Below are 230686 nucleotides of genomic sequence, written 5' to 3' on the forward strand. Positions count from 1 at the left end.
ACATGACCAGCTGCACGCCGGCCATGTCCACCCTTTTTGACCAAGCCCGGCGCCTTGCCACACAGCAGGCCGCCGTATTGATTCAGGGCGAAAGCGGTACCGGTAAGGAGCTGATGGCCCGGGCCCTGCATCGGGAAAGCGCTCGCAGGGCAGGCCCGTTTGTGGCCGTCAATTGCGCCAGCATTGCGCCGGATGTCATGGAAAGCGAATGCTTCGGTCATGTCAGAGGGGCCTTTACAGGTGCCGTTGCGCATCGTCGCGGCCTATTCCAGCAGGCCCATGGCGGCACGCTCTTTCTCGACGAGATCGGTGACATGCCGCTCGCCCTGCAGGCCAAACTGCTGCGCGTACTGCAAACACACTGCGTCCGGCCTGTGGGCAGTGAAGAGGAACAACAGGTCGATATTCGTATCGTGGCGGCGACCAACCGCCCCCTTTTGGAACTCATCGAGGCGGGGCTTTTCCGCGAAGACCTGTTCTACCGGCTTGAAACCTTCAGCCTGACGTTGCCACCACTACGGGAGCGCCCCGACGACATCGCCCTGCTGGCCGAGCACTTTATCGAGCGCTACCGCCGAGAGCAAAGACGAGACATCATGATCCTGTCGCCGTCAGCGCTATCGCTGCTATGGGCCTATCCCTTCCCCGGCAATGTGCGGGAACTGGACAATGCCATTTTGCGCGCCGTTACCCTGGCGCGAACGGACGCTCTCGAACCCGACGATTTTCCCGAACGCTTTCGACAGACCGTGACTGCCAGAGAGAGCCATGACACCCAGGCGCAGGCGTGGCTCAGCCTCGAGCAGATGGAGCAGCGCTATATCCGGCGTGTGCTTGACGCCGTCGACGGCAACAAGCGACGTGCCGCCGAGATACTGGGGATCGGCCGCAAGACGCTTTATCGTCGTCTGGAAGAGCGCGAGTCGCCCTGACGCATCACCGTGATTACAGGACACGTCATCAGGACCAGCTGGAGGCCAGCGCAGGATCCTTTTGGCGTTTCTCGCAGCGTCTGGCACGCCGCTCGGAAAGCACGGCGGGGTCTCCCAGACACAGGAGCCTTGTCCAGCCGTTGTGACGCACCAGCAGATAAAACAGAACCGGCAGCGCCGTCATCAAAAGCCAGCGTGGCGCCAGCGCCTCCAGCAGCCCATGATGGTCAAGCGTGACCTGAATGCTCAGATGCAAAAACATGATCACCATTGACGCCTCTCCCACCAGCCCCACGACTCTGGCCACTATCGGCATACGCGCCAGCTGATGCGATAGCGCCATAAGTACCAGTGTGACGGCAAACGCTGCCAGCAGACTCAATACCGGCATTCCGTAATCGGCATACTTCATGTCCATGGTGAAATGTGGATAGCCGTGTACACACCACATCGCCAGCACGCTGGCCCCGGCACTCAGCAGCAGCACACGCGGTCTTTCCACATCGATCCGATAATGAGCGACCAGATACCCCAGATAGAAACAGGGCGCGGCCATGAGCACCACGTTGAGGTTACCGATCAGCCAGAGCTCACTGAAAAGGGACTGATTCACTGCCGCAAGCCCCAGCATGCTCAGCATGATAGTGCTTGTGGTTCGCAACGACAGTCGCGTCAGCAGCACATTGACCAGCTGCTGTGTAGCCCAGAAGCAGGTCACGAACCAGAACGGTGACAGGTTTGAAATCAGATCGCGCCCGCCTAGCACCATGGCCATTAACGCACTGGAAAGCGATGTTTCATTGCCCAGCGCCTGATAGAGGGTTGGCGCGTACAAAAGCGCCATGAAAAAACCATAGGGCACCAGCAGGTGAAGGCTCTTGCGGCGAAGGTAGGCCCCGAGATCGACGTTGGGCCTGAAAAGATAGCCGGCAATGATAAAAAAAAGTGGCATGTGAAAAAGAAAGAAAAAATCCCGAACGAATCCGGACGTCATGTGGGCGTACACCACCATCATGATGCCGAGTCCTTTCAGAATGTTGATCCATTCAAGCTTTTTAACCATGGGCAGTCGCTGTCCGTTGTCGTCCTTTTACAGACAGGAGCAACTAACATGCCAACACGAACCACCGCGACAAAAAAATTCAAGCTTTTGTTTTTTAAAAGCTTTTCCAAAACAGCCATCGCACTGATAGAACTGTCAGCAGGCAGGAAGATGTGTCATGGAGACACATGGGTCACCATGACACACGAGTGGCAGGGGTCAAAACGACACACGTGAGTGCCCGCCATCAGTCCCTGGGCGGCAATAGATGAGCCAGTTCCCACTCTTTCATGCGCTGATACACGAGCTCACGCGTTTCGGTCAGCGAATGCAGCGCCAGCACATCACTGACCAGATTCTGTGCACCTTCCATCGATACGCGGCGGATGGCGGCGCGTACACGCGACAGATTGGGGGCATTCATCGACAGCACTCGATAGCCCATGCCCATCAATAAAAGCGCACCAATCGGGTCGCCCGCCAGCTCGCCACAGACCGAGGCGGACACGTTCAGACGCCGGCTTTCCCGTGCAATATGATCCAGCGCCCTGAGCACTGCCGGCTGACAGGCATCATAAAGGCCGGAAACACGCGCGTTGTTGCGATCCACCGCCAGCAGATACTGGATCAGATCATTGCTGCCGACCGAGAAGAAATCCACGCGTGAGGCGAGCGCCTCAAGCTGATAGATCACGGCCGGCACTTCCAGCATCACGCCCAAAAGCGGACGCTCGACCTGAATGCCATCATCACGCAGCTCCTGGATAGCGCGATCCAGAAGACGGCAGACCGTATCGACCTCTTCAACACTGGTGACCATCGGCAGCAGAATCCGAAGATTATCCAGCCCCTCGGCTGCCCTGAGCATGGCCCGCAGCTGTACCATCAGCACTTCGGGATGATCCAGCGTCACCCGAATGCCACGCCAGCCCAGAAACGGGTTTTCTTCCTCGATGGGGAAATAGGGCAAGGATTTATCACCACCGATATCCAGCGTACGCATGACCACCGGCAGCGGCGCGAACCCCTGAAGCTGCTCGCGATAGATGCGCGTCTGTTCCTTCTCGCTGGGAAAACGCTGATGCATCATGAAGGGCACTTCGGTGCGATAGAGCCCTACACCGTCAATGCGCGCGGCAGGCGAGCCGCTCATTTCCACGGCAAGCCCCGTGTTGATCATCAGACGGATACGAAAGCCGTCGCTGGTTTCACTGGGCAGCGACTGCTCGCTTTCAAGCATCGAGGTAAGCGCTTCCTCCTCCTCGATCATGCTTTCGTAACGCACCAGCAGATCCGGCTGCGGGCGCAGAATCAGCCGCCCGCGATAGCCATCGACGATCATGGGGGTGCCCGCCAGCCGTGAGATGGGCAGATCATTCATGCCCATGACGGCAGGAATGCCCATCGCGCGCGCCAGAATTGCCACATGAGAGGTGCTCGAGCCACGCAGCGCTACCAGTCCCGCCAGTTTCTCGCGCGGGATTTCACCCAGCTGCGCGGCGCTGATCTCGTCCCCGACCAGAATGGTACGTTCGGGATAAACCGGCTTGCGAGTATCACTGTCCTTTTGCAGGTGGGCCAGCACGCGACGCCCAAGGTCGCGAATATCCGCGGCACGCTCGCGCAGGTAGTTATCATCCACGCGTTCGAGATAGTTGACGTGACGCTGCACCACCCGTGCCAGCGCATAAGGCGCCCACTGCCCTTCCCGGATTCGCTTTTCGACTTCATTGCCCAGCGCAGCATCTCCCAGCATCTGCTGGTAGACATCAAACAGCGCCTGCTCCTGCGCCGAGATACGACTGGCCAGGCGCTCTGCGGCCTGTCGAATGTCATGACGCACGCAGTCGATGGCCTCACGCAGCCGCAGAACCTCGGCCTCGATATCGTCGGGCACACGCTCGGGCACGGCCTCCAGGTTGGCCGAAGGCACCACCACAAAGGCTTCACCAATGGCCATCCCGGGCGCGGCCGCAATGCCGCTAAGCATGGCCTGGGTGCCGGGGTCGCTCAGTCGCGCCAGCGCACCGGTCGACAGGGCATGCACCAGCACACCAGCCAACTGGGCCGCCATGGTAATCAGAAAGGCTTCTTCACCTTCGCCGAACTGGCGTTTTTCACGCTGCTGTACGACCAGAACACCCAGCACGCGGCGCTGATGAATGATGGGAACGCCAAGAAAGCTTGAATAGCGCTCCTCGCCGGTCTCGGCGAAGTAGCGAAAGTGGGAATGTGACGGTGCCTCCTCGATATTAAGAGGCTCTTCGCGCTGCCCGACAAGACCCACCAGTCCTTCCCCGGGCTTCAGGGTCACCTGACCAATGGCCGAGGCATTCAGACCAATGGTATCCATCAGGATAAAGCAGTCACGCTCGTCATCGCGCAGATAGACCGAGCAAACGTCGGTCTGCATTGCCTTGCGGATGCGCCGCACAATGATTGATAGCGCCGCATCCAGACTGCGGGCGCCGTTCACCTCCTGAACGATGCGGCGAAGAATCTCGAGCATGGCGTTATATTTTCATCCCTGTATATCTGCCATGCCCGGTGGCCTGTCATGGTCAGGCCACCGGACACGTCAATGGCCGCTATTGGCCGGCCGCATCCACCGGATTCTCTCCGGGCAGACGCGGCGCCAGCTCTCGCAGGGCGCGCCGATAGACGTCACGCTTGAAAGACACTACCTGACCCAGAGGGTACCAGTAACTAACCCATCGCCAGCCGTCAAACTCCGGCTTGGGCGTGGTATCCACACAAATACTGGATTCCTGGCACCGCATACGCAACAGGAACCACTTCTGCTTCTGGCCAATACAAAGCGGGCGCGAATGGGTACGAATCAGTCCCTTTGGCAATCGGTATCTGAGCCAGCCACGCGTGCAGGCCAATATATCGACGTCATCGGGATGCAGGCCGATCTCCTCTTTCAGTTCTCGATACAAGGCGTCATGAGGTGTCTCATCTTCCTTGATACCACCCTGTGGAAATTGCCATGCATTCTGTCCTACCCGTCGTGCCCACAGTACCTGGCCACCGCAGTTGGCAATAATGATGCCAACGTTGGGCCGGAAACCGTCGGGATCGATCACGACTTGCCACCTTTTAAAAATAGATTACAGGCATTCTTCCACAAAGCGCGAAAGCGCATCAATATGCAGCGCGCAGGCAGTCGAGTTGTTGCACGCGCATATTAAAGCGTGGCCATCTTTGTAATAATGAAATTAAACAAACCGACCCTTGCCTTTGATGGGAGCCTTCCCCTTGACGCTGGCCATTTTTGATCTGGACAACACCCTGCTTGGCGGCGACAGCGATCACGCCTGGAACGATTTTCTGGTAGAACAGGGCATTGTTGATCGTGACCATTTTCGCCGTGAAAACGATCGATTCCATCGTGCCTATGATGCCGGTACGCTGGATATTCATGAATATCTCGCCTTTGCCCTTGCACCACTGACACGTCACACCAGAGAAGAACTCGACGAGCTGCATCGAAAGTTCATGGCTGAGCGCATCGAGCCCATCATCCTGTCTCAGGGCGAGGCGCTGCTGGAAAGCCATCGCGCTCGCGGTGACCGGATTCTGATCATTACGGCCACCAACCGCTTTGTGACCGGCCCCATTGCTCAGAGACTGGGCGTCGAGCACCTGATTGCCGTAGAGCCCGAAATGGAAAACGACCGCTATACCGGGCGCATCACGGGCACCCCCAGTTTTCGCGAAGGCAAGATTACCCGTCTGGAGCATTGGCTCAAGGCAAATGACGTCTCGCTTGAAGGCGCCTTTTTCTACAGCGACTCTCAAAATGACCTGCCACTGCTTGAACGGGTCGATCGTCCTGTTGCGGTCGATCCCGACCCGGTACTGGCCGACATTGCCAGGCAGCGGAACTGGCAAATCATTACCCTTCGGGATCGCGACGAACGTCTTGATTCCCTATAATCGACATATCCATCGCGGAGTGTGTCACTTTGACACCTTTGGTTGAGCCGTACGGGTATTCACAAGGCCTTCCCGATCGGAGCCTTCCCCTCGGCCAATCCATGGAAGTGCCGTATGACCCAGCGTGTCCTGTTTGTTATCTATCCATCTGCGACAATGACCCTTCGGCGTGTAAAGACCCCTAGTCATGTCAGGCTGGCAGATCAGGACGCAAATCTCGCATCAAACCGAGCGTGAGAAGCCATGGCAGCAACGACGTATGATGTCCTTATCGTGGGTGGCGGCGTATCCGGCACTGCCCTTTTGTATGAACTGGCTCGATATACCGATGTCAACGCCATCGGTCTACTCGAGAAGTATGACAAGGTTGCCATCGTCAATTCGCATGGTCGCAACAATAGCCAGACCATCCACTGCGGCGATATAGAGACCAACTACACGCTGGACAAGGCGCGCACTACCAAGCGCACCGCCGGCATGGTGATCAACTTCGGCACCAAGCTTGAGCCTGCAGAGCGCGACAACATCATCTATCGCTATCCCAAGATGGTGTTGGGTGTCGGCGACAAGCAGTGCGATTTTCTGCGCAAGCGTTTTGACACCTTCAAGGAACTCTTCCCCAGAATGCGCCTTCTGGAACGCGACGACATCGCCGCCCAGGAACCCAAGGTGGTGGAAGGTCGCGATCCTTCCGAAAAGATTCTGGCACTGGGGTCGGCGGACGAATACACGGCCGTCAACTACACCACGCTGTCTGAAGCCTTTGTGAAATATGCCGAACAGGATGCTGCAAAAAAGGGCATGACCTGTGATCTGCATCTTTCCACGCCGGTTCACAAGATCGAAAAGGAAGGGGATCTTTTCAAGATCACTACGCCCAACAAGGGCACCCTTCAGGCGCGCTATGTCGTCGTTGCCGCGGGTGGCCATTCCCTGCTGTTTGCCCACCAGATGGGTTACGGCCTGGACAAGTCCTGCCTGCCGATGGCCGGGTCGTTTTACTTCACGCCCAAAGTACTCAACGGCAAGGTCTATACCATCCAGAACGAGAACCTGCCCTTCGCTGCCGTACACGGCGATCCGGACGTACTGGTAGACGGCAAGACCCGCTTTGGCCCGACAGCCCTGATGCTGCCGCTGCTTGAGCGCTATAACAGCAAGACCTTCACGGAGTTTCTGCGCGTATTCCGCTTTGATGGCAGCGTCGCGAAGGTCTTCTGGGATCTGCTCAAGGTTCGCGACATTCGCAACTACGTGTTCAAGAACTTCATGTACGAAGTGCCGGTGCTGCGAGAAAAGCTTTTCCATCAGAGTATCAAGAGCATCGTTCCCAGCCTTCGCGCCGAGGATGTCGAGTTTGCCAAGGGGTTTGGTGGCGTTCGACCACAGCTGATCGACAAGACCGCCAAAAAGCTGGTCATGGGCGAGGCCAAGATCGATCCCGGTACCGGTATCGTATTCAACATGACGCCTTCACCCGGTGGCACCAGCTGTCTGGGTAACGCAGAAAAGGATCTATATCTGGCGCAGAAGTTCCTTGGCTTCAACATCGACAAGGAAGCTTTCGAACGTGATCTTCTGATGGGTGAAGTTGAACTTCGCGGCCTTGATGAGGCGCCCCAGATGTCGCCCGAGAAATCTTCTCACGGTGAAAATCTCGACAATGAGCGGGAGAAGGAAAAGGAAGATAAAAGCGTCGGACCGGGCGCCTGATCTTATTTAAACGTCAGGAAGTAACAAAAAAAGGCACCCCGATGGGTGCCTTTTTTGTGTTGTTTCAGTCGAGGTCTTTTTGTCAGTAAAGACCTCTTGTGAACAATATTATCGACTGTGAGCGGTCGAGCGCTGACGACTGATGGCACTGATGATCAGGCCCAGCGTCATCAGGGCAAGCACGACAAATCCGAGCAGCGTCCAGCCGGGCAGGGAGATCCCCAAAAAGCTACCCTCAATCTCGGCACACTCACCTGAAGAGCTCAGCACGGTGGCGATCACACTCTTCAGGGGCAGCACGTCCATCATGTAATCCAGCCCCGGACCACAACTGGGCACCTGATCAGCCGGAAGATGTTGCAGCCAGACATGCCGTCCTGCCAGAAAGATACCGGCACCGGCACCGATGAGCGCCAACAATCCATAAACGCTGCCGCCCCAGCCGCGCGGGTTGTGCAACGCACCAACGATCAGGGGGACCAGCGCTGCAAGCACGGCCACTCGCTGGAAAGTGCACAGCGGGCAGGGTTCAAGCCCGAAACCGTACTGGAGCACCAGCGCAAAGGCCAGCATGGCAATACAAAAGGCACTGCCCACAAGACACCATTGGCGTGCCGACCGGTTCAACAGATTCGTCATGCGTCATTCCACCGATTTACATTGTCATTTCGTTATTGAGCGCCACTATTGACCTTCAATCGACGCGCATGTTCGAAGTAACGCTGCAAAAAGGTCGAAAAGTCGATGTCATCACCCTCTTCGGTTTCACGCTGCTGCTGATGGGAAGTCTCCACCAGCTGACCAAGCAGAGTGTCACGCGCAGGGTCCATCGGCGTATCAGCAAACCACCTGGCGTGTTCACGCGCCCGTTCCAGCGACCAGGTCACAAAGTCGCTACCACTGTCGCGCATCTGCTGATGCATGCGACCGGCCGGGGTTTTCTCGGGATGATGAATCAGCTCGCGCAGACCGGCCAGCGACTTTTGATGAGCGCCATCATCATCGGCACTGTCCATCAGCTCGGCGATGGGTGCCATGGCCTCAAAAATCTCCTCCAGACACTCCGCCAGAGGACGATCCCCCTGAGCAAAGGAAAGCTTCAGTGACGCATCACGCCCGCTGCGCACCACATGCGCACGGTTGTCATCGAGGCGGTCACACTCCTTATCGCTGATCCAGGGACTGGGGGACAGAAGACACCAGACGAGGAACGTATCGATAAAGTGAATCTGCTGCTCGTCGATCCCCAACGGCGTGAACGGATTGATGTCCAGACAGCGCACCTCGATGTATTCTACACCGCGCGACTCCATGGCCTGGGTTGGCGTCTCATCGTGACGGGCCACCCGCTTGGGGCGAATGTCGCTGTAGTACTCGTTTTCGATCTGCAGCATGTTGGCATTGAGCTGCCGCCACTGTCCGTCGACCTCAACACCTTCACGCTCATAATCGGGCCATGGCGTCACAATGGCATGGCGCAGGGTACCGATATAGTTTTCAAGCGAATTGAAGCAGATGCGCAGCTGCGACTGCACCTTGTTCTGATAACCCAGATCGCTCATGCGCAGCGTGGACGCGGTATCAGACAGCAGGGTCTGCTTTCCGTGAGGCAGTAATCCGGCATCGCGTCCTTCGAGGAAACTGCGATCCACGGCAGGAGATGCGCCAAACAGATACATCAGCACCCAGCTGTTACGGCGGAAATTACGGATCAGGTCAAAATAGGCCCGCGATCGAAATGCCTGCGGCGAGACGTCCTGCTGACCGTCAATCTCCTGAAGATGCGTCCAGAGCTCGTCGGGCAGCGAAAAATTGTAATGGATACCGGCAATGGACTGCATGATGCGCCCATAGCGCATGTCCAGACCATTACGGTAAACCCGCTTCATGGTGCCCACGTTGGAGTTGCCATAATCGGCAATCGGGACGCTATCGTTGCCATCGAGTTCAGCGGGCATGCTCGAGGGCCAGATCAGTTCCTGCCCCAGGTAGCGATAGCTGTAACGATGAAGGTCGCCCAGAAAGGCGAGCGCATCCGAGGGTCGCGAGAACACCGGCGTGATGTACTCCAGCAGCGACTCGGAATAATCGGTCGTGATATAGGGATGGGTCAGCTTCGAGCCCAGAGCATGTGGATGAGGCGTGGCCACAATGCGCCCCTGAGAATCCACGCGCAGCCCTTCCTTTTCAATGCCACGGCGAATGCGGCCAAAAAGGCCCTGCTGCGCCGGTGCGCTCAATCCATCGATGCGGCGAGTGAATTGCTCGGACAAGGTTGAACACCTTCTCTTGCGGGAGCCCGCGCGCCGTCATTCGGACACGCATGCCGGCAGATTGCCTGGGCAGGACTCCGGAACTGTTTTCATCGACCGGCACCTGCTGACCCTGCGTCAGCCAGGCACCAAATCTGCCAATTATGCGCTCATTATGGAGCGCCACCTGACCCTTTCAAGCGCCAAAGTGTGCATGCTAACGAATTTATCACATTAGCGCTTGCGTGGTTTGCCGGCGCCTGCCTTGAGCAGCGCCGCCCCCAACGCACCGACCGGCTCCTGTGAAGCAGCAGCCTCACTGCTGCGCTTTCGGGGCTTGCCACGGTCACGATTGACGGCACCTTCGGGCCGACTGCTGCCCTGCTCGGCTTCCGGGGTATCATCAAGGCGCATGGACAGCGCAATGCGCTGGCGCGGTTGGTCCACGCTCATGACCTTGACCTTCACCACGTCACCGGCCTTGACCACCGATCGCGGATCCTGCACGAACTGATGCGACAGCGCCGAGATGTGCACCAGCCCATCCTGATGAACCCCAACATCCACAAACGCGCCAAAGTGCGTGACGTTGGTGATCACGCCTTCAAGAATCATGCCAGCCACCAGATCGCTGACCTTCTCGATACCTTCCTGAAACTGCGCCGCGCGAAATTCTGGCCGCGGATCACGCCCTGGTTTTTGCAGCTCCTTTAATAGATCGCTGACCGTTGGCAGCCCAAAACGCTCATCAACGTAATCCACTGCACGCACGCTGCGCAGAAAATCGCTGTCGCCAACTAACGCCTGCAGATTGCGGCGACTGGCCTGGGCGATACGCTCGGCCAGTGGATAGGCCTCAGGGTGCACTGCCGAGGCATCCAGCGGATTGCTGCCACCGTTGATGCGCAAAAAGCCCGCACACTGCTCAAAGGTCTTCGGCCCCAGACGAGCGACCTCAAGGATCTGGCGACGGTTGTCAAAGGCGCCATGACGATCACGCCAGGCCACGATATTGTCGGCCAGAGTATTGTTAAGCCCTGATACGCGAGCCAACAGCGCCGATGAGGCAGTATTGAGATCCACCCCCACGGCGTTAACGCAATCCTCGACCACGGCATCCAGCGAGCGCGCCAGCATCAGCTGTGAAACATCATGCTGATACTGCCCTACCCCGATCGATTTCGGGTCGATCTTGACCAGCTCGGCCAGCGGGTCCTGAAGCCGTCGGGCGATCGACACGGCACCGCGGATGGTGACGTCCAGCTCCGGCAGCTCGCGCGAGGCGAACTCGGAGGCGGAATACACCGAGGCGCCGGCCTCGCTGACCATGACCCTGGCAATATCCTGACCCTTGAGTCGATCCAGCAGGTCAGCGGCCAGCCGGTCGGTTTCACGACTGGCGGTGCCGTTACCAATGGCCACCAGCCCGACATCATGTTTTTTACACAGCTCGGTCAGCGTGACCAGCGAGGCTTCCCACTGATTGCGCGGTGCGTGGGGATAAATAGCCGTGTGATCCACCACCTTGCCGGTGGCATCCACCACGGCCACCTTGACGCCGGTACGAAGCCCTGGATCAAGCCCCAGCGTGGCACGCGCACCGGCAGGCGCTGCCAGCAGCAGATCCTTCAGGTTATCGGCAAACACGCCAATGGCTGTAGCTTCTGCCTGTTCACGCAGCTGACCCAGCAGCTCGGTTTCCAGATGCGTATAGAGCTTGACCCGCCAGGTCCAGCGCACCACTTCCTTCAGCCAGCGATCGGCAGGCCGGGCATGATCACTGATGCCAAACTCGCGCGCGATCTCGACTTCACAGGGATGAACGGGGGCCTCATCTTCATCGGGCAGCTTGAGGGCCAGCCCCAGCACGCCTTCCTGACGGCCACGAAACATGGCCAGCGCCCGATGTGAGGGCGTTCTGGAGAGCTTTTCACGATGATCAAAATAGTCCGAGAATTTGGCGCCGCTGCTTTCCTGACCGGCGAGCATCGTGGACACCAGCTCGGCCTCCTGCCAGAGACGCTCACGCAGCCGACCCACCAGGGCCGGAGACTCGGCAAAACGCTCCATCAGGATCTGCCGGGCACCATCCAGTGCGGTGCGGGCATCCGTAATGCCCTGCGCCTCATCAAGATAATCGGTGGCCAGCGCCTCGGGCACCAGTGAGGGATCGTTCAACAGCGCATCGGCCAGCGGTTCGAGTCCTGCCTCTCGAGCAATCTGTGCCTTGGTGCGCCGCTTCTTGCGATAAGGCAGATAAAGGTCTTCCAGCCGCTGCTTGGTATCGGCGGCCAGAATGCTGGCCCGCAGAGCATCATCGAGCTTGCCCTGCTCCTCGATCGAAGCCAGCACCGTCGCACGGCGCTCATCGAGCTCGCGCAGGTAGCGCAGCCGGGTTTCAAGAAGGCGTAGCTGGCTATCATCAAGGCTACCGGTGGCTTCCTTGCGATAACGAGAGATGAACGGCACCGTGGCCCCTTCATCAAGCAGGGCGATGGTGGCCTCGATCTGGGCTGGACGAACAGCAGTCGCGCCGGCAGCTTCGGAAAGCTCTGCTGCCAGACGCGCTGCCATCGAAGAAATCTGTGTCATGAAAACGCATTCCCTTCCGAACAGGGCGCCAGGGTATCACAAACCATGAACCGACGGGACAACACCAAAATCGAGAAGATCCTTACAAGGACATGGCGACAGCCAGAAGGCTGTCGCGATGAGGGTCTGCCTATCAGCAGAAGGGGCAGGAGACATCGGGGCTATATTCAAGCCAGACGCGTTTTAAACCAGGCTCCCTTCAAACCAGGCTGGGCCCGGCCCGGGTAATGGCGTCATCCACGCCATTAAAACGGCTGAAATTATCGATGAACTTCTCGATCAGAAGCCGTGATTGCTCCTCGAAGGCCGCCTGATCCTGCCAGGCTTTGCGCGGATCCAACAGTGTTGCATCCACACCCTCCACGGCAACAGGCACCGACAGATTGAGCCCGGGCAGCGTGACCGTTTCAGTATCCTTGAGCGCGCCACTCTGGATGGCACTGATGATGGCGCGGGTCGTGGGAATACTGAAACGCTCTCCGCCCTGTCCGTAGGCACCGCCGGTCCAGCCCGTATTGACCAGATAAACCCGGGAGTCGAAAGCCTCGATGCGCTTGATCAAGAGCTCGGCATACTCATGGGCCGGACGGGGGAAAAACGGGGCGCCAAAGCAGGTAGAGAAGGTAGCTTCCAGAGCACTGCCGGCGCCAATCTCGGTCGACCCGACCCGCGCGGTATAGCCGGAGAGAAAATGATAGGCGGCCGCTTCGCGTGACAGGATCGAAACCGGTGGCAGTACGCCGCTCATGTCACAGGTCAAAAAGACAATGGCACTCGGTTCACCGGCCCGATTGTCCGCTGTCCGCTTGTCGACGTGCTCCAGCGGGTAGGCGGCCCGGGCATTCTGGGTCAGTGAGGCATCTTCATAAACGGGCTGTCGGGTGTCATCCAGCACGACATTTTCAAGCACGGCCGGAAAGCGAATGGCCCGATAGATGATGGGCTCGTTTTTTTCGCTCAGATCAACGGTCTTGGCATAACAGCCGCCCTCGAGATTGAAGACGGTCCCCTCACCCCAGCCATGCTCGTCATCACCGATCAGATAGCGCGACGGATCAGCAGAAAGCGTGGTCTTGCCAGTGCCGGAAAGCCCGAAAAAAAGCGTTGTCTCGCCATTGTCACCCACATTGGCGCTGCAATGCATGGGCAGCACGTCCTTTTCCGGCAGCAGAAAGTTCTGCACCGTAAACATGGCCTTTTTCATCTCTCCGGCGTAATGCATCCCGGCAATCAACACGCGGCGGCGGGCGAAATTGATGATCACCGTACCGTCGGAGTGGGTGTGATCACGCTCGGGCTGACAGACAAACTCTGGCGCACTCATGATCTGCCATTCATGCTTGTCGCGCGGATTGAAGGGCTGTGCTCGCACGAAGAGATTGCGCGCAAAAAGCGTATGCCAGGCATACTGGGCCATGACACGAATCGGCAGATAGTGTTCCGGATCGGCGCCGACGTGCAACTCGGTCTCGAACGCGCCCTTGTCGGCCAGAAATTCTTCGACACGCTCCCACAGCGCATCAAAATGCTCCCCGGCAAAGGGGCGATTCACGCTTCCCCATTCAATCTCGTGGCTGGTGGAAGGCTCATCAACAATGTAGCGATCCGCCGGTGAACGTCCGGTACGACGTCCGGTTTCTGCCACCAGTGCTCCGTTGGACGCAAGCCTTGCTTCCCCCCGGGCAATGGCATATTCAACCAGCTCGGCGGCACTTGCATTGATACGTGGGGTGCTCATCTTCGTTGTCATGTCTATCCCGGGCATAAGCCGTTCTCTCTCGTTAAGCGGATGGGCACTTGTCGTATGCCTCTCGCATTATATTTCCGCATATCTCTGACACCGCTCCGGGCGATGCCGGGTCATACGGCAAGGCATATTATGCCTAAACTACTACCAACGGAGAATGTATCACGACGGCATTACGCGCAAAGGCACAACAAATGGCCTGTCGACCCCGCCCCGGACACACATTTTCAGTGCAGTGTTGGCGAAGGCGCATCAGGTGATTCGATCAGTGCTTCGATGTCGGCAGCGCTGAACGTGTAATCCGTATTGCAGAAATGACAGTTGGTACTCAACTTGCCTTGCTCCTCAACGACCGAGCGCAACTCATCAGAGCCAAGCTGATGCAGGGCACTGGCAAAGCGCTCGCGCGAGCAGGTGCAACCAAACCCGATGGGGTCGGGATCAAAAACCCGAATCTGCTCTTCATGGAACAGGCGTACCAGCACTTCGCGAGCCGGCAGTTCCAGAAGCTCTTCGGGCTTGAGGGTGTCGGCCAGCATGTTGAGTCTTGGCCAGGCATCAATGTCCTTGAGACTTTCATCCTCGGGCAGCTTTTGAAGCATCAAACCGGCGGCCTGCTCTGTCGAAGCAGAAAGCCACAGGCGACTGGGCAGCTGCTCGGAGTGCTCAAAATAGCTTTCAAGGCATTGCGCCAGCGTCTGCGCCTCCATGGCCACGATCCCCTGATAGCGCTTTCCTTCACGAGGATCGAGCGTCATGACGATATGCCCCTCTCCCATCAATGTCTGAAGCGACGCGTCTTCTTCAGGCAGCGGCTGATTTTCGTCAAGACGAGCAATGGCCCGCAGTTGCTGCCCCCTCTCGTCATGGCCAGGGTTGGACTCTGCCATTAAAAGGCTGACCGGGCCATTACCCTTGACCTCAAGCGTCAATACACCATCGAGCTTGATGGTCGCCGTCAACAGCGCCACAGCCGCCAGCATTTCGCCAAGCTGGCGATTGACCACCTCGGGGTAGTTGTGGCGACCGGTAATGTCCTGACAGGTAGTGTCCGCCTTGACCAGCTCGCCGCGAACATTGGTATCGTCAAAGATAAATCGTTGAATATGGTCCATGAGTCATCCAGAAGGGAAAAAGGTACCCGGCGCGGCAGGCAGAAAAATGCATGAGTCGATCATTGAAGCGCCGTCAAAACGTCAGGAGTCGTCGTGCTGATGACGCTGAAAGTTCTGGATATCGCGTCGGGCCCGACGATCCGGTCGCCCCTTTGGGGGCTGCATGCTTTTATCCATGCGGCGAATCTCGGCTTCACGGGTACGACGCTCGATACTTTCAGGCGTCTCGCGGTAAAGCATCTGGGCCTCGGCAGCCCCTCGACGCTTGTCGCTGATATCGATGATTTCCACCTCGATGCGATCCCAGCCCTGAGGCAATACCAACAGCGCACCCGGCTCAACAATCTTGCTGACCTTGGTGCGCGCGCCATTGTAGTGAACCTTGCCGCCATCAATGGCCTTCTGCGCCAGCCCGCGCGTCTTGAAAAACCGAGCTGCCCAGAGCCACTTGTCGAGTCGAACCTGTTCGCTCATATCATGTCTCCACGCCGTTTCTGAATGCCAATATGGGGGCAAAAACCAGGCTCTCAAGGCTATACCATGACGACGCCGGACAGATGCTGTCCACCCTGCAATGCGATAACCTGTCCTGCCGGCATCGACGTCGTATCGCATCCGCCACTCCCGTTTTTTGAAGCCTCCGGAGGTAGAGACATGTCCCCATCAGGAAAGCCCGAAATTGGACGGCGGCGCAGTATCGCCCGGAGCCGGCTTTTTGCAGTAGAAGCGCTGGAAATCGAGTTTTCCAATGGCGAACAACGCACCTTTGAGCGTCTGACCAGCAATGGACAGGGTGCAGGTGCCGTCATGATTGTGGCCATGCCAGACCCGGATCATGTTTTACTGATTCAGGAATACGCAGCCGGTATCGAGGAGTACGCGCTTACCCTTCCAAAGGGAGTGATCGACCCTGGCGAAGATATTGTTACGGCCGCCAATCGCGAACTCCGTGAGGAATGTGGCTATGGCGCCCGTGTGATCGAGCCACTGATTGAACTGACGCTGGCGCCCAACTATATGACCCACCGTATTCACGTGGTCATGGCCACCCAGCTTTATGAAGAACGCCTGCCCGGCGATGAGCCCGAGCCCTTGACTGTCGAAAGGCATGCCATCGAAGACATCGATGCCCTGCTGTCGCGAGGTGATTTTCATGAAGGCCGTGCCATTGCTGCACTATTTATTGCCAGAGAACGACTCCGCGAGCGACAGGCCTCTCCCGACCCCATGTTCTGGTAAAAAAGCCCTATGCCATCAACCCCCTCGCCATGATCGAGCCCGCAACGTAAAAGGCCCGGCAACTCGAGTTGCCGGGCCACTGACAGTATATAAAGCTTATGCTTTGAAGATGGATCAATTACTGGACGGGCTGGCGCCGTGCTCGGTTTTATCACCATCCTGCATCGGCTCGGTAGATTCCATCTGAGCGGAGTGCCCCTGACGACCGGTCATGGTTTCATCAGCATTCTCGACACTGGTGCTGTCCATCGAGCCGTGAGTGGAATCATCCATGCCCTTCATGTCGCTCATCTGTGCCGAGCCACTTTTTGTCTGGCCGGTATGGGTTACATCGGCATTCTCGACATTGGCATTGTCCATCGAACCCTGGTTTGAGTCACTCATGCCCTGCATGTCTTCCATCTGAGCCGAGCCACTGTTTGTCTGACCGGTATGGGTCACATCAGCACTGTCATGCGTCGCTTCGGATGAGGCCATGGCGGACATGGCAGGCAAAACGAAAGCGGCGCAAAAAACAGTAGCGATCAGTTTCTTCATGGTACTTCCTCCAGGACTCTGATTTTAATGTCGGCGCGCAAGTACGTCCTGCGACCTGCAACTCCGAGTACACAGATACTTCCTGCAACAAGCATCGAGCGGTATTGCAGCCTGCCCGTTCAGATCATGTCAGGCAGTCACAGCGGCACTCTGCAGGGCACCACTGAGTAAGTAAGCGTAAAGTTAGGGCACAAAAAGTCGTCTGTCAAAGTGCTGTACAATGAAAAGTAAAGGCTGGATAAAGAAACCAGTTTACTTCGAGGATCGCTTTGTCAGCGTCAACCAAGTCGTTATGTAAAGTTTTATTTAACCGGGTCATAAAAAATTTTTTTCGAACGACGAATCCTTCGTTGATTTTTTAGAGCTTTGCCAAAGCTAGTCAGCTTTTTAAGATTTTCCTTAAATGAAACATCTTTGTAGAATGTTTGTTTAGGAAATATTGTTTCAAACAAACTTTTATAAACTTCTTTATAAGGGTGAAATACCATGTAATTCCATGGTTTGCTTTTTGCAAGAAAGTGTATAGCGCCCGGCTTCTCCAGCGCCAAAAAATAGTCTTCTTTCTTATAACCAGTAATATTCCATTTGGATTTTTCAATTTTCGACCAAAAACTTGGCTGGATATTCCATCTAAGGGGAAGACGAGACCACGAATACTTGAAGATGGTGTTCAACGCATCTTGATCAAGATAACGATATTTATCGCCAGCTTTTTTCATCACCGTAATTAGCTTGTCATCGGTCCCTTTTTCACGCCACTGGTACATGTCAATCAGCAATACTCCAGCATTAAAATATTGCTGTCTCTCAAGATTGAGAGAGGGAGAAGCAATCCCCAGATTTTCGACCGCACCTAAAACATGGCCACTCAGATCATGCTCCCAAAGACATTTCAGATCATCAGCAATTAAAAGATCACAATCAAGATAAATGACTTTACTTACATGCTGTGGCAGAAGCTGTCCAAGCAAAAGCCTATAGTAGGTAGCAATTCCATATCGTTTGATCGGAAGCCCTTGAAGACTTTCGCCACATGGAGTAATCCACTGAACGCTTGACTGGTAACTTCCAGCCATCTTTTCTATTTTATCTTTATTGTCTTTACTTATCCCGCCATCGATCACATAAAAACACATGTTTTTTTTCGAGAGATTTTTTTCAAGACAAGAAAACATCACAACCCCCATCCATAGGGCATAATTATCGTCACTTGCCAGCACTACGTTAAGTTGATCTGCTTTCATCATTAAAAGACCAAAAACCATTAAATTTTATGCAAAATATGCGATAATCTTACTATCAAAATATAAAGCTTTCACCACGAATTCTGTCATGAAACAAAGAATACTTTTAATAGTTCGCAAGCTAAACATTGGTGGCATCCAGCGTGTCACCATCAATCTTGCCAACGTGTTGCATCGCGCCGGGCATGACGTTCATGTGCTTGTTCTCAAGGGAGGCGATGAGCTTCTGCCCGATCCCGGTGTTACCCTGCATTACGAAGACTTTGACAAGGCCTTTCGTCGTACCGGTATTGGCCTTGCTTACGACCTGCTCACTCGTGGACTTCTCAAACCTGCAGTGCCCGGATCCGGCTTTCTCTGGCGAGGCTATTACGGTGGACGCTATCTCAAGCAATTTGTTGAACGGCTGGAGCGGGACTACGGCCCGGTAGATCGCATCATCGCTCGTGGTCAGGGTGCCTTCGAGACAGTCTGGTCCTGGCGGGATTCCCGTTTCTGGCAGGTCACCGTGTCATGGCCGGGCGATTATGGCAGTCGACTCAAGGGGGCTTATTTAAAGCGCCTCTATGACGGCAAGCGCGTGGTCTGCAATACGCCAAACGTACGCGAACAGCTGGAAAAACAGCTTGGTCACTACAATATTGTGCCCTCTCACTGGGCTACGGTCGGCAACCCCTGCGATATAGAAGCCATTAGAGCCATGGCTGATGAAATGCCTGATGACCTGCCTGCCAGACCCTATGTGGTTCATGTCTGCAGGCTGTCCAGAGTCAAGCGCCAAGATTTTCTGATTCGCGCTTATCTGAAGTCAGGCATTGAAGAAGATCTGGTGATTGTGGGCGATGGCCCCATGCGCGATAGTGTCGAACAGCTTGTTGATGAACTGGGAGTACGCGACCGTGTCCATGTTATCGGCAGTCGCACCAACCCCTACCCGTGGATGAAGCATGGTCGTCTTTTTGTTCTTAGCTCCATGAGCGAAGCCTTTGGCATTGTACTGGCTGAGAGCATGATCTGCGGCACCCCCTGCGTCGCCGTGGATGCGCCCGGCGGCATCCGAAATGTGCTGATCAACGATCAGCGCCGGCTCATCGTCGACAATACCATTGATGGACTGGCCGAAGGCATTCGAGAAGGACTCAGGCATCCGCCGGCCCTCGAGCAGGACCCGGAGTTGATCGAGCGCTATCGTGATACCCGCATCATGCAGCAGTTCCTCGAGCTCCCCACAACCTGAGCATCTGCCCGTCCTGTGAGCAGAGACGGGCATGGTAAACTGACCGTTTCATGTGCTCTGGCTCGGGTTACTGGTTTCCCTCATGTCTTCAAGGTCTTCACATCCCTCTACGTCTGCACAGGACAACGATGTCTTTGCAAGCCTTTATAGCGAGCGTCTTCGCTGGCCGATGCAGCGCGTTCGCCTGCAGGAATGGCTTAAATTGTCGTTTCAGCAACGGGTCGGCATTCCGTTTGAAGAGTTCTGGTTTCAGCGCTGGCTCCAGGGTCTGCCCGGCGGCACCCGGGTTGAGAAGGCAGGATTACCCCGACGCTCCATAGAGAAACGTCTTGGAGATCGGCTGATCGTTCACATGCATCCACGCGACATGATCCGTGATGTCAATTTCAAGGGCGTCGGTGGCAAACGCCCCTCCTCTTCAGCCTTTCTCTGGGACGGTGAGTGGGATGAGAGCCGCGGCGATCTTCGCCATGGCTCGCGCTATCAATTCATTGCCGACCTTGACGAACATCGTGACGACCTCACACAAACGCAGCGCTTTCAAGAACATGCCGCGCGCCTGAAGGCAGGAAAGCCCTGGGCTTCGGCGCATGAAGGCATTCTGCTCGACAGTGAAGAAAAGATTCTGGCCTACCTGCAGATCTATCTGGATTTTCTGGATGACATGGCCTGTCATGGCTTTGACACTGAACGTGGCAAGGACACCCTTGGCGTGGTGGTGACACGCGAAGGCCACCTGCTCAAGATCAACCGTGGCCTTCACCGCTTGGCCATGGCGCAGCGCCTGGGCCTTGCTTCGATACCGGTGACGGTCATGGCCGTCCATCGACAGTGGTGGGAAAAGGTGACCGCCGGAACCACCGGACAGGCCGCCCTGAACAGGCTGGCCCTTGCACTCGGGGACTGCCCCCCCGAAAAACGCCCGGGACGTCTGGACCCGGGCAAGGACCAGGGTCCGATTCAATGGCCGCCCGCCATCGACCAGAAATAGCCGCCACGGCTGTCAAAATGGCAACAGAATCTCCTGAACCCTCTACGCTGAAAGGGCCCTCTTAAAGGAGCCCTTTATGCATCATTTTTACAACGCACCGGAACATCTGGTCAGCGAACTGCTGGAAGGACTGGCCATGACAGCCAGTGTCACCCTTTCCGATCATCGAGACGCCCGCATCGTGATGCGTGCCGACTGGCAGCCCGATCGTGAGGGTCGCCAGCAGGTCGCACTGATCTCGGGTGGCGGTTCGGGGCATGAACCGGCCCATGCAGGCTTCGTGGGCCAGGGAATGCTGACTGCAGCGGTGGCCGGCGATGTTTTCGCCTCTCCGGGCGTGGAAGCCATCCTCGCCGGCATTCGTGCCTGCTGCGGCGATGCCGGCTGCCTCTTGATCATCAAGAACTATACCGGTGACCGGCTCAACTTTGGCCTGGCCGCCGAGCGCGCACGAGAAGAAGGCTATCGGGTGGAAACGGTCATCGTGGCCGATGACATGGCCCTGCCCGAGACCCCTCAGCCTCGCGGGCTGGCTGGAACGCTGCTGGTCCACAAGATGGCCGGTTACTGCGCCAACCGTGGCGATGATCTCGAAGCGGTTCACCAGGCGGCTCGACATATGATCGAACGCGTACGCTCAATGGGTATGGCGCTTTCCAGTGCCACGCTGCCCGGACAGGAAGCGTCCTCCCGCAAGACGCCAGAGCTGGGACTGGGCATCCATAACGAGCCCGGCGTCCGTCAGGTCACTCCCGAAAACGCTGATGATGCCGTATCGCAGGTGCTCGAGGCGCTGGGACGCCCCGACAGCGGGCCCTGGGTAGTGCTGCTCAACAATCTGGGCAGCTGCTCGCCGCAGGAGATGCAGGTAATCAAACGCGCCTGCCTTGATCAGCTCGGACGCGCCAACGTGGCACTACTACTGGGGCCTGCCCCGCTGATGACCTCGCTGGACATGCATGGGTTCTCCATCACGCTGGCGCCCGCAGACGACACAATACTTGAGGCGCTGAGTGCACCGGTACAGGCACCTGCCTGGCCCACGGCACAGAAAGTGCACGATATCGAGACCTTCTCGCCACGCTTCAGTCAACAGCCACCAGCGGGAGAAGGCCGCCATGATGAGGCACGAGAGCAGCTGATCGCGCGGCTGGCGACCACCCTCAAGAAAAGCGAAAAGGCGCTGGATGAGCTTGATGCCAAAGTCGGTGATGGCGATGCCGGCGCCACCTTCGCCGCGGGCGCGAATGCCGTGCTGAAGGCACTGGATGAAGGCCGGCTGTCTACCGGTGAAGACGCGCTTTTGGCCAGTGAGCTGGGGCATCTCTTTGCTACCGCCATGGGCGGGTCCAGCGGTGTCCTGCTGTCGATTTTGATGACCAGTGCCGCTCAGGAACTTGAAGAAAGCGCCGGCTGGCCCAGGGCACTGCAGGCGGGCATCGAGCGAATGCAGCACTACGGCGGCGCAGAACAGGGCGATCGCACCATGCTGGATGCCCTGATCCCGGCCATTGAAACGCTGGCCAACGGCAACTCGACTGACGCCGCGGCCCAGGCCGCCCGCGCTGGCGCTGAAGAGACCGGGCGCATGCGCAAGGCAGGCGCAGGGCGCTCTTCACTGGTGCCCGAGCAGGCGCTTGACGGCGTCATTGACCCGGGCGCCGAAGCCGTGGCTCGTCTATTTGAAACGCTGGCCGGGCGCGACGCCAAGGACTAAGCGCGCGCGCAGCACTTCAGCAAAAAAAGCCGCCCTGAATGGGCGGCTTTTTCATTTACGCCTGGGCATCGAATCAGTCAAATACCACCTTGGCCACATCCTGGTAGGTACGGGCAAAGTTCACGGTCATGCCCTCTTTCAGGAAATCCGGCAGCTCATCAAAATCACGCTGATTGGCCTGTGGGAGGATCAGCTCATAAATGGCGCTGCGTCGGGCCGCGATGACCTTTTCACGAATACCGCCGACCGGTAGCACCTGACCTGTCAGGGTGATTTCCCCCGTCATGGCCAGCGGCCGATTGATGTCCTGTCCACGGGCCAGCGACAAAAGCGCCGTGGTCATGGTGACCCCCGCTGACGGGCCATCCTTGGGCGTGGCGCCTTCCGGCACGTGCAGGTGAATAAAGGCCTGGTCAAAATAGCCGGGCTGAGCCCCGAACTCCTGCAAATGCCCCAGCACAAAGCTATAGGCGAGGTTGGCAGACTCCTGCATGACATCGCCCAGCTTGCCGGTCAGCTTGATGCCGCGCTGCAGCCCGTGAACCCGCGTGGCCTCGATGGGCAGGGTCGCTCCGCCCATGGCCGTCCAGGCAAGGCCCGTTACCACGCCCACACCCTTGAGCACCTTCTCCTTGCGGAAAATCGGTGCGCCCAGAAACTCCTCAAGGTTATTGACCGACACCTTGACCGTCTCGATATCCTCTTCCAGCAGTTTGACGGCCGCCTTGCGCACGATGCGGTGCAGCTGCTTTTCAAGCTGTCGGACACCCGATTCACGCGCGTAACCCTCAATGACGTGCTTGAGCGCAGCATCGGTAAGATTGATACGCTTTTTGGGGATGCGATCACGCTCCAGGAGCCTCGGCCAGAGGTGGTGTTTGGCAATCGCCACCTTTTCCTCGGCGATGTAGCCGGCCAGTCGAATCTGCTCCATGCGATCCAGCAGCGGCCCGGGGATCGTATCAAGCTGGTTGGCCGTGCAGACAAACAGCACCTTGGAGAGGTCCATGCGCACGTTGAGATAGTGATCCAGGAAATCGACGTTCTGCTCCGGGTCGAGCACCTCCAGCAGCGCCGAGGCCGGATCTCCCTGGAAAGACTGCCCGAGCTTGTCGATCTCATCGAGCATGATGACCGGATTTTCGACATCGACCTCCTTCATCGCCTGTACCAGCTTGCCGGGCATGGCGCCAATGTAGGTACGACGGTGTCCCTTGATCTCGGCCTCATCACGCATGCCACCGACCGAGAAGCGATAGAATTTGCGCCCCAGCGCCTCGGCGATCGATCGGCCAACGGAGGTCTTGCCCACCCCGGGCGGGCCGACCAGCAGCAGAATCGAGCCGCCGACATCACCCTTGAAGGCGCCTTCGGCAAGAAACTCGACAATGCGATTCTTGACGTCCTGCAGCCCGTCGTGGTCCCGGTCGAGCACATGACGCGCATGCGGCAGATCCAGTTGATCCTCGGAGGTGATGCCCCAGGGCAGTGCCGTCAGCCAGTCCAGATAGTTGCGCGTGGTGCCATATTCAGGCGAGCCGGTTTCCAGCACGGACAACTTGTCCAGCTCATCATCGATACGCGCCTGCACGCGCTCGGGGACGACCTTGCCCTCCAGACGCTCACGGAAGGTATCGACATCGTTTTCCCGGTCATCCTTGGAGATACCCAGCTCTTTCTGAATGACCTTGAGCTGCTCGCGCAGAAAGAATTCGCGCTGTCGCTCCTGCATCTGCGCATTGACCTGCTCGGAAATCTCGCTTTGCAGCTGGGCGACCTCGATCTCCTTGCGCAACAACGGCAGCACCACCTGCATGCGCTCCAGCACCGGCAGGGTTTCCAGCACCGACTGAAGCTCGGGACCACGTGCAGAAGTAATGGCCGCGGCAAAATCGGTCAACGGCCCGGGCTCATTGGGGCTGAAGCGATTGAGATAGTGCTTGAGCTCTTCCCCATACAGCGGGTTGATTGGCAAAAGCTCCTTGATGCCATTGATGATGGCCATCGCATAGGCCCGCGTCTCATCGCCTTCCTTGTCGACCGGCTCACGCGGATAGTGCACCTCGACAAGGTAGGGGGGCTCCTGAGACAGCCAGCGCGTGATCTTGAAGCGACGCAGCCCCTGAGCAATAAACTGCAACTGCTCCTGATTGTTTTCAGCCCGGTGAACACGCACGGCGGTGCCATACACCGGGAACTCATCCGGCGCCGGGTCAGCGCCGGTATCGCCGATGAAGGTCAGACCCACGATATGGTGCGAGGTATTACCGACCTGCTCGAGCGTGTCGCTCCAGCGATTGCGGTTGAGTACCAGCGGCTGAACCTGCGCCGGAAAAAAGGGTCGATTGTGAACCGGCAGCAGATAGAGCCTGTCGGGCAGATATTCGCTGGCCGGCACTACGGCCTGCGTCATGGCACTGTCGTTGTCATCACCGGGCTCAATGGTGTAGTCGGACTGATCTTCTTCACTCATGGGCTACCCTGCTCTCCCGTATCAAAACCGTACGCCGGCAGGCTGCTTATGGAGCAATACATGGCCGGCGCTGCCTGTTGTCTCTGGCAATGCGGGCGCCGGACATCGTTATCAAGTCCGAGTGCGCGCTAAAACCTTTAACGGTCACAAATGACAGCGGCTGCCAGAGGCAGCCGCATGGTTCATTCCCGACGAATCCTTGTTCCGATCAAAAGCCTAGTTCAATAAAAACCAGGGCTCACCATTGATCAGGAAAACGCCTTTTCGAATGGCAAGCTCCAGCGTGTCCTGATCAGGCGCCTGTCCTGCTACCAGTGCCAGCAGAGGCGGTGCATTGTGCAGCGTGAAATGACCGTCAAGACGACGCTTGAACGCCGCCCGGCCCCACGAGGTTTGCAGCTGTTCGATGCGGGTCGTTGCGATATCGGTGCCCTCCAGCGTCAGCTCACCGTTCAGATGCATCTGCTGATCCAGCATCGGACTTTCCAGCTGTAGCTGATTGACCACCAGTCGTGGCGAATTACTCAATATGGCGAAGAAATTTTCCTGCCAGGGCACCATCAGCGAGGCAATGTCGTGGACATCATCAACCTCTGTGAGGTCATCCACGAGTCGGGGGTCAGCGCCTCTTTCCTCCTGCATCCCGGCACCGGGGGCAGGCTGTCGAGCGCCCTGCCAGCGCTTTCTGATATCACGCGCCATGGTCTTCAGCAGCGCTCGCGCGGCCGGCTCGTTGATGCGACGCACGGCGGCATCCAGCGAAGCACTGCCCAGCTGCTGTTCAGAAAATGTGGCATTGCCCAGCTGCGCCCTGAGCAAATAGCTGAGTTCCTGACGGTCGTGATGGGTACTGCCTTCAAGATGCAGATTGCTCAGCGTCAGGGGAAGCCCACCCTGACGCTGCAGCCGGGCATCACTGATGTCCAGACGATCCACACGGCCGGGGCGGTCACTTGAATCATCCTCGTTTATCGACTCGGCATTCTCGCCTGGAAAGCGCACTGACCAGTGCGTCTCCCCCATATGTACCTGACGTTCGGCGCTTTCATGCGCCAGTTCGGACCAGTCGCCCTGCACTCGCAATCCCTGGTCATCATCAACCATACTGATGCGGGCGCCGGACAGATTCAGGGACATGCCGTGGCCCTGATAGTGCATCGCGTCGGGAAATCTGGCGTTCAGGACCATGTCGCGACTCAGGTGCTGAATTCGGGCCTCGACATCAAGCTCATGCCCCTCGGAGAGCTCATCGGCCAGCAGAGCCTTGCCATCACGCAGCCTGATATCGCCATGTCCCGAAAGCCGGGTACTCAGGACGCCATAAGCCACGCGCCAGTCGATCACTCCGGCAGGCGCCTCAGCGTCGGCGTCGCTGTCGGTCATGATGACCCTGAGCGATCCGCGGGAAGAGAAAAAACCGTCACTTTTGATGGTATTGATGGCGCGAATGCCCGTTAGCGCATTGATGTCAGCGACCTGCTCGGCCATGCGGGACTGAACCTCATGACGACTCCAGGCCAGCGCCCCCAGCCAGAGTCCGCCGCCCAGAACCACCAACGCCATCGATCCGGCAGCCACTTTCCTTTTCATCAACGCTCTCCCAGCAGGGCCGAAGGGTCATGATCGTATCGAAACACCCGCCACGCATGACCCTACGATAGTGAGACTCATGCCTTTCACGACATCAATGCAGCCAGAGCCACACGTGCATGACACTCCAGGCGTAAATACCGGCCAGAACGTCATCGGCCATGATGCCAAAGCCCCCGGCCACGCGCCGATCCACCGTGCGTACCGGCCAGGGCTTGATCACGTCAAAGACTCGAAAGATGACAAATCCCCACAGGGCAGACTGCCAGGAAAACGGTACCGCAGCCATGGTCAGCCAGTAGCCGACAAACTCGTCCCATACGATACCCGAGTGGTCATGGACGCCCAGATCCTTCGATGTGCGATCACACAGATAGATGCCGATGATGGTCGCCACTGCCAGAATTGCCAGATAGATACCCAGCGGCAGCGTCGACATCAGCCAGTAGAAGGGAATGGCCGCAAGGGTTCCGAAGGTTCCTGGAGCGAAGGGCGCAGCGCCACTGCCCAGCCCGAAGGCCAAAAAGTGTACGGGGCGACGCCAGATGCTGGCAGGTGCGCGGTTCATGGTGCGGCTCCCGCGCCGTGATCGTCGGGACACTGATCCTGCGCATGGAAATGCTGCCAGCCACGTCCCGTGGACGTAATGCCGGTAATGCCGGGTTCGGCGGTTACCAGACCGATGACATGCAGCGCGCCGCCCAGATCTTCGAGTACCTGACGAACCGCTGCTTCCTGATCGGGCGCCAGCGACAGCAAAAGCTCGTAGTCATCGCCCCCGTTCAGGGCGGCCTCAAGCGCCTCATCTGCGCCCAGAGATGCCACCAGTGCCTGATCCAGCGGGATAGCGCCTGCCTTAAGGCAGGCCCCGACGGCCGAGCGCGCACAAAGATGCCCCAGATCGGCCAGCAGACCATCAGAGATATCAAGACCGCCCGAGACCATGTGGCAAATGCTCATGCCTTCATTCACGCGCGGCGCAGGCCGCAGATAGGCCCTCACCAGCGGATGCTGCTCATCACGCTGGCCAGCAAACCAGGCTCTCAGCCCCCCATGGGCACTGCCGAGGGCCCCGGTGACCGCCAGCAGATCGCCGGGGCGCGCACCATGACGGGTAATGGCCCCGTCCTGCGCCACATCGCCATGCACGGTAATGGTGATGGAGAGTTCGCGACCGCGAGTGATATCCCCCCCGACCAGAGCGATATTATGCTCGCGTGCCAGCCCATAGAGGCCTTGCGCAAAACCGTCCAGCCAATGTTCATCCACCTCGGGCAGTGTCAACGCCAGCACGAACCAGCGCGGCCTGGCGCCCATGGCCGCCAGATCGCTTAAATTGACGGCCAGCGCCCGATGACCGATCGCCTCTGCCGAGGCATCACGGGGAAAGTGGACGTCGGCCAGCGATGTATCCACGCTGACCGCCAGCCGGCGCCCTGGAGAGGGTGCCAGCAGCGCACAGTCATCCCCCTGCCCTAGCACGACGCCGGCACGGGCCTGTTGCGGCGACACCTGATCCGAGCGGCAGGCGGGTTCAACGTCCTGCATGAAATAACGCCTGATGAGTTCAAACTCGCCAGGAGTGGCTGCATCGCTCATCGCCCGGACATCTCCCTGACAGGTGAAGGAAAGCGCTGATCAGTATCGATCAACAGGCATGGACCATGCTCCGGATGGATCATGCTCAGTCACGGCGCCTGCGCGCCTGAACCTCGGCTTCACGCAGTTTCCTGGCCAGTCGATCAAGAATGGAGTTGATATATTTATGCCCTTCGGTGGCACCAAACGAGCGTGCCAGCTCAATGCCTTCATTGATCACCGAGATATAGGGCACCTCCGGACGATGCGCCAGCTCATAGGCGCCAAGACGCAAAATGGACAGCTCGATGCGGTCAAGCTCCTCCAGCTTGCGATCCAGCGACGGCGCGATCAGGTTATCCATCTCGCCACAGTGTCTGGCCACGCCATGAAGCAGCTGGTGAAAAAGGCCCAGATCAGCAATCTTCATGACCTGCACCCAGTTTTCGTGCGGCTCAAGGTCGTCATCAGCGGTCTGCGAGCGAAACTCGGTCTCGAGCTGGGCAATCGATGTGCCCGTCATCTCCCACTGATACAGAGCCTGTACCGTCAGCTCGCGTGCTGCCCTTCGGGCCTGCTGCTGCTTTGAAGGGGCACGTTTGGGCTGGGTCACGCCACACCTCCATGATCGGCAGCATCGTCCTCAAACCCCTCATTACCGCCAAGCTGACGCAGCAGGGAGACCATTTCCATGGCCGCCATGGCGGCTTCAAAGCCCTTGTTGCCTGCCTTGGTGCCGGCACGTTCGATGGCCTGTTCGATCGAATTGACCGTCAGCACGCCGTTGGCAATGGGCGTGTCGAAATCAAGCTGCAGGCGATTGAGCGCGGCGTTGCACTGACCGGCAACGTGTTCAAAATGTGGCGTGCCGCCACGAATGACAGCGCCCAGGGCGATGATGGCGTCGGGCTGAATACGGGTCAGCGCACGCTTGACCGCCAGCGGCAGTTCCCAGGCGCCCGGCACGTGAAGAATATCAATATTGGCATCATCGACCCCGTGACGCACCAGCGCGTCCACGGCGCCTTCGACCAGAGAGTCGACCACGTGATGGTTGAAGCGTCCAACCACGATGACATAGCGGCCATCGATCTCGTTAAAACGCCCTTCCAGTTGTGCAATCGGTTGCATGTCTTTGAATCCTGTTGTCTCTGATAAAACGCATCAGCGTGTCATATAAGCCGTGAACCCTATCGTTGTCGGGTCACAGCGAAAACCTGTTGCTACCATTGATTGCTATTGTCAGTGCCGTGGCGTTCGGCTGTCATCAACGCTGCTGACCTGTTCGATGACTTCAAGGCCAAAGCCCGCCAGCGCCGAAAAACGCCAGGGCGAGCTTAAAAGACGCATTTGACCGACCCCGAGACTGCGCAGGATCTGCGCGCCGGTGCCGATACTCAAATAGTTGCCGGCCCCATCCGTTTGCGGGTCCTGCGCCCGCGGGCGCCGTTCCAGAAAGAGATCGAGCTGATCGCGAAGGTTCGTCATGCCACGCGGGTCGGAAAGCAGCACCAGCACACCGGTCTCGCTGGCAGCAATTTCGGCCAGCGCATCACGTGATGACCAGCTCTGATGGCCACCCTCACGGCGCAGACCCAGCAGATCACGCAGGGCATCGGCCACGTGAACCCGCACGGTGGTGGGCTGATCGCTTTCAGGCGAACCCTTGACCAGGGCCAGATGATGCGAGCCCTGAATCCGATCCCTGAAGCAGTGCAACTGAAACGGACCGGCATCCGTTTCTACCGGATGCGACTCCACGTGTTCAACGGTCTGCTCATTGTGGATGCGGTAGTGAATCAGATCGGAGATGGTACCGATTTTAATGTCATGAAGCGCCGCAAAGCGTTCCAGCTCTGGGCGCCGCGCCATGGTGCCATCCTCGTTCATGATCTCGCAGATCACACCGGTCGGTTCAAAACCGGCCATCGCGGCCAGATCGCAGGCCGCTTCGGTATGACCGGCCCGACGCAGCACCCCACCCGCTTCCGCCATCAGCGGAAAGATATGGCCCGGCTGGACGACATCGCCCGGTCTGGCATCACGTGCGCTTGCAGCCTGCACCGTACGCGCCCGATCGGCAGCGGAAATGCCCGTGCTGACGCCGGTGGCCGCCTCGATGGAGACCGTAAAGCGGGTACCAAAGCCGGAACCGTTGTCATTGACCATCAGCGACAGTCCAAGCTGTTCGCAGCGCTCGCGCAGCATGGGCTGACAGATCAAACCGCAGGCGTAGCGCGCCATGAAGTTGATGTGCGAGGCCTGCACGCATTCAGCAGCCATGATCAGGTCGCCTTCGTTTTCGCGATCCTCGTCATCCATGAGGATGACCATCCTGCCCTGGCGGATATCTTCGATCAGCGCTTCCACGGAAGCGAAGTTGCCCGTTGACTGACTCATAACGCTTGCCGGCTAAGCCGCTCCTTTCGATACAGGGTCGCCGGGATGGGTACCTCCCGGGTGATCAGGCCGTCGAATCTGTCCTGATCAGGATGTTTCGTGATCGTTGACAGGGCGCGCGATAATACGCCAATCAGGGCCGAAGGCGCGAACATCGACAATGGAAAGCTGCCGACGCTGTGACAGTTTCTCAAGCCCTGGCAGGGTCAGAAGCCCGCGCGCCTCGTCGCCCATCAGTATCGGTGCCATATAAATGATCAGTTCATTGACCAGTCCCGCATCCAGCATGGCACCGCTTAAACGCGAGCCGCTTTCAAGCAGCACTTCATTACACTGTTCAACATCGGCCAGATAATGCATCAGGGCTTCCAGATCGACCTGCCCGCCCGAACTGGCAGGCAGCGTCACGACTTCCGCCCCTGCCGCCACCAGCGTTTCACGCCGACGGAAGTGATCCCGATTGTCGAGTGCCCCGGGGCCGGTCGGTGATACCGTAGCGACCAGCGTACGACCAGGCTCTGTCAGACAGCGCGACGTAGGCGGCAAAGACAGGGTCGAATCAACGACGACTCTCAGCGGCTGGCGCACGCCCCGCTCATGCGACACCTGAGCGGCGTGCGACTCTGGCCGACCGAGCTGGTCCACCCGCACGGTCAGCCGGCTGTCATCACGCATCACCGAGGCAACACCGCTCAAGATCGCGCTGGAGCGCGCACGCAGATGCTGCACATCACGTCGCGCACGCTCGCCGGTAATCCATTTGGATTCACCACTGGCCATGGCCGTTCGGCCATCCAGGCTCATCGCCATCTTGAGCCGGACGTGAGGCAGCGAGCGCTGCATGCGCGAGATAAACCCCACGTTGAGCTCACGGGCATCGGCTTCAAGCATCCCCACGCGGGTGCCGACACCGGCGGCCTCAAGCATCGCAATGCCACGACCGGAGACCTGAGGGTTGGGGTCGAGCATGGCGGCCACCACCACATCCACGCCCGCCTCGGCCAGTGCCTTGGCACAGGGGCCGGTTCGTCCGTAGTGGGAGCAGGGTTCCAGTGTGACATAGGCAGTTGTCCCGCGCGCCGCCTCACCAGCGGCCCGCAGGGCATGGATTTCAGCATGGGGCTCGCCGGTGAGCTCGTGCCAGCCTTCCCCCACAATCTGATTGCCGCGCACCAGTACACAGCCTACCCGTGGGTTGGGATCTGTCGTATAGAGACCGCGACGCGCCAGGTGCAACGCGCGAGCCATGTAATCCTCGGGTTGCCGTGTCACGCTTGAGCTTCCCTCCATGCGGCAGGAAAGGACTGCCGCTTCTTGTGCAGCCCCTTCAATGCTCATGAGACTCCTGATCCCTGCCAGTGATGCCCGTACCTGATGGCGACATGGAGTCACTGGAAAGGCGCTCGATTTCGGCGCGGAACTCATCGATGTCCTGAAAGCGCCGATACACCGAAGCAAAGCGGATATAGGCAATCTGGTCCAGAGCTCGAAGCTGACCCATGACCTCCTCTCCGATCGCCAGCGCATTGATTTCACGCTCACCGCGTGCTCGAAGGCGCTGCCGGATACGCTCGATGGCCGCTTCGATATGCTCGCTGGACACCGGACGCTTTTCGAGTGCCCGAAGCATGCCTGCACGCAGCTTGGCAGGATCAAAGCTTTCTCGCGAACCATCGGCCTTGACCACACGTGGCATGACCAGCTCAGCGGCCTCATGCGTGGTGAAACGCTCGCCACAGGCAAGACACTGGCGACGACGACGCACCTGATCGCCATCGGCTACCAGCCGGGAGTCAGTGACCCGCGTATCCTGCGCACCGCAAAAGGGGCAATGCATGAGTGTTCTCTGTTTCGTCGATGAAAGACCCGATAAACGATGCCCGAACCTTCGGCCGCAAATCGCAGGGGCATTACCCGCAGAATCCCATTCGTGGCCGGAAAGAGGCTGGACACGACCGGCACCACGGGCAGACGTTGCGACATGTCGACGCATGCTCGGGCCTCATATTGTAACGTTTTACCCTGTGTTCGGAAACGCATCCCCATGCTCAGGGCGCAAACGTGCACGGTTTGAGGCGGAAATGAAGCCGAAACCCTTCATGTCATTATGTCTTTTATCGAGCATGGCGGAGGTAACGCGCAGTTGAGCGCCATCGTTCATGGCGCTATTTTGAAACCGACAATGTCGATCGGTAGACAAAACACATGAACATTATCTCCTGGATTTTCGCAAGCATTGCCGTGGGCATGCTGGTCAACCTGATCATTCCGCGTCATTTGAGTGTCGGTTTTCTTGGCACGGCAGGCATGGCAGTACTGGGTGGCGTAGTACTGGCCTTTCTCGTCACCGTGTTTGGTTTTGCCGCCGAACTCTCCTTCGATGTTCGAAGTCTTGCCGCGGCGGTCGCGGGCGCGCTGGGGGCAATCGCGGTCATGACGCTCTGGATGGCGCGCTATCAAAAAAGATAGGCCGCACCGGAACAGTTCCGATTATTACTTTTCAATCAGTGACATACTGCAATACACCCAGCTTGCCAGTTCCCCCGGGTCGATCTAGTCTTGAGTTCAGTCAGGCAGGAAGAATCAAGGAATGGTTTTTCTGCCGGCCCTTTCACACTGGACACTGCCGGATACGGCAACAGCACGGAGCAGCTGACTATGGGTATTATCGCGTGGATCATTTTTGGTCTGATTGCAGGTGCCATCGCAAAATTCCTGATGCCCGGCAAGGATCCCGGCGGATTCATCGTCACCATTATCATCGGTATTCTGGGCGCGGTGGTCGGCGGCTGGATCGGTACGGCACTGGGCTTTGGCAGTGTCAGTGGCTTCAACATCGGCAGCTTTGTCATCGCCATTATTGGCGCACTGGTCCTGCTGTTTCTTTATCGAGTGGTCAAAAAATAGCCACGTGATGAAACAATAGAGACTGCCAGTAGCGGCTGCCCACAGGGCAGCCGCTTGGAGCTCTTCAAAATGTCCTCGTCTGACTCGACACGCCCCTTCCTTTCCCAAGCGACATCAATACGACACATCGCCTTTCTGCTTCTTGAGCGCTTTTCGATGATGGCGTTTTTCTCAGCCATCGAACCGCTTCGTATCGCCAACCGCATCGCCGAACGCACGCTTTATCGCTGGAGCATCCTCAGCATGGATGGGCACCCCGTCAGCGCCTCCAACGATATGCGCCTGATGGCAGACACCACGCTTGAGCATGTCGACCGACCCGATGCACTGGCGGTCTGTGCCGGATTTGCGCCGTTGAGTCTGCCAACGCGCACCCTGCATCGAAAACTGCATCAGCTCGATCAACAGGGATGCTGTCTGGGCGGCATCGACACGGGCGCCTTTGTACTCGCCATGGCCGGCCTGCTCGAACCCCGTGACCGCATCACCCTGCATTGGGAGAGTCTGCCGGACTTCAGGGAACGCTGGCCTCACCTGCAGGTCAACGAGTCGCTTTTTGAGCTGGGCCAGAGACGCTTTTTTTGCGCCGGTGGTGCTGCCGCCATGGACATGAGTCTGGCCGCGATTGCCCGACATCACGATCAGACGCTGGCCAACGCCGTGGCCGAGCAATTGATTCATGACCGTGTTCGCAGTCATGAAGACCACCAGCGCCAGTCCATCGCAAGACGCTTGAAACTCCATCATCGTCCCCTGATCGAGGCACTGCATCTGATGGAGCTACATATCGAACAGCCACTCTCGATCGATACGCTGGCAAAAAAGGCCAGCGTGTCACGTCGGCAACTGCAGCGCTTGTTTGTTGATCAACTCGACACTACGCCCGCCGCCTGGTATCTGTCCCTGCGCATGCAACGGGCGCGTACACTGCTGGAGGAGAGTGAAATGAGCATCACGGCCATTGCCCTTGCCTGCGGGTTCACCTCGGCCTCGGGGCTAAGCCACGCCTTTCAGCGCCATTACGGCCACACGCCCGGGTATTATCGCCAAACCAGCGGGTTTACAGGGAAGTCATAGATCACTTTCGATGGCGAAACCCGATACGTCTTCCGGCCTGCTCGGGCCAGTTGCCGTGTGCCGCTTTCGGCAATCGTTCGATCCGGGCCATGATCTCCTGTGCAAAGGCCGCTGGTCGATCCGTTCGGGTATCGATACCCATCAGCATCTGTTCGCTGGTGGCCAGTACCGTTTCCTCGCGATCATCGATCAGGTTAAAAAAGACGTGCAGCCGTTTGGCGTCCGCCTCAAGCAACACGACCTCACAGCGCACCTGCGCGCCTTCTAGTACCTGCTGCAGGTAGCACAGATGGGTTTCAAGGGTATATATCGTGCAGCCATGGGCATGGCGACCATGGTCATCCAGGCCGATATGCACCATCAGCGCCTCGACACCATGTGAAAAGAGCAGCGCGTAGGCGGCATCGTTCATGTGGCCATTATAATCCACCCATGTCGGCAGCACGGATTGCGTCAGCAGAGGAAGTGCCATCAGATCCGCCCTCCCAGCCCTTCCTGCTCGGGCCAGTAGCGCTCTACTACCTCAAGCAATTCGCCAAGAAAACGATCCCGTCGCGCTTCAAGCGCTGCAACCGAACGCCCCCCGGCCTGAAACTCGCTTCCCGAGGCCACCCGCTCGATCAGCTCAGGCGTCAGTTCCGGGGCTTCCAGCCGCGTCCAGGGCTGTTTCAGGGCCGGACCGAACTGCTCCAGCATGTGACGCATGCCGCCTTCACCCCCGGCCAGGTGAAAGGTCAGGAAGGTGCCCATCAGCGACCAGCGCAGGCCGGCACCATAGACAATCGCCGCGTCGACCTCCTCGGTGGTGGCGACCCCGTCATTGACCAGATGCAGGGCCTCGCGCCATAGCGCCTCCATGAGACGGTCGGCAATGTGGCCCTCGATTTCGCGCCGAACGATCAATGGCCGCATGCCCAGTCGCTCATACTGTGCCCTGGCGGATTCCATCTGGTCCCGGTGGGTGTGCTGACCTCCGACCAGTTCGACCAATGGCAGCAGATAGACCGGATTGAAAGGGTGAGCCACGATGACCCGCCCCGGCGCCCTGTGACATTGCGCCTGAAGTTCGCTGGCCGTGATGCCGGAGGTCGACGACCCGATCAATACCTGCTCCGGCACACGTGCATCAATATCTGCCAGCAGCGTCTGTTTGATGACCAGCCGCTCGGGCGCGTTTTCCTGCACCAGATCAGCGCCCTGAAGGGCCCTGTCAAGATCGGTGAAAAAATGAAGGGCTTCGCGCGAGGCACCGCCCGCCAGCCCACGGCGCACCAGAGCAGGCCAGGCCGTATCGATATTTTTTTGAAAGCGCCTGACGGCGTCGGGGTCCGGATCCCATGCCTGCACCCGCATCCCGGCGGCCAGTGCCCGTGCCGCCCAGCCGCTGCCGATCACACCACACCCAATGACAGCCAGGGTGTTTTCTGAAGCGTCTGCCCTCATGCCGCACCTCCCGGCGTACGCAGTCCCAGATGCTGACGCGTCTCGTCCGGTCGCATGACCCGCGCTCCGAGTGACTCGACAATGCCAACGGCCTTCTCGACCAGTGCGGCATTGTCCGCCCCGATGCCTTTGGAGAGATAAAGGTTATCTTCCAGGCCGACGCGAACATGTCCCCCCAGCAATACAGACTGCGCCACCATCGGCATCTGCATCCGACCGATGCCAAAGGCGGCCCAGTGCGCATTATTCGGCAGCAGATCTCGCATGGTCAGCATGGTCTGAGTTTCTGCCTCGGCCCCCCAGGGAATGCCCAGGCAAAGCTGAAACAGGGGGTCGCCATCGATCAAACCTTCATCGATGAGCTGTCGTGCAAAGCGGATGTGTCCGGTATCAAAGCACTCAAGCTCGGGTTTGACGCCCGCCGCCTTGACCAGGGCCGCATGCTCGCGCAGCCAGTCGGCACTGTTGAGATAAACCATGTTGCCAAAATTGAGGCTGCCACAGTCCAGCGTGCAGATTTCAGGCAACAGCTCAGCCACCGGCGCATGCCGCTCTGCCGGCGTTTGTAGATCGCTGCCGGCACCGGCACGCAGATCACCGTGTTCAAGTTCGGGGAATAGATCGCCACCGCCACCGGCCGTGAGATTGAGCACGATATCAACGTCGGCTTCGCGCACCCGCGCCACTACTTCGCGGAAATGATTGATGTCATGGCTGACACCACCGGTGGCAGGGTCGCGCACGTGGATATGGGCAATACTGGCCCCGGCCCTGGCAGCCTCGAGAGCGGATTCGGCAATCTCCTTCGGCGTGACGGGCACCGCGGGATTGCGTGAGGGGGTATCCCCTGCGCCGGTCACGGCGCAGGTCAAAATGACATTGTGGTTCATGACATCTCCTTCGGCGGATGGGAATCAACCCAGTATCCGGGCTCCGAGAAAAGAGAATTTGACGCCAGGTGACCTTCTGATGACGCAGTGCGACATCAGAAGGCCCGATCAATCAGGTCATGACATTAATGGGAAGAATCGGACGAGACCTTGCCTGCGGCACGGCTCTTCAACAGGCTGGCCACTGTGGTGATCAAAAGGATGCCGATAATGACGGACAGTGACAGCACGGTCGAAATGTGAGGCACCCATTCAAGCGGCTGGCCGTTATTGATAAAGGGCAGCGTGTTTTCGACCATGGCATGCATGACGAGCTTCACACCGATAAAGCCCAGAATCAGCGACAACCCGAAGCCCAGATACACCAGTCGGTCCAGCAGCCCCCCCAGCAGGAAGTAGAGCTGCAAAAGCCCCAGCAGCGCAAAGGCGTTGGCCGTAAAGACAATGTAGGGCTCCTGGGTCAGACCATAAATGGCCGGAATCGAGTCCAGCGCAAACAGCACATCGGTTACCCCAAGCGTCAGGACGACCAGAAAAAGCGGTGTCAGTACCCGCTTGCCGTTTTCACGGGCCATCAGCTTTTGTTCGTGAAACTGATCCGTCACCGGTAGATGACGCTGCGCAAACTTTACCAGTGGGTTGGGCTCAAAATCGTCGGCGCCCTGCTGTTTGTGCTGGGCACTTTCGACCGCCAGCTTGAAGGCGGTATAAAGCAGAAACAGCCCGAAGATATAGAAAACCCAGCTGAACTGGTTAATGGCAGCCGCGCCCACGGCGATGAAAATGCCCCGCATGATCAGCGCCATGATGATGCCGATCAACAGCGCCTTTTGCTGATAGATTCGTGGGACGGCAAACTTGGCCATGATGATGGCAAAGACGAAAAGGTTATCCACCGACAGGCTCTTTTCGGTAATAAAGCCAGCGAAATATTCCACGCCATGGTCGTGCCCCCAGACCATCCAGAGACCCGCCCCGAAAATCATGGCCAGGGTAATATAAAATACGGACCACAGCGCAGATTCACGCAGCGTAGGCGCATGAGGCTTTCGCACATGCGAAAAGAAATCAAAGATAAAGATGGCTGCGAAGCCCGCAATGGTGACTTCCCAGATCCAGGCAGGAACGTTCATGCACGATTCTCCGGCAAAGAAGATTTACCGGAGGTCTCTTCCGCCAGGCGCGCACCACACATGGTTGTGGCACTCTCCTGACCAGCGGCACCGGGCAACCATCTCAAGGGACGATCCCTCAAAGACAATCTACCGTGATGACGACACCGCTGTAGAAAAAACGCAGCCTCAATGACAGACACCGCGCCCTGCAGGGAATACTCCCCTCCTTCAACAGCGGCCAGTGTCAATCAGCATTGAAACAGGCGCAAGCTAATAATTAAGCCTTAATATTTTTTCAGACCGGATACAGTTTGAATTCCTGACCATCCGGGTCTTTGCTTACAAGACCTACAATAATAGATACCACAATAATAGATACCGGAGCTCTGCCATGTCCGCCGCCCCCCTGACTGTCGCCCTTTCCCGCGATGACTTTCATGCCCGCGCCAGCGCCGAGCTGACACAGGTTTATGGTGACAGGGCATCCGATATCCTGGCGCATCTGGAACAGCTGATCGCCCAGCATCGAAAGGAGATCGTTCACGAGCCGCGACCGCTCTGGAACGAGCGCACCCAGATGATGATCACCTACGGCGACAGCATCATCGAGGGCGAAGACAGTGTCCCACTGGAGGTGCTGGAGCGCTTCATGCGCGAGCATCTTGAAGACACCTTCAGCGCCGTCCATATCCTGCCCTTTTTCACCTGGAGCAGCGACGATGGCTTTTCGGTCATCCACTATCGAAAGGTCAGCCCCGCAGTAGGTGACTGGCCTCAGGTACGCCATCTCGCCGGGCGCTTCAACCTGATGTTTGACCTGGTCATCAATCACGTCTCGCGGGAATCCCTGTGGTTTATCGACTACCTCTCCGGCACGAAACCCGGCTGTGACTATTTCATTGAGCTGCCAGAGCATACCGACGTCAGATCCGTCACTCGACCGCGCAACACGCCGCTGCTGGCACCGGTATCGACGCGTCGCGGCATGCGCCACGTCTGGGCAACCTTCTCCGAGGACCAGATCGATCTCAACTTCGCCAATCCCGATGTGCTCATCGAGATGGTGGGCGTTTTGCTGTATTACCTCAGCCAGGGCGCGCGTCTGATTCGACTCGATGCCATCGCCTATCTCTGGAAAGAGCTGGGCACACGCTGCATTCACCTGCCTCAGACGCACGCCATCGTACGGCTGTTGCGCGCCATCATGGAACATGTTGCCCCCGGCGCGCTGCTGCTGACCGAAACCAACGTGCCGCATCATGAAAACCTGAGTTATTTTGGCAAGGGTGATGAAGCACACATCATCTATCAGTTCACCCTGCCACCGCTGTTGCTGCACACCCTCACGACCGGAGATGCCACGGCGCTGACCGAGTGGGCCGCCACCCTGCCCCCACTGCCTGCCGGCTGCACCTATCTCAACTTTACCGCCAGTCACGACGGGGTCGGTGTTCGGGCGCTTGAAGGCCTGCTGCCGCGCCATGACATTGAGGCCCTGCTGGAACTGATGCAGCGCTTTGGCGGCTTTATCAGCATGAAAACCGACCCGGACGGTCAGGACTCACCCTACGAAATCAATATCACCTACTTCGATGCCCTCAAGGGCACGCGCCGCGGCGCCGACCCGTGGCAGATCGCCCGCTTTATCTGCTCCCAGACCATCATGCTGGGCCTGCAGGGTATCCCGGCCGTCTATTTCCACAGTCTTCTGGCCACGCTCAATGACCATGAAGGCGTGACCCGCACCGGTCGACTGCGCGCCATCAACCGCAAGCGCTGGCAGCGCGAGGCACTGGAGCCGCTGCTGGAAGCCTACAGCACGCCCACCCACATCGTGTTCGAAGCGCTGACCTCACGATTGAAGACCCGCCGTCAGGAAGCCTGCTTTCACCCCGACGCAGCGCAGAAAATCGTCGATCTGGGGCCGCGCTTTTTTGCCTTCATGCGGGGCCCGCTGCCCGATGGCCGACGACTGCTGGCCATCCACAACGTGACCGATCAGTCCCATCCGCTGAATCTGCCCGAAGCCTATGCCAATCACCGATGGCGCGATCTGCTCGGGCGTATCGACCCCGATGACGAGACGCCCGTACTCAAGCCCTATCGCAGCTGCTGGCTGGTCCACCAGGATTGATTCAAGCGCTGCAACGCCGGCTTCAATGACCTGCAACAACCCGCGCTCACAATGGAAAATGCCCGGTACTGTCGGTGACCGTGTCGGGCCATGATCATTGATAACTTCCTGCAAGGATGCCCGCATGTCACTGTTTTCCCGGATCACCGCCCCCTGGAGCCTTCATGGCGCATCAAACGACGATCACGGCGTCACCGCTGACTGGTTTGAGCCATGGCGCATGCCCCTGGCGTCACTGCGTGAGCGATTTGAGAATCTTCGCGAGCGACTCCATGACAGACTGTTTCCCGATGCCCCCGATCAGCCGGCGCCCCCGCCGGACGACCCGACAACGCCGGGATCATTGCTGATCACCGAATACGTCGAAGGCAGCGGCTATAACAAGGCCATCGAGCTGACCAACCGTGGCGGCAGCGACCTGTCGCTGGAAGGCTTTACGCTGTCACTCCATGCCAACGGCAGCACCGATGCCAATGCAACGCTGGAGCTGGGTCAGTACGGCGTGCTCGCCGCCGACCAGACACTGGTACTGGCCAGCCCACAGGCCGACCAGACCCTGCTGGATCGAAGCAGCGCCACCAGCAGCGTTATCAATCACAACGGTAACGACGCCCTCGTATTGACCAACGCCGAGGGCGACACGCAGGACATTGTCGGCACCCTTGGCGATGAGGCGTATTTTGCCCGCGATGTCACCCTGCGCCGGGACGACGTCGTCACTGCAGGAAGCGACCGTTTCGACGCCGACCAGTGGCAGGCGTATCCGCAGGACACCTTCGACGGGCTGGGCAGTGACGGTGCCGGCAGCGGCGATGCTCCCGATAACGAGGCGCCGGGCGATGACCTGCCCAACGACGGCACGCCGGACAACGGTATTCCTGACAACCACGGAGACAATATGGATCTACCGCCCGTAGAGCTGATTTCCACCCTCCAGGGCAGCACCATGAGCAGCGAGCGCGTTGGCGATGAGGTCAGCGTCGAGGCGATCGTGACGCTGGATGCCCGCAATGGCCTGGAGGGGTTTTTCCTGCAGGAAGAGGATGCCGACCAGGATGGCGATGACGCCACTTCCGAGGGCATCTTTGTCTACCTGCCTGATGACAGCAACGTCGCTGACTTCACCGCAGGAGATCGGGTGCGCCTGACCGGTACGGTTGAGGAATACCAGGGCAAGACCGAGCTGACCGACATCAGCGCCCTGAAAGTGACCGCTCGGGATCAGCCGCTGCCCTCCCTCACCGAACTGGACCTGCCCATCGCGGACAAGTCATCACTGGCGGCGTTTGAAAGCATGCGGGTCAGCTTTCAGGGCGAGGATGGCGCGCCGTTGACCGTGACCGACACTTATGAGCTGGGACGCTATGGCACGGTCACGCTCTCAAGTGGTGGGCGGCTTTCACAATACACCGAAATCAATGCTCCGGACCAGGCCGGTTACCAGCAGTGGCTGGATCAGATCGAAAGCCGCTCGATCCTGCTGGATGACGCCAGCAACGCCCAGAATCCGGAAGAGATCCTGTTTGGTCGCGGCGGCGAGCCGCTCTCGGCCGACAACACCCTGCGCGGCGGCGACACGCTGGAAAACGCCAGCGGCGTGCTTGATTTTGCCCACCAGCAGTGGCGCCTTCAAAGCGATCAGGGGCTCGATTTCCAGCCGGCCAACCCACGCCCTGGCCAGCCCGATGCCCAGGCGTTGGGAGACGCACCGCTCAAGGTAGCCTCCTTCAACGTGTTGAATTACTTCGAAACGCTGGATCAATCCGGCAATCAGATCACCACCCCTGAAGGCACCGAGCATGGACCGCGGGGCGCCAATAGTGAACAGGAGCTGATCCGCCAGCAGGACAAGCTGGTCAGCGCCATCATTGACAGCGATGCCGATATCGCCGGCCTCATGGAAGTGGCCAACGATGGCTATGGCGCAGAAAGCTCGATTGCCGGACTGGTCGAGGCACTCAACGCCCGAGACGAGTCACAGTGGAACTACATTACACCCCGCGATGATAGCGGCAGTGTGATTTCCCCCGGCAGCGATGCCATCGCCGTTGGCCTGATCTACAAAAGCGAGAGCGTGACTCCGGCAGGAGAAGCCGCCATCAACACCAGCGGCGCCTTTGCCACCGGCAATCGCGCGCCCATGCTGCAAGCCTTTCAGGACAAGGCCAGCGGCGAGACCTTCTCGGTCGCCGTCAACCATTTCAAGTCCAAGGGCAGTGTCATCAACGGTGAGGAGGCGATCGGCGATGGTCAGGGCAATAACAACCCGACCCGGGTCGAGGCCGCCGAGCAACTGGCCGCCTGGCTGGGCACCGACCCGACCGACAGCGGCGACAGCGATGTTCTGATCATCGGCGATCTCAACAGTTACGCCATGGAAGACCCCATCACCACCCTGCAAAACGAAGGCTATACGCTTCTGGATGATGACTATTCCTACAGTTATGACGGCCAGTGGGGGTCGCTGGATCACGCCTTGGCCAGCGCGTCGATGAATGAACAGATTACCGGCACCACCACCTGGCATATCAACGCCGATGAGCCAACGGTGCTGGACTACAATACCGAATATAAAGGTCCCGAGCAGATTGAAGCGCTCTATAACGATGCCCCCTTCCGCGCCTCGGATCATGACCTGATCATCATCGGCATTGATCCGGGCAATGCGTCACAGACCACTGCCGGCTTCTAGGCTCCCCATCAGCATGACGTTATCCAAAGGGCGCCTTCGTGGCGCCCTTGTAATGTCAAAACCTGTCATGACAGGGCTTGCCAGACGAAACGGTACAAAAAAAGGGGCGCCATGATGGCGCCCCTCGTGTCGTCAGGCATTGTTATTGTGATCTGCCTTGATCGTGACAGTGAATTGTTCCGGCATTGACCGTTTTAACTCACGACCGACGACGTGATGATGTCAGGGCCCTCAGGCCACGGCCATTTCGTTGCCCTGCATGAGGGTATCAATACCCATGACCTCGGCACCGGGCAGGTCAGAGAACTCAAGCCCCATGGCAGCGGCCAGCCCCTGACCGACCTCGGTATTGTCCAGCAGCCCTTCAAAAATATCCGAGCCCGGGCCAGAGGCGTAGAGCGGTACGTTTTCGGCCGTGTGACCACCGGAGCTGAAGCTGATGCCGCCATACTCATTGAGTGTCTGCGTCAGGGCTTCAAGACCTGCGTCAGCATCTTCTGCCGTGAGGACCGTGTTCAGCTCATCCCTTGAGAGGAACACCTCACCGCCGGTCATCTCCGCGACCGTGTCCTGCATGATCCAGGCGGCGCCATCATCACCCGGCTTCAGGTCGGCCGCTTCGATGCGATCGCCGGCCTCGTCATACATCTGCTCGTAGGTGGCCGTGAAGTTCTGATAAATCGAGGCATTATTGTCCAGGGTGGACTGCGCCGACATGCCCCCGGTTTCATGATCGGGCGCGATCACCAGCAGCGTGTCCGGATTGTCCTCGGAGAACTGCTGTGCAATTTTTACCGCGTCTTCAAAGGCCAGCGCATCGTTCATGGCCCAGCCGGCGTCGTTGGCATGGCCGGCCCAGTCGATCTGGCTGCCCTCGACCATCATGAAAAAGCCGTTATCGTTTTGGGACAGCGTGTCCAGGGCGGTCTGGGTCATCTGAGCCAGTGACGGCTGATCCTCACCGCTCTCGCCATAGCTGGTGTCCATGGCGTCATCGGCAAACAGCCCCAGCAGACGATCGCCCTGAGCCCCTGCCAGATCAGTGGCATTATCCACGACGGTATATCCCTGGGATTCGGCCTGCGCCAGCAGATCACTGGCGGCCATACCGCCCTGCTTTTCCTCGGTGAAATACTGAAGGCCGCCGCCAAGCATCACATCAAGCTGGTCGTTGTCGATGAACTGCTGCGCGATGGTGGTGGCGTCGTTGCGATCTTCCACGTTGGCACCAAAGACTGCGGGCGTGGCGTGGGTCACCGACGAGGTCGAGACCACACCGGTCGACTTGCCGGCCGCCTCGGCCAGATCCACGAGCGACTCAAGATCCTGGCCGTCCGGCGACTGGGAGATCATGCCGTTATCGGTTTTCTGACCGGTGGCGAAGGCCGTTCCCGCCGCCGCGGAGTCGGTGATCAGTGAGTTCGCCGAATGGGTCTTGATCGCACCGGTCAGCATCTCCTCGGCTTCCCAGGCCGGTAGCTCCTCGCCGCCCTTGAAGGTGCGAAAGGCCGTGGAGTAGTCGGTACCAAATCCGTCCGGCACCATGAGAATCACATTCTGCGCCAGACCATCATTGGCGGGCATTTCAGGCTCGGGCATGTCGGGCGATTGACCGGGCCGATCATTCATCACGTCGCGAAAGGCGCTGCCAAGCTGATTCAGCGCCTTGCCATAGCCTTCCAGAATGGAGGCGGTCGCCTCCAGAAACGCCGGCACCAGCGCCGGTTCGGCCCCCAGGGCATATCATTGCCGGACCAAAGATCCGAAATCGGAGAGAGAGACTGAAAGGGAGAGAACATGGCGGATGACGCACCGTTCATGGTCATCGCACTGCTGCCATACAGGGAACCGGTGCTGCCAAACATGGCGTTGCTGTAGCCGAACATCGTCAATCTCCTGAGTCGTTATGGACCCGTTATCGGGCCATGCGCGCTGTGATGAGAGTGACCTTCTTTCTTCGCAGGTATCTACGAAATTCAAGGCCCGGGCGCTGAGTCACCCGCCCGGGTATGCTCGCCTGCAACTCATGACGATTTGCCTGCATCGACATGACGACAGCGTTTTAAAATGAATCTTTTGGCAACGAAAAGTAACCTTGGATTTCACCCTTTCAGCTCAAGCCAGCCATGACTCCAGAGCCTGAAAGATTAGCCCCATTGCTACACCTCGCCTCGGTTGTCGGCTTCCACCGCCTCATACATGCGCTCGAGCATATCAGGGAAGGCCGACTGCACGCGGCTCCAGCTGGGAATGAAGGGCTTGTCGCGGGGACTTTCAAGAAAGGCCACCCCGGCTTCCATGATGCTCTGGGCGAAAAGCTCCACGGCCTGCTCCTCGCTGTGACGATCGACCTTGAGACCGTTCATCATCGCATCGTGGTAGTAGTTTTCGATGATATCGAGCGCGGTACGGTAGTAGGTGGCCTTGAGCGTTCGAAAATGGGCCTCGTTCATGGTCACGCCAAGCGTTGCCAGCTTGCGATAGAGCGCCTTGGCGATATCGGTGCTCATGCGATAGAGCCCGGTCGAGGCGTCTTCCGGTGACAGCGGCTGATGCTTGTGATCGTAATTGTCGGCAATATCGACCTGACACAGCCGCTTGGTCGAATAGTTGCGATGCACCTCGGAGAGCACGCCGATCTCGAGCCCCCAGTCGCTGGGAATGCGGATGTCGTTCAACACATCGGCGCGCATGGCAAATTCACCCGACAGTGGATAGCGATAGCTGTCGAGATAGTTCAGGTAATCCAGCGGCCCGTGAATGCGCTTTAACGCCCTCAACAGCGGCGTCACCATCAGTCGCCCAACGCGGCCATTGAGCTTGCCATCCGCGATGCGGGCGTAATAGCCCTTGCAGAACTCGTAGTTGAAATGGGGATTGGCCACCGGATAGAGCAGACGCGCCAGCATCGAGCGATCGTAGGTGGTGATATCACAGTCATGTAGTGCAATCGCTTCGGTACGGCTGGAGGCAATGGCGTACCCCGAGCAGAACCAGACGTTGCGCCCCTTGCCCGGCGCCTGCGGCGAAAGCGCCTCGACCGCCAGTTCGTCATCCAGTGCCCTCAGACGCGGGCCATCGTTCCATAGAATACGATGACGCTGAGGCAGGCGGGAAAAGAACTCGCGGGCATGAAGAAACTGATCCCGATCGGCGCGATCCAGCCCGATGATGATTTCGCTCAGGTATTCGACCTTTGAGAGATGATCAATGATGCGCGTGAGTGCCGGACCTTCAAGTTCTGAATAAAGCGACGGCAGAATCAGCCCCATCGGACGGCGTTTTGAAAATCCCAACAAATCACTTTCCAGGGCCTCCAATGGGCGCCGCGTGAGGTTGTGAAAGTTGGTAATGATGCCGTTTTGATAAAAATCGCTCATGGCGTCTTTCCCCTGTCGCTGTCAGCCCAGCCAGTGATCAAGACCTTCCGACCATCCTTTTGGGCCCTTTTGAGTTGTTGTATAGAGTTGGACAGTCTCGGCGATACGAATCGGGGTGTCATGCTCACCGCGAATCAGCACCGCCTGATCGACGCTTTCAAGCATCGGTACATCGTTGGGGCCATCTCCCAGCCCCACGGTCAGGGGACGCTGCCCCTTGAGAAGATGATAGCGGTCCACCAGCCATGCAATGGCACGCCCCTTGCCGCTGTTATCCCCAGAACATGATAAAAGCGGCCTCCCCGGGTCAGGCTCAGACCGGCACCAATCAGCATCAGCCGAAAGCGCTCGAGCGCTTCTATCGTGTCTTCCCAGACCAGAGGTTCCGAGGCTTCTCGCAGATGGGCAAGCTCGGCATCGTGAGTATCAAGCCCGGTATGCTCGGCCACTTCCTCGATGCTGAAGTCACCAAAGCCTCTGAAACGGAAGCCTTCGGTGGCCCTGATGGCCTCAAGGACTTCACGAATCCGGCGGTAGGACTCGCCCAGTACGACATCGGCCCAGCCTCGTTCATCGGGCGTTTCATCCAGACACCAGGAAACCGGCAGATGAATCGAGGCACCATTTTCGGTAATAAAGGGCGCATCAAGCTCAAGGCGCTGATGCAGCACCATGACTTCTGCCGCCGTCTTGCTGGTATTGATGATCAGCGGTACCGACCTTTTCCTGAGACGCTCAAGCCAGGGCCTGGCCGGCGCGTAATCATAGGTGGCATGATCCAGCAAGGAACCATCCAGATCCGTAAACACCAGCAGCGGTTGTTGTGTTGATGTCATGGCGTCCGCTCTATAAGAAAAGGCCGTTATTGGCAAAGAGCATCAGAATAGCCTCTTTATACCCGGACACACCATATCGTGCGCTGACACCTATCGATACGTTAACGGCCATGGAAAAGTACTGCCAGAACCAGATGTCGGCCTGCCCCATGCACATAACGCAAAGGGCCCACCGCAGTGCGGTGGGCCCTTTGCAGCCACTGATGTCATGACAGTGGTAATGCCATCAGTGCCTTTTGAATGCTTTTCAAGCGCTATCTATCAGGAGCACTGCTGCGGGTCAGGATTGAAGATGCTGCCACCGTTGCCGTTGCCGCCACCGTTACCGCCGTCGTTGCCGCCACCCATGTGATAGCCGGCGTCACCACCGCCATGGCTGCCGCCGTGGCTGCTGCCATCCTGATGATAGCCCGCGTGACCGCCGTGGCTGCCACCGTCGTGACGGTTGCCATTCCACCAGGCAACGGAACCGCCAAGAAACAAAATAATAAGAAGTGCAATGGTTGCCTGACTCATTTCCTTTCTCCACCGTCTGATGCGGTAAATGTGAACGAGGAGAAATATGGCGAAACAAGAGGTAACAATATGTGCAGATTTGCGGCCTAATCGTCAAAATAAGCCAGCAGTATCAAGGGACTTATCAGATTACTTAACCAGTCTGTGCTCAAAAAAAATCGAATATTTCATACCTTACGCGACACCAGAGCATTAGGTTTATGCTGGCAATCCAATACCAACGAATGGCTTTTCCTCAAAAGGAATGAGAACAAAAAAGGAAACAGAATTAACCATTCTGGCAAGCGACTGATAAAAATAAGGTTTTAAAAAGACCAGTTCGACACGCCATCACATCCATCGAGGCGTGGTACCTCATTTTTCGATCTGCACCTCGCACCATTGCGCGCAGTGTCAAAAAAAACCGTCATGCACTTTTCGGCATCGTGATTTTTCACCAAACCGTCATCCTCTTGACGCCCTGACGTCATGATTGACGGTCACCATCACTGCCAACCCTTTATGCAGGAGAATGCTCATGGCTTCCTTGTTGATGGCAGTGGCGGTAATCGCGTGGTGTGGTATCAGCCTGTGGCTTGCAAGCCGTTTTGGTCGTGCCGCTCAAGCAAAAACAGGCCCGGCAGGCGATGAGCATGCCCTGATCGTCATCGGTGCGGCCTGCCCCCGTACCAGAGATGACAGTGCCAATGACGATGACTACGACGCCAGCACGCTTCGAGGTGTCAAGCAAAAGTGGAGCGCTACCTGAAAGCTGAACCGCTCCTTGCCTTCGGGCCTGAACACTATCAACCTTTATAAAAAGGGCATCCAACGCTCTATCCTCCAGTCCTCCTTTCAATCCGCCCGGTGCGGATTTTTTCTGTTTGAATCGTCGTTTCTATCCTGCCTCCGCTCGGGTTTTGACGGCTGACCATCTCTTTATTTTTTGAATTAAATAAAATTGGCCCGCATTTTTTATAACTTCATAAACGCCTTTATAAGAACGACTGCGTTAAAGTGCCGCACTTATTCTTTAACGTTTCTTAATTCTTGCCTGTTCTTTTGTGACAGGCTGCCTCAATCCAGCCTTGAACAGAGGCCTGGATGGGCAAGTCGAGACATTTCCAATCATGAAAAAACATTTAACAGCGGCGCTGTGCATGAACCTGTGCATGGCCTCAGGCTACGCGCTGGCTTCCGAGAAGAGTGCCTCGACCGGTAATGACGACACCGTGGATGTGGTCATGGTCGGTGGTGGCATCATGAGCGCCGTGCTGGGAACCTATCTGGAAGAGCTCCAGCCCGATTGGACGGTCAATCTGTATGAGCGCCAGGACAATGTGGCCGAAGAAAGCTCCAATGGCTGGAACAATGCCGGCACCGGGCACTCTGCCTTTTGCGAGATGAATTACACCCCGCAGCTTGAAGATGGCAGCGTGGACGTTTCGCGGCCGCCCAAAATTACCGAAGCCTTTGAGATTACTCGTCAGTTTCTGTCCTATCAGATTCTCAATGGCGTCATGCATGACCCCTCCTCCTTTATCAATAACACCCCTCATGTCAGCTTTGTATGGGGTGACGACAACGTTGACTTCCTGCGCAAGCGCTATGAAGGCATGAAGCAGAACGCCTTCTATGATGCCATGGAATACACCGAAGACCCGGACACCCTGCGCCAGTGGGTACCGGCCATGATGGCCGGACGCGACAGCGCCCAGCACGTCGCCGCCACCTACATGAATGCCGGTACGGATGCCAACTGGGGCGAGGTAACGCGTCAGCTGATCGACTCACTGGATCAGCATCATGAGAACTTCCACCTGTCGCTTGAAAGCGAAGTTCGCGGTCTGGATCGCAACGATGACGGCACCTGGAAGGTCACCATCGCCGATCTCGCCAACGGCGGTCGTGAACATAGCGTCAATGCGCGCCGCGTCTTCATTGGTGCAGGTGGTGCAGCCCTGCCGCTGCTGCAGGAATCAGGCATTCCTGAAGCCGAGCAGTACGCCGGCTTCCCGGTAGGCGGCCAGTTTCTGGTAACCAGCAACCCCGAAGTGGTCGCACGCCATGACGTCAAGGCCTATGGACTGGCGGCAGAAGGCTCCCCCCCGATGTCGGTACCGCACCTGGACCGTCGTATGCTGGATGGCCAGCCGCGTCTGCTGTTCGGCCCCTTTGCCACGTTCTCGACCAAATTCCTGAAGGAAGGCTCGTGGACGGACCTGTTTGGCTCACTGACGATGCACAACACCCTGCCCATGATGCAGGTCGGAATGGATAACTTTAATCTGGTGCAGTATCTGGTCGGCCAGGTCATTCAATCCGAAGATGATCGTTTTGAAGCCCTCAAGGCCTACTTCCCCGAAGCCAAGCGCGATGACTGGGAACTGATCACCGCCGGCCAGCGCGTTCAGATCATCAAGGACAAGGACGACCAGGGCGGCGTACTGCAGTTTGGTACCGAAGTCGTGGCCTCAGAAGACGGCACCATGTCGGCACTGCTGGGCGCATCTCCGGGAGCTTCCACATCGCCGACCATCATGCTGGGCCTGATGGAGAAGATCTTCCCGCAGGAGCTGGCCTCCGAGGCATGGAAAGCGAAGCTCAATCGCATCATTCCGTCCTACGGACAGTCGCTCAACGGCAATCCCGAGATGATCAATGCCGTGCGCGCCTACACCAGTAGCGTTCTCGAGCTTGAGGATACCCAGCCCAGAGGCGACAACGCCCAGCGCGTTGAAACGTTCCGTCAGCGGGCGCTGAGTCAGGAAGCCGGGCAGGCGCAGGATCATTCGGAAGAGAGCGATTCGACAGACCACGTCTGATCGCTTTAGAGCCCACAAAAACGGCACCCCATGGGGTGCCGTTTTTCGTTTGAATCCAGCAGGTTTACGCAAACCCGGGCCATACCGGCTACTCAACGCGATTATAGACATCTTCAAAGCGCACGATGTCGTCTTCATCGAGATAGCGACCGGTCTGCACCTCGATCAGCTTGAGAGGCACCTTGCCGGGATTTTCGAGACGATGCACCGTCCCCAGCGGCAGATAGATGGACTCATCTTCAATCACCAGCATCGAGCGCAATGAGGCCATGTCCGGATCATCACGATCGGCCCGGGTCACTTTTGCAGTGCCCTGCACCACGACCCAGTGTTCGGCACGGTGATGATGCATCTGAAGCGACAGGGCCGCCCCCGGCGTCACCATGATCTCCTTGACCTGAAAGCCGGGCTCTCGAACCATGGTGCGATACCAGCCCCAGGGCCGGTGAACCCGACAGTGTGCCCGGCTTTCCGTACGTCCTTCATTCTCAAGCCGGGCCACCACGTGCTTGAGATCCTGCATGCGACTGCGATCGGCCAGCAGGATGGCGTCCTCGGTTTCGATGGCCACGATGTTGGCAAGCCCCAGGGTGGCTACCAGCCGCGAATGACTCATGACCAGGCTGTCTGTGGTGTTGTGCAGCAGCACATCGCCGGTTGAAACATTGCCCTGGGCGTCACGTTCCTCGGCACGTGCCTCAAAGACCGCATCCCAGGCGCCGATATCGCTCCAGGGGCTCGCCAGCGGCAATACCACCGCCTGATCGGTGTGCTCCATCACGGCGTAGTCGATTGAAATATCCGGACTTTGCTCGAAGGCCGAATGATCGACCCGGGTAAAGTCCAGATCGCGGGTACACCCTTGCCAGGCGCGTGTTACGGCGTCCAGGACCTCCGGTGCGTATTGCTCAAGCGCTGAAAGATACGTTTGTGCGCGGAACATGAACATGCCGCTGTTCCAGTAATATCCCCCTGTCGAGAGATAGTCCTGCGCCGTGTGGCTGTCCGGCTTTTCAATAAAGGCATCGACGGCAAAGCCCTCATCCACCGGCGTCCCGGCCCGAATATAGCCGTAGCCGGTATGAGGCGAGGTCGGCGTAATGCCAAAGGTCACCAGCCGCCCCTGTGCCGCCATGATGCGCCCTTGCTCAAGTGCCTGATGAAAGGTTTGAACCTCCCCGATGACATGATCGGCCGGCATCACCAGAAGCAGCGCATCCTCATGAGCGTTCAATGCCTGAAACGCCGCCAGTGCGATGGCTGGCGCCGTATTGCGGCCCAGGGGCTCAAGCAAGATACCGCCATGACTCATATCGAGCTGTCGCAACTGCTCGGCCACCAGAAAGCGATGTACTTCGTTGCAGACCACAATGGGCGCACTGACTTCCGCCATCCCTTCAAGACGCTGGAGGGTCTGCTGCAGGAGAGAGTGCTCGGCATCCATCAGGGGCAGAAACTGCTTGGGATAATCGCGACGGGAAACCGGCCAGAGCCGGGTGCCCGACCCACCGGAGAGTACGACAGGAATCAGTGGATAAGTGGCATTGGAAGAAGTAGTTGTCATGAAGAACCCGACTTGAGAGAGCCTGATAACAGCATAGATGACAACAGGCTCTCTCACGCCACATGGTTACTGCTGAATGTATTTTCGGGCAAAGGGGTTACTGATCAGGCATAACAATATGGATTGGGGCCGCTAAAAAACGAGCAGCTGTGAAATCGATTCAACCCGCGTTGCGATTAATGAAACCGTGCAAAACGGTAAGATAAAAGATCTTCATATCCAGCCAGAAAGACCAGTTTTCGATATACCACAGATCCATCTCGATGCGCTTTTCAAGCGAAGTATCTCCGCGCCAGCCATGTACCTGAGCCCAGCCGGTCATGCCGGCCTTGACCATATGCTTTTGCATGTAGCCCGGTATTTCATGCTTGAATCTTTCGACAAACTGAACACGTTCCGGTCGCGGGCCGACCAGCGACATATCACCCTTGAGCACATTAAAAATTTGCGGAAATTCATCAATGCTGGTTTTTCTCAAAAACCTGCCGATGGGTGTTGTCCTTTTTTGATTCGCATTGCCCCAGATAACCCCGCCCTTTTCACTATCTACGGGCATGGTCCGAAACTTAAGCATATTAAAGGACCTGCCATTCCAGCCCATTCTTTTTTGTTTGTAAAAGACAGGTCCGTTTGAGGTCAACTTTATCAAAATGGGCACTATCAACATGACAGGCAAGGTGAGCATAAGAATGAAAAGACCAAGCAGTTTGTCTTCAATTTCCTTTACGACTCTCGCATTACCATTCATGGGACTACAGGACATATCGAGCAGGTACATGCCTGCCACGGTCGATACGTCATGGTTGATTAACAGGAACTCGCGCATATCCGGCATGTAACGCACGTTGGCAAATGTTGATTTGAACACATTCAAGACATTTTCAACCTGCTGACCATGGCTGAGCGGCAAGCATACCCATATTTCATCCACAACCATTTTGACATCTCTTTGAGGATCAAAGGTGTCACAATCGATATCGCGAAAAGAGATGCATGGTTCAGGTGACAGGGTTCTGACTGCCACTACATCGAAACCTGCCGATGGCAATCTTTTTAGCCGAGCGACAGCGGGCATGCATGATTTTTTATTACCGATCAGCATGACTTTTTTGCGATTTTTCCCCCGCTTTCTTAAACGGTTAAGTACAGGGTAAGCCACCGTACGCAACCCTACGCAGAAGCAAAAGGAAAGAATTAACCAATACCCCAGCCACAAGCGAGAAAAACGCTCACCTGTCTGGGTAAAAAACAAATAGGCAGCAATGATGGCCACCAGAATCAGAAAAGCGCGGCTGAACAGCTTGACCAGAACCACATGCACCGCCCCGCGCCATGACTTGTAGATGCCACAGGCAGAAAAAATAATACTGCCGAGCAGCGTGCCCGACAGCATCATCCATTGGTATCTCTCGATGAGCTCAGGCTCGTGACCAAACCTGAAATAATAGGCCACAAAGCCGGCAGCGATGATACAGGAAGCATCTGCCAGCCTTGCGATCAGACTCGAATAGACCGAAAACCCCGAAATGTTTTTCATATCTGGACAGGCAGCACCATCAATCTTCAAACAACAGGTGACCGTCACGCCTTGCAAGCACGCCCTTTTCCGTCATGGTATCGATGTAGCGTCTGGCCTGCTCTCGCTCGCCATTCAACAAGAATCGGTAAGTGACCTTCAAAAGGTAACTGACTGATTTAGCTGTATTGGAATAGCTGATATTAGGGGGATCAATACTGCAATCAAACTTCTTGACCGGCGTGCGCCAGTCCCCATAGTTTTCGGTCAGGTATCGATCAGGTTCATCGGGGCCTTTTACGCTCTCCTTGCCAAGAAAGTATTCGGCCACACCAAAATCTTTATTATCCCAGCGATGGATCGCGGAGCCGTGCCATAAAAGTCCGCTTTCTCGCACATGGATAAACACATCCACAATCAGCCCTGTGTGATGCTTGATCTTGACCAGAATCGGCTTTTCCATGCGGTGATAAATCACATCGTCATTGGCTTGTGGCGTGCGGTAAAGGCACTGACTGGAGGATTTGATCGACCAGCTTTCCGATTCGTTTACCGCTGCCGAAAGGGCAGCCATATCGAACTCTTCATAGAGCACGCCAATGTCGATGTCATAGTCATGGCCAAGAAAATCCTGCTCACGCACAGCTCCAAGAAAGGTACCGCTGATGACAAACCATTCCCAACCTAGAGCGGTAAACAGCGCTCTCGTGTCGCGCAGCGCAGAATAGGCCTCTTCTTTGTTGAAAGAGTCCTTTAGTTTCTTGAAATGGATGACCTTGGACGTTTCCATCTCCTTTTCAAGCAACCTATCGATATCGTGTACGGCACTGTTGATGTTGCTCTTAAAATGACGATCATACTGATACGACTCGTCATCCGGTGTGAGCCTGAACGTCAATTCATTTTCATGCTGTTTGTCGATCAGCCCACTGGCAAGGTCTGCACACCAGATGCTGCGCTCAAAGCCTAAAATGTGTTTATTGTCTTCAAGCCATTCGACCAGAGAAAGCGATGCTTTTTTGCCCAGATGCTCAGAGATATCGAAGAAATAGTCAGAACGCATATGGATTGGAACCCAGCTGGTGTGCAGGGCCCAGATAAACCGACGTACAGCAATCTTGATGCCATTGTCTTCGAATACAAGATTGAACGTGTCTTGTCGGTAGGCAGGTGGCAAGCCCAACACAAAAAGGTATAATTTTGAGAAGTAACCAAAAAGCACCTTGAACCAATGAGGCTTGGACGCATTTAGAAAGCGAAGTAACCGATATGATTTTTCAAGCTCAATATTCATTGCCGTCCTAAAAGGTAATTATTCAAGGTCCCTTCTTAGTAATTCTATCACCTCGAACGCCCTGATTAAATCTTCCTGCGGGATTGACAAAAAATTCTTAAGTGACTTCTTCAACTCTGTGGTAGAAATATCTTTAGTTCTCTCAAGATAAATAACCTCGCAAAAGGGACTTAAAAAATCAAACTTACCTCGCCAGTCCTCTCCAATAGCGAACTTATCAATGCTATATTCTTGAACATCGCTAATTTTTTGATCCCAAGAATATTCGGGAATCACTTTATCAACATACCTCACTGAAGATACGATCTCGGCACGCTGCTCATAAGGAATTAAGGTTTTCTTGCCTTTTTGATCATTGAACTCGTCAGTTGAGACAGCAACGGTAACATGACCAGCCATCTGACTGAGTTTTTTCAGCAAGTTTAAATGACCTATATGAAACATATCAAAAGTTCCATAGGTTATTATTTTGTTACTCACTAACTGTCACCTCGTTAAAAGCATCTATAATAATGGGGAGCATCGTTATGACCTCAATAACTCTATTCTTGCTAAACTTTATATCAAGATCATACAGATAAGCCGTCAACCTGATCAATTTGTAATTGAATACATCACCGCTCGTTATGCGGGTTTTCTTTAGATAGTCATCAAGAGGACAAAGATATTTATCATTTGCAGGGAAGCCAGCTCCTAACGGTTCAATAGACCATCTTGACCAATCTGACAGGACTATTTTGTCTTGATCACTTTCTGCATACCACACAGAACCTGGCCGCAAATCGTGATTAACAACAACCAAAGCCCTATTGCTCAAAAACTCTCTGACAGGGGTTAAAAGCTCTAGGAATTTTTTCACATCGTTGCAATGGCGTACATCGGCGCTGTAAGAAGCTATGACATGCATTTTTTTAAAAAAGTGTTCAGACCATTTTTCCCAAAAAAAGGATCGACTCTTTTTATAGCTTTTAATCAAATTTTTACTTGGCTGAAATCGACAAACACAAACATAAATCTTTACAAAAAAATCCGCTTCAAGCTTTTGTGAGTTGGCATTGAAAAACCCTTTAATATCAAAAACATGATAGCGCCGCCCTAGATCATCATGGTGGGCAATGAGTTTTGGTGACGGTAAATATCTTGCATTCTCATCCAGAAGTAAAGTCATCTCATGGATGGACTGTAAAGTACTTCCAGTATCAAAAATCTTGAAATGGAACCTGTTCTGGCAACTGCTGCCGTCGGATTCAACCAGATTGAACGACAGAACACCCGAAGGCTTATAATCATTCCAGAAGAAACAATAATGGATCGTTTCGCCCCTGTCATCATCCGGGATCAAGGTCAATGCTTTATGCTGCCAGCCTGCATCAATAACCTCATCCCAAATATCCGACCCATGCTTTCGCTGAGCCGGGAAATGATTTCTTTTTAAAAACAAGGCGCTTATCTTATTCTTCTGGCCATTAATTCTTTTAATTTCATTACTAACCGCAGACAATTTATTGGCCATCTGACGGCACATCAGCAACCCGATAACGATAGAAAAAAAACCTGGCGGCGAAAAATAAATATAGTCAGCTATGATAAAACCAAAAGAAAGAAGAAAGAAAACACCTGATGCGGCACCCACATTGTTTGCTATAGCTCCCGCAACACTTCTTTGAATTTTAAAAAATCTTGTCAGCGTAAAATCCAAGGCAAACAGGGATACCATCAAAAGCAATATAAAGACAGCAAGCTTTTTATAGACCAAAACCAGAAAACACAAAGCCAACGTTATAAAGAAGAGATTGGCCAAGCTTTTCACATATCGCTGGTAACTTGCCTTGGCAATGTCCTGCTGCTTTTCGAAAAGTGCAATCTTTTTATTTTTTTCTAAAACAAGATTCGATCCTAATGCCACTGTTTTTTCCGAGGCTTTTTCTAGAAGCAGATGCATAATGTAAGCACCCGCCGTCGCTAGGCTGAGCAATACAATCAACTCATTTATTTCAACACCCGACAAAAAAGCAGGAAAATATCCTGGCACATGGCCGGAACTTACTAAAATAATAATTTTCAGCGGCAAAAAATAAGAAACTATCCTTGAAACTTGCGATGCAAGAGTAACAAAAATGGCAATAGCAATGTAAATGAAAGATTTTCTAAAAAAAACCTTGCTTAATTCAAAATACCACAAGATTGTAGTTTTCAACTTTAAACCTGTATCGTACTTTCCGGTCATCCCTACCCCAGTCGAAAAAATTTCTAAAGGTAAGTAGGGATATTTAATATCAGCAGTTCTCGATCAATGACCAGGTGACAGCTGTACCCGAGGTCACATCCTTAGAAGCGGATTTGCCCAATACTTTTTCAAGGTGTTTTGGTGCAAGCCCAAATCCAGGCCTTATACTTTTAACATGATAGGACGTTATCGTTTCCCCCTTTTTAATATCGTTAACAAAGTACAACGAGCGTCGAAACTTGATGTTTCCCAACTCACTCGACTTCTGGCCATAGTCCACCTTGCCCAGAGCCGCCCAGGCGGTTTTGGTATCTCGGCAAAGGGCTGTGAGGTCCTCGGGTTCGAGCGAGAAACTGTCATCGGGTCCACCACCCTGTCTGTCCAGCGTGACGTGTTTTTCGATGATCGATGCACCGAGTGCCACGCTTGTTACAGCGGTGGTGTTGTCCAGCGTGTGATCGGAAAGGCCGGTCACGCAGCCAAATCGAGCGGCCATGTCCGGGATGGTGCGCAAATTGTAATCCTCTGCAGGGGCAGGATAGCCACTGACGCAGTGCAAAATGGCAAGTTCCCTGCAGCCGGCGCCCCGGGCCGCATCAACGGCTTCCTGGATCTCTTCATCGTTGGCCATGCCGGTGGAAATAATCATCGGCTTGCCTTTTGAGGCCACATATTCGATCAGAGGGAGGTCAATGGCTTCAAACGAGGCGATCTTGTAGGCGGGGGCCCCAAGCGCTTCCAGCAGGTCGACGGCGGTCGTGTCAAAGGGAGAACTGAACAGGGTAATACCAAGTGAACGGGCATATTCAAACAGCCTGGCATGCCACTCCCATGGCGTGTGGGCCCACTCGTACAGCTCATAAAGTGTTCGCCCCTTCCAGAGACCATCATTGATCTGAAAGTCTGGCTTATCACTTTTAAGTGTAATGGTGTCCGGGCGATAGGTTTGAATTTTAACTGCGTCAGCACCGCACTTTTTTGCGGTCTTTATAATCTCCAATGCTTTCAAAATATCACCATTGTGATTAGCCGAAAGCTCTGCAATCACATAAGGTGCATGGTTTTCACCGACATCCCTACCATCTATTCTTATATTTTGCACAAATCACTCCTTAACCAACTTTATTGAATACTTAAATCCGTTCATATAAAAGAAAGCGGGGTATCGCTTCCAATCCATCAATCTAATTTTATTAAAAGACGTTCGCAAACTATCTTCCGGATCTATTTCGCTATCGGCTGGCGTTCTTTTCCGATAGTAAGTTGCTTTTGATTCATCTTGTTTTTCAGGTGTATGTTGCGAACCAAAAAGCAACAGCGCTTCGCTCATGAGTATGAGTTCCGTCTCAAAAAGCTCAGAATTAATCTCATCGATCAACTGATGATCTTTCACTTCAAACGTCCGCTTTGCCCATATGGCACCCGTATCGACACCATCCTCTGCTTCCAAGAGACTTACAGTAATACAGTCAGCGCCCTCCAAAAGATCCCAGATATAAGGGCTCCAACCACGGCCTTTTGGAAGATCACTGGCATGGACAACCAACGTGCTTGAGTATTTAGATCTATGACTTGAGTTAACGATTTGATGGCAGGAAATCAAAAAAAGAAGGTCGCCACCCCTAAGTTCCTCGACATCTCTGACCAAATCTATCTCACATCTTCCGCGATTATCACCGATCCATCTATCAATCCAAGGATTGACAGGATGATCTTTATCAGAGCAGAGTATTGAAATTCTCATGGGCAACCATAGTTTAAAATAGTAGAACCAACTTTATCCGTGCCCAGACCATCAACTAAACGAAAACAATTTTCAGCCATATAACCAAGTTTAGTTGAGGGCATTTGGATATTGCTTATCGAATTTAAAATTTCAAATTTCAGGCCGGAGCTGTAAGCGTTTCCTGCACATATCACTGCACCATGTTCTGCAAGATACTTTGCTATCATCTTCTGATTTTCAGCAATGACAATCATGATGGCAGGAAGACCTAGAGCACAGCGCTCCCAGGAGGTACTCCCGGCAGCCCCGATGGCGAGATCGGCATTTGCCATCCGACGCGCCATATCATCGACGTTGACCACAACTTCGGTGGACCAGGGTAAGTTTGCTGCCTGCTCCCTGACAGTATCCAGCCACGGTGCTGTTGCCCCCATGACCACCGTGACATGACACGTGGCGGGAAGCTCACTTTGCTGCAGGGCATCCAGCACAATGCCGGTGACATTGTCCTTGTCGACCCCGCCAAGGCTGATCAACAGCGCCTGACATTCCCGACTGTGCTCACGGCGCTCAAGACTGTAGGGCCGCCACTGTGCGAATTCCGGCCTGAGCAGCGCGTACTCTGGCCCGATCATCAGGTGGCAGTGGCCGGGCACCAGATGTTCGTAATCCGCAGCCTGTCGCCCCAGATTCTGGTCAAGCAGGGCGTCGGCAGCATGCGGTCGGTCCGCCAGATCATCAATGACCAGAAGCCGGGTCGCGTCGGGTAGCACCGCGTTTTCCCACTGCGCATCAAGGGCGTAGTGATCGACCACCAGCCAGTCCGGGCCAATGTCCTGAATGATGGATCGAGACTGCTCGGCGTCCTGCTGCCAACCGGTGCCCAGCCAGTGGGCATGCACGGGTGCTTCAATGTCCCGGGTTACAGAATCACTCAAGCCGGCGTTTGACAGCGCGTGTGTCGAGAAACCATTTGTCTCGATCGCATTCATCAGATGCCCCGGGTGATCACGGCACAGAAAATGGCATGTCACTCCCTGCTGTGAGAGCGCGCGCGCAAGCGTCAGGCAGCGCATCACGTGCCCCGTGCCTATCTCCAGCGAGGCATCGACTCGAAAGGCGACAACACGCGGACGGTGATCACGCTGCGCGCTCATGAACTCTCTCCATGTTCGCGCTCTGCCTGCATGGCCTTGAAGAGCCATTCGGCACGCACCCAGTCGTCCGGGGTATCGATATCCTGTACCCGGTGGCGCGGAAGCCTTACCGGACAAGCGCGAGGGCTGAACAGGGGCCGCTGCTCAAGCCAGGCCTCTGCCCTGCCCCAGTAGAACTGACCGGCATCGTGCCATGCTTCTTCCAGATCCTGAGAGCGGGTCGAGAAATGCTCAGGGTTGAACATTTCGACACGGCCATTGCTGGTCATTTTCAGGGCGCGCTGGATGGGGAAGGCGTAATCGGTGACCGAGAACGCGAAATCAGCATCGTTGTTGCCTTGAAGCTGAGCCAGTCCGCGCGACAGGTACTCCGAAGAAAGAAAGGGCGCTGTTGCGTAGATACAGCAGACAAACCCGGGCAGGGTTTCATGATCCTTGAGCCACTGCGCGGCGTGAGCCACCACCGGTATCGTTCCCGTGAAGTCATCGGAAAGCGCGTCGGGCCGTATGAAAGGGGTTTCTGCCCCGTACTGGCGAGCAATATCGGCAATGTCGTGATCATCGGTCGATACCACAACACGCTCGATGCCTGGACATTTGAGCGCGGCACGGATCGAGTGCGCGATCATCGGTGCACCGCAAAAGACCTTGATGTTCTTTCGCGGAATACGTTTGCTGCCCCCGCGAGCAGGTATGATCGCGACACCTGTCATGATGAAAGTGCCTGCGTCAGAACGCGGATAACCTCATCCTGATCGCTTTCGGTAAGCCCCGGGTATAGCGGCAGGCTGATGGCCTCCCGGTAATAGGCCTCGGCTTCAGGAAAATCGCCCTGAGCAAATCCCAGGTCTTCATAGTAAGGCTGCAGATGCACCGGAATATAATGAAGATTGACCCCGATGCCCTGCTCGCGCAAATACTCGAAAACGGTTCGGTGGTCTGTGGCAATGCGTGTGAGATCCAGCCGAACGATATAGAGATGAAATGCCGAATAACCGGTGTCGGTCTGGTAAGGCGTCTTGAGCGGCAGCTCGGCCAGCCTTTCATTATATCGACGCGCCAGTGAGTGACGACGTTCGACATACTCATCCAGCCGTTCGAGCTGTGAGAGCCCCAGCGCGGCCTGCAACTCGGTCATCCGGTAGTTATACCCGAGGGCAATCTGTTCGTAGTACCAGGGCCCATGGGACGCCGAGCGCATGGAAGCGTCATCCCGCGTGATCCCATGGCTTCTCAGCAACGCCATCTTCTCGAACAGGACGCTGTCATTGGTGACCGCCATTCCCCCTTCTGCCGAGGTAATGATCTTGACCGGGTGAAAGCTGAACACCGTGATATCGCTGTAGCGGCCGTTGCCGATGTATTCTTCCAGATACTTGCCCCCTATCGCATGGGAGGCATCTTCGATGATGCGAAACCCGTAGCGCTGCCCTAGCGCATGGATGGCCTGCATGTCACAGGGCTGGCCACTCAGGTGTACCGCAACCACGACGCTGGGAAGTCGCCCCTGTTGCTCTGCCTCTATCAGCTTCTTCTCGAGCGCCTCCGGACTGATATTGTAAGTCTCGGGATCGATATCAACGAAATCGACCCGGGCGCCGCAGTAGAGGCCACAGTTGGCAGAGGCCACGAAAGTCACAGGTGAGGTCCAGAGCCAATCCCCCGCGTCAAGATCAAATGCAAGGCAGGCCAGATGAAGCGCTGAAGTGGCGCTGTTCATTGCCAGTGCATGCCTGGCACCGACCTTGTCCCCGAGCGCTTTTTCAAAAGCGGGCACCTTTGGCCCCTGAGTCAGGTAGTCTGATTTCAACACCTCAACGACCGCATCGATATCGGCGTCGGTAATGTCCTGGCGACCATATGGAATCATCAGATGCTCCCGATCTTTTCCCAGTTTTCAGCGATCCAGGCCTTGAGCGCTTCGTCGCTCATCCATTCGCTATTATTGTCGCTGGCGTAGACAAACCCTTCAGGCACCTTTTTACCGTCCTTGATACGGTTGGCATCCTTATCCCAGCTGTTAATGGCCGGAAGAATCTTGAAGTGCTCAGGATACTCATAGGTATAGTGCGCGTCTTCCAAACCAATCATCTGTTCATGCAGTTTTTCGCCCGGACGAATACCCACAACTTCCTGCTTTGCTTCAGGTGCAATTACGCGGGCAAGATCGGTCACATTCATGGAAGGAATTTTCTTGACGTAGATTTCGCCACCTTCCATATCTTCAAAGGCATGCCAGACGAGCTCCACGCCCTCTTCAAGAGAAATCATGAACCGGGTCATGCGATCATCGGTAATCGGCAGCACACCCTTGTCTCGAATCGACATGAAAAAGGGAATGACCGATCCACGTGAGCCCATGACATTGCCATAGCGCACTACTGAAAACCGGGTCTCGTGGCCACCAGCATAGGAGTTACCCGCCACAAACAACTTGTCTGAGGTCAACTTGGTGGCGCCATAAAGATTAATGGGGCTACTGGCCTTGTCGGTGGAAAGCGCTACAACCTTTTTGACACCTTTATCAATACAGGCATCGATAAGGTTCATGGCGCCGGTAACATTGGTTTTGACACATTCAAACGGATTGTATTCGGCGGTTGGCACAATTTTGGTTGCCGCCGCATGCACAACATAATCAACGCCATCCAGCGCTCGATATACACGCTCGCGATCGCGTACGTCGCCGATAAAAAAGCGCACACGGTCATCGCCTACAAATTTCTTGGCCATTTCCCACTGCTTCATCTCATCGCGGGAAAAGATAATGACCCTTTTCGGATTATATTTGGCCAACAACATTGGGATAAATGTATGGCCGAAAGACCCCGTACCGCCGGTAACAAGAACAGATGCATTATTGAACATCAAAAATTTCCTTTTTCTGCTTTCCATTCGTTTCCGAACGAATTTTGAATATAATCTTTATACTCTTCGCGAGACATCTTTAAAACATTCTCGGCTCTACTATCGCACTCAACCACTCCAGCGTTATGGAGGTTTTTTATAAACAAAAAACTTTGCAAAGGATCATGCTTTATTCCTAAAGAATTTTTGTCGGGTGAAATACCACGAGGCTTATAACTTTCATTATACAAATCACCAACATAAAAGTTCACATTGAATAGCTTTATCTTTTCAGGTGCAAACTTAAGAACATCCCATACTATTCTTTGAACAGCATGCATATTTTTAAAATTAGGCATGAAATTCCAAGGTGACCTTCTAACCCAACGTGCACCAGGCCCATCACCCATATTCAAAGCTGATGTATAATCCTGTCTGTTCCTATATACAGGAATAAAATTCTCTTTTTTCCTCAACGATAAAATTTCGTCAAATCGATGCTTGAATGTATGCTTTGTATAATATGAGATATCCAACTTCGTACCCAAGGACTTTTTCTCGTCCAGAAAGTCAGACATATTAAAAGCATTGGTTCTAATAACAGTGTCATAAGAATCAATTTCCTCATGAAGATTTTCCACAATGCCAGCAGGACCAACGATAGCGATTGTTTTGGATCTTATTTTCTTTTCAAAGCAACCTTCATGCGGCCTTTCAGGATAAAATATCTTTTTTTCGGAAAACCCTAGTCTATAAAGGTATTCTTCGACCTGTTGAAAAGGATGATTTTTTAAGCTGGAAGCGCTTTTTTGCGAGGTCAAAACATCAACATACTCTTTAGCAGATTCGAATCTTTCTGAAAACAAATATGCCATTAGAACTTGATAGCAAATATCAATATCTTTGATTTTTTCTTTTTGGCTTATCAGAACATCAGAAACCTCATCTTTAAGCCTATATGCTTCAAGCACAAACCCTTGTTTAAAAAGAGTTTCAAACAGGAATGAAAAAAAACTCATGTCTCTTCTTCTTATTTTTAGAGACAAACCATTAAAAATATCTTTCGTATATTGTTTTTTGAAAACGTTAAAAAAATAAAAAACCGCATACAATCTAGGATCTTCATAGCTCGAGGACTGAAAGTCCTTAACTAGTGCTTCAGCGTAGTCAAACTCATTTATTGAAATCAAAAGCCTAGCCAGCTTTATATATTCATCTATCGTGAAGCTTGCCGCCTTAGGAAGTGCAGCTTCTACAGCTTCCTTTACAGTAACCTTCTCTCCCATACTCTCATCAGCCAAAACTTTATTAAAGAATAAACTTTTATTATAAGGGTAGATCAACACTGAAAAATTATAAATTTTCTTCACTTTTGAAGCATCATGCTTATTAGAGTAAAACCTTAAAAGTTCAGATATCTCACGCGAATTCGCAGTGAGTCCTTTCCCAAAAAATTTTTTTGTTTTTATAAAATTTGACAAATCCATAATCGGGTACAATGAAGATGCGACAAGAAACACCACCTTCCTTATTGCGGATTTATTTTTTATAATAAATCTGATCATTTTAATCTGCGACGCCCCCGGAATCTTTTGTCAAACTGTTGGAAATCACAACTTCAAATCTTTGCAACGCACTAATATTAGTGCCGCCTAGAGAGTCTTCACACACAAGTTTTCTAACGTTAAACTTCTGATCATCCAAGTATATTGAGCTCAACAAGTTATTTACACTACTCACACCATCAAATAAATAGGCAGCTTTAACTGTGGCAAATAGGCTTTCGAACAAAGAGCTTTCCATCCCTTTAAAATTTGTCACGACAATTGGTTTTAGGGTGTAAAGATACTCATTAACTACGCTAGATATATCTGATATTAAAACATCGCTTTCGTTCATCAGCGAATACAGATCGGCATCAAATCCAGCATATTCAGCATTTTCTTTGGAAAGGCAATACGATTGCATTTCCTTTAAAAAGTGCTTATTGATATTTTTAGCGACCCCTGTATATGGATGTGGCTTAAATATAACTCTATAATCACCAGACTCAACTAAAGCCTGAAGCATCGAAAAACCAATTTCTGTAACTGATGAATAGTTGGCTTCTTCTACAAAACCTTCCCAAGTCGGCGCATAAAGAACCGTTTTTATATATTTAGCTTTTCCCTCAACCTGATTTAGCAATAACTCTGTTTGAGGCCGACCCACAAATTCAACATGGTCATCCCTTAACGGTAAATTGGCTGCTTCCAGCCTTCTTTTTGCCAAGGGCCCACCCACAAGCAATTTATCATAGGCCATCAGAAATTTGCTCTGATTGACCACCTTGTCGCTTTCCCCATGATTAATGAAGAAATGATTTAAATCGCTCAACCTTAAAAACTGAACATTTTTTTGAGTATTGGCAGGATATAACACTGTTTTAATACCGGCTGCCCTAAAGTGTTCCAGCTCTCGCATGCTTCGGGCATAGTAGACAGGTATTGAGGTTTCCCTCATGTCATAAAATGTTTTTTTCTCTCGAATAACGATAACAAACCTGAAGGGTAGCGCATGCAGCACTGGTAACCATTGATTTATCTGATATGCAACGTTTTGAAGGCCTGTGACGTAGACAGCCACCTCAGGTTTATAGTTATTTAACTTCTGAACATGGGTATCGGCCGCATTGTCCTTGCCAAGATAGACTTTATAAAGGCCGACAAGACGCGGGCCATACGCAAGCAAAATCAATGCCATATAAACCAGAGGTGCAACCCATCCCATCGAAAGCAATAGGGGAGTCAAACACAACATTTTCGCAAGGGATTTGTTATCAGGAATATTGTATGTCTTTTGCTTAAACGTAAAGCGGATGTCATTACTGAAAGCTCCCATTTCCTCCAGGGGCACCCGAATACGATACAATTTATTATGTATGGCAAGAAAGTACTGAAAAGCTATCGCCAAAAGAGTGATCAAAAACCCACCAATGGAAATGCTCATTCTGGGAAGAGAAACCACCAAAAGCCCTGCCAGCGTCAAAAGCATCAGGACTTTGTAACTTTTTAAAACTTTCCTTGAAAAATACCCAAGCTTCGTGAGCATGCTTACCGTCCAGAACATGGATTGTTTGATTTTTGGCCACCCACCCACTCATACCAAACAAGTTATGGCATCAGCTTTTCTCAATAGCATTAAATAACATATGGCTCGGCATCTTCGCCCACGTCTTTACTAATGTAAATGGATGAATATCTTTATCCTTTGTTTGATTCAGGCATTAAAAAAGCCACGCACAAGGCGTGGCTTTTTTAACAAAATTAGCGGCTCATGAATAGACAGGCAGCCTCTCACAGACCCTGGCGACCTGGTTTTTCACCGTCTCTTCTGCCTCAACGCTGTCACCCTTTTGCATGGCATCAAGGATATCGCAGATCCAGCCGGCCAGCTCGCGACATTCGTCTTCCTTGAAGCCACGTGTGGTCACGGCAGGCGTGCCGATACGCAGACCGGAGGTGACGAACGGGCTTTGCGGGTCGCCCGGGACGGCGTTCTTGTTGACCGTAATGTGGGCGCGACCCAGCGCTGCGTCCGCGTCCTTGCCGGTCAGGCCCTGCTTGACCAGCGAGAGCAGAAACAGGTGATCTTCCGTACCGCCGGAGACGACATCAAAGCCGCGTTCCATGAAAACACCGGCCATCACCTTGGCATTCTTGACGACCTGCTGCTGATAGGCCTTGAACTCGGGCTCCAGCGCTTCCTTGAAGCACACGGCCTTGGCGGCAATGGCATGCATCAGAGGGCCGCCCTGCCCGCCCGGGAACACGGCAGAGTTGAGCTTCTTGTAGAGGTCTTCATCACCGGCGGCGGAGAGGATCAGACCACTACGCGGGCCGCGCAGGGTCTTGTGCGTGGTGGTGGTTACCACGTGGGCGTGCTTGAGCGGGCTGGGGTAAACACCCGCGGCCACCAGACCGGCAATGTGGGCCATGTCGACAAAAAACCAGGCACCCACTTCATCAGCAATCTCGCGGAACCGCGCCCAGTCGATGATCTGTGAGTAGGCCGAGAAGCCGGCAATGATCATTTTTGGCTGGTGTTCACGAGCCAGACGTGCAACTTCGTCGTAATCGATCAGCCCCTGATCATTGAGCCCGTACTGCACGGCATTGTAGTGCTTGCCGGAAAAATTGGGTTTGGCACCGTGGGTCAGGTGACCACCGGCATCCAGGCTCATGCCCAGAATGGTGTCGCCCGGCTTGACCAGCGCCTGAAACACGGCACTGTTGGCCTGAGAACCGGCGTGCGGCTGCACGTTGGCGTAGTCGCAATCGAACAGCTCGCAGGCACGCGAAATGGCCAGGTCTTCAACCACGTCGACAAACTCGCAGCCACCATAATAACGCTTGCCGGGGTAGCCCTCGGCATACTTGTTGGTCAACTGCGAGCCCTGGGCGATCATGACGCGCGGGCTGGTGTAGTTTTCCGAGGCGATCAGCTCGATGTGGTCTTCCTGACGGCCGTCTTCCTGTTGCATGGCCTGCCAGAGCGCATCGTCATAGCCGGCAATGGTCATATCGCGTGTGAACATGAACTTCCTCGATACCAGAAGGATAGAAACGCACTGAACGGGCTGAACAGGTGCGTGAAGAAAAGGCGTTGATCGCCATCATACACAACGCTTTTGGGCCTTTCACTTGAAACGCGGCCCCGTCTATCCTGAGGACGACACCGGCTGTATCGAGTTTAAAGCGGTTAGTCAATTCAGGCGTTTTACCGTAGCATTCCGACAACATCGCTCATCCGTCTCTTTATGCCGAACGCCTATCCATGATTGTGTTTCCTTCTCCTGTCCCGGCATGGAATTACAATGCCACTACCCGCTGGTGCCATCGCATCGGCGTTGTCGCCCTGTTGCTTTACATGTTTACCTGGCTTGTAAGTCTGGAAGCCACTCGAGCCTTCGAATCACTTTTAGTGCCGTTGTATCTCGTGGCACTTCTATCACAGCCGGGAAGGGGTCGAGCCTTTGGTGATCCGCTCTGGATACTTTTGGCTATCTGGTTGGCGCTGCAGCTGGTAACCCTTCCCGCGGCAATTCAGATGTTTCCCGACTACGCACGTGATGAAGTTCGCTCCATGCGTCAGCTCTCCAAGGTTTTCATGATCCTGCCGATTGCCTGGTTCATGGCCGGCAACATTCGCATTGCCCTTTGGACGCTAACGGCCCTGATACTGGGCATGGTGCTCGGCGCCGTCTTCACCGGGCAGGATATGGAGACATTGGTCAGGTTTGTGCAGGAAGGCAAGCGACCGACTCTAGGCTTCAAGAACTGGCAGCATGCCGGTGTCTGCGCAGGCGGCATTCTGATTGCTCAGGCCTGCTTTGCCCGGCGCTTCCTCCAAGAAAGTGCTGACTATCAGGTGACATTGAAATGGCTGGCCAGACTGGGGTTTGTCGCGGTGGCGGGGCTTTCGCTGTTTGCCTGGGCCATCACCATGACCCGTGCCAGCTGGCTGGGTGTGATTGTCGTGGCGCTATTGGCACTTGCAGGCCTTTTGGTCATGATCATGCGTGGACACATCAAATCGCCGCGACTGCTCAAACAGATCCTGCTGTCAGGTCTCGTGTTTGCAGTCATTGCCGTGGCACTGGGCGCACTCTATGGCGATCAGATTGCGACAAGAGTGTTCAAGGAGCATGACGTCATCCTCGAAGTGCTACGGGGCGATCTACGCAACGTCCCCTTTTCGAGCATCGGCTTTCGCATTCATGCCTGGCACTATGGCCTGCAGCTGGTCGCCGAGCAGCCCTGGTTTGGATGGGGTCCCAAGAGTCACATTCCGCTTCTGCTTCAAAGCACCAACCCGGTAGGCGATACCACGCTAGGGGCGATTGCAGATACATATAACCTGCGCCATTTTCACAACAGTATGATGTCTCTTCTGATCGCCAACGGCGTGCTGGGTCTGGCCGTCTGGATCGCCCTGACCATTACAGTCGGGCTGTCGACCTGGAAAAGCTGGCGACGCGGTGATATGCCAAATGACATGGCCATCTTTGTCGCGCTGTTTTTTGTATTCTGGTTTATCGTGAACCTGTTTGAAAGCTACATGAATTATCGTACCGGGGTGTACTGGATCGGTGCTGTCGGGGGCATGGCCTATACCTTTGGCATGCGCCGACGCCTTGCTCGTTATATCCAGCCGCCGCCGGACAGGTTCTATCGTTAGTATCAACCATAAAAAACGGCAGCCTCAGGCTGCCGTTTTAAATACTCTATCGATACTTCATTTATATCGAAGCACTGCTATACCGAAGCACTGCCGGCCTCACCGGACACAGAAGACCTGACCCGATGCCTGGGCGGCTGTGTGAGATCGACATGCTCCGGAAAATCGATCTTGCGTCCCAGTTCAAAGTCGGCACTGACCGGATCAAGTACAAACTCTCCTGCCACAGGCGTAAAGGTGAGCTCTCCCACGTAACAGCGTTCACCCACTACAAAGAAATCCACACGACAGAAGCTAAAGGGTTCCGAGAGCGCCTTGGCCACCTGAATCATTTCATCAAGGCAACCTGGCGCCTTGAGATCATCCCCCTGAAGGGGTTTATAGCCACGACGGTTGAATGGCGCGATCTGCCAGTCTTCAGTGAAAAACTGGCAGCGAATATCCGTAAAACGCCCGGCAATCAGCTGAATATAGAGCTCCTGCTCATCGCCATTGTTCAGAACCAGCACCTTGTAATCCGCCGGTACTTCTCCATCGATTAACAATGCCTTTTCGATGACCAGCTGCGGCTTGATATTGCGATAATGCTTTTCACGATGCAGACCGGCATAGTCGTAGCTCAGCCATTGATTGGCTTCGCGCGCCAACTCTGCCATATCCGTTTGCTCAGGCTCCTTGATTACCTTGACCTGACCGGCGCTGTGATTAGCCTTGATGACAAACGGTTCTTTGATCTGTTTTAGCTGGCTTTGCGTAACCGTGTCGTAAACACCGATGAAGGGCACCAGATACTGCTGGCCGGCGCGTTCAATGACATAATCACGTACTGCCACCTTATCAGCCAGAACCGAGAAGGCAGGATCGGGATAGCGCATGCGATAAAATATTTTCTCGCTGACGCTTTTGGGATGTCTGAAATTGCAGAAACGCCTGTGTAGATACAGGTAAATCACATGAAAATAGATAGCGTCCGGCGCCTTCCTTAATAATTGGTAGATCAAGCTTCGCAGCTTTCTCATACGTTCATGCCCCTCGATGGTCTTAACGCTAATGACAAACCCTCCCAAAGAATAATGGTGGATCGTCACATCTATTTTACAGACTACAAGTATCTGTCGATATCCTGCGACTTGACAGATCCTCTTTATCCTGTTTCATGAAGAAAAGGTTTGGCGAGGGAAGGACGCAGAGCGGCAACAATCTACGCAGTCATTTCCATCCCTGCTATGCAGAAGCGCCTTTTTGCTATCGATAAAGGCATGCCATGTACCTGCCCCCATTGCTGATCAAATCCTGCAATTTTAGCTTCAGTACACAAAAACAAAATATCATCAATAGCTTAAGTCACTTCCAAAGCTTTACACCAGCATCAGAAACCTTAGAGAATACCACCTTGCAGACGCCTAAAGTTTGATATTTATCATCCATTATTGCCAGAAATCTTGGAAAATGAGAACTCTAAAGCCTTTTCAAGGCAATACTTTATCATTACCCCTCCCCCAATAACCGAAGACTTTCCATTGGGGCCTGGCGCCGCAGCGGCGTACTGAGCAGATATCCAATGCCACCGATCAAAAGTGCTCCGCCCAGCGGCATCAAAAGCCAAAGGCTCAGGTGCCATCGCACGTCGAGATCCAGCCAGACACCATAGAGCAGCGCACTGATGCCTTCTGCCAGCATGGCGCCAAGCAGACCACTGGCAAAGCCCAGCCAGCCAAACTCCGCCAGCTGGGTACGAACCAGTCTTTTATCCCTGGCGCCAAACACTCTGAGCAGTGCCCATTCATGCGCGCGAGCCGGCAGGGAGGCCGTTAACGCGGCATACAGCACGGCAATACCCGCCAGCAGAACAAACAGCAGCACCAGTTCCACCGCTCGAGAGACCTGACGCAGCAGATCACGCACCTGCTCGAGGATGGCATCGATATCCAGCAGGGACACCGACGGATATTGCTGTATCAACGGCCCCAGCGCCTGCTGTTCGCTGGCGGGCAGATGAAAGGCGGTGATGAAGCTGTGACTGAAGCGCTCAAGCGGTCCGGGCGGAAAAATCACGAAGAAGTTGGGCTGAAATGATTCCCAGTCTACCTGACGCAGGCTGGTAATTCGGGCCGTCACCTCACGCCCGCCGATGTCAAAGGTCAGGCGATCGCCGATGGAGAGCGAGAGATCCTTCGCCATGCTCTGTGCGACCGACACGCCGACCGGCGCCTCGCGCGTTCCCTTCTCCTGCTCGCTGTCGCCTGCAAACCAGTTGCCCTGTATCAGCGTATTGTTGCCCGGCATGGTGGCCGCCCAGGTCAGGTTGATTTCGCGGCGCAGATTGCCATCGTTGCGCGCCTCCTGGGGAACTTCATCGCGGGCAGTCACCCCGTTGATCTCGACCAGCCGACCGCGAACGATCGGATAGACCTCCGAACGACTCTCGGTAATATTGTCCAGCGCGCTGATAAAGCCCTCTTTCTGGCTGGGCTGAATGTTGATGGCAAACTGATTGGGTGCATCCGGCGGCAGTTTTGACTGCCAGTCATCGATCAGATCCGTGCGTACCAGTGCGATCAGCGCCATCAGGGCAAAGGTGACGGCAAAGGCCAGAATCTGACCGATACTGGATTGCCGCCGACGCGCCAGCTGTCGGCTCCCCATGCGCCAGTGCTGCGGCAGCAGCCCCGCACCTTTAAGCAACAGCGACAGCATCACCTGCGCCACGCCCCACAGCACGACCAGCGTGATTAGCCCGCCCACCAGCAATCCGCCTGAAAGGACCAGATCACCGCTGTAGAGCCACAAAAGCCCGCCGAACATGAGGCTGGCACAGCCAATAATGACCCAGCCTGCGGCCGGCAACGGCGCCAGTTCGCGACGCAGTACCTTGAGCGCACTGACCTGCCTGAGGCGCAAAAGCGTCGGGCCGGCAAAGCCGATCAAAATGGCCACGGCCGTCAGCATGCCCAGCAACAGCGGCAATGGGCCGGGCGGCGGCAGCTCCAGCGGTAGAAACTGCACCAGAAGCTTCAGTAATGCCCATTGGCCGATCAGCCCCAGTACCGCCCCTGCCGCTGCCGCGCTCAGGGCCAGCATCGCCAGTTGAGCGGCAAAGATTCGGGCAAGCTGTTGCTGACTGGCGCCAAAGCAGCGCATCAGGGCGGCAGTGTCCAGGTGACGCTCGACATACCGGCGTGTGGCCATGGCCACGGCGACGCCGGCCAGCAGCACGGCAGCCAGCCCCGAAAGGCTCAGATACTGTTGGGAACGCTCCAACGCTCGGCCAATGCGCGGGCTGTCCTTGCGTACATCGATGACGCGGATGCCGCGATCCTGCCAGGCCTCAAGCTGGTCATTGAGTGAACGCACCGCGTCCGGTGGCCCGGCGGCCAGCAGACGCCAGGTCAGCCGGGCCCCCGGGGCAATGAGCCCGGAACTTTCGAGATCGGCCAGATCGATCATGATCCGTGGATTGAAGCTGGCAAGGCCGACATCCTGATCCGGCTCCTCGAGGATCCAGCCGCTGACCCGAAACTGCTCGTCGCCCAGCGTGATGTCATCCCCCAGCGTCAGGCCCAGCGCCGTGCCCAGTCGCGGCTCAACCCAGACGGTATGTCGGTCTGGCAGCGTGGTGGTGGTCTCAGGGCCATCCCCAAAATCGACCTGGAAGCTGCCATACAGTGGATAGGCTGGCGCCACCCCCTTGAGGCTTGCCAGTTGAAAGCGATCACCAAACCCTGCCATCGAGACGGTATTGACCTGACGAGAGGTCGTCATCCCGGCATCTTCCAGGGTGTCGAGCACCTGTGTATCAAAGGGGTTGCCCTGCACCAGTACCAGATCGCCACCCAGCAGCTGCCCGGACTGACGCTCCAGTGCGCCACCGATACGATCCAGAAAAAAACCGATCATGGTGGTGGCGGCCACGGCCAGTACCAGCGCCAGAAAGAGCGCGCGCACGTCGGCCGCGCGCAGATCACGGCGCAAACCGGCCCAGCCCAAGCGCAGGGTGTGTCTTCCGCTACCAGAAGGGTGTCGTGCAAGGCCGCCGGCCTCAACAGTCGAGCGAGCCGTCATCAGCGATCAACTCCGTCAGATACATGACTCGGTGTTGCGGCGCTGTCGTAGGCGTGCAGCCGGCCCTCCTCCAGGGTCAGGGTACGATCACAGCGTGCCGCCAGCTGCGGGTCATGAGTGACCAGCACCAGGGTCGTGCCGGACTCGCGGTTGAGCGTGAAGAGCAGATCCGCCACCCGATCGCCCGTGGCACGATCGAGGTTGCCGGTCGGCTCGTCGGCAAACACCAGCGCCGGCTGGGTGACAAAGGCACGCGCAATCGCGACCCGCTGCTGTTCGCCGCCTGACAGCTGTTTGGGCAGATGCTGCACACGAGATTCAAGCCCCACCCGGGCCAGCCACTGCCGGGCCTGATCGGTATCGACGCGGCGCTCGCTCAGCTCCAGCGGCAGCAGGACATTTTCCTGTGCGGTGAGCGTTGGCAGCAGCTGAAAGTTTTGAAAAACGAAGCCGACCTGACCGGAGCGCAAACGCGCCCGACCATCTTCATCCAGTGCAGACAAGGACTCGCCAAACAGGGAAAGCTCGCCTTGTGTCAGCGTATCCAGACCGGCCAGCAGCGCCAGCAGGGTGGATTTCCCCGCGCCGGAGCTGCCCACGATCGCGACGCTTTCACCGGCGTGAATCTCCAGATCCAGCGCCTTGAGAATGGTGATGGCACTGGCGCCACTGCCGACGGTCTTTTCAAGCTGGCGCGCCATCAGAATCGATGTTCTATTCTGTGGGCGTGTACTTCCTGTGTGACCATCCCGGCCATGACGTGAACGGTCATCCTGACGGGAGTGCTCAACGTCCTGTTTTCTGGTTTCTGGAGTCGACATCTTGCGCTACCTGAATTGGATGAAGGTTTCACGTCGCATCGCGCCGAAAGGCCGGCGACTCTTGATGATGCTGGCAGTGATGCTGGCAGTGGCAACACAGCCGGTTCAGGCCGAAACCCTGCTGGTGATCGGCGACAGCCTCAGCGCTGCGCGCGGCATCGATCGCGATGAGGGCTGGGTCAACCTGCTGCGCCAGCGACTCGACGCCGAAGCGCCCGGCCAACACAGGGTGGTCAACGCCAGCATCAGCGGTGATACGACCGCCGCCGGTCTTGAGCGCCTGCCCGAAGCGCTTGAGACCTACCACCCCGACATCGTATTGCTGGAGCTGGGGGGCAACGATGGTCTACAGGGGCTGCCGCCACAACGCATGCAGGATAACCTGGCGCAAATGATCGATAAGAGCCAGGCCAGCGGCGCACGCGTAGCCCTGTTGGGCATTTTGATTCCGCCCAACTATGGCCAGGCCTACACAAAGGCTTTCGCCGACGTTTTTCCGACGCTGGCCAGCCGCTACGATGTGCCACTGGTGCCCTTTATCCTTGATGGTGTGGCGCTGAACGAGGATCTGATGCAAAACGACCGCATCCACCCCAATGCAAAGGGGCAGCCCATCATGCTCGACAATATCTGGCCGACCGTGGCCTCGATGCTGGAAACAGCATCGCCAGGCAATAGCGCCCATGCCAGTCACCATTAAGTACTGATTCAAGCATGGCGGTGTGACCGCCATATTCATGCCCTTTTTGACTCACGGTGGAAAATCCGACATGTCCTCTGCTTCTCCTTCCTCCTTTGTGGTGGCCTATCGTCTGGATGGCGAGGGCAGTGGTACGCCACTGGACCACGAAGAGCTTGCCCGCGTATGGCATCACGACGAGGCACAGCTCTGGATGCATCTGGACTTTACCCACAAGGATGTCGATTACTTCCTCGAGACCATTGCCGAGTTGAATGAAGACATCATCGAGGCATTGACCGAAGAAGATACCCGCCCGCGCGTGGCAGTCTTCAAGGGAGGAAGAATCACCACCCTGCGCGGCATCAACCTGAATCCGGGCGCCGACCCGGACGATCTGGTGTCATTGCGGGTCTGGCTGACCGACAACCGGCTGATCACCGTGCGACGACGACCGCTGCAGTCGATCACGCGCGTTCGCGCCTACCTTGACGCCGGTGATGGCGCCCGCAACGTCGGCGAGCTGATGGCGGGCATGGCGGACACCCTGGTCGATCGCGTCGCGGATCTGACCCACCAGCTTGATGACGCACTGGGTGAGCTCGAAGAGCGTCAGGCCGACAGGGAAGCCGATGCCATCACCAACGAGGAGCTGACCGATATTCGACAGCCCCTCATCACACTGCGTCGCTTCATGGAGCCGCAGTATCACTGTCTGGCACGCCTTGCAGAGGATGACATCTTCGATGACACCGCGAAGTTATGGCTTCGTGAAGCCGCCAACCAGCTCTTTCGCTATGTGGAGGATTTTCGCGCCATGCAGGAGCGTGCCCTGATCCTTCAGGAACAGATCTGGAACTCGCACAACGAGCGGCTCAACGAGCGCATGTATCTGCTGGCCATCATCACTGCCGTCTTCCTGCCGCTGACCTTTCTGACCGGACTGCTGGGTATCAACGTCGGCGGCATTCCCGGCGCCTCAAGCCCGGCAGGCTTCGCCGTCGTGGTGATCCTGTCGATGCTAGTCGGGGCCGGCGTCATGGCATTGTTGAAAAAGTGGCGCTGGTGGTAGTGACCAGAGAGACAGCGTCTAAAGCCCGCCGTCTCAGCGGTCGATATGCCCAAGATCACGTTCGGGGTCGAGTCGATCCCGCACGCGTCGCTTGAGTTCCTTGATGTCGGGAAAGCCACCATCACGCTTGCGCTCCCAGATTACCTCCGATGAGGCCTGATCGTCGTCAACCATCACGATTTCGAAATGGCCGCCATGGCCGGGCGCCAACGCCACCTGTTCCAGGCTCTCGCCAAACGTGGATAAAAGCTCCTGCGCGTACCATCCGGCGCGCAGCAGCCACTGACACTGAGTGCAGTAGTGGATGGTAACTTTCATCAAGGACTCCTTTTGAGAAGGTACCCGGACAGTGCAAGCTTTGCAGACCGGGCCATGGAATTACATCATGCAACAGAGAGACTTAAAAAAACCCGCCATTCATTAGGCGATTTAATGGAGTATCGCAGAGAGTAGGCTTTTGCTACTGATTATGCTGGCATCACGCATACTGGACTTCATATCATGCAAGCCTATCTTTCATGACTGAAACGCCGCTACCTGCATGACAGGGCAGCATTACACTCAAGGAAATATCGATCATGCAAACACAGCGGATGATCAGCCCCGAGCTGCTCGAACGTGTCGTTAATGCCTCGGGAGACGGCATTGTCGTGGCAGAGCAGGAAGGCAACGAAAACATCCTGATCTACGTCAACAGCGGGTTCGAGGGACTGACCGGCTACAGCGCTGATGAAATTCTTTATCGCGACTGCCGCTTTTTGCAAAACGGTGACAATCAGCAGCCCGGCCTTGACCGCATTCGAAATGCCCTCAAGGAAGGTCATGCCTGCCGTGAAGTCATCCGCAACTACAAAAAGGACGGCTCCCTGTTCTGGAATGAACTCTCGATCACCCCCGTTCATGATGATGAAGACCAGCTTCTGTACTTCATCGGTGTCCAGAAGGATGTCACCAGCCTGGTCGAAGCCCAGCAGGAACTCGAACGGCTGCGCGCGCGCGTCGAAGAAATGTCCTGAGCTTTGTGAGGGCTCACGGGAAGCGCCCGTCATGAGTGGGCTCGGCCGTATTTTTACCGAATGCTTCCCATCGTCGATCATCACTCATGCAGGGCCGCAAAAACCGCTTGCCTGAGGCCTGAAAGGGGGTTATATAGCCTTTTTTTGCAGCTGAGGGCAGCCAGCATGAGTACCGAGCTGTTTGATGAAGCACCCGATGAGCTTGATGCAGTCAATGATGATACCTGGACACCCAGTGCCCGCCCCAAAAAGGGCGAAATCTGCGCTCGCCGACGTGTCGAATCGCTTCTGGAAGAGCGTCGACTCGAGCGCGATCTGATTGACGGCTGGGATGAGTGGGACGAAGAGGAATAGTTGCCCCATTCGAGTCGGAGCATCTTCTGCAGGGCGCCCTTATGGCGCCCTGTTCGCTTTATGGGCTTTATGGATAACCCTGCCTGCCGCTTTACGCTGGCCGTGATGCCCACTGATCTCTATCATCACGGTATTGGCAGACGACTGCCTCTGATACCCTGCCTATCACCATTGACTACGAGGCTGAATCCACTCCATGGCGCAATACGTCTATACCATGAATCGGGTGGGCAAGACCGTGCCCCCCAAGCGTGACATCCTCAAGGATATCTCCCTGTCGTTTTTCCCCGGCGCCAAGATCGGCGTGCTCGGGCTTAACGGTTCGGGCAAGTCCTCTCTTCTGAGAATCATGGCGGGCGTCGATCAGGACTATCACGGCGAAGCCCGGCCCATGCCCAACCTCAATGTGGGCTATCTGCCGCAGGAACCGGAGCTCGACGACAGCAAAACGGTCCGCGAGACCGTTGAGGAAGCCCTGTCCGAAATCACCGAGGCGCAAGCGAAACTCGATGCCGTCTACGCCGCCTATGCCGAGCCGGACGCCGATTTCGATGCGCTGGCCGCCGAGCAGGCGCGCCTTGAAAACATGATCGAGGCCAGCGACGCCCACAACCTTGAACGCAAACTGGAAGTCGCTGCCGAGGCGCTGCGCCTGCCGCCCTGGGATGCCCGCGTCGAGCATCTCTCGGGCGGTGAGCGTCGTCGTGTCGCGCTGTGCCGGCTGCTGCTGTCAGGCCCCGACATGCTGCTGCTTGATGAGCCGACCAACCACCTGGACGCTGAATCCGTGGGCTGGCTCGAGCGCTTTCTGACCGAATTCAACGGCACCGTCGTGGCGGTCACCCACGACCGCTATTTCCTGGACAACGCCGCCGGCTGGATTCTCGAGCTCGACCGCGGCCGCGGCATCCCCTGGGAAGGCAACTACTCCACCTGGCTTGAGGCCAAGGAAAAGCGTCTTGAACAGGAAGCCAAGCAGGAAGCTTCCCGTCAAAAGGCGATCAAGCAGGAGCTTGAGTGGGTTCGTCAGAATCCCAAGGGTCGCCAGGCCAAGAGCAAGGCGCGCCTCAATCGCTTTGATGAACTGCAGTCCGGCGATTTCCAGAAGCGCAACGAAACCAACGAAATTTACATTCCGCCGGGACCGCGTCTGGGCGACAAGGTCATCGAACTGCACAACGTCACCAAGCGCTTTGGCGACAAGATGCTGATCGAGGATCTGACCATGTCCGTCCCGCCGGGTGCGATCGTGGGCATCGTGGGCGGCAACGGTGCCGGCAAGTCGACCCTGTTTCGCATGATCACCGGTCAGGAGCAGCCCGACAGCGGCGAAGTGGTCATCGGTGACACCGTCGACATCGCCTACGTCGAACAGCTGCGCGATGCCATGGACGATCGTCAGACCGTCTGGGAAGCCGTTTCCGGCGGCCAGGACATGCTCAGCATCAATGGCTACGAAGTTTCTTCGCGCGCTTATGTCGGTCGCTTCAACTTCAAGGGCAACGACCAGCAGAAGTATCTGAAGGATCTCTCCGGCGGGGAACGGGGTCGCCTGCAGCTGGCCCAGACGCTCAAGCAGGGCGCCAACGTGCTGCTGCTCGATGAGCCCTCCAACGACCTGGACATCGAGACCCTGCGCGCGCTGGAAGAGGCCCTGCTGGCGTTCCCGGGCTGTGCAATGGTCATCAGCCACGACCGCTGGTTTCTGGACCGTGTCGCCACGCACATCCTGGCCTACGAAGGCGACTCCCACGTCGAGTTCTTCGAAGGCAACTACACCGATTATGAAGCGGACTACCACAAGCGCGTGGGCAGCGACACGCCCAAGCGCGTGAAGTACAAGCGCATCGACGCCTGACCGGCGTCGCTTTTTGGTGTATTGAGATGACGCATCAAAAAGGGCCACCCCGACGGGGTGGCCCTTTTTTCATTTTATCGTCCTGTTCATCCCATCACTTTTTGATGACGCCTGTGAACACGCTAGTCGTAGAAGGAGGCCTCACCTTCCGGGCGGGTCTTGAAGCGACGATGCAGCCAGAGATACTGCTCGGGATGCTTGCGAATGGCCATTTCGATAAAGGCATTGACCTGGGTGGCATCGGCCACCTCATCGCCGCTGGGGAAGTTCTCCAGCGCCGGCAGATACTCAAGCGTATAGGTGCGGTTGTCCGGGTTGCGATGAAACATCAACGGCATGACCGGCGCACCGGTCATGCGCGCGATCTTGGACGTCAGTCGGATCGAGGCAGCATCGATGCCGAAAAACGGCGCAAACACACTCGCCTCACGCCCGAAATCCTGATCCGGCGAATACCAGACCGCATGACCGCCCTTGATGCGTCGAACCACCCCACGCAGATCGTGGCGATCGATCGCCGCCCCGAAGATGCCGCGCCGCGCCTTCGTCATGAAGCGCTCGAACAAGGGGTTGTTGTGCGGGCGATAGACCACGTCGGCATCAAAAAACAGCGAATGCAGCGCGCCCCCCAGATCCAGCGTCGAGAAATGGATGCCGATGATCAGCACACCCTTGCCTTTCGCCTTCGCCGCTTCCATGTGCTCGGTGCCCTTGAAGCTGACACGATGGCGCAGATGCTCCGGGTCGCGACACCAGCCGGTTGCGGTTTCCAGAATACCGATGCCGTTGGCGTGAAAGGTGCGCCTGACCAGTCTGGCGAGCTCGCGCTCGTCCAGCTCGGGAAAGCACAGGCGCAGATTGGTCTCGGTGATATGACGACGGCGCTTGACGAAGCGCCACACCAGCTCACCGATGACCTTACCGACCCACAGTTTGAGCCGCCAGGGCAGAAAGGCGCCCGCGCGCATAAGACCGATGGCACACCAGGTCGACCAGTAGCGCGGGTGCGCAAAGGATTCAGGATATTCGTGACGTTTGCGTTTACTCATCAATCAGCCTGTGTAACTTCCTGCGGACAGACGCAATGGCGCTCGGGCGCCACGCTGCAGACACTATAAGGGATCAGGGGGACAGGAAGACATCACCACCCGCTCAGGGCAGCGCTCTGGCATCCATCGACGCATTCGAGGCATCGCTTCGATGATAACAACGCGGAACGCGCGGCAATACACCGGTCAACAGCGTATAGGCGATGGTATCGCACCAGAGCGCCACCTCACTGACGCTCAGCGTGGCACCACTGACATCGCGCCCCCACAGGGTCACGCGCGAACCGATATCGGCCTCGGGCAGCTCGGTGAGGTCCACGGTAAGCATGTCCATCGATACGCGCCCGGCAATGCCAGCGCGCCGGCCATCCACCAGCACCGGGGTGCCCTCTCTGGCATGACGATCATAACCATCCCCATAGCCACAGGCCACCACGCCGACCCGCGTGGGCCGACGGGTCACATGGCGGGCACCATAGCCGATCGGCTCGCCCGCGGGGAGTTCGCGCACGGCGATAATCCGGCTTTCCAGCGTCATGACAGGCTGAAGCCTCCGATCGATATCGTCATGCAGGACATGCCCGGGCTCGAGTGGATTGACGCCATAGAGCATGACGCCGGGGCGCACCCAGTCGTGTCGGGCGTTTGGCACGCTCAGGGTAGCAGGAGAATTGGCGAAACAGCCGGGCAGATCAAGCCGGGTTCGCAGGGTGTTGATGGTGTCCAGCTGGCGGGTCAGCAGCGCATTATCTGGCGCATCGGCGGTGGCAAAGTGGGTCATCAGCAGTGTCTGCTCGATACCGGCATGCGCACGCAGCCGCTGACAGAGGTTCTGGATCTCGTCAGGCGCAAACCCCAACCGATGCATACCGCTATCGCACTTGATCAGCACGGTGACCCGATGCTGCGGCCAGTATGTCAGCCGCTCAAGCAGCGCCTCGACCTGCCAGTGCGTATGCAGCACGCTCCAGTAGCCGCCGGTGATGATCTCATCGAGCTCGCTGGACTCGAAAAAGCCTTCCAGCAGCACAATGGGGCACTCAATCCCCTCTTCACGCAGCGCCTGCCCTTCTTCCAGGCAGGCCACCGCCATGGCCGGGGCCAGATCACTCAGTGCCCGGGCACAGGCTGCAGCGCCATGGCCGTAGGCATTGGCCTTGAGTACCGCCATGGCACGCGCCTCGGGCGCGCATCGACGCGCCTGCAGATAGTTGTGACGCAGCGCATCCAGATCAATATGCGCCGTCAGCGGCCTCATGTGGTCAAATCCCGTACAGAAAAATGTTTATCAGTAGCCGATGTCACCGGGCATACCACGCCCCAGTCCATTGCGCCCCAGACCGTTGAGATCATTGTCATCCGGCAGGGCAGTACGATTGGGCGGCGGCAGCCGGCGCTGACCCTGGCTGCCTTCCAGCGGGCTGGGGCCGTTCATGCCGGGGTCGGGCTGGTCATCACCGATACCAAGACCGGTTGTGCCCTGAGATTCAAAGTTCAGCAGCACCGCCTTGTCGGAACGCAGCCAGCTGTTGAGCACCTGTAGCGTGTCGACATCCAGAATACCGGCTTCCTGACGAAGGCTCAGCAGATTGAGAACGTAATCATAACGCGCATCCGCGTAGTTGGAGATGGCGGTAAAGAGATTTTGCTGAGCCTGCAGTACATCGACGATGTTACGCGTGCCGACCTCATAGCCGTTGCGGGTGGCTTCAAGAGCGCTTCGATTGGACTCGATGGAGCGCTTTTGCGCCTGGACCATCAAAACGTTATTGAGCGTCTGGGCGTAGTAGGAGCGTACCTGCTGAACGGCCGTACGCAGCTGCGACTCCTGCTGATACTGGGTCTGCTCCAGAGAATACGTACTCTGTCGGACCTGAGCACTGGTTGAACCACCGGTATAGATGGGAATGGTGGCTTCCAGGCCGATCTGATTCTGCTCGTTGTGACCGCGCAGGGTGTCCTGGTCGCTGTCACCGTACTGGTAATTGGCAAAGGCGGACAGGGTCGGCAGATGGCCGGCACGCGAGGTATCAAGGTTGGCCCGTGCCACTTCAACGGCGGCGCGAGCGGCCAGAAGGTTCAGGTTCTGACTGGAGGCCATTTCGACCCACGCCTGCTGACTGGCCGGCGTCGGACGCTCGATGGGCATGTCATCGGCCAGGCCGTCGATGCTGGAATACTGCTTGCCGGTCAACTGTTCAAGCGCTTCGAAATTGACCTGCAAAGTGCTTTCCTGCGAGATGCGCTGCGAGCGGGTCAGATCATAGGAGGCCTGTGCCTCATACACATCGGTCGCCGCCACGATGCCGACATCAAACTGTTGACGCACCTGCTCAAGCTGGCGCGAAACAGCCTGCTCCTCGGCACGCAGGGTATCGAGCTGCTCCTTGGCGCGCAGCACGTCGAAATAGGCCTGGGCCACATTATAGAGAAGCTGCTGGCGGTCGACGCGCAGGTTCAGGGCTTCCTGGGCAGTTTGGCGCTTCGAGGCTTCCAGCTGATACCAGTTGGTGGCATCGAACAGGGCCTGAGTAGCCTGAACCTGCACCGTGGTGCCGGTATAGTGATTGTCACTGCCGCCACTGGCAATGCCACCAGCACCGCCGCCGGCCCCTGCTCCGATACCGGCAAGGTTGCTGCGCTGCGAGGAGGTAATGTTATAGCGCGTGACGCCGCCGGTAGCACTGACCTGGGGCAGCAGATCACCGCGTTCGATATCCTCACCGGCCTGTACGCTGCTATAGCCGGATCTTGAGGCAGCAAGATCGGCATTGTTGACCAGCGCATCGCGCGCGATGGATATCAGGTCGGCGGCCTGAGCCTGACCCGCGAGCGAGACGGCAAGCACCAGTGGCAGTACTCTGAACTTACGCATCAAATGATTCCCTGTCTAAAACGGTTATGGCCGTCTCTGGTCAGTACCCCATGACCGGCTGGCAACCTGTAGCATCTCGAGCGCACCCTCACGATCACGGTGCAGCTCTCATATAGGATGCGAGCTTAGCACATTGCAGGATTTTACATACATCCCTGAATGTTTAAAGGCATTCCAATGCCACTATCGCGCCTGACAGAGGCGAAAATCAAAAAAACAGCGCCATATTGGCGCCGTTTTTTGTTCGTTCTGCACGGGGCAGCTGATGGCTTGTCGGCCCCATTTCAGAGCGCAGGCAGGCTACTCGAAGATGGCATCCAGTGACAGGCCCTGCTTTTCCAGCATGCGGCGCAATTTCTTGAGCGCCTCGACCTGGATCTGGCGAACCCGTTCACGTGTCAGACCAATCTCTTCGCCGACCTCTTCAAGCGTGGCGGCTTCGTGACCGCGCAGGCCGAAGCGACGTACCACCACCTCCATCTGCTTTTCAGTCAGCTCGCCGAGCCACTCATCAACGTGCGCCTTGACGTCAAAGTCGACCAGTTCGGATTCGGGGCCGGCCTCGTTCTCATCAGCCAGCGTATCCAGTAGCGGCTTGTCGTTCTCGCTACCCACCGGATAGTCGACCGAGGAGACCCTCTCGTTGAGCCCCATCATCCGCTTGACCGACTCGACCGGCCGGTCCAGATGCGTGGCAATATCATCAGCCGTCGGCTCATGATCCAGCTTCTGGGTCAGCTCGCGCGAGGCACGCAGATAGACATTGAGTTCCTTGACCACATGGATGGGCAAACGAATGGTACGGGTCTGATTCATCAGCGCCCGTTCAATGGTCTGACGAATCCACCAAGTGGCGTAGGTCGAGAAGCGAAAGCCACGCTCGGGGTCGAATTTCTCTACCGCACGGATCAGTCCCAGGTTGCCCTCTTCGATCAGGTCAAGAAGGGTCAGACCGCGATTGAGATAGCGCCGTGCAATCTTGACGACCAGACGCAGGTTGGATTCGATCATGCGCTGACGGCCGGCAGGATCACCCTTGCGCGCCAGACGACCGTAATGGACTTCCTCTTCCGGTGTCAGAAGCGGTGAAAATCCGATTTCATTGAGATAAATCTGGGTCGCATCAAGACTTTGATGCTGTTGGCGTTCTTCCCTCTTCAAGGCTTTTTCGAACGCGTCTTCGTTGTCTACTTCCTTGTCATTATTATCATCGAGCGAGAGCTCGTTTTCGTTCTCTTCCAGTTCAACGTCGTCGTGCAATCCCTGTTCAACCACGCTCATATCGACTTCCCCTTTTCGTTTGAGGTTCCCGTGTCATCGATGGAATCGATCACCCTTCGGGTCTCATAACACCGCTCATCTCGATAGGGATGAGCGGTCTCCCTGGTGCCTCAGCGATCCGGCAGATACTGCAGCGGATCCTTCGGTTGGCCATCCTGGCGTATTTCAAAGTGCAGCTTGACGCTGTCTGCGTCGGTCGAGCCCATGGTGGCAATCGTTTCTCCCTGACGCACGACATCGTTTTCCTTGACGTTCAAGGCGTCATTATGCGCGTAGGCGCTGAGGAAGTGATCATTGTGCTTGAGGATGATGAGATTGCCATAGCCGCGAACGCCGTTACCGGCGTAGACGACAATACCGGGGCCGGCTGCCTTGACAGGTTGCCCCTTTTGACCAGCAATATCAATCCCGGCCGTGAGATTTGTCTTGTCACCGAAATCACCCACGACCTTGCCCTGTGTCGGCCACTGCCACTGGATGTTGCTCGCAGGCTTGTAAGTGCGATCAGAGCGGTCTTCGCGGGTGGTTTTACCGGCCACGGCTGCCCCGCCGGTGTCTTCCTTTCCGGCACTGCTGTCACTGGAAGACGAGCCGCCGCTGCTCTTCGAGGGCGCCGGGCTTTGAGAGCCGCTCGAGCTGTTGCCTGAGCCACCGCTGACGGCACCTCCGGCTGCAGCACCCACCCCGGCAGCCGCACCGACCGCACTCTGTGAAATCTGACTTCCCGAGTCGGCAGTGGCACCGGTGCTGCGATTGCGGTTGATGGTGTCCTCATCCGGAGACAGCCAGCTGTCATCCCCACCGCTGCTGTCACTGCCCGACGCACCGCTGAGCGCCGTGGCATGCGTGCCACTGGTGCCGCCCAGCGAGGACGAAGATGCAGACGAGACTGCCGGGGCGCTGACACTGTCATTAAGGCGCAGTGCCTGACCGGGTTCAATGCCGTAGGGCGGCTCAAGGTTGTTCAGCGATGCCAGCCGACGGAAATCGATACCGGTTTTCCATCCGATCGAATAGATCGTATCGCCACGCTGAACGTGATAGATGCCGTTGGCCATCGAGTTCTGATTGAATGAGGCCTCTTCTACTGCAGGCGCCTTGCTGACCTGAGCGCAGCCGCCCAGCACTGCCATCAGGACAACGCTGCTGCCCAGTGTGACCTGTCGCATGCGCAGATGAAATCGAACCATGTCTCTGCTCTACTCCTTTGACATTGACTGACTGTCCGTGGAGACCCGTGGCGAGTCATCACCGGAACGTTCTCCTACGGCCACCACCAAAATAAATCCGATCAGCGCCAGCGCCAGTGCGATCCACACATGTGACGGCTCACCGGTCACGGCCGTATAGGTTTCCGGTGACAGCAGCTTGTAGGTCAGTGGCACCACCTCGCCTTCCGGTGACATCGTATAACTGTCCAGCGAGCGCCAGGGCCACAGTACCGGAAGTGATCCCAGAATGAAGCCGATCAGAAGATAAAGCGTGGTGGAATAGTGGTGCCTGAAAAGCCACGACAACACGCGTGAAAAGGTAAAAAGCCCCACCAGACACCCCAGACCGAACTGGGCCATGGTGACGATATCAAACGCCTTGATGGCATCGATTACCGTATGATACATGCCCATGGTCAGCAGCAAAAAGCTGCCGGAGACACCCGGCAACAGCATTGCGCTGATGGCGATGGCGCCAGCCACCATCAGCATCAGTGCTCCGCCGCCACTGGGCAGGATGGTCGGTAGAAAATGCGCCAGCAGCGCCCCGAGCGCCAACGGCAGAAGAAACACCAGACGCCAGCGATCCAGCCGGCGCGCCACCACGATCGCCGAAGCCACTACCAGCCCGAAAAAAAAGGCGTTGAGCAGCATGGCCTGATGGTCCAGCAGATAGCTCACCAGATGCGCCAGGCTGAGCACACTGGCAGCGATCCCGGCCAGCAGCGGGATCAGAAAGCCAAGATTGAGATGCACGATCAGACCTTTCAGACCGTGTTCACGCAGGGCACCAAAGGCGCTGGGGCCAAAGCGTCGAATGGTCTCGATCAGCTCCTGATAGATGCCTGTTACAAAGGCGATGGTCCCACCGGACACACCGGGGACGGAATCCGCCGCCCCCATGCCCATGCCTTTCAGAAAAAGCGTCACATGCCTTTTCACGTGTTCTACTCCAGATCAATGCGCGGCCCATGGACCGACTCGGGATAATCGCTTGAAACGCGCACAGGCATGCACCATGGGCGCTGCCTGCCACACGACAGATCGATGCGAGGGCGCGAGTATCGCATCGCGCCCGAGGACTGTCTGCGCCAGGGTGCTCGGATATGCTTTATCCAATCGACTCTGACGAGTCAGCTCACAGTTCTCCACCCTGCTGACGCTGGCCGGTCAGTGCTTCAAGCCAGCCGCTGACATCAGCGATCGAGGCATGACGGGTCAGATCCGTCTGCAGTGGCGTAATCGACACAAAGCCCGCCTCGATGGCGGCAAAATCGGTATCTTCGCCCATATCGGCACTTTCCCCGGAGGCTGCAATCCAGTACCGGGTGCGACCGCGCGGGTCCTGCAGCCTTATGGGTTGACTGCCCTGGCCACGCTGACCCTGTCGGGTCACCCGAAAGCCCTTGAGTTCTTCCCAGGGCACATCGGGCACGTTGACGTTCAAAAGACTCCGGGGCGGCAGCGCCAGCTGCTCGACGGCGCTGACCAGAGTGGCGGCCACACGACCGGCCGTTTCAAAATGCTGATGCCCCGCCAGCGACATGGCGATTGCCGAAAGCCCCAGCGACCGCCCTTCCATGGCCGCCGCCACCGTGCCGGAATAGAGCACGTCATCGCCCAGATTGGCGCCGTGGTTGATGCCCGAAATCACCATATCCACGGTTTCGTCAAAAATATCGCTCACGCCCAGATAGACGCAGTCAGCCGGTGTGCCGTCAACGCTGTAAAACCCGCTCTCCAGCGGCGTCAACGACAATGGATAGGCCAGCGTCAGCGAATTGCTGGCACCGCTGCGGTCGCGGTCAGGGGCAATGACCCGCAGTCGAGCATGATCAATCAGCGCATCATGCAACGCCCTGAGTCCCGGTGCATGCACCCCATCATCATTGGATAAAAGCAGTCTGCGCATCGGACTTCCCTGTTCAGGTCAATTCAAGAATGGATAAGGCGGCCAGAATCTGCGATGCCCCCGGCTCGAAGGGTCACGGATCCGGACATCGAGAAATCAAAGTGCCGGGTGCTGAAAGAGCTCACGCAACACGGCTGTGGCAAACCCGCCACGCGCCAGCGAGAAATCAAGCCAGAGGCCTTCACCATCACGCTCAAGTGCCGGCGACTGAAGGCAAAGACGAAGCGGTCGACGCATGGCGGCAGCCCCCGAGTCTTCGATGCCTCTGGCGAGTACGGCGTCCTGCTCCGCCACATGGCACTCAAGTGCTAGAGCCTCACCGCTGACGCCGCCGTCGCCACGCCCCCACATTGGGCCGGTAGGATGAATGTCCAGTGAGGCCAGCCGCGTTCGCAGCTCGTCATCAAGGGCTTCACCGGCAAACTGGCTGGCACTGCCTTCAAGATTGAAAACATCACCTTCCAGCCCGCTGGCCCAGCTTTCCTGCCTGACGCGCTCGCTCAGCACCTGGTTAAACAGGAAACTACGCGCGCTGGAGAGCAGAAAACCGTCACGGTCCTGCTTTTTTTTCCAGCCGCGCGCCATCAGTGCCCGAGCGCGCACAAGGTTGCTGCCCTGATGCCCGAAGCGCTGTGGCCCGAAATAGTTCGGCACACCGTGCGCCACCAGCTCCTGCCAGCGCGCCTCGAGCGAGCCCTGGGTGACGGCCTCACCGGTCACATACAGGGCGAACCGATTGGCGCGATGCACGCCGCGACGCAGCTTGCGCGGATGGCGACCAAATGACAGCAGCCGCACCCCATCCATTTCGACCAGCTCCGGCAGGTCAACCGGCGTCGCTCGACCGGTCAGTGCCACTGACACCCACTGACGGGTCAGCGCAGTATGATCCTTGAGACCGCTGACACCGATATCACGCGGCGCTACCGCAAGCTGATGCGACAGATGACGAATCAGCTGTGCCGTGGACAGGTTACGCTTTTCGCAGTGCAGCCAGAGATGTTCGCCCTCGCCTTCGGGTGTAAAGGCCATCTGTTCTTCGACCCGAAAGGCTTCGGGAAATTCACGAAACCGCCCTGAATGCGGCGGCATGCCAAGGCTTCTGGCCCAGTCAGGCAGCGGTGATGCCTGCATATCATCGCCCGATCGGGTCATGAGGCCTCATCATGGCGCATCAAAAGCGCCACGGCTTCGACGGCAATGCCCTCGCCACGGCCGGTGAAGCCGAGCTTTTCGGTGGTGGTGGCCTTGACGTTGACGCAGGATTTTTCAAGCCCGATATCCCCGGCAATGACCTCACGCATGGCGTCAATGTGCGGCGCCATTTTTGGGGCCTGCGCCAGAATGGTGACGTCGACGTTGATCAGGCCAAAGCCCTCTGCGTTGATCAGTGAGACCACATGACGCAACAGCGCCCGACTGTCGGCGCCGCGCCACTGCTCGTCGGTATCGGGGAAATGCCGGCCGATGTCGCCCAGCGCTGCCGCCCCCAGCAGCGCATCGCTTAACGCATGAAGCACCACGTCTCCATCGGAGTGCGCCACGAAACCGTGGTCGAACGTCACCCGCACACCCCCCAGCATCAGGTGATCACCCTCGCCAAAACGATGAACGTCAAAGCCGTGACCGATACGCAGCCGGGCAAGCAGGGAGGGATCAGACAGGCTCATGGCCGGGCTCCTTGTCGGACAGGGATAAATGAACGCTGGCCCGCTGGGCAGACAGAATCTGTGCTGCCAGCGCCAGGTCTTCAGGATGGGTGATTTTCAGATTGTCGCTGCGCCCGGTGACCAGCCGGGGAAAATGACCGAGTCGCTCAACGCCCGAGGCTTCATCGGTCATCAGAAAGCTCGCCTCACGGGCAGTCCTGAAAGCCTCCTGCAATACGCCATAACGAAAGCCCTGGGGGGTCAGGGCGCGCCAGAGCCCCTGACGCGGTACGGTTTCGTCGACCCGCTGGTCAGCGTCCTGACGCTTGAGGGTATCGGTCACCGGCGCCGCCAGCAGCCCCCCCACAGAATCATGCCGGATAGTGTCCATCAGATGATGCAGATCCGCCACGGTCACACAGGGCCGCGCCACATCATGAACCAGCACCCAGTCATCAACATGGGCATGATCAGCAAGCCAGTCGATACCGGCGCGTACCGAGTCCACCCGCTCGTTGCCACCGTTGAGACGATGCCAGTGCGCAAAGGGCACCATGGACTCATGAAACCACTGGTCTTCAGGGTCCAGACACAGCAGCAGAGTGGCCTCGGGAAAGGCCTCATTCAGCCGCGCCAGCGTACAGGCAAGCACGGCAGCCTCATCAAGCAGCAGATACTGCTTGGGACAGGCCGCACGCATGCGGGTACCGCGGCCGGCCGCCGGCACGATCAGCCACTGCGGGGCGCTCATTGCTGCCTCCCGGTAAAGTCGTCACGAGCCTCGTCGGCGCTCTGGTCAGCGCCGGGCGGCGCTACCCTGGTAGGGTTGTGGCTGGCCTTCTCGCTGGGCACCCAGAAAAACTGCTCATCGTTGCGGATCATGCCCAGATCATTTCGCCCGCGCTCCTCGATCGCATCCAGGCCGTTTTTCAGATCCACCACCTCGGCGGCAAGTCGATCGTTGCGGTCAGTCAGCAACTGGTTGCTCTCCTGCAGCTCATCGGCGCGCGCCTTGACCCGGCTATGCTCCAGAAGGCCACCATCTCCCAGCCAGAGCTGATACTGCAGCGCGGCCAGTGCAACGACCAGCGCGATTGAAATCCATTTGAGCATCGTGATCTATATCATTGTCGGCCAAACCGGCCCTTTGAAAAGCCGCAATTATGCCACTATCCAACGGTGGATGGTCCAGCGGTGGATGGTCCAGCGGGCAACATGGGTTGCCGCAGAAGCGGTGCGTTGCTCCGCCGCTGGACTACCAGCGGCGAATCACATCGGCATGCAGGGGATACAGCGCCAGGTGCTGAACATCGAGTGCGTCGCGACCAAAGCGGGCTCGGTCGCGGAAATAATATTCAAGCGTTTTCGTAATGGTGGAAAAGGCCAGCTCCGACCAGGGGATGTCCTCTTCACGGAAAAGACGCACTTCGAGACTTTCAGGCCCCGCCGAGAAGGCCGGCTCAAGATCATTGCGCAGTCGCGCCAGATAGATCATGTAGACCTGATTGATGTGCGGCAGATCAACCATGGTGTAGAGACCACCCAGCTCGATCTCGGCACAGGCCTCTTCGCGGGTTTCTCGAATGGCGGCCTCGGGCGTGGTTTCGCCGTTTTCCATGAATCCGGCCGGCAGCGTCCAGTACCCTTCCCGCGGGGAAATCGCCCGCCGACACAGCAGTACCCGATCATCCACAACGGGTAGACTACCGGCCACAATCCGTGGATTCTGATAATGGATGGTGCCGCAGTTGTCACACAGATAACGCGGACGATCATCGTCCAATGGAATGGCAAAGCGCACCGGCGCGCCGCAATGACTGCAAAAATTCATGCTTTCCCCGTCGCTTACGGCGAGTGACCGAACGCTTTACACTACGTCTGATCACTTCATGTGTCGATTGGCGATTTTGTCACGGCGCCCTGATTTTTCTGGAAAGTGTCCCTTATGCTGCTAGCGGCGCAACATCGACTTCATGACTATCGCCCGGCCCGGCTGGACGGTCATCATCCACGGGCTGCCGTGTTGATGCCGATTATCAACCATGAAACGCCCACCCTGTTGCTCACGCGTCGCAACGCGCGCCTGAGCTCTCATGCCGGGCAGGTGGCCTTTCCGGGCGGCAAGCTGGACCCCGAAGACGAAAGCCTTGAGGACTGCGCCCTGCGGGAAAGTTTCGAGGAGATCGGCCTGCCGCCCGAGCGGGTGCAATTGCTGGGCCGGCTTTCCGAGCGCTTTTCTGCCAACGGCATGATCGTGACACCCTTTGTAGGGCTGATCGCGCCCGACGTGCGCTTTACACCCAATCCCGATGAAATCGACACCATCTTTGAGGTCGAGCTGGCACGCCTGATGACCGATCCGCGCCAGCATACCGATGTGATTCGCGATGACGACGCCTGCTGGTATGTGCCCAGCTACACGATTTTTGAGCACACGCTATGGGGGCTGTCAGCGATGATGGTCGTCGAACTTTTAAGCGTCGCCTTTCATGTAGATATCGGGCTGGATCGCTATCCTGAAGCCTCGCCCCTTCGCCATCTTCCTCCTCGACCATCACGCAGGCGCCCGTCATGAGTACCGTCATTGATGATTTTGACCGCGAGGTTCAAGCCCTGCTGGCGGCCTCGCCTCTGAACCCGGAGCGTATCGACGTCCTCATCGAGGACCTGATTCACCAGGGATTCAGTCATCAGCGCGACTTCTTTTCATCAGCACTGATAGACGCCCTGCTGTCTGATCTTGAGCGTCTTGAAGCGCATGACGCCCTGACAAGCGCCGGCATCGGCCGACGGCAGGAACATCAGCTGGCCTCCAGCGTTCGCGGCGACGCGATCCGCTGGCTGAACCGGGAAAGCCCGGCTCAGCAGGTCTATCTCCAGCGCCTTGATGAGCTGCGCGAGGAGATCAATCGGGCGCTGTTCATCGGTCTGTTCGAGTTCGAGGCCCATTTTGCCCGTTACCCACCGGGCGCCTTTTACAAGCGTCACGTGGACAGCTTTCAGGGGCGCGCCAATCGGGTGATATCCACGGTGACCTATCTCAACCGCGATTGGCCCATTGATGGCGGCGGCGAGATGGTGCTGTTCGAAAGCCAGCAGCAGGGGCCGGATGGTTTCGATCCACACGCCCCGATTCGCGAAATGACCCGGGTGCACCCGGAGGCCGGCACGCTGGCCTGTTTTCTGTCGGACACCGCCCCCCATGAGGTACTGCCCACCCGTCTGCCACGTGCCAGCATTGCCGGCTGGTTTCGACGCAACGCCTCGGTCAACGGCGTGGTTGACCCGGCCCGCTGAGTCCATAACGCCCTGCCCGACTTCCCCGCCAGTCACGATGCTCGGGCTCAACGCCTGGCGTCGTACGCGCACACCTGTCTGCCATGATTAAAGTCTGACGCCCTTTCAGCCGACATCATGACAGTGATCATCTCCCAAAGCCCTGCATGCCGAAGGACATCCACAAGCCTTCATCCATTGAGACCCTGATGATGAAAATCCTTTTCATTGCACTAACGACACTTCTTTTGATGGGTAGTGCCAGTGCACAGGCGCAGATTCGTCTTTTGAATGACCGGGTCACGCTCAGTGGTTTCGGCACGCTGGGGCTCATCCACAGCGATCAGGACAAGGCTGATTTTGTTCGGGATGTGGGACAGCCCAAAGGCGCCGAACAGGGCTGGAGCGCCCGCACCGACACGCGTCTGGGGCTACAGGCCAATGTGCGGCTGACCGACGAGCTGGACACCGTGGTACAGGGCATGAGCCAGTATCATAGCTCGGGGGACTTCAGCCCCGAGCTGATGCTGGCCTTTGTACGCTACGCGCCGGGCCCGAGCTTTCAATTGCGCGTGGGGCGCCTGGGCTGGGACGTCGATCTGCTCTCGGAGTCGCGCTACATCGGCTACGCCTCCCCCTGGGTTCGCCCGCCAGTAGATCATTTCGGAGTGCTGCAACTGACCTGGATCGATGGCGCCGATGCTACCTTCACCAGGGCACTTGGCGATGATCTTGTCTGGGCACGCTTTTTTGCCGGCAGCTCCGACAGCCGTTTTTTCATGACAGACTCGCTGGAGGCCGAATTTGACGCCCACCAGGTTCTGGGCGGCCATCTCAATTTTGAAACCGGCTCATGGCGCTTTCGCGCCGGCTATACCCGGGTTCGTTCAGACGTCAGCTTCAGCGGCGACGATGCGGATCTCATCGGCCAGCTCTACAGTGTTGATGCCAACCGTTATCTCAACTATCTGACCGGATTTGACGAACTGCAGATCTACTCACTTGGGGCATCCTGGAGCGCAGGCCCGCTGCAACTGCAGGCGACCTGGAATCGTGACATCCTGGCCGAAGGCGATACCTGGCTGGATACGGGGTTCGTCTCGGCGGCGTGGCGCGTGGAAAAATGGACGCCCTACGTCATGGTGTCCGGTGTAAGAACACATGACAGTCGCGAAGACCCACTCGGCTCCAATGTCAGTCAGCACACAGAGTCGCTCGGGCTTCGATATGACGTGATGACCAACGTCGCGCTCAAGGCGCAGCTGGATCATATTCACACCCGGGTTCCGGGCCTTTTATGGCGCGGCACCCAGGGTGAGTGGAAAAACGATCAATCCAATCTTGTCAGCCTCGGGCTGGATTTCATCTTTTAAGGAGACTTCCGTGCCCCGCTTCATGCCCCTGACGTGCCTTGCCACAGCTGCTGTCCTGATGATCAGCACCCCGGTCCGGGCCGACATTGCCATCGTCATCAACGAGGCAAGTCCCGTACACCAGATCAGCCATGGCGAGGCGGTCAATATTTTCATGGGCCGCTACCGGCGCCTGCCTGATAACAGCGTGGCCCTGCCGATCGATCAGGGACCGCTCAAGGCTCGTTTTTACAAGGCGCTGGTGAAAAAGGACATGGCCGAGATCAATTCCTACTGGGCAAGACTGGTCTTTTCCGGCCGCGCCTCTCCCCCGCAGCAGACCGACACGCTGAAGGATCTTGTCGACATCGTGACGCACAACAACAACGCACTCGGCTATGTGGACGTCGCCGAGATGCCATCGAACATGCGCGTTTTGTTGACGATCAGTGAATCGCCATGAGAGGGCTATTGCGACTTTTTCGCAGTCGCCTGGCTCTGCGCGCAGCGGCCAGTATCGTCGTCATCGTGGGCGTACTGGGGATCGCCTTTCTGGTCTCGGCCGTGCACCTGCGTGCTGAATCCGAAAAGAACATTCAGCGCATGCGGCTTGAAGGACTGATTGCCACGGTCGAACGCACGGCCCAGATCGCCTGTTTTCTGGACGACACACAGCTGGCCGGTGAAGTGACTCAGGGGCTTCTGAGCAATCGTATCGTGCGTGAGGCGAGACTCGTTCGCCAGGATGGCAGCGCACTGGCCGATCATGCCAATGCCAACGAGCATCAGGGAGGGGCACCGATGACCCGGACAATCCACTCCCCGTTCGACCCCGCTCAGGAGGTCTGCCGGATGACGCTGGTACCGGATCAGGACTGGATTGACAGCATGGTCAACAACGCCACACGGTTTCTGTCCGTGGCGCTTGTGTTGCAGCTTCTGGGTATTGGCTTGAGCGTGATCCTGGTGGTGTTTTATTTCGTGACCCGCCCGATCAGTGATATCTCACAAAAGCTGCATGCGCTGGAGGCGGAAACGGGGCAGAAGCTGCCGCCACCCGGTGGCCACTACAAGGATGAAATCGGCAAGCTGGTATCCAGCGTCAACACCATGATCGATCGGCTGGTCAGCAGTCTGAGCGAGGAACGCCGGCAGCGGCTGGCCCGTGAAATCGAGGAGCGGCGCTATCGCACGCTTTTTGACAACGTTGAGGCCGGCATTTTTGAACTCGACGGTCAGGGGCGGCTGTTATCAGCCAATCCGGCCTTTTGCCGGATGTTTCTGGCGGGCACGCCACTGGACACGACAGCCGCCATGATCACCTTTACCTCCCTGATCAGTGAAGGCTGCCCCACAACACAGGCGCTTGTCTCGCGCAGGGCGCGCCGGGACAGCGCACGCGAATGGGAAATGGCCGTGGGTGAAGGGGCCGGTCGACGCTGGGTCAATGTCATGGTCAGCTGTCTGGAAGAAGAGCGACTTCAGGGCGTGGCTCACGATATCACCGAACGTCGTCGCGCCACTGAAAACGCTGAAAGGCTTGCCATGACCGATCCACTGACCGGGCTTGGCAATCGGCTGGGCTTCGAACGCCGGCTGAGCGTCATCGAACGCTATCACCGCTTACACCCTGATCATCACCATGCGCTGATGCTGCTCGATTTTGATCATTTCAAACAGATCAATGATGTCTACGGCCATCATGCCGGTGATGAGGTACTCCAGCAGATTGCCGACATTCTGCGCGTCATTTCGCGCCAGCAGGACTTTTCAGCTCGCCTGGGCGGCGACGAGTTCGTGATGCTGCTCGATCATCGCACGCCTCGCGAGGATCTGGCCGTCATGGCGCAGCGTCTGATCGACAGCATCAACCAGCCGCTAACGCTGGCTGACAGTCAAAAGGTGCAGCTGGGCATCAGCATCGGCATTGCAGTACTGGGCAGCGATACCGATGATGTCAGGACACTGGTCCAGCTGGCTGATCAGGCGATGTATCGAGCCAAGCGCGAAGGCCGTAACACCTGGCGCTTTCATGATCAAAATCTCACCTTCGATATCTGATCCCTGCCCTCATTGTGAGGGAGACGCCGTTTTATCATTGGCGTGCGCAGCACTGTCATAACGCGCATTGTCCTGATGCGCCGCCTCTTCGGCCTCATCCTTTTCTGCCTGAATTTCAGCCCCGGCCACCATCTCTTCAGTCACATCAAGCTCGGCACCCACCACGGTCTGTACCGGGTGTGCGGCAAACGGTGCCACCGGCTGCGGGGCCGGACGCACACTGCGCCGCCACATGAAAAACAGCGCCATGGCCGCCGAGATCATGGCAAGGCCATAGAACAGCCCATTACCGCCCGTCTGCCCCATCACCCCTGTCAGTATGGGGGCGCTGAGCGTGCAGCCCACCGCATTGATCAGAAGCAGCCCCTGACTCATGCCAACCAGCGCCTGGGGCGGCGCTCGATCGGCGGCGTGACTCATGGCCACCGGATAGAGCGAAAACGCCATGCCTCCGAAAACGAAGAGCACAATGCCCAGCGCCAGCTCGCTCATGGCCGCCGCCAGCGGCAACGCCAGGGAGAGCGCAATCAGCGTCATGCCAAGAATGATCAGAACAATCTGGCGATCATGGCGATCCGACCAGCGCCCCATGGGATACTGCAGGGCCATACCGCCCACGATGACCACGGCCATGAACTGACCCAGCCGTTCAACCGACAGTCCCGTCTGCTGAAGATACAGGGGCAGAAGCGAATAGAGCGCCGCCACGATCAGCCCCGAGCCAAAAACGCCCATGATCCCGGTCGGCGTCACGCGAATCAGCCGCCAGGGCGGCAGCGGCACGGCATGCTCCAGCAGTGGTGACACCCGGGGAATGATGCAAAGCGGCAGTACCGAAAGCGACGCCAGCATGCCGATCACCACATAGGGCGTGGCATCGAAAGGCGCCTCGAAAAGCCCCAGCAGCAATTGCCCGAGTGCCAGCGCCGCGTAGAGCGAGATCATGTAAAAGGCCAGTATTTGGCCGCGGCGGGCCGAATCGCCGCTGGTCAAAAGCCAGCTTTCGATCACCAGATAGACCCCGACCGTGGCCCAGCCACCCACCAGACGCATGGCAAACCACCAGCCGGCATCAAGCCACAGCGCCTGAGCCAGTGCGGCGGCGGCCACCAGCGAGGCAAAGCAGACATAGGCCCGGATATGTCCGATGCGCAGCAGCAGACGATCGTTGAGTACCGCCCCCAGCGCCAGCCCCACATAGTAGGCCGAGGACACCCAGCCGATGCTCTCCACCGAGGCGCCGGCGTTATCGAGTCGTAATGTCACCAGCGTGGATAGAAACCCGTTGCCCAGGGCCAGAATGAAAAGCCCCATCAGCGGTGGCAGGATCAGGGTCAACAGTGGACGAGCCATGGCTTCCTCACAGGACGGCGAACATGGATGGGTCAGCAGCATTGACGGTCAACGCGCCTTGAAACATCAATTGCTCTGACTTCAATCGATAAGCGACAGACTTGAATCGATGGCTACAGGCTGGCCCGATTGCGAGGGATTTTCCAGCATTGACGGCACCTCCCGGGACAGGTCATCCTGGGTTATCGCACCATCCGGCCATGAAGCCGCGCAGTCAACTGGTTATACTCCCCGTCGATTTCGACACCACCAAAGCGTAGCAATGACGATGAAAGACAACTGGCAGGCGCGCCTTATCATGCGCCTCTGGCAAGTGCTCTCACAGCGCACGCCGTCCACCCTGTGGCGTCTGGCCTCACGTTTCGAACCCGTTTACAGCCTGATTGGCGTGCGCGAGCGACGCATCACGCGCATGAACCTGCGTCAGGCCTACCCCGACGTCAGTGAACAGGTTCGCCGCCAGCAGATTCATGACAGCCTGCGCCATTCGATCGCGACCATGATGGAGCTGGGGTTTGCCTGGCAGGGAGATCCCGAGGCGGTAGCGAAATCGATTGTTGAAATACACGGACGTGAACTGCTGGATGAGGCGCGCGAAGAAGGACGCGGTGTGATCGTGCTGGCGCCCCACTTTGGGAACTGGGAGATTCTCAACTTCTGGCTTTCGAGCCATTTCCCGTTCACGGCCATGTACGAACCCCCCAAGATCAGTGCGCTCGACCCCGTCATTCGACACGGACGCGAGCGTATGGGGGCCAGCCTCGTCCCCACGACCTCACGCGGGGTAGCGGCGCTTTTAAAGGCACTCAAGCGCAGCGAGGCGATCGGCATTCTGCCCGATCAGGTGCCGGATTGGGGCAGCGGCGAGTTTGCCGACTTCTTTGGCTATCCGGCCTACACCGCCACCCTGCTGCCACGGCTGGTCTCGCGCACCAACGCTCGGGTCGTGACCGGCGTAGCCAGGCGGCGCGAGGATCGGCGGGGCTTTGACATCCACTTTCTCGAGGCCGACGAGCGGGTCTATGCCCAGGAAGATGACGCCGTGTCCGCCCGTGGCGTCAACGCCAGTGTCGAAAACGCCATTGCGCTGGACCCCATGCAGTACCAATGGGAATACAAGCGCTATCGACGCACGCCCGGCCAGCGCGAAAACGCGCCCGGCTGGCGCGAACAGCGCTTTTACAAGCAGGGACGTGGCGGCCGCAAGCTCTGACGCCCGAGGCCGCGGACGGCCTCAATCGCGGAAGTTATCAAACTGCAGCGGCAGATCCGGGCCCTCTTCACTTTTCAATAGCGCAATGGCCTGCTGCAGGTCATCGCGCTTCTTGCCGGTCACGCGGACCTTGTCGCCCTGAATGGCGCTTTGCACCTTGAGCTTCGACTCCTTGAGCTGCTTGACGATCGCCTTGCAGTCAGGCTGCTCGAGGCCCTGCTTGAGCTGAACTTCCTGACGCGCCTTGACGCCGGACAGCACGGGCTCCTGCTCATCCATGCAGCGGGCATCAATGCCTCGGGCAATCAATTTGGAACGCAGGATGTCGAGCATCTGCTTGAGCTGGAAATCGGCATCGGCTTCCAGCGACACCTTCTCCCCTTCCAGAGTGAAGCTGGCATCGACCCCACGAAAGTCAAAGCGCGTTTGTACCTCGCGGTTGGCCTGATCGACAGCGTTGGTGGCTTCATGCTTGTCAAACTCGGACACGATATCGAAAGAAGGCATGGCATGGTCTCCTGAATGCGCCAAAGGGGCTGATTCTAGCCGAGTCCGCGGGCAAGGCCCATTCATCCGGCACGGCTTTCGTATTCAAAAAGCTGTGCCAGCCGTTCTGCCGCCGGGGTCAGAGGCCGTTCCTGATGGCGGACCAGATGAAAGCGCGCCGACGGCAGCGGTGTTTCAAGGCTCAGTTCGACCAGACCGGCCATGCCATGATGAGCCACCATGCCCTGAGCAAAGACCCCGATCATGTCGCTCTGGGCGATCAGGTTCAGCGAGGTCGTAAAGGAATCACACTCAAGGCGTGACTGTGCGTTGATGATGTGTTTTTCATCCAGCCAGCGATAAAGACCGGCGTAATAGCCGCTTCGCGGCGTGGGCAATACCCAGCGGGCATGACACAGCATCTCGGGGTCAGTGGCCCCGGCCAGCGGATGATCATGGCGCATGACCACCACAAAGGGCTTGTCGAACAGCGGCTGAATACGCAGATCGTGATCGATGGTGTCCGTATCCACCGTGCTGATCGTAAAATCGAGCTCTCCGGAACGCAGCCGCTCGACCAGCGTCGACAGCTGCCCCTCCTGAAGATGCATGCTCACCTGCGGATAGCCCTTCTGAAAGCGGGCCACAACCGCCGGCAGAATGGTCCGGGCGACGGTAGCCGATACCCCTATGGCCACATGACCACGACCACGACCGCTGACCTGATCCACACTGTCACGCGCCCGTCTGAGTTCACTGACGATCATCCGGGCATGACGTTCAAGCGCCCGCCCACTGTCGGTCAACGTCACACCGCTGGCCCCGCGCACCAGCAGTGCCGTATTCATGAGCTCTTCCAGCTCGCGAATGGACCGGGTCATGGCCGGTTGCGACATGCCCAGCTCACGCGCGGCCGAGCGGATGCTGCCGTGGGTGGCCACGGCCACAAAGGCCCGAATGTGATGCAGCCGCGGTTCTGCTCTACCTGAATCCATCCTCTGCTCTCTTGTCATGTATCGCCCGAGCCCCTGCATCGCGTGGTCATCTACCGTGATAACACTCGGGTATCAGGCAGAACACAGCGGTATCTGCCAAACGGCCATCGCTTTCCCATACAGTGATATGACCTGAACGTTCGATGCGGCCCATCATATCGATAAAAACCCGCCCATTGGCATCAGGTAACCGATAACAATCGCCGGGACTGCACGGCACACAATAATACGTTACTCGGAGCCCCCATCATGGTTGCCACCACGCACCAACAGGCCCATGAGCCACGCCGCTCGACGCGCTGGCTCAATACCATCGAACGCCTGGGCAATCGCTTGCCCGACCCTTTCATGCTGTTTGTCGCCCTGGCCGTGGTCGTGTTGATCGCCTCCGTGATCTTTGCCGCCGTCGACGCCAGCGTTGTCCTGCCGGCGACCGGCGAGAACCAGCCCATACGAAGCCTGATCTCCAGTGAAGGCGTACGCTTCATGCTGGGGTCGATGCTGACCAACTTCACCGGCTTTGCCCCGCTCGGGCTGGTGCTGTCGATGATGCTGGGCATCGGGCTTGCCGAAAAGATCGGCTTGCTGGATGTGTTGATTCGCCGCACGGTCATGTCGGCCCCTCGCCAGCTGGTGACCTATACGGTCGCCTTTACCGGCATCATGATGAATGTGGCCTCCGATGCGTCGCTGATTCTGCTGCCGCCGCTGGCCGCCATGGTGTATCACGGGCTGGGGCGTCATCCGGTGGCGGGACTGGCGCTCGGGTTTGCCAGCGCCGGTGCCGGTTTTACCGCCAATCTGTTGATTGTGGGTACCGACGCCCTGCTCTCCGGCATCTCTACGGAAGCTGCCCGGCTGATCGATCCCGACATGGTGGTCACCCCGGTCGACAACTGGTATTTCAACTGTCTATCGGTCGTGGTGCTGACCGTGGTCGCCGCTCAGATCAGCGAACGCATTACCGAGCCACGACTGGGCACCTATCAGGGCGAAGTTGAACGGGTCGAAAGTGACGAGCCGGCCAGTGCCGGACGAGGCCTGCGCAACGCCGGCATCGCAGCACTTCTCTATCTGGGCGGGCTGGCAACGCTGGTGCTGTGGCCGGATTCGCCGCTTAAAAACGACGACGGCGGTCTGATCCCCTCGCCCTTTTTGTCGGGCATCATCCCGATCATCCTGCTGTTTTTCATCACCGTCAGCGTGGCCTATGGCGTTACCACCGGCAAAATCAAAACCTCCCGGGATGTCTCGGAGCGCATGGCAGAGGCCATGCGGGATCTGGGCGGCTATATCGTGCTCATCTTTGCCGCTTCGCAGTTCATTGCCTGGTTTGGCTGGACGCATATCGGCAGCTGGCTGGCGGTCAACGGTGCAGAGCTTCTGACCTCGATCAACTTCACCGGTCTGCCGGTCATCATCTGCTACATCCTGTTTACCGGCTTCATGAACCTGCTGATCTTTTCGGGCTCGGCCAAGTGGGCGCTGGAAGCCCCCATCTTCGTGCCGCTGTTCATGCAGCTGGGCTATCACCCGGCCTTTATCCAGATGGCCTATCGCGTCGCGGACTCCTCGACCAACATCATCTCACCGCTCAACCCCTATATGGTGGTGGTGCTGACGTTTATCCGAAAATACGACCGAGAGGCGGGGCTGGGCACGCTGATCTCACTGATGCTGCCCTATACGCTGGCGTTTTTGAGCCTCTGGATCGTGATGCTGGTGGCCTTTTATCTGCTTGGTCTGCCCTTCGGGCCCGGCATCCATGCGCTGATGCCCTAGCGTGCCCAGAAAGACCAACACGCCTTGATATTCAAAGACAGGGGAACCCCAAATGTCTGAATCTACAATGCCACAGTTCGATACCCAGCTTGAGACACTCATCCCACAGCTCACCGCCTGGCGGCGCGATTTCCACCAGCATGCCGAGTCGGGCTGGGTCGAGTTTCGAACCGCCTCCCTGGTCGCCGAGGAGCTTGATCGTCTTGGTTACCAGGTCACGCTGGGGCGCGACGTCATCGATGACGCCTCGCGCATGGGCGTGCCCGACGCCGACACCCTGGCCCGTGAAGAGGCCCGCGCCCGCACCCAGGGCGCCATCGAGCGCTGGCTGCCGCAGCTCTCCGGTGGCTTTACCGGCGTGGTGGGGGTCCTTGATACCGGCCGTCCCGGGCCGACCCTCGGCTATCGCATCGATATGGATGCGCTGGATCTCGAGGAGTCTCTTGACGCCTCGCACCGCCCGGCCCAGCAGGGCTTTGGCTCACAAAATGCCGGCATGATGCACGCCTGCGGTCATGACGGTCATACCACCATCGGGCTGGGCCTGGCGCGGCTGTTCAAAGCGTTTGAGGCGGACCTTTCCGGGCGCATCAAGCTGATCTTTCAGCCAGCGGAAGAAGGCGTGCGCGGCGCGCGCTCAATGGTGAGCGCCGGCGTGCTTGATGACGTCGATGTCTTCATTGCCACCCACATCGGTCTGGACATTCCCTGCGGTGAAATCGTCTGCGCTCAGGATGGCTATCTGGCGACCACCAAGCTCGACGTGCGCTATACCGGCGTGCCGGCTCATGCCGGCGGCCGCCCCGAAGAGGGACGCAACGCCCTGCTGGCCGCCGCTCAGGCCGCCGTGGGGCTGCATGCCATCCCCCGCCACAGTGGCGGTGCCTCGCGCATTAATGTCGGCGTGCTCAACGCTGGCAGCGGTCGTAACGTTGTGCCTGCCACAGCGATGATGAAAATCGAGACCCGCGGTGAAAATACGGTGATCAACGAAGAAATGCGCCGCCGTGCGATCGATATCATCGAAGGTGCGGCACAAATGCACGGCGTCAGCGTCGAATACAGCCTCGCCGGGGAAGCCGATACCTGTACCTCGAGTCCGGCACTGGTCGATTACATCCAGAAGCGCATCGAGGGATTGCCGGGCGTTGAGGTGGTCACGCCACGCATCAGCGAACCCTCGGGCTCCGAGGATGCGACCTGCATGATGAAGCGAGTGCAGGAGCGCGGTGGGCTTGCCACCTACATGATCTTTGGCACCGAGCTGGCCGCCGGCCATCACCACCAGTGCTTCGATTTCAACGAAGACGTGCTGCCACTGGCCGTACGCACCCTGGCCCATCTTGCCTTCAACATGGATCCCGAGGGCATACGCCATGACCGCTGACACTTCTCTTGAACAAACCCCGGCCGCGCGTATCCGTGCGTGGGTCGAGACACGCCGCGATCAATTCATCGCGCTGGCCGATGCCATCTGGGACCATCCCGAAACCCGTTTTGAAGAGCACCTCTCAAGCGCGCTTCTGGCCGATGCGCTGGAGGCCGAGGGCTTCTACGTCGAGCGCGGCGTGGCCGGCATGGAGACAGCGTTCGTGGCCAGTATCGGCAGCGGCTCACCGGTGATTGCCCTGCTTGGCGAGTTCGATGCCCTGCCCGGGCTCAGCCAGCGCGGCGGCGCCAGTGCCTTTGAACCACTCGAACCCGGCGGCCATGGACATGGCTGCGGCCACAACCTGCTGGGCACGGCGGCACTGGCCGCCGCCGTGGCCGTGCGGGATGAGCTGCACTCGTGTGGCAGACTCGAAGGGGCCGGCACCGTGCGCTTTTACGGCTGTCCCGGCGAGGAAGGCGGCTCGGGCAAGACCTTCATGGTCCGCGAAGGACTGTTCGACGACGTCGATGTGGCGCTCACCTGGCACCCCATGACGTTTACCGGGCTTTTTTCGACGCCGACGCTTGCCAACATTCAGGCCTATTTTCGCTTTCATGGCACGGCCGCCCATGCTGCCAACTCGCCGCACCTAGGCCGCAGTGCACTGGACGCGGTCGAGCTGATGAACATCGGCGCCAACTATCTGCGCGAACACGTCCCGGAACAGGCACGTCTTCACTACGCGGTGACCGATGCCGGAGGCAATTCTCCCAACGTGGTGCAATCCAGCGCCGAGGTGCTTTATCTGGTACGCGCCCCCGACATGGCGGAAACCGAAGACATCTACGCCCGCCTGCAGGACGTGGCCCGCGGGGCAGCGCTGATGACCGGCACAAGCGTCGAGGTGACGTTTGACAAGGCCTGCTCCAGCTACCTGCCCAATCGCACTCTGGAAGCGCTGATGTTCGAGCAGATGGACATTCTCGGCGCGCCTGACTTTGACGAACAGAATCAACACTATGCCCGCGACATCGCCGATACCATCACCCCGGCGGGCAGACGGGCCGATCTCGATACCATGCGCCGGATGACCGGCCGCGACACCCAGGCCAGCATTGATGCCTTTGAAGACCAGGTGCTCGCCGATGCCGTGCTTGCCCCGGGAGACGGCCGGGAGATCATGAAAGGCTCTACCGATGTCGGCGATGTCAGCCGCGTGGTGCCCACCGCGCAGTGCTATGTCAGCTGCTTTGCCATCGGCACCGCTCTGCATACCTGGCAGGTGGTCGCCCAGGGGCGCAGTGCGCTGGGACACAAGGGCATGCTGCGAGCAGCAGACATTCTGGGCGCGACGACCCTGCGACTGCTGGAAGACCCCGAGCGGGTGAATCAGGCGCGTGATGAACTGGCACGTGTGAACGCGCGCACGCCCTACCTCTGTCCGATTCCGCAGGGCGTGACGCCCTCACCGCTGGCGTCCTGAGTCGAACCAGCGCGGACAGTCCTTTCCCTGTCGAGTTATGATGACGCCATCTCACTATCCCGAGGAGCCGTTTCGTGACCGACAGGGACCCGATACTTCATGATCAATCCGCCGCCGATGACGACCCGATGATGGTACGCATCGGCTACGCGCTCTATCTGGCCAGCATCTTCACCGGCATTACGGCGCTGGCAGGTCTTGTCATCGCCTACATCTATCGCGGCCGCTCTTCGGGATGGCTGGCCGATCATTACACCTTCCTGATCCGCACCTTCTGGATCGGGCTGTTTTATATGGCGCTGGCCACGATATTGTCGTTTCTGGGGGTCGGCGTGCTGCTGTTTCCGCTGATCACGGTGTGGATCATCGTGCGCTGCGCCCGGGGCTGGCGCGAACTCGAGCGTCGGCGTATTCCCTCGCCGCTGATGAACTGGGCCTGGTAGTCGCTCCTTCCAGACCCGGCGTCCATCATTAAAAACGCCCGCAGCGATGGCTGCGGGCGTTTTTGATTCGCTCAAAACGTATTGATTATACGGCGTTCAATCCGCCGAACCGGCCGTTGCGATAATCATCAACGGCCTGCTCGATCTCCTCGCGCGTATTCATCACGAACGGGCCATGAGAGACCATGGGCTCCTTGAGCCGCGGGGCGTGACCAAACAGCAGCGTGGCATCCCCCGAGCCGCGAATCTCGACGTAGTCCCCTTCCTGCTCGAACTCGATCAAATGGCAGGGGCGGATCGCCTGCTCGGAGATCATGATGTTGCCACGCACCACGTAGCAGAAAATTTCGTCATCCTCGGGTACCGGCAGGTGAATGAGTGAGCCTTCCCTGATGGTGATGACCGACATGAAGGTGGGCGTCAATGTTTCGATCGGGCCGCGGAAGGTACTGCCCTGCTGATCGAAATCACCGGCAATCAGCGTCATGTGCCCGCGGCCGTCATCGAGTTCGACCTGCACCAGCTCATCAGCCTGAAGCCCGGTGTAGCGCGGCTCGGTCATCTTGAGCTCGGCGGGCAGATTGAGCCAGAGCTGAAGGATCTCCATACGTCCGCCTTCACGACGAAAGGCTTCAGGGGACACTTCCGAATGCACCAGGCCGCTGCCCGCGGTCATCCACTGCACACCGCCGGCGTTGATGATGCTTTCATGGTCGCCGCTATCGGCATGCGCCAACGAGCCGTCGAGAATGAAGGTGACGGTTTCAAAGCCGCGATGCGGATGCGGGCCGAAGGGCAGGCCCTTGTTATCGCGATCATACACCTGCGGCCCGTGATGATTGAGAAACAACCAAGGATCGAGATAGTCGATCGAGGGGCCGGGCAACGGTCGATGCGTAATCAGATCGCCGATGTCATCGCGAATGGCGGTATGCAGGTGCCGTACTTTTCGAGCTGTCATCGGTGTCTTGTCCTGTATTTAAATGAAACACGGGTGATGATCAGTGTAAGACACATCCCCCGCCTGCGCCGTTAACCTGTCATGGGAATGACGTGGATTCACGATCCTTCAATGCTTAACCGGCGAAGCCGCAGCCCCACCAGCAACGCCAGCAGCAGCAGCGCAGCAATGAAGGCGGCCACGCCGTTCCAGCCGGCCATGTCCCAGAAGGTGCCGCCCAGCGTGCCGGCCAGGCTCGAACCCAGATAATAGCTGAACAGATAAAGCGAAGAGGCCTGACCGCGGGCCTGGGTGGCGCGCTGCCCGACCCAGCCGCTGGCAATCGAATGGGCAGCAAAAAAGCCGAAGGTGAAAATCAGCATGCCGACCATGATCAGCACCACGGGAGAGGCCAGCGTCAGGGCAAGCCCAGCCAGCATCACGACCACAAAGACCCAGAACACGCGCGAGCGCCCCAGCCGGTCGGCCAGCCCGCCGGCCCAGGCCGAACTATAGATGCCCGAGAGATAGACAATCGACAACAGCCCGATGACCGTCTGGCTGAAATGATACGGCGCCTCCAGCAGGCGATAGACAATGTAGTTGAACAGCGTCACGAAGCTGCCCATCAGCAGGAACGCCTCCAGAAACAGCCACGGCAGCCCGGCATCACGAAAGTGCAGCCGAAAGGCCCCTGCCAGATTGGCGATGCTCAGCTTTCTGGGTTCAAAGTGGCGTGAGGCCGGCAGCATCTTCATGAAGGCCAGCGCGCTGATGAGCGAGATGATGCCCATGGTGGCCAGCGTCACCCGCCAATTGACGAAATCCACCATGACGCCGCTGATCAACCGTCCGCTCATGCCGCCAATGGCATTACCGCCGATATAAAGCCCCATCGACACACCGACAAAGCTCGGGTGAATCTCCTCGTTGAGATAGGCCATCGCCACACCGCACAGTCCTGCCATGGCAAGCCCGGCAAGCGAGCGCATGACCAGAATGGTGCCCCAGTGCTGCATGAACGCCGCGCCGATGGTCAGCGCGGAGGCACTCAACAGCGCCAGCGACATCATCTTCTTGCGCCCGAGGGCATCGGAAAGCGGGCCCGTGATCAAAAGCCCTACCGCCAGCATGCCGGTCGAGACCGACAGCACCAGACTGGTGCTGGCCGGATCGATGCCGAAAGCCTCGGACAGGATCGGCAGCATGGGCTGTACGCAGTACAGCAGCGCAAAGGTGGAAAAGGCGCCCAGAAACAGCGCCAGCATGGTCGGTCGATAGTCAGGGCCGCCACGCTCGATGAACTCGGCACCTTGCGATGATTGCTGAAACGACACATGGGACACATCCGATGTGTCGTTGCCCTTGTCACTATTGAGGGGCATGGTCTCTCCCTGTCATCTGCCACCTGTCGGCAGTGTTGAATCCTTCATTGCCCGGTCTCTATCTGGCCCTGCGCCGTTTGCTACGTACTGTCCGCTACGAGCCAATCGATCCGTACCAGCTCGATCCGTACCATCTCGATCCGTCCTCTAAAACGCCCGAGGCATCGTCATGCTCAGGGCTGTCAGGTGCGACGCACGTTCTGCCGTCACTCACGGGTCGCGAGGAGAGGCCATCAGGCAGTCACGCAGCAGTGCCTGTGAAGAGCCCGGCACCAACGGGGCACGCGTCACCATCATCAGCTCACGCTCGATGACAGGCGACGGCAGGGCATGAATCCGAATGTCGCCATCAACGTCTCGACACCACAGCCCCGCCATGGGCACCAGGGCAACGCCCAGGCCTGCAGCCACCATGCGCACGATGGCTTCAATATCGTCGACTTCCAGCACGGTCGACGGCACAAGGCGCTGACGCGTTAAAAAACCGGCCACCTGGCGCCCGCCAAAGGAGCTGCGATCGTACTGGATAAAGGGATGCCCGGTCAGAATCTCCAGCGGATCGCCTTCGATGATTTCACGCGGCGTAATCAACACAAACGGTTCGCGATGGAACACCTCACCCTGAAGGGATGCTGGCAGCGCAAAGGGCGGGCGAATCAAAAGCGCCATATCCAGCTCGCCTCGATCCACCTGATCCAGCAGCGTCAGCGAAACACCCGGTATCAGCTGGACGTGTAGATCAGGCGCCTGCAACCGCATTTCCCGAAGCACCGGCGGCAATAGCGTGCCCTGCACGCTGGTAATCGCTCCCAGACGCAGATGCCCTCGCAGCGCGGTGCTATCAATTGCCTGCATCTCATCGGCCAGTGCCAGCATCTGCCGGGCCAGGGTGACTACCCGCTGAGCATCCGGTGCAAGGCGCAGCGCACGACCGGTACGAATGAAAAGCGTTATGCCCAGTCGGGTTTCAAGCTGGCGGATGCGCGAACTGATGGCCGATCGTGACAAGCCGATCTGTGCGCCGGCCGATTCAAACGTGCCATGTTGTACGACCGCCAGCAGCGCCTTGAGCTCCTCAAGCATCGCGAATCCTGCTTTATGGTTTTCAGACGGGCGCATTATGCGCTTTTTATCCGACTATTTCGCATTCATATTAAGGCCATTCGTACTTTTATAGATGCATATTTTTGCCCTGACAGGAGTTTTCCATGGCACTTTCCCCCTTTCACCTGGCCATCCCGGTACATGACCTGCCCGCAGCCCGGGCGTTTTACGGTGAAACCTTTGGACTGAGCGAGGGACGCTCCAGCGATCAGTGGGTCGACTTTGATTTCTATGGCCATCAGCTCGTGATTCATGAACATCCCAAAACGCCTGCTCAGGAGCATGCCTACACCAATCCGGTGGACGGACACGATGTTCCGATTCCTCACTTTGGCATTGTGCTGGGCTGGCAGGAGTGGGAGCGGCTGGCCGAGCGCCTTCGAGCAGCCGGAACGGTGTTCGTGATCGAGCCCTACGTGCGCTTCAAGGATCAGCCCGGCGAGCAGGCGACCATGTTTTTGCTCGACCCCTGCGGCAACGCTCTTGAATTCAAGGCCTTCAAGGACATGAGCCAGCTCTTCGCCAAATAGACCCGCTTTTTGCGATGGAAGACGGCCGACAGGGCTTGACCGCCCGCCGCCGAACAGCACAGAGTGACGATGCGATGGCCTGGCCATCGTCTGCTTGACGGGGTGCCGGTGAATTCCGGCTGAGATAGCGCAGGGCGTGCTCTTTTGAGCGTGCCAAGTGCTGATCCCGCTGAACCTGATCCGGCTAATGCGCTATTTGGAAAAGCGCGGGTACCGGCGTAGGGATCAAGCGATGGCGCCGGTGCAACGTCTCACTCTTCTCCGCGCCACTTTCTCGATCTTCTCGCCTGCCCTTCGGATCGCTATCACCGGAGGCTTTATGGGCTACTGCTTTACTGACCTGATCAACACTTGTCCGAACGACTGGCGCGCCTACATCGAGCACGATTTCGTGCGACAACTTGGCGCCGCCACGCTCTCCGAGGAATCCTTTCGTCACTACCTGAAGCAGGACTATCTGTTTCTGATCCACTTTGCGCGCGCCTGGGGGCTGGCGGTCTATAAAAGCCGCGACATGACGGAGCTTCGTCACTCGCTGGACAATTTAAAGACCATCGTGGACACCGAAATGGGGCTGCACGTCACCTACTGCCGGGAATGGGGCATTGATGAGAGCTTTTCAGCTTTCTCATAAAGCGAGGCTCTTCTTGAGTTCGCTTTATTTTTTCTTCTATACCAAGCAATCCCAACAAATAAAGCTCCGAAAAATGCAACAACCATCAAAGCTGAGACGCCAATTTCAAACAACAATGAAAAGCCAATTAAAATCAAGTTAAATGAAGTTGAACGGAGCAACCGCAATTCAAAATCCGACGCAACAAGTTCTTTATATGCTTCTGGATATTTAAGCCTCATAGAAGAAGAATCTTTATATCCTCTTGGTTTTTTGAGCAGTGATTTTGGGTCCTCAATGGTTGCAGTAACCCCATCGACCATTGCACCTAACGAGTAACTCCATGCCAAAGCGAACAGTACTATCACAGCGCCTGAATCTTTTATCATCAAAGCATTTGACTTATAAAAATAAATAAAATCTTCAAAGTTGGCGAAAAACAACACAAACCATATCGAGGCTTGAAAACCTACTATGAGTAATTCTATACGCAATGCAGTAGTCGACATATACAGGCTCTCCTGATTACTTTTCCAAAACGGCTAAAGCAGCTGTCCCATTAATCAATTATCTGAACAACTCTCTTCAATATTTTTACTCGGCAATCTCCACACCCAAGATTGAGCCGATGCTTATAAAATTAATACTTTTTACAGTCAATTCATAAGATACATGCCATTGATTATACATTCAGCCACATAATCTCAACGAACTTGCTGGCACGTTCATTGAGGCTATGTAATCACTTAGAACAAAATTATCCATTGATCATAAAGGCATCCAAGCAAATTTTTCATACTGGAGACCAGCAGACGCTTTGCCTAGCGGACCAAAACCTTTCATGACGCTATGCACCTTGAATTAGCCTTTTAGCAGATGGGACTTGATGCTGCAGGCTGAGGGTTTGACGAATGGGCAAATCAACTGCCTTGACGTACCACGTACGACGAGCACAGACTGGGCCCGCGATGGCCTGACCATTGCTGCTTGACGGGGTGCCGGTGGAACCGGCTGAGATCACCTTGTGTCGCCTGGCGATACCACGGTGGATCCCGATGAACCTGATCCGGCTAATACCGGCGTAGGGATCAAGCGAAGGGTCCACGCTACCATCATGGCATCTCGCAACACCTCCCCTTCTCTGCCTACGCGGTGCGCCGGCTGACTGATGTCACGCTCTGGAGCACACCATGATCGATACCACCGCCGCTCACGACGCACGTTCACCGCGCCGCGACCGGAAATCTCCGACCTTTCTGGCCGATACCGCCAAAGTGAACGGTGCCGCCATTGCCCCGCTGCCCGCCTCGCGCAAGGTCTTCATTGAAGGCTCGCGACCGGACATTCGAGTACCGATGCGCGAAATCAGCCTCTCGCCGACCACCACCCGTGATGGCATCGAAGAGAACCCGCCGCTGCTGGTCTATGACACTTCCGGCCCCTATACCGACCCGGACGCCGACATCGACATCCGTCGCGGGCTTGCAGATCTGCGCCGCACCTGGATCGATGAGCGGGGTGACACCGAGTGGCTGGATGGCCCAACCAGTGAGTATGGCCGCCGCCGCGCCGAGGACCCGCGCCTGTCGACCCTGCGCTTTGCCCTGACGCGCACGCCGCGACGCGCGAAGGCAGGTCAAAACGTGACCCAGCTGCACTACGCCCGCCGCGGCATCGTGACCCCCGAGATGGAATTTATCGCCCTGCGCGAAAATCAGCGCCGCCAGCAGATGGGTACTGCGGAGGTCGAGCGCATTTTGGGGCACCAGCACAAGGGGGAAAGCTTCGGCGCCCGCCTGCCGGAAGAGATCACGGCAGAATTCGTGCGTGAGGAAGTGGCCCGCGGGCGGGCGATCATCCCCAATAACATCAACCACCCCGAAAGCGAGCCGATGATCATCGGGCGCAATTTCCTGGTGAAGATCAACGGCAATCTGGGCAATTCGGCGGTGACTTCCTCGATCGAGGAAGAGGTCGACAAGATGACCTGGGGCATCCGCTGGGGCGCCGATACCATCATGGATCTCTCGACGGGCCAGAACATTCACGAGACCCGCGAGTGGATTATCCGCAACTCGCCGGTGCCGATCGGCACGGTGCCGCTGTATCAGGCGCTCGAGAAGGTCAATGGCGTGGCCGAAAACCTCACCTGGGAGATCTTTCGCGACACGCTGATCGAGCAGGCCGAACAGGGGGTGGATTATTTCACCATCCACGCCGGCGTCAGGCTGCACCATGTGCCGATGACCGCCGAACGCACTACTGGCATTGTCTCGCGCGGCGGCTCGATCATGGCCAAGTGGTGTCTGGCCCATCACGAGGAGAGCTTTCTCTACACGCACTTCGAGGAAATCTGCGAGATCATGAAGGCCTATGATGTCGCCTTCTCGCTGGGGGACGGCCTGCGCCCTGGCTCAATCGCCGATGCCAACGACGCTGCCCAGTTCGCCGAGCTTGAAACCCTGGGCGAGCTGACACAGATCGCCTGGCGTCACGACGTGCAGGTGATGATCGAGGGGCCGGGGCACGTGCCGATGCACCTGATCAAGGAGAACATGGACAAGCAGCTCGAATGCTGTGACGAGGCGCCCTTCTACACGCTGGGGCCGCTGACCACCGACATCGCCCCGGGCTATGACCACATCACCTCCGGCATTGGCGCGGCGATGATCGGCTGGTACGGCTGCGCCATGCTCTGCTACGTCACGCCAAAGGAGCATCTGGGCCTGCCCAACCGCGACGACGTCAAGACCGGCATCATCACCTACAAGATTGCCGCCCACGCCGCGGATCTGGCCAAGGGCCACCCGGCCTCACAGCGCCGCGACAATGCCCTTTCCAAGGCGCGCTTCGAGTTTCGCTGGGAGGATCAGTTCAATCTGGGACTCGACCCGGACACTGCGCGGGAATATCACGACGAGACCCTGCCCAAGGACTCGGCCAAGGTGGCGCACTTTTGCTCCATGTGCGGGCCGAAGTTCTGCTCGATGAAGATCAGTCAGGAGGTTCGGGACCACGCCCGGGAACGAGGCCTTATGGGCACGACCGATGAGGAAACCCTCAAGCGCGGCATGAGCGAGCAGGCAGAGCGTTTCAGGGAGGAAGGCAGCGAACTGTACAAGGAAGTTTAAACCGCCAACGACAAGAGCCCCGGCAAGCCGGGGCTTTCTTTTCTCGAGAGTCCACCACTTTTAAAACCACTTCTCGTGCTTACCGCGCCCGACCAATGTCTATAGGTCCATTGTCAGACAAGCGTTGAGGTAAATATCAGACATTATTATATTTATATCTGATATTTGGAGACGCCTGTGTCCGATAGACAATCCCTGCCTCATGCGCCCGCCAATGCCGATGCCGCGACACTGGCTGCCGCTCTGGCCCATACCATCCTGTCAGGCCGATGGGTCTGCGGTGATACCGTCCCTCGCGAGATGGATCTTTGTGCGCATTTCGGCGTCAGTCGCAATCGCATCCGCAACGCGCTGGCAACGCTAAGTGCCTGCGGTCTGATCGAGCGCACCGCTGGCCGCGGGACCGTAGTGTGCAATATTTCGGAATGGCACCTGCTGGACCCCAACATGAGCCTCTGGCTGTCCCGGCTGGAAACCCCGCATCCGCGACTGGTACATGAAGTGTTTGCCTTTCGTCTGGCGGCCGAACCCTACGTCAGCGAACTGGCTGCACGTGCAGCCACGGCGCTGGATCTGGCGCAGATTGAAAGCGCCTTCAACGGCATGTGTGATACCGCCCATGACCCGGCGCAGCGCGGCGCTCATATCGATCATGATGTGGCCTTTCATGATGCCATCTATCGCGCCAGTCACAATCTGGTCTGGCGCCAGATGGGCATTTTACTGCGTCCCTCGATTGTGGCCCTGATTCAACGCTCTCATCACCGCGTTGATCGTCTCGACGACAGCCTGGAGCGGCATCGCCGGGTGCTGGAAGCCATCCGCATGCGCCAGCCCGACGCAGCTCGTGAAGCCACTGAACATGTGCTGGCGCGTACGGCCACTGATCTCGAACTGTCAGGACGCCTCCCCGAGCTGCGCCCCGGGGTCAACGTCAGTCCCTGACGCGCACTACCTTGTGCATACGCCGCGACCTGACGCACTCAAAGCCATTTTCAGGGCTTTCACACCCATCATGTCCGGATCTGATGTGAAAGTCCCATTACCCACTCATCTTCATGGAGCCCCTCATGCAATTAGGTGTCTGCTACTACCCCGAACACTGGCCGTCACAGCGCTGGGCCGACGATGCACGCGCCATGGTCGAGGCCGGTATCAGCGTGGTACGCATCGGTGAATTTGCTTGGAGCCGACTGGAGCCACGCTCGGGCGAGCTGCAGTTTGAGTGGCTGGACAGGGCCGTGGCCACACTGGCCGAGGCGGGGCTTTCCATCGTCATGGGCACACCCACCGCGACGCCACCCAAATGGCTGGTCGATGCCCATCCGGAGATTCTCGCCGTGGACGAGCATGGCCGGCCGCGCGGCTTCGGGTCACGTCGTCACTACTGCTTCGCTTCACCGGTCTATCGCACCCAGAGCGAGCGCATTGTTCGACTGATGGCCGAGCGTTATGCGAACCATCCGGCCATCATCGCCTGGCAGGCCGACAACGAATATGGCTGTCATGACACCATCCTCAGCTACTCGCCGGCCGCGCGCGAAGGCTTCGGCCATTGGCTCGAGAAGCATTATGGCGATGTTGAGACGCTGAATCATGCCTGGGGCAGCGTGTTCTGGAGCATGGAAGTCACCGGATTTGAACAGATCGAGGCGCCGGTCGGTACCGTGACCGAACCCCACCCGGCCATCGTGCTCGATTATCGCCGCTACTGTTCGGATCTGGTGGTGACCTATAACCGGCTACAGGTCGATACCCTGCGTGGCGCCGGCGTGTCCGTGGATATTATTCATAACTTCATGGGACTTTTTACAGAGTTTGATCATTTCGACGTCGCCCGCGATCTCGACATTGCCAGCTGGGATAGCTATCCGCTGGGCTTTTTAGAGCGCGGTGCGCATGACGAGGCCACTCGAGATTACTATCGCCAGCAGGGTCATCCGGATTTCGCCGGATTTCACCATGATCTTTACCGCGCGATGTGTCAGGGGCGCTGGTGGGTCATGGAACAGCAGCCCGGGCCGGTCAACTGGGCCATCAGCAATGCCGCGCCCCTGCCCGGCATGGTCCGCCTCTGGAGCCATGAAGCCTTCGCCCACGGCGCCGAGGTGGTGTCCTATTTTCGCTGGCGTCAGGCCCCCTTCGCTCAGGAGCAGATGCACGCGGGCCTTTTGCTCCCCGACGGCAGTCAGTCCCGTGCCTGGCAGGAGCTTTTGGCCGTGCGTGACGAACTCCCCGGGCTGGCGCAGCAGGACATCACCACGACCCAGGCATCGGTGGCGTTGATGTTTGACTATAGCGCCGTCTGGGCCTGCCAGATTCAACCGCACGCCGCTGACTTTGATGCCCTTGAGCTGCATTTAAGCTGGTATAGCGCCCTGCGCCGGCTGGGTCTGGATGTCGATATTATCCCGCCGACGGCCGCGCTTGATGGCTATGCCATGGTCGTCCTGCCGTGTCAGGTCATCGCCGATGAAGCCTTGGCCCAAAGACTCGAGACTGCCCATGCCTCCGGGTCGCGGCTGATCATCGGGGCACGCTCCGGCTCGCGAACGCCTGATTTTCAGATACCAGCCAATCTGGCGCCCGGCCCGCTGGCCCCACTGACCGGGGTGACGATCGATCAGGTTGATGGCCTGCGCCCCGGCGCCCGGCCACGCCTGACTCTGCCCGGCAGTCCGCAGGGCCACGGCCTGCGCTGGCGCGAGCAGCTGGATGAGAACCGCCTGAAGGCTCGTATTGTCCATCGCTTCGAGGATGGTATGCCGGCGGTGACCGACCATCAGGGCGTGACCTACCTCACCGCCTGGCTGGACGAAGACAGCATGATGGCGATTTTCGCCGAGGCAAGTCGCGCCATCGATATGGCCACCACCGTACTGCCCGAGGGGGTCAGGCTGCGCCGTCGCGGCACACTCTGTTTTGCCTTCAACTACGCGCCCGAGCCCCGCCATCTACCAGATCATCTGATCCCGGCAGCGGGCTATCTGGTCGGCGGTACGACGCTTCCCCCGGCCGGCGTCAGTATCTGGTCGATAGCGCACTGATCCTGACAGCCGGATAACGACACTGCCCCCGCTCGGATAACCGACGCGGGGGGCAGTGCTTTTATAAACAGTACGTTTGTGGACAGTGGATCAGCGCCTGCGATCAATCCCTTCACAGGCGCTGCATGAGAAGGCTAGATAAAGGCCAGATAGATGGCGACCACCAGCGCCAGCAGCGCAATGCTGGCCGGCCATGCCTTGCTCCAGGGGGTCATGTCGATCGCGCCGGCGTCCTGCTGCACCCAGGGTTCGGCGCGCGGTCTAATTTTGCCGATCGCCAGCATCATCAGCACCAGCAGCACCATGACAATCGCGATGAAGTGGAAATTGGAGACGATGTCGACCACGCCGGTCAGCGGCGGCACAAAATAGAAGGCAGCGATGATCACACAGCCCAGAACCAGCGCCAGATTGGCCGCGATCGCCGGCACACGCCGGGTCAGAAAGCCGACCAGAATGACGGACAGCAGCGGGATGTAGTACAGCGAATTGACCTTCTGAACGTAGACAAACAGGCTTTCCTGACTGGCCATCAGCGGTGCAATGGTCATGGCCGCAATGGCCATCAGCCAGCCCGACCATTTTGAAGCGCGTACGACCTGAGCATCGGTAGCATCGGGCTTCAATCGGGCCTTGTAGACGTCAAGACTGAACAGCGTGGCCGTGGAGTTCAGCGCCGAGTTGAAAGACGACAGGATGGCGCCAACCATGGCGGCTGCAAAAAAGCCGGTCAGCGGTGCCGGCAACACGTCATGCACCAGCTGACCATAGGCGGCATCAGCCTTGACGCCTTCGCCGGTATACATGTGAAAGGCAATGATGCCCGGCAGCACCAGATACAGCGGCCCGAGCAGTTTAAGCAAACCGGTTAAAAGTACGCCCTTTTGTCCTTCCGCCAGCGTTTTGGCGGCAAAGGTCCGCTGAATGATCTGCTGGTTGGTGCACCAGTAGAACATGTTCAAAAGCAGCACACCGGTAAATATGGTAGAGAAAGGCACCGACTGGTTCTCGGTCCCCCAGGAGCGCAGCTTTTCCGGATGGCTGGTCTTGAGCGTTTCCCATCCCGCCAGAATGCCATGGCCGTCACTGATGGCATTGAGACCGAAATAGACAATCATCAGCCCACCGATCAAAAGCCCCACCCCATTGATGGTGTCGGAAATCGCAATCGAGCGCAGTCCGCCAAACAGCGCGTAGATGGCGCCGCCAACCCCTACCGCCACAATGGTCAACACCAGCAGTACCGCGTTGGATTCGATGCCGGTCAGTGTCTGCAGATCCAAAAGCCCCATCAGTCCCAGCGCACCGGAGTAAAGAATACTGGGCAGCAAAATGGCGGCGTAGGCGACCACAAAAATGATATTGGCCAATAGCTGAGTCGTGCGGTCAAAGCGCAGCGCCAGAAGCTCCGGTACGGTGGTCACGCCGCTTTTAAGAAAGCGGGGCAGAAAGAACATGGCCATGGTGACCAGCGTGACGACGGCAACCACCTCCCATGCCATGACCGATAGCCCATCGGTAAAGGCGGCGCCGTTAAGTCCTACCATCTGCTCGGTCGATAGATTGGTCATCAAAAGCGAGCCGGCAATGATCGGGAAGGTCAGACTGCGCCCGGCCAGAAAGTAGCTGCTGGAATGGCGATGATCATCATGACGCGTTAGACGCCAGGTGATAAAGGCGACCAGCGCAGTAAAAAAGAAAAACGACACCAGAGTCAGCGCATTCATGACGTTGCCTTATGGAGACAAAAGGAGATGGCTACAGGAAATCGCCAAGTCTATCGTGGCGAAAAAAGCAGACCATTCGCAATTTGTCTTACTTATGCATCGTAAATGTCCAACAATTTAGAACATTTACTAAAAGTCATGATGTTGTTAGATGAATCTGCCCTGATGACGAGATGGCTTTTGCATTTTCGAAGCCATAAAAAAGACCCTACCGATGGAAAATCCGAGGCGTCAGGAACCATGTCTTAAACGAAAAAAGGCCCCGGCAAACCGGGGCCTTTTTCAGCCTAAAAGCGACATCATGCTGCGGGCTGCGGCTCGAAGCGCTTTTGCAGATAGCCCTTGATGTCGTCGGACTCATACATCCATTCGGTCTGACCGTCTTCACCCTCAATGGCCAGACACGGCACCTTGACGCGCCCGCCACCGGCCTTGAGGGCCTGTCGGGCCGCATCGTCGTGCTGGGTATCGCGCAGAGCGATCGGCAGCGCCAGACGATGCATTTCATGGCGCACCTTCACGCAGAAGGGGCAGGTGCGAAACTGAAAAAGCGTCAGCGTCTGACAGGCGCGATCCACCTCGGCCTGCGCCTGGGGGTTACGGGTGACCGACTCGGGACGACCGAAGCGGTCGCGGGCAATCATGACAGGCGCCAGCACCAGCCGCACGGTTTTGAAAAAGTAACGCATGACGATTTTCATGATGACACCACAGGGAAGTAAAACGAAGGGACGGCGCCCATGATATCAGCCCTGGCCGCCATGGTTGACCCCCGCGGCCCGGGGGATCATCTGCAGGAGGGTCCAGGGCGCTTCGCAGGCGTACTTCTGGTCACGTTCGGCGTCGTGATCACCCAGCGCCAGTTCGCGGTCATTGTCATACACCACGAACAGACGGTCATGATCCAGCACCGCCAGCCCCTCGGCCTTGTGGGTAAAGACCAGCGGTTCCCCAGTGTCATTTTCCACCAGCGCTGGCGCCATGCCCTGGGTGAAGTCCGCCATATCGATTCTCCAGAGATAACCACCGATGCTGTCGATGCCGCCCTGCTCGTTTTCAAAGCTGGTCAGTAGATAAAGCTGCTGGTTGTAATGGTCATATTCCAGACTGGATAGACCACACAGATGCTTCACGGCGTCGAACCGGCCGGGGTCGAACGCATAGTGCTCACGCATCTCGTCAACAAACACCAGCTGACCCTGCTCATTGATCCGGTAATGAGCACCGACCACGCGGCAGACATAGTTGAAATCATCAAAATGCTGGCCCTGTTCACGCACACCGAACAACAGCAGGCCGTCTCCCTTATCGGCTGGAATGGCCGCCAGCCCTTCGATCTTGTAGTAGGGCATGCCGATGGCCGCCGTCAGGCGCTGACGCAGCTCGAGTGATCCTTCCACGCCGTCACGCGGGTCCGGGTCCACGACCTGCACCCGGTCAGGGTCTCCCAGCGGCCAGATCAGCAGGTGGTTATAATCGTTGAGAGAGTCGTCGTCAGGCTGGATGCGATCAAAGCCGGTGGTGGCCAGCACATGACGGCCATCCACGGTGAGCGCGAAATCCTCATACTTGATGGCTTGGCGAATCAGCGGCTGAGTGTAGTAGGACAGCGTCTCTTCCTGTGGACGCCCCTGATCGTCGATATCGACGGCAAAGACCGAAGAGCGCTCGGCGCCGGGCACCGGCTTGTCACTGCCCAGAATCAGACGCTGACCGTCATACACCACGGCGGAGATTTCGGCATGAACCAGCTGCTGGCGCTCATCGGTCAACCCGACCGGAAAGCAGTGCAGTGTATTGTGATATAACGAACGTGCCTGCATGGTATGGCCTCTTGTCCGGGTGATTCAAAACGGCAATATCTACTGTCTGGCGTCGGCGCCTGGTCGATACAACCCCTTGAGCCCCTTGTTCACACCGTCATCTGCTGTTTTAGCCGTGGCCTGAAGGTCGGGCGTCTCCGGTGATGGCGTTCCACTGCGGAGATCCGTGCTTGGAAGTTCTTGCCATTACCGCCCCCATCTTCATGTTGATTGCGCTGGGCTATCTGGCTGTCATGGGCGGCGTGGTGACACGAGACCATGTGCACGGCGTGGGGCGTTTTGTGGTCACACTGGCCCTGCCGGCACTTATCATACGGGCCCTGAGTCAGCATGCGCTGACGGAAGTCTTCAACGCGCACTATCTGCTGGCTTATGGTCTGGGCTCGCTGTCGGTTCTGCTGATGGGGCTGGCACTCACCCGGCGACAGGGGCAGCGTCTGGACCATGGCGCCATCATGGCCATGGGCATGGGGACCTCCAACAGCGGGTTTATCGGCTACCCCATCGCCGTGATGGTGATCGGCCCTACGGCCGGGGTAGCACTGGCGCTGTGCATGCTGATCGAAAACATGCTGATGATCCCCTTGAGTCTGGCGCTGGCCGAGGCCGGCCGCCAGCAGGGTGTCTCGGTTTTTCGAATGCTTTTGGCCACGCTACGCCAGCTGATTCGCAACCCCATCATCATTGCGATCGTGACCGGCGCGACGCTGTCGCTGACCGGTCTTGATCTGCCGGAACCGCTCTACAAGGCACTCGACATGCTGGCCAATGCCTCGGCACCGGCAGCGCTGTTCGTCATTGGCGGGACGCTTTACGGGCTCAGAGTAAGGGGCATGTATCGTGACGTGGCACAGATTACGCTGGCCAAGCTGGTGATCCACCCGCTGCTGGTACTGCTGTTCTTTCAGATCTTCCCGATCGACAACACCGAGCTGATGATTGGTGCCCTGCTGATTGCCAGCGCCCCCATGCTGAGCGTTTATCCCATTTTCGGGACGCGCTTTGCCATGGATGGACTCTGCGCCGCCGCACTGCTGGTCGCCACGACCGGCGCCTTTTTCACCATCAGCGCCGCCATCTGGCTCATTCATCAGACCGGTGTCTGATCAGCACTCGGCCAGCGTCTTCAGCAACGTTTCACGGCGGGACTCGTCCATGAAGGCGGCTTCGATGGCGTTGCGGGCCAGCACGCGGAAAGCGTCTTCATCCCAGCCAAAGGCCTCATGACAGGCCATAAAGTTATTGAGCATGCCGCCACCGAAATAGGCCGGATCATCGGAATTGAGCGTCACGCACAGGCCATGATCGAGAAGACCGGGCAGCGTGTGGTCTTCCAGACGCTCAAAGACCTTCAGATACACGTTGGATAGCGGGCAGACCGTCAGCGGAATCTGCTCGTTGGCAAGCCGGGCCACCAGCGCTTCGTCCTCGAGACAGCGTACGCCGTGATCGATACGACAGACATCCAGAGCATCCAGCGCCCCGCTGATATAGGCAGCCGGCCCTTCTTCACCGGCATGGGCCAGTCTTGCGATGCCAAGCGTGCGAGCACGTTCGAACACGGCCGTGAATTTCTCGGGCGGATTGCCCAGCTCGGCACTGTCCAGCCCGATTGCATCGATCTGGCCGTACCAGGGGGCGGCCTGTTCAAGGACATCCAGGGCCTCTTCGACGCTGCGGTCACGCAGAAAGCTCATGATCAGTGCCGTCGACATGCCAAAACGACGCGAGGCTTCCTCACGCGCCTGGCCCAGACCGGCAAACAGGGTCCGCATGGCCACGCCGCGCGCCAGATGCGGTTGCGGGTCAAACGACAGCTCGATATGAACCACGCCATCGGCATGAGCGCGCTCGAAATAGGCCATCGCCAGATCAAAGAAATCCTGCTCGGTATGCAGGACGTTCATGCCCTGATAGTAGAGATCGAGAAAGGATTGCAGGTTGGTGAAGTTATAGGCCGCGCGGACCTCTTCAATGGAGCCATAGGGGAGCGCAACATCGTTTCTGGCGGCCAGCTCGAACATGAGCTCGGGTTCCAGCGTGCCCTCGATGTGCAGGTGCAGTTCCGCCTTGGGCAGCGTTTGTAGCCAGTCTTTCATGAGCACTTCCTCACAGTCCTGCAGTCAATCAGCACCGAAGTGCCGGATGATTCATCAAATATACGACCGGGGCCGTTTCACAACAGGCAGGATAAACCAGCCGCCCATCGGTGTCGCGCGTATGCCGGCATCAAGAGCCCAGCACCACGAAAAGGGGGCTGCCTTGCTGGCAGCCCCCCGGGGTCGATCCACCAGAGGTGGTGATCGTGATCAGCTGCGGCTGGTCACTTCCAGCAGGTGATAGCCGAACTGGGTCTTGACCGGGCCGTGCACCTTGTTGAGATCGCCAGTGAAAACGACTTCATCAAATTCGCGCACCATCTGACCACGACCAAAGGTGCCCAGATCGCCGCCCTGCTTGCCGCTGGGGCACTTTGAATGCTCGCGGGCCACCTCGGCAAAGTCCTTGCCCTGCTCGATCTCGGTCTTGAGCGCTTCGCACTCGGCTTCGCTGTTCACCAGAATATGTCGTGCGCTTGCCTGGGCCATGAAAGAGCCTCCTGAGGTTAAAACCCTGATTGTACGATGCCCCTGGAGTTAGCCATAGCGTCCTGGAAGCTTCGAATACAAAAAATGACCGGCCAACGGAAAGGGCCGCTCACTGAGCGGCCCTTTTGTTAACTCTTCACATCAGAAGCATTACTTCTTGATGGCGTCCTTGGCATTTCCCTTGGCGCTTTCGGCATGGCCTTTCGACTGCTGGGCCTTGCCTTCAGCTTCGGTCTCGGGATTGTCGGTTGCCTTGCCCACGGCTTCCTTGACCTTGCCCTTGACCTTGTCCATTGCGCCTTCGACCTTGTCTGACTTGGAATCATGAGCCATGACAATTACCTCCATGTAGAAAATACGATATCGAACGTCTGGAGCGATATCCGCGTATCCGTGATACGCATACTGCAGTGTAGACGGTTATGACATATTGCCAACGTCGTCAGATCGACTCGGACATGACCAGCAACGGTCAGTCCTTGTCGGCGGAATTGACCTTGCGCTCGCCCTTGGCCAAATCCTTCTCACCCTTTTTGACATGATCCTTGTCGCCCGTGGCCTTGCCGGTCTCCTTCTGGATCTTGCCGCCAAGCTTGTCGATCATTCCTTCTGCCTTGCTACCTTTCGACTCTGACATGCCAACCTCCTGTTCTGCATGATAATGCCGACGAGACCTGATACTGCCAGGCGCTCGTATCGAAACCCATATCTACAGCATAGACGGCGCCAGCCGGTCGTCAGCCATGATTTTGTGAATGAATGTGACGGATTGGCCACAGCTATTCAGGCTGTATTAATCGCACTCGCTCAGGCGAACTGCTGGCGAAGCCAGGCCACGATATCGGCAGACTCGTACATCCAGTGAGTTGCGCCGGTCTCCTGAGTGATGCGCAGACACGGCACCATCGTGCGGCCGCCACCCTCAAGCAGCTCGTCGCGCGCCGATGAATCCTCGCGGGTGTTGCGCAGCTCGATGTTGAGCGACAGCCGTTCGATTTCATGCAGCACGCGCCGGCAAAAGGGGCAGCTCTCATACTCATAGAGCGCCAGTGACCGGCACTGCCGGTCCACTTCCGCCTGCTCCTCGGGGGTGCGAGACACTTCATCGGTATTGCTCTGCATTGATCTCTCCTTGCATGGTTTGAGCCTCACTTTCAGGGCGTGGATTCCTCGATATCCACGATCCCCGAGCGGCTCATATTGATTTTCCAGCGCTGAATGGTGGTTTTCTGGGAACCACGGATGGCGCGCGCCACCAGGTTGATCTGATAGCGACGCTCGACCACTTCGCGATTTACCTCGCCATCGAGCAGCTGATAGACGTGATGATGGCTGTCTTCCAGCAGATTCGCGATCACTGAAAGGTCGAGCATCATGATTTCGCGGGTTTCCTCATAGCCACTGAGAAACCGGGTCGGCAGCATCTTCGAACGGCTTCGATACTGAAGGATCACCTCTTCGCGCTGAGTCACGCCGCCCCCGCGAGTCGCGCGAATCTCGTCATCCAGCCGCTTGAAGCGGACATAGTCGAGCCATTCACGCTGCTGGCCGACCATTTCGTTGCTGTGCACATCGAAGTACTGGCGTATCCACTTGGGCCTTCCCCGCCGTAACCAGCGCCACAGCGTATTGCGCAGATCTTCCTTGAAAACCTCACGCATGGCATACAAAAGCGCCAGTATCAGTACAAAACGCAGGGTCAGATCCCCCACCAGATTACGGGCTTCCAGCATCATGACCGAAATCACCAGCATCACGACGCCGGTAGCCAGCGCCTTGACACCGCGTTCCTCCCAGGCGCCCAGCTCGCGCGTTCGCTGCTTGAGCGTCACCGGGTATTCAATCAAGCGTCGCAGCAGTCGCATCTTGTTGGAAATGCGCGACGGGCTCTGTGACGCACGGCTTGAGTTGTATCGATGCTCGCTGCGATAGCGGCTTTCAAACCGGCAGATCTCAAGCAGGTCATGGCGCGCCATCGCCTGCGAATCCTCCCACTCGGGCAGACCGGAAATCAGCTTCAACAGCCGCTGTTCGGTGATCCAGGAGAGGTAGTTATCAATATTGATAAAGTACTTGAGCTGATTGTCATCGCCGGGGCGGTTACGCCGCATGCGCTTGAGCACATTGCGCGAAAGCTCGATGATCTCCTCCAGGGCTTCCACGCTCACCCGGTCGGGATGCCCTTCCAGCGGCGCAATCAGACGCTCGAGCGCCACCACATACTGGTAGGCATACAGGCTCAGGCTCAGGCGATAACGCTCGGGCGATTGTCGGTCCCGGCGTGCCAGGCGGCTATGCGCCAGCGGCAGATGACGCTGATTGCTGTAGTAGGTGCGCTTTAGATGGATGGCGTTGTGATAAAAACTGCCTTCCGAGACGACATTGCGATGAAGATCGATCTCTGCAGGTACGAACAGATAAAGATCGAGCCCGTGCTCGGTCGCTTCCCTGAGCACTCGCGAGATCTTGATGTTGAAACCTTCCCTGCGCTCTACACTGACCAAGAACGTAACCCTTGAAGCATGACGTGATTGAGATACTGATACCTTTATCGCATGGCACTCACGCGTTTCACGCACCATGACCTGGTTCGAATCTCAATGATGCATTATTGCCGCTACACTGGGAAACGCATCAGCAGGGTCTTTCATTTTATACGCAGGCACCTGAAGACATGATGCACCTGCCTGAATCGTTCAACCGGGGTAATCAAACCATGCAGGACACCACCAACAAGCATCGTGGCAGGGACCGGGGGCACAACACCACGTCCCCGTTCGCCATGCCGGGGCTGGGCTGGAAGGACACGCTCCTGCGCGTCAAGCGCCAGATTGAGGCCAATCACGCCACCCTAATTGCTGCCAGCATCGCGTTTTACGCCTTTCTGGGCATCTTTCCGGCCATCGCTGCCTTCATTTCGATCTGGGGGCTGGCCTTTGATCCACAACAAGTGCAGGGCCAGATCGAAATGCTCAGCAGCGTTTTGCCCGAAGACGCTGCCAGCATCATTCGCCAGCAGGCCCTGTCAGTGAACAACAATGCCGGCACCGGCATGAGCATTACCGCGATTGCAGGCCTTGTCTTTACGGTCTACAGCGCCTCCAAGGGGATGAAAGGGCTGATGGCAGGGCTCAACATCATCTATGGGGAAAAGGAAGAGCGCGGTCTGATCAAACTGACGCTGAGGACCTGGGTACTGACCGGGGCCATGATGGTAATGACCATCCTGACGCTGGGCACCATCGCTGTCCTGCCGCCGCTGATCGCCTGGCTGCCCTTTGGCGATACCCTGACAGCGCTTCTCACCTACATCCGCTGGCCCATTTTGCTGATGCTGGTGATCACGGCCATCACGATTCTTTATCGCTACGGGCCCGATCGGGCCCCGTCACGCGTCAGCTGGATCAGCGTGGGGTCCGTCACGGCCACCCTGCTCTGGGCAGTAGGGTCGATCGGCTTTTCCATCTATATTCGAAATTTCAGCAGCTACAATCAGACCTACGGCACCATTGGTGCAGTCATGGTGCTTTTACTGTGGTTCTGGCTGTCGGCCTTCATCGTGCTTCTGGGGGCGGCGCTCAACTGTGAGCTGGAGCGCCAGACCCGTGAGGACACGACGACCGGCAAACCCAAACCAATGGGCGAGCGTGGCGCCTGGGCCGCCGACACCGTGGCTCGTGACAACCATGATATCGGCGAAAACGCCTTTACCAATGTCAGCAGCGTACCGACCGGAGAGGATCGCCACAGCGACAATTGAATTATCCGGTACCTCCATGCCGTGATGGACCGACAAACGAGTTCCCATACGGCGCTCAACCCACCATGAAGCAACAGGGAGCGTTTTCATGAGTGAGCATTATCGTCAGCGTCAGCGCGTGAAGTGGAAATGGGGTGACAACTGGACCGAGGGCAAGGTGACCCGCAAATACACCGAGAAGGTGACCCGGCGTATCAAGGGCAGCGACGTCACTCGCAATGCCACCGAGGATGAGCCGGCCTACATGATCAAGCAGGATGATGGCGACCGGGTACTCAAGCTTCACAAGGAGCTGCGCAAGGCCTGAGCCGTCATGTGATGGCCCATTTTTATGGTTTGCGTGTCAGGGAGGACACCATGAGTGATGACCACGAAGCGATTTATCAGGACTTCAAGGAAAGCGTCAATATGGCGCCGAAAGAGCTTGAAGAGTGGCTTGAAACCGACGAGTCGAAATCGGTCGGTGACAGCGGCGGCGGCGGTGAATCCACTGGCCATCAATCCGGTCGGCGCATCGTCGAGATCAAGAGAAAGCGCAAGGCAGAGCTTGATGACAACGATTACAGCCACATGAAAAAGGTCAATCAGTATGTGGCACGCCACCTCAAGCAGCCGCCCCAGAAAGAGGACAAGAAGACCTCGCGCTGGCGCTATTCGCTGATGAACTGGGGGCATGACCCCCTCAAGTCATCGTAACCGACGGGTTGTAAACGCTTAACTGAAACTGGCCTTCGATATTCGTGCCGGGCAGGCCCGCCAATCGACTGCCATGCTTTCCAGGAAACATGACACAAGGATGACCCCATGAAGTATCGTTCACTGCTCGCAGGCGCTGTCATGATGAGTGCCGCCGCCATGGCACAGGCCAGCCAGCCGGCCACCGACGGCCTCTATTCTGCCGATAAGCTGATGGATGCAGACGTCCATCTTCAGAACGAGGATCAAACCATCGGAGAAGTGGAAGACCTGCTGTTTGGCGATGACATGACCCTTCAGGCCATCGTGATCGAAACCGACGATGACAGTTTCGATCCACAGGATCATGGCTATGTCATTCAGCGCGGTGATTTTACGGTCGAAACCAGTGCCGACACCGATCTTGACGACCTGCAATACAACGTCATCGTCAATCTTGATCGTGATGGGCTCAAGCAGCAGCCAACATGGAGCAATGACTGGTGGCAAAAGGCACGCCAGCAGGCTTCACAGACCTGGCAAAAGACCAGCGATGCCGCCAGCAGCGCCTGGCAGGATACGCGCCAGGCCACGTCCAACCTGTTGCAGCGAGCCGGCGAGGCGCTGGAAAACTGATCCCTGCCTAGCCGTCGAAGCTGCGCACCGGATCGCTTGAAACATCCGGACAATGCCCGTCATGGTGGTCACACCAGGCGGGCATTTGATTACCCCGCTCAGGCACCAGAGCATCGCCGCGCATAAGAACAAACAGCGCCAGCAATATCACCGTCAGCAGAATGGCGATATCGATGAGGGGATAATGTCGATGGTGACGCATGGCGACCTCCCGTCCTGTCGATCGGGGCAGCCTCAGGTCTGACGATACAAGGCGGCGACCCCCTGTCTGGATAAGCACCTTCTCATATTGAAGAAGCTTTAGAGGATCGCCGCGATGCACGTTTTGTCGCACATGGCGTAGCGGGACTACGCCATGTTCATGGCTACCGGATCAGTTCAGCGCCTTGCGCCCCGGTTTAAGGATGACAGCACCCAGCGGTGGCAGATGCAGTGACAGCGTAAACGGATGGCCATGGCTTTCACGTGCCTCGCTGTCACGCCCGCCATCGTTGCCGGCTCCGGTGCCACCATAGGCGCTGGCATTACTGTTGAAGCACTCCTGCCAGTAGCCTGCCGAAGGCACGCCGACCCCATAATCCGACAGCGTCTGCGGCGTCAGATTGAGCACCACCAGCATCGGCTCGCCCTCGCGACTCCATCGCAGCCATGCCAGAACGCTGTTATGGGCATCATCACCGATCACCCATTCAAACCCTTCCGGGACACAGTCCTGCTCATGCAGGGCGGGCTCACCGGTATAGAGCCCGTTGAGATCACGTACCAGATTCGAGATGCCCTGATGCTCGCTGTCGGCCAGCAGGAACCAGTCCAGCTCGCGGTCGTGACTCCACTCACGAAACTGCGCCAGCTCGCAGCCCATGAACAAAAGCTTCTTGCCCGGATGGGTCCACATCAGCGAAAGGCAGGCGCGCAGATTGGCAAATTGCTGCCAGCGATCACCCGGCATCTTGTTGATCAGAGATCCCTTGCCGTGCACCACCTCGTCATGGGAGATCGGCAGCATGAAATGCTCGGAGAAGGCATACACCAGCGAAAAGGTCAGCTCGCCGTGATGATAGCGGCGATACAACGGGTCCTCGCTCATATAGCTCAGGGTGTCGTGCATCCAGCCCATGTTCCACTTGTAATGGAAACCAAGCCCACCTTCGGATACGGGACGACTGACCCCGGGCCAGGCCGTGGATTCCTCGGCGATCATGATGGCGCCCGGCGCCTCTTCACCGACCACCTCATTGAGGTGTGTCAGAAAGTCGATCGCCTCCAGATTTTCCTGGCCACCGTGGCGGTTGGGAACCCACTCCCCTTCCTTGCGGGAATAGTTGCGATAGAGCATCGAGGCCACGGCATCCACGCGCAGGGCGTCGACGTGGAAGTGCTTGAGCCAGTAAAGCGCCGAGGCCAGCATGAAGCCATGTACCTCATGACGCCCGAGGTTGTAGATGTAGGTGTTCCAGTCCTGATGAAAGCCTTCACGAGGGTCCTGGTACTCATAGAGCGCCGTGCCGTCGAAGCGGGCAAGCCCATGCGCATCCGTTGGAAAATGCGCGGGCACCCAGTCGAGGATGACGCCGATCCCGGCCTGATGGCAGGCATCAACGAAAGCGGCAAACTCCTGCGGCTTGCCGAACCGGCCGCTGGGCGCGAACTGTGACAGCGGCTGATAACCCCAGGACCCCCCAAAGGGGTGCTCCATGATCGGCAGCAGCTCGATGTGGGTAAAGCCCATCTCCTTGACGTAGGGAATCAGCCACCGGGCCAGATCGCCCCAGCTGTAAAGCTCGCCCTCATCACCACCGTGACGCCGCCAGGACGCCGCGTGCACTTCATAGACCGAGATGGGAGCATCTGCACCATGACGCGAGGCCCGCTCTTCCATCCATGCCTGATCCTGCCAGTCATGGGCCAGCGGCGCGGCCACGACCGATCCGGTTTCAGGCGGCGACTGGGTTGCCCGCGCCACCGGGTCGGCCTTGAGCGGCAGGAGCCCTGACTGGCCGAGGATCTCGTATTTATAGACAGCGCCTTCTTCAAGACCCGGAATGAAGATCTCCCAGACTCCGGTGGGCTGGCGCAATCGCATCGGATAGCGCCGTCCGTCCCACCCGCAGAACTCGCCGACCACCGACACGCGCCGGGCGTTGGGCGCCCAGACGGCAAAACGTACGCCTTTCACGCCGTCCACCGTCATCATCTGTGCCCCGAGGCAGGTGCCCAGCTCACGGTGATTGCCCTCGCCGATCAGATAAAGATCCAGCTCTCCGAGCAGCGGCCCGAAGGCATAAGGGTCCTCGACGATCTCCTCGCCGTGCGGCCATCGAATGCGCAGACGATAGGGAACGAGTCGATCCAGTCGACCCACAAAAAGATCCGGCACCTGACCCGGCTGAAGCCGGGTCAAAACACGCTGACTGTCGCGTTCGAGCAGTTCTACACCGATGGCGCGCGGCAAAAAGGCCCGCACGATCATCTCGTGATCGACGTCATGTGGCCCAAGCACGGCAAAGGGATCGCCATGGGTGCCCTCGACCAGTGCCTGCGCGGCGTCAGGATGCAGGGATGTGCTATCGAGTGACGCGCTGTGAACGTCCTGTTTACTGCGAGTCGTCATGATGACCCTCCCCTGGTTGGGACATGTCATTGGCCGAGCGTGCGCTCAGTTCGTCAAAAAGTGTCACCATCCCACGCATGGGAACGCTCAGCCAGGCAGGCCGGTTGGCCGCCTCGTAGGCGATTTCATAAGCCGCCTTCTCCAGCGTGAACAGCGACAGCGCGGCGCTGGCACCATCCTCGAACTGCCACTGATGACCGACCTGATGCGTGGCCTGGCGGTAGGCCAGCAAAAACGCCTGCGTGACCCGGTGACGATAGTCCTCGATCACATCCTGGCTGACCGCTTCCCGGTCATGGGCCACGTCAGCACGGTAAGCGTTATCCAGCGCCATGGCCGAGGCATAGTCAAACGAGCGCACCACACCCGCCACATCACGCAGGGGGCTGCTCTTCATGCGGCGCTCGTCAAGCGAGCGAGCCGGTTCGCCTTCAAAGTCGATAATGTAGGCATCGTCATGGGACACCAGTACCTGTCCCAGGTGCAGATCCCCGTGGGTGCGCGTGCACAGGCTGCCTTGCGCATGATGGGCGAATGAATCGGCCATCTCATAGAGTGAGTCACGTCGCTGAAGCAGCCAGTCGGCGAGCTGCTGATCCTCTGCGCTGGCATTGGCCTTGTGGCTTTCAAGGATCTCCATGGCCCGAGCCAGCTGGGTACGTACGCTCTCGGCCCACGCCTGCGTTCGGGCTTCATCGGCAATTTCGGGGGCAAAGTCGGCTTCCGGCGTTTCCATGGCCAGCAGGGTGTGCATCTCACCCAGTCGCTGTCCCAGAAGGCCTGCAAAACCGGTCAGGGTCGCCAGCGGATCGTAGGCGTCATCCTGCTCGGACTGGACCATCTCGCTGACGTCACGGATGGCGCGCTCGAGCGTATTGAGCGTCCACTCCCAGGCATCGCCCTGGTTATCGATATACCCCTGCAGCACCATCAGCACGTGCGGCACGCCCTGATCGTCAACACGGGTGACCTCACCCAGCATCGGCGCAATGTGGGTAAAGCCGCGCTCGGTCAGATATCGGCCCATCTCCGCTTCAGGATGGATGCCGCGCTCGATCCGGCGAATCAGCTTGAGCACCATGCGGTCGTTGATGATCACGGAGCTGTTGGACTGCTCGGCGCTCAGATAACGCAGCTCGGCGTCCTCCGGCACCCGTTCCATGTCATCCAGAAGCGATGTGGCGCGGAAATGAAGCTCACCGGGATGCGAGGCATCGGCGTCCAGCTCCACCACGCTGTGGCTCAGATCGAGTACCGTGCCTGCCCGCAGCGCCTGAATGACCGCCATGGGCAAACCCGGCATCGCAAAGGCATCGGTCAGCAGTCCGACTTCCCGGCCGCGACGAATACGGGCGATGGCCAGTTGCTGCGGCAACAGTGCCGTTTCATCCTCACCGATCATGCCCAGTGGCAGCACATAGCGCTCGTGAGACGAGGCCTCGTTGCCCTGATGTGCCTGAACCTCGATCTCGCCCAGCAATATCGCTGGTGCCTCGGAGGCCTGCTCATCGCCGGCCGGGCCTTCCAGACCAACGGCCCAGGCCAGCGAGACCCGGTCAATGTTGCTGTTTTTGGCAGCAAACCAGCGTCTGCGCGGCAGATACTGCGGCAGGCTTTCGTTTTCCAGTGAACGGCGTGTCTTGCCGGTACCAATCTCATCCAGACGCCGCTTGATCACCAGCGTCAAAAGCTCCGGCATCATTTCCTGAGCCGGCGTATGCCATTGCGGCATGGCCGTTTCCGAGGCCAGCAGGAACCAGTAAAAGCCATAGGGCGGCAGGGTCAGCAGGTAGCTGAGCTGACCGATGGGCGGGAAGCTGCTGCCCCCGAGCATCTCCACCGGCACATGACCTTCCCAGCTGGAAAGATCCAGCTCCACGGCCTGCGCCGAGCGTGACACGTTGGCCACGCACAGGATGGAGTCCACCTGACCGCTATCTTCATGGGTGTATTCGCGGATGTAGGCCAGAATGCGTCGATTCTTGGGATACAAGAGCTTCATGACACCGCGGCCGAATGCCTTTTGCTGGCTGCGTACCGCCAGCATGCGTCGCGTCCAGTTGAGCAGCGAATGGGGATCGCGAGTCTGTGCCTCGACGTTGATGGTCTGAAAACCGTACAGGGCATCCATGATCGGCGGCAGCACCATGCTGGCCGGATCAGCGCGCGAAAAACCACCGTTGCGGTCCATGGACCACTGCATGGGCGTGCGCACACCGTCGCGGTCCCCCAGGTGGATGTTGTCTCCCATGCCGATTTCATCGCCGTAATACACCGTCGGCGTTCCCGGCATCGACAGCAACAGGCTGTTGAGCAGCTCGATACGCCGACGGTCCCGCTCCAGCAGCGGGGCCAGACGGCGGCGAATGCCCAGGTTGATGCGTGCACGACGATCGGAGGCGTAGTGATTCCAGAGATAGTCGCGCTCGCGGTCGGTCACCATTTCAAGCGTGAGCTCATCATGGTTACGAAGGAAGACGGCCCACTGGCAGTTTTCAGGAATTTCCGGGGTCTGGCGCAGGATATCGGTCACGGGGAAGCGATCTTCCTGAGCCAGTGACATATACATGCGCGGCATCAGCGGGAAGTGAAACGCCATATGGCACTCATCCCCCTCACCGAAATAGGGGCGCGTGTCCTCGGGCCACTGGTTGGCCTCGGCCAGCAGCATGCGATCCGGAAAATGTTCATCGATGACCGCACGAATGCGCTTGAGCACGTCGTGGGTCTCGGGCAGGTTCTCGTTGTTGGTGCCTTCACGCTCGACGAGATAGGGAATGGCGTCAAGGCGCAGACCATCCACCCCCATCTCCAGCCAGTAGTGCATGACCTTCATGACCTCATCGAACACGACAGGATTATCGAAGTTCAGGTCAGGCTGGTGCGAGTAGAATCGATGCCAGAAATACTGGCCGGCTACCGGGTCCCACGTCCAGTTGGAGGTCTCGGTATCCAGAAAGATGATTCGGGTGCCGCTGTAATGAGTATCGCTGTCTGACCAGACGTAGAAATCACGCTCGGGCGAGCCCTTGGGCGCATGTCGGGCACGCTGGAACCAGGGATGCTGATCCGAGGTGTGGTTGATGACCAGCTCGGTGATGACACGCAGGCCGCGGGCGTGCGCCTCCTCGATAAACTGCTGCGCCTGCTCGAGCGTGCCGTAGTCCGGGCTGACCGCACAGTACTCGGAGATGTCATAGCCGTCATCGCGTCGCGGTGACGGATAAAACGGCAGCAGCCAGATGGTATTGACCCCCAGACCCGCAATGTAGTCGAGCCGCTCGATCAGCCCCTGAAAATCGCCGATGCCGTCGTTGTTGGCGTCATAAAAGGATTTGACGTGAACCTGATAGATGACCGCGTCCTTGTACCACAGCGGATCCTTGATAAAGGCAGGTTCTCCCTCGCCGGCCGCCATGGCCTGCTGGGACGATCCGGATACATCACTGGCATTCATCATGAGACATTGTCCTCCTCGCCACGACACGCGGTCGCAGACGATCGTGTTGCGTCATCCCTGAAAAAAGGCATGTCACCGTGACTGTCGCGTCATGCCGACCGCATTGAGCCACTCAGGGCATGCCATTTCGTCTGCGAAACTACTGCACCAGACGCAGGCGCCAGATGCCAAAGGGCATCTGCGGTGTCAGGTGCGTGCTCTGCCACTTGCCATGCCATGTCCATCGGTGACCGGTCATCAGATCCTCGCCGTGGGTATCGGCATGATCCTCCAGCCCCAGCTCCCACAGCGGCAGCTCGAAATGGCCGGACTGGTCGTGGAAGGGATCCAGACTTATGGCCACCAGCACCACATTGCTCATGTCGGGCGTCGACTTGATGAAATAGAGAATGCGGTCGTTGTCGATGGTGCCAAAACGAATGCCCAGATGGGTCTGAAGCGCCGGGTTGCGGCGACGAATCCAGTTGAGCCGGGCGATTTCGGCACTGATATTGCCGGGGGCAAAGTAGTCACGCGTCTTGAGCTGGTATTTCTCGGAATCGAGATACTCCTCCTTGCCCGGCACCGGGGCCGCCTCGCAAAGCTCGAACCCTGAATACATGCCCCACAGGCCCGACCCCATGGTGGCCAGCGCCGCCCGGATCAAAAAGCCCGGACGCCCGGACCCCTGCAGAAAGGTCGGATTGATGTCAGGCGTATTGACGAAGAAGTTGGGCCGATAGCATTCGCGCAGCGGTGATTCGTTGAGCTGAGTCAGATATTCGGTCAGCTCGGCCTTGGTATTGCGCCAGGTGAAGTAGGTGTAGCTCATGGTGAAGCCGACCTTGCCCAGACGTGCCATGATGGCTGGGCGGGTAAAGGCTTCGGCAAAGAAGATGACATCCGGGTCATGCGAGCGGATGTCGGCAATCAACCACTCCCAGAACGGGAAAGGCTTGGTGTGCGGGTTGTCCACACGAAAGATCTTCACGCCTTCATTCACCCAGCCCTGCACCACATCGCGCAGTGCCAGCCACAGACCGGGGATAGCGTCCTCGGCGTAGAAATCGACGTTGACGATATCTTCGTACTTCTTGGGCGGATTTTCGGCGTAGCGAATCGTTCCGTCCGGGCGCCAGGCAAACCAGCCCGGGTGTTCGGCAAGCCAGGGATGGTCCGGTGAGCACTGGATGGCGAAATCCAGCGCGATCTCGAGTTCATGCTCGTGAGCGGCTGCCACCAAAGCACGAAAGTCCTCAAGCGTGCCCAGCTCCGGGTGAACGGCGTCATGACCGCCGTGCTCGTTGCCAATGGCGTAGGGACTGCCCGGGTCACCGGGACCAGGCGTCAACGTGTTATTGGGCCCCTTGCGATGGGTATGGCCGATGGGGTGAATGGGCGGAAAATAGAGGACGTCAAACCCCATGTCCCGAATCGTCGGCAGCCGGGCATGCACATCGTTGAAAGTGCCATGCCGGCCGGGCGTCGGACTTTCCGAGCGGGGAAAGAGTTCATACCAGCTGGCAAATTCCGCCAGCGCGCGATCGACTTCCAGCGGCATGGTAGCGCTCTGGCTCAGATGACGCTGCGGATCACAGGCTTGCATGAGGGTTAGCGTATCGCGCGACAGCAAAAGCGCGACCTGATCGCTCTCACCTCCGGCAGTCTCCAATCGCGCCTTGAGCGACTCAAGCGCCCTAGCCTGCTCGTTGCCGGTATCGACGCGTTCCAACGCCCGGGAAACATGCGCCTGCCCTTCCTGAAGTTCGAGGGCAATCGGTACGCCGGCGGCGTGCTTTTTGCTCAGTTCGTAATGATAGGTGCCGTAAAGGTCCCACCAGGCCTCGACCACGAATTCGTGCGTGCCTGTTTCAGTGGGGGTGAAGACGCCCTCCCATAGGTCGTTACCCAACGGCTTGACCAGCGTCAGTGTCTCGCTGTGCCACTCATCCGTAGCGGTCGCCGAGTGCTGCGCACTTGCCTGCGTGCAGCGCCAGCGAACGCGGGCAGCCAGCACATCGTGACCGTCAGCGAAGATCACGGCGGTGACATTGACCGGTTGCCCGACGATGGCCTTGGCAGCAAAGCGGCCCTGCTCGACACCGGGTTCAATCTGTTCGATGGCAATGCGGTCGGCCATGGCAGCCTGCATTACCGGCGCATCCTGCTGCGCATCGTTTCGGGATGTATTGCGTTGCACCATCGACATTGCTGCTCGCTCCTTTCCCTGGGCGCAGCCCCTTGTCCTTGTCGGGTACGGACAGGGCTGTCGGCAATCCGCCGATGGCAAGCGCCATCGGCGACGTGGTTTGACTACCCGTTACGGCTGGTACCGTTGTCGTCTCTCACCAGTTCCAGCAACACCATTGAGCGGCTTTCGACCTCAAAGGTGCTGCCGAAATCGTGATGTCCCCCTTCTCTGCTGTCAGGTTCGGCGGTATTGAGTCGGAAAATCCAGTGACGTCCGGAAGGCACTTCCGGCATCGTCCAGGTAATCGGCTCATGATGCGCATTGACAATCATCAACAGCGTACTGTGTGAACCCGCCCGACGGATACCGGTCGGCTGGGCACGACCATCCAGCAGCACGCCGATGGCACGAGAGTGGTCCGCCTCCCAGGTGGCAACATCCATTTCTTCGGCTTCCGGCGTCAGCCAGGTCACATCGCGGACTTCCAGTTCTTCGTTCCAGTCGCCGGTCAGAAAACGGCTGCGATGCAGCATGGGATAGCGTCGACGCAGGGCAATGATGTGGCGGGTAAACCTCAGCAGATCACGCCCTTCTTCGGAAAACTCCCAGTTGACCCAGCCAATCTCGCTGTCCTGACAGTAGGCGTTGTTGTTGCCGCCCTGGGTACGTCCGAATTCGTCACCGGCCAACAGCATCGGCGTGCCCTGAGAGAACATCAGGGTGGCCAGCATGTTGCGCATCTGACGCATGCGCAGCTCACGAATCTCCTGATCGTCAGTCTCGCCTTCCACCCCATGATTCCAGGAATGGTTGTCGTCGTGGCCGTCGTTGTTGTCCTCGCCGTTGGCCTCGTTGTGCTTATCGTTATAGGTCACCAGATCGCGCAGGGTGAAACCGTCGTGCGCGGTGATGAAGTTGACCGACGAGTACGGCTTGCGCCCGCGATGGTTGAACAAATCTGCCGAACCGGTCAGGCGCGTGGCGAACTCGGCCAGCTGACCTTCGTCTCCCTTCCAGAACGCGCGCATGGTGTCGCGGAACTTGTCGTTCCACTCGGCCCAGCCAGGCGGGAAACCGCCAACCTGATAGCCGCCCGGGCCGCAGTCCCAGGGTTCGGCAATCAGCTTGCACTGTGACAGCAGCGGGTCCTGACGACATGAGTCGAGAAAACCGCCGCCTTCATCAAAGCCATGCGGCTCGCGCCCGAGAATGGTCGCCAGGTCGAAACGGAAACCATCGACGCGCATCTCGTCAGCCCAGTAACGCAGCGAGTCGGTGACCATCTGCAATACGCGCGGGTGAGACAGATTGACCGTGTTGCCGGTACCGGTGTCGTTAATGTAGTAACGCTTCTCTTCCGGCATCAGACGGTAGTAGCTGGCGTTGTCGATCCCCTTCCAGGAGAGCGTCGGCCCCATCTCGTTGCCTTCGGCCGTGTGGTTGTAGACCACGTCCAGAATGACTTCGATACCGACCGCGTGACAGCAGGCCACCATCTGCTTGAACTCGCTGATGGTATTGGTGGCCATGTAGGCCGGGTGCGGGGCAAAAAACGACAGGGTGTTGTAACCCCAGTAGTTGTGCAGCCCCTTCTCCTGCAGATGACGGTCATCGGCAAAGGCATGAATCGGCATCAGCTCCAGCGAGCTGACGCCCAGATTGCGCAGGTGATCAAGCACCGCCGGATCGCTCAGGCCCGAGAAGGTCCCGCGCATCGACTCGTTGACCTTCGGGTTCATCATCGTCATGCCACGAACGTGGGCTTCATAGAAGATGGTGCGATCCCAGGGCACATGAATCTCACGCGAACGCCCCCAGGTAAACGCAGGGTCAATGACCCGACACTTGGGAATGAACGGTGCACTGTCACGCTCGTCAAAGCTCAGATCGCCGTCTTCATGGCCGATGGTGTAGCCATAAAGGGCGTCGTCCCACTTGAGCTCACCGACCAATTGCCGCGCACACGGGTCGATCAACAGCTTGTTGGCATTGAAACGGTGCCCGTTTTCCGGCTCGTAGGGGCCGTGAACCCGGTAGCCGTACAGCTGACCCGGGCGCGCATCGGGCAGGTAGCCGTGCCAGACCTCATCGGTAAACTCGGGCAGCTCGATACGCTCGAGCTCTTCTTCACCGTCTTCGCTGAAAAGACACAGCTCCACTTTGGTGGCGTGTGCCGAAAAGAGGGCAAAGTTGACCCCCAGTCCGTCCCAGCTGGCCCCCAGAGGATAGGGCAGGCCTTCACGAACACGGCTGCGTTGCTGACCGAATGTCGAATTCAAAGGCGCTTCACGTCCGCCCGAAGTAATCCCGGGGGTCGGTGCGCCGGGATGGATCGGTGTTGTCGTCATACATCACTCCCAAAAGGGAAATACAGGGGCTCTGGCCGTGCGGTGAGCACGACTACTGGCTCGATTTATCGTCATTACTGCTGGTACTGCGTTTGCGTTTGGCAGGAGCGGCCTCATCAGCGCTCTTCTTTTTGGCCGCCGCTGTCTTGCGAGCGGCACCTGATTTGGTCGCCGCCGTTTTGGCGGTAGTTGTTTTGCCTTCTGCGCTGTCGGCAGCGCTGCGCCGTTTGGCCGTGGTACTGCGCTTTGCAGGCGACTTTTTGGCCGCCGGCTCGGCGGCGGTGTCAGCGTCAGCCTGTGCGGCGACGGAAGCCGATGGTGCTGCAGTTTTGGCACGTGGGGCCGGTTTCGGTTGCGCGTCCTGTGGCACGTCGGTAATCCGCTCGGCGGCTACCATGCGACAGGCCATGTGCCAGTGACGTTCGGCCTGCCCCTCAGGACACTCCTCGGCTTCCCATATCCGGTAAGCCAGTAAACGAATACGAAGCTGATCATCTGCCATGTGATCCATTCTCCTTCGTGGGTCATGCCCCTGATATCCGGCAGACCCGTTTTGTCTGAAAGGCACCAACGCTGCGTCGGTACCTGCAATAAGGGTTATACCGACTGCATTTGATCGGTTCCGGAGGCGTCAGCCCGCGTTGTCTCGGCCTGCCGCGCCTCTTCAGCGTTCAAGGTGACCGGTGCCGTGTCACGAAACAGCACGCAAAACGGCAGTGCTGCCATGAGCTCTGCGATTGGTGCCTGGAGATCAACGGCCTGCCCTGTGGTCAGCGACTGCCAGCCGCGAGCATCATCTGACGAGCACTTCACGCGCGTATCCCCCCAGCGTGAAGCATCAATGCGCAGCGTATCGCCTTCCAGCAGCGAGCCGGCGTGACGCGTGGCGATCACCATGACCACCCGGCCTTCATGCTCACGGGTGAAACCGATCAGCTGTCCGGCACGCTCGCCTTCAAAGGCTACGCCTTGATAGTCGCCCCGCAGGAAGGGTTCTGGTAGACGCTGTCTTAGCCCGAGCACCTGCGTGATCAGGGCCTGCTTGATGCGACCATCGCGCCAGTCATCGATCAGTTCGCTCAATGAGTGATCCCGAGTCAGCTGCTCGCGACGCGTGTTGAAATCGACCGGGCGGCGGTTATCGGGATCGACCAGTGAAAAGTCCCAGCGTTCGGTGCCCTGATAGCAGTCCGGCACACCGGGTACTGTCATGCGCAGAAGTGTCTGCACCAGACCATTGAGCGCCCCGGTCGGGCTGATGGCCGTCACGACGTCGTGGATCGAGCGGCGCAGGTCAGCACCACGATCTTCGGTAAGCAGCGTCATGACAAAGGCTCGACACTGCGCCTCGTAGGTCTCGTCCGGATAGAGCCAGTGCGAGTTCAGCTTGGCCTCGCGCAGCGCCTTCTCCTGCCAGTCGGCAATACGATGGGCAAAGGACTCAAGACCCTCGGCATCATCAAGAGACAGAGTGAGCGGCCAGGCCCCTACAATCAGCTGGTAGAGGATCATCTCTTCGGCAGTGGATGGGCCGGCCGGGGCCCCCTCTTCACCGCTGGACTGGCGCAGTGATGAGGACATGGTCAACCACTCCCGCACTTTTTCCGCCCAATGGTCACCCCATTCCGACAGCGCCGCCAGACGCGCGCGCACGTCTTCGCCCCGCTTGTGATCATGGGTGGCCGTGGTCACCATCGTGCCGGGGAAGTGGCGCGCCTGCCAGGCGTTAAAACGGTGAAAGGCCTCTGTCGGATCAGCAAAATGTGCACCATCAAACCCGACGTCATTACGCGAGATCAGGACGGCGCTGCGATAGCCGGCGGTATCCTCCACGGCCTTGGCGGCCAGCGGCGAGGTCAGCTGGGCAAAACGCACGATGGCGTTGCGACGCAGCCGACAGCCGGAAGGGTCATCATTGCTCGGTGCCTCACCGCCCAGCCAGTCATAGATCTGATCCAAAACCGACTGCTCCGGCGGCGTGAGCGCCTCCCTTGCCGCGATCACGGCATGGGCGAAGAAGTTTTCATCACGCGGCGCCAGCCCCTGATCATCGGCATAGGTACGATAGATGGGGAACTGTACGGCCAGTTCGCGCAGCACGCGTCGGATCATGGCAGGCGTCGTATCCCGGGTCATGGGGTCGTGACGCGCCACATCGGACAGCGCTCGCACGGCCCGCTCGAACTCGGTCACCAGGGCGGTGTCGATGATTTCACGCCGGGCGCGGATCACTTCACTCTCGAAGCTGTGCGCGCGCCCTGACAATGACTGCCATAGCGCCTTGAGCGGCGCCTCGCCCTCCGGGTCGTGCTGAAGCTTCGAGACAGCGTTCATGAATTCATAGCCGGTGGTCCCGGTCACGCCCCAGTCCAGCGGCAGCGACTCGTTACCTTCCAGAATCTTTTCCACAAGGATTGTCAGGGGCGTCTCGGGTGCCCCGCCGGGTCGACGCGTGGCGGCCTCATCAACACGGGCGCGCAGCAGGCGACAGTAGCCTGCCGGGTCGGCCAGCCCATCGACGTGGTCAAGACGTACACCATCCACCAGCCCCCGCTCGATCAGTTCCAGCAGGTAGACATGGGTCTGGGCGAACACGGCCGGGTCATCCACCCTCAGGGCACCGAGTTCGGTGATATCAAAAAACCGGCGCCAGTTGAGGCTGTCGTTGGCCGTGCGCCACCAGGCCAGTCGATAGTGCTGGCGCTCGAGCAGAACGTGCAGTCGCTCGGCACCCTCCGGCTCTTCGGGGTTATATCGCGCCAGCAGGGTATCAAGCTCCGCGCGGCCCTGTTCGGTACGCACATGTTCGGCAAGGGCCAGTCCTGCACGTTCGGCGCCCTCTTCCAGTGACACGGCCTGTTCGATCTGCTCGAAGAAACGTGCCTGTTCCCCCATGCCGTTTTCCAGCAGCATCAGAGCATGACAGCGCGGGTCGATGGGGAAGCAGTGCTCGAAATAATCGATCTGGAAAAGGCCGGTGCTCTCATCGAGCGTGAGCTTCATGTCACCCGATACCAGCGCCTGACCGTAAGGCTCACCCAGAAACGGCACCAGCAGGCGCCCTTCCAGAGTCGGGTCGCCGTTATCGCGCCAGTTGATGTCAAACATGTCGGCAAAACGCCCGGATGGCCCCCAGCGCAGCACATCCAGCCAATAGGGGTTTTCGCGCCCGCCGACCGCCAGATGGTTGGGCACGAAATCAACGATCAGCCCCATGCCATGGGCTCTGAGCCGAGCCACCAGCCGGGTCAGCGCGGCTTCGTCGCCGATTTCCGGGTTGAGCCGGGTCGGGTCAACACCGTCGTAGCCGTGAGTCGAGCCGCTGCGCGCGGCCCACAGCGGAGAAGCATAAAGATGGGTGATCCCGAGCCCTGCGAAATAATCAACCAGAGCCTCGGCATCATCGAGGGTGAAATCCTTGTGAAACTGCAGACGCAGACACGACAGCAGCGGCTTCAGATCAGGCTGGTTGTGTGCTGCCTCCATGGATGCTTCATTCATGCGTCCCTGCTCCTGCGCGTGCGGTAATCATTGCCCGGAGTCTGTTCATGACACCGGAGGTTTCAAACATCTCGTCAACACTCAAGGGCAAACGACGACGCCAGTTGGGGTGCTCATCCAGGGTGCCCGGCAGATTGGGCTGCTCTTCAAGGCCCAGCAGGTCCTCAAGCTGTAGCAGCACCAGCGGCGCCGGAGTGGCGCCGATATGACGCGCGGCGGCTTCAAGCCAGGTATCGCTGTCGGCATCCGGCGAAATGTTGAAGGTTTCGGCCAGCGCGATGATGTCGTGCTTGCGCATTTCGCGCTGCTGCTCCGGTGTTTCCTCCTCACCCAGCATGTCGAGCTTGATGCGCCAGTCCAGATCGCGACCCAGCCGCCAGCCGGCAACGGTCGGCAGATCGTGAGTGCTAGTCATGGCGGTTGCGCGTGATGGGTAGTCCCGGGCGGCGGTAAACTCATCGTCTTCGCGCTCGAACCACAAAACGCCCATGCCCAGAATTCCGCTTTGATCCAGCCGCTCGCGAAACTCGGGCTCTACCGTACCCAGATCTTCACCGATGATCAGAGCGCGATGACGCCAGGACTCCAGCGCGATCAGTCGCAGCAGCGACTGCTCGGGATAACGCACGTAGGCGCCCTGGGTGGGCGAGGCGCCTTCCGGAATCAGCCACAGCCGGGAAAGCCCCATGATGTGATCGATGCGCAGGCCGCCGGCACCGTGCAGGCAGGCCCTGAGCGTGGCGATAAAGCCATCGAAGCCGTATTCGATCAGCCCCTGTGGCGAGAAGCCCGTCACGCCCCACTCCTGCCCGTTGGCGTTGAAATCATCCGGTGGCGAGCCAATGCGAAGCTTGCCCAGCATCTCTTCCGGTCGGCTCCAGGCCTGACTGCCGTGCGGGTCCACCCCCACCGCGATATCAGCAATCAGCCCGATACGCTGGCCGGCTTCCATGGCGCGCTGCTGCACGAAGGCCATTTCAAGGGCGACCTTCCACTGCGCAAAGGCATAAAAGGCCACGCGCTCGCCATGCTCCTGACTGAAATTCGCCACCGCTTCACTTTTGACACCCTGCATGTCGCTCGGCCACGAGTGCATGGGGCCGAAGACTTCGCCAATGGCCTCGAAGCGGCAGTGATTTTCCAGCGTCTCGCCACTTTCCCTGCGAAAAGCGTTCAGTGCCTGGCGATCAGCCTCGGAAAGCGCGGCAAACTCACGCTCCAGTGCCTGCCAGCACCTCTGGCTGACACTGATATAGTCCACCAGCGACGTTGCCTCATCACCGGTTGCCGTATCATTTGATGCACTGTCACCAGAGGTGCTGTAGAGCGGATTGAACGCCAGTCGCGTCGAGGGCGAATAGGGGGAGAACCGTTCGGGCTGATGCGGGAACAGTGCGTGCACCGGGCTGATGGCCATGGCATCCAGCCCGTTTTTTCCAGCGTGTGCGGCCAGTTGCCCCAGCGCCTCGCAGTCACCGATGCCGCCATCCCCCGGACGACGCAGACTGTAAAGCTGCACGCCAAGCCCGGCCATTGAGGCCGGGCCATCTCCGGCAAGCGTTGCCACATCCATGCAGCGATGCGGTGCAACCGCCAGACGTCGCCTTTTTCCTTCGATCTGCAGCTGGTAATAGCCAGGCTCGGCCACGGCTTGCAGTCGGCCTTCGGTATCGACCTGTCCTTCCAGGGTGCGCCCGCTTTCATCAATCAGGGTGTAGCCGGTGCCTTCAGCCACGGCGCTCGGCAGCTCGATGCCCTGCTCGATCTCGCCGACGATCAGCGGCGGCCAGTCAGCTACGCTTTCAGGGGCGTGCAGACGCTCAATGGCGGCCAGACTTTCCTTGATCGCTTTTGACGTGTCGCAGCGATACCCCAGCCCTTCCAGTACACCCCTGACGGTGGCCTCATCAAGCTGCCGGGGTCGGTCCTGGCTGTCCTGCCAGTCGATCATTATGCCGGCCGCGTCGGCCAGCGACTTCAGTGCATGATTCATAGATGGCTGCTCAGACAGGCGCGAATCGCCCCCGGTGCCAGCGTGGTGGCATCGTCCGATTCGCCGAGTTCGTAGAGTCGCTGCCCTTCCGGGGCATCGATGCTGACGCGCTGCTTGCCCAGGTTGACCGCAATGGCCAAAACGGTGCCATCCCCCATACGCCAGTGTGCAAGAATGGCCCCCTCACCCAGCGGCACGGCACCCATGGGACGCGTACCCGGCAGGCGCGGAATGATTTCGGCGTGGCGAATATCCAGCAGCGTCATGTAACGGGTACGCCACATGTCGGCTTCCGGGTCATCTTCCGGCCCGCTGAGACAGGACTGCTCGAAGGTCGAGACCGCATTGGGGTCCGGAATCTGCGCGCGGGTCTTCTCGTCCTTGAAATGCGAGAAGTCGGCAAACTCGCTGCGACGGCCTTCCCGCACGGCGTCGGCCAGCTCATCGCGGTGGTCGGTAAAGAACAAAAACGGATGTTGCTCACCGGACTCTTCGCCCATGAACAGCATCGGAATCATCGGGCACAGCAGTAAAAGCGCCGTGGCTGCCTCAAGACGCTCCTGCTCGACCAGGGAAATGAGACGCTCGCCCATGGCCCGATTGCCCACCTGGTCATGGTTCTGCAAAAAGGCGATAAAGGCCGTGGGCGGCAGATGGCCGCTGGGCTCGCCGCGCGAATGGCCACGTCGGTCGTTCTGCCCCTGGAAGATAAAGCCACCATGGAGGGCGCTGGCCAGCTTGTCGGTGGCGTGATCGCAATAGTCGGCGTAGTACCCCTCATGCTCACCGGTCAGCAGCGCATGGAGTACGTTGTGGATGTCATCGTTCCACTGTGCGGTATAGGTACTTTCCAGCAGTGAGGCGCTGTTGCGCTCGTTTTCAAGCATCAGATGGATATGACGCGTGTCGTTGACCTGCGTTTTGATCCGCTCGCTCATTTCGCGCAGGAAGCCGTCATTATTGATGGCATGAACGGCATCAAAGCGCAGGCCGTCAAAGCGGTATTCCTCAACCCACATCAGGGCGTTATCAATGAAGAACTCTCTGACCTGAGAACGTTCGAAATCGATCTCATCGCCCCAGGGCGTTCGCTCACCGGTAAAAAAATCGCCGGCGTAGTGCGGCAGATAGTTACCGTCCGGACCAAAGTGGTTGTAGACCACATCCAGAAAGACCATCAGTCCCAGACCGTGGGCCTCGTCGATCATGCCCTTGAGCTGATCCGGGGTGCCGTAGGAAGCTTCAACGGCATAGGGCAGCACCCCGTCATAGCCCCAGTTACGCGCACCGGGAAATTCATTGACCGGCATCAGCTCGATGGCGGTAATGCCCATGGACGCCCAGTCCTGTAACCGCTCACGGATGGCTTCAAAGCCGCCCAGCACGCCGACATGCACTTCCAGAATGACGGTTTCATGCCAGGGCCGGCCCTGCCAGTGGCTGTTTTTCCAGCCGTAATCCTTCGGGTCGATAACCACGCTGGGACCGGTAATGTCTTCATGCTGAGCACGCGCCGCCGGATCAGGCACGGCCAGATCGTCGCTGAGGCGATATCGATAGTGCGCCCCCGGTGGGCACTCGAGTTCAAGGGTAAATTCACCGTCCTGCCCCTTTTCCATGGGCAGAAGATCGGGTTCATCATCGGACGTGCGCGACAGTTCCAGCTCAACCTTCTCGGCATCAGGCGCCCAGAAGGTAAAGCGGGTGCGGTGATCGTCCAGTACGGTGGCACCGTAGTGGCAGCGATAGGCAAACCGATCACCCGTGGATTCGGAAGCACTCATGTTGGCCAGTCTCCCTGACGCAGATAAAGCGTACTTAATGGTGGAAGCGTCAAAAGCAGTGACGCAGGATGGCCATGGCTGGGTTCGGGGTGTGCATGCAAGGCACTCCCGTTGCCCTGGTTACTTCCAGCGTAGAACACACTGTCGCTATTAAATATCTCGCGCCAGACACTCATGACCGGCACACCGATACGGTAGTGATGCCGAGTGACCGGCGTCAGGTTGCACACCACCAGCAGTGGCGCCTTGCCGGGCTCGGCATGACGCATGAAGGCAATCACGCTATTGGCGCTATCATCGCCGACCACCCACGAAAAACCGGCGGACTCGCCGTCCCGTACGTGCATGGCCGGATCTTCAACATAGATCCGGTTGAGATCGGCAATGGCGCGCGCAAGCCCTCGTGGCCCCGCTTCGTCCAGTCGCTCCCAGTCCAGTTCGCGATCGTGATGCCATTCGCGCCACTGCCCAAGCTCGGAGCCCATGAACAGAAGCTTCTTTCCGGGATGGGCCCACATGAAGGCCAGATAGGCACGAAGACCTGCCAGCTTCTGCGCTTCATCGCCGGGCATCTTCGACAGCATCGACCCCTTGCCGTGAACCACTTCGTCGTGGGAGAGCGGCAGCACATAATTCTCGGAAAAGGCGTATTGCAGCCCAAAGGTCAGATCGCCGTGGTGCCAGGCACGATAAAGCGGATCACGCGACATGTAAGACAGCGTGTCGTGCATCCAGCCCATGTTCCACTTGAAGGTAAACCCGAGCCCACCAGTGGCGACCGGCGCCGTCACCCCCGGCCACGCGGTGGATTCTTCGGCGATCATCATGACCCCGGGGCAACGCTCGGCTACGGTGGCGTTGAGTTCGCGCAGGAAATCGACCACCTCGAGATTTTCGCGCCCGCCATGAATATTGGGCAGCCAGTCATCATCGGTGCGGCTGTAATCGCGATAGAGCATTGAGGCCACGGCATCCACGCGCAGCCCGTCGATGTGGAAGTGCTCAAGCCACTCCAGGGCGCTGGCAATCAGAAAGCCCCTGACCTCATTGCGGCCAACGTTGTAGATCAACGTATTCCATTCAGGGTGAAAGCCTTCACGCGGGTCGTGATGCTCATAAAGAGCGGTGCCGTCAAAGCGCACCAGTCCGTGCTCATCGGAGGGAAAGTGCGCCGGCACCCAGTCCAGAATGACACCGATCCCGGCACCGTGGCAGGCATTGATGAAACGGGCAAAGGCCTCGGGCGTGCCCATGCGGGAAGTGGGCGCAAACATGCCGATCGGCTGGTAGCCCCATGAGCCGACAAAGGGATGTTCATTGATGGGCATCAGCTCGATATGGGTAAACCCCATGTCGGCCACCCAGGGAATCAGCCGTGACGCCAGCGCGTCCCATTCCAGCGTATTGCCGTTCTGATCGTGCTGCCAGGAGAGAACATGCAGCTCATAGATGGATAGCGGGGCCGTACGCATATTGCTGGCATCACGGCGCCTGAGCCAGGCATGATCGTGCCAGCTGAAGGGACGATTGCCGGCCACCACGGAAACATCCGGGGTCGTCGCCTCGGTTCGACGCGCCAGCGGATCGACCTTGTGACGAACCTGGCCATCCCGATCGATCAGCTCAAAGCGATAGCGCTCACCGGCCTTGAGATGCGGCACGAAAATGGCCCAGATGCCACTGCCCTCATGGCGCTGCATGGCATGACGGCGCCCGTCCCAGACATTGAAATCACCCACGACCGAAACGCGCCGGGCGTTGGGTGCCCAGAGCGTAAAGCGCACGCCGTCGACACCATCAATGGCGGTCGGACAAGCGCCGAAGACACGGGCCAGCTCGCGGTGGCGGCCCTCACTGAACAGATGAAGGTCCAGCTCGCCGGGCATGGGTGAAAATCGATAGGGGTCTTCGGTGATCTGTACGATGCCTTCAGGCCAGGTAATGCGAAGACGATAACGCGTCCCCTTCGGCAGGCAGGCCTGATAAAGACCGCCTTCCCGGGGCTCGGCCACGGCCAGCACCTGGTGTGCCGCGTCGATCAACTCAACGGCTTCGGCGCCGGGCAACAGCAGACGAACCAGCGTTTGGTCGCCCTGCTCATGCGGTCCCAGCCAGTGAAACGGGGCGTCATGCTGTGCCTGTACAAGGCGTGACAGGGCATCACGCTCACTTTGGCAAGCGCTGGAAAATACTGTCGCCATTATATGCTCACATGTCTTAACGAATGGGCCGTCACCCCTGCAGGAACCATCAGCTGATGATAGAGGCGTCGATAGGGTGTCACTGACAGTCGCCACTGATAGTGGATGGCCATGGCGGCACGACGCATGGCATAAAAAAGCTCGGTACAGCCGAAGATGCGAAAGGCACGATCAATGGCCTTCTGGAAATCCTGCTGCGAAAGTTCATCAAAGAGAAAGCCTGTTACGCCGTCCTCGATGGTATCGGCAAGACCGCCCGTGCGGTGGGCAATCGGCAGCGATCCAAAACGCTGGGCATACATCTGCGACAGTCCACAGGGCTCAAAGCGCGAAGGCATCAAAAGATAGTCACTACCGGCGAAAATGCAGCGGGCTTCTCGTTCACTAAAGCCGATGTGAACACCGATGGCACCGGGAAAGCGTGCTTCGAGATTGCGAAGCGCATTTTCGATGGCCGGCTCCCCACAGCCGATCACGACCAGTTGACCGCCAGCACGCACGATGGACTCGGCGGCTGCAATGGTCAGATCCAGCCCCTTTTGATGTACCAGCCTGGACACCACCGCAAACAGCGGTCCGTGGCTGACGGCCAGTCGGAACATGCGGCGAACGTGATCGGTATTGGCACGCTTGCCGGCCCAGTCATTGGTGGCAAAGGCGCAGGCCAGATAGGCATCTGTCTGTGGGTCCCAGCTGTCATCAATGCCGTTGGCAATCCCGCTGAGTCGCTTGTCACGGGCACAGTCCGACAGGAGTCCCTCAAGGCCGCAGCCAAAGGCCGGGGTCGTGATTTCCCGGGCGTAGGTTTCGCTGACCGTGGTGATGTGATTGCTGTAGATGATGCCGGCCTTCATGAAGGAAAGCCGGTCGTAGAACTCGAGCCCCTGCGGAGTAAAGGCGCTTTCGGGAACGCCCAGTCGGCTCAGATATTCCGGCCCGTAAAGCCCCTGATACGCCAGGTTATGAATGGTATAGACGCAGGGCGTATCGTCGCCGTTCCAGCGCAGGTAACCCGCGGCCAGACCGGTCTGCCAGTCATGCAGGTGCAAAAGGTCCGGATGCCAGCCCTGATCCTCAAAGCGGGTTTGCGAGGACTCCATCGCCATCTGGGCGGCGGCCAGTGACAGTCGCCCAAAGCGAATGGCGTTGTCTTCCCACTCCTGTCCGCTTTCATCCAGATAGGGACTGCCAGGACGGTCATAGAGCTCGGGACAGATCAGAACGTAGACGGTCAGCCCTTCAGGCAGTTCGATACGCCCCAGATCGCAGGCAGGAATATCGGCAAGGCCGGGCAGATGATCGATGACATGGATCGGCCAGATGCTTTCGAGCACCTCGCGATAGGCCGGCATTAAAACACGCATGTCGTAGTGATTGAGCAGCGCGCGCGGCAGCGCGGCAGAGACGTCGCCCAAGCCGCCTACCTTGACGAAATCGGCAAGCTCTGACGTCACGAACAAAACAGGGTCTGCAGGTTCACTTTGACCCGCGGAAATACTGCTGCGATGTGAAAGGGTGTCAGGTATCGGTGTAATGGATGCTGCGGGCTTTGCAGCATGAGTGGCGAGTGCCAAAGCGGCATCAACGGCTGAATGAGACATGCGCGACCTCCTCGCGAAGTGCGCTGACGCCGAAGTGTCTCGAGCCATGAAGCGGTACAGGGGGCAGCCCTCAAGGGTGCGAGCGCTCTCGAGCGGCACCTTTTGGACGCTGTACTGACATCGTAACTATCGACAATCCTTATCGATAAACGATCGCTTATGGTCGGCTGTGCATCCGGCACCACCGCTACCTGATAAATCCACCAGAAAAATGGTGCCGGTGCATCAAGACCGAGCCGGAACCATAAGCCAGATATAGCGTGAAACGGACGGCAGCGTCAAAGCCCTTTTAAAACCGCCGCCGGCAATTTTGTAACTTTTATAAACAAGTTAATCTGGATTAAAGATACTGACAAAAGAAACGCTGTTCAAGGGAAATCGATGAACAATCATGGCATCTTTCAAGACAATCAGGATCTATTCATATACCACTTTGTAACATTTTGATCCTGTCACTACTACAGCCATGCCCGAGCTTGCTGACGCTCGGAAGGCCTCTTGAGGGCATGCAGGCGCACTCGAAAAATGCGCCGGATACGCTGTTACTGTCGAAGGGCTTCGCGATCTGATCGGATGGCGCGATGGACACGCATCCTTTGAAACACCACCCCTCGTCCGGGCGCAAAAAGAAAGGACATCAAAAACAGGAACGCCTGAACAAGTACGATCACCGCGCCGGTTTCTACATCCATGTAAAAACTGATCATGACGCCTGAAACCACCGACAGCCAGGTGCTGACTGCAGCCACTGCCATCATCGGTGCAAGCCGGCGCGTCAGCAAAAAGGCCGTACTGCCGGGAGTGACCAGCATGGCAATGACCAGAACAACACCGACGGCCTGAAGCGCCATGACGCTTGCAAGCGTCAACAGCACTGTCAGCAAAAATTGCAGTCGGTGTGTATCGATCCCCATGACACTCGCCTGCTGAGGGTCAAAACAGTAAAGCCGAAGATCGCTGAATTTAAGCAGCACGACCCCCAGCACCACTGCCCCGGTCACAATAAGCTGAAGGCGTGTCGACGCCTCGATGCCCAGCAGATTGCCCAACAGGATGTGCATGAAATGAACGTCGGACGGGACTGCGGCCACCAGCACCATCCCCAGCGCCAAAAACCCCGTAAAGGTGATTCCCAGTACCGCATCGGAACGAATGCGACAATGGCGCTCGATCACGCCCGCTCCCATCAGACAGCTCAGCGCACTGATCAGCGCGCCAATCACCATGGGGATACCCAGAAGCCAGGCAAGGACTATGCCGGGAACGACCGCATGAGAGGCTGCGTCACCGACCAGTGACCATCCCTTTAATACCACCAGACACGACAACACGGCACAGACCGTGCCGACCAGCAGCCCCATCCACAGCGCCTGCTGCATGAAATCCAGTGTCAGGGGCAACAGCAGTATGGCCAGCGTATCGCTCAAGGCGCTCATGAGCCCTCCTCACCGACCACCTGCGACCCACGACGCCGACGAGCCAACACCCCATGTCGCGGTGCCAGCACAAAAATGACCAGAAAACAGAAGGTCTGCAGCAGCACAATGGTGCCGCCGACAGAACTGTCCATGAAGTAGCTCGCCCAGCTGCCCAGGAAGGCACACAGGCCACCGATCAGCGGGGCCAGCCACAGCATATGGCCGAAACGATCGGTTAAAAGCCAGGCGCAGGCACCGGGTGTAATCAGCATCGCCACCACCAGCAGCGCACCCACCGCCTGTAGGGCCGCGACAGTCATCAGGGAGAGCATCGACAACAACAGCACATTGAGCCAGGCAACGTTAAGCCCCATGACCCGGGCATGTCCTTCGTCAAAGCAGTACAGCATCAGATCCTTCCAGCGCAACGATAGTGCCACAAGGCAGATCAGCGAGATGATCACCAGCTGAATGGTCTCACTGTCGCCAATGCCCAGCAGATTGCCGAAAAGAATCGTGGTGAGCTGCACGCCACCGGGGTTGAGCGAGATCAGTACCAGCCCGAGGGCCAGAAAGGCTGAAAAGACCACGCCAATGGCGGCATCACTTTTCAACGCGCCCTGCCCCTTGATCAGCCCGATACCACCCACCGCCAGCAATGCACTGATAAAGGCTGCAGGGGCAAATGGCAGGCCAAGGGCGTAGGCGATCGCAATGCCCGGCACCACCGAGTGAGAGAGCGCATCCCCCAGCAAGGACCAGCCCTTGAGCACCACATAGCAGGAGAGCCAGCCGCATACGGCACCGATCAGCGTGCCGACCCAGATACCGCGCGCCATGAACTGATAGTCAAACGGTGCCAGCAACAAGGCGACGGGATCACCGCTCATGACAGGCTCCAGGCCGAACTGCGATCACAAACGCCACGCTCGGTATCCGACAGGACCGTATCGGCCATGACGTCGCCGAAGGTGGTGGCCAGATGAGGCTGGGTAAAGGTGGTCGCCACAGGCCCAAAGGCGACGAGCTTCCTTGAAACCATGGCGACGTGATCACAGTACTGCGGCACGCTGGAAAGCGCATGCGTCACGATCAGAACGGTCACGCCTTCATCACGTAAATCGCGAATCAGCGACATGATGCTCTGTTCGGTATGCGCGTCCACGCCGGTGAAGGGCTCATCGAGTACCAGAATACGACTGCCCTGAGCCAGTGACCGAGCCAGAAACACACGTTTTTTCTGTCCCCCGGACAGCATGCCGATCTGACGGCGGGCCAGATCTTCGATTTCAAGGCGCGCCATGGCGGCCTTCACAAGACGGCGATCGTTCTCCGAGGGAATGCGCAGCCAGTTCATCTGCCCCTGACGCCCCATCATCACCACATCCCAGACAGAGACCGGAAACTGCCAGTCCACCTCTTCGGCCTGAGGCACATAGGCCACGAGATTGCGCTTCTGGGCCTGGCGCACCGCCATGCCCAGAAGCCTTGCTTTGCCACTGGTCGGGCGCGTAAACCCGAGAATGGTTCTGCAAAGGGTAGACTTGCCACTGCCATTGGGCCCGATCAGGGCACAGACACTGGCCCCCGGCAGGGACAGGGAAACGTCCTGAATCCCCAGATGGCCATCGGGATAGCGCACGCTGACGTGCGAAACATCAATGACCGGCTCGTCATGTCGATTCAGGTTACTCAAGATCAAACCCCTTTTTTATCTGCTCTGCGTTATAGCGCAAAAGGGTTTCGTAATCGGGCACCGGCCCTTCGGCACGCGTGAGGGAATCGACATATAACGTACCGCCATAGCGCGCACCGGTTTCGGAAGTCACCTGTTTCATGGCCCGGTCGTTGACCGTGCTTTCACAAAAGGTTACCGGTACGCGATCGGCATTGAGATCATCGATCAGGCGACGAACCTGCTGCGGCGTGCCTTCCTGTTCGGCATTGACGGCCCATAGATAGCGCTCACGGAAGCTGTATTCACGGGCCAGATAGGAGAAGGCGCCTTCACAGGTGGCGAGAACGCGCTGCTTGTCGGGAATGTGTGCAAGGGCTGCCCTGAGCTCGCGATCCATGTGTTCAAGACGCTCACTGTAGGCCCGGGCATTGCGGTTGTAGGTGTCAGCATGATCCGGATCCAGCGACACCAGCGCCTGTCGAATGTTCTCGACATAGATCAGGCCGTTGACCGGTGTCATCCAGGCGTGCGGATTGGGACGCCCCTGGTAGGGTCCTTCGCCCAGGCCAATGGGCTCGACCCCCTCGGTCAGTACAGCAGCAGGGACATCATCCATACCCTCATAAAAGCGCTGAAACCAGCGCTCGAGTCCCATGCCGTTATAGAGTAAAAGATCCGCCTGACGCGCCTTGAGGATATCGCGTGGCGTCGGGGCGTATTCATGAATTTCCGCGCCGGCAGGGACAATCGAGATGACATCCAGCTCGTCTCCCGCCACCTGACGAGCCATGTCCGCCACGATGGTAAAGCTTGCCACCACGGTCTTGCGTTCCTTCGCCAGCGCCGTACCGGCGATCAGCATGGATGCCGACAGGATCAAGATCGTCATTGTGTGAATGATCCACAGGCGAGCCTTGAAAGGCGTCACCATGGCCGCTCCGAGCCGTAAAATCATGACCAACCTCTGCATGAAGATGTCGTCACAAGATGCTAATTAACCTTGGTTAAAAATTAAACCCCAAGTTGCTTAAGCAATCCTGATGACCATTCTCTCGGTGCGTTTATGGCTCGCACCCTGCAGGTTGCTGGGGCAACATGCCGTTTCGATGATATGAAGAGGCCATCACGTGTCAGTACATTCGCGACGCTCGGGACGCGGCTCTGCCCTGCTGATCGGGCTTGCCCTGTCATGGCAGGCCATTCCGGCCATGGCGCACCCTCATGGCTGGGTGGATTACCGCATCACGGTCATGATCGATGACGATCAAAGGGTCACGGCGCTCAAGCAGTCATGGAAGATGGACCCGTTTCAGAGCCTGACCATGATCGAAGGACTGGAAAGCGCCGAAGGACAGGAGAGCATGCCCGAGCGCCTGGACGCGCTGGGTCACGAGATCGCCGCCAATCTGCCAACCCAGCATTACCTGACCCATGTCTACGATGGTGATCAGGAACTGGTGCTGGGCGGTATCGAGGACTACACCACCCAACTGCACAACGATCGGGTCGAATTTTCCTTCATTGTGACGCTGGCCAGCCCTCCCCCCTTGAGCGAGTCGCTTCACTGGCAGGTCTTTGATGACAGCTATTTCATCGAATTCCTGTACGACGACCAGACTGAACACCCCATTGAGCTGGTCAATGCGCCCCCGCAGTGTCGTGGCGAAGTGATACATGCCGATCCTGATCCGGCCGTCGTTGCCAGCGTGTCCGTTATCGATGTGACCGGCGATACGCCCGATGGGGTCGGCAGGCTTTTCTCGGATACCGGAGTGATCAAGTGCCACGATCCCTGAGGCCCGTCTGGATAACGCTGGGCGTGATCGCAGTGACCATCCTGCTGCTTTCACCCTCTGTTCACCACCTGTGGTCAGCGCTGGTGGCAGACCTTATGGCCTGGCAGCGTACGCTGCATCGGGGCCTGGCGAGCGCCATGATGGCGCTTTCCCGCCGTGAGGAGGCAAGCGACTGGTGGGATTTGATGGCGCTGAGCATGGGCTACGGTGTTTTTCACGCCCTGGGGCCCGGTCATGGCAAGGCCGTGGTTGCCGCCTATCTGATGACGCATCGCGCAGCCCTTAAACGCGGTCTGATCATGACCGCCAGCGCCGCCCTGCTTCAGGGCGTGGTCGCCATCATGATCGTCACGGTGCTGGTACTGGGATTTGGCTGGCTGACCCGCGAGGCCATGGCAAGCACCACCATGGTCGAGAAGGCAAGCTTTGTCGCCGTGACCGGGCTGGGTCTCTGGCTCATGGTTCGTGCCGGTCGCGGCCTCTACAGACTCAGACAACAGACGTTCTCCTCAGGCGCGCCCATCAACAAGGCCCCGTCACCAGGCGCCATGGCGCTTACTTCGGTGCAGCCTTCCCGTGCCAGCGTCATGACGCCGTTGAACCATGTCAGCAGCGGGCCCTGTCACTGCGGTCGCACCCACCACATTGACCCCATGACCGGTGGCCGCCACTGGCGCGAAATGACGGCCGCCGTCGTCTCGATCGGACTGCGACCATGCAGCGGCGCGGTCATGATACTGGGGGTAGCGGCCATGCTCGGCTTCTGGTGGGCAGGGGTACTGGCCGTGCTGGCGATGTCGACAGGCACGGCGCTATCGACCTCCCTGCTGGCCGCCCTCACGGTGCTGAGCCGCAGACACATGGCCCACCTATATCAGCACACCGGCCACCGACGCCTTCCAGGTCTGGGGTATCTCCTTGCCCTGCTGGGCGGCACGCTGATTGCGCTGCTGGGCATCGCGCTTTTGCTCAATGCGCCTGAGGCGGCCCTGTCACCGCTGATGCAGGGGCCGCTGCGCTGACAGAAGGCATCAGGTGTCCGGACGCAGGCCGGTGGCATCCCAGGGGATCAGCACGCCCTCGATGGGGTGAACGATGCCGTTGTGCGCCCGGATCTCCTGCGGGTCGACAGGCACATCATTGACGAAATAACGACCGTCCTGCGCCTTCAGCCCCAGCTGGCCCACCAGTGCCTGGGGACGTCCCAGCACATTGAATTCGCTGGCCGGCACCATGCCCGGCAGCATGTGATACCTGAGCACCTTTTTGAGCCACTCTTCGTGCTCGCCCCCCAGTAGCGCTTCCCGCTCGCCCTGCGGCAACCGCGCGAAGGCTTCATCGGTCGGTGCAAAAACGGTGTAGGGCCCGTTGTCGTTGAGCATGTCACTCATGCCGGCTTCATCGATGGCCTTGACCAGGGTGTTGAAATGCCCGCTGGCCTTTAGCGTCTCAAGAAGCGTCTGGTTCTCATGCTCGGTAATGTCGCCCGGCTGCTGTTGAGGGGCGCTTTGCGCCCCGGCCTGGGCCTGCACCATCGGTGCCATGCCGCCGCTTGCCAGCACCAGACAGGCCGCCACCCACACACTGCGATACAAGGTTTTCATCGTTTCTCCATGACACGGATATAAAGCATCGGTCGCTACCGGCGCGTCAGGCCTCGCGTCGAAAGGGCAGCATGGCAGCTGCCTCAAGACGCATCTGCTGCATGACCGTCTCTTCACGACCCAAAAACTCGGCTACGGCGTCACGAAATCTGTCGTGAGCCAGCCAGTGCAATGAACGTGTCGCAATTGGCTCGAACCCTCGGGCAATCTTGTGCTCACCCTGGGTGCCCGGGTCAAAGCGTGAAAGGCCTGATGCCAGACAGTGCTCGATGCCCTGATAATAGCAGGCTTCAAAATGCAGGCAGCTGGCGTCAACCTCGCTGCCCCAGTAGCGCCCATAGAGCGTAGTCGACCCACGCAGGCACAGGGCTGCGGCGACGGGTCGCGACGTCTCTTCCAGTGCCTGGATCAACACCAGGGCGTCGGGCATGTCCTTGAGTAGCTGATAAAAGAAATCGATATCCAGATAGCCGCGCTGACCATGCTCCAGATAGGTGATCTGATAGCAGCGATAGAAATGCTCAATGGCCGTCCGGTCGATTTCACGACCGGTCAGACGGCGCATGACCAGCCCCTGTTCCGCCACACGGCGGCGCTCGCGACGTACTTCCTTGCGCCGTTTCGAGGTCATGGCGGCCAGAAAACCTTCAAAATCGCCATAGTCACGATCAAACCAGTGGTACTGCATGCCGCTGCGTTCCAGCAGATCAGGCCAGCGCCGACGCCATTGCTCGGCAAGTCCGGCTTCCGGAAACAACAGATGCCATGACACCAGACCGGCGCTTTCCAGATGCTCTGCCATCATGGACAGCGCGTCATCGGCATCAATGTCACTCGATACCAGCAGGCGCGGCCCCGTAGCAGGCGTAAAGGGAATGGCGCTTAACTGCTTGGGATAGTACTGCCCACCGGCGCGCTCCCAGGCATCGGCCCACTGCCAGTCAAAGACATACTCGCCCCAGGAGTGATCCTTGAGATAGCGCGGCATGGCACCAACCAGTCGGTCATCCTGCCAGAGGGTCAGGTGGTGCGGGGTCCAGCCGGTGCGCGAACAGACCGCACCGGTTACTTCCAGGGCGTTGAGAAACTCATGACGAATGAAGGGATAGTCCGAACCTGCCAGCGCATTCCACTGCTGCGCATCGATATCGGCCATTGCACCGATATCGCGAATATCGAGACTCATGGCGCTTCTCCAGCCAGGTGCATGATAAGGGTACAGGATAGAAGGCTCTGACGTGCCGGGGTCAGGTCTTGCGTCAATGCTTCGGGATGGAGTCAGCGTATCGGCTGCGCTATGCTGTCAAGCTATCGTTTAAATGGCCATCAACAGAGATGCCGACTCGCTCAATGCTGCATTCGATCCTTGATAATGACTTCTACAAGTTCACCATGCAAAACGCCGTGGTGAAACTGTTTCCCAACGCTCATGCACGCTACAGCTTCATCAATCGTGGCGAGCATGCCTTCCCGCCCGGTTTTGGTGAACGGCTCAGGGAGCAGGTAGATGCCATGGCCGCGCTGCGGCTGACCAGCGAAGAGCGCCATTTTCTGGAGGTCACCTGCCCCTATCTCGACCCGACCTATCATGATTTTCTGGAAGGCTTTCGCTACAAGCCTCATGAGGTCACCATCGAGCAGCACGGCGAGGTCCTCAGCGTCACCATCGAAGGACTGTGGTATCGCACCATCCTCTGGGAAGTACCGCTGATGACGCTGATCAGCCAGATCTGGTATGAGATGCTCGACGAAAAGCGTGACAGCGATGAGCTGGTAGCTCAGCGCACACGCGAGAAAATCGAGCATTATGGCGAGCTGGGCGTGCGTATTGCCGAGTTCGGTACCCGCAGACGCCACTCCTACGAGGTCCATGACCTGGTGGTCAGCACCCTCAAACGCTATGGCGGCAGTACCTTTACCGGCACCAGCAACGTTCACATGGCGCATCGTCATGGGGTCAAGCCATTGGGCACGCACGCTCATGAATGGTTCATGTTCCATGCTGCCCGTTTCGGCTTCAAGATGGCCAATACCCTGGCGCTGGAAAACTGGGTGGAGGTCTATCGCGGCGATCTGGGCATCGCACTGTCGGATACCTTTACCACGCAGGTCTTTTTCGAAGGCTTCGACAAGATGTTCGCCAAGCTCTTTGATGGCATTCGCCACGACAGTGGTGACCCGATCGAATTTGCCAAGGCAACCATCGATCACTACGAGCACTACGGCATCGACCCGCGCAGCAAGACCATCATCTTTTCCGACGCCCTCGATACCCACAAGGTGGAAAAGATTACCCGCTTCTGTGAAGGCCGTATCGGCATGTCGTTTGGCATCGGCACCAACTTCACCAACGATGTCGGTCTCAAGCCGATGAACATGGTGGTCAAGATGACCGAAACCCGACCCGAGGGCGATCAGTGGCTGCCGGTCGTCAAGCTTTCAGACATTCGTGCCAAAAACACCGGGGACCCGGGCATGATCCATCTGGCCCGCCGCATTCTATCCCTGCCTCACTAGACGCCCTGCCCGCTCGCCCGAGCCATTGATGAAAGAGCGCCGGCACGATAACTCAATATCGTGCCGGCGCTTATTTGTGAATACACAATCCTGTCTGCCGGTGATCGCCTACTTGGCGCTGGGCTGTGGCGCGGCAAAGACCTTGTTGAACACGTTGAGCATGACCTGCCAGCTGGCAGCATCAGCTGCGGCATTGTAAGCCAGCGGCAGATCGAATTCGCGGGCCTTTGCATCAACGTAGGGATTGGTAAAGGCATGCATGGCATTGGGGTACTGAATCAGCGTGGCCTCGGTCTCCACCCCCTTGAAGGTATCCAGCAGGGACACCAGTGCCGACTGCTCGACCATCTGATCCTTCAAGCCATTCTGGATGATCACACGTCCATCGAAATGGCTCGGGGTTTCAACGACCTGCCCCGGACTGCCGTGAAAGCTGACGGCCGCCTTGAAGGGCATACCATCCAGCGCTGCATTGAGAGCAACTCCCCCACCAAAACAGTAGCCGATAATGGCCATGCGCGAGGCATCCACACCCTGCATGTCCTTGAGCGCGTTGATGGCCGTCTCGAGATTGCTCCGAGCACCGGCCCAGTCACTCATGACGGCCTTTGAAAAGCTTCCGGCCTCATCAGGATGCGTGGCCGTCCTGCCGCTGCCATACATGTCGACAGCAAACGCCACATAGCCGAGTGCGGCCAGCTGCTCGGTCCGCTGTTGAATGTAGTCGCTCAGCCCCCACCACTCATGCACCACCAGTACGAGCGGGCGCTTGCCTTCCTTTTCGGTGTCCCGCGCCAGATAGCCGGTGTACTGCTCACCATCAACGCTATAGGTCAGCGTTTGCGTTTCAACCGTTGGCCCGATTCGTCCCGGCGTTCCTTCATCACCCAGAGCACTGGCGCTGGCCAGCACCAGGCCCATACCAACTCCCAGAAACATGGTTCTCATGAAATCCCCCTGCGCTGTTGTAAGAGCGTTATGTGACATCATTGTTATTGGCAGTATAAGACAGGATACATAATGAGAGGGCCGCGCTGCCTGACATCATGAGAAAAGGGGCTTCGCCGGTCACGGCGAAGCCCCCTTTCAGAAACACACCTGCAGTGAATAACTCAGGCGCGGCGCTGCTCGGCAAGAAGCACGGGTTCCTTGTCAGACGTTTGTCCGGCATCGGCGTCCGTTACAGCAGCCCCTTTGGCCCGGGCTGCAGCATCCCTTGCAAGGCTTGCCCGAACCAGATCACGAAGCTGGTCACAGGTGATGATAATGCGCTCTGCGCGGGGCTGCCCCTGCCAGATCACATCAATGACAGGATGCTCTCGCGTTTGATCGATACCCACAATACGCCCCTGCCGTTCCCGACGCGCATCCCTCAGTGTTGATCCCAGAAGCTGATGCACGCCGCTGACACATTGTTTCCTGGATACATATGGCATGGCTGGCTGACCTGTTGCTGCCATTGGACGGCAGTCATTTCGGGTGCATTGCTGCACGCAGAAAGCTAATTCAAGGTTGACAATTTATTCGAATTGGATAGCAACCCTAACATAACCAACTGATCAGAAGACAGGTTATTTGTCAATTAAATTGTCGCCATAATGCGACACCCTGACATTCCCGGCTTCATTGATGATCATCAGGGCATTCTTCATGCCCTGATGCTGGTTCGATATCAGCGCACGTCTGCCATTCGATCAGCCAGTTCATCGAGGCGATTGACTTCAATATTGGGCGCCAGTGACGGGTCTTCTATCAGCGCGGTCGGATCGCGATGGATCCAGGCGGCGTTCAATCCCACGTGGCGCGCGCCCTGAATATCCCAGTTGTTGCTTGAAACAAGCCAGGTGTTGTCATGACTCACGTCCATTCGACGTACCAGATGGTGATACACCACCGGGTCGGGCTTGAAGCGCTTGATATCGTCGACGCTGACCATCGCTTCAAAATGACGAAAAATACCTGCATTTTCGAGCACCTGTTGCATGGCCTTTTCAGTCCCGTTGGAAAACGCCACACAGCGATAGCCGGCGGCGACCAGTGACTTGAGCGCACCATCGACCTCTTCAAAGGCCGGAAGGCTGGCATAGGCATTCATCCAGTCATCGCGGGTGCTGGAGGCCACCTCGACACCCTGTGCGGCAATGGCCACATCCAGAGCATCACGCGTACAGACCGAAAATTCGACATAGCGCCCCATGAGGCCCCGACGAAAGGACAGCTGCAGCTGGCTGGCGCGCCACTGGGCTGCCACGCTTTCCGCCTGTTCGCCAAGCGTTGGGCGCAGGATGTCAGCCATGGCGTATGGATTGATCAATGTGCCGTAGACATCAAAGGCCAGTAGTGTTTGTGTCATGTCTCCTCCCTGAGAACGTGAGATCACAAAATGCGTTGTCAAAAAAGGACGCCCGGAGGCGTCCTTCAGATCGATCATACAGCAATGATGCTGCAGGAAGCGGTTTAAAGCGTTTTACCCATGGCCAGCGCCGTGTCCAGCATACGGTTGGAAAAACCCCACTCGTTGTCGTACCAGGCCAGAACCTTGACCAGCTTGCCGTTGACACGTGTGTGATTGGTGTCAAAGGTCGAAGAACTGGGGTTATGGTTGAAATCGATCGACACCAGTGGCTTTTCGTTGATGTTGAGCACGCCCGATTTGGCAGCGGCATCACGCATGATCTGATTGATCTCGTCACGGCTGGTCTCACGTGAAGCCGTGAAGGTCAGATCGACCACTGAAACATTGATGACCGGGACACGAATGGCAAAACCATCCAGCTTGCCATCCAGCTCGGGCAACACCTTCGCCACGGCAGAGGCTGCCCCGGTTTTGGTCGGGATCATCGACTGGGTGGCACTACGCGCACGGAACGGGTCGGAATGATAGACATCCGAAAGGTTCTGATCGTTGGTATAGGCGTGAATGGTATTCATCAGGCCGGTTTCGATACCCACGGTATCGTTGAGGGCCTTGGCCACCGGCGCCAGGCAGTTGGTGGTGCAGGACGCATTGGAGACGACCGTGTGACCGGCTTCCAGTACCTGTTCGTTGACACCAAAAACGATGGTGGCATCGGCATCACCGCTCGGCCCGGAAATCAGGACACGCTTTGCACCTGCTTCGATGTGCTTGGCTGCAGCTTCGCGCTTGGTGAAGATACCCGTGCATTCCATGACCAGATCAACGTTCAGATCGCCCCAGGGAAGTTTGGCCGGATCACGCTCGGAGAGAATGCGCACACGATCACCGTTGACGGTGAAACTTTCATCGTCATGAGTGATTTCAGCATTGAAATGGCCATGCGTGGTGTCGTTTTCCAGCAATAGCGCATTCAGCGCAGGGTCGCCCAGATCATTGATGGCCACGACTTCGATCCGGTCACGATAACCACTTTCGTAAAGCGCGCGAAAGGTGTTACGACCGATACGTCCGAACCCGTTGATTGCGACACGAAGCGTCATGTTTTCTCCTCCTGCGATTTTGGATAAAGCTCATCACCGACAGGTCAATGAGCCGCAATTCTCTCGGTTTTCGGCCCCCGGATGTCTAACGTGGGGTTGTTTTTTATGACCTCAATGGCCCATTTCAGGAAATGGTTTGCCCGATTATCCATGATTGATCGAGCAGACACCTGCCTTTCAGCTTGCCACCATTTGATACCCGACCAGTCTGGCCCCGTATGACGGATTACGCCAGACTCCATCCAGGCGAGTCGCAGGTTATCTCCCCTTCCTGCTTCGAACAGAATACGTCAGCCCGGATAATTTCCAAAAAGAACGTGAATCGTGTCAAACAAGGCGCAACCCGGTAAAGTCCTGCCTATATGACATGCCTTATCCTGTGCAAACACCTCGCATCAGCATGTCGCCCTGATGACTGATATTCTGGCGGCATCGATGAGCAGGATTTGTTTCAAGGACTTACAGAAATTCAGGAGTACCATCCGCCATGACACGCCCCGCCCTGGTCGGTGATATCGGTGGCACCAATGCCCGCTTCGCTCTGGTAACCCCCGGCGATTTCGATCTGCACGATATCCAGACGCTGGCCTGTGCCGACTACGCCAATCTCGATGAGGCGGTCGACGCCTATCTTGCCGGCATTAACAGCGAGCGACCGAACGAAGCCTGTCTGGCCTTTGCCTGCCCGGTACATGATGATGAAATCAAGATGACCAACAATCCATGGCGCTTCTCGAAAAGCGACATGAAGCAGCGGCTCAAGCTGGATAATTTCAAGGTCATCAACGACTTTACCGCCATGGCACTGGGTCTTCCCCACATTCCTGATGAGGATCTGGTCAATCTGGGCGATGGACACAGCGAGCCCGGACGAGCACGTCTGGTCATCGGGCCCGGCACCGGCCTTGGCCTGGCAGGTCTGGCCCCCAGTCAGCGCTTCTGGATTCCTCTCTCTGCCGAAGGTGGCCATGCCAGCTTCGCACCGGTTGATGACTTCGAGATTCGTCTGCTGCAGTGGTTCCGGGGCCGTTACGGCCGCGTTTCGATCGAGCGCGTGCTGTGCGGCCAGGGGCTTTTGGACATCTATACGGCCATGTGCGAGTTTGAAGGTCATGAATGTACCCTCAGCACACCGGCCTGCGTCAGCGAGGCCGCTCGCGGTGAAGAAGACGCAGTGGCCCGACAGGCCGTTCTGCGCTTTTGCAAGATTCTTGGCGATGCCACCGGCGATGCAGCCCTGACACTGGGCGCTCGCGGCGGCGTTTATCTTTGCGGGGGGATTCTGCCCCGTATTCTTGATACGCTACGGATCAGTGATTTTCGCAAGGCCTTTGCCGACAAGGGACGCATGAGCCCCTACAATGCCGATATCGCGACCTGGGTAGTGACCGCCAAATGGACCGGACTGCTGGGCGCTGCCGAAGCACTGCACAACGAGGAGGTAACATGATCCCGGATGCACTGAGCGAGCTTTTATCGGCCACGCAGGGGCAGCGTGATGCGACCTGGCAGGGCCGCTCGCTACTGGTCATCAACGATGACTGGGGAGAGCTCATCCTGTCCCGTCATGGTGGCCACCTGCTGCACTATGCACCGGCCGGGGAGCGGGGCTGGCTCTGGACGACATCAACGCCCAAGGCACCGCCGGAAGCCCTGCGCGGCGGTGTACCGTTGTGCTGGCCCTGGTTTGGTGAGCCCGAGGACGGCAATGGTCCGATGCATGGCCTTGCCCGTACCGCCCAATGGCGCATTGATGCCGTGGACGAGGACGTGGAAGGCGGTGTTGAAATCCACCTTTCTCCCGAAACGCAGCTGCATGACACGCTGGCGCCTCGACTGGTCATTCATGCCAACGCCCAGCGGCTGGCCATGGAGCTTGTTACCGAGCACATCGGTGAGACACCGATACGTTTGACCCAGGCCCTGCACGCCTATTTTTCGGTACCGGACACCCATCAGTGTCGCATCGAGGGATTGGGCGGCGCCCGCTATCTGGACAAGCTGGCCGACTACGCCGAAGCTGAACAAAATGGCGTACTGGGCATTCGCGGTGCGCTGGACCGCATCCATCACTCCAGCCGACCGCTGGTGCTTGATGACGGTCATAGACGACTGAGAATTGCCAAGCAGGGTAGCGACTCTACCGTGGTCTGGCATCCGGGTGACAAGCTTCCAAGCGATGTTCCGGAACGCGAACGCCTGAACTTCATCTGCATCGAACCGGCCTGCACCCGGCTGGACCCGGTCTGGCTTGCCCCCGGGGCACAGCACGTCCTGTCGATGCACATAAGTCCTGAATCCCCCGCTCAGGAATAAGCCTGATGAGCATGACAGCCGCGCCCTTTGTGATCGGCCTGCGCCAGCTTCCGTACTACGATAGCCTGCAAACGCCCGAAGCGTTGGCAGGCTGGTTCCAGCAACGCCTTGAAGAAGGGCTCTGCGAATTCGGCCACAGCGATCTCGAGAAAGGCCATGAAGGCCTGCTGGGGCAGGCCATCAGGCAGCTCCCGTCAGATCAGGCCCGAAAGCTCTGCTTCGACATGAGCGCCGGCGTAGTGCCGGCCCGCCAGAACGATGACCGCTTTGGTGCCAAATATTACGATACTCGGCCCGAGTATCTTGACGGGATCGTGAATCGCACGCTGAAGCAGCTGGGCATCGAGCAGCTCAATACCTTCATGCTCATGCGCCCCGACCCCTTGATGGATGTCGAGGCCACCGGACGTGCGCTGGATGCCATCGTTGAAAGCGGACGCGCTCGCCAGATTGGCGTGGCCAACTTTCTGCCCGCCCAGTGGCGACATCTTCAGGCCGCCATGAAGACGCCGCTGGCCTGTCAGTACATGGAGATGTCGATCGCCCGTAGCCAGATGCTCTTTGATGGCATGTGGGACAGCATGCGGCGCGACAACATGTCGGGTCTTGCCGGCTCTCCGCTATGGGGCGGTCGCATTTTTGAAAACCAGCTGGGACAGATGCTCAAGACCATGGCCGATACTCACCGGGTCAGCCCTGCCGGTATCGCCCTTGCCTGGCTTCATACCATCCCGGGACAGCCCAGAGCCGTAGTGGGGACGCTGCGCTCGGTTCGACTGCAGGCACTGGCGCACGATGCCGGCCTGACGCTGAGTCGACCGGAGTGGTTCGCTCTACTGGAAGCCGTACGCGCCTATCGCGTGCCCTGACACCTTCTTTTCTCGAGCTTATTCAAGGCTGCCCGTTTCGCGACGGACAGCCTTTTTTATCGACTCACGCCAGCGCAACGTCATGACCAAAAAAAGCCCGCCTCAAAAGTGAGACGGGCAAAACAACAGCCGAGGCTGCCGAGAGAGCCGGTAGCAGCAGGGTCATGAGTGCTCTGCCGTCTGATGTTTGGTGTCTTTAGTGCGTGATGGTAGACACGGTTTCGCGAGCGATGGCGCGAATGCCGTCCCAGTCCTCATTTTCAATCAATTCCTTTGGCGTGACCCAAGTGCCGCCCACGCACATGACATTGCGAAGCTTCAGGTAGTTGGCCGCATTATCAGGGGTAATACCACCGGTAGGACAGAACTGTACGTCCCCCAGCGGGCCAGCCAGCGCCTTGAGCGCGGCAACACCACCGCTGGCCTCGGCCGGGAAGAACTTGAAGCGGCGATAGCCGTACTGCCAGCCGGTCAGAAGTTCAGTGGCCGTCGAGATTCCTGGCAGCAGCGGCACCGGGCTCTGGATGCCGTACTCATAGAGTCGATCAGTGGTGCCGGGCGTGACCACAAAATCAACACCGGCATCTTCGGCACGGCGATACTGTGCGGGAGTCAGTACCGTTCCGGCGCCGATGCTGGCTTCGGGCAACTCATCACGCAGGCGATAAAGCGCTTCCATGGCACAGTCCGTGCGCAGGGTAACTTCCAGCACCGTCAAACCACCTTCGTAGAGCGCGCGACACAATGGCACGGCATCTTCGATGCGATGAATGGTCAACACCGGGATTACCGTGGTCCGCTGACAGATACTGTCAATTTCAGTCGTACGTGTGGACGGTAGCTGCTTGTCCGATGCCATGAAGCCTCCTGATCATCACCCCGGCGTTATACGCCATGCTAAACAGACCGAAAAAAGACGCTTTCGACCTGACTTGTTTCCTGCCCGACATCACCTGACCTGCCGGAGCAGGCTTTATCGTGTCATGGTGCCCAGTAAAGTGCCAGCGGCGCATCAAGAAAAGCCCGGATCGGCAATTCATGCTGATCACTACCTGCCATGGCACTGGCAAGCACTGCCTTTTTATCTGCACCGTTAAGATGCAGATAACGACGGCGTGACTGCATGAGTCGATTGCGCGTCAGGGAAATGCGGGGCTGACCCACACTGGGGGCATGTGCCGCAACGACCAGCGCATCGCTTTCGAGCCCCTTGCCAAGCTCGGGGCTATCCGGGAAAAGCGACGCCGTATGCCCGTCACCGCCCATCCCCAGTACCACAACGCTGGCAGGCCAGGTCAGGGCAGCAAGGCGTTGGGCAACTTCCTCGACACCGGCTTCGGGTGTTGTCTCATCATTGACGAGCGGCTGAAAACGGGCCTCGGCCGCTGCATTGATCAACATATGAGCTCGAACGAAGCGATCATTGCTGTCGTCGTGATCGGTCGGCACCCAGCGCTCATCGGCCAGCGTAATATCTACCCGGGACCATGGCAATTCCATCCGGCTCAGCGCCTGCATGAAAGGTTTGGGGGTGCTGCCACCCGAAAGCACCAGCGTCACCCGCGCCTGCTGCGCCAGATCTTCCCTGAGCGCACCGGCCACGCTGATCGCCAGATCATGGGCCACCCGGGTACGTGCATCTGCATCAATCGTTTGCATAATCAATAGTCTTCGTACCAGCTGCGTCCGTCCTGAGTGATCATGCCGATGGAAGAGACCGGCCCCCACGAACCTGCCGGATAGCGCTTGGGTACGATATCTCGCGCTTCCCAACCCTGGATAAGACGATCAATCCAGCGCCATGAGTGTTCGATCTCGTCACGACGCACAAACAGGTACTGCTGACCCTTCATGACTTCAAGCAGCAACCGTTCATAGGCATCGGGAATGCGTGCAGAGGGAAAGGCCTGGTGAAAGTCCAGATGAAGAGGCCCTGTGCGCAAACGCATGCCCTTGTCCAGCCCGCTGTCCTTGGTCAGAACCTGCAGGGCAATACCCTCGTCAGGCTGCAGCCGAATGATCAGCTTGTTGGCCGCCATGTTGCGCTGATCATTATCAAAGATGTAGTGCGACTGCGGGCGGAAGTGAATCACGATCTGCGAGAGTTTTTCCGGCATGCGCTTGCCGGTCCGCAGATAAAAGGGAACGCCCGCCCAGCGCCAGTTCTGGATCTCGGTCTTGAAGGCAACGAAGGTTTCGGTACGCGAATCGACGTTGGCGCCCTCTTCCTCGAGATAGCCCGGCACTGACTTGCCGTTGATGGTACCGGCAATGTATTGCCCCCTGACCACATCGGTGTCGAGACGTGCGCCCTCAAAGGGACGAAGCGCCTTGAGCACCTTGACCTTCTCGTCACGAATGCTGTCGGCATCCAGGTTGGAGGGCGGGTCCATGGCGATCATGCAAAGAAGCTGCATCAGATGGTTTTGCACCATGTCGCGCAGCTGGCCTGCCTGGTCAAAATAGCCCCAGCGCCCCTCGATCCCGACCGTTTCTGCCACGGTGATCTCAACGTGCGAGATGTGGCTCTGATTCCACTGACTGCCAAACAGCGGGTTGGCAAAGCGCAGGGCCAGCAGGTTCTGCACCGTTTCCTTGCCCAGATAATGGTCGATGCGATAGATGCGGCTTTCATCGAAGACAGCGCCGATGGCGTCGTTGATCTCTTCGGAGGTCTGCAACGAATAGCCGATCGGCTTTTCAACCACCACGCGGGATTCATCATCAAGACAACCGGCGCTGGACAGATTGGCGCAGATGTCGCCATACAGGCGTGCCGGCACCGACAGGTAGATGGTCAGCGGTCGTGCGCTGCTACCATGCCACTGGGCGATCTGGTTGTAACTCTCGGGGGAGGCAAAGTCGATTTCAATATAATCAAGACGTGCCAGAAACCGATTCATGCTCTCCTCGGTGCGCTCATCGGCGCGAACCCGGGTTTCCAGCGCATCACGTACGCGTGCGCGGAAGGCATCATTATCGTATTCCTGACGAGCCAGCCCCAGAATGCGGGTCTCCGGCGCCATCAATTCTTCACGATCCAGATGGTAAAGCGCGACATAAAGCTTGCGCAGGGCCAGATCACCCAGCGCACCAAAAAGCGCCAGATCGACAGCAGTACTGTTGTCGTCGTTCACACTCATGCCGTGCTCCCTTCCCGGTTTGGTAGATTTCCGACAACGTTAGACATCAGGACATTATCCTCGCAACACATTGCTTCACTTCCATCAGGGCAGCCAATAGCAGCCCCGTCATCTGCCCTTGCGGGTACAGACACTGTCGAACCGATACATCTGACATGGCTGGCAAACCGTTGATGCGCTGACATGGCTGCGCGCAACCCTGGTCATGCGTCGTTTGACAGGGACAGGATAGTTCGGTGGTCTCGAGGCTGCATGAAGATCCAATGATATCAGCACTCTTTTGCCTTGGGGATGAGATTTTCAGAACATCCCGATTGCGAAAGCCATCACTTCAGCGCCCGGACATAAGCCTTTGGTCTAAAAAAGGACGATAATGGCTGGCCTTACCCGGGCTTAACAACTTTATTATGGTGCGCACGATTTATGGGACAAGTGCCTTTGTTCATGAATGAAGGCACGGTCCCTTTATATCGACACCGGCCCTTGAACATGAGCGCAAATGCCCGCAATGGCGCAGCACCTGAAAAACGGTACTGCTAATCTGGTGCTGACACGATTAAGCAACCCCCTCACCCTTGCAGTACAAGGAAAATGATATGGTAGGTCACTCGGGCAGCAGCTCAAGCGCTGCACAAAATCAACAGGCAAAACCGGACGCTGTCAGAAATGCCGACATTGTCCCCATGGTATGGCTGAGCTGCGGTCTGGCCGCGCTGGCCGGCCTGCTGTTCGGCATGGACATCGGTGTTATTTCGGGTGCACTGCCCTTTATCGTCAACGAGTTTCATGTCTCCACCCTGATGGAAGGCTGGATCGTCAGCTCCATGATGGTCGGTGCCGCTCTGGGTGCCATGGGGGCAGGTGCCATCTCGCAGCGCTTTGGACGCAAGAAGGCACTTCTCTACAGCTCGCTGCTCTTTTTTGTCGGGGCGCTTGTCGCTGTCGTCTCCACCAGTCCAAACACTCTGGTCATTGCCCGGATTCTGCTGGGACTGGCCGTGGGTGTGGCTTCCTTTACCGCGCCGCTTTATCTCTCGGAAGTCGCCCCGGAAAGAATTCGCGGTACGACCATTTCCTTTTATCAGCTGATGGTGACCATCGGTATTCTGGCTGCCTTCATGTCCAATCTGGCCTTTAGCTACATTGAAAGCTGGCGCTGGATGTTTGGCGTGCTGATGATTCCGGCCGCGATGCTGTTCATCGGTGTGCTCATGGTTCCCAATAGCCCGCGCTGGCTGGCCTCACGCGACCGCTTTGATGAAGCGCGCGCGGTACTTAACAAGCTGCGCAGCAGCAAGACCGAAATCGACTATGAGATGGGCGAAATCGAGGAGAGCATCAACGCCGAGCAGAAAAGCCGCGGCTTCCAGATGTTCAAGGAAAACCCCAATTTCCGCCGCTCCGTGATGCTGGGCGTCTGTCTGCAACTGGTACAGCAGTTCACCGGCATGAACGCAATCATGTATTTCGCGCCCCAGATCTTCCAGATGTCAGGGTTTGAAGGTACTGCCGCTCAGCTCTGGAGCACGGTGGCGACCGGTCTGGTCAACGTACTGGCGACCTTTATTGCCATCGGTTTTGTTGATCGTCTGGGCCGCAAGCCCATCCTGTATGCAGGCTTTGCCGTCATGGCCGCCAGCATGGCCGTTCTGGCCTCGATTCTGGTCATTGGCCCGACAACCACCTTCCTGCAGTACACCGGCATGGCGTCGCTTCTGATCTTTGTGGCCGGCTTTGCCATGTCGGCAGGCCCGCTGATCTGGACCCTGTGTGCCGAGATCCAACCGCTCAATGGCCGCGATTTCGGCCTGAGCTGCTCAACGGTCGCCAACTGGGTAGGCAACTTTGCCATCGGCCAGTTCTTCCCGGTCATGATTGCGGCCATCGGCGGCGCCATGACCTTCGGCATCCTGTCGGTTCTCAACGTGGTCTTTATCATCTTCACCCTGCTGTTGATCCCGGAAACCAAGGGCATCTCGCTTGAGAAGATCGAAAAGAACCTGATGAGCGGCAAACCGCTGAAGGACATCGGCAGCTGAGCTTTTGGTGCCCTTGTGCTCGAAAGGCCCCTCTCTTATGAGAGGGGTTTTTTCTATTCGCCTGACCGTCACAACGTGTCAGAGCACACAAAAATATCAGCAGTAGCGTATATAGCCCTCATGGCGTGCTAGCATGCACGCTTCCTACCTACTCGACGCTTCTGAGGAGTTTCCCCGATGCGCAGGCTCGTTGCCCTTTCTCTTATCATGCTGAGCACTTCAGCACTCGCCGACACCTTCCGTTTTACGGCCATTCCCGATGAGGATGAAGCAAGGCTGGTGGAGCGCTTTGACAAGGTGGCCGACTATCTGTCCGAGAAAACGGGGCTGGATGTCGAGTATGTTCCGGTCAAATCCTACGCCGCGGCGGTCAGCGCCTTTCGAAACGACCAGGTTCAGCTGGCCTGGTTTGGTGGGCTGACCGGCGTTCAGGCACGCCAGATCGTGCCCGGCTCAAAAGCCATTGCGCAGGGCAAGGAAGACGCCGAATTCAAGACCTATTTCATTGCCAACGCCGATACGGGGCTGAAGGCCGATCAATCCGAACTGCCGGATGATATTCGCGGCAAGACCTTTACCTTCGGTGCCAAGACTTCAACATCCGGCCGTCTGATGCCTGACTACTATCTGCGTGAGCGCTTTGATGAAGCCCCTGACAAGGTCTTTTCCCACGTGGGGTACTCGGGCGATCACACCCGGACCATGGCACTGGTCGAGTCGGGCGCCTTTGATATTGGTGCGCTCAACTACACGGTGTGGGACGCCGCCGTGGCCGATGGCCGCGTCGATACCGACAAGGTACACGTGATCTGGTCCACGCCAACCTATCCGGATTACCAGTGGACCATTCGTGGCGATGTCGATGACCACTACGGCGCCGATACGACGCAGCATGTTCAAAAGGCACTGCTGGACATGACCGACCCCGACCTGTTGTCGAGCTTCCCCCGTGAAGGCTTTATCCCCGCTTCCAACGAGGATTACGCCCCCATCGAAAAGGTCGGCAAGGAGCTGGGGCTGCTGCGATAAGGCCATGCTGGAAACTGCTACTGTCGGGTCGAACGCCGCGAACGTACTTGCCGGGTTTGACCACGCCCGTCTCGGTCACGACGATCATGTTGTTTTCCCTGACCTGACGCTGCGCATCTCGCAGGGCGATCGTATCGCCCTGCTGGGTCGCAGCGGTGTGGGCAAGTCGACCCTGCTCGACGCGCTGCGCGTTCGGCTCGGCGACCAGGCCGCCTGGTGTCCACAGGCCAATGCTCTGGTGCCGACGCTTTCGGCCTATCACAACATTTACATGGGCCGCCTGGCCCATTACTCACGCTGGCAAAACCTGATCAATCTTTTGCGCCCCAGGCCAACCTGCTGGCAGGAGATCGGCGAGCTTGCTGGCACCCTGGGGCTGGACGGACTGCTCCGGCGCCAGGTCGATCAGCTCTCCGGCGGTCAGCAGCAGCGTGTCGCCATTGCGCGAGCGCTGTATCAAAGGCGTCCGGTCTTTATCGGAGATGAACCGGTGGCCAGCGTCGACCCCCGTCAGGGTGTTCGACTGCTGGAGATGATCAACGCCTGCCATCAGACCTGCGTGGTCGCCCTGCACCAGCGCGAACTGGCACTGGCTCATTTTGATCGCATCATCGGTCTGGATGACGGGCACATCATCATTGATGCCCCGGCCAGCGAGCTTTCGTCACACGATCTTGACGTGCTCTATGCCACGAACTGAGAGGCCTCCCGGCGGATTCAGCTGGCTGCGCGGCGACAATATGGGCGCCAGACTCTTGCGTCTGACCCTGATCATGCTGGCCATCACTCTGACACTGCTGCCGCTGGCAGATCTGTCGATCACCACCAGTGATCCGTGGAAGGAACTGGGGCGCATGCTTCAGGGAATGATCCTGCCGGACATCACTGCGACCGAATCCCCCCTGCACGCCCTGATTCTGACCATTGCCTTTGCGCTGTGGGGCGTAGTGCTGGGCATGGTACTCGGATTTCCACTGGCACTGATTTTCATGCGTTCTCGCCTGGTGAGAAGCCTGTGCGCCTTTGTGCGAGCCATCCACGAGATTTTCTGGGCCCTGCTGTTTCTTCAGGTTTTCGGGCTGTCTGCCATTACGGCGTTGACCGCCATTGCCTTGCCCTATGCCGCAACGTTTGCCAAGGTCTATGCCGAAATTCTGGCCCAGATCGATCGAAGCGCCTCGCGGACGCTATCGCCTCGCACCGACAGGCTATCGCGCTTTGTGTATACCGAACTCCCGCTGGCCTGGCAGCGGCTGTCCGGATATACCCGCTACCGTTTTGAATGCGCCTTGCGCGCCAGCGTCCTGCTGGGGTTTGTGGGGCTGCCAACGCTGGGCTATTACATGGAAAGCGCCTTTCGCCAGGGGCGATATCACGAAGGAGGCGCCTTGCTGTGGGCCTTTTACCTCTTGATTGCCCTGCTGCCGTGGTGGGCACACCGCCGCCTGTTGCTGCCCTGGCTGCTGGGCACGGCGTTCTTGCTGGGGCCCTGGCCCAGCGTCAATCCGACGCTTTTGTGGCAGTTTTTAAGCCATGACATCTGGCCGCAGCCGCTACTGGAAGGCGATCTCGCCGCCATGCCGCAGTGGCTTGCCCGGCTGCCGGATATTTTACCCGCCGTTGGCAATACGCTGCTGCTGGGGCTGATGAGCACCGTGGGGTCCCTGATGGTCTGCCTGCTGGCCTGGCCACTGGTCAGCCGTCATTTTGGCAACCAGACCACGCGCACCGTGGGACGCGGCGCGCTGATCATCATGCGCTCGACCCCGGAGCTGCTGCTGGCCTTTATTCTGCTACTGCTGACCGGCCCGTCCCTGCTGCCGGCGTGGATAGCGCTGTCGCTGCATAACGGCGCTCTGATCGCCTTTCTGGCGGCGCGACATGCCGATGAGATCACCCCCGGTCTGCCCGGCATTCGCGGAATCAATCTATACAGCCATGAGCTTCTGCCGCGCATCTATCCCGGCATTCTGGCGCTTTTGTTTTACCGCGCCGAGGTCATCATGCGCGAGACGGCGCTACTGGGGATGCTGGGTGTGGTAACGCTGGGCTTTCATATCGACTCAAGCTTTGAGTATCTGATGTTCGATCAGGCCGTCGCCCTTTTGATGGTGACGGCCGTCATCAATATGGCCGTGGACGTACTGTCGCGGCGACTGCGTCCGGACGCCCTGCCAGAGCGCCGCGACGAACCCCGACCGACCCCGGTCGGCGAAAGCGTTTAGCGACGCCTGACAAGGCCTGCTTTCACCCAGGGTAAAAGATCGAGAGATTGAAGCTCTCCGGCAGGGTCGGCTGCCCGCTCTTGCGATCAACGAAGCGGACTCGAAAGCCTTTCCATGCCTGGTATTTCACCGAGCCCGAGTAGGCCGAGAGATACTCGATACCATCGTGGATGATGCCGGCATCGTCTACCGTGACCGTGATGATCGGATCACGCAGTTCCACTTCTCCCTCCGGGAAGGAGAATTCGACCTTCCCCTTGTCGACGGCCTCACAGCGCGCGAAGAAGTCGCAGCCCGGCCCATCGCCACCCTTGCGCCATTTGACGAACTGAGGGATGCCGGTCAGGGCATGACGCACCGTGCCCTTTTTATCCACCAGCGACGTCTCGCCCACTACGCCGGGGCGCCCCCGGTTCACCCGGTAATCGTCATACAATACCTTGTCATCGCCGCCGACCTGAGAAGCAAAGCGCAGGCGGCCATCCCAGACCCCCTTGTTGCCCGACTCCGTGTCGGTATCGAACACCACGTCGCCTCCAGGGCCGCTATGGCGCAGGACGATCGGGTTGGTCTGACGGGTCTTTTCGGAGCGGCTTGACTGGATCACCAGCGGTGTGGCTTCCTTCCAGGCATCCGCCTCGGCACGTATCGAGTCCGGCGACAGGCGCAACGCATTACCGGTTGAATTACGAATGACGACCTCGCCACCGTCCAGTGACACACCGCCCATGCTGCCACTGTGCTTGTCACTGGCGAAAACGTTGGTCCAGCCATAAACGCAGGTATTGGAAGTGGCAAAGCAATCCATGAACTGCTGCCCCTTGGTTGTCCGAACACAGGGCCATGGGGACTCACCATTGTTGCGGCCTTCCCACCAGTTGCCGATAAAGCTCGAGCGATAAATTAAACCGGCGCGAATGGCATCGCCCTTCAGAGCCTCGAAAATATTATCCTGAAAGGTCGCCCCGTAGACATCCTTATCGAAGATGATCGCATTGTCGGTATAGTTAAACTCGTTTCCAACAAAACGTGCTGTTGTGGAATTTCCCTTCTTTCTATCTTCAACCTTGACTCCGGTACGCATGCCAACAAAGGTACAGCGCAGCAGGCTGTAATTGACCATGATTTCTTTAACAAGAATGGCCGTATTGGCAGAAGAAAAGTGGACGTTTTCCACCACAGTATTGTAGCCATGGCTATCGATATAGATGCCTTCCCATTTTCTTTTGGCTTCACTGTTTGAGAAGCTGAGATCGCGTATTACCGGGCCATGACCGGTAAACATGGCGTTATTACCCAGCGAATGAAAAGGAATCAGCATGGCATTGGTTTCGCGCTTGTTGCGCTGACGGCCGGGTCCAATGAGGTTCTTGCCGTTAAGATCGACCGTCTGTCCGATCGCATAGCGCCCGGGCGGTACATAAAGACTATTGACGATGCTGGAGCGCGCCGCTTTTACAAAGGCTGCCGAGCTGTCGCGCTTGCCGGTCGGGTCGGCCCCCCAGTAAATCACGTTGTTGCGGGCGGTCATGTCGAGCGCATCGGATCGCTCACGTGACTCGCTGGCCTGCGCACGCTCAGGGGCAGCCATGGCTCCCGCCATGCCTGCAACAGGCAGCAGGGCCAGTGCACGACGCATGAAGCGCCGGCGGTTGCGATCATCTGTAGAAAGCGCCATTCCAAACTCCGTATAAAGCCATAAAAGGCCTGAATCAGGGGACTATCACACCTGTTTTGGACAGATACTGCCATGCCATTGTGGCGATCATCGGCTGAAGTCCTTCACCATACACATCTGTCACGTTTGTCATACTCAAGGTTTATGAAACCACGCCTGCCGCTTACAATCAGATGTCATTTTTCGGGAGGCTCGCATGGCCTGCTTATCCCATGCTGATACAGCACCACCTTTACTCTATCTCCATCGCTGGCGCGCCTGGCTGCCCGAACGCGATGGTCAGGACATGCCAGCCTGTGTGATCACCGATGAAAAGCCTGCCGCGGCAAGCGTGCCGGCCCTGCTGCGACGACGGCTGACACCTCTGGGACGCGCCGTGTGCACGCTGCTCGGTGACATGGGCACCCATGAACGTACATCCATGCCGGTGCTGCATGCCTCACGCCACGGGGACGGCCATCGTCCACTGGACATGCTTGATACGCTTTTTGAAGGAGAGCCGCTGTCGCCTGCCCGTTTTGGCCTGTCGGTCCACAACGCCGTGCTTGGCGTCTACTCGATTGCCTTTGGCAATTACGCCTCGATGGCCGCACTGGCTGCTGCCGGTGAAGAATTCGAGGCGCTTTTAAGCGAAGCTCGAGGCTATCTGGCGGAGGGACATGACAGCGTCATGCTGGTGCTGACCGACTCACCGGTTCCCGATCGTTACCGTATTCAGACCCAGGCGCCGCAGTCGCCCTCCGCCATGCTGATGGAACTGTCGCTCTCGCCTGCTGCCGGTGCCATCGGCCTGCAGGCAACGCCTGTCGAATCCTCTGCCGACCTGCTTCCGACCGTGACACCGCCGCTGCTGGTTGACTGGCTGATGGGACGGCATGAGCTGACGACACGCGCCCCTCGGCTTGGCTGGCAGATCAACGCGTGAAGCCGGACATCACACGGCGGATAGCGCCCCAAACCATGCCCGGTTCTGGCATCATATGCCGCCCGAACATACCAGGCAGATGACGCTCCAGCGGCGTATTCATCGTCTCGAACACGACAACAGGGACTTGAGGAGAACACCACATGGCCAATACGGCATTGACCGATCTTGAACGCGATGTTGCCAACATGATCATCGAAGCGCTGGAGCTTGAAGACATTACAGCCGACGACATCGAGCCCGAAGCGCCCCTGTTTGGCGACGGGCTGGGGCTGGACTCGATCGATGCACTGGAGCTGGGTCTGGCGCTGCAAAAGCGTTACGGCATCCGACTGGACAGCGATGCCGAGGAAAACCGCGAGCACTTTGCCAGCCTCAGACAGCTCAGCGCGCTGGTCGCCGAGCGTCGCAACGACTGAGGTTCATGATGGGAGCCATGCCTGCCGGACGCCCCGGAACACGTCACTGGTCATCGTCGCTTTCGATGGTGCTGTTTCCGGTGGCCCTCTGGATCGTTCTGCCGCTATGGGGTACCCGGGCCCTGCTGATCACCTTTGTCCTTCTTGCAGGCCTTCAATGGCTAGCGGGGCTTCATCGCCTGCGCTGGGCGACGGTGTTGATAATCCTGCTGGCCCTGCTGCTGGGCGGGCAGGCAGAACTGGGCATTCGGCTTTATCCGGTCATCATCAATGTCTCGCTGGCACTGGTCTTTCTGGGCAGCCTGCGCACCACGCCCCTGATCGAGCGCCTGGCGCGCCTGTCAGAGCCCGACCTGCCACCCGCAGGGGTGCGCTACACCCGTCGTGTGACCTGGGTGTGGGGCATTTTCATGACGATCAACGCCCTCGTGGCCCTGGCGCTGGCGCTTTGGGCGCCCCTGCAGGTCTGGCAGATCTACACCGGTGCCATCAGCTATCTGCTCGCGGCCCTGCTGATGGCCGGTGAATGGCTGGTGCGTCAGCGCGTTCGGCGCACAACGGTGCACGCATGACTCATCATTTCTTCTGCGCGCCGTCACTGATCCGCTGCCCGTGGTTATCGGGTGAAGCCGACGATATCGTCGCCCAATCAGGACAGCGGGTACGCACTCGCGGTGAACTGCGCAAGGCCATTACGGCCTGGGCCAACACGCCGCTGCCGGCAGGCCGGGATGTCGCTCTTTATGACAGCGATCCCTGGCGGTTTACGACGGCTCTGCTCGGCCTCTGGCACGCCGGCCATCGGGTCTGGCTGCCCGGCGACAACCTGCCCGAAACCGTGGATCATCTGCGCCGGCGCCATCTGACCCTGCTGGGCGAGTTTGTCGATGCGCGGGTGCCCACGGCACCGGTGACACAGACGCCGCCCGTTGCCGAACTGTCGCCCGATCAGGACGCCGTGGTGCTGTTCACCTCAGGCTCAAGCGGCGACCCTACCCCGATCTTTCGCACTCTGGGCCAGCTCGAGGCCGAGGTTGCCGCCTTTGAACGACACTGGCCGCTCGCGCAGGGGGTGGTCATCAGTCAGGTCAGTCACCAGCACACCTGGGGGCTCACCGCCGGACTTTTACGCGCGATTGCTACCTCGCACCCCTTCGGGCTCGAGATCGTGACATGGCCCGAAACGCTGGCCGAGTGGCTCACTCATCTGCCGGTCAGCGCCCTGATCAGCTCGCCGCCTCAACTTTCCCGTCTGCCGGACAGTACGACCGGCATGCCGAAGCGCGCCCCCGGTCGCATCTTCAGCGCCGCCGCCCCCTTGCCACATGACGCTGCCATGCAGGCCGAGGCATTGATGGGCAGCGAGCTCATCGAGATCTACGGCAGCTCGGAAAGTGGTGCCATTGCCTGGCGCAGGCCCTGTCGTGATACGACCTGGCAGGCCCTTGATGATGTCATGCTGCGCCGCGACAGTGGACGTATCCTTTTGCGATCAGGACGTCTGCCCGAGCCGGAGCGCTGGCACGAGCAGGCCGACCACATTGAACTGCTCGACGAGCACCCTGCCCGCTTTACCCTTCACGGGCGCGCCGACCGCATCGTCAAGGTGGCCGGCAAGCGCGTCTCACTGGAGGGGCTAGCCCGGCATATCGAGCGTTTTTCTGGCGTTACAAGCGCCCGCTGTCTGACCATCGATCACTCGGGCGGCCGCATTGGCGCCGTCGTTGCCATGACCGAAGAGAGTATTGCCCATGATCATGACATGCGCAGAGCCCTCATCAGCGCCCTGCGACAGCATCTGGCCAATGCCTTCGAGCCGGTGGTGCTGCCGCGCTTCTGGCGCTTTGTTCACCGTTTGCCGGTCAACGCACAGGGCAAGCTGACCCAGGCCATGGCACGCCATCTTTTTGATGATCTGGACGATCGACGGCAGCCACGCTGGCTGGACATCGAGTCCCCGACGCTTGATCAGCGCCGGATCACGCTTGAGATCCCGGAGCGGCTGGCGGCACTAGAAGGCCACTTCCCGGGTCGCCCGATCGTGCCCGGCATTGCCCTGATTCACTGGGCGCGCCAGCAGGCCGAGCGCCTGTTCGGCGAACCGGATCGGTGGCGGGACATGCGCCGAGTACGCTTTCCCGCACCGCTGTTGCCGGGCGATCGCGCCGTCATGACCCTGACCCGTCAGCGTGATGACCTGAATATCACCGTGGCATCGCATCGGGGTCAGCATCTGCAACTGCGCCTGCTTGGTGTCGATCCGCCCACCGGCGACCGGGAGCCTTCATGAATCGTCCCTCTGACCGTGCAGCGTTTACGCCCTGCGTGCTGATACCCGTCTACAACCACGAGCATGCCATCGTGGCCACCTGTGAAGGTCTGGCCGACCTGCAGCTGCCTATCGTGCTGATCGACGATGGCAGCAACGCGGCCTGCGCCGCTGTACTCGATCATCTGGCACAGGCAAGCGATGTACACCTGCTGCGCCTGCCGCACAATCGCGGCAAGGGATACGCCGTCCGCCATGGTCTTGCGCATGCTCAAGGCCTCGGGTTTACCCATGCGCTTCAGGTCGATGCCGATGGCCAGCATGATCACGCCAGTCTGCCGCCCTTTATCGAAGCGGCCAGACAGGCCCCCGAACGGCTTTTGATCGGCTATCCGCGCTTTGACCACAGCGTGCCGCTTCACCGTTTTATCAGCCGCTACATCACCCATGTGTGGGTCTGGTTCAACACACTGTCGACGACACTGCGCGATACGATGTGCGGCGTGCGTCTTTATCCGCTGGTTCCGCTCAATGCCATGCTCTCGCGTCGCGGCTGCGGCAATCGCATGGAATTTGATACCGAGGTGCTGGTGCGCTGGTTCTGGGCCGGTCATCCGGTCGACAACCTGCCGGTGCGGGTGACCTATCCCACCGATGGCGTGTCCCACTTTCGCCTGTTTCGGGATAACGTTTTGATGGCGCGCATGCACCTGCGCCTGACGCTGGGCATGCTGATACGACTGCCGATGCTGCTCCTCAGGCGCTGTCGGTACCGGCGCGAGGCGCAACACAAGAGCTCTTCATGACATCATCACAACGCAAACGCACGCCGCGCCACTGGTCGGCCATCAGGGAGTCCGGCTCGCTGGGGGGCATCAAACTGATGCTCGCCATTTACGACCGCTTCGGCGCGCGTGCCTATCAGGGCGTCCTGTTTCTGGTCGGGGTCTATTACTGGCTGCGCCGCCCGATCGCCCGACGCGCCTCACGTGAATACCAAAAGCGTCTCAAGGCCTTTTATCCCTCGGTATCGCTGCCGCGTCTGACCACCGTGCGCCATTTCACTACCTTCGGCACGGCCATTCTGGACAAGGTGCTGGCGCTTTACGGTCGCATCGCCCCCGAGTCCATTCATATCGAGCAACGTGAAACGCTCCGGGCCGCCATCGACTCCGGTCAGGGCGGCATCATCGTGGTCACGCATCTGGGCAGCCATGAAGTCTGTCAGGCGCTGGGGCGACTGCGTCGCGACCTGAAGATGAGCGTGGTCATGCATACCCAACACGCCCAGCGCTTCAACTCCCTGTTCAACGACATCGACCGCCCCCTGTCAGTAGAGATCATCGAGGTCAGTGACATGGGGCCCGGCACGGCCCAGCGACTTCAGGCCCGCGTCACCGAGGGGGGCTTTGTGGTCATCGCCGCCGACCGCGACCCCATCGACTCAGGTGCCCGACGTCGATGGATCGATTTTCTCGGCCGACCGGCCCCTTTCCCCGAAGGGGCCTTCTGGCTGGCCATGCTGTTGCGCTGCCCGCTGTATCTGCTGGTCTGTGCCCGCCAGGGTCAATCGCATCACGTACACTTTGAATCGCTGGGGGATGCCACAAGCCTTTCACGGCGGACGCGTGAGGCCTGGATGGACAGCACCATGAAACACTTTGTCTCGCGGCTGGAACACTTCTGCTGTCGCTATCCGCTACAGTGGTTCAACTTTTACCCGTTCTGGCAGTCCGAAAAGCAAAACGCTCGTCCACCCCGTTAAACCTCGGACACCCGCTGTCCTGAAGGCCCAGGAGCTTGAGTTACATGTCTTGTCGCACGCGTTTACGATCGCTGAGTCTTCTCGCTGTTACCCTTCCACTGTGGATGGTCGCTCTGCCGGCCAGTGCCATGAGCCTTGAGACCCTGGCAGACCATCTGGCCACTCAGGGCGACGTCTCCGGGCGTTTCGAGCAGACCCGTTACCTGGCCGACCTGGATACCCGGATCGATGGTCATGGTCACTACCGCTTTGAACAAAGCGATCGCGTGATCTGGTCACTGGAGTCACCGGTAGAAGAGACCATGGAGCTTTCAGGTTCAGGCATCGAGCGTAACGGTGAACACATCAACGATGATCCGGCCGGCGTGGCGACGCTGATCATGCAACTGCTCAATGGCCAGTTCTCGGCGCTGGCAGACCGCTTTGACATCACCCTTGAAGGCGATCAGGCGAACTGGCACGCCACGCTGGTACCAAGACAGCAGGGTCTGGCGAACTATCTCCATACCATTGACATGCACGGTGATGCGCGCCTTGAGCAGATCGACATGGCCATGGCCGACGGCGATCGCCTCGACATTCACCTGCTACCGCCGGAAGAGAGCCCCGGCACTTCTGAAACCGATGCGCAACAGGCGCCTTCATCGTAATGCGTCGGCTGCGACTACCGGCACTGTTATGGGGACTGGTGCTGACGACCTGTCTGATCTTCAGTATCTGGCAGCTGCTGCGCGGGGCGAGTCTTGATACCCGCATCACGGCGCTGCTGCCCGAGACCCACCAGTCTCCCGGAGTAGACCGCGCCAACGATCAGCTCAGCGCGCCCTTTACGCACCGCTTTGTGCTGCTGCTCGATGCCGAACAACCCGGCGAGGCGGCAACCCGGCTGGCAAGGGATCTTGAGGCGGCAGGCGTTGTCAGCGAACTTCGCTATCGCCCGGGTGACTATCAGCTCGACAGTTTGCTGGAAGTGCTGGGGCCGTCGCGCTATCGGCTGCTCAGCGATGATCTGCGTGCAACCATCGACAGCGGCGACACCGACGACCTGCGTCGTCAGGCGCTCGCCTCGCTGGTCATGCCGACCGGGATCGACCAGCACCCGGTGCGTGATCCCTTCGGATTGCTTAACCGCTGGCTCGACAGCCAGCTCTCGGCCCGCTTTGATACACGAGGCGATCTGGTCACGCTCAGAGTCGATGACCGCGACCTTGTCGTCATGACCGGAACGCTTGCAGGCAACGCCTGGGATACAGGGCTGCAGGATCGTCTCACCGATGCCATCACAGGGTTTCAAAAGGCACATCCTGGGGTGCATCTATGGCGCTCCGGCATGGTCTTTCACGCAGCCGATGGCGCTCATCAGGCCAGAAGTGAAATCGGCACCATCGGGCTGGGCTCGCTGATCGGCGTCCTGCTCATTTTGCTGGTGGTGTTTCGTTCCCCGATCACGATTGCCACCCTGCTGCTGCCGCTGGCGACCGGCGGGGTGTTTGCACTGGCGATCACGCTGTGGTGGTTTCAGGGCATTCACCTGCTGACCATCGCCTTTGGCAGCAGCCTGATCGGTGTGGCCATCGATTACGCCCTGCATCTTCAGTGCGCCCGCGTACTGGCCGGCCGAACATTTCGACTGCGTACCATGTTGCCCGGGCTGGCACTCGGACTGGTCACCAGCGTCATGGCCTACGTGGTCCAGGCCTTTACGCCCATGCCCGGGCTTCGCCAGATGGCGGTGTTTGCCGGCTGTGGTCTGATCGGTGCCTGGCTGACGGTAGTGCTATGGCTGCCCATGACGCGCGTGCGCACCACGCCTGGCACTCAAAAACTGGCGGGGCGGCTCTGGCAGGTGCTCGAACGACTTCGCGGTCGGCTCGGCCCGCGCCTGGCACTGATACTGGCCGTGATCGCCGTGACCATTGCCGGCGTTCGCCTGCAGGGCGATGACAGTCTGCGCTTGCTCAATACCTCGTCACAGCAGCTTCTCGGCGATGAAGCGCTGATTCAGCGCGAGCTCGGACGGGATACCGGCACGGTCTATCTGCTGATCACGGCCCACGACAGTGAAGGCTTTCTCGGCCGGGTGGAATCGCTTGATCCGATGCTGGATGAGCTAGTAGAGGAAGGTCATCTGGGCGGTCATGCCAGCCTGGCCGACCATGTCCCATCCGGGTCGCGCCAGAGTGCCAACCTTGAACGCAGCCGCATGCTCTACCAGCAGCAGCTTGATCACGTCTACACCTCGGCAGGGCTGCCGCCGGCACTTTATGAGCGCGCCATGGCCATGCTTGAACAGTCGCCGCCGCTGACGCTGGATCGATGGCTTGCAAGCCCACTGGGCGAGAGTGATCAGCGCCTGTGGCTGGGCGATATCGACAAGGGTCAGGTCGCCGGCATGATCACGCTCAATGGCGGTCTCGACAGGAGTGCGCGTCAGCGGCTGGAGAGTCTGGCACGCGGCGATGAACACATCGAACTGGTCGACCGGGTCGAGCAGATCAGCAACGTATTGGGCAAGCTGCGCCGCCAGATTGCACAGTGGGTCGCCGGTTCCCTTGTGGTGCTGACCCTGATGCTTGCATTGCGCTACCGCTGGCGCACCTGGCGCGTCATCGCCCCGGCCGGCGGCGCCATCCTGACCGTGTTGACGCTCTATGCCCTGCTGGGCGTGCCGCTCAATCTGTTCCATCAGCTGGCGCTGCTGCTGGTGCTGGGGATCGGACTGGACGCCGGCATCTTCATGCAGGAACATCCCAGAGCGCATCATGCCTGGCTTGCGATTACGCTATCGATCGTCTCAAGCCTTCTGGCCTTTGGTCTGCTGGCCTTTAGTGCCACGCCGGCGCTGCATCATATCGGCATGACCACGCTGATCGGCCTTGCCAGTGTCTGGCTGCTCGCAGCACTGGTGCAGCCTCCCCTGTCCGGGAATCAGACAACGACCTTCGACCATGAACATGACCATGGATAACGCCATGACCACTTTCCCGTGCCGCCCTGTCGAGACCGAAATGCCGCTGCATGACACCGAGGTGGCCATCATCGGGGCAGGTCCTGCCGGCGCCGTGGCAGCCGCCATGCTGGCCGAGGCCGGCCATCGCGTCGTCGTGATCGAGGCGGCGCACTTCCCCCGTTTTTCCATCGGCGAAAGTCTGTTGCCGCAGTGTCTGATGGACCTTGAAACGGCAGGGCTGGCCGATGTGGTCTCGGATGCCGGCTATCAGATGAAAAATGGCGCCCGTTTTGTTCGAGGCGATGCGAGGGTCGACATCGATTTTCAGGACAAGTCGAGCGAGGGGACCGGGCAGGCCTGGCAGGTCGAGCGGGCCGACTTCGATCAGCGTCTGATCGAGGCTGCCTGTGAGCGCGGTGCCGAGGTGCATTTTGGTCAGCGGGTCACGGCTTTTGACCGTCAAACCGGGGTTCCGGTACTGACCATTTGCAATGAGCAGGATCACTACTGGCGGCTCAGAGCCCGCTTTGTGCTCGATGCCAGCGGTCTGGCCCAGGTGCTGGGACGGCTTGAGAACACCCTGGAAGAGACGCATCTCACACCGCGTCAGGCCTTGTTCACCCATCTATCGCTGACGCCCGAGGCCTGTCGCGAGCACGGTTTTGACCGCACCAAGATTCAGATCGGGCTGCATCCGAAGGCCAATGTCTGGTACTGGGTGATTCCCTTTGCCAACGGCCGGGCCTCGACCGGTTTTGTGGGCGCATCTGAAGAGCTTTCACAACTGACGACTTCGGCGACCGACGTCTCCCAGCGCTTTCAGGCGTGCTTCAATGCCTTTAATGAACTGGGCGACTGGCTTGATCCCGCCACGCCTCATCGCGATGTGGCAGCACTTGGCGGTTACAGTCGCAATGTCACCACGCTCACCGGTCCGGGGTATGCCATTCTGGGCAACGCCGGCGAGTTCCTCGACCCCATTTTTTCTTCAGGCGTCACTATCGCCGTGCGCTCGGCCTGTCTGGCCGTGCCGCTGGTCAGGGCACAGCTGGAGGGCCGGGTCGTGGACTGGCAGGAAGAGTTCGAACGCCCGCTGCGCCACGGCATCGACACCTTTCGCGCCTTTGTGGACGCCTGGTACGACGGCCGACTGCCGGCCATCATCTTTCATCCCGAGCCGCCGGCCTACCTGCGGCGCATGATCAGCGCCGTGCTGGCAGGCTACGCCTGGGATGACGACAACCCCTTCGTCAACCAGCCGCGTCAACATCTCGACACGCTGGCCCAACTGTGTGGACACGCCGCATGACCCCCACTTTTCTGCCCCGACGCCTCTGGAGCGCCGCGCTCCTGTTGATGCTGACTCTGCTGGCCGGCTGTAGTGCGCCCGCCATGGCCCCTCAATCGGCGCCCGGCTGGCAGGGTGAGACGCAAACGCTCAAGCGCAAGCTGGCCATCACGCCCTTTGATGCCTCACGCCCCGAGCAGACGCTTTTGTCGGTCATTCGCCTCTCCGAGGAAGGAATGCGCGTGGTCATCGCCACCCCCACCGGTCAAAGACTGTTCACGCTGGTGCGTGACGAGCAGGGCGCGCGCTACACCCAATCGATCATGGATGAGCCCCCCTTCCCGGCCAAATGGTTCGCCCAGCGTCTGGAATGGAGCCTGCGACCTGAATCCGAGCTGACGGCAGCCTTCAAGGACAGTGCCTGGCGAGTGCAGGATCAGCGCTTTGAACACGGTCGGGTTCGCAAGATCCTTGACGGCGACACGCTCATGGCTCGCATCGATACCATTGACCACCCCGTCGATCAGGCCCATGACGTGTTGACCGACTTTCAGATTGGCTATCGCATGGTCATCACGCCCTTCGGTGACGCTCAAGACGCCGGAGGGATGCCATGACGCGTGTCGACTGCCGACTCTCCTCACCGGCCGTGATCTGCAGCCTTGGCGGAGATCACGAGACCATTGTGACGGCGCTGGCCACGGGACAGCGCGGGCTCACCGACAGCGACCGCTATACGCCCGGACGCGTGCTGGCACTCGGTGATGTCACGATGCCGCTGGTCTCCTCCGAGGGCTGGCCGGCCGAGCATGCCAGCCGCAACAACCGCCTCATTGCCACGGCGCTGAAGGCGCTTGGACCGCAGCTGGATGAGGCGCTCAAGCGCCACGCGCCGGATCGTATCGCAGTGGTCATGGGCACCAGTACCTCGGGCATATCGGAAACCGAGGCGGCCATTGCCCGCACCGGGCCCGGCAATGACTTTGACGAACGCTATCGCTATGCCCATCAGGAGCTTGGCGCGCCGGCTCACTTCATTCGCGCACACCTTGGGCTCTCGGGGCCGGCCTGGACCCTCTCCACGGCCTGCAGTTCCGGCGCCCGTGCGCTGAGCGCGGCAAGACGCCTGCTGCTCTCCGGTCAGGCGGACGCCGTGATTGCCGGTGGTGCCGACACCCTGTGTCATCTGACCGTGCATGGCTTTGACGCACTGGGGGCAATCAGCGATGCACCGTGTCAGCCTTTCACGGCAGATCGATGCGGCATCAACATCGGTGAGGCGGCGGCGCTCTTTATCGTGACCCGGGAGCCTGGCGGCGTTCAGCTGACCGGCTACGGAGAAAGTTCGGATGCCCATCACATTTCGGCACCGGCGCCGGATGGACATGGCGCCATCAAGGCCATCCGCCAGGCGCTCGACATGGCCGGCCGCACGCCGGAGGAGATTGACTATCTCAATCTGCACGGCACGGCGACTCCGCATAACGATGCGATGGAAGCGCTGGCCCTTCATGACGTCTTTGGCAGCCGCCAGCCGCCGGCGAGTTCGACCAAGGCGCTGACCGGCCATACGCTGGGCGCGGCAGGGGCGCTTGAAGCCGCCTTTTGCTGGCTGGCGCTGGAACACGGCTTTCTGCCGCGTCATGTCCATGATCAGCCCCTTGATCCGTCACTGATGCCACTGGCGCTGGTAAATGCCGAGACAACCGGACAACCGCGCGTGGCGCTTTCCAACGCCTTTGCCTTTGGTGGCAACAATGCCGCTCTGGTGCTGGAGCGTCACGATGGCTGAATCCGGCTCAGGATCTGACTGGCCGCCCATGGCCTCACTGGTGCCACACCAGGGGCCGATGTGTTTGCTCGATCACGTCGTGAATGCCGATGAGCGCCACATCGTGGCGGCGGTCATCTCCTCATCCAACAGCCTGTTTGCCGATGAAAGGGGGATTCCGGTACAGGTGGCACTGGAGTGGATGGCCCAGGCCTCGGCGGCCTGGTCAACCCTGCAGCCCCGTGAGGGCGGCACGCCCAGACAGGGCATGCTGCTGGGCGCCCGTCGGTTCGAGGCCAATATTGATCACCTGGCCCTTGATCAGCCTCTGGAGGTCAGGGTCAGTGTGGATACCGTCGCCGACAGTGGCCTGGGGACCTTTGAAGGGGTGCTCTACCGAGCCGGTAATACCTGCGAAAACGACTGGCTGGCCAAAGCGACGCTGAGCGTTTTACAGACTCCGACCGACGCCTGATCGCTTTTCCTTCACCGCCTACGAACATACTTTCCAACGCTATCGGAAGATGACATGCCACAGACCATCCTGATTACGGGCGCCAGTCGGGGCATCGGCCGGGCAGCCGCCCTGCGCCTGGCGCGTGACGGCTTTGATATCGTCGTGCACTACCGCCACAGCGAGGCCCAGGCTCGCGCCGTTGTCGATGAGATTACGGCCATGGGACGCCAGGCGCGCCTGCTGTCGTTCGATGTCGGAGACCGCGATGAAGCGCGCGCATCTCTTGAGGCCGATATCGCCGAGCACGGGGCCTACCATGGCGTAATACTCAACGCCGGCTTTCATCAGGATGCGCCCTTTCCCGGCATGTCCGATGAACAGTGGGACAGCGTGCTCAACGTGGATCTGGGCGGGTTTTACAATGTCCTCAGGCCGCTGGTGATGCCCATGATTCAGCGCCGAAAGCCCGGGCGCATCGTGGTACTCTCCTCCGCCGCCGGCGTGATCGGCAATCGCGGCCAGGTCAACTATGGCGCGGCCAAGGGCGGCCTGATTGCCGCCAGCAAGTCCCTGGCGCTTGAGCTGGCCAAAAGAAGGATCACGGTGAACTGTATTGCGCCGGGCTGGGTCAATACCGACATGACCGATGACATCGATGTGGACATCAAAAAAATCGTCCCGATGCAGCGCATGGGGGACGCCGAGGAGGTAGCCGGCGTCATCAGCTTTTTATGTTCGGATGACAGCAGCTACGTGACTCGCCAGGTCATTGCCGTCAACGGTGGACTGTTCTGATCGCGCCTTTTCAGGCCAGCCTCAGGCAGGGCGCCCTTCTCCCATGTTTCGTAGCACAATACGATAACAATGAGAGGCGACACATGACGTTCAAGGCAGCATTGTATGGCTGGACGGCCACGACCCTTCGCACGCTGGATCATCACGGTGTCCGACTGCGTTATCCCTACCGTGATCGCATCATGTTCGAAAACCACATTCTGCCGGCCATCGCCGGCGATGACAGCATTAGACGAGTGCTGATGGTGGGTTGCGGCTGGTATACCCACCACTATCCGGCGCTGCTTGGGGATACGGAGGTCACCACCATCGACCTGGACGCCGCCAAGCGACCCTTTGGCGGCGACAGCCATATCGTGGGCAACCTGACCACACTTGGCGATCATATCCCTGACGAAGGGCTCGACGCCGTACTGTGCAACGGTGTGCTGGGCTGGGGGCTGAACGAGCCGGCCGATGTCGAACAGGCCTTTACCGCCTGCATCGACTGCCTGCGTCCCGGTGGATTACTGCTGTTGGGCTGGAATAACCACCCCCCTTATAACCGGGTCAGCCCCGAAGATATTCCGGCATTTGCCGGCCTTGAGCCCGTCAGGGTGCCGGGACTTGATGCGCACCGGATTGTGGCCCTGCCGCGAAACCAGCACTGTTTTCAGGCCTTTCAAAAACCGTTTTCAGACTGAGTCCCGCGCAGTGGCCTTTCGCAAACGTGTGTGAAAGGCTACATTGTGCACCCTGCCTTTTTGATACCTCCCGGAGGACGTTCGATGACCTTCCACCTGCCCTTTAAAGTCTCACTGGCTGCCGCCATGACGGGCGCCCTGATCATGCTGGCCACGGCAGGCCCTGCACAGGCACGCAACACCTTTCTGATGCAGCCGCTGTCCGAGGTCATGACGCAGCCCGAGGCGCAGGAAAAGCTCGACCCCTCGATCCGGCTCTATTTTGCCGACCAGCAGCATCCGGCCATTCAGACACGTCGCGGCGGCTTTTATAGCTCCAACAAGGTACGCGCAGCCCTGCGTACCGATGATGAATCCTGTCGTCTGGCGGCACTTCAGTCGCTTCTGGCACTGCAGGAACGCGCCCGTCAGGTCGGCGCCAACGCCATCGTCAACATCACCAGTTACTACGAACAGCGCGCCAACCCGGACAGTCAGCGTTATGAGTGCCGTGCCGGCAACGTGGTGACCGAGGTGGCCTTCAAGGGCGACATGGTCACTCTGGGGCAGTAACGCCTCTCGTAAAGACGATCAAAAAAGGGGCGCCCGACCGGGCGCCCCTTTTTGCTGGCATTCAAGGAGTTAATCAACGCATCAAAAGAATGGCACCCGGCATGGCCTCCAGCAGCTTGTGGGTCGTACTGCCCATCAAAAAGCGCCGCAGCGAACTGTGTCCGTAAGCGCCCATGGCGACAAAATCAACGCCATGTTCATGAGCATAGGCCGGCAGCTTGCGCCCGGCATCCCCCTCCAGAGTAACGGGCTGCGCGTCGATACCGGCCGCCCTCAGCAGTTCGGCACCACGCTCGGCCGGCGCCCTGTCAGCAGGCTCGCCGACATGCACCACATGCGTTTCGAGCCCTTCAAGCCAGCCCCATCTGACCAGTCGCGAAAGCTGCTCAAGCCCACGCTCGCTGCCATCAAAGGCGACCATGGCCCGGACCGGCACCTGAAAGCGGGTCGGGGCAATCAGCATGGGCACTTCCAGATGCTGCGCCAGATCTTCCAGATGCGCGCCCAGTGAGGTGTCTTCGCCCCCATGATCGTGCTGATGGCCACACCGTCCCAGCACCAGTAGATCATCGCTCTGGCACTGTTCACGCAGGCTCTCAGCCAGCACGCCGTGGCGCTGCTGCACATCCAGCATCAACGTGTCATCTGCAAGGCGCGCCTTGAGCGCCTCGAGCATGCGCTTGCCCTCTTCACGCGCCTGACGGGCGGCCCGCCCCTCCTCTTCGGTGCGCTCTTCCAGCATTCGCTCGCGGGTGCCCAGCCCGATCTGGCCGGAATAGTCCTCATGCGTCATGGCGCGATGCTCCAGCACATGCAAAAGACACAGCGGTGCCTCGATCCGGCGAGCCGCCCAGGCCGCATAGTCACCGATGGCGCTGTCGGCGCGCGCCTGATCATCGAAGCAGGCAATGATGGTTCTGCTCATGGAAATCTCCCGAAACGCGAGTCTTTGTTCGAGTGTGGCTCATACCGGGCGACCATGCCGCCGCCCGGGAACGTGATGATGCTCAGTGACCGCCCGGTTCTATAATGCCATCGGTCTTGTCGTGTACCCCGAAGCGGTCGACCATGGTCTGACTGGCTTCATTGAGCCCGATCACCTCGACATCGGTGCCTTCTCGACGAAATTTCATGACGATTCGGTCCAGTACTTCCACCGCCGTGACGTCCCAGAAATGGGCGTGCGTCACGTTGATGCAGACCCGATCAACCCCTTCCTTGACGTCAAAGGCATCGGCAAAGCGGGTCGTCGAGGCGAAAAAGACCTGACCGCGCACGTGATAATCACGTTGCCGAGAGCCTTCCTGTTCGGTCATCACGCTGTCGACCTGCAGAATGCGACCGATCTTGTTGGCAAAGAAAAGGGCCGCCAGCAGCACACCGACCAGCACGCCCATGGCCAGATTATGGGTGGCCACGGTCACGGCCACTGTCGCCAGCATGACGATGTTGGTGGTCAGCGGCTTTTTGGGCAGATCACGAATCGACCCCCAGTCAAAGGTACCGATCGAAACCATGATCATGACCGCCACCAGCGCGGCCATCGGAATCTGCGCCACCCAGGGGCCCAGAAAGACCACCAGAATCAAAAGCCCCACACCGGCTGTCATGGTCGAAAGCCTTGTCCGGCCGCCGGATTTTACGTTGATGACGGTCTGGCCGATCATGGCACAGCCGGCCATGCCACCCAGAAAACCGGTCGCCACATTGGCAATCCCCTGGCCTCGGCATTCACGATTCTTGTCGCTGGACGTATCGGTCAGATCATCGACAATCGTGGCGGTCATCATCGACTCCAGAAGCCCGACCATCGACAGGGTCAGGGCATAGGGGAAGATGATCATGAGCGTGTCGAGGTTGAGCGGAATATCAGGAATCAGAAAGACCGGCAGGCTGTCCGGCAGATTGCCCATGTCGCCCACGGTGCGCACATCAAGACCAAAGATCATCGCCACGGCCGTCATCAGCACAATACAGACCATCGGCGAGGGGATAACCTTGCCCATTTTCGGCACATACGGAAAAAGATAAATGATGCCCAGGCCCCCCAGCATGATGGCATAGACCGTCAGCGTGGCATTGGCGCCCGTAATCTCTGGCAGCTGCGCCATGAAGATCAAAATGGCGAGCGCGTTGACGAAGCCGACCACCACCGAGCGGGAGACAAAGCGCATCAGATTGGCCAGTTTCAGATAGCCCCAGAGGATCTGCAAAAGTCCGGTCAGGATGGTCGCCGCCAGCAGATATTCAAGGCCGTGATCCCGCACCAGGGTCACCATCAAAAGTGCCATGGCACCGGTGGCCGCCGAAATCATCGCCGGCCGGCCACCGGTAATCGAGATCACCACCGCCATCGAAAAGGACGCATACAGCCCGACCTGAGGGTCAACGCCTGCGATGATCGAAAAGGCGATCGCCTCGGGGATCAGCGCCAGCGCCACCACCAGCCCCGACAACACATCAGGACGTATATTGGACAACCAGTTTTGTTTTATTGAGCCTCTCATGCTCACTCTTCCCTTTCACGGTTAAAAATTCATGATGCCCCCATGGGGCAAGCGAGTGCTGCCGGCGCTCAAACATCGCGCGCCGGGCGAAAAAACGGATGACCTGTCATGTCACGATGGTTGTCTACATACCATGAACATGTCTGGCGACTTGCGCCGAAAAACGATCAGTGACTGCATCGATACCATGCTCCCTTTTGAATCAGGACATGACAGGCCGGCCACGGGTAACGGACGAGCCTCTAGCGACACCATCATTTCATTTAAAACGACATACGGGGGTTTGACGCCGGAGACGTCACGACAAAAGCACTCGTGCGAGCGCACCGCTCGGGTGAGCGGAGATCCCTGAAAGGCTCAGGGCGGCGTGGAACGCCAGGGGGTCGTGACAGGCATCGAGATCATTGCTGCAACTCATCAAGAAGGTCGTTGATTGCGGCGCAGTTTAACAGCCGAAGCGTCATCATGCATCCCGCAATGGGCATGTTATGCTGCAGGCATTTGTCTTCAAGAAGATGACGGCGGCTGGACATCCGGACCTTGCATCACGCCCCCAATGTCACAAAAAGGGCCGCGAACTGCAGGGTTCGCGGCCCAAAGGATCAGACGTCACGGACGTCATATTCCCGATGGCAGGAAAGTAGCCGGTCTTATTCGGGGACGAATTCCGCCTCGATCTGCAGCTTGACCTCGTCACTGATGCCCTGCTGATCACCTTCCGGCATCAGGTAATTGATGGCAAAGTCGCTGCGCTTGATGGTGGCTTCGCCGTTGAAACCGATATGGTATTTCTTGTCGAAGGCGTAAACGCCCCCTCGATTGAACTCGGCCTCGATCTCGACCGGATGGGTCTGACCGTTGAGGGAAAGATCACCGATGATGGTGGCCTCATCATCGCCGTCAAGCTCGATGTTTGTGGAGGTAAAGGTCGCCGTAGGATGCTTGCTGCTATTAAAGAATTTCTCGCCCTGAAGGTGCTCGCTCAAATCACTGCCGGTCAGCACCCTGTTCAGCGGTATCTCGATTTTCAGGTTGCTGTCGGCCGGATCCTCACCGAGTCTGAGTGAGCCGGACAGATCCACGAACTGGCCTTCATAGTGTGAAAAGCCGTAATGATCCACACCCCAGGTGATCTTGGAATGCAGCGGATCAATGGTGTAATTGCCGGCCGGAACATCGTTGATGTTGTCGGTTTCAGGCGTCTGCTGATCCGCCATGGCCGGTGCGATGTTCAGCATCCCTGCCAGCACGGCAGCACTCAATGCGGTCTTCTTTAGCACGTGACACTCTCCCTGGATAATCCTTGAAACGACGTTTCACAGCATAGGTTAAACCGGACATTCCTGCGGCCTGATTTCAGATTTGACACAGACGATCATGAGCCCGAGTGATGACGCATCTGCTCAAAGATTTTGGTGATCTCCAGCGGCAGTGGAAACACGATGGTCGAGGCATTCTTGTTGCTCATGTCGCTCATGGTCTGCAGATAGCGAAGCTGCAGGGCGGCCGGGTTTTTGGACATGATCTCGGCGGCTTCCACCAGCTTTTCGGAAGCCTGCATCTCCCCTTCTGCCGCGATGATCTTGGCCCGACGCTCGCGTTCTGCCTCGGCCTGTCGTGCGATGGCGCGCACCATATCCTCGCTGATGTCGACCTGTTTGATCTCGACGTTGGAGACCTTGATCCCCCAGGCTTCCGTCTGCTGATCGAGAATGGTCTGAATATCATCATTAAGACGATCCCGCTCGGAAAGCATCTCGTCGAGATCGTGCTTGCCCAGTACCGAACGCAGCGTGGTCTGGGCGATCTGACTGGTGGCCATGCCGTAGTTTTCGATCTGGATAATGGCACGCTCGGGATCAACCACCTTGAAATAGACGACCGCGTTGACCCGCACCGTGACATTGTCGCGCGAGATGACGTCCTGCCCCGGCACATCCAGCGTCACCGTACGTAGATCCACAATCTCCATTTTCTGAATCACGGGAATAATGAAGAAGAGCCCGGGCCCCTTGACGCCCTGAAAGCGTCCCAGAAAGAACACCACCCCGCGCTTGTATTCCGGCAGCACCTTCACCGAGGCGGCAAGAATGAAAACAACAACAACAATGGGAATCAGATAGGTGAGCATGCGACGTCTCCCTGACAGGGCCTGATAGGCTTATTCATGCGTGGATGTTGCATCGTTTGTGGTGGCCGGCGCCTCGTGCTCGAGGACCAGCACAAGGCCATGCACGTCGCTGACGCGGCGACGCTCTCCTTCTGCCACGGGGGTAGTGCTGCGCGCCTGCCACCGCTCGCCCTTCACTCGGGCATAGCCGTGATAGTCACCCTGATGGTGTTCGGTGAACTGACGAGTAGCTTCGGCCACGGCGCCGATGACCTCCTCGCGCCCGCCCATCGGCGTGATATGTCGAAAGCGCAAAAAGCGCATCACGACCCATAGCAAAAAGCCCCCCAGCAGCAGGGCCGCCGCGATGACCATGGCCATTCCCAGCACGCTGTCGCCTCCGGGCAAAAGGCCTGCGTTGACCATCATCGACGCCCCGATAACAAAGACCAGAAGCCCAAGAAGGCCCACGACACCAAAGGTTGGGGTCACGGCCTCAATGCCGATCAGCAAAAGACCCAGCAACACGATTAAAACCCCGTCCTCGACGGCCAGCGGTGTCGCCGCCCAGGCAGGCAATGCGACCAGCGACAGTGAAAGAAACATCAGTATGCGGGATGAAGGAGTCATAAAATCCCCCGGCAGACGCGCTGCATCAGACATCATTGATTAGCAGGATACACCCGCTATCGTCCGCCCGCCTGAACGAATGCCCGCGGTCTGGGCATTGTGCAGACACGACCGGATCGAAGCGCAGCGGCCTTGCACGCCTGAGACGCGCGAATCGGCCTAATCAGCAGAGCACCAAATGCGCTAGCGTCCGTCCCACTCCATTAAACCTGAATTATGGAAAGCTTATGCAACCGCGGATAGATGTACTGTGGACAGGCGGCTGGGATTCAACCTATCGGGTGCTTTCGGCGGCGATGGTCGATCAAAGGACGGTTGTCCCACATTACATCGTCGACCTGGGACGCGGCTCCAGTCTGCGCGAACTGCAGGCCATTTCAGAGGTACGCGCGGCGCTGAACAGTATCGATCCGGAAGCCGCCGCCCGAATCGAGCCGCTGCGGATCACGCCGGTCACCGAAATTGTGGAGGATCATGAGCTGAGCGCGGCGTATCACCGGCTAACGCAGCAGGCCCATCTGGGCAGTCAGTATGACTGGCTGGCCCGCTATGCCAAAAGCGAAGACCTTCATCATCTGGAGCTGAGCGTCCACGTCGATGACAAGGCCTATCACTTTTTGAAGGGCCGAGTGGTCGCTACCGAAGAAGGCAGCTGGACCTTCGATGAACGCGTCGATACCGATGAGGCCATTTTCCGCTTTTTCGACTTCCCGCTGCTGGAGATTTCCAAGACGCAGATGAAAGCCGAGGCCGAACGCTACGGTTTTATCGAGGCACTGGAGAAGTCCTGGTTCTGCTATAGCCCGATCGATCAGGCGCCCTGCGGACTCTGTAACCCGTGCCGCTATACCATCGAGGAAGGCATGGAATACCGCCTGCCGACAAAGGCGCTGCGCCGCCATCGCACCCGACACCTGCGACGTGTCGCCAGAGCGCCAAGAGCCCTATGGCGCCGGGCAGCGCGTGCCCTCTCATCCTGACAAGCCCTGCGCCGGTACGATCCGGCAGTAGCATCGGCTAGATCAGCGCCTTCACGGCACGCTCCACTCCGCGCAGCTCGGCCAGTCCCTTGAGCCGTCCGATCAGCGGATAGCCGGGGTTGGTCTGTCGTGCCCTGTCGTCACAGAGCTGGTGGCCGTGGTCGGGCCGCATCGGCAGTCGGGCGCCACCGTTTTCGGCGCGGCGGCGCTCCTCGCTCACCAGCTCGCGTATCACCCCAACCATGTCGACATCGCCGTCCAGATGCTCCGCCTCGATAAAGCTTGAAGGGTCGTGGGCATCACGCCGTGTGGCGCGCAGATGAATGAAGTGAATGTGCGGGGCAAACTCGCGCGCCATGGCCACAAGGTCGTTATCTTCACGCACCCCATAGGAGCCGGTGCAAAAGGTCAGGCCGTTGGCCGGACTTCGCACCTGCTCCAGCACCCAGCGGGCATCCTCGGCGGTCGAGACAATCCGTGGCAGCCCCAGCAGCGGGCGCGGCGGGTCATCCGGATGCACCGCCAGGCGTATCCCCAGCCGCTCGGCTACCGGCACGACCTGCTGCAGGAAATGACGATAGTTGTCCCGCAGCCGGTTTTCATCGATGGCCTCATAGGCCTTTAAATGCTCGAGAAACTGCGACAGCGTGTAGTGCTGGTCTGCCCCCGGTAGCCCGGCAATCAGGGTATCGACCAGCCGTGCGCGCTCGGTGTCATCCATGCCCTCAAAGCATTGGCGCGCCGCCTCGATCTCGGCCTCGCTATAAAGCGCCTGCGCCCCCGGGCGTTCAAGAATGAACAGCTCAAAGGCGGCAAAGGCGGTCTGATCAAAGCGCAGGGCGCGCCCGCCGGTGGCGGTGGGCCATTCAAGCTCGGTGCGCGTCCAGTCCAGAATCGGCATGAAGTTGTAGCACACCGTGTCGATGCCGCAGGCGGCCAGATGTTCAAGCGTTTTGCAGAATACCTTGATGGCGCGGTCGCGGGCTTCGAGGTCCAGCGCCTGCTTGATCGTCTCCGGCACCGGCACACTTTCCACCACCGACCAGGACAGTCCTGCCGCCTCGATCAGCGCCTTTCGCTCGGCGATTTCCTCGACCGACCAGGGCGCATCCGGCGCGTGTCCGTGCAGGGCCGTGACAATACCGGTGGCACCAGCCTGACGGATCTCGGGTAGCGTCACCGGGTCATTGGGGCCGAACCAGCGCCAGGTATGTTCCATGCCTCTCTCCTGTCCCGAATCCTGAAGGTCTGTTAGATGGTTGCCAGATGCTGCTCGAGGGCGGCGCGCATACCGAGCTGTTCGATGGATGAAAGCGCCTTTTGTACCTGCTCTCCAAAACGCGGCGCACTGACCAGCGATGGTGAAAAGATCGCCTCGATGCCCATGACGGCCGCCGCTCGATCAACGCTTTTTTCATGGGCATGGCACTGCGCCAATTGATCCGCCATCGGGTCGCTGACCGGATAGGCCCGGCCCTGCTCGTCCACGCCGCGGGTGTAACGAATCCAGGCCGCCACGCCGAATACGGTGGCCTTGAGCGCCTGCTCGTCATCGCTGGCGGCCAGGCGCGCCTCGCCACCACGCAGCCAGCGCTGGGGCAGTTTCTGAGAGCCGTCCATGGCGATCTGATGCAGCCGGTGGCGCAGACTGTCGTTGCCAAAGCGCGCCATGAGGTCGCGGGCATAATCTTCCAGCGAGACACTTTCCGGCATCGACAGGGTCGGCGCCGCTTCTTCGAGCATGTAGCGGCGCAGGAGCTTTTGCATCAACGGGTCGGTGACCGCCTCAGCCACCGTTTCCAGCCCCATCAGCGGGCCGGTGTAGGCCAGCAGTGAATGCGCGCCGTTGAGCATGCGAAGCTTCATGGTCTCAAAGGGCGCAACGTCCTCGACCATTTCGACCCCGGCGTGAGACCAGTCGGGACGCCCCTGCGGGAAATGATCCTCGATCACCCACTGCAGAAAGGCCTCGCTGACCACCGCAGCCGGATCCTCACAGCCAAACCGCTGCAAACGACCGAAGGCGTCTTCATCCATCGCCGGCACGATGCGATCCACCATGCTGGAGGGAAAGGCCACCTGCGACTCGATCCACTCGGCAAGCGCTACATCACGCCGTCTGGCCAGCGCCACCACGGCGCGCCGGGTGCGCTCGCCGTTGTCCGGCATGTTGTCACAGGAGAGCACCGTAAAGGGCGCAAGGCCGGCCTGGCGGCGCCGGGCGAGCGCCTCGACCAGAATCCCCGGTGCCGTCCGGGGCGCATCATGGTGGGCGATGTCGGCAGCAATGGCCGGATTATCGATCAACAGCGTGCCTTCACCGGGGCTCAGGTAATAGCCCTTCTCGGTGACGGTCAGGGTCACGATACGGGTATCCGGATCGCTCAGGCGGGCCAGCAGCGCCGGTAGATCCTCCCCCTGGCGGCCCTGAGCGTCCGTACCGGTAAACAGCGCCTCGCTGATGGCCCGAACCTCGCGCAGGGTGACATGGGCGCGATCGGTATATTCGGCCAGATGGTAACGAAAGCCCTGATCACGAAGCGTCTCCCCCAGCGCACGATTACTGCGGAGATTAACGCTGCAGATGCCCCACTCCTGCTCGCCACGGGCGATGCACTGCTCCACCACCCGGGCCTGATGCGCCCGATGAAAGGCACCCAGCCCAAAATGCACGATGCCGATGCGCTCGGGCGCGTTGTTTGATGCGATGTGGACGACATCGATGGCGTCCTGATGGTCGGATGAGCCCATCACTGTCTCCTTGGTCGTGGCGTCTTTTTGATAGCAGGCGTCACATTACCCTGCCGGCCCCATCACCAGATTGGGCAGCCACAGCGAAATGGCCGGGATATACATCACCAGCACCAGTACCGCCAGGTTGCACAAAAGAAACGGGATGATGGCGCGCGCGACCTGACTCATGCGGATCTCGCCGATCCCCGATACCACAAACAGACAAATGCCTACCGGCGGTGTGGTCAGACCGATCATCAGATTCAGGACCGCCATGATGCCAAAGTGCACCGGATCAACGCCGACGCCGGTCGCCACGCCCAGCAGTGCCGGGAAAAGGATGATCAGCGCTGCGATGGTCTCCATGAAGGTGCCGACAAACAGCAGGATCAGATTGAGGATCAAGATGACCACCAGCGGGTTGTCGCTGATGCCCAGGATGCCATCGGCAATCATCTGTGGAATGCGTTCGCTGGTCAGAATCCAGCCAAACAGATTGGCAAGCCCGACCAGCATCATCAGGGCCGCCGAGGTCAGAGCCGCATCGACAAAAAGCCCGGGCAGGTTGCGCCAGTTCAGCCCCTTGTAAACGAATAGCCCCACCACCAGCGCATAGAGACAGGCCACGATCGAGGCCTCGGTGGGCGTGAAAAAGCCGCCGATGATGCCGTAGAGGATGATAAACGTCATCAACAGCGCCCAGAACGCGCTCTTGCCCTCGATCAGGATCTCCTTGAGCGTGGCACGCTTTTCCTTGGGATAGCCCCTTTTAACCGCCAGCACATAGACGGTAATCATCATCCCCAGCGCCAACAGAATGCCGGGGACGACGCCTGCCATGAACATGCGCCCGACCGAGATACCGGACAGCGAGCCCACAATGATCATCGGCACGCTGGGGGGAATGATCGGGCCAATCGTTGAAGACGCCGCCGTGACGGCCGCCGCGAAGGGCTTGTCATAGCCGGACTTCGCCATGCCCGGAATCATGACCGCGCCCACGCTTGCCGCATCGGCCACGGCGGTGCCGGAAATGCCGCCAAAGATCATCGACCCGCCCACGTTGGCCAGTCCCAGCCCCCCACGAATGTGACCGACCACCGCGTTGGAAAAGCGCACAATGTGCTCGGTGATATTGCCCACGTTCATCAGGTTGCCGGCCAGAATGAAACCGGGAATACACAGCAGCACGAACGAGTCCATGCCGGCAAACATGCGCTGGGGCACGATGGTCAGCGGGATGCCGGCGGTAAAGAGATAGGCCGCCGAGGAGATGCCAAGTGCAAAGGCAATCGGAATACCGGCAAACAGCAGGACAAAAAATACGGCAAACAGCATTAACACTTCCATGGTGCTACCTCCGCTCGCCGCCAGGCGCTGCTTTATCGTGACGAGACAGGCCCAAAAGTCCGGCCACGGCTTCAATTGCCCCGATCACGCCGTACAAAATGACCATGCCAAACAGCACCACGGTGGCGCCGAAGACCCACTGCATCGATACCTTGAGCGCCGGAGACGTCTGAAAGGCGCCGATGCTTGAGTACTGCCAGGCATAAGGCAGGATCAGCCAGGCAAAGCCGACAAGCACGACGCTGATCAACAGCTGATAAAAGCACGCCCCCCTGACGCCGAAGCGATGATGAAAGAGTTCCAGACTGATGTGCTTGCCACGGCGCATGACCAGCCCCGCGCTGACGGCAATCATCATGATAAACAGATAGCGCGACAGCTCCTCGGTCCATACCGGCGCTGCTGGCAGAATCAGACGCCCGAGAATCTGCACGATCACCACGCCGGCAATCGAGATCAGTGTCAGACCGGCGATGGTGGCCAGCAGCCGATCCAGCAGGTTGACCAGGGCACCAAACACGCCGCCCAATCGCGGCACGCGCCCCAGAACATCAAGCGCCTCCAGTGCATCGCTGGCTCGCTTTTCAGTGTCGCTCACGTGGTATGTCTCCCTGCTGCCGTGCCCCTTTGGCGTTTGCCAAAAGGGCACCAAGGTCATCATTCAAGCCGTGACTGGCGGGGTTCAGAGCTTTTCGATGCGCTCGAGAAGCTCGGTCTGCTCGGGATTGAGCGCTTTCTTGATGGCCGGCATGGCTTTCTCGGCGAAGGCTTTTTTGTCGACCTCGACAAAGGTCATGCCCTTGTCCTTGAGGGCCTGTTCCAAGCGCTTCTGATCCTGGGCGAACAGCTCGCGCTCGTAACTTTGCATGTCGCCGGCGGCGTCACGCACCACCTTTTGAAGATCATCCGGCATGCTGTCGAGCTTGCGCTTGCCAATGACCACATAGATCCAGCTTCTGACGTGATCGGTCATGTTGACGTATTTCTGCACCTCGGAGAGGCTCGCGCTTTCGATCAGAGACAGCGGGTTTTCCTGCGCATCGATGGTGCCCTGCTGAAGTGAGGTAAACACTTCACTGAAGGCCATGGGCGTGGGCCGTGCGCCCAGCGCCTGCCAGGTATCGACAAACAGCGGAACGTTGGGCACACGCAGACGCAGACCATCCAGATCATCCGGGGTCTTGATCTCGCGGTTGGAGGTCAGCTCGCGCGGTCCGCGCTCAAACCAGGTCAGCGGGACCAGCCCGGTGCGTTCGGTGATCTGGGCCTCGATTTCGCTGCCGATATCGCCATCGACGGCCTTTTCAAGCTGCTTGCTGTCTTCAAAGGCATAGGGCACGGCCATCATGGCGGCCTTGGGCGCCCAGTTCTGGAGGCTTTCACCGGTAATGGTCATGTCGGCCGTCCCCAGCTGGATGGAGTTGATCATGTCCATCTCGTTACCCAGCTGCTCGTTGGGATAGACCTGTACTTCGATACGACCGTCGGAGTTTTTCTCGACCGCCTCCTTGAAGTGCATGGCAGCCTTGTTCCAGATGTTCTGGTCGTTGGCCAGATGGCCGAATTTCAGCGTGTAATCAGCGGCCTGTACCGGTGTGGCCAGAGCCATGACGCCAGCGGCCAGCATCCCGGCCCCGATCAGCTGTGACAGACGCAAACGTGACATTTGACGCATCGACATACCTTGCTCCTTCAGGGCCTGCGCCCTGATCAAATCAAGCGGTGGGATCATCCATGGCCCGAGAGGGCGTTATTGATCGTTTTGCCTCTTTTTATCGACCTACCAGTGCCAGAGCGTGCCATCCTCGAGGCGGTTGACCGGCAGACTGGCGCGCCTGTAGGGGTACTTGCCCGCCAGCGCCTCATCGATGTCCACGCCATGCCCGGGCGTCTCGCCCGGCGTGAAGTGGCCATCCTCGAAGCGATAGGCGTGCGGGAAGACGGCTTCGATTTCCTCGCTGTGCGGCATGTGCTCCTGAATGCCGAAGTTGGGCACCCAGGTATCGAAATGCAGCGCCGCCCCCATGCAGACCGGAGAAAGGTCGGTCGGGCCATGAAAGCCGGTGCGCACGTGATACAGCTCGGCCAGCGCCGCGATCCGACGCATGTGCGTAATCCCGCCGGCGTGGGTCAGGGTGGCGCGGATATAATCGATCGACTGCGACTCGATCAGCTCACGGCAGTCGTGAATCGAGTTGAAGACTTCCCCAACGGCCAGCGGCGTGGTGGTGTGCTGGCGAATCAGTCGGAAGGCGCTCTGGTTTTCGGCCGGCACGCAGTCTTCGAGCCAGAACAGGTGATAGGGCTCGACCTCCTTGCCCAGTCGCGCCGCCTCGATGGGAGTCAGGCGATGGTGGACGTCGTGCAGCACGTGCAGGTCGTCACCGAAGCGCTCGCGCACGGCCTGGAAGAGCTTGGGCACATGATTGAGATACTTCGACGTGCTCCAGACGTTTTCGCTCGGCAGGCTCGAATCGGCCGGTTCATAGCGCTCACCGGCCTTTTTGGCGACGCCGTAGGTGGAAGCAATGCCGGGAATGCCGCACTGGACGCGCACCGCGCGATAACCCTGCTCCACGTGACGGGCCACCTCTTCAAGACAGCCTTCGATGTCATGGCCGGTGGCGTGACCATAAACCATGACCCGATCGCGACTCTTGCCGCCGAGCAGCTTGTAAAGCGGCATGCCGGCCGCCTTGCCCATGATGTCCCACAGCGCCATGTCAACGGCCCCGATCGCGGACATGGTGACCGGACCACGACGCCAGTAGGCACCGCGGTAGAAGAACTGCCAGATGTCCTCGATACTGGAGGGATCACGTCCGATCAGTGCGGGGGCCACGTGCTCTTCGAGATAGGCCACGACCGCCAGCTCACGACCATTGAGCGTCGCGTCACCAATACCGTAGATCCCTTCATCGGTTTCAATCTTCAGGGTCACCAGGTTACGACCCGGGCAGGTCACGATGACACGTGCATCTACAATCTTCATGGAAGTTCTCTGCCTGTGTGCTCCAATGACGCCAGGCTACCTGCATTACGATTGGCATACCAAATAGACATTGGTATACAAGTAGTTCGCAGGGCTTCAAAACAGGTCTTAAAGTGTTGTTATATGGGCTTTATGAGCATACCTCGGTAGAATTGGCATGCCACAACAGGCCACCAAAAAACCAGAGGGCATGGGGTCTCATGCGGCTCTGGAGCCATCAGGGAGATCGGGATGCGCCGACAGTATCAGATCATTGGCGAGCAGATTGGTCAGCAGATCGACCGTGACGGCTATCGTCCCGGCGAAAGACTGCCCACGGAGCGCGAATACGCCGAGCGCTTTGATGTCAGCCGTACGGTGGTCCGTGAAGCCTTTATCATGCTGGAGCTGGCCGGACGCGTAGAAGTCCGCAAGGGATCAGGCACCTATGTCCGTGATGCCGGTGACAGTGTCGAATCTGCCTCGACAGTCGCCCTGAACATGTCTGCCCCCACCGAGGATATCGGCCCGTTCGAGCTCTTGAAGGCACGTCAGGTGGTGGAAAGCGCCGTGGCCTCGGCCGCGGCCGAGCTGGTGACGCCAGGCGACATCCGAGCCCTGTCGGCGCTTCTGGCCGAGGAACGCTGGGCGCTGGAAACTTCTCTCGGCGGGCAGGAGCTGAGCAATGCCCCCGACCAAGCCGACCGCGCCTTTCACCTGCTGATTGCGCGCGCCAGTCAAAACACGCTGCTGGAAGATGCCGTCAACCGGCTCTGGGAGCAGCGAGATCGCAGCCCCATGTGGCGACGCCTGCACGGTCGCATCATGGATTTCTCCTATCGCCGCAGCTGGCTGGACGATCATGATTGCATCCTGGCCTGTCTCAAAAAACGCGACAGCACCGGTGCCCATGACGCGATGTGGGCGCACATCGAGCACGTGATGCACACACTGTTCACTCATTCCGATACCGATGATCCGGCCTTTGACGGCTATCTCTTTACCCGCGGCATCAAGCGTTCCTCTTCCTGATCTCCCCTGCCGGTTCCTCTTGCGCGGTCGCCGGCGTTGGCCTCAATGCCTTTTTGTGGCTGTTCGTACCGGAGCTTTTCTGGTTCTGGTGGAACGTGACCGGCGCCGTCACCATGCTGGTCGTTGCGCTGGCCACCAGTGCCGTGACACATCGCCGCACGCATGTTGATGTCATGCCCCGACCCGTTCTGGACGTACATATACCCACGATCGCGGTACTGGGCGTTTTCTTTGTGGCCATTGTCGCGTTCAGCGTATGGCTGCCGACGCTTTTGACCTGAGCGTTGTATGGAGGTTTCTGAAGCAGACCTTGATATCGAGGAAGAACGTACCAAAATTCATGGGAAGGACGTCATGGCAAGTCCTGGGTAACACGCCATGATGCTCGCAGGAGCGAGCAGTATTTAACTGGTCTCGACAAAAGGATGTGATTCATGAGCAGTGCCAACACACGCAACATCAAGGATGCCAACCAGAAAGCCGCCACAAGGCTCTATCCGACGCGCAATGATCTCCCGGAAGAGACGCGCGCAAAGGTAGTAGCGGTCATGAACGAGCGTCTGGCCGAGCTGATCGATCTGGCGCTGGTGATCAAGCAGGCACACTGGAACCTCAAGGGCCCGCAATTCATCGCCGTTCATGAAATGCTTGATGGTTTCAGAAGCGGCATCGATGCACACGTCGATGAAGTGGCCGAGCGCCTGGTCCAGCTGGGCGGCACCGCGATGGGCACGGTACAACAGGTTTCCAAAAACACCAGCCTTGAGACCTACCCGGGCGATATCCATCGCATCGAGGACCACCTCAAGGCTCTGGCCGACCATTACGCCGGCGCCGGTGCGAGAGTGCGCAAGTCCATTGATCAGACCGATGAACTGGGGGATGCCGACTCCTCCGACCTGCTGACCGGAGTATCCCGCACGCTCGACAGCAACCTGTGGTTCATCGAGGCTCATCTGCAGGAAGGCGCCTGAGCCATCCTCTAGCGCACCCGGCCACAGCGCCGGCTACTGCAATATCACAACGGGAGTGCCCTGACGGGGCACTCCCGTTTTTTATCCATGCGTTCAGAGACGTCAGGGCATTTCGGGCATGTGCTCAGGATCGATGATCGCGCCACGATGCTTGATCACGGTCGAGGCCAGACGGTGCCCCCAGCGCGCTGCCTGCTCGACGTTGCCACCGGTAAGACGACAGGCCAGATAGCCGGCACTGAAGGAATCTCCTGCCGCGGTGGTATCCACAACCTTCTCGACGCGTTCACCGGCCACTTCGTGGCGCATGCCCTCACACTCGATCAGACAGCTCTCGGCCCCGCGCTTGATCACGATCTCGCCTACCCCCAGCTCGCGGTAGAACGCAAATAGCGCCTCGGGCGTTTCAACGCCGAACAGGGCCTGATCGTCTTCAAAGGTGACGATGGCCAGATCCACCTGCGCCAGCAGCGCCTGATGCGCCTGACGAGCCGTTTCCACGTTCTGCCAGAGCCTGGGGCGATAGTTGTTATCGAATACAACCCTGACACCGCGCGCGCGCAGCCCCGGGAGCCCGGAAAGCAGTCGCGCACGCCCTTCCGCGGTCAGAATGGCCAGACTGATACCGCTGAGATAGAGCGTATCGCAGTCCGCCAACCGCTCGAGCAGCTGCTCGCCCTCCTCGCCATCGAGCATGAAACGGGCTGCCGCTTCACTTCGCCAGTAGTGGAAGCGCCGCTCCCCGGCGTCATCGGTTTCGATGAAATAAAGGCCTGGCAGGCGCGACTCCAGAGTCCTGACGTTATCGACACCAACGCCTTCACGGACAAAGCGTTCGCGCATGGCCTGACTAAATCCATCCGTCCCCAGCGCCGTGACATATTCCACGTTCAGGGCATCGCCTGTCAGACGCGCCAGGTAGGCCGCCGTATTAAAGCTGTCGCCGCCGAAGGTCTGATGGACGGACTGTCCGGGCCGGCCATGCATTTCAATCATGCATTCGCCCATGAGCGCGATGGTGGATGACAAGATGGTTCTCCCTTTTCCGGCATTGTGTTTTGCGACGATGCACCTGAAGCTGTCAGGACTCAAGCCACACCGATACTTTTCAAACGATACTTTCAAACGTCACGACGTTCCCGAGAGAACAAGTTCAGGAGACCCCATGGCACGTATTAAATGTCTGATCTTTGACTGCGACGGCACCCTGGTCGACAGCGAACCCCTGCTTGCCGAGGTACTGGCGCAGACCCTGCCCGAAGCCGGCCTGCCCTTTCGTGCCAGCGACTATATGAACGAATTTCGCGGCGTGGTCTATGGCCATATCGTGGCGGAACTCGAGCAGCGCCATGGCAGCGTTGACGAAACAGTCAAAAGGGAGGCCGAAACACGTATGCGGGCCCGCCTGATGGCAGGGCTCAAGGATAGCCTGATCGTGATCGAGGGCATCGAGGCTTCACTCGAGACCCTGATGCCCGATTATCTCTGCTGCGTGGCCTCCAACGGACCGCTCAACAAGATTCGCCAATCCATGGAAGTCTCCGGATTGGGTCGCTTTTTTGGCGATCATCTCTTTTCAGCCTATGAAGTAGGCCATTTCAAGCCGGATCCTGGTCTCTTCCTGCATGCCGCTCGCGCCATGGGTGTCGCCCCCAAGGAGTGTCTGGTCATCGATGACGCCCCGGTAGGAGTGACGGCGGCACTGGCAGCCGGCATGCAGGTGGCGCACATCAACCACTTCCCCGATGAAGAACAGACGCCGGAACGAGCGCATGAACTCCTTCACATGAAGGATCTGCCCGCGCTGGTGCGCGCACTCGATCGGGCCTGAGCGGGGCACCATGACGCCAGACGATGGTCAAAGCAGTGACGGTTTTCATGCCTCGCACCAGGAGAGATTCCATGGCACGCAGTGAACAGGAAGTGATCGACGGTCTGTTTTCCCGCCTGAAGGATACCGAGGCTCAGACCGGAGAGCGGGATGCACAGGCCCAGGCGCGCATCGATGCCCACGTGCGTGACCAGCCAGGTGCGCCCTACTACATGGCGCAGACCATTGTGGTCCAGGAGGCGGCCATCAAGCGGCTCAACGCTCGCATTGAGGCGCTGGAAAAGCAAAAGAGCGAAAAACGCAGCAGCGGCGGCTTTCTGGCCGGTATTTTCGGCGCCGATCAGCGAGAAGAACCTGCTGCCGAGCGGCGCCAGACATCCGGTGCGTCAGGGCGACCGACCGGCAGTGGCCCGAGCCAGAACTGGCAGACCAATGGTCCGGCCCAGGCGCCCGGCAACGCCATGCGCGGCGGCGGCTTTCTGGGCGGCGCCCTGCAAACGGCGGCCGGGGTGGCCGGCGGCATGATGCTGGGCAACATGCTGATGGGCATGTTTGGGCATCACAACAGTGAAGAGATTGTCGATGTCATCGACGACCCGGTCGGCACCGATCATCAGGACGATCAGAGCGGTATGGACAGCGGTGACCCCGGCATGGATCAGGGTAATTTTGCACAAACCGATTACGATCCACAGTCCGACGCACCTTACGACGATGGCGGCTTTCAGGACGATAGTTCCTTTTTCGGTGGCGACGCTGGTGGATTCGATGATTTCGATGAAATCTAGCCGGCACTGACCGACGCTACGGATCCATCCGACCATGCCCGCAAGGTTTTCGGGCATGGACATACTGCCCTGACATCAGTACCATATGGCGCCTTCGGAGAGGTGGTCGAGTGGTCGAAGGCGCCGGTCTCGAAAACCGGAGTGGGTTTACGCCCACCGAGGGTTCGAATCCCTCCCTCTCCGCCAGATATGGAAAAGCCGGCCCTGGTGGCCGGCTTTTTTGTGCCTGATCCTCGGCTTGAAAGCCGGCCTCTATCCGCTGTAGGGCATCGACTGTGCCGCTGTTCCCGACGCAGGCTGTACCGGCTGGGCCACATGACGCAGCTCGATGTTTTGCGTGGTATTGATGGGCTGACCGTTGCAGTTGAGCTGACGCAGGCGGTCATTGCCGATGACCTGAAAGCTCATGCAGCTGTCGCTGCTTTCCGGGTCGAGGCGATAAATCACTGCCTGTGGGTCGACCTGATTGCCGCGCGTGACCACCCAGTCACCCGAGCGCGTCTGCACCTCCTGCGCCCGGTCGGTCCCCAGATAGCGCTGCTTGAGCGTATAGGTCGAGGCAAAACCGGTCATGCCGGAAGACACCAGCGTAAGTTCGGTATCAATCCCCTCGCAGTCTGCACATGGCAACACGCCCTGCCAGCTTTCAGCCACGGACATGACCTGAGGTGCCGACGACACTGCCGGCTGCTGACTGCAGCCGGCCAGTGCCAGACCTGCGGTGACCAGCAGGATACCGCTGGAAAAAGCTTTTTTCATGACACACCCTCGTTTGCCGTTAATTGCCCGAACCCCTGTCGTGTCCTGGCATGACTATAGGCAAACGTAGTCGAGTCGCTTCAAACTGTCCCGGCCTTCACGAGACGATTCGATCGCGGCCGCGTCCCTTGGCCTGATAAAGCTTCTGATCCACGCTTTCGACCAGATCATGGCTGCTCATGCCGCGAGCATTGATGATGCCGGCCGAAAAGGTGACCTGAAGCCCGCGCGGGCTGAGATATTCAAGCGTCAGAGAATGACGCAAACGCTCAAGGGCCTGAAAGGCGCCATTAACGTCGATCCCGGGCAGGATCAGCATGAACTCTTCCCCTCCCCACCGCACCAGAATATCGCTGGCCCGCAACTGGCGTGACAGTACCTCGGCAAACTGCTGGAGCACCTGATCGCCGACGGTGTGTCCATAGTCATCGTTGACACGCTTGAAGTGGTCGATATCCAGCAGGGCAACGCTGATATCCAGCCCCTGGCGCTCGGCCTGCTCAAGCGCCGCCTCAAGGCTGCTGATGCCGAACCGACGATTGCGAATGCCGGTCAGCTCATCATGGGTGGCAAGATATTCAAGGCGCACGTTTTTCTCTTCCAGCGCCATCTCGAGCTTTTTTCGCTCGCTGATATCGACCAGAAAGACCACATCCCGCGGCCGACCGTCCTCCCCCAGGATACGCACGCTCTCGACGATCACCGTATGACGCTCACCGTGACGCGCCACCAGTTCACATTCTCCAAAATGCTGGGCATGACCATGATGTTTGCCCATCGCACCCTGTTGCTGGCGCCGGAGATACTGATGGCTGCTATAGGGCACCACCACCGAGAAGGCGCGACCAATCAGCTCGTGCTCGTCATAACCGTGAAAGCGACAGTAGGCCGGATTAACCATTTCAAAGCGGCCATCTTCGGTCAGCACGCAAATGCCCATGGGGGTGGCATTAATGATGCTGGAAATGCACTCCTGACTGCGTTTGAGCTCTTCATGCTGAAGGATCTGTCGAGTGCAGTCCTGCACCACAAGCATGACTCGAGTGACCTTTTCCGCAGCTTTCAGGCGGCAACCGGTGATGTTCAACGCCAGGCGTCGCCCGCACCCATTGAAGCGTATCCAGCGAACGCGCGGCGTTTGCCCGTATTGGGAAGTGGTGTCATCAACACACCAGTCACGGGCCGGGTGATGCCCCGTGGCGTCAGGAGTCCATTGCCATGGTTCAGCCTGTTCGATGGGGTCGAAATGGTTCAGCAGGGTTCGAGCCGAATGATTGAGACCTTCAAGCGTAATGCGCTCGCCGCACTGGTAGACCAGCGCTGCAATGTTCAGCTTGTCGAGTGCCTCGATGGACGGGCAGTCGTCAGCAGGCGGCGGCAGACAATGACTCATCTCGTGATAATTACCCTTCATTACGTTATCACTACCAATAATCACATTATGGACATCAGTATCTGTCACTTCCTGTTTGATTAACGCATTAGCCTTCATCACTGCGAAAACGCACCGCAAAGGGTTCGAATGGCACAACTCGCATGAGCCAGAGACGTACAAAGGCATGAAGGATGCTGAATGAAAGACGTGACCGGGGAGGACAACTGGCAGTGTTTTTTACCAGTCAAAGGGGGAAATACAAGGACATTCAAATCCGTCGCTGACCTTTCTGTTTACAAATGAGTGACAATGCGTCCGGCGCCATCGCGCTGACACGTCCTTGCGCCATCTCTCCTGACACCGACATCGACTCAAGGTGCCCTGCTGTCACCGGGAAAGTGCTCCCCGGGCCTCTGCCCTCATGACCATGAGGACAGAGGCCGAGCATGAACGGGATCATTTTCTCACATCCATGCTTCTGCAGACCCGGGTCATGGCAATGACTGCACAAGGTCGCTCGGATACGTCTGCATTCGCGTCCAAAGGACCAGTTGCCTGATCCGGTATACACATTGAATCAGGCCTGCCCGGTTGCACCACGAATTGGCGCAGGCCTATGCTCGCTCCATGGTGATTCATTGACGCCCTGTTCGAGAGCGCCTGCCCGGGTGCACGCATGCCTTGAAGGCGTACAATGAGATCAAACAGCAGATTCGATTCATCATTCCAACGCGAGGTAGACCATGACATCCAGGGTATTCGTGGATGGCCAGGAAGGCACAACGGGCCTGAGAATTTTTGACTATCTACAGGCACGCGATGACATCGAGCTTCTACGCATCGACAGTGAGCGTCGCAAGGATCGTGATGAGCGTGCGCGCCTGATCAACCAGGCCGATGTCGTCTTTCTCTGCCTGCCGGACGAAGCCTCGCGGGAAGCAGCTTCTCTGGTCGACAATCCCGATACCTGTCTGATTGATGCCAGCACCGCCTTTCGTACCGACCCCACGTGGACCTATGGCCTGCCGGAACTGACGCCGGGTCAGCGAACACGCATTCGCGAAAGCAAGCGCATTGCCAACGTGGGCTGTCACGCCAGCGCCTTCATCATGCTGGTGCGTCCGCTGATCGATGCCGGGCTGCTGCCGCCGGACTACCCCTATTCCGCCTTTTCACTGACCGGCTACAGCGGTGGTGGCAAAAGGATGATTGCCGACTATGAAGCCGCAACGGATGGATCGCTGGATGCGCCGCGTCCCTACGCGCTGACGCTTGCCCACAAGCATCTGCCGGAAATGCGCATTCATGGCGGTCTTGATCGTGACCCGGTATTTACCCCGATCGTGGGTCACTTCCTGAAAGGGCTGTCGGTCAACATTCCTCTTCAACGCTCACACCTGCCCGAGGGCACCAGTGCCGAGGCCATCACCCGCGCCTGGCAGGCGCATTACGAAGGCGCTCCCTTTGTGAACGTCATGTCGGCGCAGGACAGTGAGGTCCTCGATGGCGGCTTTTTCGATGTCACGGCCTGCAATGACACTAACCGTGTCGATTTATGTGTCTTTGGCAACGAAGAGAGAATGGCACTGGTCGCCCGCCTGGACAACCTGGGCAAGGGCGCTGCCGGGGCTGCCGTCCAGAACATGAATATTCATCTGGGACTTGAAGAGACTACCGGCCTGACCTGCCGACTCGATTGACCCCTGCCTCCTGACGCGGGAGCCGTGCGTCAGGAGATCCCCTGCGTTATTGCTGTAACGGATCCTGTCGATGAAAGAGCGCGTCACGCCCTTCCAGCTGTTTATCCTGGTGCTGTCGATCTATGTGATCAGCGCCATGGCCGCGAGCCTGCTGCTGACGCTACCACCGGAGCTCAACCGGCTGCTGCAGTACATGGACTACATTGTCTGCTTTTTCTTTTTCATCGACTTCTGTCAGCGCTTCATGCGCGCCGAAAGCAAGCTGGCCTACATGCGCTGGGGCTGGATTGACCTGCTGGCCTGTATCCCGGCGGGCCTTTTTCAGGGCGCACGCATGTTTCGCGTGGTGCAGGTATTGCGCGTGCTGCGGGCGGTCAAATCAATGGAGATGATCTGGCGGCTTTTGTTTCGCAATCGCGCCGAAGGCGTGTTCGCCTCGGCCGCCACCGCCACCGTGCTGCTGGTGGCCTTTGGGGCCATCACCATGCTGATGGTGGAAAGTCCCAACCCGGCAAGCCCCATCGAGACCGCCGAGGACGCGCTCTGGTGGGCGATCGTGACCGTCACGACCGTGGGGTATGGCGACTACTATCCCGTGACAACGCTGGGCCGCGTGGTCGCCGTGCTGTTGATGATTGGCGGCGTAGGTCTTTTCGGCAGCTTTGCCGCCTATATCAGTTCGATTTTCATCGCCGATGACAGCGAGCGGGAATCCCGCGAGGCACGTGCCCAACGAGACATGACCCGAGCCCTTCATCATCAGATCCGTGAGCTGACCGATGAAGTGCGCGAGCTGCGAAAGCGGCTGGACCAAATGCACGATGCCCCGACGCGTTCCTCCCTGACGTCCGAAGAGGAAAAACGTCCCGACCGGGATTCATGATCAACGTCTTGCGGCAGGGATGAGGCATAACATCGCATTTGCATTACGCTTTATAAAAAGGGCACGACACGCAGCCCTTCTTTCCTACGCAAGCCATGCATGAGGCGATGACATGACCCAGAGCGACCATCAGCATCAACAGGACGGGCAGCAACAAAAGGCGCCCCCACCGGCCGACAACACCACCATGTTCATCTTTGGCGCCAGTGGCGATCTGGTGAAGCGCCTGCTGGTCCCCTCGCTGTACAACCTGGACCGCGATGGTCTGCTCGATCGCAGTATGAGCATTGTCGGCGTCGATATCGCCGAGCACGATGACGACAGCTTTCGCGGGCATCTCAAGGACTTTATCGCCGACAAGGCTGCCGACAGGCATGCCGAGGGAGGCGGTCAGGAACTTGACGAGGACCACTGGCAGGATTTTGCCCAGCGCCTTCACTATCTACAGGGCGATTTCACTGAATCGGACATTTTTGAGCAGATCAAAAGCCATCTCGGACAGGCTGACAGCGACAACGCCCTGTTCTACTGCGCCACCGCCCCGCGCTTTTTCGGCGACATCGCCACCGGTCTTGGCAAGGCCGACCTGATGAAGGAAGGCGACAACCGCTACCGCCGCCTGGTGGTGGAAAAGCCCTTTGGACATGATCTGGAATCGGCGAAAGCGCTCAATGCGCAGCTGCTGGAGGTCATGAAGGAAGAGCAGATCTATCGGATCGATCACTTTCTGGGCAAGGAGACCGTGCAGAACATTCTGGTCGCCCGCTTTGCCAACGTGCTGTTCGAGCCCTTCTGGAACAATCACTACATCGATCATATCCAGATCACGACTGCCGAAACCGTCGGCGTCGAAAAGCGCGGCAATTTTTATGAAAAAAGCGGTGCCATGCGCGACATGGTGCCCAACCACCTCTTTCAGCTGCTGGCCATGGTGGCCATCGAGCCGCCGGCCGCCTTCGGCGCCGACGCCCTGCGCAGCGAAAAGGCCAAGGTGCTGGGCGCCCTGCGCCCCTGGCCCAGAGAAGAAGTACATCACAACTCGGTACGCGGTCAGTACCGTGCCGGCAACGTCAATGACAGCGACGTGGTCGGCTATCGTGATGAGCCCGATGTCGCCGAAGACAGCAACACCGAGACCTTTGTCGCCATGAAGATGATGGTCGACAACTGGCGCTGGGTAAACGTGCCCTTCTATCTGCGCACCGGCAAGCGCCTGAGCGCACGCGATACCGAGATCGCCATCTGCTTCAAGCCGGCACCCTATGCCCAGTTTCGCGGCACTGACGTTGAGCGCATGAACTCCAACTGGTTGATCATTCAGCTTCAGCCCAATGAAGGCATGTGGTTCGATTTTCAGGCCAAGCGTCCGGGGCCGGAGCTTGAAATGGATACCGTCAAGATGGGCTTTGCCTACAAGGACTTCTTCGACCTGCCGGCAGCGACCGGCTATGAAACCCTGATCTATGACTGCCTGACGGGCGATCAGATGCTGTTTCAGCGTGTCGATACGATCGAGAACAGCTGGCGCGCCGTGCAGCCCTTCCTTGATGCCTGGGCCGAGGACAGCAGCGTCGAGGGCTACGAAGCAGGCTCTGAAGGCCCACAGGGCGCACATGACCTGCTTGAGCGCGACGGCCGACAGTGGCACAAGATCGGCGAGGTCACCGGCCCGGGGGTCGCACCGGTGCCGGGCAGTTCACGACGAAAATAGTCTCGGGGGAAACCGACATGAAAAACGTGCAGCCATGCCGTGACCTGGCGGAGGTTCGACAACACATCGACCGCCTGGATCAGGAAATCGTGGCCGCCATTGCCGAGCGAGGCGGCTATGTCCACCAGGCGGCAGCCTTCAAGCGCAACGAGCAGGAAGTCAGGGCGCCTCAGCGTGTCGAACAGGTCATCGAAAGGGTTCGCACAATGGCCGAAGAGCATCAGGCTGACCCGGAGGTGGTCGAGCAGGTGTATCGCGCCATGATCTCGGCCTTCACTGAGGCCGAGATGCACACCCACCGAAGCAACAACGACTGATCGTATCTGTTCAACAGGAAGAAAAGACAGGGAGGGCGCCACCGCGCCCTCACTGTCTCGTTGGCTCAACGTACCGCTACGTTCGCAGCCCTTCCAACGAAATAGTTCTGCCGTACGCCAGCGCTACCGAGCCAGCTCGTCGCGCCAGGAATGCTGCGGCACAAAACCGACCAGCCGGCGCGCTTTCTCGTTGCTGTAGAAGGTCTCGAACTCGCCCATCTCGCGTTTGAGCGGCACTTCAGGGTAGAAGCGCTCGATCACCTCGGCCGTCGTCAGGTCCACCGATAGATCATCATTGGCGACGTTGAACACCTGATAGCCCAGACCCTCCGTTTTCAGGCAGCAATCAACCATCCGGCCCAGATCGCGGGCGTCGATATAGGCAAAGATATTCCGGCGGCGCAGTGCCGGGTTCTCCATGAACGCCGGGAATTTCTCGCGATACTCATGGGGCTCGATCACGTTGTTGATGCGAAGGCCATAAATGTCGATGCCCGAACGTGCCTGGAAGGAACGAGCGGTGACCTCGTTGACCACCTTGCTCATGGCATAGCTGTCCTGCGGAACGGTGGGATGCTCTTCGTCCACGGGCAGATACTCGGGCGTCTTCTCGCCATCGGCAAAGCAGATGCCATAGGTGGTTTCACTGGAGGCAAATATCACCCTGGGGATGCCCAGTCTGGTGGCGGCATCCAGCACGTTATAGGTACTTAACGTGTTGATGCGATACGTTTCGTTGTCCGGCCGATGCAGGATGGCCGGTATGGCCGCAAAATGAACGATCGCGTCATAACGCGGCACGCCAGTGCCGGGCTCCAGCTCATCGAGGCCTGCATAGGCCTGACAGGCGTTGAAAACCTGACCTGCATCGGTCAGATCGGTGATCAGGGTTGGGATGCCGGGCGTGTCGGACGGCGTCCAGTCCAGATTGGTCACCCGGTGGCCCTGGTCGCGAAGATAGGCGGTCGCATGTCGACCGGCCTTGCCGCTCCCCCCCGTAAACAGAATGCGCATGATGTCTCCCGCTGAATGAAGCTGTCATGACACCCTGGCAAGGCGCGTCCCGAAGCGCCAGTGAGCCTGGCGCCAACAGGCCGGTTCCCGAACGCTCGGCGCCCTATGCCAACAGTCTTTTCAAGGCAAATCCGGCAATCGCCGTGTCCTGCACGCCGGTGCCGGTCAGATCACACACCGTGATCTGATCACGACCGATACGTGGCGACTGTCCGCTGGCGATCACCTTGCCAAGCTCGACAACCTCAAAGGGAGGTATCTCATCGGCCCAGGCCTTGAGTTCGCCATTGGTCTCGCTCTGGGTACGGGTATCGGCCACGAACACATCGGCACTCGTCATCACTGACGCGTCCAGTTCGCGTTTTTCCGGACTGTCCGAGCCCATGGCCGTGACATGCACACCGGCGGGCAAGTGATCGGCATAGAGCAGCGGCGATTTCGACGGCGTGGTGGTGATAATCACATCCGCCTCGCGACAGGCGCTTTCAATATCACCATGTACATTGACGCAGAGCCCTTCAAAGCGCTCGCGCATTCGCACGGCATACGCCTCGGCGCGGTCGGTATCGCGTGCCCAGACATCGACGGTGTCGATATCACGAACCAGCTTGAGTGCAGCGATCTGCAGCTCGGCCTGAACCCCGGCGCCGATGACAGCCGCGCGACGGCTGTCCTTGCGTGCCAGATGCTTCGCGGCAATGGCCCCGGCCAGCGCGGTGCGAATATCGGTGAGATAGCCCTCGTCAAAGAGCACCGCTTCGACCAGCCCGGTCCTGGCAGAAAAGACAATCATCAGCCCGTTGAGACTTGGCAAACCCAGCGAGGGGTTATTAAAAAAGCCGGGACTGACCTTGATGGCAAAGCGCTCGTTGCCGCGAATATGGGCGGTCTTGACGTCGACCTCGCCGTTGGCTTCCTCGATCGCCATGGAGAGAATCGGCGGCTGCACCACCTGCCCCTCACCCAGCGCACGGAAACCGGCTTCCACGGCCTCAAGCGCTGCCAAATCAAGCTCAACGACGTTTTGAATCTGCGTGCGATGATAAAGCTCCATCCCTGCTCCCGTATTCTCCATGAGGGTTCATGCGTCAGCCATGTCCCTTGCCCGCTGCCAGGTGGTCATGTCCACACCGTTGCCTGACACGATCAGTGCCACCTTCTCACCGCGAATGTCGATGGCATGCTCCTCAAGCGCCGCCAGCCCCACGACTGCGGCACCTTCGACCAGCATCTTCTCGACTTCCAGAAAATGCACCATGGCCGAGGCGATCGCGCGTTCGCTGACCTGGCAGTGGTCGCTCATCACCTCTCGAACCAACGGCCAGGTGCAGCGATTGTCGAGCCCGATGCCACCACCGAGCGAGTCCGCCAGCGTTTCGACCTCCTCCACCTCGACCGGATGACCGGCGGTCAGACTTTCAATCATTGCCGCCCCATGCATCATGCTCACACCGGTGACCCGCACCTGCGGATTGATCGCGCGCACGGCACGGCCAATACCTCCCAGCAGGCCACCGCCGGAAAGACCGATCAACACCCGGTCGAGCTCAGGCACATCCTCCATCAGCTCAAGACCGATGGTGCCCTGTCCGGCCACGATCAACGGATCATCGAAGGGTTCGATCAGCGTCATGCCCTCCTCGCGCACCAGTCGGCGCGCCTCCACGAAGGCATCATCCTGACTGCGCCCGACCGTGCGTACCTCGGCGCCCAGTGCCTTGATGGCGGCCACCTTGTTGGCCGGCACCAGATTCGAGACACAGATGATGGCGCGTGCACCCAGCCGAGAGGCCGCCCAGGCCACCGCCCGGCCGTGATTGCCGGTCGAGGCCGTGGTCACACCGCGCTCAAGCGTCGCCTCATCCAGTGCCGCGATGGCGTTGAGCGCCCCCCGGAGCTTGAAGGCGCCGCTGGGCTGCAGGGTCTCGAGCTTGAGATGAACCTCGGCCTCGAAGCGCTCGGAAAGCGCCACGGACTTCACCAGCGGCGTTCTTGCGGCCTGCCCCGCGATTCGGGCACGGGCAAGATAAATATCGTGCAGGGTCACGGCACTGTGGGGGATAGCGCTGTTGGTCATGACACTCCCGGCAGGTAAAGGGCCCAGGCGCCACGGGTGTTTCACCTGGAAACCGTGTCACCCTGGCGCATGGACCATGACGCTTCAAGCGTACTCCAGAATCAGCTGCCCGAAGGTCCCGGCATGTTGCCCAGACAGAAGTACTTGGTGTCCAGATACTCCTCCAGCCCCTGGGCACCGCCTTCACGACCGAGCCCGGATTGCTTGACCCCGCCAAAGGGAATGGGCGCGCCGGTCATCTTGAGCGTATTGACGCTGACCATGCCGTACTCGAGCCCGCGCATCATTTTCCAGATGCGCTTGACGTCATTGCTGTAGATATAGGCGGCCAGGCCATATTCAGTGTCGTTGGCCGCGGCCACCACCGCCTCGTCGTCATCGAAGGCACATACGCCCGCCACCGGCGAGAAGGTCTCCTCTCGGAACACTCGCATTTCCGGAGTAATGTCGGCCAGAAGCGTCGGCATGAAAAAGTTGGCGCCCGGCGCCATCGACTGATTGCCCGCTACCAGACGAGCGCCACGGTTGACGGCATCATCGACGATGGCCTGCGCCGCCTCGACCGCCCGGCGATGAATCAGCGGGCCGATATCGACTTCCATCATGCCGCTGCCGACGCGCAGCGCCTTCATGTGCACGGCGAAACGCTCCAGAAAGCGATCATAAATGCGCCGGTGCACGAAAATGCGGTTGGCGGCCAGGCAGTCCTGCCCGGCGGTCTGAAACTTTGCTGCCACCGCCTCACGGGCGGCCTCGTCGACATCCACATCCTCACAGACGATAAAGGGTGCGTTGCCGCCCAGCTCCAGCGACATGCGCTTGACGGTGCCGGCACTCTGGCGAATCAAAAGCTTGCCGACACGCGTGGAACCGGTAAACGACACCGAGCGCACCCGGGTATCGGTACACAGCACCTCGGACACGGTGGCAGGCTCGCCGGTCACCACGTTGAAAATGCCCGGCGGGATGCCCGCGCGCTCGGCAAGCTCGGCGAGCGCCAGCGCCGTAAATGGGGTCTCGTTGGCGGGCTTGACGATCACTGGGCAGCCGGCGGCCAGCGCCGCCCCCGCCTTGCGGGTGATCATCGCCAGCGGGAAGTTCCAGGGAGTGAGCATCACCGACACCCCCACCGGCTCCTTGAGCGTGCCCAGCATGGCATTGGGAATATGGCTGGGGATGGTCATGCCATAGGCCCGGCGCGCCTCTTCGGCAAACCACTGAATGAAACTGGCCCCGTAATCCACCTCGCCGCGGGCATCGCGCAGCGGCTTGCCCTGCTCCAGCGTCATCAAATGGGCCAGATCCTCGCGGTGTTCATGAAGGAGCTGATACCAGCGCTGCAGGAGCCGCCCTCGCTCATCCACCGACAGCGCCCGCCAACCGGCGAAGGCACGTTCGGCGGCCGTCACGGCGCCGGTGATCTGCTCGGCGTCCAGCAGGGCGCAATATCCGAGTATTTCGCCGTTGGCCGGATCCAGCACCGGCTCATCGTGATTGCTGCGGCCGGCCGTCCATTGCCCGTCGACATAGGCCAGCTGACGAAAAAGACGTGGATCATTGAGTTGCATGTCACCTCCTGAACGCCTGAGCGTCATGGCTGCACATCGTCAAATAAAGCGCCAACAGACCGTGCAGAGAACTGTCGCCATCTGACGGTCAGCGTGACAGATCCAGCCATGATGTTTTTTCTGTCTCCCCTGCCTGCGGCCGTGATTTTTTTCCTTGTGCATGGTGCAACCTGGTGTTTTTTTGGTCGATGCCGGTGCAGCCCCCGGACGCCCTGGGTATGCAGATACGGCAACGCCGCCCAGAGGGGCGGCGTTGTCAGCAGGGCATCAGGATATGGCGCTGCCTAGTTGGCGCTCTGCTGGCCACTGTCCATGTGCTCATCGACCCACTGACTGGCGACCTGTGCCGGATCAGCCTTGTCGATCTCGACGCGATGGTTCATGTCCTGCAGGTCTTCCGTGGTCAGCACCTCCGAGACGCGATTGAGAGACTGGCGTATCTCATCGTTCAAGGCCTCGCTGCGCGCCACGGGCACGATGTTCTGGGCAGGTTCCAGATCCTTGTCATCCTTAAGCGCTACCCAGTCGTTTTCGGCGATGGCGCCCTGAGAGGAGAACATCCGCGCCACATCGATATCCCCGTTGGCCAGTGCCCCTCGGGTCAGCGGCCCGCCGGCATCGAGCGAGCGGAAGTTGGCAAATTCGATGTTATAGACCCGCTTGAGCCCGGGAAGACCAACATCGCGCGTGCGCGTTTCCGGCGGCCCGCCCATGGTCAGCTCACCGGAGACCGGCGCCAGGTCAGAGAAGGTCTCGAGATGGTATTTGTCCGCCGTTTCCCGCGTCACGACCAGCGCATCGCGATCTTCGGCCGGCGAGGCCTCCAGCGCCTCGATCCCGTCAGGCAGCACGCTGCGAAGCGCCGCCATGACCTCCTCGTTGTTTCGGGCATCGGCATGCGCCTCGTCCTGATCAAGATAGGTCATCAAGGCACCGGAATACTCCGGCAGCACATCGATTTCACCGTTGGTCAGGGCCGGAAACACGACTTCGCGCGAGCCCAGGTTGAGGCGGGTGTTAACGTTGACGCCGTCATTTCGAAGCACGTCGGCGTAGATATTGGCCAGAATCAGCTGTTCCGGGAAATTGGTCGAGCCGACGGTCACGGTGGCCTGATCGGCGCCGCCGTCCTGTGCGGTGCTGTTGTCTGCGCTGTCCTCGTCGCCGCCGGAACAACCGGCCAGCACCGCCAGCGTCAGCGCGCCGAGCCCAAGCTTCCATCCACGATTCATGTTCATGTTCCCTTTGGTCATGATGTGCATTCCCTTGTGTTCATCGTTGGCCCATCGATTCTGGCCCAGCCAGGCGCGACGTGCACCTGATGATTGCCGTCATCACGTTATTGCAGCCCTTTGGCCGTGATCAGCCTTTGAAGACCTGCAAACAAAAGCTCGGTCATGACCGCCAGCACCGCGACCAGAATGGCCCCCACCAGCACCTGGGCCAGGTCGCGCACGGCCAGACCATCAATCAGATAGCGCCCAAGGCCACCCAGCCCTACATAGGCCGCAAGTGTGGCCGTCGACATGACCTGAACCGCCGAGGTGCGAACGCCTGCCATGATCAGCGGCATGGCGATTGGCAGCTCCACCTGCCAGAGCCGCTGCCAACCGGTCATCCCCAGCGCCATGGCGGCCTGACGCACGGCCGGGTCCACTTCGCGCATGCCGACAAAACTGTTGGTCACCATCGGCGGAATGGCCAGCGCGACCAGCGCCACGATCACCGGAATCACGCCATAGCCTGCCAGCAGAAAGACCAGAATGATGACGCCAAAGGCCGGGATGGCGCGCCCGATATTGGAAATATTGATGGCCAGCAGCCCGCCGCGACCGCTGTGTCCCAGCCCGATGCCGATGGGCAGTGCAATGGCCGCCCCGATCAGCGTCGAGATCAGCACATAGGTCACGTGCTCAACAATATGGTCGGGAATACTGCCGGGCCCCTGCCAGTTCACGGGCTGGGCGAAGAAGTTGATCACCCCGGTCATGAGCGTTGTGAAATCATGGTTCATCAGCGCACTCCCCGCTGCCACGGCGTCAGACAGTAAAGGATGCCCACCAGTGCCAGATCAACGATGACCGCCAGCGCCACCGATAGGACAAAGCCGATAATCAGCGGCGTGGCAAAGCTCAGGGTAAAGCCGGTAATGAAAAGCTGGCCCAGCCCGCCCTGACCGATCAGCGCCGTGACCGTCACCATGCCGATGATGGTCACCGCCGCAATACGAATGCCCGCCACAATGACCGGCAGGGCAATGGGCAGCTCCACGGCAAAAAGCCGGCGGGCCGGCGTATAACCCAGTGCCCGTGCCGCCTCACGGACGATGGGCGACACCCCGCGCAGCCCCTGAACGATATTGCGAAACAGGATCAAAAGCGTATAGAGCGTCAGGCCGATCAGCGAAGTGGCCATCGACAGACCGGTAAAGGGCATCAGCAGAATAAACAGCGCCAGCGAAGGAATGGTAAACATTACTCCGGTCACGGCCAGCGATGGGCCGTAAAGCCTGGGCCAGCGTACTGCCAGCAGCGCCAGCGGAAAGGCAATCAAAAAGCCGAACAGCAGTGACAGCCCGACCAGCTGAACGTGCTGTAACAGCGCCGCCGTGATCTGATGGCTGTTGGACGCCACCCATTCCCAGTTCATGACAGCCGCCTTCTCAGCTGCAGCTGATCAATGACCCCTAAATAGCGCCCCTGGGCGTTGAGCACGGGCATGACCTCACCCGGTGCACTGATCAGGGCGTTGAGTGCGCTGCGCAGGTTGTCATGCACGTAAAGGCGATGACGCCACGGCCTCAAGGCAAGAGAATCGATGCGCGCCCGATCATCGGCCTGCTTGATCGTTTCCCAGTCCAGCCAGCCCAGCGGCGCACGCTGCTCATCAAGCACCACAATGCCGCTACTGCCGGCCTGTTGCAGATAGCTGCGTGCCCTCGCCACGATCTCATCACGAGGCGCCGTCAGGCCGGCATCCAGTTCCAGACTGTCCAGACGCTCCAGTGCCAGACGACGCAGCTCGCGGTCGGCACCGATAAAATCGACCACGAAATCGCTGGCCGGCGCCGAAAGAATGTGTGCGGGCGTATCGAACTGGGCCAGCTGTCCACCCTGAGCGAAGATCGCCACCCGATCGCCGAGTTTCATCGCCTCGTCGATGTCGTGGGTCACCATCACGATGGTCTTCTGGACCCGCCGCTGCAGGCTTAAAAACTCCTCCTGCAGATGAGTACGCACGATGGGATCGACCGCCGCAAAGGGCTCATCCATCAAAAGAATCGGTGGGTCGGCCGCCAGTGCCCGCGCAAGCCCCACACGCTGCTGTTGCCCACCGGAGAGCTGATGCGGATAGCGAGAGACAAGCGCATCATCCAGGCCAACCAGCTCGACCAGCTCTGCAACGCGCTCGCGAATGCGCCTTTTGTCCCAGCCCAGAAGGCGGGGTACGACGGCGATGTTGTCGGCAATCGTTTTATGGGGAAAGAGCCCCGAATGCTGCATCACATAGCCGATCTGGCGCCGCAGTCGGGTCGCATCCACCGACATCACATCCCGATCACCGATCAGAAGCCGTCCATCACTCAGCGTTTCCAGCCGATTGATCATGCGAAGCGTGGTGGTCTTGCCACAGCCTGAAGGGCCGACCAGCACGGTCAGCTCCCCGGCCGGCAGGGTCAGATCCAGTGATTCGACGGCGACCGTGCCGTCGCCATAGCGCTTGGTCACACCTTCAAACACGATCGCACTGCTGTCGTGTGTATCACGATCTTCTGCGCTGGCGCGTTGGCGATGATCGTCCGTCAACGGCGTATCCTCCTGGAATGAACCAGCGCTGCCTCGGGGCGGCAGCGCGCTATCAATGGGCGTCAGACCCAGTCGCTGACCACACCACCAGCCTCACCCGCCACGGGGTCCAGCGTCGGCCGCGGCACCGACTCGATGCGCTGGCGTACATCAGGGGTATTGTCACCGCGGCGGCAGATATCCCAGTCCCCCTGCCCGAGTGGATACCCGGCGGTCAGGGCAAAATCATTGCTGGCGCTGATGCGACAGTGGCCGGTACCCGCGGGCAAGACGATCACGTCACCGGCGCTGACCTCAATGTCTTCGCCCTGTTCGCCGCCCAGACGAAGCGTCGCGGCACCGTCATAAACGCCCAGCACTTCGTGAGCTGTACTGTGAAAATGATGATAATCAAACACGCCGCCACGCCACTGAACGGGCCAGTCATTTTTTTCAAACAGCGCCTCGAGCGTCTCTACCAGTGACCGTCCGTCATCAGCGGTCAAACCACGATAGAGCAGCGCAGGATAGCGGCTGTTGGGAATACTGCCATCGTCCTGAAACAAAAGGGTCTGAGGCTTTTTCATTCGAATCTCTAGGGGATTGTGATGTCGACATCGCGCCAGTATCAGTACAGCAGGGATTCTATGCTATTTCGACGATTTTGATTTCTGGGGCTGGTAAAAGAGCAAAACAGACAAACTTGCTACATTTAAAAAAAATAAAGTATTGCCTACCATCCGTTCTTTTTTCAGAGCTTGCCCGTTCATGCGCATATGTTTTCTTTTACGCAATATCTCCCTTCCTTCCGGCATAGAGCGTGTCACTTCGGTTGTCGCCAACCGGCTTGCAGAAAAGGGGGTGGATGTCTCGATCGTAAGCCTGTGGGGAGGACTGGAGCCCTTTTACGACAAGCATGAAGCCGTAAAACTTTATCAGTTATTTCCAGAGCAAGTGACTGAAAAAAACAGAGTCGTTGCCCTAGGCAAACGTCTGGGCCGCTTTCCTGCTGCTTCCCATAAGTTACGCAAGCTTCTTAAAAAATACCCTCAGGATATTCTGATCGATACAGATTACCTTCTAGGACAGGTAGCGCTTCCGGCACTGGTGGGCCTTGGCGTGAAGCACATCCATTGGGAACATTTCCATTTCAATCTTGATCTGGACAAGCCGCATAAATTGCTGGGTCGTCGCCTTCTGGCACGCCGTACCAGCGCCATCGTCACGCTGACCGAGCGGGATGTTGGTTACTGGCAGGAGGGAGCACGCCCTGGCGGACCGGTCATGGCCATTCATAATCCGGTGCCCTTTGAGCGACCGGATGTGCAATATGACCCTGATACCCGCGTCGTACTGGCCGTAGGGAGGCTCAATCGACAAAAGGGATTCGATCATCTTCTTGAGGCCTGGGCAAAGGTTCGAATCGATTCCGAAGATAATGCATCACCATGGCAGCTGGTAGTGCTTGGCAGCGGTGAGGAAGAAGCCGCATTAAAAAAACAGTGCCAGGAACTTGAGATTGCGCATAGCGTTACCTTCGTACCAGCCACAAGAGATGTAGAGAGCTATTACCGCAAGGCCTCCATGCTGGCCATGAGCTCTCGTTATGAAGGCTTTGGCATGGTTTTGCTGGAGGCACAGACATATCGGCTACCCATTGTGGCCTTCGATTGCGACGTCGGTCCCGCCGAAGTCATTACACATGAGAAAAACGGGCTACTGGTTTCTCCGGGCGACATCAAGGATTTCAGTGCGCAGCTTCAAAAGCTCATGGACGATCGGGACATGCGCTGCCACTTTTCATCGAAAACCGACGAATCCGTTGACCGCTTCATGCCGGATCCCATCGCGGATCGCTGGATCGATCTTTTCAGGAGTCTTTAACGGCCAGATTGCCCGGCAGAAACCATACGGCTCAGCGAGAGCGCTCGGTGCGGTGACAGGCATGGACGGCGCGCTGGAGGCGTCCCAGGTAGCTGTCCTCGATCCCCAGGTCGCGCAGCCCTGCGACCGTGTTGTCGAGATACTCAAGGCAGCTCCCCAGCACGCCGCTGGCTCTGGACAGTCGACCCACGATATCGGCATCCGAAAGCCCGGGCAGATAGCGTGGGTGATCAGGGTTGGCGATAAAGGCAATCCCGGGCAACTCGCCCTCCTCGGTGGCCAGCGTCACCCAGCGCGGCATATAGGCACCGGTCAGCATCTCGCGCCGCCAGACCAGCAGGAGCTCATGGGCCAGATGCTGCTCCTTGATGCGCAGCGCCATGCCTTCACTGTCCCCACCGGGCACCAGCGCCAGCATCAGCCCGGGGCACTCGGGCGTGCCGCGCCCGTGCTCCAGATTCAGACAGAAATCACGGTGATAGCCCTCAAGGCGCACGCGCCGACGCTCTTCGATCTCGATGCATGGATTCCACACCAGCGAGCCATAGGCGAACAGATACACACCATCAATCTGCTCGGCACAGGGCGGGCGATGTGCCAGCATTTCGTTGATCGAGTCGCGAAAGGCCTCGTTGGACAGCAGCGCCTCCTGAGGATGGTGCCGCTCGTAGTGGACTCGCAGACGATCGGCTTCAAGCACTTCGCGCGTCATGGCCAGCGGTCTTTCATCATCCGGCTGTTCGTTCATGCAGCGCCCTCGCTTGTGACAGTCATCTCCAAGACTAACGTGAACGGCCTCTGAAAACGAAAGCATCGATTGTGATAACGCAGGCGCCCTGCCATGCCGAGCGCAGGGCAGGAACCGCCGGCCAGCAGTCAGTGGCCGCCTTCCAGCGTCCTGCGCGCCGTGCCGCGACGCAGGATGGCATGCAGGATGACCGCCCCAAAGGTGGCGGTGCCAATGCCGTCAAGCGTGAACTGGCCAAGACTCAGAGAGAAGTTGCCGGCACCCAGTACCAGTGTCACCGCTACTACGATCAGGTTGGCGTTATCTCCCAGATCCACGTTGTTTTCGATCCAGATGCGCGCACCAGCCACCGCAATCAGGCCAAAAACGACGATCGAGGTGCCGGCCAGCACCGGCCCGGGGATGGTATGGATCACCGCCCCAAAGCGGGGCGAAAACCCCAGCAGGATCGCAAAGCCGGCGGCTGCCACGAAAATCAGCGTTGAGTAGACCCGGGTGACCGCCATAACGCCGATATTTTCGGCATAGGTCGTGACACCGGTACCGCCGGTCGACCCGGACAGCATGGTGGCCAGGCCATCGCCCAGAAAGGCGCGCCCGATATATGGGTCCAGGTTGCGCTGGGTCATCGCCCCGACCGCCTTGATGTGGCCCAGATTTTCGGCGACCAGAATCACCGCCACCGGCGCGATCAATACCATCGCATGGGCGCTGAACTCAGGGGTCGTAAAGGTCGGCAGACCAAACCAGGCCGCCTGCGAGATGACAGAAAAGTCGATTGGCGTGCCCCAGCCCAGACCGTTGGTGACCACGGCATAGATGATATAGGCCGCCACCAGCCCAACCAGGATCAACAGTCGCTGCAGCATGCCGCGGGTGAATACCGCTGCCAGCCCGACGCAGAGGATGGTTACCAGCGCCATGATGCTGTCAAAGGAGGAATCGGCCACACTCGATACCGCCACCGGGGCCAGATTGAGTCCAATGGTCATGACGATCGCCCCGGTGACTACCGGTGGCAACAGCACCTCGATCCAGCGAGTCCCCAGCGCCATGACCACAAGACCCACCACGGCATAGATCGCGCCGCAGGCAATGATGCCGCCCAGCGCCAGAGCGATATTGGGGTTGGCGCCACTACCGGCGTACCCGGTCGCTGCAATCACCACGCCGATAAAGGCAAAGCTCGAGCCCAGATAGCTCGGCACACGCCCGCCCACGATCACAAAAAACAGCAGCGTGCCGATACCGGACATCAAAATGGCCAGATTGGCATCAAAGCCCATCAATAAAGGCGCCAGCACCGTCGAGCCGAACATGGCCACCGCATGCTGAACGCCCATGACCAGTGTCTGCCCGGCGCTCAGGCGCTCATCGGGCGCGACCAGTCCGCCCCTGCCGGCGTCGGCCAGTTGCCAGCGTGGAAACCAGGATTGTGCCATGTCTTGTCTACTCCAGCCTTGTCATTGGATGCCCTTTGGCGCGCATTCTATCGTCCCGGGCGATCGGATGCTCATCCATGGTGGGTCATCCTCTCCCTCTGGCATGACATACCGGCAGGAATATTTCCGGACCGGAGGTCATGACCGACAGGTTTTTGCAGGCAATCACGGCGAAGTAACCACTGCAGAAGACTCGAGCGCCCTTTAAATAACGGTATATAAAAGAGTCGTGATTGTCCTGCTGCGAAAGCCTCCGATGACAACCTCTGATATCGTAGGTCGTCCAAAGGGGATAATGAATGACGCATCAATGAGCAATGATCAGACCCGTTTCAAGACAGAGCCTGCTGGTGGCCGGCGCAGTCGTGGCATCGAACAACGCCGCGCCAGGATGCGCGACGCGGCGCTGCACTTTTTTTCACGCTTTGGCCTGCATGGCACCAGCCTTGATCAGGTGGCCGAGCGAGCCGGCGTTTCCAAGACCAACCTGATCTATCACTATCCCACCAAGGAAGCGCTTTATACCGCGGTACTCAGTGACATGCTCGATCTCTGGATCGCGCCTTTTCAGGCCCTCCAGCCGGATGCCGATGCCCAACCCGCCATTCGCCACTATATCCGCCTCAAGCTGGAACTCTCGCGCGATCACGCCGAGGCCTCGCGGCTTTACTGTCTGGAGATGGTGCAGGGCGCACCGCACCTGGGCGACCTGTTAAAGGGCAATCTGCAGGTGCTGATCGATGAAAAGGCACGGGTGATCGAGCGGTGGATCGAGCGTGGCGATATCACGCCGGTCAATCCGTGGCATCTGTTTTACATGCTATGGGCCACTACCCAGCACTACGCCGACTTTGCCGTGCAGATTGAGGCCATTTCCGGGAGCACCCTTGAAAATCCGGACTTTCTGGAAACGGCTGTCAGCAATGTTCAAACCATCGTCATGGCTGGTCTTATGCCCCGCCAGGGCTGACTGATCCCGATACGTTGTCCGACAGTCGCGCTCGTCCTGAACTACGCTTGAGACATCGGGCTGTCGGCGGGACGCCGGCGCCCTCTCAACGCATGACAGGGAGTCGATATGCAACGCCATGATTATCTGATCATCGGAGGCGGCATGGTGGCCGCCAACGCCGTTAACGGTATTCGCGAGCACGATAAAACGGGCAGCATCGCCATTCTGGGTGCCGAACCCGACGGCCCGGTCACACGCCCCGCGCTTTCCAAGAAGCTCTGGACCGATCCGGAGTTCACTTATGACAAGATCTGGATGACACCGGAAAAGGATGAGAACACCACGCTCTATACCGACATGCGTGTAGAACGCATTGATCGTGATGAGAAAACCGTCACCACAGCCTCGGGGGAAGTGCACGGCTACGGCAGGCTGTTGCTGGCCACCGGCGGTGCGCCCGTGACGCTTGATGATCTACCTGCCGGTGATCGCGTGCTCTATTTTCGAACCGTGCGCGACTACGATCGCCTGCGCGAGCTCTCGGGCGGCCAGCGCCATATCGTGGTGGTCGGCGGCAGCTATATCGGCACCGAAATTGCCGCAGCGCTGGTGCAAAACGATACCCAGGTCACGCTGGTCTATCCCGAGGAAGTGCTGGGCGGCAAGATGTTTCCGCCGTCGCTGGCCAGTCGCTATCACCAGACCTATCTGGATCAAGGCGTCAAGCTGCTGGGCAGTCGCAGCGTCGAAGGTGGCCGGGTCAACGGCGATCACGTCACCCTGACACTGGATGATGACAGCACGCTGGAAGCCGACGCGGTGGTCTTCGGGCTGGGCGTGACGCCCAATGTCAAAATTGCAGAAAACGCCGGCCTTGATGTGGATGGCGGAGTGGTCGTCAACGAGCGGTTACAGACCACGGATGAGCATATCTTCGCTGCCGGCGACGTGGCCTGCTATCCGGACCGCATTCTGGGTCGCCGACGCATCGAACACGTCGATCACGCCAACCAGTCCGGGATCACTGTGGGTCATATCATGGCCGGCAGCGATGAGACCTACGACCACACGCCCTATTTCTACTCCACCGTGTTCGACATGGCCTACAAGGCCGTCGGCACACTCGACAGCTCACTCGAAACCATCGAGGACTGGGCCACACCTCAGGAGCAGGGCGTGGTGTATTACCTCGATAACGGCAGGGTTCAGGGGGTATTGCAGCTCAACATGGACCCGGACAAGCTCGATGAGGCCCGCCAGGTACTGGCCGATACCTCGGAGCAGAGTGAAGAGACGCTGATCGGGCGTATCGAGATCGATTGATCGATGATGACGGCCAATCGTTCATAAAAAACGGGCGCCCCGCTAACGGGGCGCCCGTTTTCAAAAGACCTGCCGAATGTCTTAAATGCTGAGGCGGCTGTCTTCGAGCTTTGAAATCACCAGCTTCGAGCGGCGCTCGATCTCCTCGAGCATGCCGGCACACTCATCGGACATGCCACTATCGCGGATCTCGGCCAGCGCCAGCAGCGCCTTGAGCTGGCTGCTGGTCTCCAGCGCCTTGTTCTGATCACCGTCGTTGTTGCCCATGACATGATCTTCCAGTTCACGCATATGATTGTTGGCCTGATCCAGAATATTGCGTTCCAGCCTGATCATGTTCTTTACCCTTGTTTGATTCATTGCGATGTATTGCGAGGGGCGCCACTGTATAGATTCAACGGCGCATATACCACCGACATGGGGGCAACCCCGGCCGAATTCAAAATAAAAGGGGGCGCCGGCACGCGCCGACGCCCCCAGGCTGCCGGGCCCTGATCAGACCTGCAGATAGTCCAGAATGCCTTCTGCAGCCTGGCGGCCTTCAAAGACAGCGGTGACGACCAGATCCGAGCCGCGCACCATATCGCCGCCGGCAAAAATCTTCTCATTGCCGGTCTGATAGGCAAAGCGCTTCATTTCCATATCGCCCTGCTCGGGCGCCAGCACGCGGCCGCGGTCATCGATCTCGACGCGATGATCGCTGTACCAATCTACCTCATGGGGCTGAAAACCAAAGGCGACCACGACCGCTTCGCACTCGATGATCTCCTCGGAATCCGGCACCACCTCGGCACGCTGGCGTCCGTTCTCGTCCGGGTCGCCCATGCGGGTGCGCACCACCTTGATGCCCTCGACGCGGCCATCTTCACCCACCACCGCGATCGGCTGGCGATTGAAGAGAAACTCGACGCCCTCTTCGCGGGCATTTTTCACCTCGCGACGAGAACCGGGCATGTTGGCCTCATCGCGACGATAGACGCAGGTCACCTCGTCAGCGCCCTGGCGCAGGGCGGTACGATTGCAGTCCATCGCCGTATCGCCGCCACCGAGGACCACCACTCGCTTGCCCTTGAGCGAGACAAACTCAAAGTCGGCGCTGGCAAAACCCAGGTTGTGGTTCACGTTACCGATCAGATAATCCAGCGCCTTGTAGACACCTTCGAGCTGCTCGCCGGGGAAGCCCCCTTCCATGTACTTGTAGGTGCCCATGCCCATGAACACGGCATCAAACTCCGACAGCAGCTCGGTGATCGCAACATCGGTGCCGATGTTCACGCCCAGGCGGAATTCGACGCCCATCTCTTCGAACACCTTGCGACGGCGCTGCATGACGTGCTTTTCAAGCTTGAATTCGGGAATACCGAAGGTCAAAAGCCCGCCGATTTCCGGATAGCGATCAAACACCACAGGCTTGACCCCGTTGCGCACCAGCACGTCAGCGCAGCCCAGCCCTGCCGGGCCTGCGCCAATCACCGCCACGCGCTTGTCGGTCCACTCAACGCCTGACATGTCCGGGCGCCAGCCCATCGCAAAGGCGGTGTCGGTGATGTATTTCTCGATCGAGCCGATCGTCACCGCCCCAAAGCCGTCGTTGAGCGTGCAGTCGCCTTCACACAGACGGTCCTGCGGGCAGACGCGCCCGCACACTTCCGGCAGCGAGTTGGTGCGGTGGGAAAGCTCGGCGGCTTCCAGAATGTTCCCCTCGGTGACCAGTTTCAGCCAGTTGGGGATGTAGTTGTGTACCGGGCACTTCCACTCGCAGTACGGATTGCCGCAGTGCAGGCAGCGGTGCGCCTGGCTTGCGGCGTCGCGCGGGCGATACTCTTCATAGATCTCGCCGAACTCCTGCACGCGCAGGTGCGCTTCCTTTTTCTTCGGGTCCTGGCGACCCACATCGATAAACTGAAAATCGTTGGAGAGCTGTTCTGCCATTTGAATTCACTCCTCACTCGGGCCGGCGGCGGGATTCGGCCAGAAGGCTTCCAAGGCTTGCAGCCTTGGGCTTCACCAGCCAGAAATAGCGGACAAATTCGGTGAAATCCTCAAGGATCTCCTGACCCCAGGCGGACCCGGTTTCAGCAACATACGCCTCGAGGGTTTCACGCAGATAGCGCCGATAGGCTTCCATGTACTCGGTGTTGACGCGCTGAATCTCGACCAGCTCGTGGTTGTAGCTGTCCACGAACTCGCGATCCAGATCGAGTACAAAGGCAAAGCCCCCGGTCATGCCTGCCCCGAAATTGAGCCCGGTCCTGCCCAGCACCGTGACGACACCGCCCGTCATGTATTCGCAGCAGTGATCGCCGGCACCCTCGATAACCGCAAAGGCGCCCGAGTTACGTACCGCAAAGCGCTCGCCGGCCGTGCCCGCGGCATACAGCGTGCCGCCGGTCGCGCCATACAGACAGGTGTTGCCGATGATCGCTGTATGACGACTCTCGAAACGACTGTCCTTCGGCGGTGTGATGATCAGCTTGCCGCCATTCATGCCCTTGCCGACATAGTCGTTGGCGTCGCCTTCGAGATACATGTTGAGCCCGCGGGCGTTCCACACGCCAAAGCTCTGACCAGCCACGCCCTTGAGACGCAGCGTGATCGGCGTCTCTTCAAGGCCTGCCTCGCCGTAGCGCTTGGCAATGGCACCCGACAGCGTCGCACCGATCGAGCGATCGCAGTTGGTGGTGGTGAGGTGGAACTCACCGCCACTCTGATCCTCGAGCGCCTCGCGCGTCAGATCCATGATCTCGAGATTCTTCTCGCCACCATCGTGGGGCACGTTGCGCTCGACCTGACAGAACTGCGGCGCATCCTCGGGCACGAAGTCGTTATGCAACAGCGATTCGAATTCGAGCGCGCGCTGGGAGCGGGTCTCGCCCTCGATCTTCTCGAGCAGATCCACCCGCCCGATCAGATCGGTCAGCTGACGAACGCCCAGCATGGCCATCAGTTCGCGCACTTCCTCGGCAATGAAGCGGAAGTAGTTCTTGACCATATCCACCGTGCCGCGGAAATGCTCATCGCGCAGGCCCTGATGCTGGGTGGCGACACCGGTGGCACAGTTGTTGAGGTGGCAGATACGCAGGTACTTGCACCCCAGCGCCACCATCGGCGCGGTGCCAAAGCCGAAGCTTTCGGCGCCCAGAATCGCCGCCTTGATCACATCCAGACCGGTCTTGAGACCGCCGTCGGTCTGCAGTCGAATCCGCCCGCGCATGCCGTTGATACGCAGCGCCTGATGTACCTCGGGTAGCCCCAGCTCCCAAGGCGAGCCGGCATGCTTGATCGAGGTCAGCGGACTTGCCGCCGTACCGCCGTCGTAGCCCGATACCGTGATCAGATCGGCGTAGGCCTTGGCCACGCCCGTGGCGATGGTGCCGATGCCCGGTTCGGAGACCAGTTTGACCGACACCTGCCCGGCCGGGTTGACCTGCTTCAGATCAAAGATCAGCTGAGCCAGATCCTCGATCGAATAGATGTCGTGGTGCGGCGGCGGCGAGATCAGCGTCACACCGGGCACGGCGTAGCGCAGCCTGGCAATCAGCGCGTTGACCTTGCCACCCGGCAGCTGACCGCCCTCGCCGGGCTTGGCGCCCTGGGCAACCTTGATCTGCATGACTTCGGCGTTGACC

The 230686-nt window shown here is 58.5% G+C and carries 205 protein-coding genes, 1 tRNA gene, 1 pseudogene and 2 riboswitches (2 of these 209 cut by a window edge); of the genes and pseudogenes, 79 read left to right on the top strand and 128 right to left on the bottom strand.

What is annotated here, in order from left to right; all coding sequences use genetic code 11:
- A protein-coding gene (locus B9G99_RS01435; RefSeq protein ID WP_086620424.1) for a sigma-54-dependent transcriptional regulator crosses the window boundary here: on the top strand, positions 1–932 show its 3' portion. The gene continues 418 nt to the left of window position 1, outside the view; only the last 932 of its 1350 coding nucleotides appear in the window; the start codon falls outside the window, past its left edge; its stop codon occupies positions 930–932.
- Positions 933–960: 28 nt separating this feature from the next.
- On the opposite strand, the gene B9G99_RS01440 is transcribed toward B9G99_RS01435, so the two are convergent.
- The 3 genes from B9G99_RS01440 to B9G99_RS01450 form a co-directional block, all read right to left on the bottom strand.
- Positions 961–1995, bottom strand: a complete 1035-nt coding sequence (locus tag B9G99_RS01440) for an acyltransferase family protein (RefSeq protein ID WP_086620425.1) — start codon at positions 1993–1995, stop codon at positions 961–963.
- A gap of 226 nt (positions 1996–2221) precedes the next feature.
- Entirely contained in the window at positions 2222–4483 is a 2262-nt protein-coding gene (gene ptsP, locus B9G99_RS01445; RefSeq protein WP_086620426.1) for a phosphoenolpyruvate--protein phosphotransferase, read from the bottom strand.
- A gap of 79 nt (positions 4484–4562) precedes the next feature.
- Positions 4563–5063, bottom strand: coding sequence for an RNA pyrophosphohydrolase (locus B9G99_RS01450; RefSeq protein ID WP_086620427.1), 501 nt, complete (start codon positions 5061–5063; stop codon positions 4563–4565).
- Between the two features lie 172 nt (positions 5064–5235).
- On the opposite strand from B9G99_RS01450, the gene B9G99_RS01455 reads away from it, so the two are divergent.
- Positions 5236–5916 carry a histidinol-phosphatase gene (locus B9G99_RS01455; RefSeq protein WP_086623211.1) on the top strand — a complete coding sequence of 227 codons (681 nt, stop codon included), beginning with the start codon at positions 5236–5238 and terminating at the stop codon, positions 5914–5916.
- Between the two features lie 243 nt (positions 5917–6159).
- Positions 6160–7629: an FAD-dependent oxidoreductase gene (locus B9G99_RS01460; protein WP_086620428.1), complete on the top strand. Its 1470-nt coding sequence runs from the start codon at positions 6160–6162 to the stop codon at positions 7627–7629.
- A gap of 108 nt (positions 7630–7737) precedes the next feature.
- On the opposite strand, the gene B9G99_RS01465 is transcribed toward B9G99_RS01460, so the two are convergent.
- The 6 genes from B9G99_RS01465 to B9G99_RS01490 all read right to left on the bottom strand — a co-directional run bounded on the left by B9G99_RS01465 (position 7738) and on the right by B9G99_RS01490 (position 15809).
- Complete coding sequence (locus tag B9G99_RS01465) at positions 7738–8268, bottom strand: disulfide bond formation protein B (RefSeq protein WP_086620429.1); 531 nt, start codon at positions 8266–8268, stop codon at positions 7738–7740.
- Between the two features lie 32 nt (positions 8269–8300).
- On the bottom strand, positions 8301–9902 hold the full coding sequence (gene gshA, locus B9G99_RS01470) for a glutamate--cysteine ligase (protein WP_086620430.1): 1602 nt from the start codon (positions 9900–9902) through the stop codon (positions 8301–8303).
- Between the two features lie 213 nt (positions 9903–10115).
- On the bottom strand, positions 10116–12473 hold the full coding sequence (locus tag B9G99_RS01475) for a Tex family protein (RefSeq protein ID WP_086620431.1): 2358 nt from the start codon (positions 12471–12473) through the stop codon (positions 10116–10118).
- A 199-nt stretch (positions 12474–12672) separates the two neighbouring features.
- Positions 12673–14223 carry a phosphoenolpyruvate carboxykinase gene (locus B9G99_RS01480; protein WP_086620432.1) on the bottom strand — a complete coding sequence of 517 codons (1551 nt, stop codon included), beginning with the start codon at positions 14221–14223 and terminating at the stop codon, positions 12673–12675.
- A 224-nt stretch (positions 14224–14447) separates the two neighbouring features.
- On the bottom strand, positions 14448–15335 hold the full coding sequence (gene hslO, locus B9G99_RS01485) for an Hsp33 family molecular chaperone HslO (RefSeq protein WP_086620433.1): 888 nt from the start codon (positions 15333–15335) through the stop codon (positions 14448–14450).
- A gap of 81 nt (positions 15336–15416) precedes the next feature.
- Positions 15417–15809, bottom strand: a complete 393-nt coding sequence (locus B9G99_RS01490; RefSeq protein ID WP_086620434.1) for an RNA-binding S4 domain-containing protein — start codon at positions 15807–15809, stop codon at positions 15417–15419.
- 180 nt (positions 15810–15989) lie between these two features.
- On the opposite strand from B9G99_RS01490, the gene nudE reads away from it, so the two are divergent.
- Complete coding sequence (gene nudE / locus B9G99_RS01495; RefSeq protein WP_086620435.1) at positions 15990–16574, top strand: ADP compounds hydrolase NudE; 585 nt, start codon at positions 15990–15992, stop codon at positions 16572–16574.
- A gap of 114 nt (positions 16575–16688) precedes the next feature.
- Here the strand turns inward: nudE and B9G99_RS01500 are convergent, their stop codons facing one another.
- The gene (locus B9G99_RS01500) at positions 16689–17111 is read right to left on the bottom strand and encodes a hypothetical protein (RefSeq protein WP_086620436.1); all 423 of its coding nucleotides are present in this window, start codon (positions 17109–17111) and stop codon (positions 16689–16691) included.
- 302 nt (positions 17112–17413) lie between these two features.
- Positions 17414–18376: a glycosyltransferase family 8 protein gene (locus B9G99_RS01505; protein WP_086620437.1), complete on the bottom strand. Its 963-nt coding sequence runs from the start codon at positions 18374–18376 to the stop codon at positions 17414–17416.
- Between the two features lie 67 nt (positions 18377–18443).
- Here B9G99_RS01505 and B9G99_RS01510 point away from each other — a divergent pair, with 67 nt between their 5' ends.
- From B9G99_RS01510 to B9G99_RS01520, 3 genes are all read left to right on the top strand, one after another.
- Positions 18444–19592 (top strand): glycosyltransferase, encoded by a 1149-nt coding sequence (locus B9G99_RS01510; protein WP_086620438.1) that lies wholly within the window; start codon positions 18444–18446, stop codon positions 19590–19592.
- An 82-nt stretch (positions 19593–19674) separates the two neighbouring features.
- Positions 19675–20583, top strand: a complete 909-nt coding sequence (locus tag B9G99_RS01515; RefSeq protein ID WP_227875875.1) for a hypothetical protein — start codon at positions 19675–19677, stop codon at positions 20581–20583.
- A gap of 76 nt (positions 20584–20659) precedes the next feature.
- Positions 20660–22300 carry a dihydroxyacetone kinase subunit DhaK gene (locus tag B9G99_RS01520; RefSeq protein ID WP_086620440.1) on the top strand — a complete coding sequence of 547 codons (1641 nt, stop codon included), beginning with the start codon at positions 20660–20662 and terminating at the stop codon, positions 22298–22300.
- A 73-nt stretch (positions 22301–22373) separates the two neighbouring features.
- Here the strand turns inward: B9G99_RS01520 and lon are convergent, their stop codons facing one another.
- The 9 genes from lon to nrdR form a co-directional block, all read right to left on the bottom strand.
- Positions 22374–24773 (bottom strand): endopeptidase La, encoded by a 2400-nt coding sequence (lon, locus tag B9G99_RS01525; RefSeq protein ID WP_086620441.1) that lies wholly within the window; start codon positions 24771–24773, stop codon positions 22374–22376.
- A 216-nt stretch (positions 24774–24989) separates the two neighbouring features.
- On the bottom strand, positions 24990–26363 hold the full coding sequence (locus B9G99_RS01530) for a DUF945 family protein (RefSeq protein WP_086620442.1): 1374 nt from the start codon (positions 26361–26363) through the stop codon (positions 24990–24992).
- Positions 26364–26457: 94 nt separating this feature from the next.
- Positions 26458–26931, bottom strand: coding sequence for a phosphatidylglycerophosphatase A family protein (locus tag B9G99_RS01535; RefSeq protein ID WP_086620443.1), 474 nt, complete (start codon positions 26929–26931; stop codon positions 26458–26460).
- Positions 26928–27962, bottom strand: coding sequence for a thiamine-phosphate kinase (gene thiL / locus B9G99_RS01540; protein ID WP_086620444.1), 1035 nt, complete (start codon positions 27960–27962; stop codon positions 26928–26930). Before thiL ends, B9G99_RS01535 begins: the two co-directional genes overlap by 4 nt.
- A gap of 85 nt (positions 27963–28047) precedes the next feature.
- Complete coding sequence (nusB, locus tag B9G99_RS01545; protein ID WP_086620445.1) at positions 28048–28554, bottom strand: transcription antitermination factor NusB; 507 nt, start codon at positions 28552–28554, stop codon at positions 28048–28050.
- Positions 28551–29072, bottom strand: a complete 522-nt coding sequence (ribH, locus tag B9G99_RS01550; RefSeq protein WP_086620446.1) for a 6,7-dimethyl-8-ribityllumazine synthase — start codon at positions 29070–29072, stop codon at positions 28551–28553. The genes nusB and ribH overlap by 4 nt, the downstream gene beginning before the upstream one ends.
- Before the next feature lie 111 nt (positions 29073–29183).
- Positions 29184–30341 carry a bifunctional 3,4-dihydroxy-2-butanone-4-phosphate synthase/GTP cyclohydrolase II gene (gene ribBA / locus B9G99_RS01555; protein ID WP_086620447.1) on the bottom strand — a complete coding sequence of 386 codons (1158 nt, stop codon included), beginning with the start codon at positions 30339–30341 and terminating at the stop codon, positions 29184–29186.
- Between the two features lie 87 nt (positions 30342–30428).
- Complete coding sequence (ribD, locus tag B9G99_RS01560; protein ID WP_086623212.1) at positions 30429–31631, bottom strand: bifunctional diaminohydroxyphosphoribosylaminopyrimidine deaminase/5-amino-6-(5-phosphoribosylamino)uracil reductase RibD; 1203 nt, start codon at positions 31629–31631, stop codon at positions 30429–30431.
- Between the two features lie 37 nt (positions 31632–31668).
- On the bottom strand, positions 31669–32178 hold the full coding sequence (nrdR, locus tag B9G99_RS01565; RefSeq protein ID WP_086620448.1) for a transcriptional regulator NrdR: 510 nt from the start codon (positions 32176–32178) through the stop codon (positions 31669–31671).
- A gap of 368 nt (positions 32179–32546) precedes the next feature.
- On the opposite strand from nrdR, the gene B9G99_RS01570 reads away from it, so the two are divergent.
- The 3 genes from B9G99_RS01570 to B9G99_RS01580 all read left to right on the top strand — a co-directional run bounded on the left by B9G99_RS01570 (position 32547) and on the right by B9G99_RS01580 (position 34325).
- Positions 32547–32810, top strand: a complete 264-nt coding sequence (locus tag B9G99_RS01570) for a hypothetical protein (RefSeq protein WP_086620449.1) — start codon at positions 32547–32549, stop codon at positions 32808–32810.
- A 189-nt stretch (positions 32811–32999) separates the two neighbouring features.
- Positions 33000–33248: a GlsB/YeaQ/YmgE family stress response membrane protein gene (locus B9G99_RS01575; RefSeq protein ID WP_086620450.1), complete on the top strand. Its 249-nt coding sequence runs from the start codon at positions 33000–33002 to the stop codon at positions 33246–33248.
- Positions 33249–33317: 69 nt separating this feature from the next.
- Positions 33318–34325 carry a GlxA family transcriptional regulator gene (locus B9G99_RS01580; RefSeq protein ID WP_086623213.1) on the top strand — a complete coding sequence of 336 codons (1008 nt, stop codon included), beginning with the start codon at positions 33318–33320 and terminating at the stop codon, positions 34323–34325.
- 1 nt (position 34326) lies between these two features.
- On the opposite strand, the gene B9G99_RS01585 is transcribed toward B9G99_RS01580, so the two are convergent.
- The 4 genes from B9G99_RS01585 to B9G99_RS01600 all read right to left on the bottom strand — a co-directional run bounded on the left by B9G99_RS01585 (position 34327) and on the right by B9G99_RS01600 (position 37791).
- Complete coding sequence (locus tag B9G99_RS01585; RefSeq protein WP_086620451.1) at positions 34327–34797, bottom strand: thioesterase family protein; 471 nt, start codon at positions 34795–34797, stop codon at positions 34327–34329.
- On the bottom strand, positions 34797–35768 hold the full coding sequence (locus B9G99_RS01590) for a 3-hydroxyacyl-CoA dehydrogenase NAD-binding domain-containing protein (protein WP_086620452.1): 972 nt from the start codon (positions 35766–35768) through the stop codon (positions 34797–34799). The genes B9G99_RS01585 and B9G99_RS01590 overlap by 1 nt, the downstream gene beginning before the upstream one ends.
- Complete coding sequence (locus tag B9G99_RS01595) at positions 35765–36658, bottom strand: beta-keto acid cleavage family enzyme (protein WP_086620453.1); 894 nt, start codon at positions 36656–36658, stop codon at positions 35765–35767. Before B9G99_RS01595 ends, B9G99_RS01590 begins: the two co-directional genes overlap by 4 nt.
- Positions 36659–36783: 125 nt before the next feature.
- A complete protein-coding gene (locus B9G99_RS01600; RefSeq protein ID WP_086620454.1) occupies positions 36784–37791 on the bottom strand; it encodes a TerC family protein in 1008 nt (335 codons plus the stop codon).
- A gap of 373 nt (positions 37792–38164) precedes the next feature.
- Between B9G99_RS01600 and B9G99_RS01605 the strand changes: the two genes are divergently transcribed.
- Both B9G99_RS01605 and B9G99_RS01610 read left to right on the top strand, forming a co-directional pair.
- Entirely contained in the window at positions 38165–39907 is a 1743-nt protein-coding gene (locus B9G99_RS01605) for a sugar phosphorylase (RefSeq protein WP_086620455.1), read from the top strand.
- 124 nt (positions 39908–40031) lie between these two features.
- Positions 40032–42599 (top strand): ExeM/NucH family extracellular endonuclease, encoded by a 2568-nt coding sequence (locus tag B9G99_RS01610; RefSeq protein WP_086620456.1) that lies wholly within the window; start codon positions 40032–40034, stop codon positions 42597–42599.
- A gap of 231 nt (positions 42600–42830) precedes the next feature.
- Here B9G99_RS01610 and B9G99_RS01615 read toward each other — a convergent pair whose 3' ends face one another.
- The 5 genes from B9G99_RS01615 to B9G99_RS01630 form a co-directional block, all read right to left on the bottom strand.
- Positions 42831–44315, bottom strand: coding sequence for an alkaline phosphatase (locus B9G99_RS01615; protein WP_086620457.1), 1485 nt, complete (start codon positions 44313–44315; stop codon positions 42831–42833).
- A gap of 443 nt (positions 44316–44758) precedes the next feature.
- On the bottom strand, positions 44759–45979 hold the full coding sequence (locus tag B9G99_RS01620) for a glycosyltransferase family protein (protein WP_086620458.1): 1221 nt from the start codon (positions 45977–45979) through the stop codon (positions 44759–44761).
- 21 nt (positions 45980–46000) lie between these two features.
- Complete coding sequence (locus B9G99_RS16890; RefSeq protein WP_227875876.1) at positions 46001–46219, bottom strand: hypothetical protein; 219 nt, start codon at positions 46217–46219, stop codon at positions 46001–46003.
- Positions 46180–46815 (bottom strand): HAD-IIB family hydrolase, encoded by a 636-nt coding sequence (locus B9G99_RS01625; RefSeq protein WP_227875877.1) that lies wholly within the window; start codon positions 46813–46815, stop codon positions 46180–46182. The genes B9G99_RS16890 and B9G99_RS01625 overlap by 40 nt, the downstream gene beginning before the upstream one ends.
- A gap of 261 nt (positions 46816–47076) precedes the next feature.
- Positions 47077–47331 carry a hypothetical protein gene (locus B9G99_RS01630; protein ID WP_086620459.1) on the bottom strand — a complete coding sequence of 85 codons (255 nt, stop codon included), beginning with the start codon at positions 47329–47331 and terminating at the stop codon, positions 47077–47079.
- A gap of 517 nt (positions 47332–47848) precedes the next feature.
- Here B9G99_RS01630 and B9G99_RS01635 point away from each other — a divergent pair.
- Together B9G99_RS01635 and mqo are read left to right on the top strand one after the other, a co-directional pair.
- A complete protein-coding gene (locus B9G99_RS01635; protein WP_086620460.1) occupies positions 47849–48079 on the top strand; it encodes a hypothetical protein in 231 nt (76 codons plus the stop codon).
- Positions 48080–48470: 391 nt separating this feature from the next.
- A complete protein-coding gene (gene mqo, locus B9G99_RS01640) occupies positions 48471–50135 on the top strand; it encodes a malate dehydrogenase (quinone) (RefSeq protein ID WP_335617635.1) in 1665 nt (554 codons plus the stop codon).
- 88 nt (positions 50136–50223) lie between these two features.
- Here mqo and B9G99_RS01645 read toward each other — a convergent pair whose 3' ends face one another.
- The 14 genes from B9G99_RS01645 to glyA all read right to left on the bottom strand — a co-directional run bounded on the left by B9G99_RS01645 (position 50224) and on the right by glyA (position 67042).
- Positions 50224–51699, bottom strand: a complete 1476-nt coding sequence (locus B9G99_RS01645; protein ID WP_086620462.1) for a mannose-1-phosphate guanylyltransferase/mannose-6-phosphate isomerase — start codon at positions 51697–51699, stop codon at positions 50224–50226.
- Positions 51700–51859: 160 nt separating this feature from the next.
- Positions 51860–53284, bottom strand: a complete 1425-nt coding sequence (locus tag B9G99_RS01650; protein WP_227875988.1) for an undecaprenyl-phosphate glucose phosphotransferase — start codon at positions 53282–53284, stop codon at positions 51860–51862.
- The gene (locus B9G99_RS01655; protein ID WP_086620464.1) at positions 53256–54509 is read right to left on the bottom strand and encodes a hypothetical protein; all 1254 of its coding nucleotides are present in this window, start codon (positions 54507–54509) and stop codon (positions 53256–53258) included. The genes B9G99_RS01650 and B9G99_RS01655 overlap by 29 nt, the downstream gene beginning before the upstream one ends.
- 18 nt (positions 54510–54527) lie before the next feature.
- Positions 54528–54989 (bottom strand): adenylyltransferase/cytidyltransferase family protein, encoded by a 462-nt coding sequence (locus tag B9G99_RS01660; RefSeq protein WP_086620465.1) that lies wholly within the window; start codon positions 54987–54989, stop codon positions 54528–54530.
- A complete protein-coding gene (locus B9G99_RS01665; RefSeq protein WP_086620466.1) occupies positions 54982–56736 on the bottom strand; it encodes a hypothetical protein in 1755 nt (584 codons plus the stop codon). The genes B9G99_RS01660 and B9G99_RS01665 overlap by 8 nt, the downstream gene beginning before the upstream one ends.
- A gap of 49 nt (positions 56737–56785) precedes the next feature.
- Entirely contained in the window at positions 56786–57838 is a 1053-nt protein-coding gene (gene pseI, locus B9G99_RS01670) for a pseudaminic acid synthase (protein WP_086620467.1), read from the bottom strand.
- Between the two features lie 3 nt (positions 57839–57841).
- Positions 57842–58480 carry a formyltransferase family protein gene (locus B9G99_RS01675; RefSeq protein WP_086620468.1) on the bottom strand — a complete coding sequence of 213 codons (639 nt, stop codon included), beginning with the start codon at positions 58478–58480 and terminating at the stop codon, positions 57842–57844.
- Positions 58477–59619 carry a UDP-2,4-diacetamido-2,4,6-trideoxy-beta-L-altropyranose hydrolase gene (gene pseG, locus B9G99_RS01680; RefSeq protein WP_086620469.1) on the bottom strand — a complete coding sequence of 381 codons (1143 nt, stop codon included), beginning with the start codon at positions 59617–59619 and terminating at the stop codon, positions 58477–58479. The genes B9G99_RS01675 and pseG overlap by 4 nt, the downstream gene beginning before the upstream one ends.
- On the bottom strand, positions 59616–60332 hold the full coding sequence (gene pseF / locus B9G99_RS01685; RefSeq protein WP_086620470.1) for a pseudaminic acid cytidylyltransferase: 717 nt from the start codon (positions 60330–60332) through the stop codon (positions 59616–59618). Before pseF ends, pseG begins: the two co-directional genes overlap by 4 nt.
- Positions 60329–61489: a UDP-4-amino-4,6-dideoxy-N-acetyl-beta-L-altrosamine transaminase gene (gene pseC, locus B9G99_RS01690; RefSeq protein ID WP_086620471.1), complete on the bottom strand. Its 1161-nt coding sequence runs from the start codon at positions 61487–61489 to the stop codon at positions 60329–60331. Before pseC ends, pseF begins: the two co-directional genes overlap by 4 nt.
- On the bottom strand, positions 61489–62487 hold the full coding sequence (pseB, locus tag B9G99_RS01695; RefSeq protein WP_086620472.1) for a UDP-N-acetylglucosamine 4,6-dehydratase (inverting): 999 nt from the start codon (positions 62485–62487) through the stop codon (positions 61489–61491). The genes pseC and pseB overlap by 1 nt, the downstream gene beginning before the upstream one ends.
- Positions 62487–63986, bottom strand: coding sequence for a glycosyltransferase family 29 protein (locus tag B9G99_RS01700; RefSeq protein WP_158521417.1), 1500 nt, complete (start codon positions 63984–63986; stop codon positions 62487–62489). The genes pseB and B9G99_RS01700 overlap by 1 nt, the downstream gene beginning before the upstream one ends.
- A gap of 46 nt (positions 63987–64032) precedes the next feature.
- Complete coding sequence (locus B9G99_RS01705; protein ID WP_158521418.1) at positions 64033–65556, bottom strand: CDP-glycerol glycerophosphotransferase family protein; 1524 nt, start codon at positions 65554–65556, stop codon at positions 64033–64035.
- 223 nt (positions 65557–65779) lie between these two features.
- A complete protein-coding gene (gene glyA / locus B9G99_RS01710) occupies positions 65780–67042 on the bottom strand; it encodes a serine hydroxymethyltransferase (protein WP_086620475.1) in 1263 nt (420 codons plus the stop codon).
- A gap of 239 nt (positions 67043–67281) precedes the next feature.
- On the opposite strand from glyA, the gene B9G99_RS01715 reads away from it, so the two are divergent.
- Positions 67282–68685 carry an O-antigen ligase family protein gene (locus tag B9G99_RS01715; protein ID WP_086620476.1) on the top strand — a complete coding sequence of 468 codons (1404 nt, stop codon included), beginning with the start codon at positions 67282–67284 and terminating at the stop codon, positions 68683–68685.
- A 77-nt stretch (positions 68686–68762) separates the two neighbouring features.
- On the opposite strand, the gene B9G99_RS01720 is transcribed toward B9G99_RS01715, so the two are convergent.
- The 3 genes from B9G99_RS01720 to B9G99_RS01730 all read right to left on the bottom strand — a co-directional run bounded on the left by B9G99_RS01720 (position 68763) and on the right by B9G99_RS01730 (position 73448).
- Positions 68763–69773 carry an ATP-grasp fold amidoligase family protein gene (locus B9G99_RS01720; protein ID WP_148663898.1) on the bottom strand — a complete coding sequence of 337 codons (1011 nt, stop codon included), beginning with the start codon at positions 69771–69773 and terminating at the stop codon, positions 68763–68765.
- A gap of 400 nt (positions 69774–70173) precedes the next feature.
- On the bottom strand, positions 70174–72747 hold the full coding sequence (locus tag B9G99_RS01725; protein ID WP_086620478.1) for an ABC transporter permease: 2574 nt from the start codon (positions 72745–72747) through the stop codon (positions 70174–70176).
- Positions 72747–73448 carry an ABC transporter ATP-binding protein gene (locus tag B9G99_RS01730; RefSeq protein ID WP_227875989.1) on the bottom strand — a complete coding sequence of 234 codons (702 nt, stop codon included), beginning with the start codon at positions 73446–73448 and terminating at the stop codon, positions 72747–72749. Before B9G99_RS01730 ends, B9G99_RS01725 begins: the two co-directional genes overlap by 1 nt.
- Positions 73449–73569: 121 nt before the next feature.
- Here B9G99_RS01730 and B9G99_RS01735 point away from each other — a divergent pair, with 121 nt between their 5' ends.
- Positions 73570–74268 (top strand): arylesterase, encoded by a 699-nt coding sequence (locus B9G99_RS01735; protein ID WP_418268943.1) that lies wholly within the window; start codon positions 73570–73572, stop codon positions 74266–74268.
- 70 nt (positions 74269–74338) lie between these two features.
- Positions 74339–75319 carry a zinc transporter ZntB gene (locus B9G99_RS01740; protein WP_086620480.1) on the top strand — a complete coding sequence of 327 codons (981 nt, stop codon included), beginning with the start codon at positions 74339–74341 and terminating at the stop codon, positions 75317–75319.
- A 33-nt stretch (positions 75320–75352) separates the two neighbouring features.
- Here the strand turns inward: B9G99_RS01740 and B9G99_RS01745 are convergent, their stop codons facing one another.
- Positions 75353–75637, bottom strand: coding sequence for an Rdx family protein (locus tag B9G99_RS01745; protein ID WP_086620481.1), 285 nt, complete (start codon positions 75635–75637; stop codon positions 75353–75355).
- Positions 75638–75897: 260 nt separating this feature from the next.
- On the opposite strand from B9G99_RS01745, the gene B9G99_RS01750 reads away from it, so the two are divergent.
- From B9G99_RS01750 to ettA, 3 genes are all read left to right on the top strand, one after another.
- Positions 75898–76335, top strand: coding sequence for a PAS domain-containing protein (locus B9G99_RS01750; protein ID WP_169712211.1), 438 nt, complete (start codon positions 75898–75900; stop codon positions 76333–76335).
- Between the two features lie 165 nt (positions 76336–76500).
- On the top strand, positions 76501–76689 hold the full coding sequence (locus B9G99_RS01755; RefSeq protein WP_086620482.1) for a PA3496 family putative envelope integrity protein: 189 nt from the start codon (positions 76501–76503) through the stop codon (positions 76687–76689).
- Positions 76690–76885: 196 nt separating this feature from the next.
- The gene (gene ettA, locus B9G99_RS01760) at positions 76886–78547 is read left to right on the top strand and encodes an energy-dependent translational throttle protein EttA (RefSeq protein ID WP_086620483.1); all 1662 of its coding nucleotides are present in this window, start codon (positions 76886–76888) and stop codon (positions 78545–78547) included.
- Positions 78548–78669: 122 nt separating this feature from the next.
- Here the strand turns inward: ettA and lpxL are convergent, their stop codons facing one another.
- The 12 genes from lpxL to B9G99_RS01820 form a co-directional block, all read right to left on the bottom strand.
- Positions 78670–79596, bottom strand: coding sequence for an LpxL/LpxP family Kdo(2)-lipid IV(A) lauroyl/palmitoleoyl acyltransferase (lpxL, locus tag B9G99_RS01765; RefSeq protein ID WP_086620484.1), 927 nt, complete (start codon positions 79594–79596; stop codon positions 78670–78672).
- A gap of 103 nt (positions 79597–79699) precedes the next feature.
- The gene (gene alr, locus B9G99_RS01770) at positions 79700–80854 is read right to left on the bottom strand and encodes an alanine racemase (protein ID WP_086620485.1); all 1155 of its coding nucleotides are present in this window, start codon (positions 80852–80854) and stop codon (positions 79700–79702) included.
- A gap of 30 nt (positions 80855–80884) precedes the next feature.
- A complete protein-coding gene (locus B9G99_RS01775) occupies positions 80885–82471 on the bottom strand; it encodes a TolC family outer membrane protein (RefSeq protein ID WP_086620486.1) in 1587 nt (528 codons plus the stop codon).
- Between the two features lie 300 nt (positions 82472–82771).
- Positions 82772–83752 (bottom strand): RNA polymerase sigma factor RpoS, encoded by a 981-nt coding sequence (gene rpoS / locus B9G99_RS01780; RefSeq protein WP_086620487.1) that lies wholly within the window; start codon positions 83750–83752, stop codon positions 82772–82774.
- Between the two features lie 110 nt (positions 83753–83862).
- On the bottom strand, positions 83863–84942 hold the full coding sequence (locus tag B9G99_RS01785) for a peptidoglycan DD-metalloendopeptidase family protein (RefSeq protein WP_227875878.1): 1080 nt from the start codon (positions 84940–84942) through the stop codon (positions 83863–83865).
- Positions 84943–84951: 9 nt separating this feature from the next.
- Positions 84952–85905, bottom strand: a complete 954-nt coding sequence (locus B9G99_RS01790; RefSeq protein WP_086620488.1) for a DUF368 domain-containing protein — start codon at positions 85903–85905, stop codon at positions 84952–84954.
- A gap of 196 nt (positions 85906–86101) precedes the next feature.
- Positions 86102–86875, bottom strand: a complete 774-nt coding sequence (gene surE, locus B9G99_RS01795; protein WP_086620489.1) for a 5'/3'-nucleotidase SurE — start codon at positions 86873–86875, stop codon at positions 86102–86104.
- Between the two features lie 96 nt (positions 86876–86971).
- Positions 86972–88030 (bottom strand): tRNA pseudouridine(13) synthase TruD, encoded by a 1059-nt coding sequence (gene truD, locus B9G99_RS01800; protein WP_227875879.1) that lies wholly within the window; start codon positions 88028–88030, stop codon positions 86972–86974.
- A complete protein-coding gene (gene ispF, locus B9G99_RS01805; protein WP_086623218.1) occupies positions 88027–88512 on the bottom strand; it encodes a 2-C-methyl-D-erythritol 2,4-cyclodiphosphate synthase in 486 nt (161 codons plus the stop codon). Before ispF ends, truD begins: the two co-directional genes overlap by 4 nt.
- A gap of 19 nt (positions 88513–88531) precedes the next feature.
- Complete coding sequence (gene ispD / locus B9G99_RS01810; RefSeq protein ID WP_086620490.1) at positions 88532–89275, bottom strand: 2-C-methyl-D-erythritol 4-phosphate cytidylyltransferase; 744 nt, start codon at positions 89273–89275, stop codon at positions 88532–88534.
- The gene (gene ftsB, locus B9G99_RS01815) at positions 89272–89637 is read right to left on the bottom strand and encodes a cell division protein FtsB (protein ID WP_086620491.1); all 366 of its coding nucleotides are present in this window, start codon (positions 89635–89637) and stop codon (positions 89272–89274) included. The genes ispD and ftsB overlap by 4 nt, the downstream gene beginning before the upstream one ends.
- A 142-nt stretch (positions 89638–89779) precedes the next feature.
- On the bottom strand, positions 89780–90355 hold the full coding sequence (locus B9G99_RS01820; RefSeq protein WP_086620492.1) for an NUDIX hydrolase: 576 nt from the start codon (positions 90353–90355) through the stop codon (positions 89780–89782).
- Between the two features lie 114 nt (positions 90356–90469).
- On the opposite strand from B9G99_RS01820, the gene B9G99_RS01825 reads away from it, so the two are divergent.
- The 5 genes from B9G99_RS01825 (at position 90470) to B9G99_RS01845 (ending at position 95213) form a co-directional block, all read left to right on the top strand.
- Positions 90470–91099, top strand: coding sequence for a CoA pyrophosphatase (locus B9G99_RS01825; RefSeq protein WP_086620493.1), 630 nt, complete (start codon positions 90470–90472; stop codon positions 91097–91099).
- The gene (locus tag B9G99_RS01830; RefSeq protein ID WP_086620494.1) at positions 91096–91821 is read left to right on the top strand and encodes a 2OG-Fe(II) oxygenase; all 726 of its coding nucleotides are present in this window, start codon (positions 91096–91098) and stop codon (positions 91819–91821) included. Before B9G99_RS01825 ends, B9G99_RS01830 begins: the two co-directional genes overlap by 4 nt.
- A gap of 146 nt (positions 91822–91967) precedes the next feature.
- On the top strand, positions 91968–93173 hold the full coding sequence (locus B9G99_RS01835; RefSeq protein WP_086620495.1) for a porin family protein: 1206 nt from the start codon (positions 91968–91970) through the stop codon (positions 93171–93173).
- A 10-nt stretch (positions 93174–93183) separates the two neighbouring features.
- Positions 93184–93615, top strand: a complete 432-nt coding sequence (locus B9G99_RS01840; protein ID WP_086620496.1) for a hypothetical protein — start codon at positions 93184–93186, stop codon at positions 93613–93615.
- Positions 93612–95213, top strand: coding sequence for a diguanylate cyclase domain-containing protein (locus tag B9G99_RS01845; protein WP_086620497.1), 1602 nt, complete (start codon positions 93612–93614; stop codon positions 95211–95213). The genes B9G99_RS01840 and B9G99_RS01845 overlap by 4 nt, the downstream gene beginning before the upstream one ends.
- Positions 95214–95222: 9 nt before the next feature.
- Here the strand turns inward: B9G99_RS01845 and B9G99_RS01850 are convergent, their stop codons facing one another.
- On the bottom strand, positions 95223–96566 hold the full coding sequence (locus tag B9G99_RS01850) for an MFS transporter (protein ID WP_086623219.1): 1344 nt from the start codon (positions 96564–96566) through the stop codon (positions 95223–95225).
- Between the two features lie 262 nt (positions 96567–96828).
- Between B9G99_RS01850 and B9G99_RS01855 the strand changes: the two genes are divergently transcribed.
- The gene (locus tag B9G99_RS01855) at positions 96829–97779 is read left to right on the top strand and encodes a lysophospholipid acyltransferase family protein (protein WP_086620498.1); all 951 of its coding nucleotides are present in this window, start codon (positions 96829–96831) and stop codon (positions 97777–97779) included.
- 21 nt (positions 97780–97800) lie between these two features.
- Here B9G99_RS01855 and B9G99_RS01860 read toward each other — a convergent pair whose 3' ends face one another.
- Both B9G99_RS01860 and B9G99_RS01865 read right to left on the bottom strand, forming a co-directional pair.
- Positions 97801–98286, bottom strand: a complete 486-nt coding sequence (locus B9G99_RS01860) for a YajQ family cyclic di-GMP-binding protein (protein WP_086620499.1) — start codon at positions 98284–98286, stop codon at positions 97801–97803.
- A gap of 62 nt (positions 98287–98348) precedes the next feature.
- Positions 98349–99260 carry a LysR substrate-binding domain-containing protein gene (locus B9G99_RS01865; protein WP_158521419.1) on the bottom strand — a complete coding sequence of 304 codons (912 nt, stop codon included), beginning with the start codon at positions 99258–99260 and terminating at the stop codon, positions 98349–98351.
- Between the two features lie 249 nt (positions 99261–99509).
- On the opposite strand from B9G99_RS01865, the gene B9G99_RS01870 reads away from it, so the two are divergent.
- The 4 genes from B9G99_RS01870 (at position 99510) to B9G99_RS01885 (ending at position 104340) form a co-directional block, all read left to right on the top strand.
- A complete protein-coding gene (locus tag B9G99_RS01870) occupies positions 99510–101042 on the top strand; it encodes an AbgT family transporter (protein WP_086620501.1) in 1533 nt (510 codons plus the stop codon).
- A gap of 52 nt (positions 101043–101094) precedes the next feature.
- Positions 101095–102429 (top strand): amidohydrolase, encoded by a 1335-nt coding sequence (locus B9G99_RS01875; RefSeq protein WP_227875880.1) that lies wholly within the window; start codon positions 101095–101097, stop codon positions 102427–102429.
- Positions 102419–103897, top strand: coding sequence for an amidohydrolase (locus B9G99_RS01880; protein WP_086620503.1), 1479 nt, complete (start codon positions 102419–102421; stop codon positions 103895–103897). The genes B9G99_RS01875 and B9G99_RS01880 overlap by 11 nt, the downstream gene beginning before the upstream one ends.
- 74 nt (positions 103898–103971) lie before the next feature.
- Positions 103972–104340: a DUF4870 family protein gene (locus tag B9G99_RS01885; RefSeq protein WP_086620504.1), complete on the top strand. Its 369-nt coding sequence runs from the start codon at positions 103972–103974 to the stop codon at positions 104338–104340.
- Positions 104341–104425: 85 nt separating this feature from the next.
- Here the strand turns inward: B9G99_RS01885 and B9G99_RS01890 are convergent, their stop codons facing one another.
- From B9G99_RS01890 to B9G99_RS01900, 3 genes are all read right to left on the bottom strand, one after another.
- Complete coding sequence (locus B9G99_RS01890; RefSeq protein WP_086620505.1) at positions 104426–105301, bottom strand: pirin family protein; 876 nt, start codon at positions 105299–105301, stop codon at positions 104426–104428.
- A 98-nt stretch (positions 105302–105399) separates the two neighbouring features.
- Positions 105400–106665, bottom strand: a complete 1266-nt coding sequence (locus B9G99_RS01895; RefSeq protein ID WP_086620506.1) for an MFS transporter — start codon at positions 106663–106665, stop codon at positions 105400–105402.
- 210 nt (positions 106666–106875) lie between these two features.
- Positions 106876–107748 (bottom strand): LysR family transcriptional regulator, encoded by an 873-nt coding sequence (locus B9G99_RS01900; RefSeq protein ID WP_158521420.1) that lies wholly within the window; start codon positions 107746–107748, stop codon positions 106876–106878.
- A gap of 125 nt (positions 107749–107873) precedes the next feature.
- Here B9G99_RS01900 and B9G99_RS01905 point away from each other — a divergent pair, with 125 nt between their 5' ends.
- Both B9G99_RS01905 and B9G99_RS01910 read left to right on the top strand, forming a co-directional pair.
- Positions 107874–108299, top strand: a complete 426-nt coding sequence (locus tag B9G99_RS01905) for a VOC family protein (RefSeq protein ID WP_086620508.1) — start codon at positions 107874–107876, stop codon at positions 108297–108299.
- 88 nt (positions 108300–108387) lie between these two features.
- A riboswitch (TPP riboswitch) is annotated at positions 108388–108541 on the top strand.
- 77 nt (positions 108542–108618) lie between these two features.
- Positions 108619–108912 (top strand): annotated as a pseudogene (locus B9G99_RS01910) (thiaminase II/PqqC family protein); the annotation flags it as partial.
- Here B9G99_RS01910 and B9G99_RS16700 read toward each other — a convergent pair.
- On the bottom strand, positions 108885–109421 hold the full coding sequence (locus tag B9G99_RS16700; RefSeq protein WP_148663899.1) for a hypothetical protein: 537 nt from the start codon (positions 109419–109421) through the stop codon (positions 108885–108887). The pseudogene B9G99_RS01910 and the gene B9G99_RS16700 overlap by 28 nt on opposite strands.
- Before the next feature lie 472 nt (positions 109422–109893).
- Positions 109894–110017, top strand: a riboswitch (TPP riboswitch).
- Positions 110018–110102: 85 nt separating this feature from the next.
- Between B9G99_RS16700 and thiC the strand changes: the two genes are divergently transcribed.
- The 3 genes from thiC to B9G99_RS01925 all read left to right on the top strand — a co-directional run bounded on the left by thiC (position 110103) and on the right by B9G99_RS01925 (position 115090).
- Positions 110103–112043, top strand: a complete 1941-nt coding sequence (gene thiC / locus B9G99_RS01915; RefSeq protein ID WP_086620510.1) for a phosphomethylpyrimidine synthase ThiC — start codon at positions 110103–110105, stop codon at positions 112041–112043.
- A 177-nt stretch (positions 112044–112220) separates the two neighbouring features.
- A complete protein-coding gene (locus B9G99_RS01920; protein ID WP_227875881.1) occupies positions 112221–112988 on the top strand; it encodes a FadR/GntR family transcriptional regulator in 768 nt (255 codons plus the stop codon).
- Between the two features lie 125 nt (positions 112989–113113).
- Positions 113114–115090, top strand: a complete 1977-nt coding sequence (locus tag B9G99_RS01925; RefSeq protein WP_086620511.1) for a beta-galactosidase — start codon at positions 113114–113116, stop codon at positions 115088–115090.
- Between the two features lie 134 nt (positions 115091–115224).
- Here B9G99_RS01925 and B9G99_RS01930 read toward each other — a convergent pair whose 3' ends face one another.
- The 3 genes from B9G99_RS01930 to B9G99_RS01940 form a co-directional block, all read right to left on the bottom strand.
- Positions 115225–116817 carry a solute:sodium symporter family transporter gene (locus B9G99_RS01930; RefSeq protein ID WP_086620512.1) on the bottom strand — a complete coding sequence of 531 codons (1593 nt, stop codon included), beginning with the start codon at positions 116815–116817 and terminating at the stop codon, positions 115225–115227.
- Between the two features lie 299 nt (positions 116818–117116).
- The gene (locus B9G99_RS01935; RefSeq protein ID WP_335617622.1) at positions 117117–117506 is read right to left on the bottom strand and encodes a glutaredoxin family protein; all 390 of its coding nucleotides are present in this window, start codon (positions 117504–117506) and stop codon (positions 117117–117119) included.
- Between the two features lie 57 nt (positions 117507–117563).
- Positions 117564–118640, bottom strand: coding sequence for a hypothetical protein (locus B9G99_RS01940; protein WP_086620514.1), 1077 nt, complete (start codon positions 118638–118640; stop codon positions 117564–117566).
- A 170-nt stretch (positions 118641–118810) separates the two neighbouring features.
- Between B9G99_RS01940 and B9G99_RS01945 the strand changes: the two genes are divergently transcribed.
- Positions 118811–119746, top strand: coding sequence for an AEC family transporter (locus B9G99_RS01945; protein ID WP_227875882.1), 936 nt, complete (start codon positions 118811–118813; stop codon positions 119744–119746).
- On the opposite strand, the gene B9G99_RS01950 is transcribed toward B9G99_RS01945, so the two are convergent.
- The 6 genes from B9G99_RS01950 to B9G99_RS01970 form a co-directional block, all read right to left on the bottom strand.
- Complete coding sequence (locus tag B9G99_RS01950; protein WP_086620516.1) at positions 119747–120739, bottom strand: adenosine deaminase; 993 nt, start codon at positions 120737–120739, stop codon at positions 119747–119749. It abuts the gene before it with no gap.
- Between the two features lie 210 nt (positions 120740–120949).
- Complete coding sequence (locus B9G99_RS01955) at positions 120950–121228, bottom strand: peptidylprolyl isomerase (protein WP_086620517.1); 279 nt, start codon at positions 121226–121228, stop codon at positions 120950–120952.
- Positions 121229–121378: 150 nt separating this feature from the next.
- Entirely contained in the window at positions 121379–121561 is a 183-nt protein-coding gene (locus tag B9G99_RS01960) for a CsbD family protein (protein WP_162494978.1), read from the bottom strand.
- Between the two features lie 139 nt (positions 121562–121700).
- A complete protein-coding gene (locus tag B9G99_RS16650; protein WP_115504156.1) occupies positions 121701–121865 on the bottom strand; it encodes a CsbD family protein in 165 nt (54 codons plus the stop codon).
- A gap of 170 nt (positions 121866–122035) precedes the next feature.
- Positions 122036–122350 carry a glutathione S-transferase N-terminal domain-containing protein gene (locus tag B9G99_RS01965; protein WP_086620519.1) on the bottom strand — a complete coding sequence of 105 codons (315 nt, stop codon included), beginning with the start codon at positions 122348–122350 and terminating at the stop codon, positions 122036–122038.
- A gap of 32 nt (positions 122351–122382) precedes the next feature.
- Positions 122383–123732, bottom strand: a complete 1350-nt coding sequence (locus tag B9G99_RS01970; protein ID WP_086620520.1) for a hypothetical protein — start codon at positions 123730–123732, stop codon at positions 122383–122385.
- A gap of 212 nt (positions 123733–123944) precedes the next feature.
- On the opposite strand from B9G99_RS01970, the gene B9G99_RS01975 reads away from it, so the two are divergent.
- The 4 genes from B9G99_RS01975 (at position 123945) to B9G99_RS01990 (ending at position 126299) form a co-directional block, all read left to right on the top strand.
- Entirely contained in the window at positions 123945–124988 is a 1044-nt protein-coding gene (locus B9G99_RS01975; protein ID WP_086623220.1) for a YihY/virulence factor BrkB family protein, read from the top strand.
- An 88-nt stretch (positions 124989–125076) separates the two neighbouring features.
- Complete coding sequence (locus tag B9G99_RS01980) at positions 125077–125295, top strand: hypervirulence associated TUDOR domain-containing protein (RefSeq protein WP_086620521.1); 219 nt, start codon at positions 125077–125079, stop codon at positions 125293–125295.
- Positions 125296–125345: 50 nt separating this feature from the next.
- Positions 125346–125684: a DUF3140 domain-containing protein gene (locus B9G99_RS01985; RefSeq protein ID WP_086623221.1), complete on the top strand. Its 339-nt coding sequence runs from the start codon at positions 125346–125348 to the stop codon at positions 125682–125684.
- 108 nt (positions 125685–125792) lie between these two features.
- Positions 125793–126299 carry a hypothetical protein gene (locus B9G99_RS01990; RefSeq protein WP_086620522.1) on the top strand — a complete coding sequence of 169 codons (507 nt, stop codon included), beginning with the start codon at positions 125793–125795 and terminating at the stop codon, positions 126297–126299.
- A gap of 7 nt (positions 126300–126306) precedes the next feature.
- On the opposite strand, the gene B9G99_RS01995 is transcribed toward B9G99_RS01990, so the two are convergent.
- The 15 genes from B9G99_RS01995 to B9G99_RS02065 all read right to left on the bottom strand — a co-directional run bounded on the left by B9G99_RS01995 (position 126307) and on the right by B9G99_RS02065 (position 151953).
- On the bottom strand, positions 126307–126501 hold the full coding sequence (locus B9G99_RS01995; protein ID WP_086620523.1) for a hypothetical protein: 195 nt from the start codon (positions 126499–126501) through the stop codon (positions 126307–126309).
- A gap of 171 nt (positions 126502–126672) precedes the next feature.
- Positions 126673–128910 (bottom strand): 1,4-alpha-glucan branching protein GlgB, encoded by a 2238-nt coding sequence (glgB, locus tag B9G99_RS02000; RefSeq protein WP_086620524.1) that lies wholly within the window; start codon positions 128908–128910, stop codon positions 126673–126675.
- Complete coding sequence (gene treS / locus B9G99_RS02005; RefSeq protein WP_227875883.1) at positions 128894–132370, bottom strand: maltose alpha-D-glucosyltransferase; 3477 nt, start codon at positions 132368–132370, stop codon at positions 128894–128896. Before treS ends, glgB (B9G99_RS02000) begins: the two co-directional genes overlap by 17 nt.
- 139 nt (positions 132371–132509) lie before the next feature.
- The gene (locus B9G99_RS02010) at positions 132510–134558 is read right to left on the bottom strand and encodes an alpha-1,4-glucan--maltose-1-phosphate maltosyltransferase (protein WP_227875884.1); all 2049 of its coding nucleotides are present in this window, start codon (positions 134556–134558) and stop codon (positions 132510–132512) included.
- Between the two features lie 104 nt (positions 134559–134662).
- Positions 134663–136888: a glycogen debranching protein GlgX gene (glgX, locus tag B9G99_RS02015; protein WP_086620525.1), complete on the bottom strand. Its 2226-nt coding sequence runs from the start codon at positions 136886–136888 to the stop codon at positions 134663–134665.
- Positions 136889–136940: 52 nt separating this feature from the next.
- Positions 136941–137390: a DUF2934 domain-containing protein gene (locus tag B9G99_RS02020; protein ID WP_158521421.1), complete on the bottom strand. Its 450-nt coding sequence runs from the start codon at positions 137388–137390 to the stop codon at positions 136941–136943.
- Positions 137391–137485: 95 nt separating this feature from the next.
- The gene (gene treY, locus B9G99_RS02025; protein WP_227875885.1) at positions 137486–140389 is read right to left on the bottom strand and encodes a malto-oligosyltrehalose synthase; all 2904 of its coding nucleotides are present in this window, start codon (positions 140387–140389) and stop codon (positions 137486–137488) included.
- Positions 140382–142382 carry a 4-alpha-glucanotransferase gene (gene malQ, locus B9G99_RS02030; protein ID WP_086620527.1) on the bottom strand — a complete coding sequence of 667 codons (2001 nt, stop codon included), beginning with the start codon at positions 142380–142382 and terminating at the stop codon, positions 140382–140384. The genes treY and malQ overlap by 8 nt, the downstream gene beginning before the upstream one ends.
- Positions 142379–144166: a malto-oligosyltrehalose trehalohydrolase gene (treZ, locus tag B9G99_RS02035; RefSeq protein WP_086620528.1), complete on the bottom strand. Its 1788-nt coding sequence runs from the start codon at positions 144164–144166 to the stop codon at positions 142379–142381. Before treZ ends, malQ begins: the two co-directional genes overlap by 4 nt.
- Entirely contained in the window at positions 144163–146367 is a 2205-nt protein-coding gene (gene glgB, locus B9G99_RS02040) for a 1,4-alpha-glucan branching protein GlgB (RefSeq protein WP_086620529.1), read from the bottom strand. The genes treZ and glgB (B9G99_RS02040) overlap by 4 nt, the downstream gene beginning before the upstream one ends.
- On the bottom strand, positions 146367–147968 hold the full coding sequence (glgA, locus tag B9G99_RS02045; RefSeq protein WP_086620530.1) for a glycogen synthase GlgA: 1602 nt from the start codon (positions 147966–147968) through the stop codon (positions 146367–146369). Before glgA ends, glgB (B9G99_RS02040) begins: the two co-directional genes overlap by 1 nt.
- 542 nt (positions 147969–148510) lie before the next feature.
- Positions 148511–149404: a metal ABC transporter permease gene (locus B9G99_RS02050; RefSeq protein WP_086620531.1), complete on the bottom strand. Its 894-nt coding sequence runs from the start codon at positions 149402–149404 to the stop codon at positions 148511–148513.
- Positions 149401–150276: a metal ABC transporter permease gene (locus tag B9G99_RS02055; protein WP_086620532.1), complete on the bottom strand. Its 876-nt coding sequence runs from the start codon at positions 150274–150276 to the stop codon at positions 149401–149403. Before B9G99_RS02055 ends, B9G99_RS02050 begins: the two co-directional genes overlap by 4 nt.
- Positions 150273–151082: a metal ABC transporter ATP-binding protein gene (locus tag B9G99_RS02060; protein ID WP_227875886.1), complete on the bottom strand. Its 810-nt coding sequence runs from the start codon at positions 151080–151082 to the stop codon at positions 150273–150275. Before B9G99_RS02060 ends, B9G99_RS02055 begins: the two co-directional genes overlap by 4 nt.
- Positions 151075–151953: a metal ABC transporter substrate-binding protein gene (locus B9G99_RS02065; RefSeq protein WP_148663900.1), complete on the bottom strand. Its 879-nt coding sequence runs from the start codon at positions 151951–151953 to the stop codon at positions 151075–151077. Before B9G99_RS02065 ends, B9G99_RS02060 begins: the two co-directional genes overlap by 8 nt.
- A gap of 238 nt (positions 151954–152191) precedes the next feature.
- Here B9G99_RS02065 and B9G99_RS02070 point away from each other — a divergent pair, with 238 nt between their 5' ends.
- Both B9G99_RS02070 and B9G99_RS02075 read left to right on the top strand, forming a co-directional pair.
- Positions 152192–152860, top strand: a complete 669-nt coding sequence (locus B9G99_RS02070) for a DUF1007 family protein (protein ID WP_227875887.1) — start codon at positions 152192–152194, stop codon at positions 152858–152860.
- Positions 152845–153882 carry a nickel/cobalt transporter gene (locus B9G99_RS02075; protein WP_148663901.1) on the top strand — a complete coding sequence of 346 codons (1038 nt, stop codon included), beginning with the start codon at positions 152845–152847 and terminating at the stop codon, positions 153880–153882. The genes B9G99_RS02070 and B9G99_RS02075 overlap by 16 nt, the downstream gene beginning before the upstream one ends.
- 9 nt (positions 153883–153891) lie before the next feature.
- Here the strand turns inward: B9G99_RS02075 and B9G99_RS02080 are convergent, their stop codons facing one another.
- Complete coding sequence (locus B9G99_RS02080) at positions 153892–154464, bottom strand: fasciclin domain-containing protein (protein ID WP_086620534.1); 573 nt, start codon at positions 154462–154464, stop codon at positions 153892–153894.
- Between the two features lie 46 nt (positions 154465–154510).
- Positions 154511–155650 (bottom strand): GNAT family N-acetyltransferase, encoded by a 1140-nt coding sequence (locus B9G99_RS02085; protein WP_086620535.1) that lies wholly within the window; start codon positions 155648–155650, stop codon positions 154511–154513.
- Positions 155651–155814: 164 nt separating this feature from the next.
- On the opposite strand from B9G99_RS02085, the gene pncB reads away from it, so the two are divergent.
- Complete coding sequence (pncB, locus tag B9G99_RS02090; RefSeq protein WP_086620536.1) at positions 155815–156981, top strand: nicotinate phosphoribosyltransferase; 1167 nt, start codon at positions 155815–155817, stop codon at positions 156979–156981.
- 108 nt (positions 156982–157089) lie between these two features.
- Here the strand turns inward: pncB and B9G99_RS02095 are convergent, their stop codons facing one another.
- The 4 genes from B9G99_RS02095 to gap form a co-directional block, all read right to left on the bottom strand.
- A complete protein-coding gene (locus B9G99_RS02095; protein ID WP_086620537.1) occupies positions 157090–157929 on the bottom strand; it encodes a dienelactone hydrolase family protein in 840 nt (279 codons plus the stop codon).
- Positions 157930–158093: 164 nt separating this feature from the next.
- Positions 158094–158417 (bottom strand): hypothetical protein, encoded by a 324-nt coding sequence (locus B9G99_RS02100; protein WP_148663902.1) that lies wholly within the window; start codon positions 158415–158417, stop codon positions 158094–158096.
- A 236-nt stretch (positions 158418–158653) separates the two neighbouring features.
- A complete protein-coding gene (locus B9G99_RS02105) occupies positions 158654–159334 on the bottom strand; it encodes a haloacid dehalogenase type II (RefSeq protein ID WP_086623228.1) in 681 nt (226 codons plus the stop codon).
- Positions 159335–159438: 104 nt separating this feature from the next.
- Positions 159439–160440 (bottom strand): type I glyceraldehyde-3-phosphate dehydrogenase, encoded by a 1002-nt coding sequence (gap, locus tag B9G99_RS02110; protein WP_086620539.1) that lies wholly within the window; start codon positions 160438–160440, stop codon positions 159439–159441.
- 487 nt (positions 160441–160927) lie between these two features.
- Here gap and glk point away from each other — a divergent pair, with 487 nt between their 5' ends.
- Genes glk through B9G99_RS02130 form a run of 3 tightly spaced genes read left to right on the top strand, consistent with a single transcriptional unit; the run spans position 160928 to position 163625 of the window.
- Complete coding sequence (glk, locus tag B9G99_RS02120) at positions 160928–161890, top strand: glucokinase (protein ID WP_086620541.1); 963 nt, start codon at positions 160928–160930, stop codon at positions 161888–161890.
- Entirely contained in the window at positions 161887–162756 is an 870-nt protein-coding gene (locus B9G99_RS02125) for a D-hexose-6-phosphate mutarotase (RefSeq protein WP_086620542.1), read from the top strand. Before glk ends, B9G99_RS02125 begins: the two co-directional genes overlap by 4 nt.
- Positions 162757–162761: 5 nt before the next feature.
- Positions 162762–163625: an aldo/keto reductase gene (locus tag B9G99_RS02130; RefSeq protein ID WP_086620543.1), complete on the top strand. Its 864-nt coding sequence runs from the start codon at positions 162762–162764 to the stop codon at positions 163623–163625.
- 196 nt (positions 163626–163821) lie between these two features.
- Here the strand turns inward: B9G99_RS02130 and B9G99_RS02135 are convergent, their stop codons facing one another.
- The 3 genes from B9G99_RS02135 to zwf (B9G99_RS02145) form a co-directional block, all read right to left on the bottom strand.
- Positions 163822–164484 carry a bifunctional 4-hydroxy-2-oxoglutarate aldolase/2-dehydro-3-deoxy-phosphogluconate aldolase gene (locus B9G99_RS02135; RefSeq protein ID WP_086620544.1) on the bottom strand — a complete coding sequence of 221 codons (663 nt, stop codon included), beginning with the start codon at positions 164482–164484 and terminating at the stop codon, positions 163822–163824.
- A 122-nt stretch (positions 164485–164606) separates the two neighbouring features.
- Positions 164607–165284, bottom strand: a complete 678-nt coding sequence (gene pgl / locus B9G99_RS02140; RefSeq protein ID WP_086620545.1) for a 6-phosphogluconolactonase — start codon at positions 165282–165284, stop codon at positions 164607–164609.
- 2 nt (positions 165285–165286) lie between these two features.
- Entirely contained in the window at positions 165287–166768 is a 1482-nt protein-coding gene (zwf, locus tag B9G99_RS02145) for a glucose-6-phosphate dehydrogenase (RefSeq protein ID WP_086620546.1), read from the bottom strand.
- 596 nt (positions 166769–167364) lie between these two features.
- Between zwf (B9G99_RS02145) and B9G99_RS02150 the strand changes: the two genes are divergently transcribed.
- The 4 genes from B9G99_RS02150 to B9G99_RS02165 all read left to right on the top strand — a co-directional run bounded on the left by B9G99_RS02150 (position 167365) and on the right by B9G99_RS02165 (position 172061).
- Positions 167365–168807 (top strand): sugar porter family MFS transporter, encoded by a 1443-nt coding sequence (locus B9G99_RS02150; protein ID WP_169712212.1) that lies wholly within the window; start codon positions 167365–167367, stop codon positions 168805–168807.
- Between the two features lie 177 nt (positions 168808–168984).
- On the top strand, positions 168985–169836 hold the full coding sequence (locus B9G99_RS02155) for a putative selenate ABC transporter substrate-binding protein (RefSeq protein WP_086620547.1): 852 nt from the start codon (positions 168985–168987) through the stop codon (positions 169834–169836).
- Positions 169837–169840: 4 nt separating this feature from the next.
- The gene (locus B9G99_RS02160) at positions 169841–170536 is read left to right on the top strand and encodes an ATP-binding cassette domain-containing protein (protein ID WP_086620548.1); all 696 of its coding nucleotides are present in this window, start codon (positions 169841–169843) and stop codon (positions 170534–170536) included.
- A complete protein-coding gene (locus B9G99_RS02165) occupies positions 170523–172061 on the top strand; it encodes a PhnE/PtxC family ABC transporter permease (protein WP_227875888.1) in 1539 nt (512 codons plus the stop codon). Before B9G99_RS02160 ends, B9G99_RS02165 begins: the two co-directional genes overlap by 14 nt.
- Before the next feature lie 22 nt (positions 172062–172083).
- Here B9G99_RS02165 and B9G99_RS02170 read toward each other — a convergent pair whose 3' ends face one another.
- Positions 172084–173739 (bottom strand): right-handed parallel beta-helix repeat-containing protein, encoded by a 1656-nt coding sequence (locus tag B9G99_RS02170; RefSeq protein ID WP_086620549.1) that lies wholly within the window; start codon positions 173737–173739, stop codon positions 172084–172086.
- Between the two features lie 196 nt (positions 173740–173935).
- Here B9G99_RS02170 and B9G99_RS02175 point away from each other — a divergent pair, with 196 nt between their 5' ends.
- The 15 genes from B9G99_RS02175 to B9G99_RS02245 all read left to right on the top strand — a co-directional run bounded on the left by B9G99_RS02175 (position 173936) and on the right by B9G99_RS02245 (position 187613).
- Positions 173936–174664 carry a beta-ketoacyl synthase chain length factor gene (locus tag B9G99_RS02175; RefSeq protein WP_086620550.1) on the top strand — a complete coding sequence of 243 codons (729 nt, stop codon included), beginning with the start codon at positions 173936–173938 and terminating at the stop codon, positions 174662–174664.
- A gap of 143 nt (positions 174665–174807) precedes the next feature.
- Positions 174808–175083, top strand: a complete 276-nt coding sequence (locus B9G99_RS02180; protein WP_174678749.1) for a phosphopantetheine-binding protein — start codon at positions 174808–174810, stop codon at positions 175081–175083.
- A 17-nt stretch (positions 175084–175100) separates the two neighbouring features.
- On the top strand, positions 175101–175655 hold the full coding sequence (locus tag B9G99_RS02185; protein WP_086620551.1) for a COG4648 family protein: 555 nt from the start codon (positions 175101–175103) through the stop codon (positions 175653–175655).
- Complete coding sequence (locus tag B9G99_RS02190) at positions 175652–177373, top strand: ApeI family dehydratase (protein WP_158521422.1); 1722 nt, start codon at positions 175652–175654, stop codon at positions 177371–177373. Before B9G99_RS02185 ends, B9G99_RS02190 begins: the two co-directional genes overlap by 4 nt.
- A complete protein-coding gene (locus B9G99_RS02195; protein ID WP_086620553.1) occupies positions 177370–178158 on the top strand; it encodes a glycosyltransferase family 2 protein in 789 nt (262 codons plus the stop codon). The genes B9G99_RS02190 and B9G99_RS02195 overlap by 4 nt, the downstream gene beginning before the upstream one ends.
- Positions 178155–179117 (top strand): LpxL/LpxP family acyltransferase, encoded by a 963-nt coding sequence (locus B9G99_RS02200; RefSeq protein ID WP_086620554.1) that lies wholly within the window; start codon positions 178155–178157, stop codon positions 179115–179117. Before B9G99_RS02195 ends, B9G99_RS02200 begins: the two co-directional genes overlap by 4 nt.
- 44 nt (positions 179118–179161) lie before the next feature.
- Positions 179162–179767 (top strand): LolA family protein, encoded by a 606-nt coding sequence (locus tag B9G99_RS02205; protein ID WP_086620555.1) that lies wholly within the window; start codon positions 179162–179164, stop codon positions 179765–179767.
- A complete protein-coding gene (locus B9G99_RS02210) occupies positions 179767–182085 on the top strand; it encodes an MMPL family transporter (RefSeq protein WP_086620556.1) in 2319 nt (772 codons plus the stop codon). Before B9G99_RS02205 ends, B9G99_RS02210 begins: the two co-directional genes overlap by 1 nt.
- Complete coding sequence (locus B9G99_RS02215; protein ID WP_227875889.1) at positions 182066–183376, top strand: NAD(P)/FAD-dependent oxidoreductase; 1311 nt, start codon at positions 182066–182068, stop codon at positions 183374–183376. Before B9G99_RS02210 ends, B9G99_RS02215 begins: the two co-directional genes overlap by 20 nt.
- Complete coding sequence (locus B9G99_RS02220; protein ID WP_086620557.1) at positions 183373–183972, top strand: DUF3261 domain-containing protein; 600 nt, start codon at positions 183373–183375, stop codon at positions 183970–183972. The genes B9G99_RS02215 and B9G99_RS02220 overlap by 4 nt, the downstream gene beginning before the upstream one ends.
- The gene (locus B9G99_RS02225; RefSeq protein WP_086620558.1) at positions 183969–185147 is read left to right on the top strand and encodes a beta-ketoacyl-ACP synthase; all 1179 of its coding nucleotides are present in this window, start codon (positions 183969–183971) and stop codon (positions 185145–185147) included. Before B9G99_RS02220 ends, B9G99_RS02225 begins: the two co-directional genes overlap by 4 nt.
- Complete coding sequence (locus tag B9G99_RS02230; RefSeq protein WP_086620559.1) at positions 185140–185601, top strand: hotdog family protein; 462 nt, start codon at positions 185140–185142, stop codon at positions 185599–185601. Before B9G99_RS02225 ends, B9G99_RS02230 begins: the two co-directional genes overlap by 8 nt.
- A 54-nt stretch (positions 185602–185655) precedes the next feature.
- A complete protein-coding gene (gene fabG, locus B9G99_RS02235) occupies positions 185656–186378 on the top strand; it encodes a 3-oxoacyl-ACP reductase FabG (RefSeq protein ID WP_086620560.1) in 723 nt (240 codons plus the stop codon).
- An 83-nt stretch (positions 186379–186461) separates the two neighbouring features.
- The gene (locus tag B9G99_RS02240; RefSeq protein WP_086620561.1) at positions 186462–187061 is read left to right on the top strand and encodes a class I SAM-dependent methyltransferase; all 600 of its coding nucleotides are present in this window, start codon (positions 186462–186464) and stop codon (positions 187059–187061) included.
- Between the two features lie 84 nt (positions 187062–187145).
- A complete protein-coding gene (locus tag B9G99_RS02245; RefSeq protein WP_086620562.1) occupies positions 187146–187613 on the top strand; it encodes a hypothetical protein in 468 nt (155 codons plus the stop codon).
- A 73-nt stretch (positions 187614–187686) separates the two neighbouring features.
- On the opposite strand, the gene B9G99_RS02250 is transcribed toward B9G99_RS02245, so the two are convergent.
- The 5 genes from B9G99_RS02250 to B9G99_RS02270 all read right to left on the bottom strand — a co-directional run bounded on the left by B9G99_RS02250 (position 187687) and on the right by B9G99_RS02270 (position 192860).
- A complete protein-coding gene (locus B9G99_RS02250; RefSeq protein WP_086620563.1) occupies positions 187687–188538 on the bottom strand; it encodes a universal stress protein in 852 nt (283 codons plus the stop codon).
- Between the two features lie 82 nt (positions 188539–188620).
- Positions 188621–190120 carry a SulP family inorganic anion transporter gene (locus tag B9G99_RS02255; RefSeq protein ID WP_086620564.1) on the bottom strand — a complete coding sequence of 500 codons (1500 nt, stop codon included), beginning with the start codon at positions 190118–190120 and terminating at the stop codon, positions 188621–188623.
- Positions 190121–190770: 650 nt separating this feature from the next.
- A complete protein-coding gene (locus tag B9G99_RS02260; protein ID WP_227875890.1) occupies positions 190771–191400 on the bottom strand; it encodes a YceI family protein in 630 nt (209 codons plus the stop codon).
- Positions 191401–191495: 95 nt separating this feature from the next.
- On the bottom strand, positions 191496–192251 hold the full coding sequence (locus tag B9G99_RS02265) for a slipin family protein (RefSeq protein ID WP_086620565.1): 756 nt from the start codon (positions 192249–192251) through the stop codon (positions 191496–191498).
- A 30-nt stretch (positions 192252–192281) separates the two neighbouring features.
- Positions 192282–192860 carry an NfeD family protein gene (locus tag B9G99_RS02270; RefSeq protein ID WP_158521423.1) on the bottom strand — a complete coding sequence of 193 codons (579 nt, stop codon included), beginning with the start codon at positions 192858–192860 and terminating at the stop codon, positions 192282–192284.
- A 227-nt stretch (positions 192861–193087) separates the two neighbouring features.
- Here B9G99_RS02270 and B9G99_RS02275 point away from each other — a divergent pair, with 227 nt between their 5' ends.
- Entirely contained in the window at positions 193088–193840 is a 753-nt protein-coding gene (locus B9G99_RS02275) for a 7-cyano-7-deazaguanine synthase (protein ID WP_086620567.1), read from the top strand.
- Positions 193841–193877: 37 nt separating this feature from the next.
- On the opposite strand, the gene uxuA is transcribed toward B9G99_RS02275, so the two are convergent.
- The 6 genes from uxuA to manD all read right to left on the bottom strand — a co-directional run bounded on the left by uxuA (position 193878) and on the right by manD (position 200915).
- Positions 193878–195059, bottom strand: coding sequence for a mannonate dehydratase (gene uxuA / locus B9G99_RS02280; RefSeq protein ID WP_086620568.1), 1182 nt, complete (start codon positions 195057–195059; stop codon positions 193878–193880).
- 32 nt (positions 195060–195091) lie between these two features.
- A complete protein-coding gene (locus B9G99_RS02285; RefSeq protein WP_086620569.1) occupies positions 195092–196591 on the bottom strand; it encodes a mannitol dehydrogenase family protein in 1500 nt (499 codons plus the stop codon).
- A 45-nt stretch (positions 196592–196636) separates the two neighbouring features.
- On the bottom strand, positions 196637–197923 hold the full coding sequence (locus B9G99_RS02290) for a TRAP transporter large permease (protein WP_086620570.1): 1287 nt from the start codon (positions 197921–197923) through the stop codon (positions 196637–196639).
- A gap of 4 nt (positions 197924–197927) precedes the next feature.
- Positions 197928–198521, bottom strand: coding sequence for a TRAP transporter small permease (locus tag B9G99_RS02295; RefSeq protein WP_227875891.1), 594 nt, complete (start codon positions 198519–198521; stop codon positions 197928–197930).
- Between the two features lie 84 nt (positions 198522–198605).
- The gene (locus tag B9G99_RS02300; RefSeq protein WP_418268962.1) at positions 198606–199550 is read right to left on the bottom strand and encodes a TRAP transporter substrate-binding protein; all 945 of its coding nucleotides are present in this window, start codon (positions 199548–199550) and stop codon (positions 198606–198608) included.
- A gap of 153 nt (positions 199551–199703) precedes the next feature.
- Positions 199704–200915, bottom strand: a complete 1212-nt coding sequence (gene manD, locus B9G99_RS02305; protein ID WP_086620572.1) for a D-mannonate dehydratase ManD — start codon at positions 200913–200915, stop codon at positions 199704–199706.
- Positions 200916–201146: 231 nt separating this feature from the next.
- On the opposite strand from manD, the gene B9G99_RS02310 reads away from it, so the two are divergent.
- From B9G99_RS02310 to dps, 3 genes are all read left to right on the top strand, one after another.
- Entirely contained in the window at positions 201147–201926 is a 780-nt protein-coding gene (locus tag B9G99_RS02310) for an FCD domain-containing protein (RefSeq protein ID WP_174678750.1), read from the top strand.
- A 53-nt stretch (positions 201927–201979) separates the two neighbouring features.
- Positions 201980–202207, top strand: a complete 228-nt coding sequence (locus B9G99_RS02315; RefSeq protein ID WP_086620574.1) for a hypothetical protein — start codon at positions 201980–201982, stop codon at positions 202205–202207.
- Between the two features lie 153 nt (positions 202208–202360).
- Entirely contained in the window at positions 202361–202900 is a 540-nt protein-coding gene (gene dps / locus B9G99_RS02320) for a DNA starvation/stationary phase protection protein Dps (protein ID WP_086620575.1), read from the top strand.
- A 102-nt stretch (positions 202901–203002) separates the two neighbouring features.
- Here dps and kdgK read toward each other — a convergent pair whose 3' ends face one another.
- A complete protein-coding gene (gene kdgK / locus B9G99_RS02325) occupies positions 203003–203929 on the bottom strand; it encodes a 2-dehydro-3-deoxygluconokinase (RefSeq protein WP_169712213.1) in 927 nt (308 codons plus the stop codon).
- A gap of 136 nt (positions 203930–204065) precedes the next feature.
- Between kdgK and B9G99_RS02330 the strand changes: the two genes are divergently transcribed.
- From B9G99_RS02330 to B9G99_RS02340, 3 genes are all read left to right on the top strand, one after another.
- Complete coding sequence (locus tag B9G99_RS02330) at positions 204066–204731, top strand: HAD family hydrolase (RefSeq protein ID WP_086620576.1); 666 nt, start codon at positions 204066–204068, stop codon at positions 204729–204731.
- Between the two features lie 71 nt (positions 204732–204802).
- A complete protein-coding gene (locus B9G99_RS02335; RefSeq protein ID WP_086620577.1) occupies positions 204803–205519 on the top strand; it encodes a DUF2076 domain-containing protein in 717 nt (238 codons plus the stop codon).
- 96 nt (positions 205520–205615) lie between these two features.
- A tRNA-Ser gene (locus B9G99_RS02340) sits at positions 205616–205705 on the top strand.
- Positions 205706–205771: 66 nt separating this feature from the next.
- On the opposite strand, the gene B9G99_RS02345 is transcribed toward B9G99_RS02340, so the two are convergent.
- Positions 205772–206278: a copper resistance protein NlpE gene (locus B9G99_RS02345; RefSeq protein WP_086620578.1), complete on the bottom strand. Its 507-nt coding sequence runs from the start codon at positions 206276–206278 to the stop codon at positions 205772–205774.
- 97 nt (positions 206279–206375) lie between these two features.
- A complete protein-coding gene (locus tag B9G99_RS02350; RefSeq protein WP_158521424.1) occupies positions 206376–207692 on the bottom strand; it encodes a sensor domain-containing diguanylate cyclase in 1317 nt (438 codons plus the stop codon).
- A 704-nt stretch (positions 207693–208396) separates the two neighbouring features.
- Between B9G99_RS02350 and argC the strand changes: the two genes are divergently transcribed.
- From argC to B9G99_RS02370, 4 genes are all read left to right on the top strand, one after another.
- Entirely contained in the window at positions 208397–209353 is a 957-nt protein-coding gene (gene argC, locus B9G99_RS02355; RefSeq protein ID WP_086620580.1) for an N-acetyl-gamma-glutamyl-phosphate reductase, read from the top strand.
- Between the two features lie 70 nt (positions 209354–209423).
- A complete protein-coding gene (locus tag B9G99_RS02360; RefSeq protein WP_086620581.1) occupies positions 209424–210236 on the top strand; it encodes an ion transporter in 813 nt (270 codons plus the stop codon).
- Between the two features lie 112 nt (positions 210237–210348).
- On the top strand, positions 210349–211947 hold the full coding sequence (zwf, locus tag B9G99_RS02365) for a glucose-6-phosphate dehydrogenase (RefSeq protein WP_086620582.1): 1599 nt from the start codon (positions 210349–210351) through the stop codon (positions 211945–211947).
- A gap of 17 nt (positions 211948–211964) precedes the next feature.
- Positions 211965–212264, top strand: coding sequence for a chorismate mutase (locus B9G99_RS02370; protein ID WP_086620583.1), 300 nt, complete (start codon positions 211965–211967; stop codon positions 212262–212264).
- 123 nt (positions 212265–212387) lie between these two features.
- Here the strand turns inward: B9G99_RS02370 and B9G99_RS02375 are convergent, their stop codons facing one another.
- From B9G99_RS02375 to B9G99_RS02415, 9 genes are all read right to left on the bottom strand, one after another.
- Positions 212388–213278 (bottom strand): NAD-dependent epimerase/dehydratase family protein, encoded by an 891-nt coding sequence (locus B9G99_RS02375; protein WP_086620584.1) that lies wholly within the window; start codon positions 213276–213278, stop codon positions 212388–212390.
- A gap of 103 nt (positions 213279–213381) precedes the next feature.
- The gene (locus B9G99_RS02380) at positions 213382–214353 is read right to left on the bottom strand and encodes a cyclodeaminase (RefSeq protein ID WP_227875893.1); all 972 of its coding nucleotides are present in this window, start codon (positions 214351–214353) and stop codon (positions 213382–213384) included.
- Between the two features lie 6 nt (positions 214354–214359).
- Complete coding sequence (gene eutB, locus B9G99_RS02385; RefSeq protein ID WP_086620586.1) at positions 214360–215355, bottom strand: hydroxyectoine utilization dehydratase EutB; 996 nt, start codon at positions 215353–215355, stop codon at positions 214360–214362.
- Between the two features lie 101 nt (positions 215356–215456).
- On the bottom strand, positions 215457–216923 hold the full coding sequence (locus tag B9G99_RS02390) for an NAD-dependent succinate-semialdehyde dehydrogenase (RefSeq protein WP_174678751.1): 1467 nt from the start codon (positions 216921–216923) through the stop codon (positions 215457–215459).
- A gap of 284 nt (positions 216924–217207) precedes the next feature.
- Positions 217208–218155 carry an ABC transporter substrate-binding protein gene (locus B9G99_RS02395; protein ID WP_227875894.1) on the bottom strand — a complete coding sequence of 316 codons (948 nt, stop codon included), beginning with the start codon at positions 218153–218155 and terminating at the stop codon, positions 217208–217210.
- 107 nt (positions 218156–218262) lie between these two features.
- Entirely contained in the window at positions 218263–218937 is a 675-nt protein-coding gene (locus B9G99_RS02400; protein WP_086620588.1) for an ABC transporter permease, read from the bottom strand.
- The gene (locus B9G99_RS02405; protein WP_086620589.1) at positions 218937–219572 is read right to left on the bottom strand and encodes an ABC transporter permease; all 636 of its coding nucleotides are present in this window, start codon (positions 219570–219572) and stop codon (positions 218937–218939) included. The genes B9G99_RS02400 and B9G99_RS02405 overlap by 1 nt, the downstream gene beginning before the upstream one ends.
- Positions 219569–220729: an ATP-binding cassette domain-containing protein gene (locus B9G99_RS02410; protein WP_086620590.1), complete on the bottom strand. Its 1161-nt coding sequence runs from the start codon at positions 220727–220729 to the stop codon at positions 219569–219571. Before B9G99_RS02410 ends, B9G99_RS02405 begins: the two co-directional genes overlap by 4 nt.
- 62 nt (positions 220730–220791) lie before the next feature.
- On the bottom strand, positions 220792–221295 hold the full coding sequence (locus B9G99_RS02415) for a cupin domain-containing protein (RefSeq protein ID WP_086620591.1): 504 nt from the start codon (positions 221293–221295) through the stop codon (positions 220792–220794).
- A gap of 142 nt (positions 221296–221437) precedes the next feature.
- Between B9G99_RS02415 and B9G99_RS02420 the strand changes: the two genes are divergently transcribed.
- A complete protein-coding gene (locus B9G99_RS02420) occupies positions 221438–222592 on the top strand; it encodes a glycosyltransferase family 4 protein (RefSeq protein WP_148663903.1) in 1155 nt (384 codons plus the stop codon).
- A 31-nt stretch (positions 222593–222623) separates the two neighbouring features.
- Here B9G99_RS02420 and B9G99_RS02425 read toward each other — a convergent pair whose 3' ends face one another.
- Both B9G99_RS02425 and B9G99_RS02430 read right to left on the bottom strand, forming a co-directional pair.
- The gene (locus B9G99_RS02425; RefSeq protein WP_158521425.1) at positions 222624–223340 is read right to left on the bottom strand and encodes a gamma-glutamylcyclotransferase; all 717 of its coding nucleotides are present in this window, start codon (positions 223338–223340) and stop codon (positions 222624–222626) included.
- A gap of 128 nt (positions 223341–223468) precedes the next feature.
- Positions 223469–224782: a solute carrier family 23 protein gene (locus B9G99_RS02430; protein WP_086620594.1), complete on the bottom strand. Its 1314-nt coding sequence runs from the start codon at positions 224780–224782 to the stop codon at positions 223469–223471.
- A 310-nt stretch (positions 224783–225092) separates the two neighbouring features.
- Between B9G99_RS02430 and rutR the strand changes: the two genes are divergently transcribed.
- Positions 225093–225752: an HTH-type transcriptional regulator RutR gene (gene rutR, locus B9G99_RS02435; RefSeq protein WP_086620595.1), complete on the top strand. Its 660-nt coding sequence runs from the start codon at positions 225093–225095 to the stop codon at positions 225750–225752.
- 108 nt (positions 225753–225860) lie between these two features.
- On the top strand, positions 225861–227057 hold the full coding sequence (locus B9G99_RS02440) for an NAD(P)/FAD-dependent oxidoreductase (protein WP_086620596.1): 1197 nt from the start codon (positions 225861–225863) through the stop codon (positions 227055–227057).
- 81 nt (positions 227058–227138) lie between these two features.
- Here the strand turns inward: B9G99_RS02440 and B9G99_RS02445 are convergent, their stop codons facing one another.
- The 3 genes from B9G99_RS02445 to gltB form a co-directional block, all read right to left on the bottom strand.
- Positions 227139–227393: a hypothetical protein gene (locus B9G99_RS02445; RefSeq protein ID WP_086620597.1), complete on the bottom strand. Its 255-nt coding sequence runs from the start codon at positions 227391–227393 to the stop codon at positions 227139–227141.
- 159 nt (positions 227394–227552) lie between these two features.
- Positions 227553–228989, bottom strand: a complete 1437-nt coding sequence (locus B9G99_RS02450) for an FAD-dependent oxidoreductase (RefSeq protein ID WP_086620598.1) — start codon at positions 228987–228989, stop codon at positions 227553–227555.
- Positions 228990–229002: 13 nt separating this feature from the next.
- Positions 229003–230686 carry the final stretch of a glutamate synthase large subunit gene (gene gltB / locus B9G99_RS02455; RefSeq protein ID WP_086623237.1) on the bottom strand. 2771 nt of this gene lie beyond the right edge of the window, so 1684 of the gene's 4455 nt are visible here — the last part of the coding sequence; the start codon falls outside the window, past its right edge — the gene reads right to left on this strand; its stop codon occupies positions 229003–229005.

This window comes from Kushneria konosiri (genome assembly GCF_002155145.1).
Taxonomy (GTDB): Bacteria; Pseudomonadota; Gammaproteobacteria; order Pseudomonadales; family Halomonadaceae; genus Kushneria; species Kushneria konosiri.

Coding starts and splice junctions, on each gene's coding strand:
- B9G99_RS01440 (WP_086620425.1), bottom strand. CDS start 1,995: ATGGTTAAAAAGCTTGAATGGATCAACATTCTGAAAGGACTCGGCATC.
- ptsP (WP_086620426.1), bottom strand. CDS start 4,483: ATGCTCGAGATTCTTCGCCGCATCGTTCAGGAGGTGAACGGCGCCCGC.
- B9G99_RS01460 (WP_086620428.1), top strand. CDS start 6,160: ATGGCAGCAACGACGTATGATGTCCTTATCGTGGGTGGCGGCGTATCC.
- B9G99_RS01465 (WP_086620429.1), bottom strand. CDS start 8,268: ATGACGAATCTGTTGAACCGGTCGGCACGCCAATGGTGTCTTGTGGGC.
- B9G99_RS01475 (WP_086620431.1), bottom strand. CDS start 12,473: ATGACACAGATTTCTTCGATGGCAGCGCGTCTGGCAGCAGAGCTTTCC.
- B9G99_RS01480 (WP_086620432.1), bottom strand. CDS start 14,223: ATGACAACGAAGATGAGCACCCCACGTATCAATGCAAGTGCCGCCGAG.
- hslO (WP_086620433.1), bottom strand. CDS start 15,335: ATGGACCATATTCAACGATTTATCTTTGACGATACCAATGTTCGCGGC.
- B9G99_RS01490 (WP_086620434.1), bottom strand. CDS start 15,809: ATGAGCGAACAGGTTCGACTCGACAAGTGGCTCTGGGCAGCTCGGTTT.
- nudE (WP_086620435.1), top strand. CDS start 15,990: ATGTCCCCATCAGGAAAGCCCGAAATTGGACGGCGGCGCAGTATCGCC.
- B9G99_RS01500 (WP_086620436.1), bottom strand. CDS start 17,111: ATGAAGAAACTGATCGCTACTGTTTTTTGCGCCGCTTTCGTTTTGCCT.
- B9G99_RS01505 (WP_086620437.1), bottom strand. CDS start 18,376: ATGGTTTTTGGTCTTTTAATGATGAAAGCAGATCAACTTAACGTAGTG.
- B9G99_RS01510 (WP_086620438.1), top strand. CDS start 18,444: ATGAAACAAAGAATACTTTTAATAGTTCGCAAGCTAAACATTGGTGGC.
- B9G99_RS01515 (WP_227875875.1), top strand. CDS start 19,675: ATGTCTTCAAGGTCTTCACATCCCTCTACGTCTGCACAGGACAACGAT.
- B9G99_RS01520 (WP_086620440.1), top strand. CDS start 20,660: ATGCATCATTTTTACAACGCACCGGAACATCTGGTCAGCGAACTGCTG.
- lon (WP_086620441.1), bottom strand. CDS start 24,773: ATGAGTGAAGAAGATCAGTCCGACTACACCATTGAGCCCGGTGATGAC.
- B9G99_RS01530 (WP_086620442.1), bottom strand. CDS start 26,363: ATGAAAAGGAAAGTGGCTGCCGGATCGATGGCGTTGGTGGTTCTGGGC.
- B9G99_RS01535 (WP_086620443.1), bottom strand. CDS start 26,931: ATGAACCGCGCACCTGCCAGCATCTGGCGTCGCCCCGTACACTTTTTG.
- thiL (WP_086620444.1), bottom strand. CDS start 27,962: ATGAGCGATGCAGCCACTCCTGGCGAGTTTGAACTCATCAGGCGTTAT.
- ribH (WP_086620446.1), bottom strand. CDS start 29,072: ATGCAACCGATTGCACAACTGGAAGGGCGTTTTAACGAGATCGATGGC.
- ribBA (WP_086620447.1), bottom strand. CDS start 30,341: ATGAGTCAGTCAACGGGCAACTTCGCTTCCGTGGAAGCGCTGATCGAA.
- ribD (WP_086623212.1), bottom strand. CDS start 31,631: ATGGAGGGAAGCTCAAGCGTGACACGGCAACCCGAGGATTACATGGCT.
- nrdR (WP_086620448.1), bottom strand. CDS start 32,178: ATGCATTGCCCCTTTTGCGGTGCGCAGGATACGCGGGTCACTGACTCC.
- B9G99_RS01570 (WP_086620449.1), top strand. CDS start 32,547: ATGAACATTATCTCCTGGATTTTCGCAAGCATTGCCGTGGGCATGCTG.
- B9G99_RS01575 (WP_086620450.1), top strand. CDS start 33,000: ATGGGTATTATCGCGTGGATCATTTTTGGTCTGATTGCAGGTGCCATC.
- B9G99_RS01580 (WP_086623213.1), top strand. CDS start 33,318: ATGTCCTCGTCTGACTCGACACGCCCCTTCCTTTCCCAAGCGACATCA.
- B9G99_RS01585 (WP_086620451.1), bottom strand. CDS start 34,797: ATGGCACTTCCTCTGCTGACGCAATCCGTGCTGCCGACATGGGTGGAT.
- B9G99_RS01590 (WP_086620452.1), bottom strand. CDS start 35,768: ATGAGGGCAGACGCTTCAGAAAACACCCTGGCTGTCATTGGGTGTGGT.
- B9G99_RS01595 (WP_086620453.1), bottom strand. CDS start 36,658: ATGAACCACAATGTCATTTTGACCTGCGCCGTGACCGGCGCAGGGGAT.
- B9G99_RS01600 (WP_086620454.1), bottom strand. CDS start 37,791: ATGAACGTTCCTGCCTGGATCTGGGAAGTCACCATTGCGGGCTTCGCA.
- B9G99_RS01605 (WP_086620455.1), top strand. CDS start 38,165: ATGTCCGCCGCCCCCCTGACTGTCGCCCTTTCCCGCGATGACTTTCAT.
- B9G99_RS01610 (WP_086620456.1), top strand. CDS start 40,032: ATGTCACTGTTTTCCCGGATCACCGCCCCCTGGAGCCTTCATGGCGCA.
- B9G99_RS01620 (WP_086620458.1), bottom strand. CDS start 45,979: ATGAGCGATTTTTATCAAAACGGCATCATTACCAACTTTCACAACCTC.
- B9G99_RS01625 (WP_227875877.1), bottom strand. CDS start 46,815: ATGACATCAACACAACAACCGCTGCTGGTGTTTACGGATCTGGATGGT.
- B9G99_RS01630 (WP_086620459.1), bottom strand. CDS start 47,331: ATGAGTCAGGCAACCATTGCACTTCTTATTATTTTGTTTCTTGGCGGT.
- B9G99_RS01635 (WP_086620460.1), top strand. CDS start 47,849: ATGGCTTCCTTGTTGATGGCAGTGGCGGTAATCGCGTGGTGTGGTATC.
- mqo (WP_335617635.1), top strand. CDS start 48,471: ATGAACCTGTGCATGGCCTCAGGCTACGCGCTGGCTTCCGAGAAGAGT.
- B9G99_RS01645 (WP_086620462.1), bottom strand. CDS start 51,699: ATGACAACTACTTCTTCCAATGCCACTTATCCACTGATTCCTGTCGTA.
- B9G99_RS01655 (WP_086620464.1), bottom strand. CDS start 54,509: ATGAATATTGAGCTTGAAAAATCATATCGGTTACTTCGCTTTCTAAAT.
- B9G99_RS01665 (WP_086620466.1), bottom strand. CDS start 56,736: ATGACCGGAAAGTACGATACAGGTTTAAAGTTGAAAACTACAATCTTG.
- B9G99_RS01675 (WP_086620468.1), bottom strand. CDS start 58,480: ATGAGAATTTCAATACTCTGCTCTGATAAAGATCATCCTGTCAATCCT.
- pseG (WP_086620469.1), bottom strand. CDS start 59,619: ATGAGCGCGCAGCGTGATCACCGTCCGCGTGTTGTCGCCTTTCGAGTC.
- pseF (WP_086620470.1), bottom strand. CDS start 60,332: ATGACAGGTGTCGCGATCATACCTGCTCGCGGGGGCAGCAAACGTATT.
- pseC (WP_086620471.1), bottom strand. CDS start 61,489: ATGATTCCATATGGTCGCCAGGACATTACCGACGCCGATATCGATGCG.
- pseB (WP_086620472.1), bottom strand. CDS start 62,487: ATGTTCAATAATGCATCTGTTCTTGTTACCGGCGGTACGGGGTCTTTC.
- B9G99_RS01705 (WP_158521418.1), bottom strand. CDS start 65,556: ATGCTCACGAAGCTTGGGTATTTTTCAAGGAAAGTTTTAAAAAGTTAC.
- glyA (WP_086620475.1), bottom strand. CDS start 67,042: ATGTTCACACGCGATATGACCATTGCCGGCTATGACGATGCGCTCTGG.
- B9G99_RS01715 (WP_086620476.1), top strand. CDS start 67,282: ATGATTGTGTTTCCTTCTCCTGTCCCGGCATGGAATTACAATGCCACT.
- B9G99_RS01725 (WP_086620478.1), bottom strand. CDS start 72,747: ATGACGGCTCGCTCGACTGTTGAGGCCGGCGGCCTTGCACGACACCCT.
- B9G99_RS01730 (WP_227875989.1), bottom strand. CDS start 73,448: ATGGCGCGCCAGCTTGAAAAGACCGTCGGCAGTGGCGCCAGTGCCATC.
- B9G99_RS01740 (WP_086620480.1), top strand. CDS start 74,339: ATGTCCTCTGCTTCTCCTTCCTCCTTTGTGGTGGCCTATCGTCTGGAT.
- B9G99_RS01745 (WP_086620481.1), bottom strand. CDS start 75,637: ATGAAAGTTACCATCCACTACTGCACTCAGTGTCAGTGGCTGCTGCGC.
- B9G99_RS01750 (WP_169712211.1), top strand. CDS start 75,898: ATGCAAACACAGCGGATGATCAGCCCCGAGCTGCTCGAACGTGTCGTT.
- B9G99_RS01755 (WP_086620482.1), top strand. CDS start 76,501: ATGAGTACCGAGCTGTTTGATGAAGCACCCGATGAGCTTGATGCAGTC.
- ettA (WP_086620483.1), top strand. CDS start 76,886: ATGGCGCAATACGTCTATACCATGAATCGGGTGGGCAAGACCGTGCCC.
- lpxL (WP_086620484.1), bottom strand. CDS start 79,596: ATGAGTAAACGCAAACGTCACGAATATCCTGAATCCTTTGCGCACCCG.
- alr (WP_086620485.1), bottom strand. CDS start 80,854: ATGAGGCCGCTGACGGCGCATATTGATCTGGATGCGCTGCGTCACAAC.
- B9G99_RS01775 (WP_086620486.1), bottom strand. CDS start 82,471: ATGCGTAAGTTCAGAGTACTGCCACTGGTGCTTGCCGTCTCGCTCGCG.
- rpoS (WP_086620487.1), bottom strand. CDS start 83,752: ATGAGCGTGGTTGAACAGGGATTGCACGACGACGTTGAACTGGAAGAG.
- B9G99_RS01785 (WP_227875878.1), bottom strand. CDS start 84,942: ATGGTTCGATTTCATCTGCGCATGCGACAGGTCACACTGGGCAGCAGC.
- surE (WP_086620489.1), bottom strand. CDS start 86,875: ATGCGCAGACTGCTTTTATCCAATGATGATGGGGTGCATGCACCGGGA.
- truD (WP_227875879.1), bottom strand. CDS start 88,030: ATGACCCGATCGGGCGATGATATGCAGGCATCACCGCTGCCTGACTGG.
- ispD (WP_086620490.1), bottom strand. CDS start 89,275: ATGAGCGCCCCGCAGTGGCTGATCGTGCCGGCGGCCGGCCGCGGTACC.
- ftsB (WP_086620491.1), bottom strand. CDS start 89,637: ATGCTCAAATGGATTTCAATCGCGCTGGTCGTTGCACTGGCCGCGCTG.
- B9G99_RS01820 (WP_086620492.1), bottom strand. CDS start 90,355: ATGAATTTTTGCAGTCATTGCGGCGCGCCGGTGCGCTTTGCCATTCCA.
- B9G99_RS01825 (WP_086620493.1), top strand. CDS start 90,470: ATGCTGCTAGCGGCGCAACATCGACTTCATGACTATCGCCCGGCCCGG.
- B9G99_RS01830 (WP_086620494.1), top strand. CDS start 91,096: ATGAGTACCGTCATTGATGATTTTGACCGCGAGGTTCAAGCCCTGCTG.
- B9G99_RS01835 (WP_086620495.1), top strand. CDS start 91,968: ATGCCGAAGGACATCCACAAGCCTTCATCCATTGAGACCCTGATGATG.
- B9G99_RS01845 (WP_086620497.1), top strand. CDS start 93,612: ATGAGAGGGCTATTGCGACTTTTTCGCAGTCGCCTGGCTCTGCGCGCA.
- B9G99_RS01850 (WP_086623219.1), bottom strand. CDS start 96,566: ATGGCTCGTCCACTGTTGACCCTGATCCTGCCACCGCTGATGGGGCTT.
- B9G99_RS01855 (WP_086620498.1), top strand. CDS start 96,829: ATGACGATGAAAGACAACTGGCAGGCGCGCCTTATCATGCGCCTCTGG.
- B9G99_RS01860 (WP_086620499.1), bottom strand. CDS start 98,286: ATGCCTTCTTTCGATATCGTGTCCGAGTTTGACAAGCATGAAGCCACC.
- B9G99_RS01865 (WP_158521419.1), bottom strand. CDS start 99,260: ATGGATTCAGGTAGAGCAGAACCGCGGCTGCATCACATTCGGGCCTTT.
- B9G99_RS01870 (WP_086620501.1), top strand. CDS start 99,510: ATGGTTGCCACCACGCACCAACAGGCCCATGAGCCACGCCGCTCGACG.
- B9G99_RS01875 (WP_227875880.1), top strand. CDS start 101,095: ATGTCTGAATCTACAATGCCACAGTTCGATACCCAGCTTGAGACACTC.
- B9G99_RS01880 (WP_086620503.1), top strand. CDS start 102,419: ATGACCGCTGACACTTCTCTTGAACAAACCCCGGCCGCGCGTATCCGT.
- B9G99_RS01890 (WP_086620505.1), bottom strand. CDS start 105,301: ATGACAGCTCGAAAAGTACGGCACCTGCATACCGCCATTCGCGATGAC.
- B9G99_RS01895 (WP_086620506.1), bottom strand. CDS start 106,665: ATGCCCCTCAATAGTGACAAGGGCAACGACACATCGGATGTGTCCCAT.
- B9G99_RS01900 (WP_158521420.1), bottom strand. CDS start 107,748: ATGCTTGAGGAGCTCAAGGCGCTGCTGGCGGTCGTACAACATGGCACG.
- B9G99_RS01905 (WP_086620508.1), top strand. CDS start 107,874: ATGGCACTTTCCCCCTTTCACCTGGCCATCCCGGTACATGACCTGCCC.
- B9G99_RS16700 (WP_148663899.1), bottom strand. CDS start 109,421: ATGTCGACTACTGCATTGCGTATAGAATTACTCATAGTAGGTTTTCAA.
- thiC (WP_086620510.1), top strand. CDS start 110,103: ATGATCGATACCACCGCCGCTCACGACGCACGTTCACCGCGCCGCGAC.
- B9G99_RS01925 (WP_086620511.1), top strand. CDS start 113,114: ATGCAATTAGGTGTCTGCTACTACCCCGAACACTGGCCGTCACAGCGC.
- B9G99_RS01930 (WP_086620512.1), bottom strand. CDS start 116,817: ATGAATGCGCTGACTCTGGTGTCGTTTTTCTTTTTTACTGCGCTGGTC.
- B9G99_RS01935 (WP_335617622.1), bottom strand. CDS start 117,506: ATGCGTTACTTTTTCAAAACCGTGCGGCTGGTGCTGGCGCCTGTCATG.
- B9G99_RS01940 (WP_086620514.1), bottom strand. CDS start 118,640: ATGCAGGCACGTTCGTTATATCACAATACACTGCACTGCTTTCCGGTC.
- B9G99_RS01950 (WP_086620516.1), bottom strand. CDS start 120,739: ATGAAAGACTGGCTACAAACGCTGCCCAAGGCGGAACTGCACCTGCAC.
- B9G99_RS01955 (WP_086620517.1), bottom strand. CDS start 121,228: ATGGCCCAGGCAAGCGCACGACATATTCTGGTGAACAGCGAAGCCGAG.
- B9G99_RS01960 (WP_162494978.1), bottom strand. CDS start 121,561: ATGGCTCATGATTCCAAGTCAGACAAGGTCGAAGGCGCAATGGACAAG.
- B9G99_RS16650 (WP_115504156.1), bottom strand. CDS start 121,865: ATGTCAGAGTCGAAAGGTAGCAAGGCAGAAGGAATGATCGACAAGCTT.
- B9G99_RS01965 (WP_086620519.1), bottom strand. CDS start 122,350: ATGCAGAGCAATACCGATGAAGTGTCTCGCACCCCCGAGGAGCAGGCG.
- B9G99_RS01975 (WP_086623220.1), top strand. CDS start 123,945: ATGCAGGACACCACCAACAAGCATCGTGGCAGGGACCGGGGGCACAAC.
- B9G99_RS01980 (WP_086620521.1), top strand. CDS start 125,077: ATGAGTGAGCATTATCGTCAGCGTCAGCGCGTGAAGTGGAAATGGGGT.
- B9G99_RS01985 (WP_086623221.1), top strand. CDS start 125,346: ATGAGTGATGACCACGAAGCGATTTATCAGGACTTCAAGGAAAGCGTC.
- B9G99_RS01990 (WP_086620522.1), top strand. CDS start 125,793: ATGAAGTATCGTTCACTGCTCGCAGGCGCTGTCATGATGAGTGCCGCC.
- B9G99_RS01995 (WP_086620523.1), bottom strand. CDS start 126,501: ATGCGTCACCATCGACATTATCCCCTCATCGATATCGCCATTCTGCTG.
- glgB (WP_086620524.1), bottom strand. CDS start 128,910: ATGACGACTCGCAGTAAACAGGACGTTCACAGCGCGTCACTCGATAGC.
- treS (WP_227875883.1), bottom strand. CDS start 132,370: ATGATGAATGCCAGTGATGTATCCGGATCGTCCCAGCAGGCCATGGCG.
- B9G99_RS02010 (WP_227875884.1), bottom strand. CDS start 134,558: ATGTCGATGGTGCAACGCAATACATCCCGAAACGATGCGCAGCAGGAT.
- glgX (WP_086620525.1), bottom strand. CDS start 136,888: ATGACGACAACACCGATCCATCCCGGCGCACCGACCCCCGGGATTACT.
- B9G99_RS02020 (WP_158521421.1), bottom strand. CDS start 137,390: ATGGCAGATGATCAGCTTCGTATTCGTTTACTGGCTTACCGGATATGG.
- treY (WP_227875885.1), bottom strand. CDS start 140,389: ATGAATGAAGCATCCATGGAGGCAGCACACAACCAGCCTGATCTGAAG.
- malQ (WP_086620527.1), bottom strand. CDS start 142,382: ATGAATCATGCACTGAAGTCGCTGGCCGACGCGGCCGGCATAATGATC.
- treZ (WP_086620528.1), bottom strand. CDS start 144,166: ATGAGTGCTTCCGAATCCACGGGTGATCGGTTTGCCTATCGCTGCCAC.
- glgB (WP_086620529.1), bottom strand. CDS start 146,367: ATGGCGACAGTATTTTCCAGCGCTTGCCAAAGTGAGCGTGATGCCCTG.
- glgA (WP_086620530.1), bottom strand. CDS start 147,968: ATGTCTCATTCAGCCGTTGATGCCGCTTTGGCACTCGCCACTCATGCT.
- B9G99_RS02050 (WP_086620531.1), bottom strand. CDS start 149,404: ATGAGCGCCTTGAGCGATACGCTGGCCATACTGCTGTTGCCCCTGACA.
- B9G99_RS02055 (WP_086620532.1), bottom strand. CDS start 150,276: ATGAGCGGTGATCCCGTCGCCTTGTTGCTGGCACCGTTTGACTATCAG.
- B9G99_RS02065 (WP_148663900.1), bottom strand. CDS start 151,953: ATGACGATCTTGATCCTGTCGGCATCCATGCTGATCGCCGGTACGGCG.
- B9G99_RS02080 (WP_086620534.1), bottom strand. CDS start 154,464: ATGAAAACCTTGTATCGCAGTGTGTGGGTGGCGGCCTGTCTGGTGCTG.
- B9G99_RS02085 (WP_086620535.1), bottom strand. CDS start 155,650: ATGAGTCTCGATATTCGCGATATCGGTGCAATGGCCGATATCGATGCG.
- pncB (WP_086620536.1), top strand. CDS start 155,815: ATGCTGCATTCGATCCTTGATAATGACTTCTACAAGTTCACCATGCAA.
- B9G99_RS02095 (WP_086620537.1), bottom strand. CDS start 157,929: ATGAGAACCATGTTTCTGGGAGTTGGTATGGGCCTGGTGCTGGCCAGC.
- B9G99_RS02100 (WP_148663902.1), bottom strand. CDS start 158,417: ATGCCATATGTATCCAGGAAACAATGTGTCAGCGGCGTGCATCAGCTT.
- B9G99_RS02105 (WP_086623228.1), bottom strand. CDS start 159,334: ATGACACAAACACTACTGGCCTTTGATGTCTACGGCACATTGATCAAT.
- gap (WP_086620539.1), bottom strand. CDS start 160,440: ATGACGCTTCGTGTCGCAATCAACGGGTTCGGACGTATCGGTCGTAAC.
- glk (WP_086620541.1), top strand. CDS start 160,928: ATGACACGCCCCGCCCTGGTCGGTGATATCGGTGGCACCAATGCCCGC.
- B9G99_RS02125 (WP_086620542.1), top strand. CDS start 161,887: ATGATCCCGGATGCACTGAGCGAGCTTTTATCGGCCACGCAGGGGCAG.
- B9G99_RS02130 (WP_086620543.1), top strand. CDS start 162,762: ATGAGCATGACAGCCGCGCCCTTTGTGATCGGCCTGCGCCAGCTTCCG.
- B9G99_RS02135 (WP_086620544.1), bottom strand. CDS start 164,484: ATGGCATCGGACAAGCAGCTACCGTCCACACGTACGACTGAAATTGAC.
- pgl (WP_086620545.1), bottom strand. CDS start 165,284: ATGCAAACGATTGATGCAGATGCACGTACCCGGGTGGCCCATGATCTG.
- zwf (WP_086620546.1), bottom strand. CDS start 166,768: ATGAGTGTGAACGACGACAACAGTACTGCTGTCGATCTGGCGCTTTTT.
- B9G99_RS02150 (WP_169712212.1), top strand. CDS start 167,365: ATGGTAGGTCACTCGGGCAGCAGCTCAAGCGCTGCACAAAATCAACAG.
- B9G99_RS02155 (WP_086620547.1), top strand. CDS start 168,985: ATGCGCAGGCTCGTTGCCCTTTCTCTTATCATGCTGAGCACTTCAGCA.
- B9G99_RS02160 (WP_086620548.1), top strand. CDS start 169,841: ATGCTGGAAACTGCTACTGTCGGGTCGAACGCCGCGAACGTACTTGCC.
- B9G99_RS02165 (WP_227875888.1), top strand. CDS start 170,523: ATGCCACGAACTGAGAGGCCTCCCGGCGGATTCAGCTGGCTGCGCGGC.
- B9G99_RS02170 (WP_086620549.1), bottom strand. CDS start 173,739: ATGGCGCTTTCTACAGATGATCGCAACCGCCGGCGCTTCATGCGTCGT.
- B9G99_RS02175 (WP_086620550.1), top strand. CDS start 173,936: ATGGCCTGCTTATCCCATGCTGATACAGCACCACCTTTACTCTATCTC.
- B9G99_RS02180 (WP_174678749.1), top strand. CDS start 174,808: ATGGCCAATACGGCATTGACCGATCTTGAACGCGATGTTGCCAACATG.
- B9G99_RS02185 (WP_086620551.1), top strand. CDS start 175,101: ATGCCTGCCGGACGCCCCGGAACACGTCACTGGTCATCGTCGCTTTCG.
- B9G99_RS02190 (WP_158521422.1), top strand. CDS start 175,652: ATGACTCATCATTTCTTCTGCGCGCCGTCACTGATCCGCTGCCCGTGG.
- B9G99_RS02195 (WP_086620553.1), top strand. CDS start 177,370: ATGAATCGTCCCTCTGACCGTGCAGCGTTTACGCCCTGCGTGCTGATA.
- B9G99_RS02200 (WP_086620554.1), top strand. CDS start 178,155: ATGACATCATCACAACGCAAACGCACGCCGCGCCACTGGTCGGCCATC.
- B9G99_RS02205 (WP_086620555.1), top strand. CDS start 179,162: ATGTCTTGTCGCACGCGTTTACGATCGCTGAGTCTTCTCGCTGTTACC.
- B9G99_RS02210 (WP_086620556.1), top strand. CDS start 179,767: ATGCGTCGGCTGCGACTACCGGCACTGTTATGGGGACTGGTGCTGACG.
- B9G99_RS02215 (WP_227875889.1), top strand. CDS start 182,066: ATGAACATGACCATGGATAACGCCATGACCACTTTCCCGTGCCGCCCT.
- B9G99_RS02220 (WP_086620557.1), top strand. CDS start 183,373: ATGACCCCCACTTTTCTGCCCCGACGCCTCTGGAGCGCCGCGCTCCTG.
- B9G99_RS02225 (WP_086620558.1), top strand. CDS start 183,969: ATGACGCGTGTCGACTGCCGACTCTCCTCACCGGCCGTGATCTGCAGC.
- B9G99_RS02230 (WP_086620559.1), top strand. CDS start 185,140: ATGGCTGAATCCGGCTCAGGATCTGACTGGCCGCCCATGGCCTCACTG.
- fabG (WP_086620560.1), top strand. CDS start 185,656: ATGCCACAGACCATCCTGATTACGGGCGCCAGTCGGGGCATCGGCCGG.
- B9G99_RS02240 (WP_086620561.1), top strand. CDS start 186,462: ATGACGTTCAAGGCAGCATTGTATGGCTGGACGGCCACGACCCTTCGC.
- B9G99_RS02245 (WP_086620562.1), top strand. CDS start 187,146: ATGACCTTCCACCTGCCCTTTAAAGTCTCACTGGCTGCCGCCATGACG.
- B9G99_RS02250 (WP_086620563.1), bottom strand. CDS start 188,538: ATGAGCAGAACCATCATTGCCTGCTTCGATGATCAGGCGCGCGCCGAC.
- B9G99_RS02255 (WP_086620564.1), bottom strand. CDS start 190,120: ATGAGAGGCTCAATAAAACAAAACTGGTTGTCCAATATACGTCCTGAT.
- B9G99_RS02265 (WP_086620565.1), bottom strand. CDS start 192,251: ATGCTCACCTATCTGATTCCCATTGTTGTTGTTGTTTTCATTCTTGCC.
- B9G99_RS02270 (WP_158521423.1), bottom strand. CDS start 192,860: ATGACTCCTTCATCCCGCATACTGATGTTTCTTTCACTGTCGCTGGTC.
- B9G99_RS02275 (WP_086620567.1), top strand. CDS start 193,088: ATGCAACCGCGGATAGATGTACTGTGGACAGGCGGCTGGGATTCAACC.
- uxuA (WP_086620568.1), bottom strand. CDS start 195,059: ATGGAACATACCTGGCGCTGGTTCGGCCCCAATGACCCGGTGACGCTA.
- B9G99_RS02285 (WP_086620569.1), bottom strand. CDS start 196,591: ATGGGCTCATCCGACCATCAGGACGCCATCGATGTCGTCCACATCGCA.
- B9G99_RS02290 (WP_086620570.1), bottom strand. CDS start 197,923: ATGGAAGTGTTAATGCTGTTTGCCGTATTTTTTGTCCTGCTGTTTGCC.
- B9G99_RS02300 (WP_418268962.1), bottom strand. CDS start 199,550: ATGCTGGCCGCTGGCGTCATGGCTCTGGCCACACCGGTACAGGCCGCT.
- manD (WP_086620572.1), bottom strand. CDS start 200,915: ATGAAGATTGTAGATGCACGTGTCATCGTGACCTGCCCGGGTCGTAAC.
- B9G99_RS02310 (WP_174678750.1), top strand. CDS start 201,147: ATGCGCCGACAGTATCAGATCATTGGCGAGCAGATTGGTCAGCAGATC.
- dps (WP_086620575.1), top strand. CDS start 202,361: ATGAGCAGTGCCAACACACGCAACATCAAGGATGCCAACCAGAAAGCC.
- B9G99_RS02330 (WP_086620576.1), top strand. CDS start 204,066: ATGGCACGTATTAAATGTCTGATCTTTGACTGCGACGGCACCCTGGTC.
- B9G99_RS02335 (WP_086620577.1), top strand. CDS start 204,803: ATGGCACGCAGTGAACAGGAAGTGATCGACGGTCTGTTTTCCCGCCTG.
- B9G99_RS02345 (WP_086620578.1), bottom strand. CDS start 206,278: ATGAAAAAAGCTTTTTCCAGCGGTATCCTGCTGGTCACCGCAGGTCTG.
- B9G99_RS02350 (WP_158521424.1), bottom strand. CDS start 207,692: ATGAAGGGTAATTATCACGAGATGAGTCATTGTCTGCCGCCGCCTGCT.
- argC (WP_086620580.1), top strand. CDS start 208,397: ATGACATCCAGGGTATTCGTGGATGGCCAGGAAGGCACAACGGGCCTG.
- B9G99_RS02360 (WP_086620581.1), top strand. CDS start 209,424: ATGAAAGAGCGCGTCACGCCCTTCCAGCTGTTTATCCTGGTGCTGTCG.
- zwf (WP_086620582.1), top strand. CDS start 210,349: ATGACCCAGAGCGACCATCAGCATCAACAGGACGGGCAGCAACAAAAG.
- B9G99_RS02370 (WP_086620583.1), top strand. CDS start 211,965: ATGAAAAACGTGCAGCCATGCCGTGACCTGGCGGAGGTTCGACAACAC.
- B9G99_RS02375 (WP_086620584.1), bottom strand. CDS start 213,278: ATGCGCATTCTGTTTACGGGGGGGAGCGGCAAGGCCGGTCGACATGCG.
- B9G99_RS02380 (WP_227875893.1), bottom strand. CDS start 214,353: ATGGAGAATACGGGAGCAGGGATGGAGCTTTATCATCGCACGCAGATT.
- eutB (WP_086620586.1), bottom strand. CDS start 215,355: ATGACCAACAGCGCTATCCCCCACAGTGCCGTGACCCTGCACGATATT.
- B9G99_RS02390 (WP_174678751.1), bottom strand. CDS start 216,923: ATGCAACTCAATGATCCACGTCTTTTTCGTCAGCTGGCCTATGTCGAC.
- B9G99_RS02395 (WP_227875894.1), bottom strand. CDS start 218,155: ATGAATCGTGGATGGAAGCTTGGGCTCGGCGCGCTGACGCTGGCGGTG.
- B9G99_RS02400 (WP_086620588.1), bottom strand. CDS start 218,937: ATGAACCATGATTTCACAACGCTCATGACCGGGGTGATCAACTTCTTC.
- B9G99_RS02405 (WP_086620589.1), bottom strand. CDS start 219,572: ATGAACTGGGAATGGGTGGCGTCCAACAGCCATCAGATCACGGCGGCG.
- B9G99_RS02415 (WP_086620591.1), bottom strand. CDS start 221,295: ATGAAAAAGCCTCAGACCCTTTTGTTTCAGGACGATGGCAGTATTCCC.
- B9G99_RS02425 (WP_158521425.1), bottom strand. CDS start 223,340: ATGAACGAACAGCCGGATGATGAAAGACCGCTGGCCATGACGCGCGAA.
- B9G99_RS02430 (WP_086620594.1), bottom strand. CDS start 224,782: ATGGCACAATCCTGGTTTCCACGCTGGCAACTGGCCGACGCCGGCAGG.
- rutR (WP_086620595.1), top strand. CDS start 225,093: ATGAGCAATGATCAGACCCGTTTCAAGACAGAGCCTGCTGGTGGCCGG.
- B9G99_RS02440 (WP_086620596.1), top strand. CDS start 225,861: ATGCAACGCCATGATTATCTGATCATCGGAGGCGGCATGGTGGCCGCC.
- B9G99_RS02445 (WP_086620597.1), bottom strand. CDS start 227,393: ATGATCAGGCTGGAACGCAATATTCTGGATCAGGCCAACAATCATATG.
- B9G99_RS02450 (WP_086620598.1), bottom strand. CDS start 228,989: ATGGCAGAACAGCTCTCCAACGATTTTCAGTTTATCGATGTGGGTCGC.